This is a genomic window from Actinoplanes auranticolor (assembly GCF_018332655.1).
Taxonomy (GTDB): Bacteria; Actinomycetota; Actinomycetes; order Mycobacteriales; family Micromonosporaceae; genus Actinoplanes; species Actinoplanes auranticolor.
On record NZ_BOQL01000058.1, the window covers coordinates 1 to 174,236 of the forward strand.

Below are 174,236 nucleotides of genomic sequence, written 5' to 3' on the forward strand. Positions count from 1 at the left end.
GCCGCCCAACTAGGCGACCCGCTCCCGGGGCACTCGTTCAACTTTACTCGCGCTATTTCTCAGCGTCAAATCCGGGTCTTACCGGTTTTGCGTGAGAGTTTCGCGCAAGCCCCCCGATCCGTAGCTTCGGTCGAGAGCCGCGCACGACTCTACCCGATGCTATTTCCTAGGGGTTGGCAGGACGGCCGGTAGCTGATCTCCGTGACCGGATCTTGCTCGGTCAGTTCGTTCTGCTTGCCTCGCCCGTTTCCCTGCGGCTCCCAAAACATTACCCGCTCCTGTCGGGAGCGCCAAATCGGCCCCCCGTGGTCCCCACCACAACGCTCCCGTCCCGCCACCAGCGGCTGGCTGCAGGTCGCTGAGCAGGCATAAGAGCGGTGAGTAGCGGCGTCATCCGATCGTGTAGCGACCGCTCCGAGGCATCGGGCTGGTGACTACCGCCGGCTCGACCGCGGGCGGACGGCGGACCCCCGACGACGGACCTGGAGGGCGGAGGACGGACGGCGGACCGCGTGGGCGGACCCCGGAGGGCGAAGGGCGGACCCGGACGCGGATCAGCGGACGGCGGACGGCGGACGGCGGACGAGAGTCCACGCCAGGTGTCACATGGCGTGGACGGGCGGCAGGCGCACCCGGCCCGGGGTCTTGGATGCGGCGACGCGCCTAAAGCACAGCGGTCCGGTCACGGAAGAGCAGGTGGCGGGGCCGGCATAGGACGTACGGCATCAGACGCCGCGGGCAACAAGGTAGAGCTTTGGTGCGGGAGGACAGGAAAGAGAGGAACGACGGGGACAGGAAGGAACTGAGGATGGGAGAGACGGAGGACGCGAGAGGGAGGGGACGAGAGCGACCGAGGGGACTGGGGCCACCGAGGGGACGGAGAGGCGGAGGACGGGAGGTCTTGAGAGGCAGGCAACCGAACGAAGGACCGGCAAGAGAAGAAGCCCCGTACGAAGGCTGTCGCACTCGGGGTGGCCACCTCCCCCGCTCTCCCCGGCGTATGGTGCTGCCCTTGGTTGCAGGTACGGATTGATGCGATAGGGAGCCGACGGGATCACCGTGTCCGATGACGATGACCTCCTCCCCGCGCTGCGGGCTGCTCAGGGTGGTGATGAGCAGGGTTTCGCCACCCTCTGGCGGGCCCTGCAGCCGGCCGTTCTCCGGTATCTGCGGGTTGTCGTCGGTGACGCCGCCGAGGATGTCGCCTCCGAGACGTGGTTGCAGGCCGCCCGGGATCTGCATCGGTTCTCCGGGGACGGTGCCGCTTTCCGGGGGTGGCTCTTCCGGATCGCCCGGCATCGGGGGATCGATGAGCGGCGGCGGGTCGGCCGGCGGCCCGAGGAGCCGGTGGCTTCCGGTGGATCCCCTGACTCCGGGCTCCGGGCCCGGGATGCCGCCGCCGAGGCTATGGAGGGCTCGGACACCCGGTGGGCGCTGGAGCTGATCTCGTCCCTGCCCTCCGACCAGGCCGAGGCCGTCATGTTGCGGGTCGTCGCCGGGCTGGATGTCGCCACGACCGCCAAGGTGCTCGGTAAGCGGTCCGGCGCTGTGCGGGTGGCGACGATGCGGGGTCTGCGGCGGCTGGCGGCGCATCCGCAGGTGCAGGCGCGCAACGCGCCGGTGGCCGGGAACGCGCCGATCGATCCGGCTCTGCCGGAAGGGGTGTAACGCGGTGGGGGCATGGAGCGCTCTTCGGTCTGCGATGTCGACGAGGCGAGCCCGCCGGATCGGTCTTACCGAGGCCGATCGGCTTGTAGCCGGTGCACGGCCGGACCCTGGCATGGAGGGTCTGGTCGAGCTGCTCGACGCCGCCAGGACTTCCACCCCCGGGGAGGATCTGGCCGGTGAGCGGGCGGCTGTGGCCGGCTTCCTCGCCGCGCGGCAGCGTGCTGTACCGACCGCGCCGCCGAGGAGAAGAAACCGGGCAGTCAGGACGATCGCGATGAAGGTGGCTCTCGGATTCGCTGTTCTGGCTTTCGGTGGTACCGCCTTGGCGGCGCGGACGGGCAGTCTGCCCCCGGCCGCGCAGGAACGCGCCCATGACATCTTCTCGCAGGCGGGAGTGCCCGCTCCGGACCGGTCGAGGCAGCCCTCCGCTGGTGGCGGTCCGACGTCAGCCGTACCGTCTCGCCTTCCGACCCCGGGCCGCAGCGTGACGTCCGCACCTGGCGGGACCACGGTCCTGGATCTCTGCCGGGTTTGGGACGCCGCCCGGCAGGATCCGCCCGGTAAGGCCGTGCCGGCGCCGACGCGGCGGGCTCTGGCCGCCGCGGCCGGCGGGATGCCGGAGATCGACGGCTTCTGCGCGAAGCAGCTCGGGAAGTCCGCCGAGCCCAGCGGGCCGCCGAGCAGTGGTACGGCCAGTAAGCCCGCCGAACCGCCGAAGCCCGGCAAGCCGACCACCACCGGCAAGCCTTCCGACACGCCGAGCCATCCCGGTAAGGGTCACGGCACCAGCAAGCGACCGGATCACCCCAAGGGGCGTGGCAGGAACGGCGGGTGAGCAGGGCGGCGCCGGCGGCCTGCTGTTACTGATTGCGGTGGTGGCGCTGCCGGCCGGGTTCATCCGGGGCCGGCCCGGCTCGGTGCCCGGCCGGCCCGGCCGCGACGACCTGCGCATCAGTCGGCCGGACGCCGCGGTGCCGGCCCGGCCCCGCGCGACCACCCGGCCGCCGGCGAAGACCACGACGGCCCCGGCGACACGGTCTTCGAGCGTGATGCGGTCGGGCGGCTGATCCAGCCGTTGCGGGACCGGGGTGTCGGCGCGGTGTCGGGCAACACCAAGGTCGCAACCGCTGGGCCGCTGGCAGCACCTCAAGTACGTGATCGGCTTCAACCTGGACCGGCGGATGTCCGCCGCGGCTCACATCGCCGCGACGGCGCCGGAGCCGCCCGTACCGGTGCCGTATCCCCGGCGATCCGAGCGCTGGCCGATCAACTAGACGGTGCCGCTCACCTGATCACCTCGACGCCGGCGAAGGTACGCTTGCCGCGGCGCAGGACCAGGAAACGGCCCTGCAGCAGCGCCGACTCCGGGACCGCGGCCTCGGGGTCGGTGAGGCGCTCGTTGTTGAGGTACGCGCCGCCCTCGGCGATCGTGCGGCGCGCCTCTCCCCCGCTCTTGACCAGCCCGGACGACTGCAGCAGCGCCGTCACGGTCGGCAGCTCACCGCGTACCTCGGTCAGGCCGGCCTCGGACAACGCGGCCCGCAGCGTGTCCGCCGAGAGCTCCTCCAGCGATCCCCGGCCGAACAGCGCCTGGCTGGCGGTGACCGCCTGCCGGGCCTCCTCCTCGCCGTGCACCAGCGCGGTGATCTCGAAGGCCAGCTCGCGCTGGGCCAGCCGCGCCTGCGGCCGCTCGGCGGTCGCCTTCTCCAGCTCCTCGATCTCCTCGCGGCTCTTGAAGCTGAAGTAGCGCAGGTACTGCGGGACGTCGCGGTCGTCGGCGTTGACCCAGAACTGGTAGAACGCGTACGGCGAGGTCATCGCCGGGTCGAGCCAGGTGGCGCCGCCCTCGCTCTTGCCGAATTTGGTGCCGTCGGCCTTGAGGACCAGCGGGGTGGTGAAGGCGTGCACCGGGCCGGCGCCGCGGCGGCGGACGAAGTCGACCCCGGCGGTGATGTTGCCCCACTGGTCGGAGCCGCCGAACTGCAGCGAGCAGCCGTGCCGGCGGTGCAGCTCGTGGAAGTCGTTGGCCTGCAGCAGCTGGTAGCTGAACTCGGTGAAGCTGATGCCGGTCTCCAGGCGGTTCTTCACCACGTCGCGGGCCAGCATCTTGTTGATCGGGAAGTGCTTGCCGACGTCGCGCAGGAAGTCGATCACCGACAGGTCGCCGGTCCAGTCCAGGTTGTTGACCATGGTCGCGGCGTTCGCACCCTCGTAGGTGACGAACGGGGCCAGCTGGTCGCGGATGCGCAGCACCCAGCCGGCGGTCACCTCGCGCGGGTTGAGCACCCGCTCGGCCGACTTGCCGCCCGGGTCGCCGATCTGGCCGGTGGCCCCGCCGACCAGCAGCAGCGGACGGTGCCCGGCCAGCTGCAGGCGGCGGGCCGTGACCACCTGCATGAGGTTGCCGACGTGCAGGGAGGCGGCGGTCGGGTCGAAGCCGACGTAGAACGTGATCGAGCCGCCGTCGAGGTGCTTGCGCAGCTCCTCGGGGTCGGTGGAGTCCTGGATCAGTCCGCGCCACTGCATGTCGTCAACGAGAGTCACCGGGAAATTGTCCCGCACCGGGCCCGGCCGCTCACACCGGGTTTCGGGATGCCGCGGTCGCGGCCAGGTGCGACGCTGGAACCATGAGTCGCCTGGGTTCCGCCGCACCGCCCGTCGAGCTGTCCAAGAAGCAGGCCCAGGAGCGGCTGGACGTCGCCCAGCAACGGCTGCTGCGCCTGCGGCTGCTGCTCGGCGGCCAGATCGGCAACAAGAAGATCGGACCGCCACTCTGCGTGCTCTTCGAGGGCTGGGACGCCTCCGGCAAGGGCGGCGCGATCAAACGGCTGGTCGCACCGCTGGACCCGCGGCACGTCCGGGTGTCGCAGTTCGCCGCGCCGACCTACGACGAGAAACGGCACCACTTCCTGTGGCGCTTCTGGCCGAAGCTGCCCGGCTGGGGTGGCATGACGGTGCTGGACCGCTCCTGGTACGGCCGCGTCCTGGTCGAACGCGTCGAAGGCTTCGCCACCACGAAACAGTGGACCCGCGCGTACGACGAGATCGCCCAGTTCGAGCGGACGCTGACCGCCGAGGGCGCGATCCTCATCAAGTTCTGGATGCACGTCTCGGAGGACGAGCAGCTGCGCCGCTTCGAGGACCGGGCCGGTGACCCGTTGCGCCGGTGGAAGCTCACCGACGAGGACTGGCGCAACCGGGACCGCCGCGCCGACTACGAGAACGCGGTGGCGGAGATGCTGGACAAGACGGACAGGCCGAAGGCGCACTGGTACGTCATCCCCGGCGACGACAAGCACTACGCGCGCCTCGCCGTCGTCGAGCGGGTCTGCAAAACGGTCGAGAAGGCGCTCACCAGGCACGGATACGACATTCACGACGCTGACTGAAGCGGGCACACGCTGTTTGCCGAAGCCTTGTAGGGTGCCCGCTCGTGAAGACCATCTTGCGCGCGCTCGGCGCGGCACTCGTCACCGCCGGCGTCCTGGCGGTCCCCTCGGTGGCCCAGGCGGCCGACGACGTCCCGCTGTTCGGGGCGCTGACCGAACGCGACGCGAACGGCCGTTCCGTCACCTACCCGATCCACCGCGGCGAGACCATTCCGGTGGTGCTGGGCGTCACCAACCGCGGCACGGCGCCGTCGGCCGGGGTCGTGGTCAACATCCGGGTGTTCAACGAGCTGCGTCTGCCCCGGACCTTCACCAACTGCTGGTACTACACCGACAGCAACCTCGACGGCGCGTGGTGCGAGTTCGAGGGCGACCTTCCCGTCGGCGGCACCTACGCGCTCTCGCCGTTCCAGGTCTCGGCCGCGGCGGACGCCAAGGACTTCAGCGGCAGCGTCATCTTCCAGTGGTTCCCGAAGGACTGGGTGGACAAGAACGGCGGCATCAAGGACTCCGCCGAGGAGCATGGTGGCCCGGGCACGACGCCGGTCGCCGGCACCGGGGGCAAGCTGACCCTGGAGCCCAAGGAGCTGCCGGTGCCGGAGAAGACCGAGCGGGTCGGCTTCGCGTACGTCAAGCTGACGACCCCGACGACGACGCCGCCGACCACCGCACCGACCACCGCGCCCACCTCGGCGCCGACCGCCACCCCGACCGGCACGCCCGCGGCCCCGGCCCCGGCGACCACCCCGCCGGCCGACGGCGGCAGCGGCGGCGGACTGGCGGTGACCGGCAGCAACGCTGTCGCGATCGCAGGGGTGGGCGGCTTGCTGCTCGTCGCCGGTGTGGTGGCCTTCCTGCTCACCCGCCGCCGCAACAGGTTCACCGCCTGAGCGGTCAGGCGACCGGGGCGTAGGCCGGTAGCCCCAGCGCCGCACGGATGGACGCCTGCACCTCGTCGGCGGAGGGGCGGGCGTCCACGTCGTGCACGACCTCCTTGCGGCCGAAGAGTTCCAGCACCGGGCGGGTCTTCTCGTGGTAGTCCCGCAGGCGGGCCGCCAGCGCCTCCGGGGTGTCGTCCGCCCGGGTGATCAGCTCGGTGCCGCAGATGTCGCAGCGGCCCTCGACCTCCGGCCGGTCGGCGATCACGTTGTAGTCCATGCCGCAGCCCGGGCAGAGCCGGCGGCTGAGCACCCGGCGGCGGACCTCGTCGTCGGGCAGCTCCAGGTGGATCACGCCGTCGATGTCGTAGCTCTCCATGAAGAACTCGGCCTGCCGGCCGTTGCGGGGGAAGCCGTCGATGACGAAGCCGAAGTTCCAGTCGTGCTGTTCGAGGCGGTCGCGGACCACGGACTCCACCATGTCGTCGCCGACCAGTTCGCCGGCGTTCATGGTGCGCCGTACCTGGGCGCCGAGCTTGGTGTGGCGCTGCACGTGCCAGCGGAAGATGTCACCGACGCTGATGTGCACCAGGTTCAGGTCCTTGCAGAGCAGCTCGGCCTGGGTGCCCTTGCCGCTGCCCTGCACGCCCATGATCACGTACTTGCGCATGGTGTCGTCCTCTCTCAGTCCGCGGCGCCCACGCGCAGCGGGCCCGGCGCCTTGCGTCCGTCGAGACCGGACGGGTCGATGCTCCACCCGTCGGCGACCCGCAGCACGTCGTGCTCGGAGACCAGCACCGTGCTCTCCTCGTCGACGAAGCTCGCCGGCAGTCCGGCGGCCCGCTCGGCCGGGTCCGGGTCGCCGTGCCACGAGGTGACGTCGCCCGTCTGTCCGACGTAGCCGAACGTGCGGACCAGCTCGCCGTCGACGGCCCGCTGCCAGCGGTGCGATTCGGTCACCCGGTGCGTGGCGAAGAACTGCACCTCGGTGTGCAGGCGCGCGGAGAGCTCCACCACGTCGACCACCGTGTCGGGGCGCAGCAGGTAACGGCCGGTCGCGAGCACCCAGGACGTGTCGCGGGCGCCCGGCAGAGCGGGCGTGACCGCGACCCGGTCGTCGCTCAGGTGGGCCAGGTCGACCCCGGCGCGCCAGGACACCTCGCCCAGGTCGCGCAGGCCGAGCGCCGCGAGCACCTGCTCCGGATCGCCGTCGCGCACGGCGAGCCATGCCTGCTTACCGCCGAAACCGACCATGACGTCCGTATCCATGTCCACCACGGTAGTGGCCAACTCTCCGCGGTGACCGGTTATGCCCAGCCGTGGTCGCGGCGCAGCACACCGGCGACGCGGTCGAAGCGGGTGCGGTCGAGGACCGCGCCCTCGCGGCGGATGCCGTCCTCGTCGACCTCGACGACCCGGTCGAGCCGGATCCAGCTGGGCCGCGAGTCGCGGTCCCAGTCGCCGGGGCCCAGGGCGAGCCAGTTGCGCTGGCCGTCGCGCTCGGTCTGGCTGGAGAGCATCAGGCCGAGCAGGGTACGGCCGTTGCGCCCGACCACCAGCACCGGCCGGTCCTTGCCCTGTGACGGGTCGTCCTCGTACTTCACCCAGGTCCACACGATCTCGCCCGGGTCGGCGTCACCGTCGAGGTTCGGCGAGTACTCGAGGTTGCGGCCGCGCTGGGCGGTGGGGACCTGCCGTGGCGGGGCGGGGCGCGCGGTGCCCTGCGGAGCCGGGGTACGGCGCCCCGCCACCCGGCGCAGCGTGCTGGTGATGCCGTTGAGGAGTCTGCTCACCCGCGCACTGTATCGACCAGGGCGCGCGCGTCTAGGCTCGCGGCATGACTCCCGGCGTGGACGCGTGGCAGCCGTACTCGCCGGAGGAGCTGGCGGACCGGCTGGCCGCGCTGCCGGTCACCTGGGCCGTGGCCGGTGGGTGGGCGGTGGATCTGTTCCTGGGCCGGGTCACCCGGGAGCATCACGACATCGAGATGGTCCTGCCCGCGTCCGAGTTCCGCCTGTTGCCGCCGCTGTTCCCGGGCTGGGAGTTCCACGTGCCGCAGTCCGGGAAGCTGACGCCCGCCGACCCGGTGAGCCTGGCGGCCGAGTTCCAGACCTGGGCGCTGGACCCGGTGACCCGGATGTGGCGCTTCGACGTCTTCCGGGAGCGGCACGACGGTGACACCTGGATCTGCCGGCGCGACGAGCGGATCCGCCGCCCGTACGCGGAGGTGGTGCAGCGCACGCCGGACGGGATCCCCTTCGTCGTCCCCGAGGTGGTCCTGCTCTTCAAGGCCAAGGCCGCCCGGGACAAGGACGAGCAGGACCTCGCCGCGGTGCTGCCGGAGCTGCCGGCCGCCCGGCGGTCCTGGCTGGACGCGGCGCTGGCACTGGCGCATCCGGAGCACCCCTGGCGCGAGCGGCTGGCTCACTCCGCCGGACGGTAGGCCACCCCGGGGTCCAGCAGGGCCGTCCAGGAGGGCTGCCAGGCCGGCTCACGCGCCTGCACCTCGGCCCGCAGGTTGCTGCGCCACGGGCCCGAAATGCCGTCGTCCGGCCACCAGTCCGGCCACGAGTCGTACCGGCGTTCCACGGTGAGCGCGTGCGCGGTCGTCTCGACGTACAGGAAGAACCAGCGTCCGGCGGCCCCGGCCGCCTCGGCCTCCCGCAGCCGGCGGACCAGCTCGCTCAGCTCGCCGAAGGCGCCGAAGCTGCCCTCGCCGGGCCGGTCGGCGGGCGCGTGCTCGCCCGGCTCGGCGGCCAGGCTGCTGCCGTCGGCGTACACCCGGACCGTGCAGTGGCCGTCCCCGCCCGGCGCGCGGCCGCGCATCCAGGTGACCAGGGCGCCCAGCTCGCCGGTCGGGACCGGCTCGGGCCGGGCGCGTTCGGGCTCGGTGTGCATCGCGGCCCAGATGAGCCGGTCGTGCTCGTGGTCGCTGAGCTTGCGGACCCGGCGCCGGGCCGGCCGCCGGCCCGCGGCCGTCCGCGGCACCGAAGTGCCCGGGGCCAGGCCACCGCGCACGGCGACGGCCCAGCCCGCGGCGGCGTCGAGGGCCGGCTCGGTGAGCCGTCCGAGCAGGACGGCCAGGGCGGTGCCGTCCAGCTCGCGGCGGGTGCCGGCAGTCAGCAGCCGTACGGCGGCAGCCCGCACGTCGGCCCGCTCGTCCGCGGTGTCGACATCGTGCTGTCCCCACTCGAAGACGAAGCTGACGAGCTCGGCCACGGTGGCATCGGCGTCCAGCACCGCGCCGGCCGTCGCGGCGAGCCCGTCCTGCTCGCCGCCCGGATACTCGACCCGGCGCCAGCGGCCGTCCTCGTGCCAGAGCACGTAACCGAGCTGGTCCTCGGCGGCCCGCGGCAGCAGGTCGTCCCAGGGCAGCCAGTCGGGTGCCCCGGCGAGCAGGTCCAGCGGCGGATCGGCGTGGGTGGTGGCGCTGTACTCGTGGTCACAGCCGTACAGGACGGCACGGCCACCCTCGACGAGCGCGAGGTGCGACCAGTTGCCGCCGCCGTCGTCGTGGTGCGCACCGGTCTCGTCCACCGACCAGACGTCGTCGTATCCGAGGGCAGTCAACGCGGCGGCCAGCGTCGCCCAGCGGGTCCACAGCAGGCCGGGTTCGGGCAGCTCGACGGTGGTGATCACCGGACCAGGCTATGGCTTCCGTCCGGCAGGTCGCCCGTGACCTCGGCACAGTCGCCGCCGTTCCTGTCGGAAAGTTGCCAGCCGAATTCGAGAATCCGCCTCCGAGAGCCATTGATGACTGACACCAGGTCAGGCACGCTCCTCTGTGTAGTCCCCCTATCGCTCAAAGTGAGCAGGGACTCCGGAAGGTGCGTGCGTTGATGCTGCTGCCGCGGACCGAGCACCTCCCGGCCCGCCCGTCCTGGGACTGCCAGGTGTGCGCCCGGCCCTGGCCCTGCGCACCCGCCAAGGCCGACCTCACCGAGCAGTACGCCCGCTTCCCGGCCGGCCTCGGCATCTACATGGCCTCGGTGATGTACGACGCGGTCGGCGACCTCACCACCGTCGGCGAACCGACCCCGGCCGACCTCTACGAGCGCTTCCTCGCCTGGGTGGACTGAGAGGGCTGGACCAAGGCCATGCCGATGGAGGCGGGCGCGGTCTCCACGAAGCCGTGGCGGGCGTAGAGGCGGCGGCCCGGTGCGTCGGCGAGCAGGTTGACGTAGGCGCCCGGCGGGGCCTGCTGCCGGATCCGGGCCAGCAGCGCCGTCAGCACAGCGTCGCCGAGGCCGCGGCGCTGGTGATCCGGCAGGACCGCCATGTCCACCACGTGGAAGTACCAGCCACCGTCGCCGATGACCCGGCCCATGCCGGCCGCCGTACCGGTGTCCGTGTGCACGACGTGGCAGGCGTACCAGCTGCCCGGCAGCGCCGCGACCGCCTGCTCCCGGGTCCTGGGCGACAGACCGCTGTCGCGCCGCAGCGCCAGGTACGCCTCCACCGGCGGCGGCTCTTCGACCAGGCGGTAGCCCTGCGGCAGTTCCCTTGTCATGTCCCGATCCTCGCAGAGGCGATGATCTCGGGTACGACTCCCGGCCGGCACGTGCCCTTCGACAGCCTCTGCAACTTCCGCGACCTGGGCGGCTGCCCGACCACCGACGGGCACACCACCCGCTGGCGCAGTGGCTGGCCGAGAACCCGGGCCGGGGGCTGCGCCGGCCCGGCTACGGCCGGGCGCCGGCCGAGATCATCGGGATGGTCCTGGCCGGGCTCACCGCCGGGCACGGTTCGGTGCACCGGTACGCGACCGAGCGGCTGCAGCTCGACGACAGCGTGGTCGCGCCCTGCATACCCGGCTTCTTATGTCTTCGTGAGTCGATCCTTAAGCGCTCCTGAGGTGGCACCCGCACGGGCCTGCCGGGCCGCATAGTCGACGAGTTGCCGTCCCCCACCCGGCTTCCTGCCGCGCCCGCGCGGCCGCGACCCGCTACTCCCGAGGTGACCGTCCCGTGCCGATGCCCGCTGCCCAGCAATTCCGGTACACCCTGGTGGCGGGAGCCACCGCCGTGGTGATCGGGGTGGGCTTCACGGTCGTCGGGTTCAACCGGCAGGGCTCGCCGCCGGCGGCCCGTACCGCCGCGGACGTCCCCGTCGTCGTGGCCGAGCCCACCGGCGACCCGGGCACCGGCACCGACCTGCTGGACGAGACGATCCTGCCCAGCTCGGCGGCCCCGTCCCCGTCCCCGTCGCCGACCAGCGCCGCGCCGGTGGCCAAGGCGCCGAGCAAGGCCGCCGAGCCGAAGGTGACGCCGACGAAGCGGCGGACGACCCCGCCGGCGCGGAAGGCGAAGCCGAAGAGCGCCCCGGCGACCAGCGGCTCGGTCCTCGACCAGGTCCTGGACCACATCAACGCGGCCCGCGGCGACGAGGGCCTGGCGCCGCTGTCGCTGGACACCGCGCTGTCGAAGGCGGCGGCGCTGCACAACCAGCGGATGATCGACGGCTGCGGGCTGAGCCACCAGTGCTCCGGCGAGGGCGGTATCGGCGACCGGTTCAGCGCGCAGGGCGTGAAATGGCGCTCGGCCGGCGAGAATATCGGCTTCGGCTTCGCGGGCGCCGCGGACTCCGAGATCGTCAAGGCCGCGAACGGGCTGTGCGACAGCATGCTGGCCGAGGTGCCGCCGGAGGACGGGCACCGCAAGAACCTGCTCAGCAAGGGCTTCGAGCGGATCGGGCTCAGCGTCGTGCGCGAGCCGAGCGGCAAGGTGTGGCTCACCCAGGACTTCGTCGGATGACCGGCCGGTGGCCCAGCGGCCCGGCCCGGCGCCGCCGCCTGCGCGACATGTTCGGCCCGACCCGCCCGTTCGGCCCCAACCGGCCGGGCGGGCAGTGCGGCCCGGTCAAGCGCACGCGCCCGGCCGGCCCCCGGCGCCCGGCCCGCTGACCCCTCTCCGCCGCTCACCCCCAGCGCGGTTGCGGACGCCCGGCATACTCGGCGCCGCAAGTGACAGCAACGCCCGCGGCTCCACTGTCCACAGTGGAGCCATTTCGGTGGCCGAACGGCACCGCGGGCGGCATTTCACCACGGGGGAAAACACCATGCCGTCCATGTCCCGTCGTACGGCGCTGAGCCTTCTCGCGCTCACCACCGTCAGCACCTCGGGTTCCTGCAGCACCTCCGGCATCCGGCCGGCGCAGACCGACAAGAAGACAACCGGACGCCCCGCCAACCCGGTTGTCCTGGAGAACCAGCTCGCCGGGGACACCGGGTGGCGGGTGAGCGGCGCGCGGATCTCCGACGACGTCACCCGCCAGATCCAGGGCTACGCCTCCCGGACCTCGGTGAGCGCCGGCGAGTCGGTCGACTTCCACGTCTCCGTGGCCGGGGACCGGCCGTTCACCGTCTCGGTCTACCGGCTGGGCCACTACGCGGGTGCCGGCGGGCGGCGCATGCTGACCAGCGGCAGCCTCCGCGGCGAGGGGATGCCCGCTCCCAGCGCCGACCCCGCGACCGGACTGATCGAGTGCGCCTGGCCCGTCGCGTGGACGCTGACCGTGCCCGCGGACTGGACGTCCGGCTACTTCCTGGCCGTGTTCGAGACCGGCGACGGGTTCCGCAGCTGCACGCCGTTCGTGGTGCGCGACGACCGGCGCCGGGCCGACTTCCTGGTGGTGGTGCCGTTCAGCACCTACCAGGCGTACAACTTCTGGCCCGCTGACGGCCGGACGGCCCGGAACCTCTACAAGGGATACGTCGAGCCGGGCCGGATCGGTGGCCTCACCGAGCGCGCGTTCCAGGTGTCCTTCGACCGCCCGTACTCGCGGGGCGGCATGCCGAGCTGTGCCGAGCTGGACCTGGCCGCGGTCCGCTGGCTCGAGGCGGTGGGCTTCGACGTGGCGTACGCCTCCAGCCTGGACCTGCACGAGCAGGGGATCCCCACCGGCCGGATCGGCGGGCTGATCTTCCCGGGCCACGACGAGTACTGGTCGAAAGCCATGCGGGACGCCACGGAGAGCGCGCTCGACAACGGAACGCACCTGACGTTCCTGGCGGCGAACAACGTCTACTGGCACGTGCGGTTCGACGAAGCGCGCGACGGGCGTCCCAACCGGGTGGTGACCTGCTACAAGGACACCCCGGACCCGTACGCGGACGACACCGGGCCGACCCGGAACTGGCGCAAGCTCGGCCGCAAGTACAGCCAGGCCGAGCAGCGCCTGCTGGGCGTGCAGTACAACGGCATGCTGGCGGACCCGGTGCCGCTGGTGATCAGCGGAAGCAGGCACTGGTTCTGGGCGGGCACCGGCGTGCGCGACGGCGACACCGTGCCCGGGCTGGTGGCGGTCGAGGCCGACGGCTGGAACCCGAAGATCGAGCTTTCCCGCGAGGCGAACCAGACGCTGCTGTCCGAGACGCCGTACCAGGACCGGCTCGGGCGCGGGACCCGCGTGCAGAACACCAGCCTCTACGAGACGCCGCGCGGAACCCTCGTCTTCGCCGCGGGCACCTTCCACTGGAACCTCGCGTTGGTCGACTCCCCGTACACCGACGTACGGATCCAGCAGGCGACGATGAACCTGCTCACGCGCATGCTGGTGGGGCCGCCGGGGTCAGCCGGCCGCCCGGGGTGACCGGCCGGCGTAACGTCCGCTGGGCCGGAAGCGGCTCGGCTCGTCGGCGTACTCCTCCAGCGCGTGCGCGATCCAGCCGGCCGTCCGGGCGACCGCGAAGATCGCCTCCCCCGCGTCGGCGGGCATGCCGGTGGCCATGGTGAAGGCCGCGAGGGCGAAGTCGATGGTCGGCGCGGCGCCGGAGTGCCGGGCCATGGCCGCTCGCACCGACCGCTGATCGACGGTGGCCGGTGACTCGCCCAGCAGGCCGAGCAGGACCGCGGCGCGGGGGTCCCCGGCCGGATAGAGCGGGTTGCCGAAGCCGGGGACCGAGCCGTCGGCCCGGAGCCGGTCGGCGATGGTGCCGACCGGATCCCCCGACCGGGTCGCCTCGGTCAGCAGCCCGGCGACGACTTCGCTGGCCGCCCCGTGCAGCGGACCGTCGAGGGCGGCCAGGCCGGCCTGCACGACGGCGTACGGGTGGGCCCGGGTGGACGCGGCCACCCGGGCGGCGAAGGTGGAGGCGGCCAGGTCGTGGTCGGCCAGCAGCACCAGCGCGGCGTTCAGGGCGACGAGGTCGGCCGGGGTGGGCGGGCGCTCGGTCAGGCGGGCCCAGAGATTGTCCGCGAGGGCCGGGCTCTGCGGCGGCTGGGCGCGTACGGGCAGGGCCGCGACCATGGTGCCGATGATGGTGCGGCCGCGCGCGATCACGGCGGCCGGCGTGGTGTCGAAACGCAACCGGTCCGCGGCGGCGATCGCGGCCACGGTGACCCTCAGCCGGTCGGTCAGCCGGGTGGTCGCGGGCAGCGGCGCGGTGACTGCGCGGGCGAGCGCCAGCAGATCGGGATCGGGCTCCACCGGGATGTGCTCCAGCTTGCCGGTCCACAGCAGGGTGGCCACCGACTCGAAGGACGCCGTCGTGGCGAGCTCGCCGGCACGGTGGCCGCGGAAGAAGAGATCGTCGCCGGTGATCAGGGTGATACCGGTGTGGATGGCCGGGGCGTCCGGCACGGCCGCGGGGCGCCTGCGCCGGGCGGCGAAGGCGGTGACCTCGGGCTCGGCGAACAGGCTCTCCTTGCCGTCGGCGTTGCGGTGGCTGCCGAGCAGGCCCCGGCTCACGTACGCGTAGACGGTCGCCTTTTTGACGCCCAGCCGGCGCGCCACCTCCTCGGTCGTCAGCAGCCGGTCTCCGCTCATGTGGTCATCTTCTCATGTTGACTGGATCAATGTTGACATGCGGATCGACCGCAACGACATTGGGATGATGCTGACCGTGAAACCTGGACTGGCCGACGTCGTCGCGTTCGACACCGGGATCGCCGAACCCGACCGCACCGGCGGCTCCCTGCGCTATCGCGGGGTCGACATCGAGAATCTGGTCGGGCGGGCCGGCTTCGCCGACGTCTGGGGGCTGCTGGTCGACGGCGACTTCGCCCGGCCACTGCCCGCCGCGGAGCCATTCGCCGTACCGGTCCACTCCGGCGCCCTGCGGGTGGATCTTCAGGCGGCGACCGCCATGGTGGCCCCGCGCCGGGGCCTGCAACCGCTGATCGACATCGGCGAGGAGCGGGCGCGCGACGACCTCGCGCACACGTCGGCCACGATGCTGTCGTTCGTGGCGCAGGCCGCCCGCGGGCCGGAGCGGCCCGAGGTGCCGCAGCGGCGGGTCGACGAGGGCCGCACCGCCGCCGAGCAGTTCATGATCCGCTGGCAGGGCGAGGCGGACCCGCGCCGGGCGGAGGCGATCGAACGGTACTGGGTCTGCGCGGCGGAACACGGAATGAACGCCTCCACCTTCACCGCGCGCGTGGTTGCCAGCACCGGGGCCGACGTGGCCGCCTGCCTCTCCGCGGCCGTCGCCTCCCTGTCCGGCCCGCTGCACGGCGGTGCCCCGTCGCGGGCGCTGGGCATGGTCGAGGCCGTGGAGCAGCGGGGTGACGCCCGCGGTTACGTCAGAGAAGTGCTCGACAGTGGCAAGCGCCTGATGGGCTTCGGGCACCCGGTCTACCGGGCCGAGGACCCCCGCGCCCGTATCCTGCGCGCGGCCGCCCGGGAGTTGGGCGCGCCCCGGTACGAGGTCGCGCTCGCCCTGGAGCACGCCGCCCTGGCCGAGCTGCGGGAGCGCAAGCCGGACCGGGTCCTGGAGACCAACGTCGAGTACTGGGCGGCGATCGTGCTGGACTTCGCCGGGGTGCCGGCCGAGCTGTTCACGCCGCTGTTCGCCTGCGCGCGGACGGCGGGGTGGAGCGCGCACATCATCGAGCAGAAGCACCTCGGCAAGATCATCCGGCCGTCGGCGGACTACGTGGGCGAGACCGACCGCGAGCCGTCCACCCTCGCCGGCTGGGAGCGTCTCGGCGCCACCCGCTAGCGTCTGGCGGGTGAACGACTACTCCTGGCTGCGGATCCCCGCGGCCGACGTGGACCGGGCGGCGCGGGAGCTGCTCGGGTGGCGGCTCACCGCCAACGGGGTCACCGCCCGACTCACCGAGGTCGAGGCCTACAGCGGCCTCGGCCAGGACCCGGCCAGCCACGCCCACCGGGGCATGACCGCGCGCAACGAGGTGATGTTCGGCCCGGCCGGGATGCTGTACGTCTACCAGATCTACGGCATGCACTTCTGCGCCAACGTGGTGTGCGGCGAGGAAGGGGTCGCCTCGGCCGTCCTGCTGCGGGCCGGGGAGGTGGTCGACGGGCTGGAGACCGCCCGGTCCCGGCGTCCGGCCGCCAAGCGGGACCGCGATCTGGCCGCCGGGCCGGCCAAGCTGATGCAGGTGCTCGCGCTGGACCGGCGGGCCAACGCGACGTCCGTGGTGGACGGCGGCGGTCCGGCGACCTTGAGCCCGCCGGTCGCACCGGTGCCGGCCGCCGAGGTGGTCGCGGGTCCGCGGGTCGGCGTCACCGCCGCGCACGACGTGCCGTGGCGGTTCTGGATCAAGGACGATCCCACGGTGAGCGGCTACCGCCGACACGCTCCCCGGCTGCGCACCCGGAGCTGACGCCGGGCCGGCCGGTCAGGTCTGCTCTCGCTGAGCGAAGCGCAACACATTCCCGTACGGGTCGATCAGCTGCATCGTCGGGCCACCCGGAGCGTCGGCGTCAACGCCCGGCCGCTGGGCCGCTCCAGGACGGGACAGCAGCTCGTCGTGCAGTGCGTAGACGTCGGCGACCGGGAACCACACGACACCGTGCGGACTGCCGTCGCCATGGTGCTCGGACAAGTGCAGTACGGCTCCGGACCGCGAGACCTGCACGTACCACGGCGTGCCGGGCTCGAACTGGTGCCGCCAGTCCACGGTGAAGCCGAGGTGGCCGACGTAGAAGCGCAGCGCCGCCTCGACCGACATCACGCGCAGCACCGGTACTCCGGGCGCGATGTCGGGCCAGGCCGGCCTCGGACCGGCATCCTTCGATCCGGCCAGGACGTTCCAATCCCTCGCGCCGTGCTGGTGGGCGACGAGCTCCAGGGCGAGGCTGTGCGTGACGGTGATGCCCGCTGCGGCGAGGTCGCCGCGCAGCAGCTTGGCGAGGGCCTTGGCCCGCGCGACTCCGATGGTGGTCATGGTGGCCTTCCGAGCGGCACGTTTCCCGCCGAGGCTCGCATTGTCGGCCGGTGCCGCGACCGGGAAGCCGGCACGGAAACCCCGCGATGCGTTCACCATGACCCCGGTCGGGGCGCGAGCGGCCGGCCGCACCTGCCACCCACACCATAAGCCACCGTCGCTGGATCCGAAGGGTCACGTCGGTGGGGAATCGGCGGGATCCGGCCCCGGCGGGCGGCCCGGCAGCTAGCGTTCCCGGGTGGTGATCTCGCGTCGGATGTTGCTGCTGCTCGACGTCATGTGTGTGGCCGGCGTCGGCTGGGCCGGCGTGCTCATCGGCGCCCTGATCCGCGGGGAGCGGCTGGTGCCGACCACCGTGGCGGTCGTGGTCGCCGGGGTACTCGTGCTGCCGGGCTTCACCGCCGGGGTCCTCACCAACCGGCGGGTCGTGCGGGGCCGGCAGCCGCAGAGCGGGTGGGTGCGGTCCGTCTGGTCGCCGCCCGAGCTGCCGCGGTGGGGGCTGACCCTCACCGGCATGGTGTTCTTCGCCTTCTGGTTCGCCGGGATCAGCGCGATCGCCGGGATGAGTCAGGAGATCCCCGCCGGGGACACCGCCGCCGCGCGGCGCCAGGTCGACCACCAGCAGCGGTTCGCGCTCGGGGTGCTCGGCGGGGTCGGCGCCGGCGGCACCGCGCTGGCCGCCGCGTCGTTGCTGCGGGTACGCCGCACTGCCCGCACCGGACAGCCGCAGACGACCTCACGCTGAGCCGCCGGGGCCGGCGATGCCCCGCGTGTTGACAAGTGGTTATATCTGCATGCTTCTATGAAGCGTGTCGTCTGACATCGTTGTCACATGGAGGGCAGGTCGGATGTGACCGCCTGACAGCCCCCGGGGTGGGGGTCGGGTCCCGCGCCCCCCACCCCGGGCCAGGCCGATCAGGAGGTGACGGCGTCGATCAGGTCGCCGACCGGGCGGTCGGGCAGGGCCTTGGCGACGTCGGCGATCGCGACGATGCCGACCAGCTGGTGGCCGTCGATCACCGGCAGCCGGCGTACCTTGTGCTCGGACATCGTGCGCAGGATCTCGGCCGCGTCGTCGTCCGCGCCGATCGTGACGGGCTTGCCCTGGGCCAGCTCACCGGCCGTGCAGTCGGCCGGGTTGCGGTCCTTGGCCACGACCTTCACGACGATGTCGCGGTCGGTGATCATGCCCTTGAGACGGTTGTCCTCGCCGCAGATGGGCAGCGAGCCGACGTCGAGGTCGGCCATCTTGCGGGCGGCCTCGGCCAGGTTCTCCTTCTCACCGATGCAGGTCACGTCGGGGGTCATCATCTCGCGTGCGGTGGTCATCGGGGTTCTCCCTTCGCTCGGTGGATGTCTTCGGCGTACCCGCCTCAGACCGTGGCAATCGTGTATGCGACCTCGTCGACGAGTTCGCGGGCCAGAAAGCCGGTGCGCCCGAACCGCGGAGCCAGGCGCTGACCGCTGACCGCGTGCGCGAACGCCCCCCAGCAGGCCGCCTGGGCCGGGTCGGCACCGCGGCCGAGCAGGCCCGCCACGATCCCCGCGCGCACGTCGCCGCTGCCCGAGGTGCCCAGGCCCACGTCGCCGCTCTCCTCGCGCCAGCGACCGCCGTCCGCGGTGGCGATGTGCCCGAACAGGCTGACCGTGGCCTGGTAGCGCTCGGCCAGGTTGGCGGCCTCGGCGGCCAGGTCGTCGCCCGGCTCGCGCCCGAGCAGCCGCTCGGCCTCGGTGACGTTCGGCGTCAGCACCACCCGGGCGGACCGGCCGGCCAGCAGATCCTGCTCCTTGCTCAGAGCGCCGAGGGCGTACGCGTCCAGCACCATCGCCGTGTCCTTGCCGACCGCGTCCAGGACGGCGTGCAGCAGCCGCGAGGTGACGTCGATGTCGTCGAGACCGGGACCGACCGCCACCACATCGGCGTTCGCCGCGAGCTGCTCCAGCTCGTCCTGGTTCTCGCCCAGCCCGACGACCTTGGCCTCGGGTACGGCGATGCTCAGCGCGCTCACCGTGGACGGCTCGACCGCGAGCTGCAGGCGCCCGGCCCCGGCCCGCAGCGCCGCGACACCGGCCAGCAGCACGGCGCCCGGCGTCGACCGTGACCCGCCCACGACCAGCACCGTGCCGCGCGCTTCCTTGCCGCCCTGCGGATCGGGCAACGGCCAGTCGCGCAGCACCTGCGGCGTGATGACCCGTTCGGCCTCAGACGGGCTCGGCATTGACGTCCTCCTGCCGGGTGGGCGGCGCGCCTTCCTGGTGCAGGTGGGCGACCGAGTTGAACAGCTCCGGGCGCAGCACGTCGTCGCCGCGGCGCCAGGTGCTGATCGAGCAGTTCGCGACCGTGGTGGCGTGCGCGACCTCCATCAGCTCGGCCTCGCTCAGCGACTCGGCGAGATACCGCACGAGCAGCACGGTGGCCTCGTGACCGAACAGCAGGACCCGGCCCCCGGGATGGTCCTGGCGCAGCTCGCGCAGCAGGGCCCGCAGGCGCAGCAGCACGTCGACCCAGGACTCCCCGCCCGGTGGCCGGTAGTAGAACTTGCCGTGCCGGGCACGGCGGGCGTACTCCTCGGGCAACCGGGCCTCCACGCCCCGGCCGGTCAGCAGGTCCAGCACGCCCAGCTCCCGGTCGCGCAGGCGCTCGTCGACCACCGCGGGAATGCCGGTGCCGGCCAGCGCCAGCTCGGCGGTCTGCCGGGTCCGCAGGTACGGCGAGACGATCGCCACCTGCGGCCGTTCGCCGGGACTCAGCCCGCTCAGCCAACTGCCCACCGCCTCGGCCTGCTCCCGGCCGGTCGGCGACAGAGGCACGTCGGCATCGCGTTCCGGGATGTCGATGGCCTCCAGCCCACCGGTCTCGGCGTCCTGTGCGATCACGTTTCCGGTGCTCTGGCCATGACGGATGACGCCCAGCCACTGCAGTTGCTCCATGGCCAGCCTCTTACCCGGCCGGGGGTGAGGACTACCACCCACAATGAGGCCACCCCCGGCCGTCGCGTCCGGCAGCCCTGGCCCGTTAGGAGGGAGGCAAGGTCCACGGCGCGGACCTCGCGCTGGCTACCGGAGGTATCGTGACTGACAACCAGATCAAGGCGCGGGTCAAAGCGGTGCTCAACGGCACGGCCGCGGACACCGCCACCTCGGAACATCCGATGGTCGTGCCCGGCGGCCCGCTGCACCCGGACCACGCGTTGCAGGTGCTGACCCTGGCCCAGCGCACGGCCGAGGAACACGTCGCGATAGCCAAACGCCAGGCGGACAAGATCCGCTCCGACGCCCAGGCCGCCTCCGACCAGTCGGCCCGCGACGCCCAGGTGCACGCGCACAACGTGCGCTGCGAGGCCGACAAGGTGCTGGCCGAGGCGCGAGCCACCTCGGAGCAGGCCGCCCGCGACGCCCGGCTGCGTGCCGACGACGCCAAGCACAACGCCGACCAGATCCTGGCCGCGGCCAAGGACGAGGCCGCGGCGATCGTCGGCGACGCGCAGGGCCACGCGGAGCAGCTCAAGCTGCAGGCCCAGCAGCGTTACGAGGACTCCGTGGGCAGCCTGATCGCCAAGCGCGAGGCACTGCAGCAGCAGATAGAGGCGCTGGAGCACTTCGACCGCGAGTACCGGGCCCGGCTGACCACGTTCATGCAGGGCCAGCTGCGCGCGCTCTGGGTCGACCGGCCGCAGGTGGGCACCGATCTCCAGGCCCCGGTGACCGGTTCCGGCGGGCCCGAGAACGCCTCCGGCGAGGAAGGCGACGCCCCGGAGCAGGCGGGCGACAGCGCCGCGGAAGCCGGTCCCGGCGAGCCGCGGGACGAGGACTGACCCGACGTTCGGATGATCGGCCTTCGCCGGGCGGATCCTTCTCGATTCGCGTCCGATCGTTCTCGTCTTGCGAAGGCCGATCTGTGGACTCGCGGCGAAGCGCGGCGGGAGGCTCCAGTCATGACACTGACCCGACGCGCTCTGTTGAGCGGTACGGCCGCCGCGGCGGCCCTCGGGCTGACCGGGTGCAGTGGCGTGACGCCGGGGCGCGACACCAGGGGGTCGCTCGACTACTGGAACCTGTTCGGCGGCGGCGACGGCGTCCGGATGACCCAGATGCTCGACGCGTTCCGGACCGCCAACCCGCGCGTCACGCTCAGCGCGGTCACCCTGGCCTGGGGCAATCCGTACTACACGAAGCTGGCGCTGGCCACGCTCGGCGACAAGCCGCCGGACGTCGCCATCTCGCACCTGACCCGGATGAAGACGCTGGTCAGCTCGGGTCTGCTGGAGGAGCTGCGGCCCGCGGACCTGGCCCGGCACGGCATCAGCGCCGACCTGTTCACCCCGCGGGCCTGGCAGGCCGGGCTGGTCGAGGGCAAGGCGTACGCGATCCCGATCGACACCCACCCGTTCGTCATGTTCTACAACACCGACATCTGCGAGAAGGCGGGACTGCTGGACTCGTCCGGGGCGCTGGCCCCGCTGGACAGCCCGGAGAAGTTCACCGAGGCGATGCGCAAGGCCAAAGAGGCCTCCGGCGCGTACGGCGGGGTGGTGACGATCAACAACGACACCTCGACCCCGTGGCGGATCTTCCAGTCGCTCTACAGTCAGCTGGGCGGCGAGGTCCTGGCCGACGAGGGCCGCCGGGTGGTGCTCGACGACGCCAAGGCGAGCCAGGTGCTGACCTTCCTGCAGTCGCTGACCAGGTCGGGCCTGTTCCCCGCGGGCAGCGACTACCAGGGCTCCATCGCCACGTTCGCCAACGGCCAGGCCGGCTTCTACTTCCAGGGCGAGTGGGAGATCTCCACCTTCCAGACCGCCAAGATGCCGTTCTCCATGACGCTGTTCCCCAATGTCTTCGGCGGCGACCGGTACGCCGTGCAGGCCGACTCGCACACCCTGGTCATCCCGCGCCGGCCGGACCAGGACCAGGCCGGTCTCGACCGCTCGCTGCTGCTGGTGCGCTCGATGCTGGACCAGAGCAAGACCTGGGCCGAGGGCGGGCACGTGCCGGCCTGGCTGCCGTTCCGGGAAAGCGCCGAGTACCGGGCCATGACGCCGCAGTCCAACTACTCCGCGGCCGCCGACGCCGCCGTCTACGACGCGGAGGGCTGGTACTCCGGTTCCGGCTCCAACTTCGAGATCGTCATGGGTTCCGCCGTCGCCACCGTCCTCGGCGGCCAGCAGTCCCCGGCTGACGCGATCTCTCAGATGCGCGGCCAGCTGCTGAACCTGTCCAAGACCGCGTCACCCATCTGAGGGGGTGCCTGGTGACCACCGAGACCGTCGTACGCCCCCGCCCCGCGACCGAGGACGGGCCGCCACCGGAGCAACGACCCGGCACCGGCCTGCCCGCCCTGGGTTTCCTGGCGCCGTTCCTGGTGCTGTACCTCGCGTTCATCATCGGCCCGACCATCTACGGCCTGGTGATGAGCTTCTTCGACACCAGCCTGGTCAAGCCCGGGCTGTCCGGCTTCGCGGGCTTCGGCAACTACACCGAGGCGTTGCAGAGCAGCGACTTCTGGTCGTCGCTGTGGCACACGGTGTGGTTCACCGTGCTGACCACTCCCCCGCTGATCGTGCTCGCGTTCGTCTTCGCGCTGCTGGCCGACCGGGCCAAGCGCGGCCGGTGGTTCTTCCGGCTGGCGTTCTTCGCGCCGTACATCCTGCCCTCGGCCGTGGTGGCGCTGATCTGGATCTTCATCTACACCCCGGGGCTCGGGCTGATCGAGACCGGCCTGCTGAAGATCGGCCTCACCTCGCCGAACTGGCTCGGCGACCCCAACTGGGCCATGCCGTCGCTGGCGCTGACCACCATCTGGTGGACGCTGGGCTTCAACTTCGTGCTCTACCTGGCCGGCCTGCAGGAGATCCCGCGCGACCTCTACGAGGCCTCGGCCATGGACGGCGCCTCGCCGTGGCAGCAGATCCGCAAGATCACCATCCCGATGCTCGCGCGGACCACCACGCTGGTGGCCGTGCTGCAGGTGATCGCCTCGCTCAAGGTCTTCGACCAGATGTACATCATGACCGCCGGCGGCCCGAACTTCGCCACCCGCTCGATCCTGCAGTACGTCTACGACGAGGGCTTCACCAACTTCCGGGTCGGCTACGCCGCAGCCGTGTCGATGCTCTTCTTCCTGGTCGTGCTCATGGTCTCGGCCGTCTGGTTCGCCATCGTCCGCCGCCAGGAGAAGGGGGTCTGACCCATGACGGATCTCGCCCAGCGGGCGGAGACACGCGTCAAGCTCTTCAACCGCATCTGCTTCGGCGTGCTGATCGCCTTCGCCCTGCTCTGGCTGGTGCCGCTGGCCTGGGCGCTGGACACCGCACTCAAGCCCAACGCCGAGACCACCCGGACCACGTGGGCGATCTCCGACCCGACCCTCGACGCGTTCAGCCGGGTGCTGCGCGACACCGACCTCCTCACCTGGTTCGGCTCCAGCCTGTTCATCTCGACGCTGACCGCGGCCGGCACTGTGCTGGTGGCCAGCCTGGCCGCGTACGCGTTGTCCCGGATGCGCTTCCGCTACCGGACCGCGGTCTTCTGGGTCGTGCTGGCCGGCATCATGATCCCCGGCCAGGTGCTGATCGTGCCCTGGTTCCGCGAGTTCGACGCGCTCGGCCTGCTGAACACGTGGTGGGCGGTGAGCCTGCCGCAGATCCCCACCGCGATCGCCGTGTTCATCTTCAAGCAGTTCTTCGACGGCCTGCCGCGTGAGCTGGAGGAGGTCGCGCGCATGGACGGCGCCGGCTACCTGCGGATCTACCGGAAGATCATCATGCCGCTGGCCCGGCCCGCGGTCGCGGCCGTGGCCATCTTCACCTTCGTCACCTCGTGGAACGACCTGCTGTGGCCGCTGCTGGTGCTGAGCAACCCGGACATCATGACGGTGCCGGTCGGCCTGGCCACGGTGCAGGGGGCCTTCGGCATCCGGTACGCCGACACGATGGCGTCGGCTATTCTCGGCGCGATTCCCCTCGTCGCCGTGTTCCTGCTGTTCCAGCGTCATATCGTCGAGGGCATCGCCGGCAGCGGCCTGAAAGGTTGAGCATGCTTTCCGCCACCATGACCGTCGACCCCGCGTTCCGGGTGGGCGACGTGGACCCGCGGCTGTACGGCTCGTTCGTCGAGCACATGGGCCGCTGCGTCTACACGGGCATCTACGAGCCCGGGCACCCGAGCGCCGACGAGAACGGCTTCCGGCAGGACACCGCGGACCTGGTCCGCGAGCTCGGCGTCCCGCTGGTGCGCTATCCCGGCGGCAACTTCGTCTCGGGTTACCGCTGGGAGGACGGCATCGGCCCGGTCGGCGAGCGGCCCACCCGCCTCGACCTGGCCTGGCGCTCGCTGGAGTCCAACCACGTCGGCGTCGGCGAGTTCATGACCTGGGCCCGGACCGTCGGCGTGGAGCCGATGATGGCGGTCAACCTGGGCACCCGGGGCATCGACGCGGCCCGGTCCCTGGTCGAGTACTGCAACCACCCGGGCGGCACGTACTGGTCGGACCTGCGCGGCGGCGACCCGTACGGGATCAAGACCTGGTGCCTGGGCAACGAACTGGACGGCCCGTGGCAGATCGGCCACAAGACCGCGGCCGAGTACGCCCGCCTGGCGCTGGAGACGGCCAAGGCGATGCGCCAGGTCGACCCGTCGATCGAGCTCGTCGCCTGCGGCAGCTCGGGTCGGCAGATGCCGACGTTCGGCAGCTGGGAGGCCACGGTGCTGGCGGAGACGTACGACGCCGTGGACTACGTGTCGATGCACGCCTACTACCAGCAGCACGGTGATGACCGGGACAGCTTCCTGGCCTGTGCCACCGACATGGACCAGTTCATCGACGAGCTCGTCGCCACGGCCGACCACGTGCGCGCGGTGGGCCGGCACCGCAAGCGGATCAACATCTCGTTCGACGAGTGGAACGTCTGGTACCAGAGCCGCTTCGCCGGCGAGAAGAACCTGGCCGTCGAGCACCAGCCCCGGCTGATCGAGGACGTCTACTCGGTCACCGACGCCGTCGTGGTCGGCAACCTGCTGATCAGCCTGCTGCGCCACGCCGACCGGGTGAAGATCGGCTGCCAGGCGCAGCTGGTCAACGTCATCGCCACCATCATGACCGAGCCGGGCGGGACGGCGTGGCGGCAGGCGAGCTTCCACCCGTACGCGCTGACGACCCGCTACGGGCGCGGCACCGTGTTGCAGCCGGCCATCACGGCACCGACGCACGAGACGGCCCGGCACGGCGAGGTCCCGCTGCTGGACGCGGTCGCCGTGCAGACGGAGGCGGGCGTGGTGCTCTTCGCGGTGAACAGGTCGCAGACCGAGCCGATGACCCTGAACGTGGACCTGCGCGCCGTGCCCGGCCTGACCTCGGCCACCCACACGGTGCTCACGGACGACGACCCGGACGCGGTCAACACCGCCCAGCAGCCCGACCGGGTGCAGCCGCGCGACCTGAGCGAGCCCCAACTGGACGGTGGCCGGCTGCGGGCCGAGCTCCCGGCCCTGTCCTGGAACATGATCAGGATCGGCGGCTGAACCGCAGCTCCATCCAGCGGCGCTCGCGGCCGTCCGCGTCCCGGACGACCCAGTGCGCCCGCATCGACCGGCCGTCGGCGGCCACGCGCAACACGGCGTGGGCCGTCGCGGCCCGGAAGGTCCACTCCCCGTCCCCGTCGACGGCTGCCTCCGACGTCTCGACACCGCCCCGGTCGTCGTAGGCCCGGGTGGGGAAGGCTCCGCGCGCGGGGTCGTACGGCTCGAAGATCTCCAGGGCCCGGGTGCGCTCCCCGCCGATCACCACGTCGACGCGGTGCACGACGAACGGGCCGAGCCACTCGTAGGCGTCGGTGCCGTCGATCCCGGCGACCACGGTGCTGCCGTCGGCGCCGAACATCTCCCCCTGGGTGTGCCAGTCGCCGATGAGCGGCGCCAGCGTCGGGTGATCGGTTTCGCTCATCCGATCAGGATCGCATCCTCGAAGACCAGCGGGGCCCACCGCGGGGCGCCGGCGCGGCCGTGTTTGGGGTCGACGCCGACGAAGCGGGAACCGCCGATCCTGGTGAACGTGTGCCGGGCCGCCCAGTCCACGGTGGTGCGCTGCCGGATCCGCTCGCCGCACAGCCAGGCGCGGTGCCGGAAGTCGACGATGCTCGAGTGGCCGTGCAGCTGGCTGAACGGGGGCGGCTCGGCGGCGTGCAGCCAGGACTCGTACACGTCGGGGCCGGCCTCCGCCCACAGCGGGCCGCGGTCGTGCCACAGCAGTTCCTCGGGCCGGGTGTTGAGCAGGTCCGCGGCCGTCCCGGCGGTGACCGGCGCGCCGAGGTGCTGCCAGGCGCCGACGGTCAGCGCGGCGTGGGTGAGCAGGAACTCCTCGCCCCCGGCGGTCCGCAGCGCGGCGGCCACCCGGAGCTGGTCGCGCAGCCACCAGCCGCGCAGCAGGGCGGCGTCACTCTCGGCCAGCGGCTCCGGCCAGAACACGTCACCGCCGAGGTACTGCGACTCGTGGTTGCCGATGAGCTGGATCCAGCGGGCGGGCGCGGTCGCCAGCCGCTCGGCGACGAAAGCCAGCACGCCGGAGCTGTCCGGCCCCCGGTCGACCAGATCCCCGACCTGGACGACCACGGTGTCCTCGTCGGCGGTCAGCCCGCCGACCGCGTCGGCCAGGTGCCGCGCGCACCCGCCGACGTCCCCGATCACCACGACCCGCGTCATCGATCAACCTCCGTGCCGACGACGATAGCGCCGATGCCGCCCACCGGGCCTTGCGCGGTCGATGGATCCCGTCCGGCACAATCGGGGTCCGGACACCCGCTCGAGACCCCACCGGAGCTGCTCCTCCATGTCAACCTGGCCGATCTGGACCGTGGGTGCCGTGCTGCTGATCGGGGCGGGTTTCGCGGCGGTCGCCGTGCCCCGGCTGCGGGCCGGTGACCTGCACCGGCGTACGGAATGGTCGGCTGCCCGGGCCGCGATCGGCACCGCCACCGTCAGCCGCGACGCCTGCCCGGTCCCGGTCGCCGAGGCCGAGCAGCTGTTGAGCCGGGCCGAGCTGATCGCGGCGGGCCGCGGCGGGCTAGCGGCGGCCCGCGCGGCGGCCGAGTGCGCGCGTCGGGCCGACGCGCTGTGGCGGGCGGCCGCGCGTGGCTGACCGCTTCCCGCGGCCCCGGCCGGAATGGCTGCGCTGGGCGGTGCTCGGCGTCGCCGCCGGCATCCTGGTGATCTTCCTGGGCGCCCAGCGGCAGAGCATCGAGGTCAGTTACGGCGCCTCCCCGTCGACCGCGCAGCGCATCGACCAGGAGCCGCCCGGTTCGGCCGGCGTGCCCTCGGTCGAGGAGATGAGCGCGCTGATCCGGGCGAAGCCGGTGGTCCGGCTGCCCGGTGCCGTTGCGTCCTGGGACGAGGCGGCGGTCCGGGCCGCGGCCGGCGGCGCCGAGGTGCGCATCCTGGTCGCGCCGCCCGGGCTGGACAAAGCGGAGCAGGATCGGGTCCGCGACGTCGAGGGGGCCACCGTCCGGATCATCGGCACCCAGGTCAGCGGCGGGCTCTACCGGTCCACGGGCAGCACGGCGGCCGACTGGCGGTCCCAGTTCGCCACCGGTGACGTGACGACCCTGCTGATGGGCCTGGTCGCGGAGCTGAACGACCAGCCGGCACCCGCGGAGACCGACCGGTTGGCCCGGCGCGACCCGAGCGCCGCGGAACTGCGGGCGGTCACCGCCGACCTGCGGCGCACGGGCGTGCACGTCGCTGCGGGCGCGACCCTGACCGAGGTGCCGGCGGCTGCCGCGGCGGCGGCCTTCCCGGGCCGCAGAGCGCTGTACGTGGCCCTGCCCCAGCAGCCGGCCGGGAAACCGGTCCCCCGCTACGGACCGGCGCTGGCGGCGAGCTTCCCGGACACCCCGATCGTGGTGATGTACGGATCGTGGATCGAGTACGACGGTCCCGACGCGGCCGGGTTCGCCGAGCTGGCCACGGCCACCTACTACGGCCGGTTCGGTGACCTGCTCAGCCGGTCGGCGTACCCGCAGCGGGCGGTGCTGGCCACGTACCTGGACCGGGCCGCCGACGTCCGCTACTCCGGGCTGTTCGACCGGCCCCTGCCGTACCGCCCGCTCGACCCGGTCCGGGTCGCCCTGCCCGCCCTGCCGTGGTTGTTCACCGCCTGCGTCGTCGCCTTCCTGCTGCTGTCGGCGCGGTCGGTCCGCCGGCCGGCCCCGAGTGCGCCGAGCCTGGGGACACCCGCCCGGTTGGCCGGCCTGACCGGGCTGGCCGTCGAGATGTCGGCGCTCACCTCGCGGGCCAGTGACCCGGCGCTGACCCGTGGCATCACCAAGCTGCTGGCGGCCCGCGACGCCCTCGCCGGGAACCTGCCGGATCCGCACGCCCGCGAGCTGCTGGACGATGCCGAGGCCGAGCTCGACGAGGCGGCCCAGCACCTGCCGTTCGACGGCTACCGGCCCGGCGACTACCTGCGCCGGAGGCCGGCGTGAGCAGACGAGTCACGCCGTTCGGCCTCGCCGTGGTGGCCTGCCTGATCCTGGCCGGCTGGGCCCTGTGGTCCGGCGGCATCCTGGACGGGGCGATCGCCCGGCAGGTCCGCTCGTCGTCGGTCTACGCCGCTCCCGGCATCGAGCTGGACCGCCCGGCCGCGCAGCGGGTGATCGGTAACCGCCGGCTGGTCGTGATCATGCTGGCGCCCGGCACGGACGACCTGCGGCAGGGCTGCGACGCCGCCCGGCAGGCGGCCAAGGGCACGCTGGTGCTGGTGCTCAGCCGGCAGGACGACGAGTACGACACGTACGGCTGTGCGCTGCTGCCCGGCGTCGCCGACGAGAACTTCGGCAAGGCCGCGGTCGCCGAGACGACGATCGGCTCGGGCATCGACGGGTTCGCCGACCGTCCGCTGGAGGCGCTGAAGGTGGTGGCCGTCAACTACGACGGCCTGGTCAAGGCCGGGGTGGTGCCCGACGGCGCACGGACCATCAGCCCGTCGCTGCCGCGCTATCTGATCGCGGCGGCGGCGATCGCGGCGGTCCTGCTGGGCGCGGCCGCGCTCTACCTCGCCGGGCGCCGGGCCGGACGGCTCGCGGTCGCGGAAGGTGAACGCCGGGCCGCGGCCGTCGACGCCGGGAACGCCACGAGCGCCGCCGCGGCGGTCCTCGCGCAACAGATCGTCGACCTGGACGGACGGTCCCCGCGCGGCCGGCAGAAGACCTTCGACAAGCAGTACCGGCGGCTCGCCGGTGACTACGCCGATCTGCTCGGTGAGCTCACGGACGGCACGGACCCGGCCGCGCTGGACCGGCGGATCGAGGCCCTCAGCAAGCGGTGCCGGGAGCTGGCCGCCCGGACGGCTTAGGACCGCTGCTGCGGGTCGGGGCGACCGGGCTCAACTGGCGCGATCGCGGACAGCCAGTCGTGCGCGGTCATGGCCGGTGCACCGGTTCCGCCGCGCTTCATGAGCCAGTGGGACCGCGGCCATGCGTTCGTGGTGCAGTTCGGGGACCGTGCGGGCATGACGCAGGCCTACCGGTGGCGGCTCGCCACGGAGTTCGGGTTGCTCTTCGTCGTGGTGGTCGGGGCGTACCTCGTCCTCGGCGTACCGGGTGGTCCCATTCCACCGCTGGTCGTGGCGGGCACCCTCGCCGCGCTGGCTCTGCGCCGCGACGCCGGCTTCGACCGTCGCAGGCTGTGGAACGCCGCCGCGCTCCGGCCGGCGCTGCCGGGTGTGCTGCTGCTGTGGGCGGCGGTGTCGGTGGTGGCGACGGCCGGCGTGGCCCTGGCCGCCCCCGACCGCCTCTTCGACATGCCGCGCCGGGAGACCGCGCTGTGGCTGGCGGTCGTCCTGCTGTACCCGCTGCTCTCGGTGTACCCACAGGAGTTGTTGTACCGGGCTTATCTGCTGCACCGGTACGCCCCGCTGTTCGGCACGGGCCGTGGTGCCGCCGCGGTGAGCGCGGCCGTGTTCAGCTTCGCGCACCTGCTGTTCGGCAACGTCCTGGCGGTCGCCGCGACGCTGGTGGGCGGCTGGCTCTTCGCCCGCCGGTACCAGCGGACCCGGTCCCTGCTCGTGGTGTCGGTGGAGCACGCCCTGTACGGCGTCACGATCTTCACCATCGGTCTCGGCGGGTACTTCTACCACGGTGCCTAGCGCTCAGCTGGCGCGGTCGCGGGCCGCGTCGCACCAGCCCAGCTCGGTGGCGAGGGCGCGGGCGGTCTCGACCAGCTCGATCGCCCAGCGGGACGGGTGGTGGGCCCGCCACAGCATCGACCACGGGTAGCGGGGCACAGACGGGTCGAGCGGGCGCCAGACCAGCTCGGCGGACACGCCCGCGGTCGACTCCGGGCTGCAGAGCACACAGCGGCCCTGCAGCACCAGGTCCACGGCCGCGCGCAGGGTCTGCACGCTGCCGGTGAACAGCGTCGGGAAGAAGCCCGCGGACCGGCAGACCTCCGCGACGAAGCCGTTGAACTCGGGCGCCTGGTCCTCGTCGGCGAGCAGCAGGGTCTCGTCGCGCAGGTCGCTGACCAGGACGTGGGTCAGGGCGGCGTACGGATGCCCGGCCGGGACCAGCACGCCCAGCGGATCGAGCCGGAAGATCTCGGCGGTGACCTCCGGATCCGCCCCGGGCAGCCGCCCGATGCCGACGTCGAGCCGGCCGTCCGCGAGCAGCCGGCACTGCTCCGGCACGCCGGCCAGCACCTGGTGGATCTCCAGCTCGGGATGGCGGGCCTGCACCGCGCGCAGCACCGGCCGCACGGCGTCGTAGCCCTCGTCGAGCACCCCGACGCGCAGGGTCGGCGCGGCGAGCGCCATGCCCTGGGCCAGCGCGGCGGCCCGGTCCACATGCTCGACGATCTGCCGGGCCTCGATGAGGAACCGGGCGCCGGCCGGGGTGAGCGCGACGTGCCGGGTGGTGCGATCGACCAGCAGCACGCCGACCGCGCGTTCGAGGCGCTGCACCTGGGCGCTGAGCGCGGACGGGACGATGTGCTCGCGGGCGGCGGCCCGGCCGAAGTGCAGTTCCTCGGCGAGGGTGACGAAATACCGCAGCTGGCGCAGCTCGATGCGGTTGCCGCCGACCGGGTCGGAGACGGCGCGGAGAGCGGTGTGCCGGGGCAGGGTGCTCATGGTGCGACCTCCTCGATGACCCCGCTCATCCCATCGATACGTCCCTCGCAGTGTTATCGCTAACATTCACGTAGTCAAGGCGTAACGTGGCGGCAACATGCGGCTCGCCCCACCATTGTTAGCGGTCACAGGGTGATTCGGCGTTCCAATAGTTGATATAGTCGACCGAGTTAGTAGACAAGACAGGGATTCTCGCCGAAACTCGACCGATGGATCTCACCCTGGCGTTCGCCGGACTCGGCGTCGGCATCGTGGTCGGACTCACCGGCATGGGCGGCGGCGCCTTGATGACCCCCATCCTGGTCCTGTTCTTCGGCGTCCCGCCGGTGGCCGCGGTCTCCAGCGACCTCGCGGCCAGCGCGGTGATGAAGCCGTTCGGCGGCTGGGTGCACGCCCGCCGCGGCACGGTGAACTGGCGCCTCGTCGCCTGGCTGTGCGCCGGCAGCATCCCGAGCGCCTTCCTCGGCGTGCTGCTGCTGCGCCTGCTCGGCGACGACGAGACCGTGCAGCACACCATCAAGATCGCGCTCGGCTGCGCGCTGCTGCTGGCCGCGGGCGGCATGCTGCTCAAGGCCTGGGTGACCCGCCACCAGCGCGGCGACGGCCCGGCCGAGCCGATCACGGTACGCCCGATCCCGACCCTGCTGGTCGGCGTGGGCGGCGGCGTGATCGTGGGCCTGACCTCGGTGGGCTCGGGCTCGCTGATCATCGTGGCCCTGCTGGCGCTGTACCCCAAACTGCGCGCCAACGACGTGGTCGGCACCGACCTGATCCAGGCCATCCCCCTGGTCATCTCGGCCGCGGTGGGCCACGCCCTCTTCGGCGACCTGCACCTGGACATCGCGGGCGCGGTCCTGATCGGCTCGATCCCGGGCGTGCTCCTCGGCGCCCGCATCTCGTCACGGGCCCCGGGCGGCATCGTCCGGGCGGCGCTGGTGATCGTGCTCCTGGCCAGCGCGCTGAAGATGCTCGACGTGCCGACCATGGCGGTGGGAGCGATCACCGGAACGGCGATCCTGGTCGCCGTCGCCCTGGCGATCTGGCGACGAACCCGGCGGCCAGCCGCGGCGGTCCCGGCCCAGACCGGCCCAGCCGAGGACGAAACCCGCGAAAGCATCAACGCCCACTGACCGCGGACACTCCAGGCCCAGTCGCTGCCGACACGGGCGGACTACCGACAGACCCGGTACCGATAGGGCCGGGCTACCGATAGGGCCGGGCTACCGATAGGGCCGGGCTACCGATAGGCCAGAACCACCGACAGACCCGGGAGTGCCGATAGGCCCGGCGCCACGGCCAGGCCGGCGCCGCCTACGGGCCGGCGCCGCCGACAAGCCGGGCTGCCGATCACTCCAGCCCGGCGGTCGGTCGCCGGGCTGGAGTGGATCGGAGCTGCGTCGTGGTGGCGTGCGGCGGTGTTGCGGTTGAGGAAGCCGGCGCGCGTACCGGATGAAGGGTTACCTCGGGACGACGCTTTCGATGGACCATTCTCGCCAGCCGTCCAGTTTGTCGGAGGCCGTCTGGAGCTGGTCGGCCACCGGGCCCGGGCCCGTCGAGCCCGCGGTCGTGCGGGCCGCCAGGGCCGAGCGGACGCTCAGTACCTCGCGCACCGACGGGTCGAGGTGTTCGCTGACCGTTTTGAGGTCCTCGTCCGAGACGTCCTCCAGCTCGCACTCGCGGGCCGCGCACAGCGCCACCAGGCGGCCGGTGATCTCGTGGGCGTCGCGGAACGGGACGTGCCTGCGGACCAGCCAGTCCGCCACCTCGGTGGCCAGCGAGAAGCCGACCGGGGCGGCCGCGGCCAGGCGGTCCACCCGGACCGTCATGGTCGAGATCATTCCGGCCAGGGCGGGCAGCAGCAGCTGCAGCGTGTCGATCGCGTCGAACGCCGGTTCCTTGTCCTCCTGCATGTCGCGGTCGTAGGTCAGCGGCAGGCCCTTGAGCATGGTCAGCACCGCGACCAGGCCGCCGATCAGCCGGCCGGCCTTGCCCCGGGCCAGCTCCGCGATGTCCGCGTTCTTCTTCTGCGGCATGATCGACGAGCCGGTGGCGAACGCGTCGTCGAGGATCACCCAGCCGAACTCCTGCGAGGTCCAGAGGACCACCTCCTCGCCGAGGCGGGACAGGTGCACGCCGATCAGGCCGGTGATGAAGAGGAACTCGGCCACGAAGTCGCGGTCCGACACCGCGTCCATCGAGTTCTGTGCCGGTGCCTTGAAACCCAGTTCCTTGGCCACCGCGCCCGGGTCCAGCGGCAGCGACGAGCCGGCCAGGGCGCCCGAGCCCAGCGGCGAGATCGCCGTGCGGGCGTCCCAGTCGCGCAGCCGGTCCAGGTCGCGCAGCAGCGGCTGGACGTGGGCCAGCAGCCAGTGGCCGAAGCTCACCGGCTGGGCGTGTTGCAGGTGGGTCATGCCCGGCGCGGGCGTGTCGAGGTGCCGGCCGGCCTGCTCCAGCAGCGCGTCCGCCAGCTCGACCACCGCGGCGGCCACCCCGCGGGCGTGGTCGCGCAGGTACATCCGCAGGTCGGTGGCGACCTGGTCGTTGCGGGAACGGCCCGCGCGCAGCTTGCCGCCCAGGGTGCCGAGGCGTTCGAGCAGGCCGCGTTCCAGCGCGGTGTGCACGTCCTCGTCCTCGACGGTCGGGCGGAACTCCCCCGCCGCGCACGCCGACTCCAGGTCGTCCAGCGCGGCCAGCATCTGGCCGAGCTCGTCGGCGTCGAGCAGACCCGCGCCGGCCAGGACGCGGGCGTGGGCCCGCGAGGCCGCGATGTCGTACGGCGCCAGGCGCCAGTCGAAATGCACGCTCACGCTCAGCCGGGCCAGGGCCTCCGCCGGTCCGCCGGCGAAACGGCCACCCCACAGCCTGGTCGGGCCTTCGGTCTCCGGCACGCGCTCACTCCTTCAATTCGGTTCGGGGGACCCACGATAGGGTCCGTCCCATGACGCTCGACCTGCACGATGATGTTGTCTCATTGACCCGCGCGCTCTGCGACATCCCCTCGGTCAGCGGGGACGAGGGCACCCTCGCGGATGCCGTCGAGGCCGCCCTGCGCAAGCTGGGACACCTCGAGGTGCTGCGCGACGGCGACGCCCTGGTGGCTCGCACGAACCTGGGCCGGGACAAGCGGATCGTGCTCGCCGGGCACCTGGACACCGTACCGATCAAGGACAATCTTCCCACCTGGACCACCGGCGAGGGCGACGCCCAGCTCCTGCACGGGCGCGGCACCTGCGACATGAAGGCCGGCCTGGCCACCCAGCTGCGCATCGCCGCGACCGTGACCGATCCGCGCCACGACCTCACCTTCGTCTGCTACGACAACGAGGAGGTCGCCTCGGTCAGGAACGGGCTCGGCCGGCTCGTGCGCAACCACCCCGACTGGCTGGCCGGCGACTTCGCCATCCTGGGCGAGCCCTCCAACAGCGGTGTCGAGGGCGGCTGCCAGGGCACCATGCGGGTGCGCATCACCCTGCGGGGCAAGGCCGCGCACACCGCGCGGGCCTGGCGCGGCATCAACGCGATCCACGCCGCCGCCCCCGTGCTGGCCATCCTGAACGCCTACGAGCCGCGCCGGCCGGTCGTCGACGGGCTGCAGTACCACGAGGGCCTCAACGCCGTGAACATCCAGGGCGGCATCGCCGGCAACGTGCTGCCCGACGAGTGCGTCATCGACATCAACCACCGGTTCGCGCCGGACCGCAGCATCGCCGAGGCCTACGCGTACCTGCAGGAGGTCTTCGCCGGCTACGAGCTGGAGATCCGCGACCAGGCCCCGGGCGCCCGCCCCGGCCTGGACCAGCCCGCGGCCGCCGAGTTCCTGGCCGTGGTGGGCAAGGAACCGGCGCCGAAGTTCGGCTGGACGGACGTGGCCCGCTTCGCCGAACTCGGCATCCCGGCGGTCAACTACGCCCCGGGCGACCCGCTGCTCGCCCACACCGACGAGGAGTACGTGCCGGTCGCCGAGATCCGCGAATGCGAACGCGTCCTGGCCGCCTGGCTCTGCTGAATGGCCTCGCTCCGCTCGGCGGGCACTGCGCCTCGGGTTGCGCCGCAGGATGGTCATTTGTCCTGCGGGCCAGCGTTTTTCTGGATTGCGCCGGGGATGGCGTACATGTGGGCGTAGGCGCGGGCCTGCTCGCCGGTCCACAGGGATGAGCCGTAGCCGTAGACGACGCCCTGCCGGGTTGCCGCGTCCAGCAGGCTGTACGGGCTGCGGCTGCCCAGCGGGATCACGTTGCCCTTCTGCAGCCGGATCCGCACCTCGCCGGTGACCCGGGTCTGGCTCGAGTCCAGGAACGCCCGGAAGTCGTCCAGGATCGGGTCGTAGTAGACGGCCTCGTGCAGCAGGTCGCCGTACGTGTTGCCGAGCTGCAGCTTGGTCGCCTGCTGCCGGTTGCTCAGGGTCAGGCGCTCCAGCTCGCGGTGCGCCGCGATCAGGGTGAGCATGCCGGGGGCCTCGAAGCCGACCCGGGCCAGGTTGCCGACCATGGTCGAGCCCATGTGGATGCCCCGGCCGACGCCGTGCTCGGCGGCCAACGTGTTCAGCGAGCGCAGGATCGCGTAGTTCGGCGCGTCCGGGCCGGTGCCCTCGATCGGGCTGCCGTCCAGCGTCGTCGCCGAGGTCACCTCGCCCTTCTCGAAGGCCAGGATCAGCTCGACGCCGTCCTCGGGAGCGTCCTTGATGGACTTCGTGCTCTCCCAGGCCTCCTCGGGCAGGTAGTCCCACGAGCCGTAGGTCTCCTTGCCGCCGATCGAGGTGCCGATCAGACCCTCGTTGATCGAGTACGTGGTGACCTTGTCGCTGGTCTCGAAACCGTGCTGCCGCAGGAAGTCGCGCTCGAACTCGCGGGTCAGCCGCTCGTCGCGGATCGGGGTGATGATCTCCAGCTGCGGGGCCAGCGCGCGGATCACCGAGTCGTAGCGCACGTGGTCGGCGCCGGCGCCGGTGGAGCCGTGCGCGATCGCGTCCGCGCCGTTGTCCAGCGCGCACTGCACGACCTTCTCCGCCTGCACCAGCCGCTCGGCGCCGACGCAGGACGGGTAGCCGCCGTTGCGCAGGTAGTTCGCCTTGACCGCGTACGTGACCACGCGCGCGTACAGCTCCTCGCGGGCGTCGATGACGAAGTGCCGGGCCGAGCCGAGCTCCTCCGCGCGGGCCCGGACGACGTCACCCTCGCCGCTGTGCAGGCCGCCGGTGTCGACGTTGGCGGTGAGCACCTCCCAGCCCTGCTCGCGCAGGGAGACCAGGGCGTACGAGGTGTCGAGGCCACCGGAGAAGGCGAGGACGATCTTGCGCTTGGACATCAGGATTTTCCTTATCAGGACGCGGGGATCTCGAGGATGGGCACGAACGTCCGGCCCTCCTGGACGAGGTGGCCGGGGGCGAGCACGTAGTACGTGCACTCGCGGGCCTCGATGGCCTTCTGCATGGCCCGCTGCCGCTCGTAGTCGAACGGGTCGAGCAGGAACGACGGCTCCGGCTCGGGCTCGGTGACCGGCACGGTGAAGTCGTTCTCGTAGACGAACGAGCCGGGCGAGGTGTGGAACGGCACGGTCGCGACCATGATGCGCAGCCGGCCGAAGCGGGTGTGCACGCGCAGGGCGCTGTTGTCGTACTGGGTGACACCGTCGAGCTTCTGCGCCTGGTACGCCGACAGCGCCAGCGCCTTGAGCGCCTTGCCCAGCCCGACGCTGGTCCACAGCGACCACAGCGACCAGCCGACCCAGGTGCCCGGGGCCGCACTGGGCGCGGCGCAGTAGCCGGCGATCGGGATCGGGCCGTTGTAGTCGCTCTGCTTGGCCTTGTCGAAGACCGCCCGCATGTGGCGCTTGGCGTCCGCATCGAAGGCGCTGGTCTCCAGCACCTCGGTGAACGACGACTGCGGCAGCGCGGCGATGACCGCGGCCGAGGGCATCAGGATCAGGTCGACCATCACCCACTGCGGCATCGGGATGCCCCGGTCGCCGAACGCGATGCCGTTCATCACGTTGAACAGGTTGAGGAACGCGCCGGTGTCCCAGCCCTTGTCCTCGGTCGTGTCGGTGAAGTCGAGCCAGCTCAGCTTGTGGCCGTACGGGGCCTCGTTGAGGAACGGGCGCAGCGACTCGTTGGACGCCAGGTAGAACTCCAGCCCGTGGTTCAGGAGCTTCTGCATGTTGTCGGCGAAGCCGGGGAAATGTGCCTCGACGGCGGTCATGGTTGGCTCCCTTCGGGGTCGGCACGGCTCCAGGCCGTGAGCTTCTCGGCGAGCGCGGCGCCCGGCCCGTCACCGGCGTCGCGGGCCACCACGAGGATGGTGTCGTCGCCGGCGATGGTGCCGACGACGTCGGGCAGGCCCGAGCGGTCCAGCGCGCTGGCCAGGAACTGCGCCGCACCCGGCGGCACCCGCAGCACCACCAGGTTGCCGCTGACGTCGACGGAGTTGAGCAGCTCGCGCAGCAGCCGGATGAGCCGGGCCGGGGCCTGCTCGACCGGGCGCAGGGCGGGCAGCCCGTCCTCGGGGATGACGTAGACCCCGCCGACCTTGACCGCCCGCAGCTCCTCCAGGTCGCGCGACAGCGTCGCCTGGGTGACCTGCACGCCGTCGACGGCCAGCAGGTCGGCGAGCTCGGTCTGCGACCGCACGGCCTTGTCCCGCACCAGCTCGACGATGCGCGCGTGCCGCGCCGCCCGCGTACCCGGCCCGGTCATTGCTGGTCCAGCAGCCAGGTCAGCAGGGCCTTCTGGGCGTGCAGGCGGTTCTCGGCCTGGTCGAAGACCGCGCTCTGCGCGCCGTCCATCACCTCGTCGGTGATCTCCTCGCCGCGGTGCGCCGGCAGGCAGTGCAGCACGATCGCGTCGGGCGCGGCCGCGGCCAGCAGGTCCTTGTTGATCTGGTACGGCCGGAACGGCGTGTGCCGGTCGATGCCGTCGTCCTCCATGCCCATCGACGTCCACGCATCGGTGGCCAGCACGTGCGCGCCGGCCGCCGCCTCCCGCGGGTCCCGGAACACGGCGACCGAACCGCCGGTGCCCGCCGCGATCTCGGCCGCCCGGGTCACCACGGCCGGATCCGGGTCGAACCCCTCGGGAGCGGCCACCCGTACGTGCAGGCCCGCGGTCGCGCCGGCCAGCAGGTACGAGTGGGCCATGTTGTTCGCGGCGTCGCCCACGTAGGTCAGCGTGCGCCCGGCCGTGCCGCCCAGCCGCTCCCGGATGGTCTGCAGGTCGGCCAGCAGCTGGCAGGGGTGGAAGCCGGTGGTCAGCGCGTTGACCACCGGCACGTGCACGTCGGAGGCGAGCTCGGCCAGCCGCTCGTCGCCGGAGGTCCGGAAGACGATCGCGGACACGTACCGGGAGACGACCCGGCCGGCGTCCAGCAGCGACTCACCGCGACCGAAGTGGGTGGCCTGGGTGTCCACCACGATGGCGTTGCCGCCCAGCTCGGGGATGCCGGTCTCGAACGACAGCCGGGTGCGCAGGCTGACCTTGTCGAAGAAGACGGCGACCGACCGCGGGCCCTCCAGCGGCCGGTACGCGAACCGGTCGGCCTTCATCGCGGCGGCCAGGTCGAGCACCGCGCTCTGCTCGGCGGGCGAGAGGTCGTCGTCGCGCAGGAAGTGGCGGGTCACTTGACGACCTCCCCGAGCGCCGCGACGAACGCCTCGGCCTGGCCGGTGGTCAGGATCAGCGGCGGGGCCAGCCGGATCACGTCGGGCTGGATGGGATTCACCAGGAAGCCGGCCTCCTGCAGCGACTTCGCCACCTCCGCGGACACCGGCGCGGTGAGCTCGATGCCGAGCAGCAGCCCGGCCCCCCGCACGCCGGCGATCGCCGGGCTGTGCAGGCCCTCGACGCCGCGCCGGATCAGTTCGCCGACCCGCTTGACGTGATCGAGCAGGCCCTCGCCGGCGATGGTCCGGATGACGGCCAGGCCGGCCGCGCAGCTCACCGGGTTGCCGCCGAAGGTGGTGCCGTGCGAGCCGGGCCCGAACAGCTCCCCGGCCTTGCCGAAGGCGATGCAGGCACCCAGCGGCAGACCGCCGCCGAGACCCTTGGCCAGCGTCACGACGTCCGGCTCGACGCCCTCGCTCTGGTGGTGGAACCAGTGCCCGGTGCGCCCGATGCCGGTCTGCACCTCGTCGAGCACCAGCAGCGTGCCGGTCGCGGTGCAGATCTCCCGGGCCGCGGTCAGGTACCCGGGCGGTGGCACGACCACGCCCATCTCACCCTGGATCGGCTCGAGGATGAGCATGGCGGTCTGCGTCGTGACGGCCGCGCGCAGGGCTTCGGCATCGCCGTACGGGACGTGGGTGACCTCGCCCGGCAGCGGCCGGAACGGCTCCCGCTTGCCGGGCTGACCGGTCAGGGCGAGCGCCCCCATCGTGCGGCCGTGGAAGCCGCCCTCGGTGGCGACCACGTGGGTGCGCCCGGTCAGCCGGGACAGCTTGAACGCGGCCTCGTTGGCCTCCGCGCCCGAGTTGCTGAAGATCACCCGGCCGGGGCGCCCGGCCAGGGCCAGCAGCAGCTCGGCCAGGGCCAGCGGCGGCTCGGCGAGGTAGAGGTTGGAGACGTGGCCCAGGGTGGCGACCTGCTGGGAGACCGCGGCGACGATGGCCGGGTGGGCGTGGCCCAGGGCGTTCACCGCGATGCCGCCGAGCAGGTCGACGTACTCCTTGCCGTCCTCGGCGACCACGACGGCGCCGGAGCCGCTGATCAGGCCGAGCGACGGCGTGCCGTAGTTGTTCATCATGCTCTGCGACCACCGGTCGCGGAACGGGGTCATGACGGAACCACCATCGTGCCGAATCCTTCCGAGGTGAACACTTCGAGCAGCGTCGAGTGCGGCACGCGGCCGTCGACCACGTGCGCCGCGGGGACGCCGCCCTGCACCGCCCGCAGGCACGCCTCCATCTTCGGCACCATGCCGGACTGGAGGCTGGGCAGCAGCTTCTCCAGCGCGCCGGTGTCGATCTGCGAGGTGAGCGAGGAGGTGTCGGGCCAGTTGGTGTAGAGGCCGGGCACGTCGGTGAGCACGACCAGCTTGCGGGCGCCGAGCGCGACGGCCAGGGCGGACGCGGCGGTGTCGGCGTTGACGTTGTGCACCAGGCCGTCGGCGTCGGGCGCGACGGTGGCGACCACCGGGATGCGCCCGGCGGCGATCAGGTCGTCCACGGCCGAGGTGTCGACCTGCGCGACGTCGCCGACCTGGCCGATGTCGACCGGCTCACCGTCGACCACCGCGTGCCGGCGCACGGCGGTGAACAGCCGGGCGTCCTCGCCGGACAGCCCGACGGCGAACGGGCCGTGCTCGTTGATCAGGCCGACCAGCTCGCGGCCGACCTGGCCGACCAGCACCATCCGGACGACGTCCATCGCCTCGGGGGTGGTGACCCGCAGGCCGCCGCGGAACTCGCTCTCGATGCCCAGCTTGCCGAGCATCGAGGAGATCTGCGGGCCGCCGCCGTGCACCACGACCGGCTTGATCCCGGCGTAGCGCAGGAAGACCATGTCGGCGGCGAAGGCCCGCTGCAGCTCGGGGTCGATCATCGCGTTGCCGCCGTACTTGATGACGACGGTGGTGCCGTGGAACCGTTCCAGCCAGGGCAGGGCCTCGATCAGGATGGCGGCCTTGTCGGAGGCGTTCACGAGCTGTACGCCGAGTTCTCGTGCACGTACGCGTGCGACAGGTCCGTGGTGCGGATCGTCGCGGACATCTCGCCCTCGTGCAGGTGCACGGTGAGGGTCACGTCCCGCCCGGTGAGGTCCACCTTGGACCGGTCGTCGGCGGCGGCCCCGCCCCGGCAGACCCACACGCCGTTGACGGCGACGTCGATGCGGTCCGGCGCGAAGGCGGCAGCCGTGGTGCCGACCGCGGCCAGGATCCGGCCCCAGTTCGGGTCGTTGCCGAACAGGGCGGTCTTGACCAGGTTGTTGCGGGCGACCGTACGCCCGACCTCGACCGCGTCGGCCTCGCTGGCCGCGCCCTGCACCTCGATGGCGATGTGCTTGGTGGCGCCCTCCGCGTCGTCGATCAGCTGCCGGGCCAGATCCTCGCAGACGGCGGTGACCGCGGCGGTCAGCTCCTCCTGGCTGGGCTGGACGTCGGAGGCGCCGCTCGCCAGCAACAGCACGGTGTCGTTGGTGGACATGCACCCGTCGGCGTCGATCCGGTCGAAGGTCAGCCGGGTCGCCTCGCGCAGCGCGGTGTCCAGCGTCTCCGAGCCGGCGACCGCGTCGGTGGTGAGCACCACGAGCATGGTGGCCAGGGCGGGAGCGAGCATGCCGGCGCCCTTGGCCATGCCGCCGACCGACCAGCCGTCGCCGCGGACGACCGCGTTCTTGGCCACGGTGTCGGTGGTCATGATGGCCTGGGCCGCGGCCGTGCCCCCGTCGGCGTTCAGGGACCTGACCGCGGCGGTGACGCCGGGCAGCAGCTTGTCCATCGGCAGCAGCTCGCCGATCAGGCCGGTCGAGCACACCGCGATGTCCCCGGCCCCGACCAGCAGCGGCTTCGGCCCGCCGCGCAGCACGGCGGCGGTGTGCTCGGCGGTGGCGTGCGTGTCCCGGAATCCCTGCGTGCCGGTGCAGGCGTTGGCGCCGCCGGAGTTGAGCACGACGGCCCGGACGACGCCGCCCTTGAGCACCTGCTGGCTCCACATCACGGGCGCGGCCTTGACCCGGTTGGCGGTGAAGACACCGGCCACGGTCGCGTCGGGGCCGTCGTTGACGACGAGCGCCACGTCGGGACCGCCGCCGGTCTTCAGCCCCGCGGCGACACCGCTGGCCCGGAACCCCTTGGGGGTGGTGATCGTCACGGAGCGACTCCGAATACCGTCAGGCCCGCAGTCTCCGGCAGGCCGAGCATGAGGTTGGCGCACTGCACGGCCTGGCCCGCGGCGCCCTTGCCGAGATTGTCCAGAGCACTGACGACGACGATCCGCCCGGAGTCGACGTCGAGAGTGGCCTGCAGGTGGCAGGAGTTGGAGCCGGCCGTGGCCGCGGTGTGCGGCCAGGTGCCGGCCGGCAGCACGTGCACGAACGGCTCGTCGGCGTAGGCGGCCTGCAGCACCGCCCGCGGGTCGGCGTCACCGAGCGGCTTCGCGGTGACGGTGGCGAGGATGCCGCGTGGCATCGGCGCCAGCACCGGGATCATCGACAGCGAGGTCGCGCCGGTGGCCTGCTTGATCTCGGGGACGTGCTGGTGCGCGCCGACCTTGTAGGGCGACAGGTCGCCCATGACCTCACTGGCGAGCAGGTTGACCTTGGCGGACCGACCGGCCCCGGACGTGCCCGAGGAGGCGACCACCACGACGTCGGCGGGATCGGCGGCCCCGGCGGCGATCAGCGGGGCCAGGGCCAGGGCGATGGTGGCCGCGTAGCAGCCGGTGTTGGCCACCCGCCCGCTGGCGGCGATGGCGGCCCGGTGCCCGGGCAGCTCGGGCAGGCCGTAGGTCCAGGTGCCGGCGTGCGTGCCGCCGTAGTAGCGGCCCCAGGCGCCGGCGTCGTGCAGCCGGAAGTCGGCGCCCAGATCGACGATCTTCACCCCGGCGGGCAGCTGGGCGGCCAGCGCCGCGGACTGCCCGTGCGGCAGGGCCAGGAAGACCAGATCAGCGTCGGCCAGCGTTTCCGCGTCGGTCACCCCGAGGACCAGATCCAGGCCCGCGAGCTGCGGGTGTACGGCGGCCACGGGCGTACCCGCCTGACTGTGCGCCGTGGCGGCGACGAGGTCGAGCTCGGGGTGCCCGGCGATCAGGCGCAGCAGCTCGCCCCCGGCGTACCCACTCGCCCCGGCGACAGCGACCCTGATTCCCATACTTACCTCCGCATGACTATGCAGAGGACGGTATCAACGCGCACAGCCATCGGGCAACCTCGAAAGGTGGCGCCCTCACCCGAACAGGTGCAGCCGCGACACCGCGTCCTGGGCCAGCAGCACCCCGATGATCGCCAGCACCCAGCCCAGTGCCCCGTCCAGGTGCCGGGACATCCAGGCGCTGACCAGCTGCAACGGTCGCTCGATCCGGCTGCCCAGGGCGGTACGCACGCCGAGCAGCAGCAGCGCGGGCAGCACCATCACGACGACGTATCCGGTGAGCAGCGCCACTCGCCCGGGTGCCCCCACGTCCGCCGCCGTCAGCAGACCGATCGCCGCCAGGTACGGCACCATCGACAGCACCTCGATGCCCGCGGCGGTGACGCCCAGCCCGGCCATCGCCCGCGGGGAGGCCTCAGCGGTCGACAGCCTGGCCTGCCAGCGCGTCGTGGGATCCGTCCCGCCGCGGCGGGCCCGGCGGCGCCGCACGCGCTTGGGCTCGAAGTAGAAGCTGAGCAGCACGAGCGCGACCCCGGCGACGAGCTGGACCCAGGCGACGACGTCGTTGCCGTCGAGCAGGCCGCGCAGCGAGCCCGCGCCGGTGATCAGGACCAGCCCGACGACGAAGTAGAACCCCGCGACCGTGGCGAGATAGACGAAGAACTGCCGCACCCGCAGCTTCGGCTCGAGCATCATCCACAACGGAATGAGCAGCGTCCCGACGCTCGTGCTGTCGACCAGGGCCAGGCCCGCCAGGGCGGCGACGAGAGTCCACTCCATCGCACGGACTCTAGGTGCCACGGGCTGTCCGGGTGCGCCCGTCCGGGACCGGGGCCGCGACCAGTGCGCCGACGTCAAGCAGTGGCCGGACGACCAGGCCAGACTGGTGGCGCTGACCGATCGCCGGTGGACGGGTGGCGAGGCTCGCGGGTATGACTGCACCCATGGCTGACGAAGATCTGCTCCGCATCCGGGAGGCCGCCGGGGCCCGCCTGGACGCCGTCGACGCGGCGGGGATCGAGGTCCCGAGCGTGGACAGCAGCGACAACGACGCCTGACCGTACGCACGGGTTGACGGCGGTAGCTCCGGTTCCGGTACCGATTGACCGAAGATACGACCCCTGGGGTCGCCGGTACCGGTTCCGGGCTGTGCGACACTTCCGGACGCTTACCGATGTGTTGCGTTTCGGAGGAAACCTCGTGGCCGCTGCGGACCCGTACCGTGATCCCTCGCTGCCCGTCGAGCAGCGGGTCGAGGATCTGCTCGGCCGGATGACCCTGGCCGAGAAGGTCGGCCAGATGCTGCAGCTCGACGCGCGCGGCGACCTCAAGGACGCGGTCAGCACCCGGCTCGCCGGCTCGATCCTGCACGCCTCGCCGCAGCGCATGCTCGAGGCGATCGACCTGGCCGCGGGCACCCGGCTGGGCATTCCGCTGATCACCGCCGAGGACTGCATCCACGGGCACGGCTTCTGGCCCGGCGCGACGGTCTTCCCGACCCAGCTCGCCATGGCCGCCAGCTGGGACGCGGGACTGGTCGAGCGGGTGGCCCGGACCACGGCCGTCGAGGTCTCGGCGACCGGCATCCACTGGACCTTCTCCCCCGTGCTGTGCATCACCCGGGACCTGCGCTGGGGCCGGGTGGACGAAACTTTCGGCGAGGATCCGTTCCTGATCGGGGAGCTGGGCGCCGCGATGGTCCGCGGCTACCAGGGCGACGGCCTGAGCGACCCGACCGCCGTGCTGGCCTCGGCCAAGCACTTCGCCGGCTACTCCGAGACCCAGGGCGGGCGCGACGCCAGCGAGGCCGACCTGAGCCCGCGCAAGCTGCGCTCCTGGTTCCTGCCGCCGTTCGAGCGGGTCGCCCGCGAGGGCTGTGCCACCTTCATGCTCGGCTACCAGTCGATGGACGGCGTGCCGATCACCCTCAACCGGTGGCTGCTCAACGACGTGCTCAAGCAGGAGTGGGGCTTCACCGGCACGCTGGTCACCGACTGGGACAACGTCGGCCGGATGGTCTGGGAGCAGAAGGTCTGCGCCGACCTGGTCGACGCGGCCGCGCAGGCCGTGCGGGCGGGCAACGACCTGGTGATGACCACCCCGGGCTTCTTCGAGGGCGCGCAGACCGCCGTCGAGCAGGGCCGGATCAGCGAGGACGAGATCGACGCGGCGGTCCGGCGGATCCTGCGGCTCAAGTTCGAGTTCGGCCTCTTCGAGAACCCGCGGGCCCCCGACGCCGTACGGCAGGCGGCCGTGATCGGCCACCGCGACCACGCCGCGCTCAACCTCGAGATCGCCCGCCGCTCGCTGGTGCTGCTGCGCAACGACGGCACGCTGCCGCTGGCCGGTGGCCTGGTCGCCGGCGCGGACGGCCGCGCGTCGGGTGCCACCGGCGCCCGGACCGTCGCGGTCATCGGCCCGAACGCGGACGCCCCGCAGTCCCAGCTGGGCGACTGGGCCGGCGCCTCCGGCCAGGTCGACTGGATGCCCGACGGCCAGCCCCGCGAGCTGATCGAGACGGTGCTCGACGGCTTCCGGTCCGTCGCTCCGGCCGGCTGGACCATCACCACCGCCCTGGGTGCCGAGATCGAGCGGCTGGTGCCGGACCCGGCCGGCGCGACGTACCCGGACGGGCAGCCGCGGCCGCCGATCTCCGAGCCCGCCACCGCCGACCCCGCGCTCATCGCCGAGGCCGTGGCCACCGCGCGCGCCGCCGACTACGCGATCGTCGTGGTCGGTGACACCGTCGCGCTGACCGGGGAGAGCAAGTCCACCGCGACGCTGGAGCTGCAGGGCGGTCAGATCGCGCTGCTGGACGCGCTCGCGGAGCTCGACACCCCGGTGGTGCTGGTGCTGCTGAACTCCAAGCCGGCCGCGCTGCCGCCGTCCGCGCTGGCCTCGGCCGCGATCGTGCAGGCGTTCAACCCCGGCATGCGCGGCGGCCGGGCCCTGGCCGAGCTGGTGTTCGGGCTGGTCGAGCCGACCGGGCGGATGCCGCTGTCGGCGGCCCGGCACGTCGGTCAGCAGCCGGTCTACTACAACCAGATCCGCGGGCAGCACGGCACCCGCTACGCGGACCTGACCCAGGACCCGCTGTTCGCCTTCGGCGAGGGCCTGAGCTACACCACGATCGAGTACGCCGACCTGACGATCGCCCAGCCGCGGGTGAGCGCCGACGGCACGGTCCGGGCGAGTGTCCGGCTCACCAACACCGGTACGCGGCCGGCGCTGGAGACCGTGCAGGTCTACATCAGCGACCTGGTCACCAGTGTCACCTGGGCGGCGCGGGAGCTGAAGGCGTACCGGCAGGTGCTGGTGCCCGCGGGCGAGAGTGTCACGGTCGCCCTCGAGCTGGCTGCGGCCGACTGCTCGCTGGTCACCGCCGACGCCCGCCGGGTCGTCGAGCCCGGCGACTTCGACCTGCTGGTGGGCCCCAGCTCCCGGCCGGAGAGCCTGCTCAGCGCCCGCTTCAGCATCGGCTGACCCGCTGGCGGCGGGGTTCTATGCTGCCGTGATGGCAGCGTGTCCCGAGCTGACCGTCGCGCGCCGCCCGCGGCGCGACGAGGGTTTCTTCGGGGTAACCCCGAGGGCGCAGGATTGACCACCGCAGCGCATCGCCGGCGCGCCTCTGCGCTTCGCGCAGCTCGGCGCAGGCACGACCGGGCATCGTCGGGGCACGCTGCCACCACCGTCGGGCGGGACGCGACGGCGCTGGCCGACGCTCTGCTGACCACGTCGTGGCGGCGGGCGGCGCTGCTCCGGGCGGCCTGGGTGGTCTTCGGACGGCGGGCACGCTGGGTGCGTCCGGCGGTGGACGCGGTGCTCCGGGCGTACCGGGAGGCACCCGGCGACCGGCCGCGGGAGCTGGCCGGCTTCCTCGCCGCGAGCGGGCGCCTGGGCGCGCACCGCACGGTCGTCCGGCACCGCCTGGTCGCGCCGACCAGGACCACCCGGATGCGCTGGCCGGCACCAGCCATCGACGACCTGGGGGCCCTGGCCGATTTCCTGTCCCTCGACGGCGACATGATGGACTGGTTCGCCGACCGGCGGGAGATCAACCGGTACGCCCGCGACGAACGCCTGCGCCACTACCGCTACACCTGGCTGCCGCACCGGCTGATCGAGGCGCCCAAGCCGATGCTGCGCGACCTGCAGCGGCGGCTGCTGGCCGAGGTCCTCGCCGGGATGCCGGTGCACGAGCGGGTCCACGGCTTCGTGCCCGGGCGCGGCGTGCACACCTTCGCGGCCTCGCACACCGGGCAGGAGGTGCTGGTCAGCCTGGACCTGCGGGCGTTCTTCTCCAGCATCACGGCCGCCCGGGTGTACGCGGTGTTCCGCCAGGCCGGCTATCCGGAGCCGGTGGCCCACACGCTGACCGCCCTGACCACCACCCGGACGCCGGCGCACGTGCTGCGTGACGCTCCCGACGCCACGCGCGCGGCGTTGCTGCGCCGGCCCCACCTGCCGCAGGGCGCGCCGACCTCGCCCGCGCTGGCCAACCTGTGCGCGTTCCGGCTGGACCGGCGGCTGACCGGCCTGGCCGACCGCTTCGGCCTGCACTACTCCCGCTACGCCGACGACCTGGCCTTCTCCGGCACGGTGGGCGACCGCCGGGTCGGCGACCTGATCTCGTACGTGCGCGCCATCGTGACCGAGGAGGGTTTCCGGACGCATCCCGGCAAGACCCGGGTCCGCCGGCAGGGAGACCGTCAGCTGCTGGCCGGCCTGGTGGTCAACGCACGACCGGCCGTGGCCCGCGAGGACTACGACCGGCTGCGGGCGGTCCTGCACAACGCCGGCCGGCACGGGCTGGCCGCCGCCAACCGGGAGGGTCATCCGGATTTCGCCGCCCACCTGGCCGGCCGGGTCGCCTGGATGGCCCACCGCCATCCCACCCGCGCCGCGAAGCTGCACAGCCTGCTCCGGTCGGCCGTCGCCGCCGACCGGCAGTGACCTACCGGGGCTGGGATCGGTGCTGACGCCAGGCCGCCAGGGCGTCCTGGCGGCCGGCGCCGGGATGGTCGAGCCGCCACTGCCGCAGAAACGCGTTGAGCTCGAACTGCGCACCGATCGGCCGCTGCTGCGCCGCCTGCGCCCGGGTGGCGTGCCAATGGGCCACCGCGGCGCCCAGCGTCTGTCCCGCCCCGTCGGCGACGAAAGCCCGCATGAACTCGTCGAAGGTGAAGCCCGGGCCGATCTGCTGCCGGAAGAAGTCGCGGAGCAGCTGGCTGCACCGCTGGCCGGGCGGAATGATCGTGTCGGCCGACACCGGCGCCGTCAGCTGACGGCCCGCCGGGGCCCGCGGCACCGGCGCGGAAGGCGCCGCGCCGTCCAGGGCGGCGGCCAGCCGGTCAGCCAGCGCGGCCTTGCCCCCACCGCGCGGCACGCCCAGCGTCCGGGCCAGTGCCGTGAGCTCCGCCAGGGTCCAATACCACCGGGTCAGCTCGGCGCCGGACAGCGCGGGTGACAGCGCGGGTCGGTGCTCGGTCATGCCCGCGATTGTGTCCGGCGGGTACGACATTCCGCTGCGCCGGTCGACGCCGGTAAGCTGACGGCGACCCCGGGAGAGTGAGTGAAGCGGCCTACGATCGCCGATGTCGCGCGGCATGCCGGCGTCTCGAAAGGCGCGGTGTCGTACGCGCTGAACGGCCAGCCAGGAGTCTCGGACAGCACCCGCGAGCGCATCCTCGCCGTCGCCCGGGACATCGGTTTCAGCCCCAGCAACGCGGCCCGCGCGCTGTCGCGGGCGAGCGCGAACGCCGTCGGCCTGGCCCCGTGCCGGCCGGCCAAGATCCTCGGCGTCGAGCCCTGGTTCATGGGCCTGATCAGCGGCTTCGAGCAGGAGCTGGCGAGCCGCTCCTACGCGCTGACCCTGCAGGTGGTCTCGACCCCCGAGGAGGAGGTCGAGGTCTACCGGCGCTGGTGGGGCGAGCGGCGCATCGACGGCGTGATCCTCACCGACCTGCGCGAGGACGACGTCCGCATCCCGGTGCTGCAGGAGCTCGAGCTGCCGGCCGTGATCCTGGGCGGTCCGGCCGACACCGGCACGATCCCGCAGCTCTGGTCCGACGACACCGGCTCGATGACCGAGGCCGTGCGCTACCTCGCCGCGCTGGGCCACCGCCGGATCGCCCGGGTGAGCGGGCTCACCAGCCTGCTGCACACCCACGAGCGGACCCGCGCCTTCGTCGAGGCGTGCCGGACGCTCGGCCTGCCCGACGCGGTCACCGCGCAGGCGGACTACACCGGTGAGGAAGGCGGCCGGGCCACCCGGCGCCTGCTGATCGGCACCGACCGGCCCACCGCGATCATCTATGACAACGACGTCATGGCGGTGGCCGGCCTCGCCGCGGCCCAGGAGATGGGCCTGTCCGTGCCGGCCGACCTGTCCATCGTGGCCTGGGACGACTCGCTGCTGTGCAGCCTGGTGCACCCGCCGCTGACCACCCTGAGCCGGGACATCCCCGGGTACGGCGCGCAGGCGGCCCGCCAGCTGCTCAAGGTGATCGACGGCGAAAAGGTGGACAGCGCCGAGGGCAGCGCCGCCCACCTGACCACCCGGGGCAGCACGGCCCCGCCACGCTGACCGCACATCCGGTTCGTTCCCCGTCCGGCGGGCAAGATGATCGCAAGCAGCTGGCGAGAGGAATGACATGACCCGGATCGCGGTGACCGGCGGAAGCGGCAAGCTGGGCCGGGCGGTGCTCGCGGACCTGGCCGCGCACGGCAACGAGGTGGTCAACCTCGACGTCGCGGCCCCGCGCCCGGCCCTGAAGATCGACCTGACCGACTACGGGCAGACCGTCGAGGCGCTCACCGCCATCGACGACCGCTACGACAAGATCGACGCGGTGGTGCACCTGGCGGCGATCCCGGCGCCGGGCCTGATCCCGAACGCGGCGACGTTCCAGAACAACATCACGGCCACCTACAACGTCTTCTCGGCGGCGCGGCTGGCCGGGATCACCAACGTGGTGTGGGCGTCCAGCGAGACCGTGCTCGGGCTGCCGTTCACCACGCCGCCGCCGTACATCCCGGTGGACGAGGAGTATCCGGCCCGCCCGGAGTCGACGTACTCGCTGGTCAAGCACCTCGAGGAGACGATGGCCGCGCAGTTCTGCCGGTGGAACCCCGAGCTGACGATGATCGGGCTGCGCTTCTCCAACGTGATGGACCCCGAGGACTACGCGGAGTTCCCGTCGTTCGACGCCGATCCGCGCAGCCGCAGCTGGAACCTGTGGGGCTACATCGACGCCCGCGACGGAGCACAGGCGGTGCGCAAGGCGCTGGCGTACGGGACGCCCGGCGTGGAGGTCTTCGTCATCGCCAACGCCGACACCGTGATGAGCCGGTCGAGTGCCTCGCTGGCGGCGGAGGTCTTTCCCGGCGTACCGGTGACCAAGGAGCTCGGGGAGCACGAGACGCTGCTCTCGATCGACAAGGCCCGCCGGGTCCTGGGCTACGAGCCGGAGCACAGCTGGCGCGACACGGTGTCGTGACGGCCGGATCTCACGGCGTGCGGAGCCGGGCTGCCGCGATCGGGCGCATCCGGTAGCCCAGCTTCTCGTAGGTCCGGATCGCCGCGACGTTGTCCCGGTCGACCAGCAGCGCGACCCGGTCCCGGTCCTTGATCAGCTCGTCGGTCAGAAAGGCACAGAGCGTCGTGCCCAGGCCCTGCCCGCGGGTGCGGGCCCGGGTCGCCACGCCGGCGACAAAACCGATCTGCGGTACGGACCAGGCGTCGGCCGCCACGGCCTGCAACTGCCCGGTGGCGTCGCGCAGGCCGGCCCAGCGCCGTACCCCGGAGTCGCCGGGCCGGGCCCACGAACCCGGGTGCTCGGCCCCCAGCAGTGCGGTGACCTCGGGGATCTCGGCGTCGGCGAGCCAGCGCGGCTCGCCGGCGACCCGCACCGGCGCGGGCGCCGGGGTGGTCGTGTCCATCCAGCCGAACCGGGCCACCAGCTCGCACCCCTCGACCCGTCCGGTGAGAGCGTCGATGAGCGCCGCGTCCCCGACCGGGTTGAAGCCGGCGACCTGCGCCCGGATGCGCCGCACCAGTTCGGCGACGTCAGCGGGGCTGCCGCGCAGCGCCAGCCGGTCGCGGCGGGAGACGTCCCGGCAGGCGACGGCGGCGGCGTCACCGAGAGCCCAGGCCCGGGCCCCGGTACGCATGTCCTGCGCCGTCCACAGCAGCAGCGGGTCGTCGTCGGCGGAGATCCGGTCCAGGGCGATCATCACCGGCCATGATGCCCCGTACGCCGCCCTTGACGCCTGTTGGCATCGTCACCGGCATGATGAGGGTCTGGTTCCGGCGCGGCGTCGTGGCGGGTGCGCTGAGCGTGGCGGCGGCGGTTCTGACCATGGCGGCCGGCGATCTCTGGGTACGCGCCGAGGCACGCGGCCACGTCCACACCGTGGCAGCAGCGCCCGCGGCCCCGGTGGCACTGGTGCTCGGCGCCAAGGTGTACCCCGACGGCCGGCCCTCACCGTTCCTGGCGGCGCGGCTGGAGATCGCCCGCCAGCTGCTCCGCGCCGGCAAGGTGCGCGCGATCCTGGTCTCCGGCGACCACATGGACTGGGGTTACAACGAGCCCGGGGCGATGTTCCAGTGGCTGGTCGACCGGGGCGTGCCGAGCCAGCGGATCGTGCTGGACCACGCGGGCTTCGACACGTACGACTCGTGCGCCCGGGCCCGGAAGGTGTTCGGGGTCAGCGCCGCCATCGTGGTGACCCAGAGCTACCACATCGACCGCGCGGTGGCCCTGTGCCGCCGGCTGGGCGTCGACGCGAGCGGGGTGGGCGACGACACCGTCCGGATCTACCGCGAGCCCTGGCGCAACAGTGTGCTCCGCGAACGTGGTGCGGTGGTCAAGGCCCTCGCCGACGTCCTGTCCGGCCGTGACCCGGTCTTCCTCGGCCCGCGGGAGCCGGGCATCGAGGCGGCCCTGAACACCGGGTGAGTGGCACGGGTGTGGGATCTTCTGCTCATGCCGTCACGCCTGCCCCGACTGCTCGCCGCCACCGGCCTCGCCGTCACCGTGCTCACCCTCGCCGCCTGCTCGCAGCAGTCGGCGGAGGAGAAGCCCCCGGCCGCGCCGGCCGCCGTACCCGGATCCACCGCCCAGTTCGGTGACGGCCCGGCACCGGAGACGACCGTCTCTCCCATCGCGACGGCGACCTCGGAGAAGCCGGCAGTGCTGCTGGCCGACGGCCGCTGGCCCGGCTTCATCGCCAAGGTGGCCGGCGAGACCGTGTCCATGGACCTCGTGGAGTTCCTCACCGGGGACGCCGCCGCGGCGGCGTGGCAGAAGAAGTACCCCGACTCCGAGCAGGACTCGCCGGACAACGACTACTTCATCGTCAACGACAACACCAAGCTGCGCAGACTCCCGCTGTCCCAGGGCATCCAGGTCACGGTCGTCGGAGCGACGGGCCCGGGGACCGAGGAGGCCATCGCGGTGTCGGCCGTGGAGCAACACTTCGGCAATCTGCTCAAGGGCACCCTGTTCTGGTTCACCGTCAAGCAGGGCGAAGTGACGAAGATCGAGCAGCAGTTCCTGCCCTGACCGCGCGCCGGGGTGCGGTTATCCGCACCCCCTAGCGGGGGCCAGCACCGATGTCCCCGGCGCTTCCGGCGGCCAGGCTGGACGGCATGGAACCGGTCTTGGAGCTCAAGGACGTCGCCCGCACCTTCCCCCGCGGGATCGTGGCCCTGCAACAGGTCAGCCTGTCCGTGGGCGCCGGCGAGTTCGTCGCGGTCATGGGGGCGACCGGGTCGGGCAAGAGCACGCTGCTGCACTGCGCCGCCGGACTCGACCGGCCCAGCTCGGGCTCGGTCCGGCTGGCCGGCCGCGAGATCAGCCGGCTGCGGGAGCGACCCCTGACCCGGTGGCGGCGCGACCGGGTCGGCTTCGTCTTCCAGTCCTACAACCTGCTCTCCGAGCTGACCGTGCGGCAGAATCTGGCGCTGCCCGGCCGGCTCGGCGGCCCGCGCCGGCGCGGCATCGACGAGGTGCTGGCGGCGGTCGGGCTGCAGGGCACCGGGTCCCGTCCGGTGGGCGAGCTCTCCGGCGGCCAGCGCCAGCGCGTGGCGATCGCCCGGGCCCTGGTCACCGGCCCGTCGGTCATCTTCGCGGACGAGCCCACGGGGGCGCTCGACCCGACGACCGGCGGCCAGATCCTCGGCCTGCTGCGCCGCGCGGTCGACCGGGACGGGGTGACCGTACTGATGGTCACCCACGACCCGGTCGCGGCGGCCTGGAGCGACCGGCTGGTGCTGCTGCGCGCGGGCACCGTGGCCACGGACGCGGCCACCCCGGACGCCCCGGCCATCGCCGACCGGCTCCGCGCGGTCTCCACGGCGGTGGCGGCATGATCCGGCAGGCGTTGCGGGCCGGCCCGTGGTCGTTCCTCGGGCCGTTCTCCACCCAGCTGCTGGCCGCGGCGCTGGTCACGGCCGGGCTCGGGATCACCACCTCGTTCGGCCGGGCCCCGCTGGACGCCGCGGCCCGGCAGGCGCTGACCGACAGCGGCCTCACCGAGATCGCGATCATCTTCGTGATGATCGCGATCTACCTGTCGATCATCATCGTCGGCGTGACCATGGCGGCCACGATCGCGCAGCAGGCCCGCGACATCGCCCTGGTCCGCGCTATCGGCGCCACCCCCGGCCGGGTCCGCCGCGCGGTGGCCGCCCAGGCGGCGATCGTCGCGGTCCCCGCCACACTGCTCGGGGTGCCGCTGGGCACCCTCGGCGGCCGGACGTGGATCGGCGGCGTCGTGACCCACGACCTCGCCCCGGCCACGGTCACCTTCCACCCCCACCCGGCGGCGCTGCCCATCGCCCTGGCCGTCACGGTGGGAACCTCCCTGGCCGGCGCCCTGATCGCGGCGATCCGCCCGTCCCGGATGCGCCCGGCCGTGGCCCTGGCCGAGACGGCGGCACCGCGCAGGCGCATCGGCGGTCTCCGCACGGTCGCCGGGCTGATCCTGGTGACGGGGGGAACGGTCCTGTCGATCACGATCGCCGATCTGGACGCGGAAACCACCGACTCGCTGGGCCTGCTGGTGATGCTGGCCCTCTGCGTCGGCGCCGGCCTGCTGGGGCCGGCCCTGCTCCGGGTCGCCGCCCTCGCCGGCAGGCTGTTCGGTGACACCGGCCGGCTGGCCGGCGACACCATCGCCGTCCAGGCCAAGGCATTGTCCAGCGCCCTGGTGCCGCTCACCCTGGCCATCGCCTTCACCGCCGTCAAAGTCATCATCCTGAAGACCACGGAACACACGACCGGAACGGCCCCGGCGGCCGCGGACCGCTGGCTGGAGTATTCCGGCACCTCGGTCTACGCCGCCTTCGCCGCCGTGGCCGCGGTCAACACCCTGGTCACGGTGGTCCTGTCCCGCCGCCGGGACCTGGCGGTCACCCAGCTCGCCGGAGCGACCCGCAGGCGCGCGCTGGCGGTCGTGGTCTGCGAGGCTCTGCTGGTGACCGGGACAGCGCTGGTGGTCGGCGCAGCGGTGGCCGCGACGACGACGCTGCCGCTGCTGCACACCGCCCTGGGCACGTGGACGCCGTGGGTCCCGGCGAGCTGGCTGCTCACCGGCGTCCTGGGGACGACGGCGCTGGTCCTGGCGGGAACCGCCCTGCCCGCCGCCCTGGCGATGCGCCGCCCACCGATCGAGGTGGTCGGATGACCCGGCTGCGGATCGAGGTGGCCGGGTGAGCTCTCTGCCGGACGGGCCCGGTGGCGACCGCGGGTGGCAGCCTGCGATGCGCGTGCGGCGGATCGAGGTGGCCGGGTGATCGTGGTACGGGCCTGGCTCACCGCGCGCACCTGGCGGGAGCTGGCTTACCTGGTCTCGGGGGTGTTCCTCGGGCTGCCGACCTTCGTGCTGGCTGTGGTCGGCGCTGTCACCGCGGCGGCGTCGGTGCTGACCGTCGGGCTGCCTCTGCTGGTGGGTGTGCTGGCCCTGGCCCGGCTCACCCCGCGTTACTTCCGCGGCCCGGCCCGGAAGCTGCTCGGCTGGGACTGGGCCGACCCACCGCCGCCGGCCGGCGGGAGCTGGTGGGGACGGGTCCGGGCATTGCCGAGCGATCCGACGGCGTGGCGGGCGCTGGCCTACTGTCTGGCCCGCTGGCCGCTGGCGGTCGTCGGGGCGTACCCGGGGCTGTTCGCGGTGGTGGTCGCGCCGATCGGCATCACCTATCCGCTGTGGTGGTTCCTGATTCCCGGGGATGTGCAGGCGTTCGAGGCCGACACGTGGTCGCAGACCTGGATCATCGCGTCGCAGGGCCTGGCGGTCCTGCTGGCGACGCCCTGGTGGCTGCGCCTGCTCGTGCTGATCGACCGCTTCCTGGTGCGGGCCCTGCTGCACCCGAGCGAGGCCCAGCGCCGCATCGCCGAACTCGAAGCGGGCCGGGCGGCCCTGCAGTCGGACGCGGCCGCACTGCTCCGCCGGGTCGAACGCGACCTGCACGACGGCACCCAGGCCCGGCTGGTCGCCCTGGGCCTGACGCTGTCCAGGATCGAGCACCACAGCACCCAGGAACCGGTCCGCAAGCTCGCGGCGGACGCCCGCGGCACGGTCACCGAAGCACTGGCCGAGCTCCGCGACATCGTCCGCGGCATGCACCCGCCGGCGCTGGACGACGGCCTCCAGGTGGCCCTGACCACGCTGGCCGCCCGCAGCGCCGTGCCGGCGGAGGTCCGGGTCGCACTGACCGCCCGGCCACCGGACGCCACGGCATCGGCGGTGTACTTCGCGGTGGCCGAGCTGCTGACCAACGTCTCCCGCCACGCGAACGCGACCCGGGTCGGCATCGACCTCCGCACGGAGAACCACCGCCTCCGCCTGACGGTGACCGACAACGGCCGGGGCGGCGCGGCAGTCGTCACCCCGGGCGGCGCCCGATCCGCGGCAGCCGGCGCCGATACGGGCGAAACAGAGCATGTCGCCCGGACCGCTTCCTCCGGGACGGGGCTGGCGGGGCTGGCGCGGCGGGCGGCGGCGCTCGACGGTTCGCTCGCCGTGGACTCGCCGCCGGGCGGGCCGACGACGGTGACGATGATTCTTCCGGAACGGTAGTGCTGACCATGTGGTGGACGACCCCGGTGATCGGAGGCTGACGGTGCGCGTGGTGATCGCCGAGGACAATCCGTTGTTGCGGGACGGTATCGCGTTGCTGCTCGGGGAGCATGACGTGGAGGTCGTCGCCGCTGTTCCCGATGCCGGGGCGTTGCTTGCCGCCGTGGCCGCGGATCCGCCGGATGCCGCCGTTGTGGATGTGCGGATGCCGCCCACGTACACCGATGAGGGTCTGCGGGCGGCGTTGACGATCAGGTCCGCGTACCCCTCGGTCGGGGTGCTGGTTTTCTCCCAGTGGGTCGAGACCGGTTATGCGCGGCAGTTGCTCTCCGAGAACGCCGGGCGGGTCGGTTATCTGCTCAAGGACCGGATCGTCAGCACCGACGAGTTCGTCGGGGCGCTGCGGCGGGTCGCGGACGGCGGTACGGCCCTGGACCCCGAGGTGGTACGGCAGTTGCTCGCCGCGCCGGCCGTCGATGCGGGGCTGGCCCGGCTCAGTGGCCGGGAGCGCGAGATTCTCGGGCTGCTCGCCGAGGGACGGTCCAACGTGGCCATCGCCGAAGCCCTGCACCTGGTGGAACGCAGCGTCGAGAAGCACGTCACCGCCATCTTCACCAAGCTCGACCTGCCCCAGGCGCGCACCGACCACCGCCGGGTGCTCGCCGTGCTGCGATACCTCCGGGCATGAGCGGGCGTGGTGTACGTTGCCGCGTGGTCCACCGTCCGTCCATTGAGGGAGAACGATGTCAACCAGCATGTCCCGCCGTTCGGCACTCGGTCTCGGCGCCGCGGCAGCAGTCGCGGGTGTCGGCGTGAGCAGCCCCGCCCAGGCCGCGGCGGCCGGCCCGGCGAGCATCAAGAAGGTGTACGCGAAGGAGAAGGCCAAGGCCGGCGGCCTCTGGCACACCCACATCGCGGCCGTGGACGCCACCGGCGCGATCAAGCCCATCGTCGAGGACGACGCCGACCACGTCACGTACGGCTACAGCGTGCAGAAGCTTGCCGTCGCCACCGCCGTCATGGACAAGATCGACCGTGGTCAGCTGACCCTGGGCACCAAGCTGGACCTCAACGCCGACATCATCCTCGACGGCTCCGGCATCTACCACCTGCACCGCGTCTACGGCGACGAGATCACGGTGGCGAACTTCCTGACCGCGATGCTGCTGGTCTCGGACAACACGGCGGTCCGCATGTGCGGGCGGGTGGTGCCGGCGCTGGAGATCAACGAGATCCTCGCGGCCAAGGGCTTCGTGCACACCCGGGTCGAGCCGGTGGCCAACCCGAACCGCTTCTTCCTGGGCCCGACGACGCCGCGCGAGATGCACGACCTGCTGTGGCGCCTGGCGACCAAGACGCTGCTGAAGCCGGAGTCGTGCGACTTCCTGCTGAGCATCACCCGCTGGATCAACGGCTACCACGACGGCGTCCGCCGGGTCATGTCCTCCAAGGAGCGTGAGCGGATCGCGACCAAGTACGGCGCCGACGACAACGACCTGGGCGAGTCCCGGCACGAGGTCGGCATCATGTTCAGCGCGGACGGGGTGCCGCTGCTGACGTACGCGATGTTCGCCGAGGGCCTGGGCGACCCGGGGAACTACGGCGCGACCCACCCGGCGGTGCAGGCCCACGCCAAGATCGGGCGGACCATGCTGGACAACCTGCCGGCCGTGCCGACGACCGCAAAGGCGCGCACGGCGGTGCCGCGCTCGCTGCCCAAGCCGTTCAGCCCGGTCAGCGGCGGCTGATTTCCTGAGACGCGGTCACGGCATGGCGGAGTGCATGCCGTGGCCGCGACGGGGTTCAACCCTTACGGGAGGTCGCTGTCGCCGCCCAGGTTGTCGATCACTCGGCGCAGGATCGTGAGCGTGGCCGCGTACTCCTGCGGGGTTATGCCTTTGTGCATCTCCTCGTGGGCCCGCATGTTGCGCTCCCGGGCCCGCAGGCGGCCCTGCTCCCCCACCTCGCTCAGCGTCAGCGACCCGTCCCCGGCCCGCACCACCCAGCCGCGCCCCTCCAGATCGTCGAAGACCGCCGCGAAATCCGTCCCCTGGTCGTCGAAGGGCGTCAGCCGCTCGGTCAGCCCGCCGCGCTCCCACCTCCCGGGCGCGCCGGCCACGTGGTTCAGGATCCACCAGTGCGGCTGGGTCAGCTGTTCCACCGCCAGCTCCGCGCGGATCCGCCCGACGACCGCCCGGTACGCCGCGCCGGTCCAGTAACCGATCGGCTGCGCCGTCAGTTCCGCCTCCGAGTACGTCTTCATCGCCACGTCGTGACGCTAGAACCTCAACCGGGCTGGAGGTCAAGGGCCGAGTTCTGACATCGATGAGCATGGACATCTGCCCCGGGGTGGACGACGATGCTGGGGTATGACGGATCACCGCGAAAAGCCCATCTCGTCGCGGCGCGCCTTCCTCGCGGCCTCCGCGGGCGTCGCGGCGGCGCCGGTCCTCGGGGCCCGCGCCGCCCATGCCCGCGGACGCGGGTTGCACGGCCAGTCGCCCGACAAGCAGCTGCGGGCGCTGCTGCGCGAGATCGACCCCAACCGGATCGGCGCCATCGTCACCCGGCTGGCCGCGTTCGGCACCCGGCACACCCTGTCCGCCCAGGACGATCCGGCGCGCGGCATCGGCGCGGCCCGGGACTGGATCTTCGAGCAGCTCACCGCCTACGCGGCGGCCTCCGACGGCCGGATGACCGTCGAGCTGCAGTCGTTCGTCCAGCCGGTCTCCCCGCGCATTCCGGTGCCGACCAGGATCACCAACATCGTCGCCACGCTGCGCGGCGACACCGACCCCGGCCGGGTGTACGTCGTGACCGGCCACTACGACTCACGGGCCTCCGACGTGCTGGACGCCACCAGCGACGCCCCGGGCGCCGACGACGACGCGTCCGGCGTGGCGGCGATCATGGAGCTGGCCCGGGTGATGGCGGCCCGGCACACCGAGGCCACCGTCGTCTTCGCCGCCGTCGCGGGCGAGGAGCAGGGCCTGTACGGCTCCGACCACATGGCCCAGCAGTTCAAGAATGCCGGCACCGACGTGCAGGCCATGTTCAGCAACGACATCATCGGCACCGGCGACGCGCACGACGGCTCGTCCTCGGATCCCCGCACGGTCCGGTTGTTCGTCGAGGGAGTGCCCACCGCCGAGACCGCCGCCGAGGCCACCGTCCGCAAGTCGGTCGGCGGCGAGAACGACGGACCGTCGCGCCAGCTCGGCCGCTTCGTCCGGGACGTGGCGGAGAATCCGCAGACCGGCATGAAGGTGCGGGTCGTCTGGCGCCGCGACCGCTACCTGCGCGGCAGCGACCACATCTCGTTCCTGCTGCGCGGCTATCCGGCGGCCCGCCTCACCGAGCCCCGGGAGAACTTCGCGCACGAGCACCAGGACGTCCGCGTCGAGAACGGCATCCAGTACGGCGACCTGGTCGAGTTCTGCGACTTCAAGTACATCGCCCGGGTGGCCCGGGTGAACGCGGCCGCCCTGTGGTCGCTGGCCCAGGCCCCGGGCACACCCAAGGGCGTGGTGATCGACACCACCCAGCTGACCAACGAGACGACCCTGCGCTGGCAGCGCGGCACCAGCGCCGACCTGGCCGGTTACGAGGTGGTCTGGCGCGAGACCACCGCCCCGGACTGGACCAACGTGCTGGCGGTCGGCGACGTGACCACGGTGACGATCGACCTGTCGAAGGACAACGTCTTCTTCGGGGTACGCGCCGTGGACCGCGCCGGTCACCGCAGCCCGGTGGCGGCCCCGCTGCCGGCGAGCTGAGTCCCGCCACCCCGGCGGCGTAATGTCGCCCCGCGGGCTGACCATGCCCCGGGACCGGGAGGAACGGCGTGTCGTACGGCTATCTGGCAACCATCCGCACCAAGGAGGGCCACCGCGACGAGGTCGTGGAGATCCTGCTCAGCGGCGTGGACGGGCTGCGCGCGGCGGGCTGCCGGCTGTACGTGGTCGGCGTGTCCGAGACCGAGCCCGACCTGATCTGGGTCAACGAGGTCTGGGACAGCAGGGACCACCACGCGGCCTCCCTGCAGCTGTCGGAGACCAGGGCGGCCATCGCCCGGGCGATGCCCATGCTGACGGGCGAGTTCACCGGTCAGGAGCTGACGATCGCCGGCGGGCTCATGTGACCGGCTTCCCCGCCGGCACGCCTGACGAGCTGGAGCTCTGGCGTTCCTGCGCGGGGCGGTGCTGCGCAAGGTGGGCGGCATCACCGACGAGCAGTCCCGCTGGCGCCCGGAGGGCAAGCTGCTGCCGTTGCTCGGGCTGGTCAACCACCTCACCCACGTCGAGTGGCGCTGGATCGACGGCGAGATGCTGGACCGGCCGACCGGCAAGAGCGAGGACGAATACTTCCCGGGGCCGGCGCTGACGATCGAGGACGCGATCCGGGCGTACCGCGAGCGGGCCGCGGCGACCGACGCCGCGGTCCGAGAGCTGGGAGACCTGGGTACGCCGGCGCGCGCCGGCGACGGCACGGATCTACGCTTCGTGCTCATCCACTTGATCAACGAGACCGCCCGGCACGCGGGTCACGCCGACGCCGTCCGCGAGCTGCTCGACGGTACGACGGGAGAATGAGTTGACGATCTCGGGCAGCGCCCTGGTCACCGGTGCCTCGCGGGGTCTGGGCGCGCAGATCGCCCGGCGCCTCGCCGCCGACGGCCGGCCGGTCGCCGTGAACTACCGCTCCGACCGGGCGGGCGCGGAGAAGGTGGTGGCCGACATCGTCGCGGCCGGGGGCCGGGCGGCCGCGTTCGGCGCCGACGTGACCGACGAGGCCGAGGTCGCGGCGCTGGTGACCGCGGTCGCCGCCGAGCTGGGCCCGGTGCAGGTGGTGGTGGCCAACGCGACCGGGCCGCAGCCGCTCGCCCCGGCTGCCGAGGTCTCCTGGCAGGCCCACCTGGACCAGCTGGTGTTCTTCGTGAAGAGCCCGACGCTGCTGTTGCAGGCCACCCTGCCGGGCATGCGGAAGCTGGGCTCGGGCCGCTTCATCCACATCGGCTCCGACTCGTTCGAGCGGGCGCTGCCGGGCGCCTCGGCCTACAACGCGGCGAAGGGCGCCCAGATCGGCTTGGCCCGCACCTGGGCGCGGGAGCTCGGCGCGGACGGCATCACGGTGAACGTGGTGGCGCCGGGCTGGATCCCGGTCGAACGCCACGGGGTGGTCACGGCCGAGGACAGCGCCGGGTACGTGCGTGACGTGCCCCTGGGCCGGCTGGGCCGGCCCGAGGACATCGCCGACGTGGTGGCGTTCGTGGCGAGCGACGCGTCCCGGTTCATGACGGGCGAACGCCTGACCGTCAACGGCGGCCATACCATCGACTGACCCGGGGCCGCCGGCCCGGGCCGGCGGCCGTGAGCCAGTAGGGTCACTCGGCATGAAACTGCGTGAGGACGAGGTACGGGTACCGGCGTCCGGCTACGAGATCCGCTCGGTGGTCATCAGCCCGGTGGGCGACGGCCCGTGGCCGGGTGTGCTGCTGTACACCGACATCTTCCAGCTGACCGAGTCGACGCTGCGCACCGCGCGGCGGCTGGCCTCGGCCGGCTTCGTCGTCTGCGTGCCGGAGATCTACCCGCGCACGGAGCTGGCCGGCGTGGTGCTGGAGTTCGACGACGCCGGCAAGCAGGCCGGCCTGGCCGGGGCGGCCGCGACCACCACCGCGCAGTTCGACGAGGACCGGGTCGCGGTGCTCGACTTCCTGGAGCAGCGCGCCGACGTCACGACGCTGTTCGCCACGGGCTTCTGCATCGGCGGTCACCTCGTGTTCCGGGCCGCGTTCGACCCGCGGGTGGCGGCCACCGTGTGCTTCTATCCCACCGGGCTGCACAACGGCGCGCTGGGTGCCGACGCCGACGCGGGATCCCTCGCCCGCGCCGCCGACATCCGGGGCCGATTGATGATCGTCTTCGGCTCCCAGGACCCGCACGTGCCCGCCGGCGCCCGCGCCGAGATCCTGTCCGCCCTGTACGCCGCCGGCCAGGACGACCTCGAGCTGCACGTCTACCGGGGCGGCGAGCACGCGTTCATGCGCGACGTCGGCGCCCGGCACGACCCGGTCCTGACCGACCTGGCCCTGACCGAGGCGGTCTCGTTCCTGACCGCCCGGTGATACCCGGACGGTGACACCGGCGGGGCGGAGCGCGGCGGATCCGGCCGGTTGTCCTTAGGCTCGAGGCATGCTCATCACCGTTGTGGCCGACTACGGCACCGGGGACCTCGCGTTCGCCGAGGTCCGTCAGACGTTCGCGGAGCTGCTGCCCGAGGCCCGGGTCGAAGCGCTCTCCGTGCCACCGTTCGACACGGTCGGCGCCGGGTTCTGCGTGGCCCAGCTGGCCTTCGGGTCCGGCCCCGCCGACCGGGTGATCTACGCCAACGTGGCGCCCCGCCAGGACGAGGAGCAGGCGCGTGCGGACAACGCCGGGGAGCGGCTGGTCGCGGCGCGCCTGCCCTCCGGCGTGCTGGTCGTCGGCGTGGACTCCGGGGCCAGCCTGTCCTTCCTCGCCGACGAGGGTGTGCCGCTGCACGCGGTGAAGGTGCCCGACGCCGGCTCGCAGTTCCGCTCCCGCGACGTGTTCCCGGCCGCGGTCGCGGGCCTGGTCCGCGGCGACGACGACCTGCTCGGCGAGGTGGTCCCGATCGGTACGGCCCCGCAGCGCGCGGTCGTCTACACCGACGGCTACGGCAACCTCAAGACCAGCTGGTTCGAGGCGCCGGCGGAGACCGGCACGACCGTCCGGGTACGCATCGGCGGCACCGAGGCCGAGGCCGTGGTCAGCGACGGCGTGTTCGCCGTACCGGCCGGGCAGGTGTCGTTCGCGCCGGGCAGCTCCGGCTGGCCCAGCGGCACCGGCGGCGGCGACCGGATGTGCTTCGAGCTGCTGGCCCGCGGCGGGAACGCGGCCGAGCTCTTCGGCTACCCGGCCGCCGGCACCCCGGTCGAGATCGTGAGCTGACGTCCCACGGACAACAGCGAACGGCCGGGATCTCCCGCAGGAGCTCCCGGCCGTCACCCCAGTTCGATCAGGCGCCGCGGAGTACCGCTCCGACCCGCGACGCCGCCAGTGCCACCGCCGCGTCCCGGGCCGCCACGGCCTCCTCGACCGTCAGCGTCCGGTCCGGCGCGCGGAACGTCAGGTTGTACGCCAGGCTCTTCAGCCCCGCGCCGACCTGCTCCGAGGCGTACACGTCGAAGAGCCGGACCGCCTCCAGCAGCGGGCCCGCCCCCTCGGTCAGCGCGGCCTCGACCTCCGCCGCCGGCACCGCCTGGTCCACCACCAGCGCCACGTCGATCAGCGCCGGCGGGAACGTGGAGATCCGCTGGGCCTGGATCACCGGTACCGCCGGGATCGCGTCCAGGTCCAGCTCCATCGCGCAGGTGCGCTTCGGCAGTTCCAGGGCCGAGATCACGCCCGGGTGCAACTCGCCCGCGTACCCGATGACCGTGCCGTCGACCGCGATCGCCGCGCACCGGCCCGGATGCCACGGGGCGTACTCGGCAGCCCGTACCGTGATCCGGTCCGGGGTCATGCCCGCCGCCGACAGCGCGACGCGCGCCGCCTCGATCGCGTCCGACCAGGTCGCGGGCCGGCCCGCGCCCCACCAGCCGGCCGGCGCCGCGTCCCCGGTCAGGACCGCGGCCAGGTGCCACGGCTGCTCGGGGACGATGGCGTTCGCCGCCGCCCAGTCCTCGTCGGACGGGCCGTGCTCCACCCCGAGCACCGGCGGCGCGACGGCCGTCAGGTGCGGCAGGAAGACCGTGCCGGTCTCGTAGAGCGCGAGATCGCGCTCACCGCGGCCCAGGTTGCGCTTGAGCGTGCCGAGCAGCGGCGCCAGCAGCGAGGTGCGCAGCAGCGGCTCCTGCTCGGACATCGGGTTGGTGAGCCGCACGGCGCTGCGCCGGGGGTCGTCAGCGGCCAGGCCGAACGCGTCCGCCGCACCGGGCGCCACGAACGGGTACGACAGCACCTCGACGTAGCCGTTCTCGGCCATCGCCCGACCGACCGTGCGCCGGCGCAGCTGGCCGGGGGTGAGCCGGCCGCCGCCGCGCACCGGCGGCAGGATGCTCGGGATGGCGTCGTAGCCGCCGAGCCGGGCCACCTCCTCGACCAGGTCGATCGGCGCCACCAGGTCGGGCCGCCAGGACGGCGGGGTGACCTCGAGCGGCTCGACCCCGCGCACCGTGCAGCCGACCTGGCCGAGCAGCGCGGTGATCCGCTCGGTGTCGTAGGCCAGGCCGATCCGCCGGGTCGCCAGGGTCGTGTCGAGCAGCACCGGGGCCGGCGCGGCGACGTGGTCGATGTCCAGCACCCGCTCGTCCACGGTGCCGCCCGCGTGCTCGGTGAGCAGGGCGACCGCCCGGTCCAGGGCGACCAGCGGCAGTTGCGGGTCGACGCCGCGCTCCCAGCGCTTCGCCGCCTCGCTGAACAGCTTGTGCCGGCGCGCCGTGCGACCGACCATCACCGGGTCCCAGTGGGCGGCCTCCAGCAGCACGTCCACCGTGTCCGGCTGCACCTCGCTGGTCTCGCCGCCCATGACCGCGGCCAGCGAGATCGGCCCGGAGTCGTCGCAGATCACCATGTCCTCGGCGTCGAGCACGCGCGCGACACCGTCCAGGGTGGTCAGCTTCTCGCCCGGGCGGGCCCGGCGCACGACCAGGCCGCCGCGCAGCAGGTTCAGATCGAACGCGTGCATCGGCTGGCCCAGCTCGAGCATCAGGTAGTTGGTGATGTCGACGGCCAGCGAGATCGTCCGCACCCCGGCGGTGACCAGCCGGCGCTGCATCCACTGCGGCGACGGCGCCGACGGGTCGATGCCGCGGACCACGCGCGCGGCGAAGCGGTCGCAGCCGACCGTGTCGTCGATCCGGACCGGGTGCGGCGGCTCGGCGGTCGCACCGGGAGCCGGCCCGGCGCCCGGGTCGGTGTACGCCGTGGCGTACGCGTACGCCAGCTCCCGGGCCACCCCGCGGATGCTCATCTCGTAACCGCGGTCCGGGGTGATCTCCACGTCGATGATCACGTCGTCGAGCCCGACGATCGGGCGCGCGTCCACCCCGGGCACGGCGGAACTCTCCGGCAGCACGATGATGCCCGAGTGGTCGCCGCTGAGCCCGAGCTCGGCGGCGGAGCAGATCATGCCGTTGGAGTTGCGCCCGTACGTCTTGCGCGCACCGATCTTGAAACCGCCGGGCAGCTCGCCGCCGGGCAGGATGACCACGACGAGGTCGCCCACGGCGAAGTTGCGGGCGCCGCAGACGATCTCCTGCGGCTCCGGGTTGCCGACGTCCACGCGGGTGAAGCGGATCGGCTTCTTGAAACCGGTCAGCTCCTCGATCTCGAGCACCCGGCCGACGACCAGGTCGCCCCGGACGGTGGCGGCCTGGTCGACGATGGACTCCACCTCGATGCCGAGGCCGACCAGCTTGCGTTCCAGCTCTTCGGCGGTGAGCACCGCCGGCAGCTGCACGTACTCGCGCAGCCAGGACAGAGACAGCTTCATGATCAGACCGCCATCCCGAAGTTGCGGGTGAACCGCACGTCACCCTCGACCATGTCGCGCATGTCGCTGACCCCGTTGCGGAACATCAGCGTGCGCTCGACCCCGATGCCGAACGCGAAGCCCGAGTACCGCTCGGGGTCGATGCCGCAGGCGGTGAGCACCCGCGGGTTCACCAGGCCGCAGCCACCCCACTCGACCCAGCGCGGGCCGTCGCGGTGCTGGGCGAACCAGACGTCGAACTCCGCCGACGGCTCGGTGAACGGGAAGTAGTTCGGCCGCCAGCGGGTCCGCGCGTCCGGCCCGAACATCGACTTGGCGAAGTGGTCCAGCGTGCCCTTGAGGTGGGCCAGGGTGATGCCCTCGTCCACGACCAGGCCCTCGATCTGGTGGAACACCGGGCTGTGCGTGGCGTCCAGCTCGTCCGTGCGGTACGCCCGCCCGGGGCTCACCACATAGATCGGCGGCTTGCGGCTCAGCATGGTCCGCACCTGGCCGGGCGACGTGTGGGTGCGCATGACCAGGCCGGGCAGGTCCACGTAGAACGTGTCCATGAGCCCGCGCGCGGGGTGGTCCGGGCCGATGTTGAGCGCGTCGAAGTTCGCCCATTCGAGCTCCAGCTCGGGCCCGTCGACGACCGAGTAGCCCATGCCGACGAACAGGTCGCCCATGTGCTCCATCAGCGTGGTCAGCGGGTGCCGGGCGCCCCGCGGGGCCCGGTCCCACGGCAGGGAGACGTCGACGCGCTCCTCCACCAGGACCCGGGCGGCCCGCTCGAGCTCCAGCTCGGCCAGCCGGGCGTCGAACGCGCCCTGGATCGACTGCCGGGCGATGTTGACACGCTTGCCGGCCTCCGACTTGGCGTGCGGCGGCAGTGAGCCGATCTCGCGCCGGGCCAGCGACACCGGCGAGCGGTCACCGAGATGCGCGGGCTTCAGCGCGCCGAGCGCGTCGAGGTCGCCCGCGCCGGCGAACGCCTTCTCCGCGTCGGCGACGGCGGCCTCGAGAGCCTCGGGGGCGAGCAGGACGGCCTGCTTCGGATCGTACGGATCGTTGCGGTAGGACATGGTCGGGCGAACTCCCTCACACCGGATGAGCCATCGGGCAGTGTACGGAGGCGCGGCTGAGCCGCAGCCCGCCGGTCAGGGGAAGTCGCGCAGGAGTGTCAGACCCGGCGCCCGCGACCAGCGGGCTGGGTAAACATCATCGGGTGCACTCGGCGCATGGGACCCAGCATACCGCCAGGGACAACCGGGTATCGCCCACTGCTCACAGCCAGCCGTTGTCCCGGGCCACGGCGGCGGCCTCGGTGCGGCTGCCGACGCGCAGCTTGGCCAGGATCGCGGTCTGGTGGTTGCGGACCGTCCCGGGCGACAGGTGCAGGCGGCGGGCGATCAGCGACACCGGCACGTCGGGCTCGGCGCAGCGCAACACGTCGAGCTCGCGCGGGGTCAGCGGGCACTCCGGCATGCTGAGGGCGTCCGCCGCGAGGCCGGGGTCCACGTACCGGCCACCGCCGTGCACGCGCCGGATCACGTCGGCGAGCGTGCCGCCCTTGCAACCCTTGGGCAGGAAGCCCTTCGCGCCGGCGGCCAGGGCCCGGTGCAGCTGGGCGGGCCGGGCGTGCCCGGTGAGGATGACCACCGCGCAGGACGGCAGGACGCGAGCCAGCTCGGCGGTGACCTCGATACCGTCCAGCGGCATCCGGAGGTCCACCACCGCCACGTCAGGGCGGTGCCGCAGCGCGGACTCCACCGCCTCGTGGCCGTCCGCGGCCTGGGCCACCACGTCCAGATCGGCTTCCAGGCCCAGCAGCGCGGCCAGGGCGACGCGGATCAACTCCTCGTCGTCGGCGAGCAGCAGCCGGATCATGGCGCCGAGCGTACGACGGCCTCGACCGTGAACCGGCCGTCCGCCGCCCGGGTCCGCAGCACGCCGCCGGACTCCGCCAGCCGTTCCGCCAGGCCGTGCAGGCCCTGGCTGTGCCGGTCGGGCCCGGCGTCGCCCGCGCCGTCGTTGACGACGGTCATCATGAATTCCGGTCCGACCCGGACGAGGTCGATCGTGCACCACGCCGCCCGGCTGTGCCGCAGCACGTTCGTGGAGGCCTCGCGCAGCACGGCGGCGAGCGGCCCGGCGATCGGCGCGGGCAGCTCACCGGCGGGCGCCTGCACCGTGCAGCGCACCCCGGAAGACTGCAGGACCTGCTCGATGGCGGTCAGCTGCTCGCGCAGGTCGACCTGGCGGTGGCCGTGCACGACCTCCCGCAACTCGGTCAGCGCGGACATGGCGAGCCCGCGCACCTCCGCGGCCTCCCGGGCCGCTCGCGGCGGATCCACCGGGGCGAGACGCTCGGCGAGCTCCGCCTTGAGCGCGATCACCGACAGGTGGTGACCCAGCGAATCGTGCATGTCCCGGGCGAACCGCAGCCGTTCTTCGCCGGCGGCCAGCCGGGACTGCGCCGCCCGGCCCTGCTCCGCCTGCACCAGCAGCTCCCAGAACCAGAGCTGCAAGGCGTTGATCGCCGCGATGCCGGCGCCGACGCCGACCGTGATGATCAGGGCATCCCGGGCCGAGCCCGGCGTGGTCAGCACCGCGACCGCCGCGGTGACCGCGCTGAGCGCCGCCGCCGTCCACTTGCCCGTGATCACCGGCAGTACCCCGATGATGCAGGCGCCGAGCCAGGCCCAGCTCGGCCAGGTGCCACCGGCGGGACCGACCAACGGCACGGACGCGACGGACGCTGCGGCGAAGCCGAGCAAGGCGGCGCGGCGGGACCGGGCGCTGAGCCATGGCGTCACCAGGGCGTGCAGGACGAACCCCTGGGCGACCGAGAACAGCAGGATGCCGGCCGCGCCGAGGACGATCCGGACCGTGCCGGGCTCGCGCCAGAGCCCGATCGACGGCAGGAACAACGCCATCGAGCCGTTGGCCGCCAGCACGACCAGGGTGACGACCCGGGCCCGGCGCATCTGTCTGTGCATGCGCTGATGCTAGGCGCGGGACCCGCACGGGCGACCCGTGAAAAGTTCACGGTTGACGGGTGCGGCGGCGAGGGTGCCGGTTGCGCGCGGCGAGGCCGACGCTTCCCGCATGACAGTTTCGTTGGCACACACCCGCACTCGCACCTGGCCCTTCGTCCGGCACCTGCTGGAGATGCTCGCCGCGATGGTCGTCGGCATGGTGGCCCTGGCCCCGTTCTGGACCCCGTCGAGGGTGGACCTGTCGGCGCTGTGGATGGCCACCACGATGTCCGTCGCGATGGCGGTCTGGATGGGATACCGGGGCCACTCCCGCGCCGCGATCGCCGAGATGACCGCGGCGATGTACGCACCCTTCCTGCTCCTGCTCGTCCCCTGGTGGGCCGGCCTGCTCCCGGACGAGGCGGTGCTGCACGGCGGGCACGTGCTGATGCTGCCCGCCATGGTCCTGGCCATGCTGCACCGCGCCGGGGAGTACACGGGCGGGCACGTCCACGAGCCGCGGACCGGTCTGCTGGCCCGCTGGCCCACCGCACTGGCCCTGCTCGTCACAGTGGACATGATCGTCGAGCCGGCCGCGGTCGCGCCGTGGAAGCTGCTGGTCCTGACGTTCGCCTATCTGACCATCGGAGCGGTGCGGCGCACCCTGCGCCCGCGGGCCGTCCTGATCCGGCAACTGGCGGTGATGGCGGCGTACCTCGGGCTGATCCTGGCCGCGGTCCTCGCCGGGCCGGTGCTGAGCGTCCACCTGGTCGGACTGGGGTGGCTGGCCCACGCCGGCTGGGACTACTGGCACTTCCGCCGGAACGAGGTCGTCCCCCGGGCCTTCGCCGAGTGGTGCGGCGTCGTGGACGCGGTCATCGGGGTCTCGGTCCTGGTCTACGCGGTCACGCTGTGACCGCCGGGCGGCCGGCGGTGGGCGCGGGCCGAGGCGTAGAGGCAGACCGCCGCGGCCGCCGCCAGATTCAGGCTCTCCGCGCCGCCGTAGATCGGGATCCGGACGCGCTTGTCGGCCGCCTTCACCAGGTCCTCGGGCAGACCGTGGGCCTCCGAACCGAACAGCCAGGCAGTCGGTCCGGCCAGCGAGCCGTCGTCCAGCAGGGTGTCCAGGTCGTCGTCGCCGTAGCCGGTCGTGGCCAGCACCTGCAGGCCGAAGTCGCGCAGGTCGTCGATCACCCGCAGCGGGGCGCGGACCACGTCGACGTGGAAGAGGCTGCCCGCGGACGCCCGGACGCACTTGCCGTTGTAGGGGTCGACCGCGTCACCGGCGAAGATCACCGTGGTGGCGCCGGCCGCGTCGGCGGTGCGCAGGATCGTGCCCGCGTTGCCGGGATCGCGGATCTCGGCGGCGACGGCCACCAGGCGCGGACCCTTGGCCAGGGCCTCGGTCAGCGGCACGTCGAGCTGGTCGCAGACGGCCACCAGGCCCTGCGGCTGGACGGTCTCGGCCAGCGCCGCGAGACCGTCGTCGGTCACCGGGGACACGACCGGCGCCTGGGCGGCCAGGTCGGCGTGCCGGGTCAGCGCCGCCTCCGTACCGAAGAGCTCCAGGACGACCCCCGCGGCCAGCGCGGAACGCACCGCCTGCGGACCTTCCGCGAGGAAGCGGCCGGTCTGGTCGCGGTCGCGGCGGCGCTGCAGGCGCCGGGCCGCGACGACCCTGGGGGTACGGGGGGTGAAGGTCACGTGTCCTCCTGGAGGGAACAGCATCGGGGCGCCTCCCGGTCACCCGGAAGACGCCCCGAAAAAGTGCTGACGATCAGGCAGCCTGAGCGGCGGCGCCGCCGGTGCCCTCGGCCGCCACCGCGGCCCGCGCGATCTCGACGATCGCCGCGAACGAGGCGGCGTCGTTGACGGCCATGTCGGCCAGGATCTTGCGGTCCACCTCGACGCCGGCCAGCTTGAGGCCCTGGATCAGGCGGTTGTAGGTCAGGCCGTTGGCCCGCGCGCCCGCATTGATGCGCGTGATCCACAGCTGGCGGAAGTCGCCCTTGCGGTCACGGCGGTCGCGGTACGCGTACTGCATCGAGTGCAGCACCTGCTCCTTGGCCTTGCGGTACAGCCTCGAGCGCTGTCCGCGGTAGCCACTGGCAGTCTCCAGCAGCGTACGGCGCTTCTTCTGGGCGTTCACTGCCCGCTTGACGCGTGCCATTTCTGTACTCCTAACAGGGGAACGTGTGTGGCGCGCGCGTCAGCGGCCCAGCATCTTCTTGACTCGCGGGGTGTCGGCCTTGGAGACCACGACCGTACCGGTCATCCGGCGGGTGACGTGCGAGGACTTGCCCTCGAGCAGGTGGCGCTTGCCGGCCAGCTCACGCACGATCTTGCCCTTACCGGTGATCTTCACCCGCTTGCCCATGCCGGTGTGGCTCTTCATCTTCGGCACTCGGAACGCCTCTTTCTGATTACTCTGCGGTTACGGCGCTGGTGTCGGCAGCAGCCTCGGCCGGCGGTGCCTCGGCCTCTTCACCCTCACGCGGCTCGCGGGGCGGGCGCGCGTTGGCGGCGATGACGGCAGCGGCAGCGGCCTTGGTCGCCCGATGCGGAGCCAGGACCATGATCATGTTGCGGCCGTCCTGCTTCGGACTGGATTCGACGAAGCCCAGCTCCGAGATCTCTTCGCTGAGCCGGCGCAGGAGCCGGAAACCCAGCTCCGGGCGACTCTGCTCGCGACCACGGAACATGATCGTCACTTTGACCTTGTCGCCCGCCTTGAGGAACCGGACCACGTGACCCTTCTTGGTCTCGTAGTCGTGCGGGTCGATCTTCGGCCGAAGCTTCATTTCCTTGATGACGGTCTGTTGCTGGTTGCGCCGGGCTTCGCGCGCCTTGAGTGCACTCTCGTACTTGAACTTGCCGAAGTCCATGAGCTTGCACACCGGCGGGCGCGCCATCGGCGCTACCTCGACCAGGTCCAGATCGACGTCCGCGGCCAGCTGCAGGGCGCGCTCCAGCGGGACGATGCCCACCTGCTCACCCTCGGGGCCGACCAGCCGGACTTCCCTCGACCGGATCTGCTCGTTAATGCGTGGTTCGACGCTGATGGGGCCTCCTCAGAACGATCTAGTGGATGTCCTCCCCGGCACCGGTTCTCCGGCTGTGGGGAAGCACTGCCAATGTCGGTCGGCCCTCTCACGCCCACTTCAGCAGGGCGCCGAGGAAAGCAGAAGGCCCCGGCACGAATGCCAGGGCCCGCTCGACCGGTCATCGGCGTCCATGAGGACGCACACCGACACCGGGAAATCCCGGAGCGGTTGACCGGACCCAGCCACCTCGAGGGCGACAGGGTGGGAACCAGCGGGCTCCTCTTTCGCGCTCCTCATGACGAGGAGCGTGGTCGACTACCGGGCGAGTCTACCAGCTCAGGAGGTCGCCGCCGAATGGAGGGCGCGAAGTGCACGAACGCCCTCCACGGCGTACTCCTTGTCGGCCGCCTGCAGCGCGTGGACCGACACGGTCTCGTCGTCGTGCAGCTCGAGCGTCGCCCAGGGTGAGTTGCGGTCGAAGCGCACCGCCCGCACCGCCGTCCAGGGCAGGTCGTAGCCGCCGATCACGTTGCGCACCTTGATGCCGTCGGCGCCGGCCACCGCCCGCGGGCGGGTGAACGCCAGGATGCCCAGCCCGACCAGGACACCCAGGCCGATCATCGCAGCCTGGTCGCCGCGCTGGTAGGTGCCCAGGTTGTTGCCGGTCGAGCCGTGCAGGCCGAAGCTCAGCACGGTGAAGAGGATCACCACGGCAGCCGCCGAGAAGCCGGCCACCCAGCGGATGCGCCGCGGCCGGAAGACGACCGGCGCCTGGATCGAAGTCACGTTCCCCACTGTAGATGTCACAGCCGGCAGTTGGAGATGTCGGTCACCAGGATCGCGCGGGCGCCGAGCTCATACAGCTCGTCCATGATCCGGTGCACGTCGTTGCGGCGGACCATGGCCTGCACCGCGACCCAGCCCTCGCGGTGCAGCGGCGACACGGTCGGCGACTCGATGCCCGGCGTCAGTGCGGTCGCGTTCTCCAGCAGGTCGGCCCGGACGTCGTACGCCAGCATCACGAAGCTGCGGGCGACCAGCACGCCCTGCAGCCGCCGGATGAGCTGGGCCGCGGGGCCGGAGTCACCGGCCGGCTCGCGGCCGATCAGGATCGCGGAGCTGCGCAGCAGCGGCTCGCCCACGGTGACCAGGCCGGCCTGGCGCAATGTCGTGCCGGTCTCGACCACGTCGGCGATCAGGTCGGCGACGCCCAGCCGCACCGCGTTCTCCACCGCGCCGTCGAGGCGGACCACCTCGGCCTTGAGCTCGTGCTCGTCGAGGTAGCGCTGGACGACCCCGGGGTACGCCGTGGCGATGCGCCGGCCGCCGATCTCGTCGGCCGAACCCAGCGCGCCGGCCGGGGCGGCCCAGCGGAAGGTGGCCCCGCCGAAGCTCAGGTCGAGCACCTCGGTCGCGGGCACGCCGGAGTCGACCAGCAGGTCCCGGCCGGTGATACCGAGATCGAGATCACCCGAGCCCACGTACGTGGCGATGTCGCGGGGACGCAGGTAGAAGAACTCGACATTGTTGGCCTCGTCACGGCAGACGAGGTCCTTGGGGTCGGTGCGCTGGCGGTAGCCGGCGTCGCGCAGCATCTGGGCGGCCGGGGTGGACAGGGTGCCTTTGTTGGGAATGGCGATGCGCAGCATCGACGTGCTCCTTCGATCGGTCTCGATTGAGGCGGAGAACGCTCGGCCTCCGGGAAACAACCCGATTCAAAACCGATCAGAGATGTCGGTACACGTCCTTGAGCTCGAGCCCGGTGGCGATCATCAGGACTTGTGCCTGGTAGAGCAGCTGGGAGATCTCCTCCGCGGCCCGCTCCGGCCCCTCGTGCTCGGCGGCCATCCAGGACTCGGCCGCCTCTTCGACGACCTTCTTCCCGATGAAGTGCACGCCCTTGTCCAGCGCCACGACGGTGGACGAACCGGGGGTCCGCTGTGCCGCCTTCGCCTGCAACTCGGCGAACAACTCTTCGAACGTCTTCACGGGAGACGATTGTGGCAGCTCAACAACCGATGGCGGCGGACGACCCCATCGGTTGGGACGTGGCCTAGGCTCGCGGTCATGGTCAGCAGAAACACCTTCGCCGCGCTGAGCAGCGCGGCCGTACTCCTCGCCGCCCTCGCGGGCTGCGCGCCCGCCGACGAGGCGAGCCCCTCGGCCGGCGCGTCGGCCTCCGCCTCCGGCTCCGGTCCCGCCTGCGCCCCCGGCGGGCTCGCCACGCGGACCGCCGGCAAGCTCACCATCGGCACCGACAACCCGGCGTACGAGCCGTGGTTCAACGACAACAAGCCGGCCAACGGCAAGGGCTTCGAGTCCGCGGTCGCGTACCAGGTCGCCGAGCGCCTCGGGTATCCCGCGTCGAACGTGGTCTGGACGACCGTGACGTTCAACAACGCCATCGCGCCGGGCCCGAAGACCTTCGACTTCGACATCAACCAGTTCTCCATCACGCCCGAGCGGCGCAAGGCCGTCGACTTCTCCTCGCCGTACTACCTGGTCCGGCAGACGGTCATCACCACCAAGGGCTCGAAGATCGCCGGGGCCAGGACGATCGCCGAGCTCAAGGCGGCCAAGCTCGGTGCGCAGGTCGGCACCACCAGCTACCAGGCGATCAACGAGCTGATCAAGCCGGCCGCCCAGGCGCAGGTCTACAACAACAACGACGACGCCAAGGCGGCCCTGGAGAACGGCCAGGTCGACGGCATCGTGGTGGACCTGCCGACCGCGTTCTACATGACCGCGGCCGAGCTGGACAACGGCGTGATCGTCGGCCAGCTGCCGCAGGTCGGCGTACCGGAGCAGTTCGGTCTGGTGCTCGACCTCGGCTCGCCGTTGACCACCTGCGTGTCCCAGGCCGTCGACCAGCTGCGCCAGGACGGCACCCTCGCGGTGCTCGAGAAGCAGTGGCTGGCGAGCACGGGCGGGGCCCCCGAACTCTCGTGAGCACCGAGCTCCACCAGCCCTCCGAGATCCAGCGCGGACGGATCGCCTACCGGCGACGGCAGACGATCCGGTCCGTGCTGCTCGCGGCGCTCTCCACTGCGGTCGTCGGCGTGCTGCTCATGGTCGCGGTCACCGGTGCGCCCGGCTGGGACCGCGTCAAACAGTCGTTCTTCAGCCCCGAGGTGGCGTGGCGCTGGCTGCCGCAGATCCTCGAGGGCCTCTGGCTCAACGTCCGGCTGCTGGTCGTCTGCGCGGGGCTGGCGCTCGCCCTGGGGCTGCTCATCGCCACCCTGCGCACGCTGCGGGGGCCGGTCTTCTTTCCGGTACGGGCGCTGGCCACCGGCTACACATACACGTTCCGCGGCCTGCCCCTGATCATCGTCATCTACCTGATGGCCTTCGGCGTCCCCGGCCTGCGGCTGCAGGGCACCCCGGGCGTGCTGGTGCTGGGCGGGGCCGCGCTGGTGATCACGTACGGCGCGTACCTGGCCGAGGTGTTCCGGGCCGGCATCGAGTCGGTGCATCCCAGCCAGCTCGCCGCGGCCCGGTCGCTGGGGCTGACGTACCGGCAGACGATGCGGCACGTGGTGCTGCCGCAGGCGATCCGCCGGGTGGCGCCACCGCTGCTCAACGACACCGTGGCGCTGCAGAAGGACGTCGGGCTGGTCTCGCTGGCCGGCCCGATCGACGCCGTACGCGCGGCGCAGATCGGGGTCGCGCAGGACGCCAACTACACGCCGTACATCGTCGCGGGGGTGCTCTTCGTGCTGCTCGCGCTGCCGCTCATCGGCGTCACCGACTGGGTCACGCTGCGCGCGGCCCGCCGCCAGTCCGCGGGAGCCTGACCATGCTGCTGTCCTGCGAGCACGTCCGGAAGACCTTCGGGTCCGCGGTGGTGCTCGACGACCTGTCGCTGGAGGTGGACGAGCACCAGGTGGTGGCCCTGATCGGCGCCTCCGGCTCGGGCAAGTCCACCCTGCTGCGCTGCGTCAACCTGCTCACCGACATCGACGACGGCACCATCCGCCTCGACGGCGAGGACATCACCGATCCGCGGGTCAACCCGGACGAGGTGCGCCAGCGGATCGGCATGGTGTTCCAGTCGTACAACCTGTTCCCGCACATGACGGTGCTGCGCAACATCACGCTGGCCCCCGTACGCGTGCACAAGCGGTCCGCCGCCGAGACCCGGGAGCAGGCCCTGCAGTGGCTGGACCGGGTCGGGCTGGCCGACAAGGCCGACAGCTACCCCGACCGGCTCTCCGGCGGCCAGCAGCAGCGGGTCGCGATCGTCCGCGCCCTGGTCAACAGCCCTCGGCTGCTGCTGCTCGACGAGGTCACCTCCGCCCTGGACCCGGAACTGGTGGGCGAGGTACTGACCATGATCCGCGGCCTCAAGGACGAGGGCATGACCATGGTGCTGGCCACCCACGAGATGGGCTTCGCCCGGCAGGTGGCCGACCGGGTGGTCTTCCTGGACGGCGGCCGGGTGCTCGAGGCCGGGCCGCCGGAGCAGGTGCTGGGCGACCCCACCGAGGCCCGGACCCGGCAGTTCCTGGCCCGGATCATCGAGGCCGGCCGGCTCTGACCCGCCACCAGGCCAGCGCGGGCCACCGGGTCAACGCCGACCACCGAACCAACGTCGACCACCGGGTCAGCGCAGGCCAACGGGCCGGCGCCGGCCAACGGATCAGCGACGGCTGAGGATCTCGGCGCCGGGCTCGCGGGCCGGGCGCAGCGCCCCGGCGGCCACGGCGACGAGCAGGGCCAGCAGCACGGGGATGGACAGCGCCATCGGCAGGCCGAAGACCTCCGCCGCGCCGCCGATCAGCACCGGCCCCGCGAAGAAGCCGAGCCAGCCGATGCTCGCCACCCGGGCGATGGCCTGGGCGGGCCGCTGCGGGTTGCGGTGGCCCGCGGCCGAGAAGACCTGCGGGGCGACGCAGGACAGGCCGGCGCCCAGGCAGCCGAAGCCGATCACGCCCGCCACGGGCTGCCCGATCAGCAGCGCCGTGCCGAGCCCGGCCGCCGCGAGCAGGCCGCAGCCGCGAACCAGCCGGACGGCGCCGAACCGGGCGGCCAGCCGGTCTCCGGTCAGCCGGCCGGCCGTCATGGCGATGAAGAACGCCGCGAACGCCGCGGCCGCGAAGCCCTCGGTGCTCTCCAGGCTGTCGCGCAGATACACCGTGCTCCAGTCGGCTGCCGCGCCCTCACCGACGAGGGCGCACAGGGCCAGCGTGCCCAGCATGAGCACCCCGGAGAGCGGGACCTGCCGCGCTCCGGCCTCCCCGGCCCCGCCGGCCGGGGCGTCGCCGGGGTCGGTCAGGGCCGCGGACCATCCGCGCGACCACCAGGCGAGGGCCGCCCCGAGCACCGCCACGACGGCGAAGGTGCCCAGGGGACGCAGGCCGGCGGCCGCGGTCGCGCCGCCGAGCACCGCCCCGAGGAACCCGCCGATGCTGTAGACGGCGTGGAACGACGACATGATCGGCCGCTCGGCGGCCCGCTCGATCTCCACTGCGCGGGCGTTCATCGCGATGTTCAGCACGCCGTGGACCACGCCGAAGACGAACAGCGCCGCCGTCAGCGTCACCAGCGAGGGGGCGGCGGCGACCGGCAGCAGGAAACAGCCGTCGACCAGGGCCGCGGGGATCATGATGCGCCGGCTGCCGTACCGGTCGACCAGCCGCCCGGAGAGCTGCATGCCGGTCACGGCGCCGAGGGCCAGCCCGACCAGGGCGATGCTGAGCCGCCCGTCGCTGAGGCCCAGCTGCTGCTTCACCGCCGGGATGCGCGCCGTCCAGGTGCCGATCAGCGCGCCGTAGAGCAGGAAGAGCAAAGCGGTGGCGATCCGGCTCCTGCGCAAGGTCTCGGACACGGCTCCAAGCTAGACGATCGAGCAGTCGCCGCGCGGCCCCGAGGTGATCAGGAATGCCGGGCGACGTGACCCGCGATGTCGCGGGCCAGCTCGGCCGGATGCTCGCCGTTGACGGCGTGCGAGGCGCCCGGATAGGTGACCACGGTGCCGTTGCGGAGCGTCCGGCCGGCCAGCTCGGCGGCCGCAGCGGCGTCATGCATGGGTGAGGCCCCGGCCATGATCACCAGCGTCGGAGTGTCGACCGCCGCGATCTTCTCCGCCGGGATGCGCCCCGGCGCCGAGAGCTTGAGCCGGTACGTCCGCATACCGGCCTCGATCATGTCGGCGACCGGCTCGTCCTCCACCGGAGCGCCCCCGGCCAGCCAACTGTTGAAGCTGTCCCGCATGCCCTTCGGCAGCCAGCTCACCGAGGCCGGGATCGAGCGCACCACGGCCTCGGCGGACAGGCCGGCGAAGACCAGGACCGGCTCGATCAGCGTGAGCGAGGCGACCTTGTCCGGCGCGTGCACGACCAGGTTCATCGCCGTCCAGCCGCCGATCGAGTAGCCGACCAGGTGCACCCGCTGCTCCGGGAGCTGGGCGAGCGTCTCGCGCAGCCACGCGGCGTGGTCCCGTTCGGTGGTGATCGGTCTGTCCTGCACGCTCAGGCCGGGCTCTCCGAGCAGGTCGACGGTGTAGACCGAGCGCACCTCGAGCAGGCCGGGGAGGTTGTCGGCCCACATCGGGCCGGCCGCGGCACGACCGGGCACCAGCACCAGCGGAGGCTGGTCGTCCTCGGCGCCGGCGAACCGGTAGAGCCGTACGATGCCGTAGCTGGTGCGCACGTCCAGCGTCCGCTCCGGTGTCGGCAGCCCGGCCATCGCCGCGCGGTAGGCGGCCAGGAAATCGTCCTTGTCCGCGGCCGAGGAGAAGTGCCCGACCGGCGCCTTGTCGCTCATCGCCCACGGGATCAGACCCAGGAGCGCGAGAACGACCACCGTGACGGCCAGGACGCGGCGTTTTGTCATGACCGGCTCCCCCGGTACGCGCGGTGGCACGACTCCAGGTACTCGGCGGTGGTCTCGTGCAGAGCACGATCGGCCGGTGGCCAGTGCTCGTTGTTCTCCGTGACGCTGCGGTAGGCCTCGCTCAGCCCGGCGTCGGGCTCGTCGCCCAGAGCAAACCGCAGATAGGTGTCCCAGTGCTCACCCACCAGCAGGCCGGACGGGTCGGTGGGCGGCACCGAGACACTCGACAGCAGCAACGCCTCGATGGACACGGCCTTCCACCGGAAGTAGACCTCGATGTGCCAGGCCGTGTCCCGCTCGGCGAGCGCGGCCGGCGCGGCTTCGCCGTCGGTGACGGACGCGTACCGCAGCAGCGTGTCCTCGACGTTCATCAGCGCGGTCAGCGCGGCGCTGGGCACGGCGATGTCCGGATGCCGGCGCAGCACCCAGGTGACCGACTCCAGCACGGTGCGCTGGACGCGCAGAGCCAGCTCCTGCTGCTCGCACCAGGCGATCTGGGCGGCGTAGAGCTCGTGCGGCTCGTGCTCGGTCCCGGCGTCCAGCACCCGGCGGATCTCCGCCAGGGAAACCCCGGCCGCCGTCAGCATCCGGATCCGTTGCAGCCGCGCGAGGTCCGCCCGGGTGTAGCAGCGCCGGCCGGCCTGGTCCCGCCCGACCGGCAGCAGCCCGATCCGGTCGTAGAACTGCAGCGCTCGCACGCTGACTCCGCTGGCGGCAGCCGCCGCACCCACTCCGAGGCCGTCCATGGCCCCAACGAGAACACGTGACGTTACGTCATGCGCAAGCCCGCCGGGTCAGCCCTTGCTCAGCTCCCGGATGGCCAGGACCGCGTCCAGCACCGCGACCGTGGACTGCCAGCCCTTGTCCTCGATCGAGTCCTCCAGGCCGGCCCGGTCCTTGGCCTGGCCCAGGCTCTCCACGGTGAGCACGCCGTGCGCCACCGGGGTCTGCTCGTCCAGCGCCACCCGGGTCAGCCCGGCCGTCACCGCGTCGTTGACGTAGTTGAAGTGCGCGGTCTCGCCGCGGATGACCACGCCCAGCGCGACCACCGCGTCGCAGCGCTTGGCCAGGGCCTGGGCCACGACCGGCAGCTCGACCGAGCCGGCCACCCGGGCCACGACCACGTCCTGCACGCCGCACGCCTGGGCCGCCGCCTGAGCCCGCGCGACCATGTGGTCGACCAGGTCGGCGTGCCAGCGCGAGCCGACGATGCCGAGCTTGAGTCCGGCGGCGTCGACGGTGTTGAGGTGCGGATCCCCGAAACCGGCCATGTGTTGCCCCCTCTTTGCAGTAGTTAACTCCGGCCGGCGTACCGGCGCCGGTGAATCAGCCCAGTGCCTCGAAGAGGTGGCCCATCCGGTCCCGCTTGGTCCGCAGGTAGCGCACGTTCTCCGGGTGCGGGCGCACCGGCAGCTCCGCGCGGCCGGTGATGGTCAGGCCGTAGCCCTCCAGCCCGGCCCGCTTGGCCGGGTTGTTGGTGAGCAGCCGCATCGAGCGCACGCCCAGGTCGTAGAGGATCTGCGCGCCGGTGCCGTAGTCGCGGGCGTCGGCGGGCAGGCCCAGCTCGAGGTTCGCGTCGACGGTGTCCAGGCCGCGGTCCTGCAACTGGTACGCCTGCAGCTTGTGCAGCAGCCCGATGCCGCGTCCCTCGTGGCCCCGCATGTAGAGCACGACCCCGCGCCCGGCCTCGGCCACCCGGTCCAGGGCGGCGTCGAGCTGGGGCCCGCAGTCGCAGCGCACCGAGCCGAAGACGTCGCCGGTCAGGCACTCGGAATGCACCCGGACCAGCACGTCCTCGCCGTCGCCGAGGTCACCGAAGACCAGCGCGACGTGCTCGGCGCCGGCCACGTCGGTGCGGTAGCCCACGGCGGTGAAGTCGCCGTGCTCGGTCGGCAGCCGGGTCTCGACGACCCGCTCGACCAGGGTCTCGTGCCGGCGGCGGTACGCGATGAGATCCGCGATGCTGATCAGCGCCAGGTCGTGCTCGGCCGCGAACCTCTCCAGGTCGGGCATCCGCATCATGGTGCCGTCGTCGTTGATCATCTCGCAGAGCACGCCGGCGGGGCGCAGCCCGGCCAGCACGGACAGGTCGATCGCGGCCTCGGTGTGGCCCGGCCGGCGCAGCACGCCACCGGCCTTGGCCCGCAGCGGCACGACGTGTCCCGGCCGGGACAGGTCGGTGGGCTGGGTCTGCGCGGAGCCGAGCAGCCGGATGGTGTGCGCGCGGTCGGCGGCCGAGATGCCGGTGCTGATGCCCTCCCGGGCGTCGACGGTCACCGCGTACGCGGTCCCGCGCCGGTCCTGGTTGGTGTGGTACATCGGCGGCAGGTCGAGCCGGTCGGCCTCCTCCTCGGGCAGCGGCACGCAGATGTAGCCCGAGGTGTAGCGGACCATGAACGCGACCAGCTCCGGCGTGGCGTGCTCGGCGGCGAAGATCAGATCGCCCTCGTTCTCGCGGTCCTCGTCGTCGACCACGATCACCGCGCGCCCGGCCGCGATGTCCTTGATCGCCCGTTCGATGTCGGTGCTCATGACAACCGCTCCCCCAGCATCTTCTCGACGTACTTGGCGATGATGTCGACCTCGAGGTTGACCGGGTCGCCGACGGACTTGGCGCCCAGCACGGTGAGCTTGAGCGTGGTCGGGATCAGGCCGACGTCGAAGGTGTCCGCGGTGACCGCCATGACGGTCAGCGACACCCCGTCCACGGTGATCGAGCCCTTCTCCACCACGTACCGCGAGAGCTCGCTCGGCAGCGAGAAGCGCAGCACCTCCCACTCGTCGGCAGGCTCGCGAGCCACCACCCGGCCGACGCCGTCGACGTGGCCCTGCACCAGATGCCCGCCGAGGCGGGAGCCGACCGTGGCGGCGCGTTCCAGGTTGACCTGGCTGCCCGCGGTCAGCACGCCGAGCGAGGAGCGGCGCAGGCTCTCGCCCATGACGTCGGCGGTGAAGACGCCGTCGACGTTGTCGATGACGGTCAGGCAGACGCCGTTGACCGAGATCGAGTCGCCGTGCCGAGCGTCGGACGTGACGACGGGACCGCGCACGGCGATCACCGCCGAGTCGCCTCCCGCGTCGGTGAGGTAGACGACCTCACCCAGTTCTTCGACGATTCCGGTGAACATCAGGCCTCCTTGGCTCGGAGCGATGCGGTGAAGCGCAGGTCGGGTCCGACCCGCGCGATGTCGATCAGGTCCAGCTCGATGGCCTCGGCGATGGTGGTGACGCCCGCGCCGACCAGGGACGGCTGGCCGGCGCCGAGCATCTTCGGCGCGATGTAGCCGACCACCTTGTCGACCAGCCCGGCCGCCAGGAAACCGCCGGCCAGGGTGGGGCCGCCCTCCAGCAGCACGGCGCGCACGCCGCGGGCGTACAGCTCGGTGAGCAGGGCGGCGAGGTCGACCCGGCCGTCGGGGCCGGTGCCGACCTCGGCCGCCGTCGCGATCCAGGTGGGTGCGGCCTGGTCCCGGATCCGGGCGGTGGCCGGGGTACGCCCGGACGAGTCCACCACGACCCGCCAGGGCTGCTTGATGGCCAGGCTGCCGTCGCGCAGGTCGCGCACGGTGAGCTGGGGATCGTCGGCGATGATGGTGCCGACCCCGGCGACGATCGCGTCGACCGCGCTGCGCAGCTTGTGCACGTCGCTGCGGGCCGGCGCCGAGGTGATCCACTGACTGGTGCCGTCCGCGGCGGCCGAACGCCCGTCCAGGGTCGCGGCGTACTTCCAGGTCACGTACGGCCGGCCGCGGCGTACGGCGGTCAGCCAGGCGACGTTGCCCTCCTCGGCCGGCGCCCGGCCCACCCCGGTCTCGACCCGGACCCCGGCGTCGCGCAGGGTCGCCGCCCCGCCGGCCGCCACGGGCGTGGGGTCGTCGACGGCGATGACCACCCGGACGATGCCGGCGTTGATCAGGGCCTGGGCGCAGGGGCCGGTGCGGCCGGTGTGGTTGCAGGGCTCGAGGGTGACGACAGCCGTTCCGCCGCGGGCGCGCTCACCGGCCTGGGCCAGCGCGACGATCTCGGCGTGCGGTCCGCCGGCGTACGCGTGGAAGCCCTCGCCGACGACCTCGCCCTCCGCGCTGAGCAGCACGCAGCCGACCACCGGGTTGGGGCTGGTCGTGCCGAGGCCGCGGGCGGCGAGCGCGATCGCGCGGCCCATCGCCTCGTCGTCGGTGACCATCTGCGTTTCCCTCTCCATGCGCGGTGCGGTCACGCGCTGGAAAGAGAGGGAGCAGACAAGCAGAAACAGGACATGAGGGGACGCTTCGCGCCACCCCAGGTGTGAGCACGCCGCGACGAGCCCTCATCCTGCTCCCGCGCGCTGTCTCCCATCCGGACTGTCTGAGCAGTCGGCCCGAGGGCCGTCCGCTCAACCGTCGGCTCTGGAGTCTCACCAGATCCACCGTCCGTCTTGGTATCGACGTCCGGGTCGCGGGCTCAGCCCTGCCGGAGCAGGGCATCACCGCCGGTTCGGAATTTCACCGAGTCCCGCCAGCGCGTGGTGGGTCACCCATGAGTCTTGCACGCGAATCGCGGGTTGCCACCTGGTGGGCGATCCACGTCACAGACCCACGCCCGACGAGGGGTCCTCCGGGTCCTCCGAGTCGGCGCGGCGGCGGTCGATCGCCACGAAGGAGCCCGGCTGGCTCTTGGCGACCTTCTTCATCTCGGAGGCCACGGCGACCACCACCCGGGCGTCCTCGAAGCGGCGGCCCTCCGCGGTGGCCTGCGCGACGCCGATCGAGAGCGTCACCAGCGCGGCGCGCTGCTTGTTGCCGCGCCGGTCGGGCACCTCGATGTAGCCCCGCTGCGCGTCCTCGGGGTCGTAGAGCCCGTCGGCGACGGTCTCGAAGTCGGTCACCGTGCGCTTGGTCAGCGGCAGGACCTGCTCCGGCGTGCAGATGAAGACGAAGTCGTCGCCGCCGATGTGGCCCAGGAAGACCGGCGGGCGCCCGGTGGCGGCCACCGCCCGGTGCAGGCTGCCGGCCAGGGCGGTGATGAACTCGTCGCCGCGGTCGAAGCCGTACACGTCGTTGACGCTCTTGAACCGGTCGATGTCGATGTAGCCGACCGCGAAGTCCTTGCCGGTCTTCATCCGGTCCACGATCTCGCGGCGCACCCGCGCGTTGCCGGGCAGGCCGGTCAGCGGGGAGACCTCGCGGAACTCCTTGTTGCGCCGCAGCGTCGAGGAGACCCGGGCGATCAGCTCGGCGGTGTCGAACGGCTTGACCAGGTAGTCGTCGACGCCGGCGGTGAGGCCGACCACCTTGTCGACGGTCATCCCCTTGGCGGTGAGCATGATCACCGGCAGCGCCGAGGTGAGCGGCTCGGCGCGCAGCCGGCGGGTCAGCTCGACGCCGTTCATGTTCGGCATCATCCAGTCGACCACGGCCAGGTCGGGGCGGCGGCTCTCCATCACCTCGAGGGCCTGCTGGCCGTCGCGGGCCCGCATCACCTCGAAGCCGTGCACCTTGAGGTTGAACGCGACGAAGCTGGCGATGTCCTCGTCGTCGTCGACCACGAGGATCAGGTCGGGCCGCTCCTCCGGCTCGGCGGCGCTGGCATCGACCTTGTGCCGGACGACCCCGGTGCTCATGCGTGCACCGTCGCACGCTCGGCCAGGGCGCGCAGCTTGCGGCAGGCCTCGGCGGGGTCGTCGGCGCCGTACACCGCGGTGCCCGCGACGAACGCGTCGGCACCGGCCTCGGCGGCCTGCTCGATGGTGTCGGCGGCGATGCCACCGTCGACCTCGAGGCGTACCTCCAGGTTCTTGGCCCGGATCCGGCGGCGCACGTCACGCACCTTCTCCAGCATCTCGGGCATGAACTTCTGCCCGCCGAACCCGGCCTTGATCGTCATGATCAGCACCGTGTCCACATAGGGAAGCAGCTCGAGATACGGCTCGACCGGGGTGTCCCGGTCGATGGCCAGGCCGGCCTTGGCGCCGGCCGCGCGCAGCGTCCCGGCCAGGGCCACCGGGTTCTCGCAGGCCTCGGCGTGGAAGGTCACGTTGTACGCGCCGGCCTCGGCGTACCCGGGCGCCCAGCGCTCCGGATCGGTGATCATCAGATGCACGTCGAACGGGATGACGGTCGCCTTGCGCAGACTCTGCACGACCGGCAGGCCGATGGTCAGATTCGGGACGAAATGGTTGTCCATGACGTCCACGTGCACCCAGTCCGCGGCGCCCTCGATGTCGTGCACCGCGGTGGCGAGGTGGGCGAAGTCCGCGGCCAGGATGCTGGGGGCGATGATCGGCGATGGATCCACCGGTGAAGTGTATGGCCTGATTGCCGTCACCCGGGATACTCCTGGAGACTGCCTTCAGTCCGGTCCCGGAGGGTTTTATGCGACGCACGGCGGTGCTGCTGGCGGTGCTGCTCACCGCCGGTTGCTCCGGCGCGCCGCCGGACGGCACCGACGGCGACCTGACCGACGACTGGCGCCTGCCCGCCTCCCCGGCGCCCTTCCGCCCCGCCACCGGCCAGTGCCACGAGACGCTGGCGGCGACCGCGGCCCTGGACGACTACCGGCCGGTGGACTGCGCCGAGCTGCACGTCTCGGAGACCTTCCATGTGGGCACCGCGGCGGACGCCGACGTGGTCCCGGCCGCCGGCAGTGCGGGAGCCCGCGCGGCGTTCCAGGAGTGCTCGGAGCGGGCGGCCGGCTTCCTGGGCGGACCGTGGCGCACCGCCCGGGTGGCCGTGCAGGTGGTGTGGCCGACGAAGGCCGGCTGGTCGGGCGGCGCGCGCTGGTTCCGCTGCGACGTCACGACCGCCGACCTCGACGGGCAGAGCCGGACCAGCCGCACCGGCAGCCTGGCCGGGGAGCTGGCCGGCGCGTCGGCGCTCGAGCTGGGCTGCTTCAACCCGACGGTGGACGGCGAGACGGTCACCACGATGCGGCCGGTGGCCTGCGACAAGCCGCACCGGGCGGAGTTCGCCGGGCTGTGGCAGGCACCGGAGATCACCTACGCGGCGCTGGAGTCCGGCACCGAGCGCAGCGCGGCCGGCTGCCGCAGCGTGATCGCCAGGTTCGCGAAGCTGCCCGACGACTCGGACATGCAGTACCGCACCGGCTGGATCTCCTACAACCCGACCCGCACCGAATGGCTGTCCGGCGAGCGCCGGGTGCGCTGCTTCGTGTACTTCGCCAAGCGAACCTTCACTCGCTCCCTGAAGGGCGCCGGCTCCTCAATGCTGCCCGTCGACTGAGAGCTAGGCCCGCTGCATGAAGTGGGCCTGGAACGACGCGCTGTCGTTGGTCCGCGGGAACGGCTCCGGCGGCACGGCCACGCCCAGGAAGTCGCAGAGCGGCTGCCAGCCCTGCGCCACCTCGAACTCGAGCAACCGCTCCGCCGGGACCTCCCGGCGCACAGCCTCGTTGTGCTCCGTGAACACCCGCACGGCGTGCTCGCGGTCGGCGAACCGGCCGCCGAAGGTGCGCGCCCAGACCACCTCGCGGGCCATCTCCAGCCCGGCCGGCGTGACCCCGTCCGCGCCGGCCGGAGTGTGCATGGCGGCCTGGAAGATCGTCCGGTGCGCGCTGTCGTACCAGCGTTGCGGGTCCCGGACGGTCAGGAGGACCTTCGCGTCCGGGTGCCGGTCGGTCAGCTCCCGCCAGAAGTACGCCCCCGGCCAGTCCACCGTGGAGCGGTGGCCCGTCAGGGCCCTGTCCAGGCTGCCCAGGTCGCCGTCGGCCGCCCGGTGGATCAGGGAAGCCCGTTCCGGATCCTCCAGCAACGGCAGCATGTGCATGCAGGGCCCGAACCCCAGCCGCTCGAGCGCGACCTTCAGGCTGAGAGTGCCCGTCCGACCGAATCCCACGCCGATGACATCCATGAACTTCTCTATACCTGGCCTTGTCGACCTGAAACGTCGACAAGGCGCTCAGCTCGTACGGCGCAGCACGGCCAGGAACATCGCGTCGGTGCCGTGCCGGTGCGGCCACAGCTGCACGGTCGGGCCCGGACCGAGCTTCGGCATGCCCGGCGGCAGCAGCGGGCGCGCGTCCACGAAGTCGACCTCCACGCCGCTGCGGCGGGACCCCTCGGTGACCGTCACCTGGGTCTCCACCATGTGCGGCGAGCAGGTCACATACGCCACGACCCCACCGGGGCGCACGGCCCGCAACGCGGCCACGAGCAGCTCCCGCTGCAGCCGGGTCAGCGGCGGCAGATCGGCCGGGGTACGCCGCCAGCGCGACTCCGGACGCCGGCGCAGCGAGCCCAGCCCGGTGCATGGGGCGTCCACCAGCACCCGGTCGAAGCCGTCCTCGGGCAGGTCGGGGTCGCGTCCGACCGTACGGCCGTCGGTCGGCAGCACCGTGACCGGCAGCCCGGCCGTGGCCTGCTCGACCAGCCGGGCCCGGTGGTCGGCGACCTCGACCGCGGTGACCTCGGCGCCGCGCTGAGCGGCGATCGAGCCGAGCAGCCCGGCCTTACCGCCGGGGCCGGCGCACAGGTCCAGCCAGCGGTCGTCCCGGCCCTCGATCGGCGCGGCCAGCATCGCGGCCGCCACCAGCTGCGAGCCCTCGTCCTGCACGTGGGCGCGCCCCTCGCGGATGGCGGCCAGCTCGCTGGGCGAACCGCCGTTCAGGTACACCGCGTACGGCGAGAACGCGCCCGGTACACCGTCGACCTCGTCGGCCAGCTCGACCGCATCGGCCCGTCCCGGCCGCGCGCACAGGTGCACCGTCGGCGGCTGGTTGTCCTCGATCAGCAGCCGGGCGGTGTCCTCCAGGTCCCCGCCGAGCGCCTCGGCGAAGGACCGGATGATCCACTCCGGGTGGTTGTGCACGACCGCGAGATTGCCGACCGGATTCTCCGCGTAGTCCGGGGCGAGCTTGGTCAGCCAGTCGTCGAGACCGGTGTCCGAGATGGTGCGCATGACCGCATTGGCGAAGCCGTGGGCGCCGGGCGCGACCGAGCGGACCAGGTCGACGGTCTGGTTCACCGCGGCGTGCGCCGGCACCCGGGTGAAAAGCAACTGGTACGCGCCCAGGCGCAACGCGTCCCGGGCGGGCGGGTCGATGCGCGACACCTCACGGCCGGCCGCGTCCGCGATGATCAGGTCCAGGGTGCCCAGGGCGCGCAGGGTGCCGTAGGTCAGCTCGGTCGCGAACGCCGCGTCCCGGCCGTGCAGCCGCATCTCCCGCAGGATCTGGGACAGCACCAGGTTCGCGTACGCGTCATCCCGGTGCACGGCCGCGATGGCCTCGTACGCCGCCTGCCGGGCCGGGTCCGACGGCGGGCGACCCGCTCGCGGAGCCCGCCCGGAACGGCTGTCGCGGCTCTGGTCACGGCCCTGCCCGGGACCGCCGGGACGGCGCGGACCGGCATTGTGCGGCCGGTCGGCACTGTGCCGGCGCTGCTCACGCGGCTTGCTGTCGTCGGTCATAGCAGGGTCTCCCCCGGGTTGAGGCGCAGGCCACGCGCCCAGTCGGAGGCCGGCATGGGCTTCTTTCCGGCGGCCCGGACCTCGCCCAGGATCACCGGGGTGGTCGCCGTGCCGGCCAGCACCTGGCTGCGCTCGACCAGCAGCTCCCCCGGGGCGAGCGCGGCGGCGTTGGCCACCGGGCGCACCGGTCCCAGCTTGAGCCGCTCGTCGCGCAGGGTGGTCCAGGCGCCCGGCGCCGGGGTGCACGCGCGGATGCGCCGGTCGACGGCGAACGCCGGGTCGGTCCAGCGGACCCGGGCGTCCTCGACGGTGATCTTCGGGGCCATCGACACGCCGTCGGCGGGCTGCGGGTGCGCCCGGGCGGTGCCGGCCTCGATCGCGTCCAGGACGGCGACCAGCAGGCCGGCGCCCTCGGTGGCGAGCCGGGCCAGCAGGTCACCGGAGGTGTCGGTGGCCCGGATCTGCTCGGTCAGCGTGCCGTACACCGGGCCGGTGTCCATCCCGGCCTCCAGCTCGAACACGCTCGCGCCGGTGACCTCGTCGCCGTGCAGGACGGCGTGCTGCACCGGCGCCGCGCCACGCCACGCGGGCAGTAGCGAGAAGTGCAGGTTGACCCAGCCGTGCTTGGGGATCTCCAGGGCGCTGGGCGGCACCAGCGCGCCGTAGGCGACCACGGGCACACAGTCCGGGGCGAGCTCGCGCAGCCGCTCCAGGAACTCCGGCTCGCGGGGACGCTGCGGGGTGAGCACCTCGATGCCGCGCTCGTCGGCCCAGGCGCCGGCCGGGGAGCGCACCAGGCGGCGGCCGCGGCCGGCCGGGGCGTCGGGGCGGGTGACGACGGCGACGATCTCGTGGCCGGAGGCGGCCAGCGCGTCGAGGGACGGCAGGGTCACCTCGGGGGTGCCGGCGAAGATCAGGCGCACCCGGTCACCGCCCCAGGCCGAAGATGCCGTGCGGGTTGACCTTGACCTTGGGCGGGGCGCCGGCGTCGTACCACTCGGCGGCACGGATCTGCTTCATCGCGTCCTTACGTGCGGCGGCGTCCAGCCGGTCCAGGAAGAGCACCCCGTCGAGGTGGTCGGTCTCGTGCTGCACGCAGCGCGCCATCAGGCCGGTGCCGACCAGTTGCAGCGGGTCGCCGTGCTCGGTGAAGCCCTGCGCGACGACGTTCTGGCGGCGTTTGGTGTCGACGTACACGCCGGGGATGGACAGGCAGCCCTCCGGGCCGTCCTGCTCCTCCTCGTCCGGGAACGACAGCACCGGGTTGACGATGTGGCCGGTCACGTCGTCGACGTGGAAGGTGAACACCCGTAGACCCACGCCGAGCTGGGGCGCGGCGAGGCCGGCGCCACCCTCGTCCTGCATCGTCTCGGTGAGGTCCCGGACGAGCCGGCGCAGTTCCTTGTCGAAGTCGACCACGGCGTCGGCCGGCGAACGCAGCACCGGGTCGCCGAACAGACGGATGGGCTGGACGGTCACGCGGGTGCCACTCCTGACTGCTCACAAGAATTGCTGATCGCACCTAGTCTACGGAGCCCGGGCGGGCAGCCGGCGTCGCCCGGCCGCGCCCCCGCTTCACGCCGGCGTCGATCACGGTTCATCCGGGCTCTCTACTGTCCGGCTTCATGCGACTCAACGTTTCCCGGACGGCCGGTGCCGCCCTGCTCGCCCTCTCGCTCGGCCTGGTGGCGGCCCCCTCCGCGGCGCACTCGGCCGCGACCCCCACGCTGACCGGCTTCGCGTCCCTGCCGGCCCTGACGTTCGTGCCGGGCAGCGAGCCGTCCGGGGCGGCATTGGGTACGGCGCCGGTGAACGGCATCGCGGCGCCCTGGGCGGACCAGCCGGTCCAGGGCTTCTCCGGGGTGCTGCCCAACGGCGACGGCACCTACGACGTGCTGTCCGACAACGGCTTCGGCACCAAGGCCAACAGCGCCGACTTCCTGCTGCGCATCCAGGAGATCGGCCCGGTCCCGGCGACCGGCGCGGTCGACGTGCTGGGCGGCATCAACCTGACCGACCCGGACGCGAGGATCCCGTTCCCCCTGGTACGCGCGGACCGGGTGCTGACCGGCGCCGACTTCGACGTCGAGTCGATCGTGCGCGGCCGCGACGGCTCACTGTGGATCGGCGACGAGTTCGGTCCGTGGCTGCTGCACTTCGACCGTGGCGGCCGGCTGCTGAGCGCACCGATCCCGCTGCCGGGCGTCCGCGCCCCGGAGAACGCGGCCGGCAACCCGAACCTGGGCAGCAGCAAGGGCTTCGAGGGCATGGCCCACTCCCCCGACGGCCGTTACCTGTACCCGCTGCTGGAGGGCACGGTCACCGGTGACACGGCCGGCGACCTGCGCTTCAACGAGTTCGACGTGCGGCGCGGCGACTACACCGGCAAGCGCTGGACGTACCGCCTGGAATCACCGTCGCACGCGATCGGCGACGCGATCCCGGTCGACGCGAACCGCTTCCTGGTGATCGAACGCGACGGCGCGCAGGGCGACGCGGCCGCGGTGAAGCGGATCTACCTGGCCGACCGCCGCGACCGCAACCACGACGGCCTGATGGACAAGACCCTGGTGGTGGACCTGCTGCGGATCGCCAACCCGCGGGGCATCGGCGGCTTCGGCAAGGTCTTCCGCTTCCCGTTCCAGACGATCGAGGACGTGGCCCTGCTGGACGGCCGGACGCTGGCCGTGCTCAACGACAACAACTTCCCGGGCTCGGCGGGCCGCACGCCGGGCGTGGCGGACAACAACGAGTTCATCACCGTACGGCTGCCGTCGTCCCTGCACCCGGACCCGCGCCTGCTGCCGGCGGCCCGGTAACAGGGAGGCACTCGGCCGGCGGCGGGGTTACGGTCGGCGGATGACGTGGTCGGCGTACGGATCATTCCTGATCTTCGCGGTCGTGCTCGTCCTGGTCCCGGGCCCGGACTTCGCCGTGATCACCAAGAACACCCTGGCCGGCGGTCGCCGCCGCGGTTCGTGGAGCGCCGCGGGGGTGGCCGGTTCCAACGCGGTGCAGGGCCTGGCCGCGGCGGCCGGACTGGGCGCGCTGGTGACCCGGGCCCAGCCGGTGTTCCAGGCGATCAAGTGGGCGGGCATCGCGTACCTGGCCTACCTGGGCGTCCAGGCGCTGCGGTCGGCGCTGGCCGGTCGCTACGCGGATGCCGGGGCCGCGGACACCGGCCAGGCCGCGGCGGCGGGGTGGCGGCAGGGGTTCCTGTCCAACATCACGAACCCGAAGGTGCTGGTGTTCTACCTGGCGGTGCTGCCGCAGTTCCTGGGGCCGGAGGCACCGCTGAGTGCGCTGCTCGTGCTGGCGCTGAGCCACGCGGTGCTGTCGCTGCTGTACCTGCTGGTGGTGGTGGCGGGGCTGAACCGGGCGCGGCGGGTGCTGGCCCGCCGCCGCGTCCGGCGCGCGCTCGACGCCGCGACGGGTACGGCGCTGCTGGGCTTCAGCGCCGAACTGGCCACGGAGTGACCTTCCCTACCCGGCTGACCACGTCCGGGAGGCTGCGGGTCAGAGGAGTTCGGCGGGGTCGATCTGGATGCGGATCGGCAGGTTGGACTTCTTCACGCTGCGGACCGCAGCCGCCTCGTGCAGGGCTCGGGCCAGCGCCGCTGCCCGCCCCCGGGAGACGCGCAGCAGCATGCGTTCCTGGTCGTCGGCGGCCGGGACCGGGCCCAGGAGTTCCACGTCCTCCGGCAGCCTGGCCCCGTCCAGGAACTCGGACACCGCCTCCGCCTTGCCGGTGACGCTGGCCATCCGGGCCGCCGGCGGGAAGCCCAGCTCGCGGCGCTCGGCGAGCTCACGGGCCGCGAACCAGGCCGGGTCCCAGCGCAGCAACGCCTGCACCGGCGCCAGCGACCCGTCGGCCACGACCACCACCCGGCCACCCGCCGGACCGGGCCGGGCCAGGGCGGCGGCGGACAGCCAGCGCCGCATGGTCTCCTCGGCGGCCCGCAGATCGGCCCGGGACAGCAACGCCCAGGTGTCGAGCAGCAGCACCGCACCGTAGCCGCCCTCGGCGACAGGCTCGGCGCCCGGCGTGGCCACGACGACAGCGGCCGTCCCGGGCACGGTGGTGAGAATCTCGTCCCGGCCGGAGGTGCGCACCGGGAACCCCGGGAACGCCCGGCCGAGCTCCTCGGCCGTCCGCCGGGCACCGGTCACCGAGGCCCGCAGCCGCCGGCCACCACAGGCGGGGCAGGCGTAGTCGGCGGCGGCCCGGCCGCACCAGTGACAGGCCGGCACGTCCCGTGAACCGGCAAGCCCGAGCGGCCCGGAACAGTGCGGGCACCGGGCCGGCGTGCGGCACTCGGCGCAGGCGGTGGACGGCAGGTAGCCACGCCGCGGCACCTGCACCAGCACCGGCATGCCGGCCTGCAACGCGCCCCGCGCCGCCTGCCAGGCAAGACTCGGTAGCCGCGCGGTCACCGCACCGGGATCCCGGGCCAGCTGCGGATCATCGCCGGTCGGCGCGATGGCCGGACTCCGCGCCCGCAAGGTGCCACGGTCGGCGACAATCTCCTTGGCCCACCCGGTCTCCAGCAGCAACTGCGCCTCGCCCGTGCGGGCGAAACCCCCGACCAGGGCGGCGCAGTCGGCAAGCTGCGCGCGGGTGAGCAGAACATCCCGGGCATGCGGGTACGGCGCCCGCGGCTCGGCGTGCAGGTCGTCCCCGTCGTCCCAGACGACCACCAGCCCGAGGTCAGCGACGGGCGCGAACATGGCAGCCCGCGTCCCGACGACAACAGGCACCCGATGCCGGCTGGCGGCGAGGAACCTCCGGTACCGCTCAGCCGGCCCGGCGGCGGCATTGAGCGCCACGTGCCGCCCCTCGCCCAGCACCACGGTCAGCGCCCGATCGAGCCGCTCCAGATCCCGCGCGTCCGGCACCACGATGACGACGCCCCGGCCGCCGCGCACCACTGCCCCGGCAGCCTCGGCGATCCGCGCGGGCCAGTCCTCCCCGGGCAGCGCAGACCACACGGCCCGAGCCGCCCGCCCCTGCTCCAAGGCATGCAGGTAGGCACTGCCGGTCGGATAGATCCCCCACCCGTGCGCGACGGTCGACGGCTGCTCCACCGGCCGGACGTCGCTGCCTGCCGCGACCTGCTGGAGGTCGGTCCCGGCGCCGGCCGCAGCCACGCTGACCGGCGTTTGCTCCGACGGACCCGGCTCACCGCCGTCCCGCCGAAGGTCGTGCCCCACGCCCGGACCAGCTGGCGTTTCCCCCGCTGGACCCGGCTCGTGGCCCGGTTGCACCACGACGACCGCGGCCGGATGGGCCTCCGCTGCCTGCATGGGCTGCATCTCAGCAACCGCTTGGGGTTTGATCGATTGGCCGCTGGGTGAGCCGGGCCGAGAAGCCGGGTCGAGAGCCGGTGCCTTCCCGGGATGGGATTGATCCGATAAATCCGGCACGGCGGAGAAGGAAGTCGCGGCCCGCGGCCTCGCCGAAGCTACGTCTCCCGCCTCGGCCGACTCAGAAAGGCCAGAATCCGCGCCGTCCGGTAAGCCGGCCGCCACCGCGACACCCCTGGCCTCGGACGACGAAGGAGTTGCCCTCTTGGGAAGACCGGAAACCACCGCCGCAACACCCGCGGGCGCCGGAGACGCGGCCGCCGAGCCGGGCGGTGGGTCAAGGCGAGGCGGGGTCGCCTGCGCTTCGGCGCGGGCATGACGGGGCGGCACAGCCAGGCGCAGAACATCCGCGAGGTTGCCGGCGTATCGGTCAGCGACAGCACGAGCCAGCCGCGCCACCTCCGGGTCCAGCACCCGCTCCGGCGAGACCACTTTGTCCAGATAAGCCAATTTGCCGCCATGCGGGCTGGTCTCGGCCCGCTCCAGCAGGAAGCCGTTCACCAGCTGCCCGGCGAAGCGGACCTTCACCCGCACACCCGGCTGGGCAGCCTCGTCATCGGCCGCGGACACCAGGTAGTCGAACGGGCGGTCGAGATGGGCCAGCGGCACTTCGACGCTCACCCGGGCGACCGGCAGCCGGGGTGCCGGCTCCCGGTCGGGTTTCGCTTTGGCCGCCCTCACCCGCACATTCTGGCGCGGGGGTACGACATCTTCCGGCACAAACAGCACGGGTGCCTCGACCGGAGTCGAGGCACCCGTTCCTGGCGTCACCAAGCTCAGGCCGCGGCGGACTTCAGGTCCTGGGCGCGGTCGGTGTTCTCCCACAGCAGTTCCGGCAGTTCCCGGCCGAAGTGGCCGTACGCCGCGGTCTGCTGGTAGATCGGGCGCAGCAGGTCCAGATCCCGGATGATCGCTGCCGGGCGCAGGTCGAACACCTCGTGGATGGCCTTCTCGATCCGCTCCACCGGCACGTTCTCCGTACCGAAGGTCTCCACGAACAACGACACCGGGTGCGCCTTACCGATCGCGTACGCGACCTGCGTCTCACACCGCTCCGCCAGACCGGCGGCGACGACGTTCTTGGCCACCCAGCGCATCGCGTACGCCGCCGAACGGTCCACCTTCGACGGGTCCTTACCCGAGAACGCCCCACCACCGTGCCGGGCGTACCCACCGTAGGTATCCACGATGATCTTGCGGCCGGTCAGGCCCGCGTCACCCATCGGACCACCGATCTCGAACCGGCCGGTCGGATTGACCAGCAGCCGGTAGTCCGCCACATCCAGACCCAGGCCTTCGAGCTCCGGGGCGATGACATGCTCACGGACGTCGGGGGTCAGCAGCGACTCCAGCGAGATGTCGGCCGCGTGCTGCGACGACACCACCACCGTGTCCAGCCGCACCGGGCGCAGCCCGTCGTACTCGATGGTGACCTGGGTCTTACCGTCCGGACGCAGGTACGGAATCGTGCCGTCCTTACGCGCGGTCGACAGCCGCCGGGCCAGGCGGTGCGCCAGGGCGATCGGCAGCGGCATCAGCTCGGGGGTCTCGGAGCACGCGAAGCCGAACATCATGCCCTGATCGCCGGCGCCCTGAGCGTCCAGCGCGTGCTCGGAGTTGCCCTCACGCAGCTCGACCGCGCTGTCCACACCCTGAGCGATGTCCGGCGACTGCGAACCGATCGACACGCTCACGCCGCACGACGCGCCGTCGAAACCCTTCTTGGACGAGTCGTAACCGATACCCAGGATCGTCTCGCGCACGATGCTCGGAATATCCGCGTACGCCTTGGTGGTCACCTCGCCGGCCACATGCACCTGGCCGGTCGTGATCAGGGTCTCCACCGCGACCCGGCTACGGGGATCCTGCGCCAGCAGCGCATCGAGAATGCCGTCGCTGATCTGGTCAGCGATCTTGTCCGGGTGGCCTTCCGTGACCGACTCGGAGGTGAACAGGCGGCGTGCCACGGTGCTCCTCAGATTTGTCGAAGTTTCGTTCCGCGGCAGTGTAGTCACCGCCGCTATAGCGACGCTGGGGCGGTCTCAGCCCGTCCCAGGCGCGCCGACCTGCGGATCAAGACGACCGGCGACCTGATCCCATATCGCATCGGCCACATCGTCTTTCGGGAGTTCCCCTAGCTCGGCAGTGCTCCCGTCGGCGCCCAGGATCGTGACCGTGTTGTTGTCCGACCCGAAGACCAGGTCGACGCCCACCTCGTTAACGACGATGAGGTCCGCGCGTTTCCGTACCAGTTTGCCGCGGGCGTTCTCCAGCGCGTCGTGGGTCTCCGCGGCGAAGGCGACGAGCAGCTGACCAGGGCGTTTGGCCGCGCCCAGCTCGGCGGCGATGTCCGGGTTGGTGACCAGCTCGAGGGTGGGCGCCGTACCCTCGTCGCTTTTCTTGATCTTCTGGCCGGCGACCGCGGCCGGGCGGAAGTCGGCCGGTGCGGCCGCCATGACCACCACGTCCGCGTCCGCGGCGGCCTCGACCGTGGCCTTGCGCAGTTCCTCGGTCGTGCCGACGCGCACCACGTCGGCGCCCGCCGGGTCGTCCAGAGTGACGTTCGCCGCGACCAGCGTGACGCGCGCGCCCCGGGCGACCGCCGCCCGGGCCAGGGCGTAGCCCTGCTTGCCCGACGAGCGGTTGCCCAGGAACCGGACCGGGTCCAACGGCTCCCGCGTGCCACCTGCGGTGACGACCACCCGGCGGCCCGCCAGGTCGGTCTCCGCGGCCGCGCCGCGACGCAGTACGCGCAGGGCGACGGCGAAGATCTGAGCCGGGTCCGGCAGGCGGCCCTTGCCGGTGTCGGCACCCGTGAGCCTGCCCACAGCCGGCTCGATGACGATCGCGCCGCGGGCCCGCAGGGTCGCGACGTTCGCCCGGGTGGCGGGGTTCTCCCACATCTCGGTGTGCATCGCCGGGGCGTAGACCACCGGGCACGTCGCGGTGAGCAGCGTGTTGGTCAGCAGGTCGTCGGCGAGGCCGTGGGCCGCCTTGGCCAGCATGTCGGCGGTCGCGGGCGCGACCACGACGAGCTCGGCGTGCCGGCCGATGCGCACGTGCGGCACCTCGTGCACGTCGTCCCACACCTCGGTGGTCACCGGACGGCCGGACAGTGCGGCCCAGGTGGGCGCGCCGACGAACCGCAGCGCGGACGCGGTGGGCACGACGCGTACGCCGTGACCCGACTCGGTGAACAGCCGCAGCAGCTCACAGGCCTTGTACGCGGCGATCCCGCCGCACACCCCGAGCACGATCTCCGGCATCGGCACACTTCCCGTCAACGAAAAACCCGCGCCCGCGGTCAGCGGGCGCGGGTGCACGGCGGATCAGCGGATCAGGGGTTGTCGGTCGCCTCGGCGGTCAGCAGACCGGCGTTGATCTCGCGCATCGCGATCGAGAGCGGCTTCTCCTGCGGAGTGGTCTCGACCAGCGGGCCGACGTACTCCAGCAGGCCTTCGCCGAGCTGGCTGTAGTAGGCGTTGACCTGGCGGGCGCGCTTGGCCGCGAAGATCACCAGCGAGTACTTCGACGAGGTCTTGTCGAGCAGCTCGTCGATCGGCGGGTTGGTGATGCCTTCGGGGTTGGCGATGGTTCCCACAGTGATGTACTTCCTTAATTCTCAGCTTGACACCGGCGGCTGAGCGGGAGTCAGAAACGACGAACCGAGCAATCCTACCAGCTCGTCCGCGGCGCGCTCGACGAAGTCGTTGACCACGGTGCGGTCGAACTCCTTCTCGGCGGCGAGTTCCTCGTCGGCGTGCGCCAGGCGCCGCCGGATGGTCTCCTCGTCGTCGGTGCCGCGCCCGATCAGCCGGCGCCTGAGCTCCTCGACGCTGGGCGGGGCGAGGAAGACGAGTTGCGCGTCGGGCATCGTGGCCCGCACCTGGCGGGCGCCCTGCAGGTCGATCTTCAGCAGCACCGGGCGGCCCTGCGCGAGCCATCCCTCGACCTGGGCCCGGGGCGTGCCGTAGAGGTTGCCGGCGAACTCAGCCCACTCCAGCAGCTGGTCGCCGTCCACGAGGCGCTGGAACTCCTGCCGGGTGACGAAGTGGTAGTGCTCGCCGTCGGTCTCGTAGTCGCGCTTCTTGCGGGTTGTCACCGACACCGACAGCTTGATCCATGGCGAGCGCGCCCGGATCAGCTCGATCACGCTGTCTTTGCCCACCCCCGAGGGGCCGGACAGGACGGTGAGTCGGGCTGCCGGGCGCGCGTCGTCATCCATGCTCACAGGCTCATTCAACACGAGCCGGTGAGTCAGTTCGCAGCGAACTCCCCCAGGAGGGCCTTACGCTGCTGCTCGCCCAGGCCACGAAGACGGCGACTGTCGGCGATCTTGAGCTTCTCCATGATCTGGGTGGCCCGGATCTTGCCGATGCCCGGCAGCGCCTGGAGCACGGCCGAAACCTTCAGCTTGCCGACGACGTCGTCGCCTTCCGCCCGGTCGAGCACGGCGGCGAGGGTGGTCTTGCCAGACTTGAGCTGATCCTTCAGCTCGGCCCGGGCCTTGCGAATCTCCGCGGCCTTCTCCAGCGCGGCTTTACGCTGCTCGGGGCTTAGTTGCGGGAGCGGCACCAGTTCTCCTCAGGTCCCTATCGCACCGGTAGTCCAATACCGGCACTCTGTGAAACGTGGTGTGCCAGGGAACCAAAGGGGCATGTGGTTCCTGGCGCCGGGAAAACTAGCGGTCAGCGGCGGTTTCGGCAACGTGGGGGTACCCCCCACCCGGACCTGGGCAGGCCTGCTAGGCAGGCCGTTTCACCCGATCACGGCGCTACAGGCGGTGACCGCGCGGTCCGCGGCGGCCCGCAACGCGGTCCCATCGGGGCCCGCGCCGAGGACCTCGCGTGAGTACGACGGCAGCACGTTCCGCAGGCTGTCACCGAAAATTTCGCGCAGGTCCGCGGGGCTTCCACCCTGTGCTCCGAGGCCCGGAGCGAGCAGCGGCCCGTTCACCTTGGACAGGTCGTGACCGGTCGCGCCGATGGTCGCCCCGACCACCAGCCCGAGGCTGCCGAGCGGCTCCGCACCCACGTTGACCTGCGAAATCTCGTCGATCACGGTCTGCGCGACGGTCCGGCCGCCGGCGCCGACCGCGTGCTGGACGCTCGCTCCCTCGGGGTTCGAGGTCAGCGCCAGAACGAAAACTCCGCCGCCGTGTTCGGCCGCCATGTCGAACGCGGGCTGCAATGAGCCCACTCCGAGATAGGGACTCACAGTGATCGCATCGGCACACAGCGAACTGTCCGGATTGAGGTAAGCGCTTGCGTACGCGGCCATCGTCGAGCCGATGTCACCGCGCTTCACGTCGAGAAGTACCAGCGCACCGGCCTCGCGTGACTGTCGGATAGTTGACTCAAGAACGGCGATGCCACGTGACCCAAATCTCTCGAAGAAGGCCGACTGCGGCTTGAACACGGCGACCCGATCGGCCAGTGCTTCGACGACCGTTAGGGCGAAGCGTTCCAGGCCGGCGACGTCGTCCGAGAGACCCCAGCGGGCGAGCAGAGCGGCGTGCGGATCGATGCCGACGCACAGCGGCCCCCGCTCCCGGGTGGCACGGTGCAGGCGGCTTCCGAAGGACTCCATAGGGGCGTTCTCACTTCCGTGTCAGGTGGCGGACACCGCCGCGGCGATTCCTTGGGTAATACGGGCGACGTCGGCGTCGTCGGTGACGTACGGCGGCATCGTGTAGATCAGGTCCCGGAACGGGCGCAGCCAGACGCCGGCGGCCACGGCGGCAGCGGTCGCCTTCGCCAGGTCGACGGCGTGATCGAGCTGCACCACGCCGATGGCGCCCAGGACCCGCACGTCGGCGACCCCGGGAAGGCCCCGCAGCGGCTCCAGACCGGCTCGCAGACCCCGTTCGATACGCCGGACCTGGCCCGGCCAGTCCTGGGCCCGCAGCAGGCCGATGGAGGCGTTGGCGACCGCGCAGGCCAGCGGGTTGCCCATGAAGGTCGGCCCGTGCGCCAGCCCGCCGGCGCTGCCGGCGGAGACGGCGTGGGCCACCGCGGCGGTGCAGAGGGTGGCCGCCAGGGTCAGATATCCCCCGGTGAGGGCCTTGCCCAGGCACATGATGTCGGGCGTCACCCCGGCGTGGCCGGCGGCGAAGAGCTCACCGGTACGGCCGAAGCCGGTCGCGATCTCATCGAAGATCAGCAGTACGCCGTGAGCAGCGGTCACCTCGCGCAGCACCCGCAGATACCCGGGGTGATGCATGCGCATGCCGCCGGCACCCTGCACGACCGGCTCGACGATGACAGCGGCGAGCTCATCGGCGTGCCGGGCGACGAGCTCGGTCAGCTCGGTGGCGTAAGCCTCGTCGTAACCGGCCGGGGGCGGGCCCGCGAAGATCTGGGCGGGCAGCACCCCGGTCCAGAGCTGGTGCATCCCGCCCACCGGGTCGCAGACGCTCATCGGATGGAACGTGTCACCGTGGTAGCCGCCGCGCCAGGTGGCGAGCTTGCGCCGCCCGGGCCGGCCCCGGGCGAGCTGGGCCTGCAGGGCCATCTTGATCGCGACCTCGACCCCGACCGAACCGGAGTCACAGAGGAAGACGTGCTCGAGCCCGTCCGGAGTCAGCTCGACCAGGGTGGTGGCCAGCTCGACGGCGGGCGCGTGGGTGAGCCCGCCGAACATGACGTGGCTCATCCGGCCGGCCTGCTCGCTGAGCGCCGCGTCCAGCACGGGGTGCCGGTAGCCGTGGATGGCCGCCCACCACGACGACATACCGTCGACCAGCTCCCGCCCGTCGGCGAGCCGCAGCCGGACGCCCTCGGCGCTCTCGACGACGTAGGGCTCGCTGCGCCCGGGCATCGGGCCGTAGGGATGCCAGACGTGCGCCCGGTCGAGCGCCAGCAGCTCCGCCTCGTCCCGCCCGCTGCCGCGGCTCAAGGCCGGCCCCGCAGCCCACCGGACGGTGCGCAGCAGGCCGGGCCGAAACGGCCGGCCGACCGGACGGCCCGGCCCAGGACCACGGCAACCTCGGAGGCCAGGCCGGCGACCCCGGCCTCCCGGACGGCCGGGCCGGGGGTCACGGCGTGGCCTTCTCCCCGGCGGTCGCGTAGGCCTTGGCGGCGGCCCGGACCAGGGCCGGCCCGCGGTAGATGAAGCCGGTGTACAGCTGCACCAGGGCCGCCCCCGCGTCGAACATGCGGGTCGCGTCGTCCGGCTCCACGATGCCGCCCACGCCGATGATCGGCAGGCGGCCGCCGGTTTCCTCGTGGACGAAGTGGACGATCTTGCGGGCCCGCTCGGTCAGTGGCCGCCCGGACAGGCCGCCCGCCTCGCCCGCCCGGGGCTGGTCGGTCGCCGCCAGCCCGTCGCGGGACAGTGTCGTGTTGGTCGCGATGACGCCCGCCGCGCCGTGCGCGAGGCAGACCTCCAGCAGTTCCGCGATGGCCGGCTCGGTCAGGTCCGGGGCGATCTTCACCAGCACCGGCTTCTCACCCACCAGCGCCGCGAGCAGCGCCGCCAGCGCCGACTTGTCCTGCAGCGTGCGCAGGCCGGGCGTGTTCGGCGAGGACACGTTGACCGCGATGTAGTCCGCGTACGGGTGCAGCAGGTTGTAGGACGTCAGGTAGTCCTCCACCGCCTCCTCCAGCGGCGTCACCTTGGACTTGCCGAGTGAGATCCCCAGCGGCACGCCCAGCGGCCCCAGCTCGGCCAGGCGGGTGGCCAGCGCCGCCGCGCCCGCGTTGTTGAAGCCCATCCGGTTGATCACGGCCTCGCTGTCGCGCAGCCGGAACAGCCGGGGCTTGTCGTTGCCGGGCTGCGGTTTGGCGGTGACCGTGCCGACCTCGACGAAGCCGAAGCCGAGCGCGGGCCAGGCCGGCAGGGCCACCCCGTTCTTGTCCATGCCGGCCGCCAGCCCCACCGGGTTGGGGAAACGCACCCCGAAGGCCTCCACCGGGGCCGGCACCGCATAGCGGCTGCTCAGCAACGCTCGCGTCCGGGCGCCCAGCGACGCCAGGCGCGAGAGCGTGAACTCGTGCGCCTTCTCCGCGTCGCCGCCGCCCAGCCGGAACAGAACCGGCCGGACGGCACCGGTGAAGGCGCTCACGTCAGCACCTCCGCCGGCGCTCCGGTGATCGCAAGCTCGCTCACTCGCCCTCCCGCAGCATCGCGTGCAGTTCCTGCAGCGGGCGGACCGTCATGTCGCCGCGCATCAGGGCCTCGATGCCCATCACCGCCGCGGCCGCGCCCGGCACGGTGGTGATGCTCGGGATGTCGTACGTGACGGCGGCGCTGCGGATCTCGTAGCCGTCCGAGCGGGCGCTCGCCCCCGAGCCCTGCGGCGTGTTGATGATCAGGGCGATCTCGCCGGCCTGGATCAGCGCCACCGCGTTCTGGCCGGGGCTCTCGAAGTGCTTGGGCACGATCTCGCACTCGATGCCGTGCCGGCGCAGCACCTCGCCGGTGCCGGCCGTGGTGACGATGGTGAAGCCCAGGTCGGCCAGGCGCTTGACCGGGAAGATCATCGAGCGCTTGTCGCGGTTGGCCACCGAGACGAAGATCTTGCCGCTGGTCGGCAGCGAGCCGTACGCCGCCGCCTGCGACTTGGCGAAGGCCGGGCCGAAGCCGGGGTCGATGCCCATGACCTCGCCGGTCGACTTCATCTCCGGGCCGAGCAGGCTGTCCACGCCCTTGCCGGCCGGGGTGCGGAACCGCTTGAACGGCAGCACCGCCTCCTTGACCGCGATCGGCGCGTTCGCCGGGGTCTCGCCGCCGTCGCGGCTGCGGAACAGGATGCCCTCCTCGCGCAGCTCCTTGATGGTGGCGCCGAGCATGATCCGGGCGGCCGCCTTGGCCAGCGGCACCGCCGTCGCCTTGGAGACGAACGGAACCGTCCGGGAGGCGCGCGGGTTGGCCTCGAGGACGTAGAGCGTGTCGTCCTTGAGGGCGTACTGGACGTTGAGCAGGCCGCGGACGCCCACGCCGCGGGCGATCGCCTCGGTGTAGCGGCGTACCTCGGCCAGGTGCGAACCGGCCAGGGTGACCGGCGGCAGCGAGCAGGACGAGTCGCCGGAGTGGATGCCGGCCTCCTCGATGTGCTCCATGACGCCGCCGAGGTAGACCTCGCCGGTGGCATCGCAGAGCGCGTCCACGTCGATCTCGATCGCGTCGTCGAGGAAGCGGTCGACCAGCACCGGGTGGTCGGGCGAGATCTCGGTGGCCCGGGCGATGTAGTCGGCCAGCGTCGGCTCGTCGTACACGATCTCCATGCCGCGGCCGCCGAGCACGTACGACGGCCGGACCAGCACCGGGTAGCCGATCTCGTCGGCGATGGCCTTGGCTTCCTCGAAGCTGGTCGCGGTGCCGTGCTCGGGCGAGCGCAGGCCGGCCCGGTGCAGCACCTGGCCGAACGCGCCGCGGTCCTCGGCCAGGTCGATCGACTCGGGTGAGGTGCCGACGATCGGCACGCCCGCGGCCTTGAGCCGCTGGGCCAGGCCGAGCGGGGTCTGCCCGCCGAGCTGGACGATCACGCCGACCACGCCGGGGCCGCCGGCGGCCTTGCCGGACGAGTCCTCGGAGTGGAACACCTCGAGGACGTCCTCGAAGGTCAGCGGCTCGAAGTAGAGCCGGTCGGCGGTGTCGTAGTCGGTCGAGACCGTCTCCGGGTTGCAGTTGACCATGACGGTCTCGAAGTCGACCTCGCGCAGCGCCATCACCGCGTGCACGCACGAGTAGTCGAACTCGATGCCCTGCCCGATCCGGTTCGGCCCGGATCCGAGGATCAGCACCTTGGGCCGGTCGGACGGCGCGACCTCGGTCTCCTCCTCGTACGTGGAGTAGTGGTACGGCGTGTTCGCCTCGAACTCGGCGGCGCAGGTGTCGACCGTCTTGTAGACCGGCCGCACCCCGAGCCGGTGCCGCAGGATGCGTACGCCGTCCTCGCCGGCCAGTTCCGGGCGCAGCGCGGCCAGCTGGCGGTCGGAGAAGCCCGAGCGCTTCGCGCGGCGCAGCAGAGCCTCGTCGAGCACCGGGGCCGCCTCGACAGCGTCCCGCAGCTCGATCAGGGCGGCGATCTCGTCGAGGAACCACGGGTCGATGCCGCCGCTGGCCTCGTGCACCTGCTCGACCGTCGCGCCGAGCCGCAGCGCGCGCTCGACGGTGTAGAGGCGCCCGTCGTGCGGGATCCGCAAGGCCGCCAGAGTCGACGCGAGGTCCGCATCATCGGGCAGAGTCCAGAAGCCGGCGGCCTTGGTCTCCATCGAGCGCATCGCCTTGTTCAGCGCCTCGGCGAAGTTGCGGCCCAGGCTCATCGCCTCGCCGACCGACTTCATCGTGGTGGTCAGCTCGGGGTCCGCGCCGGGGAACTTCTCGAAGGCGAACCGCGGGATCTTGACGACCACGTAGTCCAGCGCCGGTTCGAACGCCGCCGGGGTCTTGAGCGTGATGTCGTTCGGGATCTCGTCCAGGGTGTAGCCGATGGCCAGCTTGGCGGCGATCTTGGCGATCGGGAAGCCGGTGGCCTTGGAGGCCAGTGCGCTGGACCGCGACACCCGCGGGTTCATCTCGATCACGACCAGCCGGCCGTCGGCCGGGTTGATCGCGAACTGGATGTTGCAGCCGCCGGTGTCCACGCCGACCTCACGCAGCACGGCGATGCCCAGGTCACGCAGCTTCTGGTACTCGCGGTCGGTGAGCGTCATGGCCGGGGCGACGGTGACGCTGTCGCCGGTGTGCACGCCCATCGGGTCGACGTTCTCGATCGAGCAGACCACCACGACGTTGTCGTGCTTGTCGCGCATCAGCTCGAGCTCGTACTCCTTCCAGCCGAGCACGCTCTCCTCGATCAGCACCTCGTGCACCGGGGAGGCGGCGAGGCCGCCGCCGGCCAGGCGGTCCAGATCCTCGTCGTTGTGCGCCATGCCCGAGCCGAAGCCGCCCATGGTGAACGACGGCCGGATGACCACCGGCAGGCCCAGCTCGGCCACCGCGGCGTGCACCTCGTCCATCGAGTGGCAGACCCGGGAGCGGGGCGTCTCGCCCCCCGCCTTCGCCACGATGTCCTTGAACAGCTGCCGGTCCTCACCCTTGCGGATGGCGTCGACGTTCGCGCCGATCAGCTCGACGCCGTACTTCTCCAGGACGCCGTTCTCGTGCAGGGCGATCGCGGTGTTCAGGGCGGTCTGCCCGCCCAGCGTGGGCAGGATCGCGTCGGGACGTTCCTTGGCGATGACCAGCTCGACGAACTCCGGCGTGATCGGCTCGACGTAGGTGGCGTCGGCGAACTCCGGGTCGGTCATGATCGTGGCCGGGTTGGAGTTGACCAGCGAGACGCGCAGCCCTTCGGCGCGCAGCACCCGGCACGCCTGGGTGCCGGAGTAGTCGAACTCGCAGGCCTGGCCGATGACGATCGGGCCGGAGCCGATCACCATCACGTGCTGCAGATCGGAGCGCTTCGGCATCAGCGGGCCTCAACCTTCTCGACGAGCTCCACGAAGCGATCGAACAGGTAGTCCGCGTCGTGCGGACCCGCTGCCGCCTCGGGGTGGTACTGGACCGTGAAGGCGGGCACTTCGAGCGCCCGCAGACCTTCGACCACGTTGTCGTTGAGGCAGACGTGCGAGACCTCGACACCACCGAACTCGGTGTCGATGACCGTGTTCAGCGGGGCGTCGACCGCGAAGCCGTGGTTGTGCGAGGTGACCTCGACCTTGCCCGTGGTCTTGTCGAACACCGGCTGGTTGATGCCGCGGTGGCCGTACCCCAGCTTGTAGGTGCCGAAGCCGAGCGCCCGGCCCAGGATCTGGCTGCCGAAGCAGATGCCGAACAGCGGCACCCGGCGGGTCAGGACCGCCCGGGCCAGTTCGACCGGTACGTCCGCGGTGGCCGGGTCGCCGGGGCCGGGTGACAGGAACACCGCGTCCGGACTGACCTCCAGCAGCTGCTCGATCGTCGAGGACGCCGGGAAGATGTGCGTGGTCACGCCGCGCTCGGCCAGCCGCCGGGAGACGTTGCGCTTGATACCCAGGTCCAGCGCGGCGACCGTGTACCGGTGCTCGCCGACCGCCTCGACCGTGTACCGCTCGGCCGTGGTGACCTCGGCGGACAGGTCGGCGCCGGTCATCTGGGGCTGGGCCAGCACCCGCGCCTTGAGCGAGGCCGGGTCGAGGTCGAGGGTCGAGATCCCCACCCGCATCGCGCCGCGTTCGCGCAGGTGGCGGGTCAGGGCCCGGGTGTCGACGCCGCTGATGCCGACGATGCCCTCGGCGGCGAGCCGCTCACCGAGGTCGCCGGTCGAGCGCCAGTTGGACGGCCGGCGGGCCGGGTCGCGGACCACGTAGCCGGCCACCCAGATCCGGTCCGACTCGTCGTCCTCGGCGTTGACGCCGGTGTTGCCGATCTGCGGCGCGGTCTGCACGACGACCTGCCGGTGGTACGACGGGTCGGTCAGCGTCTCCTGATAGCCGGTCATACCGGTGGTGAACACGGCCTCGCCGAAGGTCTCACCCTCGGCGCCGTAGGAACTGCCCAGGAACGTGCGCCCGTCCTCGAGCACGAGGATCGCTGGGCTGCCGAAACGGCTTCGCCGTACTGCATCGAAAGAGTGGTGATTCACTTGACGGCCTTCCCGTCCAGGACTGTCGGCTCTCCCCGGAGGAAGGTCGCGACGATGCGACCCGGCAGGGTGGTGCCCGCGTACGGTGTGTTGCGGCTGCGGCTCGCCAGCCCGGCCGGGTCGACGACCCGGCGGGCGGACGGGTCCACCAGCGTCAGGTTGGCCGGCGTGCCGGCCGCGAGGTCGGTGCCGTGCCCGGTGAGGCCGGCGATGCGGGCCGGGGCGCGGGACATGCGCTCGGCGATGAGCTCCCACTGCTCCCCGAGGACGGAGAGCACGACCGGCAGTGCCGTCTCGAGACCCACCATGCCCGGGCGGGCGTAGGCCCACTCACATTCTTTGTCCTCGACCGCGTGCGGCGCATGGTCGGTGGCCACGATGTCGATCACACCGTCGACCAGGGCCTGGCGCAGCGCCTGCACGTCGGCGGCGGTGCGCAGCGGCGGATTGACCTTGTAGACCGGGTCGTAGCTGGCGGCGAGCTCGTCGGTCAGCAGCAGGTGGTGCGGCGTGACCTCGGCGGTCACCCGTACCCCCCGGGCCTTGGCATGGCGCAGCACCTCGACCGACCCGGCGGTGGAGACGTGGCAGACGTGCAGCCGGCTGCCGACGTGCTCGGCCAGGAGCACGTCGCGGGCGATGATCGCCTCCTCGGCCACCGCGGGCCAGCCGGTCAGCCCGAGGCGGGTGGAGACCTTGCCCTCGTGCATCTGGGCGCCCTCGGTCAGCCGCGGCTCCTCCGCGTGCTGGGCGATGATGCCGTCGAACGCCTTGACGTACTCCAGCGCGCGGCGCATCAGGCGCGGGTCGGCGACGCAGTGGCCGTCGTCGGAGAAGATCCGCACCCCGGCGGCCGAGGTGGCCATCGCGCCCAGCTCGGCCAGCTGCTTGCCGGCCAGCCCGACGGTGACCGCGCCGATCGGCTGCACGTCGACCAGCCCGGCCTCGCGGCCCAGCCGCCAGACCTGCTCGACGACGCCGGCGGTGTCGGCGACCGGCGACGTGTTGGCCATCGCGAAGACCGCCGTGTAACCGCCCAGGGCCGCGGCGCGCGAGCCGGTCTCGACCGTCTCGGCGTCCTCGCGGCCCGGCTCCCGCAGGTGGGTGTGCAGGTCGACCAGGCCGGGCAGCGCGACCAGCCCTTCGGCGTCGATGACCTCGTCGGCCCGGCCGCCGGCGGCGATGACGCCGTCGCGGATCAGCAGATCGGCCGGCTCGCCGCCGAGGACCGAGACACCTTTGATCAGGTACGAGGTCATGCCTTGCCTCCGAGCAGCAGGTAGAGAACGGCCATCCGGGCACTGACGCCGTTGGCGACCTGTTCGACGATCGTGGAGCGGGACGAGTCGGCCACCTCGGGCGCGATCTCCATGCCCCGGTTCATCGGTCCGGGGTGCATGACGATCGCGTGCTCCGGCAGCTTCCTCATGCGGGGCACGTCGAGTCCGTAACGGCGGGAGTACTCGCGGGCCGAAGGGAAGAAGGAGTCCTGCATCCGTTCGGTCTGCACCCGCAGCATCATCACGACGTCCGCGTCGGGCAGGACGCTGTCCAGGTCGTACGACACTTCCGTGCTCGGTTCGAGCGCGGCGGCGATGTCCACCGGGACCAGGGTCGGCGGGCCGACCAGGGTGACCTTGGCGCCGAGCGTGCTGAGCAGCAGAACGTTGGAGCGGGCGACCCTGCTGTGAAGCACGTCACCCACGATGACGACCCGGAGGCCGGCGATCCGGCCGAGCCGCGAGCGCATCGTGTACGCGTCCAGCAGCGCCTGGGTCGGATGCTCGTGGGTGCCGTCCCCCGCGTTGATCACCGAACCGTCCACCCAGGACGCCAGCCGGTGCGGCGCGCCGCTGGCCGGGTGCCGGATCACGACCGCGTCGGCGCCCATCGCCTGCAGGGTCAGCGCGGTGTCCTTGAGGCTCTCGCCCTTCGACACGCTGGAACCCTTGGCCGAGAAATTGATCACATCGGCGGAGAGCCGCTTGGCCGCCGCCTCGAAGGAGATCCGGGTGCGGGTGGAGTCCTCGTAGAAGAGGTTGACCACCGTGCGGCCGCGCAGCGTCGGCAGCTTCTTGACCTCGCGGCCGGCCAGGGCGGCCATCTCACCGGCGGTGTCCAGGATCAGGGTGGCGGTCTCGGCGTCCAGGTCGGCGGCCGAGCGCAGGTGCTTGATCATCGCGTCTCCTCCGAGCCGGAGAGCCGTACCTCGTCCACGCCGCCGTCGGTCTCGGCCAGCGAGACCCGGACGTTCTCCGACTGCGCGGTGGGGATGTTCTTGCCGACGTAGTCGGCACGGATCGGCAGCTCCCGGTGGCCGCGGTCGACCAGCACGGCGAGCTGCACGGAGCTGGGCCGGCCGACGTCGTTGAGCGCGTCCAGCGCGGCCCGCACGGTACGGCCGGAGAACAGCACGTCGTCGACCAGGATCACCCGGCGCCCGTCGATGCCGGCGCCCGGGATCTCGGTCTTGCCGAGCGCGCGGGTGGCGTGCAGCCGCAGGTCGTCGCGGTAGAGCGTGATGTCGAGCGCGCCGACCGGCACGTCGATGCCCTCGAAGGCGTGGATGCGGGCGGCCAGGCGGCGGGCCAGCGGAACACCACGGGTGGGGATGCCGAGCAGCACGGTGCCGGTGGCGCCGGAGGTCTTCTCCAGGATCTGGTGCGCGATCCGGTCGACCACCCGATGCAGATCCGCCGAGGAAAGGACGGTTTTACCTTGCGCATTGCCGATGTGGGTGTCGCGTAGAGACGCCACAGCGGACCTCCTTCCCCGCCTCACGGGACGGGTCGTTAAAGGATGTCGGTCAAGCAGACCCCAGTGGGGGCTGCTTGATGGCTGACGCTACGTTACCAGTGAGCGCGGCGTTGACCATGGTGACGTGGCTGACCCGCCGACCAGACGGACGAATGCGGGCAACTCAGTCTCGGACTCGGCGACTCATCGGTCGACACTTGACCAGAGGTTGCAAACTCCGTACCGTCACGCAGCGTAGCGATCCGAGGAAGAACCCTCCGGGCCAGCACAGTACTGGGAGTGTCCGAATGCCGTCTGAGTACGCCAAGTCGTTGGGCGCCCGCCTGCGCTCCATCCGCCAGCAGCAGGGCCTGTCCCTGCAGGGCGTGGAAGAGAAGTCGAACGGCCGCTGGAAGGCCGTCGTCGTGGGTTCGTACGAGCGCGGCGACCGCGCCGTCACCGTGTCGCGCCTCGCCGAACTGGCCGACTTCTACCGCGTCCCCGTCTCGGAGCTGCTGCCCGACGGCAGTGGTGTCCGGCTCGAGGCCACCAACAAGATCGTGCTGGACCTGGAGAAGCTGTACGACGCCGCCGGCGAGGACCTGGCCTACGTCGCACGCTACGCCCGGGCCATACAGCAGCAGCGCGGTGACTACAACGGACGCGTGTTGTCGATCCGTGCGGACGACCTGCGCGCACTGGCCATCGTGTACGACATCTCGCCGTCCGGCCTCATCGAGCGCCTGACCGAGCAGGGTGTGCTGGTCGCTGACCCGAGGGCGTTCTTCGCCTCCTGATCGCCACCACCGAAGAGGGGTCCCGCACCCGCGGGCCCCCTCTTCGCGTCTCCCCAACCTTCCCCACCAGCGCACCCCCCGGCCCCGCCCGCCCGGCCCGCCCGGCACGCCCGGCCCGCCCGGCACGCCCGGCCCGCTCGGTCACCGCGCCGGGTGACCGCCCCGGTCAGCCTCCTCCGCCCTGGTGACCTCACCCAAAGCGATCAACCCGAACGCAGCACCAGGCACGAGATACGCAGCGTTGCCGCCCAGCCCGCCACCGCGACGTTGATCACACCCCACCGCGCGGCCGCCCACTCCACCAAACGGGCGCGCGACACGACCGGACCCGGTCACCACCGACGCCGAAGCGTCCACCAAATCTCGCCCCACTGACCCCCATCGATCAGATCGATGCTGGTCAACGGCACCCCGCGCCGGATCACCAACACACGTGAGCGCCCGCCGGCGGTCACACATATCGTGACCGCGGGTGACCGAACCACTCACCTGAAGGTCATCAGCGCAGCGTGCGGTTGACCTCGCGCGCAGCGCGGAACCGCAACCACTCACGCACATGGCAGGGAGCGCAGCGACCGGTCTCGACGGGAGTGACGGTCAGCACCATGCACCCAGGCACGACCAGACCTTGAACTTGACCTTGCTCTTGCTCTTGCCAACAAAAAAACGGCCCGGACCAAAAGGCCCGGGCCGCCACTACAAGAAATTATCTGCTGGCGAATTCTGCGATGCGTCCGAGCAGCCCGTTGAGGAAGCGCGGACTGTCGTCCGTAGACATCTGCTTGGCCAGCTCGACCGCCTCGGAGATCGCCACCGGGTCGTCGATCTCGCCCACGTAGAGCAGCTCGAAAACCGCGATGCGCGCGAGGTTGCGGTCCACCACCGGCATGCGGTCGATGGTCCAGCCCTCGGCGTAGCTGGCGATCAGCTCGTCGATCCGGTCGAGGTTCTTCGCCACGCCCTCGACCAGGCTGACCGTGTAGTCCAGGTGGTCGGGGCGGGGCTTCTCGATGCGGTCCAGGTAGGTGACCAGGACCTGCGCCGGCGGCAGATCGCGCAGGTCGGCCTCGTAGAGGACGTCCAGCGCCCGCTTGCGCGCCTTGCGGCGCGCCGGCATCTGGGTCTTGGGGCCCTCCGCCATCAGCTACGGCCGAGGTAACGGCCGTCGCGGGTGTCGACCTTGATCTTCTCACCGGTGGTGATGAAGAGCGGGACGTTGACCGTCGCGCCGGTCTCGACGGTGGCGGGCTTGGTGCCGCCGGTGGAGCGGTCGCCCTGCAGACCGGGCTCGGTGTAGGTGACCTCGAGGAAGACGCTGGTCGGCAGCTCGATGTAGAGCGGCACGCCCTCGTGCGTCGCCACCGTGGCCTCGGCCTCGGGGAGCAGATAGTTCGCGTTGTCGCCGACGGTCGGGCCGGGCACCGTGATCTGCTCGAAGGTGTCCAGGTCCATGAAGACGAAGTCCTCACCGTCCTGGTAGAGGTACTGCATCGTGCGCTTGTCCACGGTCGCGGTCTCGACCCTGGTGCCGGCGTTGAACGTCTTGTCAACGACCTTGCCGGAGAGGACGTTCTTGAGCGTGGTGCGCACGAACGCCCCGCCCTTGCCCGGCTTGACGTGCTGGAACTCGACGACGGCCCACAGGGCGCCTTCGAGGTTGAGCACCAGGCCGTTCTTCAGGTCGTTGGTGGAAGCCATGTCCTGCCTTGGTCTTTGAAAGCGTGATGGTCTTCAGATGCGTGAAGGTGACCGAGCGAGTTTACCGGCGTGAGTCGTGAACAGGCGAATCGGGTCAACGCCGGCCGGCGATGTGCCGCAGCGCCAGGCGGTAACCGTCGACGCCGAGGCCCGCGATGACCCCGGTGGCCACCGCCGAGACGACCGAGTGCTGCCGGAACTCCTCCCGGGCGTGGATGTTGCTGATGTGCACCTCGACCAGCGGGGCGCGCAGCATCGCGCAGGCGTCGCGGACCGCGTACGAGTAGTGCGACCACGCGGCCGGGTTGAGCACGACCGGGGCCTGCTCGTCGGCGGCGGCGTGCAGCCAGGCCAGCATCTCGTGCTCGGCGTCGGTCTGCCGGACCTCGACGTCGAGGCCGAGCGCCCGACCCTCCTCCTGGCACAGGGCGACCAGGTCGGCGTATGAGGTGGTGCCGTAGACGTCGACCTGGCGGGTGCCGAGCCGGCCCAGGTTCGGCCCGTTCAGGACGTAGGTCTTCACGCCGACACCGCCCGGTAGGCCTCGGCCAGGGTCTGCTCGGAAGGCCCGGTGAGGATGCCCGGCCGGGCCAGACCGTCGAGCACGACGAAGCGCAGGGTGTCGGCCCGGGCCTTCTTGTCGACGCGCATGGCCGCGAGCAGATCGGGCCAGGCGGCCGGCGCGTAGCTGACCGGCAGGCCGAGCAGGGTCAGCACCTCGCGGTGCCGGGCCGCGGTGGCGTCGTCCAGGCGGCCGGACAGCCGGGACAGCTCGCCCGCGTAGATCAGGCCGACGGCGACCGCGTGGCCGTGCTTCCAGGCGTAGTGCTCGTTCTTCTCGATCGCGTGGGCCAGCGTGTGGCCGTAGTTGAGGATCTCCCGCAGGCCGGACTCGCGCAGGTCGTTGCCGACGACGTCGGCCTTGACCCGGATCGCCCGCTCGACCAGCTCGCGCAGCACGGCGCTGCGCGGGTCGGCGGCCGCGGCCGGGTCACCCTCGATGAGGTCGAGGATCACCGGGTCCGCGATGAAGCCGCACTTGGCCACCTCGGCCAGCCCGGCGACCAGGTCGTCGCCCGGGAGCGTGTCCAGCACGTCGAGGTCGCACAGCACCCCGGCGGGCGGATGGAACGCGCCGACCAGATTCTTGCCCGCGGTGGTGTTGACGCCGGTCTTGCCGCCGACAGCCGCGTCCACCATGCCCAGCAGGGAGGTGGAGACCGGCACCCAGCGCACGCCGCGCAGCCAGCTCGCCGCCACGAAGCCGGCGAGATCGGTCACGGCTCCCCCGCCGATGCCGAGGACCACGTCGGTGCGGGTGAAGCCGGCCGCACCGAGCTCGTCCCAGCAGCGCGCGGCCACGTCGATCGACTTGCCGGCCTCGGCGTCGGGGACCTCGATCGGCAGCGGCCGGATGCCCGCCGCCGACAGGGCGTCGGCGACCGCGGTCGCCCGCTCCTTGAGCGGAGGGGCGTAGAGCACGGCGGCCCGTACAGCGCCGTCGACCAGGCCGGGCAGGGCGTCGAGCAACCCCCGGCCGACGAGTACGTCGTAGGGCCGGTCACCGGGCACAGGGATTCGCGTCACGTCGTCCATCGGCACCGATCCTAGTGCGCCGAGCATGGGGTTATAGACACGTAACCCCATTACGGGTTACATATGGTCCATGCCGAAAATCAACGTGTACCTGCCCGATGAGCTGGCCGAGGCCGTACGGGACTCGGGGCTGCCCGTGTCCGCCATCTGTCAGCGGGCCCTCGAAGAGGCGGTCCGGCGGATCACCGTGATCCGCCGGACCGCCCTGGGCGACCTCGACGCCGACCAGCTCGCCGCGAGCCTGCCCTCGTTCACCCCGCGGGCCGTCACCGTCCTGTCCCTGGCGATCAATGCCGCCCGCGACGCCGGCGCGCCCAACGTCGGCACCGGCCATCTGCTGCGCGCCATGATCACCGAAGGGGAGAACCTGGCGTTGCGGGTGCTGCGCGCGATGGAGATCGAGCCCACGACGCTCACCTGGACCGAGCAGGACGAGCCGGGCGGCGGGCCGGGGCTGCGCTACAGCACGCCGGCCGCGGTCGCGTTGGAGATGCTCGTCGCCGAGGCCGCCGCTCTCGGGCACAACTACGTGGGCTGCGAGCACCTGCTCATCGGTCTCGCGGCCGAGCCCGACGGCGTCGCCGGGCGGGTGCTGCGCGAGGCGGGCGCCGACGGCAAGGCCGTGCGCCGGACGGTCTCCGCCGCCCTCAGCGGCTACGCCCACCTGCGGGCGACGAAGCCGCCGGTCGGACCGGAGGAGCTGAGCGCAGTGGTACGCGAGGAGCTGCGTCCCCTGGTTCAGCGGGTCGAGGCGCTCGAGGCGCGGCTGAGCTGACGGGCTGCCCGGCGGTCGGGCGGCTGGCGCGGCTGGCGTGGCCGGGCGACCGGACGGCTGGGCGCCCGAGGCGGCTGGCGCGACCGGGCGGCTAGCGCGGCTGGCGTGGCCGGGCGACCGGGCGGCCGAGGCGGCTGGGTTAACGGGCGGCGTACCTGGCGAGTTGCGCGGCGTGCTCGGCCAGCGCGGTCCGCAGTTCGTCCGGCCGCACCACCGTGAACGGCCAGCCCAGGCCGGCGAGCATCTGCGCCATCCCGGGCAGGCTCTGCGCCCGGCAGCTCAGCCGCACGCCGTCGGCGACCTCGGTGACGTCGGCGATGGCGGGCGGGACCCGGCGGCGGACCTGGGCGACGTCGGCCTCGATCAGCACCTCGACCTCCCACTTCCAGGGCAGCCCGGCCCACTGCCGGGTGACGTGCGCGACGGCGTCGAAGTTCGGCGGCGCCTCGAAGTCCTCGCCGGTGGGCACGGCGGCGGCGATCCGGTCCAGCCGGAACGACCGGATCTCGTCGGTGCGGTGATCGTGGGCGACGAGATACCAGCGCCCACTGTGGAAGACCAGCCCGTAGGGATCGACCTGCCGCCGGCTGACCCGGAGCCCGGGCTCGGCCACCTCCGCCGCGGACCCATCCGGCTCGACCGCCGGTCTTGCGCCACCCGCGGTCGCCGTTCGCGGATCGGCCGCGTCCGCCGACGACCCATCGGCCGGCGCATCCGGCGCGTCGGCACTGGCCGGGCGGCGGCGCGGTGTGCGGTAGGTGAGCGCGAGGCGCTGCTGCGACCGTGTGGCCGTGCCCAGGGTCAGCAGCAGATCAGCGATCGACGACGCGGCGCCTGAGCGAGGCGCAGGGTCCGGCTCGCGACGGCGCAGGGTCAAACCCAGACTGGCTCGCAGCGCCGCCAGGCGGTCGGCCAGGGCCGCCGGGAGGACCCGGGTGATCTTCGCTTCGGCGGCGGCGCTCGCCGGGGCGTCGGTGGCCAGGCCGAGGTTGTCGGCGGCCACGAGGCCCAGCACCACGGCCACGGCTTCGTCGTCGGTGAGCATCAGCGGCGGGAGCTTGAAGCCGGGCAGGAGGCGGTAGCCGCCGTACCGGCCGCGCTCGGCGGTCACCGGGATGCCTAGTTCGGCCAGGGTGCCCGCGTACCGGCGTACCGTGCGCTCGTCGACCGCCAGGCGGGCGGCGAGCTCGGCGCCGCGGATGCTGCGGTGGGTCTGGAGCAGCTCCAACATGGCGAGGACGCGCGAGGCGGGATGCGGCATGCCCAAGATTCTCCACCCTTTACCGGACGGGAATCGTCCGGTATCCGGTTTAGCGTGAGGCCATGACGACATACGTTCTGGTTTCCGGCATGTGGCTCGGCGGATGGGCCTGGCGCGACGTGACGGCCACGCTGCGCGGCCACGGGCACGAGGTGTTCCCGTTGACGTTGACCGGCGTCGCCGACCGCTCGCATCTGCTCGGCCCCGGCGTGGATCTCGACACCCACACCGAGGACATAGTCCGGCTGGTCGAGACCGAGGACCTGCGTGACGTGGTGCTGGTTGGGCACAGCTACGGCGGGATGCCGGTGAGCGCCGCGGCGTTGCGGCTGCGCGAGCGGATCGCCCGGGTGATCTATGTGGACAGCGGGCCGCTGCCGGAGGGCACCACCCAGCAGTCGATGTCCGGGGAGCCGGCCGGCCCGGGTGACGCGGTGCCGCCCCGCGAGTGGGACGCCGGCGCTGACCCGGTGCTGCTCGCCGGGCTGGACGAGGCGGCGCTGACGCTGCTGCGTACCCGCGGCACACCGCATCCCCGCGCCTCCGTGGAGCAGCCGCTCGGCGCCCGGGCCACCTCCCGGGATCTGCCCACGACGCTGGTCGCCTGCACGTTCCCGGAGGATCAGATCAAGGAGATGATGGCCGCCGGCCATCCGTTCTTCGCCGGTCTCACCGAGGCCGAGGTGGTGGTGCTGCCCACCGGCCACTGGCCGATGCTCAGCGAGCCGGTCGCGCTAGCCGGGATTCTTGAGCAGCGCGGCTAGCTCGGCGGCGATCTCCTCGGGACTGCGGGCGTCGGTGGCGATCGTGTGCGTGGCCACCGAGGCGTAGAGCGGGCGGCGCTGCTCCATCAGGTATTTCAGGGTCGCCCGCGGGTTCACGGACAGCAGCGGGCGGCCCGCGCCGAGCCCGACCCGCTTGACCGCGTCGGACAGCTCTACCGACAGGAACACCACGGTGTGCTCGCGCAGCGACTCGCGGGTGCCCTCGTGCAGGATCGCGCCGCCGCCGAGGGCGAGCACGCCGGGGAACGAGCCGAGCGCCTCGGCGATCGTCGTGCGTTCCAGGGCCCGGAAGGCGTCCTCGCCGTCGTCGAAGAAGATCTCCGGGATCGGCTTGCCGGCGCGCTGCTCGATCAGGTGGTCGGTGTCGGCGAAGTCCACGCCGAGCAGCGCGGCCACCGCCTGCCCGACCGTGGTCTTGCCCGCGCCGGGCGGACCGACGATCACCGCGGCCGGTGCGGTCACCGGATCAGCAGACTGTCGAGGTAGCCGGCCAGGTTGCGGCGGATCTCGGCGACCGAGTCGCCGCCGAACTTCTCCGTCGCGGCCTCGGCCAGCACCAGCGCGACCATCGCCTCGGCGACCACCGCGCCGGCCGGCACCGCGCACACGTCGGAGCGCTGGTTGATCGCCGTGGTCGCCTCGCCGGTGACCACGTCGACGGTCTGCAGGGCACGGTTCAGCGAGGAGATCGGCTTCAGCGCGGCGCGGACCCGCAGGTTCTCGCCGTTGGTGATGCCGCCCTCCAGGCCGCCGGCCCGGTCGGTGATCCGCTTGACGCCGTCCGCGGTCGGGATGATCTCGTCGTGCGCGACCGAGCCGCGCGAGCGGGCCTGGGTGAAGCCGTCGCCGATCTCCACGCCCTTGACGGACTGGATGGACATCAGGGCGGTGGCCAGCCGGGCGTCCAGCTTGCGGTCCCACTGCACATGCGAGCCCAGACCCGGGGGTACGGACCAGGCCAGCACCTCCACGATGCCGCCGAGGGTGTCCGCATCCTTCTTCGCCGCGTCGACCTCGGCCACCATCCGGGCGCTCGCCTCCGGGTCGAGGCAGCGCAGCGGGTCGGCGTCGATCCGGGCGGCGTCCTCGGGCGTCGGGATGAGGCCGGCCTTGGCCGCGACCGGGCCGAGCTCGATCACGTGCGACACGATGTCGATGCCCAGCGCCTGCTTGACCAGCGCCTTGGCGACCACGCCCACAGCCACCCGGGCCGCGGTCTCCCGGGCGCTGGCGCGCTCGAGGATCGGCCGGGCGTCGGTGTGCCCGTACTTCTGCATGCCGGCCAGGTCGGCGTGCCCGGGCCGGGGCCGGGTCAGCGGCGCGTTGCGGGCCTGGGCCGCGAGCTCCTCGGGATCCACCGGGTCGGCGGCCATCACGGTGCGCCACTTGGGCCACTCCGAGTTGCCGATCCGGATCGCGACCGGGCTGCCCAGCGTGACGCCGTGCCGCACCCCGCCGATGATCTCGATCTCGTCCTGTTCGAACGCCATCCGCGCGCCCCGGCCGTAGCCGAGACGGCGGCGCGCGAGATCGCGGCCGATGTCCTCGCTCGTCACCCGCACACCGGCGGGCACCCCTTCGAGAAGGGCGACGAGCGCCGGGCCGTGGGATTCACCTGCGGTAAGCCAGCGCAACACGGGTCACAGTCTGGCACGTCGTCGTCGCAGGCCGCCGCCCCGGGTTTCCCCGTCCCGCCTGCCGGACCACGGCGGCCGGGCTGAGCGGGCTCAGCGGACGGCGGACGCCGCCGTCAGGGCCGCCCGCATCGCCGCCTCCGGCGCGGGGCGCACGCCGGTGAACTGCTCGAACTGGCCCAGTGCCTGCGCCAGCAGCAGGTCCAGCCCGGACACCACCGGGACCCCGTGCTGGGCTGCCGCGGCGGCCAGCGGGGTGGGCCACGGGTCGTAGATCGCGTCGAACAGCACCGTGCCGGGCCGCCACTTCACGGCGGTCGCCAGGGCGTCGGCCGCTCCTTTGGGCACGGTCGAGATCACGGCGTCCGCGTCGAAGGCCGCCGGGGCGTCGGCCCACTCCACGCCGGTGATGGTGACGCCCAGGGCCGCCGCGGCGGGGGCGAGCTCCTCGCGGGCCTCCGGACGCCGGGTCACCACGGTCACGTCAACGGCACCCAGCTGCGCCGCGGCGGCCAGCGCGGCGCGGGCCGTACCGCCGCCGCCCAGCACCGTGACGCTGGGGCCACGCGCCAGACCGGCGTCGCCGAGGACCCGGACCATGCCCGGGACGTCGGTGTTGTCGGCGAACCAGGTGCCGTCGGGCCGGCGTACCAGGGTGTTGGCCGCCCCGATCGCGATCGCGACCGGCGACGCCGCCGCGGCCAGCGTCAGCGCGACCTCCTTGAGCGGCATGGTCAGCGACAGCCCGGCCCACTGCGGGCCGAGGCCCGCCACCAGGGCGGGCAGCTCGGCCTCGGCGCACTCGATCGCGGTGTAGCTCCAGGTCAGCAGGCCGGCGGCGGCGTAGCCGGCGGCATGGATGACCGGGGACAACGAGTGGCTGATCGGCTTGCCGCACACCGCGGCGTGACGGCTCGGGACGGAAGGCCGGGACGACGACTGCACCGGGACACTCTACGTCCGGTGTCCGTCAGCAGAGCGGAATGCCGTTGGCGCACGCCTTCTCGATGTTCTTCTCATGCTCGGCGTTGGTGGTGGCGAACGCCGAGTTGCCGGCCTTGTCGACCGCCACGAAGAACAGCCAGGAACCGGCTGCCGGTGCCGCCGCGGCCTTCAGGGCCGCCTCGCTCGGGCTGTTGATCGGTCCCAGCGGCAGGCCGACCCGCAGCTCCGTGGTGTACGGGTTCTTCGGGTCCTCCAGCTCCTTGGTCGTCATCTTGCCGGAGTGCTTGCCGTCCTTCTCCTGCAGATCGAGCCAGTAGTTGGTGGTGACGTCGAACTGGAGCGGCATCTTTTCCTTGTACGCCCGGTTGTACGCCACCCGGGCGACCTTGGGCAGGTCACCGGGGGTGCCCGCCTCGGCCTGACTCAGCGACGCCACGATCAGGGCCTCGTACGGCGAGACCGACAGCGTGTTCTGCACCTTGTCGACGAACTTGAGCTCCCCGGTGACCGCGAGGAACTGCTGCACCATGATGCCGAGGACCTCCTCGGCGGTCGACTTCGGCGGGAACTCGTACGTGTCCGGGAACAGGAAGCCTTCGACGCTGGTGGTCGCGGCCTTCTTGCCGTCGCGGCGGTTGAACCAGAAGTCGGGAACACCCAGCGCCTTCGGGTCCTTGGCCGCGGCCTGGAAGTCGGCCACCGGGACGCCGGTGGCCTTGGACAGCAGTGTGAACGCCTGCCGCGCGGTCGTGCCGGGGGTGATGGTGACCCCCGAGACCACCCGGGACTTCGGGTCCAGCATCAGCGTCACGGCCTGGGCGGCCGCCATCTGCTTGCGCATGTTGTACGTGCCGGACTGGATGTTCTTGCCCTTGGGGTTGGCATCCGCGGCCTCGGTGAAGGCGGCTGTGCTCTTGACCACATCGGCGTCGTACAGCACGTTGCCGATCTCGGTCAGCGAGGCGTCCTTCGGGACCTTCACCTGCACCGGATCGGTGCCGGGGCCGTCGTAGTCGGCCGCCGTGAAGAAGCCCTTGATCTTCGAGTAGCCCAGGTATCCGCCGACGCCGAGCACGCCCAGCAGGATGAACACCATGAGGAAGGCGACCGCGGACTTACCGCCCTTGCCGCCGCCGCCCTTGGAACCGCGGAACCCCCGCCGGTGGCGAGGTCTGCCCTTCTCCGCCTGTTCGTCGAACGCCAGGTCCAGCTCGTCGATCATCTCGTCTGCCTCCGCTGCGCGTCCAGCCAGCTCTGCAGGATCTCCACCGCGGCCGCCTGGTCGACGACCGCCCGTTGACGCTTACCCCGTACGCCACGTTCGGCCAGCCTACGGGTTGCGACCACAGTCGACATCCTCTCGTCCGCCAGGACGATCGGAACAGACCCTACCGCCCGTTCCAGTCGCCCAGCGTACGCACGTATGTCGATGGCGGCAGGCCCCTCCTCACCGTTGAGGCGCACGGGGAGGCCCACCACGATCTGCACCACCTCGTGCTCCCCCACGAGGCGGACGAGCTGAGCTATGTCGCCGGGGACGGCGTCGGGCGCCGCACCCATGTCACGGGGCACCGTGACCAGGGGGGTGGCCAGGATCCCGTCAGGGTCACTGAGTGCGACCCCGACGCGGACCTTACCCACATCCACACCCAGCCGCCTACCCCGCGGCACCGGCAACATGTCGACGGCCTCCCTCTCAGACGGCCTCGCCGACCGCCTTCTCCACCGCTGCCAGCAAGACATTCACCTGGTCAGCGGGCACTCCACCGCCCTGCGCGAGGTCGGCGTTGCCGCCGCCCCGGCCGGAGAGCGCGCCCTTGACCAGATCGGCCGCGGACAGACCCCGACTCTTGGCTGTGCCGTTGATCGCTACGATCAGTGACGCCTTGCCGTTGGACCGGGCCGCGACCGCGACCACCGCCGGTCGCCCGGCGTCGATCTTGCCGCGAATCTCCTGGGCCAGGGTACGCACGTCGTTGGTCGCCGCACCCTCGGGTGCCTCGGTCCCGACGTACGCCACGCCCCGCAGATCACGGGCCTGCGCCGCCAGCGCACCGGCACCGCCGAGCACCAGCTGGGCGCGCATCTTCTCGAGCTCCTTCTCGGCGTCGCGCAGCGCCGTGACGGTCTGCTCTACCCGCTCCGCGACCTGGTCACCGGGCACCCGGAAGAGCTCCGCGAGCCGCGAGACCAGCAGGTGCTCCTTGGCCAGGAAGCCGAACGCGTCGATGCCGACGAGCGCCTCGACCCGGCGGACCCCGGCGCCGATCGACGACTCGTTGAGGATCTTCACCAGACCCAGCTGGCCCGAGCGGGCCACGTGCGTACCACCGCAGAGTTCACGCGCGTAGTCGCCGACTTCAACCACTCGGACCTCGTCGCCGTACTTCTCCCCGAACAGGGCCATCGCGCCGAGCCGGCGCGCCTCCTCCTGCGAGGTGATGAACGCATGCACTTCGAGGTCACGCAGCAGCACCTCGTTGACCTGCTGCTCGACGTCGTGCAGCACCGCCGGCGAGACGGCCCCGGGGGTGTTGAAGTCGAAGCGCAGCCGGCCGGGCGCGTTCAGCGAGCCCGCCTGGGTCGCCGACTCGCCCAGGAACGCCCGCATGGTCTGGTGGACCAGGTGCGTCGCCGTGTGCGACCGCGAGATCGCCTTGCGGCGGGTCACGTCGATCTCGGCGAAGCCGGCCTCACCCGCGCGCACCTCGCCGCGGACGACCCGCGCCTTGTGCACGATCAGGCCGGGCAGCGGCTGCTGGACGTCGACGACCTCCACCTGGCCGCCGCCGACGTTGATCAGGCCGGTGTCGGCCTGCTGGCCACCGCCCTCGGCGTAGAACGGGGTGGTGTCGAGCACCAGCTCGACGTAGTCACCCTCGCCCGCCGCCGCGACACTGGCGCCGCCGCTGCCGAGCAGCGCGCGCACCCGGGACTCCCGGGAGACCTCCGCATAGCCGGTGAACTGCACCGGGCCGCCGTCCTCGAGCACCGAGCGGTACGCCGACAGGTCGGCGTGACCCGTCTTGCGCGCGGCCGCATCCGCCTTCGCGCGGGACCGCTGGTCGGCCATCAACCGGCGGAAGCCGTCCTGGTCGACGTCGAGGCCCTGCTCGGAGGCGATCTCCAGGGTCAGGTCGATCGGGAAGCCGTACGTGTCGTGCAGCTGGAACGCCTGGGCGCCGCTGAGCTTCGCCCCGCCCGACTTCTTGGTCTCGGTGATCGCCGTGTCGAGGATCGTCGTGCCCGCCCGCAGAGTGGCCAGGAACGCCTCCTCCTCCGCGTACGCGTACGTGGAGATCCGGCCGAACTCCTCCGCCAGCTCCGGGTACGACGGCGCCATGCAGTCGCGCGCCACCGGCAGCAGCTCGGGGAACGTGGCGCCCTGCCAGCCGAGCAGGCGCATCGCCCGGATCGCCCGGCGCATGATGCGGCGCAGCACGTAACCGCGGCCCTCGTTGGACGGGGTGACCCCGTCGCCGATCAGCATCAGCGCGGTACGGACGTGGTCGGCGATCACGCGCAGCCGGACGTCGTCAGGGTGCGACAGGCCGGCCTCGTGACCGGAGTGCGCGCCGTACTCCTTGCCGGCCAGCTCCGCCGCCCGGGCCAGGATCGGCTTGACCTCGTCGATCTCGTACAGGTTGTCGACGCCCTGCAGGATCGACGCGACCCGCTCCAGGCCCATGCCGGTGTCGATGTTCTTCTTGGGGAGATCGCTGACGATCGTGAAGTTCTCCTTGCTCTTCACGTCGGTGATCTCGTACTGCATGAAGACGAGGTTCCAGAACTCCATGTAGCGGTCCTCGTCGACCTCCGGACCGCCCTCCTTGCCGTACTCGGGGCCACGGTCGTAGAAGAGCTCGGAGCAGGTGCCGCCGGGGCCGGGGATGCCCATGTGCCACCAGTTGTCCTTCTTGCCCCGGCGCACGATCCGCTCGGCGGGCACGCCGGTCGCGCGCCACATCTCGAACGCCTCGTCGTCGTCGAGGTAGACGGTCGCCCAGACCCGCTCCGGGTCGAGCCCGAAGCCGCCCTTGTCGACCGGCTTGGTGGACAGCTCCCAGGCGAGCCGGATGGCGTCCGCCTTGAAGTAGTCACCGAACGAGAAGTTGCCGTTCATCTGGAAGAACGTGCCGTGCCGGCTGGTCTTGCCGACCTCGTCGATGTCCGGGGTACGGATGCACTTCTGCACGCTGACCGCCCGCTGGTACGGCGGGGTGCGCTGGCCCAGGAAGAACGGCACGAACTGCACCATGCCGGCGTTGATGAACAGCAGGTTCGGGTCGTCGATGGCCGGCAGCGGGGCACTCGGCACGACCGTGTGCCCGTTCGCCTCGAAGTGCGCCAGAAAGCGCCGCTTGATCTCCGCCGTCTTCATCGCTGGTCCTCACTCGCGTGCCGCCCCTGCGTGCCGTCACGCAGCTCGGCGAATTGGTCGTCGTAGAGCTCACCCGCGGCGAAGGCCTCGTGGATCTCCTGCTCGCGCTCGGCCATCCCCTCGCGGACGTCATCCACGAAGCTACGCAGCGACTCGACCAGACCGCCAGCGGATTGCGACAGCGAGGTGGCGATGCCGGTAGGGGTGAACTCGTTGGCCTTACGGGTGACCTTGCGCACGACGATGGCGCCGACGGCCAGGCCGACACCCAGCCAGAGCAGCCGCTTCATGGCGGTGTTCCTTCCGAGCTAGAAAAGCTGGTGATGGTCAGCGGGCCGCGCGGGCGGCCTTGCGGCGCTGCTTGAGGGAGGCGCGGACCTCGCGCTCGTCCTCGGCGTGCCGGCGGGCGGCGGCGGCCTTGCGCAGGCCGTAGCCGAACGACGCGACCTTGATCAGGGGGTTCGCGGCGGCGGCGGCCACGACGGTGGTCAGGTTGGCCACGCTGGCCGTGACGTTCTGCGCGTGCTCGGTCATGGTGTCGACCTTGGCGAGCTGCACGTTGACACCGTCCAAAGAGACCTGGACCTGGCCCAGGGCGGTGTTCACGTTGCCCACCGTCTCGGTGACGTTGCCGAGCAGCGGCCCGGTGCGGTCGTTCAGGTCGTTGATCGCCTGGGTGGCGGCGTCGACCGTGTGGCGCAGCTTGAGAATCGGGACCGCGAGCACCAGCACGAGCATCAAAAACGCGCCCGCCGCGATCAGGCCTGCGATTTCTCCGGCGGTAACGTCCATCTACGCGTCTCCTCTACTGACGTGCCTCACAGTGTGACAACGTGCAGACCCTACCGTCAGTGACCGGTGGACGCTTCACGACGCCGTCGGTGTCGGCTCCAGCAGTGGATCGGGTGTCAGCACCGGGTCGGGCGTCTCGCCGATCAACGAGGGATCCACGGCGGGCTGCGGCTTGCCCCGCTGGTCGGTGACGGCGTTCTGCACCTTGATGCTCACGGTCGACCCGGTGCAGGTGGACGGGTCGGGAGTGGGCACGAGCCCGTCGGGCCCGACGGACGGCTGAGTGGCCGGATCCTGGGCGGCGACGGCGTCGACGGCGCACTCGGGCAGCCGCACCCACAGGTCCAGAGTGAACTCGTCCCTGGTCCAGCAGGTGTACTTGCCGGAGGTGGTGGGCTGGTCGGAACACTCGCCGCTGCGGGCCTTCCAGCCGGCCTCGGTGAGGGCGGTCGCGTACGCCTTGTCGGTCTCCTCGAACGGCCGCTCGGACTGCGCGGTGCGCTCCCGGAACCGGCAGTCGAAGAAGCACCAGATGCTGCCGCTGGTGCGGTCGTCGACCTGCTTGTCGGCCCAGGTGGGCACGCTGAGCGCATCGAGCGAGTTGAAGACCGGGTCCCGCGTGGCGGACCGGATGCCGAACAGCAGCGGCAGCAGCAGGAGCACGACGACGCTGAGCGTGACCAGGGTGATGACCCGGAGGCGGCGCTCGGTGCGCAGGCGGGTGCGCAGCTCAGCGCCCTTGCCGAGCAGGCCGCCGGGTGACTCGCGCTCGTCGTCGGCCGGGCTTTCGTCCGCATCGGGTACGCCGCCGGCGCCGACAACCGCAACAGCGCCAACCCGCCCGGGAGGCGTGACGGTGCCGGTCCCCCGTACGGGTGAAACTTCGGCCGTGCCCCGCCCGGGCACCTCGCCCTTACCACGACCGGGACCGCCCACGGCCGCCCGGCCGGGAGCATCCACGGCCGCCCGGCCGGGAGCATCCACCGCGCCACGACCGGTTACGTCGGCGGTGCCCCGACCGGGAACCGGCGCCGCGCCGCGACCGGGGACTTCAGCCGCGCCTCGGCCCGAGACCTCGGCGGTTCCCCGGCCGGGGACGTCAGCGGCTCCTCGGCCGGGCGCCTCAGCAGCGCCACGACCCGGTACTGCGGCGGCACCGTGTCCGGGTACTGCGGCGGCACCGTGACCGGAGACCGCGGCGGCACCGCGTCCGGGCACTGCGGCGGCACCATGGCCGGAGACCGCGGCGGCACCGCGTCCGGGAGCGCCCGGAGAACCACCATCGGGAAGACCGGGCGTCCCCCGGGTGGGCACCTCGCCGGTTCCCCGGCCGGGTGCTGCGGCGGCCCGGCCGGGCAGGACCTCCGCGGCACCACGGCTCTGCGGAAGTTCGGGAGTGCCACCCCCGGGCGTCGCCGGACCCGCGCCACGACCCGGCGTGACCTGGCCCGTGCCGCGGGGTGGCGTGACCGGGCCCGTGCCATGACCCGGCGTGGCATGACCTGGCGTTGTGGGGCCTGCGCCGGGGCCCGGGGGGACTGCGGCGGCGCCTCGGCCGGGCGGCGTCGAGCCGGTCCCGCGCACCGGCCGGCCGGGATCGTTCAGGCTGGCCGGACGCGCACCGGTGCCGGTGTGTTCGTCACCGTGCGGGCCGGCGAAGTCGCTGCGTTGCCCGGGGCCGGCAAGGCCTCCCGGCCGACCCGGGCCCCGGATCTCGCCGGACTGGCCGAAACCGCCGGGCTGACCGGGAACACCGGACTGACCCGGACCGCCGGGCTGACCCGGACCGCCAGGCTGACCCGGACCGCCAGGCTGACCGGGACGGCCAGGCTGACCCGGACCGCCAGGCTGACCGGGGCGCGGCAGACCGCTGGGCTGACCCGGACCGCTGGGCTGACCCGGACCGCCAGGCTGACCGGGGCGCGGCAGACCGCTGGGCTGACCCGGACCTGCCGGTCCCCCGCGGCGCAGCGGCCCGGTCGACCCGCCGGGCTGGCCGGGTGTGCCGGGCTGGTTCGGGGCACCCGGCAGGCCGCTGGGCCGGCCGGGTGCGGAAAGACCCTGAGCCGGGCCGCCCGGTGCCGGGCTGCCCGGACGGATCGGCAGCCCGCTCGGCTCGGCGGGGCTGACCGGGCTGCTGGCATCGCGACCCGGCCGGCCCGGAGCGTTCGGCTGCTGGCCCGCCGCGCCCTGACCGGGCGCCGACCGGCCGGGGCCACGAACGACCCCGGCACTGTGCTGACCGCTCTCGACGGGACCCGACACCCGCTGTCCAGGACCGGAGAAAGTTCCCGGCTGCCCGGGACCACCGTGCTGACCAGGACCGACCGGCTGACCGGGTGCGCCGGCGAGACCGCTGGGCTGCTGGTCGGGTACGACCCGGCCGCCGGGGCGCCCGGGCACTGCGCGACCGGCGCCGGGCTGGCCGGGCGCCGGCGGCTGGACACGACCGGGTGCGGGCGGGCGGGCGCCCGGCTGGCCCGGTCCGGGACGGCCGGTCCCCGGCTGCGCGCGGCCGCCGGGAGGCGCGTTGCCCGGCACACCACGGCCGGGCTGACCGGCCGCCGGCGAACCGGGCACGGGGGCACCGGGCACCTGCGGACCCGTGCCGGGTGCCTGCGGACCTGCGCCGGGAACGGGACGTCCCTGCTGACCGGGCCGGGGAACCCGCCCGGTGCCACGACCAGCCGCGCGGGCGGCCGCCTCACCGGCGCGGGCGATCTGTCCGGTCGTGCCGATGACGCCGGACGTGCTTCCGGCCATCGCTCCGGCGCGACCGGGGACGGCGGGGGTGCGCACACCTTCGCGGCCGGGCACGACGGGCGGTACGACGGCCGACGCGCGCACTGGGCCGGTGGTCGTGCCGGGTGCACCCCGGCCGGCGGGGGCACCGCCGCGGGCGGCGGGATCCGGGGCAGCGCCACGGCCGCGCGGGCCGGCGGCGCCGCGACGGCCGACCGGTCCGGTGCCGGGGTCTTCGTCGGGGTCCGGAGCGCCGTGCTGGCCACCGGCGCGGCCGGCCGGCGGGATCGCACCGGTGTGCTGGCCGAGGCGATCGCCGGGCTGCTGACCGGGGTCGGGACGGCCGTGGCGGCCACCGCCGTCGACGGGGCCGGCGTCCGGCCGGGCATGCGCCGAGCCGGCGTTGCGGGCGCCGAAGGACTGCCCGTCGGCACCGGGGACCGCCGACACCGGGCGGCTCGACCCACCGGTCGGCTGACCGGCGCGTCCACCGGCGGCGAAGCCGCTGACCTCGTCGGGCGCGGCATGGCCCCCGCGGGCAGGACCGGTCTGTTCCGGCGGGCGGCCTCCGGGATCCTGATGCCGCGCAGCACGACTCGCGGGCGACACCGGGCCACCGGGCAACGGCCCGGCGGCAGCAGGCGGCCCAGCAGCGCGATGACCACCGGCCGGCGGCACGGCACCCGGCCCACCACCATCAGGCAGCCCGGCAGCACGACGACCACCAACCGGCGGCACGGCACCCGGCCCACCACCATCAGGCAGCCCGGCAGCACGACGACCACCAACCGGCGGGACAGCACCCGGCCCACCACCATCGGGCGGCCCGGCAGCTCCACGACCACCGGCCGGCGGGACAGCACCCGCTCCGCCGACAGCAGGCGGCTCGGCAGCACGACGGCCACCCGCGGGCGGCACCGCAGCCGCTCCACCAGCAGCAGGCGGTCCAGCAGCACGACGGCCGGCGGCCGGCGGCACCGCAGCTGCTCCACCAGCAGGCGGTCCAGCAGCACGACGACCAACAGGCGGCACTGCACCCGAACCGGCGGCACCAGGCGGCGTGGCAGCGCGATGGCCCCCACCGGAGGGTCCGGCCGGTGACCCGGCTGCTCCCGGCGTGGCCGGGGAGCCCGGCCAGCCCGGCGGCGTCGCGGGCGAGGTCGGATGGACACCGGGCACCGCCGGAGCGTTGCCCGAGGCCGGCACGGCCGACGTCGGACTGACCGCCGGGAACGATCCGGACGGGTTCGGGTCGATCCGGCCGCTCAGCTGTCCGGCGTCCATCTGGCGACGGCCGTGACCGGGAGCCGGGACTGCCCCGGGCTCCGGAGTCGCGGGAGCCGCGCGGCGCCCGGCGGGACGGATGCCGGGCTCGCTGCGGTCGATCGGGGCGTGCCGTCCGGTGGACTCGTCCGCGACCCCGCCGTGGCGCGCGCCGGACGGGCCCTGACCAGGGGCTGCCTGTCCGGGCGCGGCTTGCCAGCCACCGGTCCTGTGCTCACCGGACCCGGTCTGCCAGCCGCCGGTCGTGTGCTCACCCGACCCGGTCTGCCATGCCGGCGGACGGTCGCCGCCGGCCGGGGAGGCCGGTGCTGCCGGCGTGCCGTACGTGGGAGCGGAGCGGGGACCGGCCGGCGAGCCGGGCACCACCGGAGAACGCGGACCGGCCGCAACCCCGGGAGCAGGACCGGGACGGGCGCCGGGCGCGGAATGGGGACCCGCGGGTCCACCTGAGCGTGGTGCGGCCGGAGAGCCCGGAGCAGCCGTGGGACGCGGACCCGCCGGGGACAACGGCGCCACCGGGAACGGCGAGTCGTCGTCCACCGGGTCGTCCGGCCCGGGTGCGCGGCGACCGCTCTTGCTCGTGCGGCCCTCGCCGGCTGAGGAGCCGGGGCCGATCGCCGAGCGGTCCTCCTTGGCGCTGCGCAGGTCGTCGAGCCAGCCGGTCTCCTCGCGGGGCACCTCGACGGGCTCGACGGGCTCCGGCCGGCCGCGGCCGAACAGGCGGCGGCTGCGACCCGCCTGTTCGCGCTGGTCGGCGTCGTCGTCGGGCCTGTCGGCACCGCGCCTGCTCACGGCTGGTCCTCTCCGGCGGCCGGGCCGCTGTCGTCCACCTTCGGCCCGTCGCCGGACGGGCCGTTCGAGCTGCCCGCGCCGGGCGGCGTGGGCCGGGGGTCCGCGCCGGATGGCGTGGGCCGGGGGTCCGCGGACGGGCCGCGGACGATTCTGCGCAGCCGGGGCAACCGCTCGCCGACCGCGCGTTCCGCGCCGTGGTCGGTCGGGCGGTAGTAGTCCGCGCCGATCAGATCATCCGGCACATACTGCTGCCTAACAACACCCTTCGGGTCGTCGTGTGGATACCGGTAGCCCTTGCCGTGACCAAGGCCACGTGAGCCCGGGTAGTGCGCGTCCCGCAGCGCCGGTGGCACTGCCCCGCCGCGGCCGGCCCGGACGTCGGCCAGCGCCTCGCCCAGGGCGGTCGTCACGGCGTTCGACTTCGGGGCCGTGGCCAGGTGGACCACCGCCTGGGCCAGGTTGAGCTGGGCCTCGGGCAGGCCCACCGACTGCACCGCCTGGGCTGCGGCCGTCGCGATGAGCAGCGCCTGGGGGTCGGCCATGCCGACGTCCTCGCTCGCGAAGATCACGATGCGCCGGGCGATGAACCGGGGGTCCTCGCCGGCGACCAGCATCCGGGCCAGCCAGTGCAGCGCCGCGTCCGGGTCGGAGCCGCGCATGCTCTTGATGAACGCGCTGATCACGTCGTAGTGGGCGTCGCCGTCGCGGTCGTAGCGGACTGCGGCCACGTCGACGGCCTGCTCGGCGGTGGCCAGGTCGATCTCGGCGGCGCCCTGGGCCGCGGCGGAACCGGCCGCTGCCTCCAGCGCCGTCAGCGCCTTGCGGACATCGCCGCCGGCCAGCCGTACCAGATGCTCCTCGGCCTCGGCGGTGAGCGTGACCGCGCCGCCCAGGCCGCGGGGGTCGGTGACCGCGCGGCGGACGAGCTGGCGCACGTCCTCGTCACCCAGCGCCTGCAGGGTGAGCAGCACGCAGCGCGACAGCAGCGGGGAGATCACCGAGAAGTACGGATTCTCCGTGGTGGCCGCGAGCAGCGTCACCGTGCGGTCCTCGACCGCGGCGAGCAGCGAGTCCTGCTGGGTCTTGCTGAAGCGGTGCACCTCGTCGATGAACAGCACGGTCGGCGGGCCGCCGGCGCGGCGCTCGCGGCGGGCGGTGTCGATGACCGCGCGCACGTCCTTGACCCCTGCGGTCAGCGCCGACATGGCCACGAACTTGCGGTCGGTGGCCCCGGCGACGAGGTGGGCGATGGTGGTCTTGCCGGTGCCGGGCGGGCCCCACAGGATGACCGACATCGGCGTGGTGCCGGTGACGAGCTGGCGCAGCGGGGCGCCGGGGGCGAGCAGGTGCTGCTGGCCGACGAGCTCGTCGATGCTGGCCGGGCGCATCCGCACGGGCAGCGGCGAGTCCTCGGACCAGGTGGTGAAGCCGGCGGACACCGCACCGGCCGGCGGCGCGGTGCGGACACCGCCCGGCTCGGTCAGGGGAAAGAGTCCGTCGAATTCCATCGGCAACGACAGTACCGGCCCGCCCTCGTGTGCCGGAAATGCACCGAAGGCGGGCCGTATGCCGAAATCAGCGGATCAGCCGCGGCCGGGGCGACGGCCACGGAAGCTGCGGCCGCTGCCGCTGCTCGTGTTGCGCGGGCCGCTGCCCACGCCGGCCAGGTACAGCGAGAGCAGAAGCAGACCCAGCGAGGCCATGGTCGAGAAGTTGAACAGGTCGGGAGCGCCGAGGTTGGTGTCGAAGAGATCGAGCAGCAGCCAGATGCCGAAGACGATCGCGGCGGCGATAGCAAGCATGGGTTCCTCCGGGGGGATGAGAGCACTTGTCGTGCTACTACCCCCCGGCTGGTCACGCGTAAACTCCACCGTGGACGTGACTCACCGTGTCTGCTGGATCGGCTCCGGATAACGGACGAGCACGTCCTTGAGGCCGGTGACCAGCCCGGCCCGCGCGGGGCCGTCGGCCGCCACGATCGGCCCGAGCAGGCGGCGCACCACGTACATCAGGACCAGAGCGTGGCGCGCGCGCTCAGCGGGCGGCAGAGCCGGCACCGGTACGGCAATGAGCCCCTCGATCCGCGAGGCGCCGGCACGGCGATGGCGGTCGCCGGGGCCGCGGCACCGCTCAGGGCGCCGGGACGGGCTCCGGGGCACCCACCGGCGCCACCGTCGCCGCCGAGCCGCGGGCGACCAGATAGAGCGGCGCCGCCACGGCCAGGGCGGCCGCCCCGACCAGCAGCGACACCCGCAGGCCGGACGCCGACGCCACGGCGGTCAGCGTGACCAGCCCGAGCGCACCGGCGGGCTGGCTCACCATCGAGTTCAGCGACAGCAGACTCGCCCGGTACGGCCCGTCGACCTGCCGGTGCAGCAGCCCGTTGTGCACCGGGCTCGCCGCCCCGTGCACGGTGTAACAGATCAGGTAGGCCGCGATCACTCCCACCGGACCGGCGAACAGCGCCATCCCGGCCACCGTCACGCCCTGCAGGATCCGCAGCACGAAGCCGGTCCAGGGCGCCCCGATCCGGCGGGTCAGCAGCGGGATCAACGCCGCGCCCAGGGCCGAGGCCAGCCAGGCCACCGAGCCGACCGGTCCCATCAGCGCCGACGCCGTGCCCGGGTCGCCGACCACCTCGGCCAGCCGGACCGGCATCAGGCTCTCGAACGCCACCATCCCGAAGCCCCAGAAGAGCTCCACCGCGACCAGCGCCGCGATGATCCGGGAGCGGCGCAGCAGGCTCAGCGCGCCACCGATCGCGGCCGGGACCCCGCGTACGGACCGGGCCAGCGCGGCGAACCCGCGGCGCGGCCGGCGTTCGGTCATCAGCAGCGCCACCGCCGCCAGCGACACGACCTGCAGCCCGAGGGCGACGTAGACGGGCAGGCTCAGGGCCCCGCCCGGCACGGTCGGGCCGAGGGCGACCAGGCCGCCGGTGAGCAGGGCACCCGCCGCGATGGCCACGCCCAGCACGACCCCGCTGCGGCTCAGGCCCGTCTCGATGTCGGCGCGCGCGTCGGCTGCCAGCGCCTGGTCGACGTACCAGGCCTCCAGCGGGCCGCTGTCCAGCGCGCGGTAGAGGCCCTGCAACAGGTAGAAGACCATGAACATCAGCACCGAGTCGGCCACGGTGAGCAGCGACAGGGCGGTGATCTCGATGACACCGGCCAGCAGCAGCACCGGCCGGCGGCCGATCGCGTCGGAGAGCCCGCCGGTCGGCAGCTCCAGCAGCAGGACGGCCAGGCCCTGCAGGGCGGCTGCGGAGCCGTACTGGGCGAGGGTCAGACCGCGGTCCAGCGGGAGCAGCACGGTGACCGGGATCATCAGGCCGACGGGGAACCAGCGCAGGGCTAGCAGCCACAGGAAGCGGCGCCGGGCCTGGATCGCCGTCAGCGCGGTCATGCCGGGTCCTCGATCCGCGGCATCGCGTACAGGTAGAGAAGGACCTGGCGGGCGTCGGGCGCGGGATCGCTCGCACCGCGGGCGCGATAGCGCTCGATGACCGCGTCCAGCTCGGCGGTCAGCGCGCTGAGCTGCTCGCTGCCCAGGCTCAGCATGTAGTCGGAGAAGCCGGCGGCGGCCCGCCAGGCCGGCGGCTCGGCCGGCCGGGCCCGCTGCCAGCTCTCCGCGCGGGCGACCAGGCGCTGCAGGCCGTAGCTGTCGAGCCAGTCGGCGGCGGCGGTCGCGTCCGGGTCGCCCGCGAACGCGTCGCGCTGCCAGCTGCTGATGTCGTGGGCGGCCCGCCACCAGCGCTCGCGGCCGCGGCCGGCGCTCTCGTCCTCGGTGACCAGCCCGACCTCGGCGAGCTGGCGCAGGTGGTAGCTGGTCGCGCCGGTGTTGGTGCCGAGGGCCTCGGCGAGCCGGGTCGCGGTGGCCGGCCCGTCCAGCCGCAGCCGGCCCAGCAGCCGGGCGCGCAGGGGGTGGGCGAGCACCCGGATCTGCTTGGCGTCGAGGTGGACCTTCATCGGCTCCATGAGTTGCACAATACTTGTGCACAGAAATTGTGCAAGTCGGCTGTGCCAGAATGGCGGCCATGATCGAGGTCCGGCGGGCCGGCGGGGAAGACGCCGCCGAGGTCCTGCGCCTGCGCGGCGTGATGATGGACTCGGTGCGCCCCGGCGGCGGCGACCCGCAGAGCTGGATCGGCCCCGGCATCGCGGTCGTGCGCCCGCTGCTCGACCCGGGCAACGACGCCATGGCCGCGTTCGTGGTGGACAAGCCGGACGGTCCGGGGCTCGCGGCCTGCGTCGTCGGCACGGTCGATCAGCGGCTGCCGGGTCCGAACGACCCGACCGGGCTGCGCGGGTACGTGCTCAACGTCGCGACCGACCCGGCGTACCGCCGCCGGGGTTATTCGCGGGCCTGCATGACCGCCCTGCTCGCCTGGTACGCCCAGCGCGGCATCGGCGCCGTCGACCTGCGTGCCTCCGCGGAGGGCGAGCCGCTCTACGCCTCGCTGGGCTTCGTCCGCAACCGGGACCCCGGCATGCGGCTGGTCATCCCAGCGCGTTGACCGCCTTGGCCACCACCAGCGCCGCGGTGACCAGGGAGATCGCCGACTGCAGCAGCATGGTCAGCTTCGCCCAGCGCGACAGCGGCAACGTGTCCGTCGGGCTGAAGGCGGTCGCATTGGTGAACGCCAGGTACAGGTAGTCGGCGAACTGCGGCCGCCAGTCCTTCGGCGCCATGTCCGGCGCGGTCATCTGCGGGAAGAGGAAGTCCGGGTACGGGTCCGTCCCGGCCGCCCGCTCCAGCGCCCCGCCCCGGTCCAGCTCCCAGTACCAGACCGCGAACGTCAGCACGTTGATCAACCAGATCGAGGCGCCGCTGCCCAGCAGAGCAGCCGCGCTGCCGGTGTCGGCACCGCCGGCGATGTCGGCGACCAGGCGCACGACCGACCACGCGGTACCCAGGCTGGCCACGGCGATCAGGGTGAGGCTGAGCCGGCGCAACATCGGCGTCCGGCGCTCCAGACGGCCCGGGTTCGCGGCCACCAGCGCGCCGACGACGGCCACCTCGACGGCCGGCAGCACCCACCAGGCGCCCAGGCTGTACCGCTCGGGCAGCATCAGCTGCAGGGTGATCATCGCGGCGATGGCCAGGGCGAACGGCCAGCGCTGCTCGCCGCGGCTGAGCCGGCGCCAGAACGGCCGCGCTGCCAGATCCTCCTCGAAGCCCACGGGCCCATCATGGCCCCTTGACCTCAACCGAGCTTCAACACGCACGCTGCGACGATGACCGGAATTCTGGATGAGGCCCTGCGGCGGCTGCACGTCACCGGGCCCGAACACGACGGCTGGCTGTCCAACCACGGCCCGATGGCGGCGGAGGCGCTGGTCCACCACGGCCGGGCGGACCAGGTGCACCGGTGGCTCGACGGGTACGAGCGCCGGCTGGTGGAGGTCCCCCGCGGCATCGCGCCGATCGCGGCGGACGAGTGGCGCGAACCGCTGGGTGACCCGGTCCGCACGGGCGACTGGCTGGCGTTCTTCGACCGGGCGCTGCGCGCCGAGCCGTGGTCCGACGTGCTGGCGCTGTGGTGGCCACGGTTGCTGCCCGGCATCGCGGCGGGGGCGACGCACGGGGTGATCCGGGTCGGGCACGCGGTGCGGGCGCTGCGCGAGCAGGAGACCGAAGACCGGGTGGCCGAGCTGGGGCAGGGGCTGGCGTACTGGGCGGCACGATGGCAGCCCCTGGCGCCGGCCGGGCGGGGGCCGTACCGGAGCTCGGATCCGCGGGCGGCGCTCGACGCCGTGCCACGCGTGCCGGACCAGCGCTCCGGCATCCGCTCCCGGCTGGCCCAGCTCGCCGACCTGCCGGGATGGCCGGCCGCCGCCGGGGCCGTGCCCGGCCCGGCCGGGACCACCGCCGGGGACCGGCTCGTCGGGATCGTCACGGCGGCGGTGCGGCTGCACACCACCCACGGGTACGGCAACCCGGTGCTGCTCGTGCACGCGGCAACGGCGCCACTCGCCGTGCTGCGGACCCTGCCCTCGCTTCCGGCCGCTCTGCACGAGCCGAGCCTCGCGGCGGCGTGGGCGGCCACCGCGGCGGTGACAGCCGCCTACGCTCCCCCGGTCGCTCGTGCCTTCACGCCCGGCGCACCTGATGCTCCGGCTGTGCTGGAACAAGCGACGGAGTCCGGTGACGCGCACGCCATCAAGTTCGCCGACGCGGCGATCGAGATGTGGCACCGGGAGCCGGATCCGCTGCTGCTGGCGTCCTCCCGGCACGCCACGGAGCTGATTCTCGACGAATGAGCCGTACGTCCATCCGCGTACGGCAGTGTCGCTGCTGGACGGATGACGGGGCGCGCCGAGGCCGACATGCTGAGGCGGTGACCCGACAGCGCACCATCGCCCCCACTGCCCTCGCCCTCGCCGGACCCGGCATCATCGTGCAGATTTCGCTGTCCCTCCTGGACCACTCATCGTGCTGGCCGCGGCTTCGGTCTGCTCGTGGTGGCGGCGCTGCGGCTGGTCACGCCGGCGGTGGTGCTGGTCGCCACCGCGGCGGGCACCGTGGGCGATCGATGCCGAAGCGCTGCCCAGCCGGTCCCTGACGGCGTGAGCCGGGGCGGAATTCAATCGGCGCAATAATGACAGTCGTCGTGCAGAAATACGGCCGGCGGATCGGCGTGCACGGTTTACCCGGCATTCCGCCACTTCGCTGGACAAGATTTTCCGGAGCACTAGAGTGGTCGCTGCTTCCACAGTGGAATTCACTGAATGCGCCTCCACGACAAAGTCTCCCGCCGACTGAGGACGCCCATGCCCGAATCACCCTCGTCCGCCCTGCCCCCGCCGGACGACACCCTGCTGCGGGGCCGGCTGCTGTGGCTGGTCGCGGCGCCCGCCGGGGCCGCCGCGCTGCTGTTCGCGGTCACCGCCGGCTACCTCTGGGCCGGCGGGGCGGACCAGTCGGACCTGGTGCTGATCGCCATCTTCCTGGCCGGGGTCATCGCGCTCGTCGTGGTGGCGGGCCGGGCCGTCGGGACGATCCGGGCCCTCGACGACCGGCCGGCCCGGCTGCGGGCCGAGCTCGCCGAGGCCCGCGCGCAGACGGCGCTGGCCCGCGCGGACCTGGCCGACGTCCGGGCCGAGACCACCGCGGCGTTGACCGAAGCGGCCGGATACCGCACGGCGGTCGCGGAGGCGCGGGCCGAGATCGAGACGCTCAGCGAGCGGGTGCGGCTGGCCGAGGAGCGGCCGGTGCCGGTACGCACGTCGGCCGGCCGCCAGGTCGAGGTGTTCGTCAACCTGTCCCGGCGGCTGCAGTCGCTGGTGCACCGCGAGATCAAGCTGCTGGACGCGCTGGAGAACGAGGTCGAGGACCCCGACCTGCTCAAGGGCCTGTTCCAGGTCGACCACCTGGCCACCCGCATCCGGCGGCATGCGGAGAACCTGGCGGTCCTCGGTGGGGCGGTCTCCCGCCGGCAGTGGAGCCGGCCGGTCGCGCTGACCGAGGTGCTGCGCTCGGCCATCGCCGAGGTCGAGCACTACTCCCGGGTCAAACTGGTGCCACCGATCGACGGCACCGTGCCCGGGCACGCGGTGGCCAGCATCATCCACCTGGTCGCCGAACTGATCGAGAACGCGACGATGTTCGCCCCGCCGCAGACCCAGGTACTGCTGCGCGCCCAGCACGTCGCCGCCGGTGTGGCGGTCGAGGTCGAGGACCGCGGGCTGGGCATCCAGCGCGAGGACCAGGACCGGCTTAACAGGCTGCTGCTCAACCCGGAGGACATCAACCTGGACGAGCTGCTGCGCGACGGCCGGATCGGCCTGTTCGTGGTGTCGATGATCGCCCGCCAGCACGGCGTCACCGTGCAACTGCAGGGCAACATCTACGGCGGCACCCAGGCCGTGATCATCCTGCCGCAGCAGCTGCTCGGCTCGGCCCGCGAGGACCGCGAGCCGGTGGCGGCCCAGCCGGCCCTGACCCAGAACACCATGGAGCTGGTGCAGCGGGTGCCGGGTCCGTCCCAGATCGCGGCGCCCCCGCCGACGTGGCCGGCTTTCGCCGCGACGCCGGACACCCCGTCGCCGGCCCGCATCTCCGCGGGCCCGGCCGCCGGATCCGCTGCCGGATCTGTCGCCGGGTCTGCCGCCAGCGTCACCGCCGGATCTGCCAGCGGATCTGCCAGTGGATCTGCCGCCGGGTCTGCCGCCAGCATCACCGCCGGGTCTGTCGCCGGGTCTGTCGCCAGCGTCACCGCCGGATCTGCCGGCGGTTCTGCCGCCAACGTCATCGCTGGCTCTGCCGCCGGATCTGCCGCTGGCGCCGGATCTGCTGGTGGCGCCGGATCTGCTGGTGGCGCCGGATCTGCTGGTGGCGCCGGATCTGCTGGTGGCGCCGGATCTGCCGCTGGGTCTGCCGCCGGCTCGGCGGCCCAGCACTCATCCGCGCAGGCCCTGATGACCGAGCAAGCGACTCTCTCTACCCCGGGCTTCGCGTCCCCGACCGTGGCAACCCCGACTCTCGCCTCCGCGGGAGCTGTGCCACCGGCCTCAGCGCCACCGGCCTCAACGCCGCCAGCCTCCTCCCGGCCTTCTGCGCTGCCTGCCTCTGCGCTGCCTGCCTCTGCGCCGCCCGCCTCCGTTCCCCAGCCTTCTGCGCCGCCCGCCTCCGTCCCCCGGCCTTCTACGTTGCCGGCCTCCGCGCCGCCGGCTTCGACAATTCCGGCCTCCGGGCCGCCGGCCTCCGCGCTACCGTCCTCTTCGCCCCCCGCCTCCGGACCCCCTGCCTCCCCTTGGGCAGTCACCGCGATCCCGGCTTCCGCGCCGCCGAGCTCCGCATCCCAGGACTTTGGATCCTGGGACTCCGATTCCCAGAGCCCCGGTTCTCGGGACTTCGCATCCCGGGACTCGGCATCCCGGGATTCAGCATCCGGGCCCGGCGTTTCAGCGTCTTCGGCTTCGCCGCCGGGGATGCGTGTCTCTGCAGCTCAGACCCCCGGACGCGAATCGAGCAATCAGCTTCTCGGCGCGCAGGTCGAGGCCCGGGAATCCCTCCCCCACGGGCGAGCATCCGGCCCGGCGCCGTTCCCGTCGGTCGGTGGTGAGGTGCCGCGGCGGACCGGGGCCGAGTCGGCCGAGGGCCGGCCCACCGTCACCCCGCCCCCGCTGCCACGCCGGCACAGCCAGACCCATCTGGCGCCGCAGCTGCAGTTCGGGCCGCCTCCATCCGCTCCCGCCGATGACGATGGCGAGCACGATCCCGGCCTCATGGCCTCCTTCATGCGGGGCGTCTCCCGCAGCGAAGCCGGACCGCCCTCCCCGGCCGAGCCGGCCGAGCGCGACCAGCCCTGACGGTTCCGCCTCCAGCTTTCCGAGTCCCGAGCCCGTTGAGAAAGGTGTGCTCAGATGCTGAGCAACGATCCGGTACGTTCCGCCCAGGATCTCGTCTGGCTGCTGTCCGGGCTGGCCGAGCGCGTCCCGGACACCCGTAGCGCGCTGCTGTTGTCCTCCGACGGGCTGCGCAAGGCCGCGCACGGGCTGGACGACGACGGCGCCGATCATCTGGCCGCCATCGCCTCCGGGCTGTTCTCCCTCGCCCGGAGCGCCGGGACACGGTTCGGTGGTGGGGAGGCGGTTCGCCAGGTGGTGGCTGAGCTCGAGGATGCCCTGCTGTTCGTGTCCGCCGCCGGTTCCGGTGCGGTGCTCGCCGTCATCGCCGGCAAGGACGCCGATCCGGGCGTGCTCGGCTACGAGATGGCGCAGCTGGTCAAGAGTGTGCGGCCGTACCTGGGCACCCCGGTCCGGCAGGCGGCCGGCCATCCCGGCGGCGCGGGACGGTGACGATGGGGCGGCCCGACGACGAGCACTGGCTCGACGACGCCGCGGGACGACTCGTCCGGCCGTACACGGTGAGCAACGGGCGCACCCAGCCCAGCACCCGGATGGAGCTGCTGTCGATGGTCATGGCCACCGGCCGGCTGCCGCACGGTCAGCTCGAGCCCGACCATGCCGAGGCGCTCGGGTTGTGCGGCAGCCCCACGACCGTCGCCGAGGTCGCCGCGCGGCTGCGGCTACCCGCGGTCGTCACCAAGATCCTGCTTTCCGACCTGGTCGACGCCGGCGCCATCGACACCCGATCCCCCGGCCCGGCGGCCGAACCCACCAACACGGCGGTACTGGAGACCATTCTCAATGCCTTACAGCGACGACTCTGATCCCTTCCCGACGGCGCTCAAGCTGCTCATCGCCGGCGGGTTCGGCGTGGGCAAGACGACGTTCGTGGGCGCCGTCAGTGAGATCGAGCCCCTGCGCACGGAGGAGATCCTCACCACCGCCGGCGTCGGCACCGACAATCTGACCGGCATCGAGCGCAAGACGACCACCACGGTCGCGATGGACTTCGGCCGGATCACCATCGACCGGCGGCACATCCTGTACCTGTTCGGCACGCCCGGCCAGGAACGTTTCTGGTTCATGTGGGACGAGCTGTCCGCCGGGGCGATGGGCGCGGTCGTGCTGGCCGACACCCGCCGCCTGCAGGACTGTTTCGCGGCGGTGGACTTCTTCGAGTCGCGCGGCATCGGCTTCCTGGTGGCGATCAACCAGTTCGACAACTCCTTCCGGTACGAGGCGGCCGACGTGCGGTCCGCGCTCGACCTCAAGCCCGACGTGCCGATCGTCAGCTGCGACGCCCGGGACAGCCGGTCCGCCACCTCCGTGCTCGTCCAGCTCATCCAGCACCTGCTCGGCGTACATCCCACCCCGACGGCCATCCGGAGCCTGGCATGATCTACGACTCTTCCCCGCACCACCCGCTGACCCCGACCGACCTGGAGGTGCCGCTGCGGATGCGGCGGCTGCGCGAGCTCGGCCTGGGCGAACAGCCCGACCCCGAGTTCGACGACTTCGCCCGCAAGCTGACCGAGGTCACCGGGGCGCCGTACGCGATGGTGAACTTCATCAGTGAGGACCGGCAGTACTTCGCCGGCCTGCACACCGTGGCCAAGGGTGACCCGTCGGCCTCGCCGGGCCGGATCATGGACCGCGACCACGGCTACTGCCCGCACGTGGTCGTACGCCGCAAGGCGCTGGTCCTCGACGACGTCTGCGACTACCCGCGCTTCGCCGGCAACCCGGTGGTCGACGAGATCGGCATCCGGTCCTATCTCGGGGCGCCGCTGATCGACCGGACGGGCACGACGCTCGGCACGATCTGCGTGGTGGACGTGGAGCCCCGACCGTGGGGACGCCCCGGCCTGGAGACCATCAAGTCGATGGCCGCCGAGCTGATCACCCAGATCCACCGCCGGGAGGACAGCCGCTGACCGCGGTCAGGGGGTGACGGCCTCCGCGGCCGGCCGGGCGGCCAGCCGTTGCGACCACTGGCCCTTGGCCGTGCCCAAGGCGACCTCGGCCAGGCGGATCAGCTGCACGTCCGAGGTGCCGGCCGGGGCGAAGATGTGGTGGGCGTCGCGCAGGTAGCGCTCCACCGGCCGGTCGGCGTAGAGCCCGGCCGCGGCGTGGATCTCCATCGCGTTGCGGGCGCTGTCCAGGGCCGACTCCACGTTGATCAGCTTGGCGTTCATCAGTTCCGCGTCGCAGGGCAGACCCTGGTCGAGGGTGTGCACGGCGTGGTAGGCGGCCAGCCGCGCGGTCATCAGCCGGGACTGCATCTGCCCGAGCTTGAGCTTGATCGGCAGCAGTTCGCCGAGCGGCTTGCCGTAGCGGTGCCGCTCGGTCACGTAGGCCGAGGTCTCCTCGACCAGCGCCTGGTGGATGCCGAGGGCCACCGCGGTCAGGTTCGGGCGGCCGTACAGGATGCTGGAGGAGTAGGCCACGGAGAGGCCGTCGCCCTCGGCACCCAGCCGGTTCGCCGCCGGGATCCGGCAGTCGGTGAAGATCAGCTCGCCGAAGCTGAAGCCGTGCAGACCCATCGCCGCCCGGTGCGGGCCGAGCGAGAAGCCCGGCCGGTCCGCCTCGACCAGGAACGCCGACAGCCCCCTGGATCCGGGGCCGGTGCGGACGACCACGCCGTGCAGGTCGCCGACGTGGCTGTTGCCGACGAAGACCTTGCGTCCATTGAGGACGTATTCGGCGCCGTCGCGGACGGCGGTGGCCGACATGCCCAGGACGTGCCCGCCGGAGTGCTCCTCGGTGACCGCGATCGTCGGCAGGCACTCCCCCGCGGCGATCGCCGGCAGCCACTTGGCCTGCTGGTCGGCGTCGCCGAAGTGCAGGATCTTGGCCACGCCCAGCTGGGAGGCCTGCACCATGGCGCCCATCGCGCCGCTGACCCGGGCCAGTTCCTCGATGATGATCGTCTTGGCCAGGTGGCCGAGACCCATGCCGCCGTGCCCGGTGCCGATGGTGACACCGATCCAGCCCTGGCGGGCGATCAGCCGCGAGAGGTCGTGCTGGACCTCGCGGGAGGTTTCCATCTCATTGACCCGCAGGCGCACCTCGGTCTCCGCGAACGCCCGCACCTCCTGACGCAACTGTTCATGGCGCGCGGTCATGAAGTACGCGTCCACTGCAACTCCTCGTGGGGTCGGCAAGCGGCGAGAAACAACGGCGAGTCGGACACGGACACCGGTGGGCGCGCCGCCGCTGCCGCTGATCGTATCCATGCAGACACTCATAGTGATAGATCAACGATCAAGAAGAAAGTTCACAATAGAATGCGCCACCCGTCAATCCGGGCAAAACGGTCCACTGTGGAGCGGCGGTCAGGGGCGTCCGCCGAATGCCCAATTGTGCACCTCGATGCCGGCGTACCGGTCGGCGGTCAGCACTGTCCGCGCCTGGTCGGGATCCACCGCCCGGACCAGCGCCACCGTGCCCAGCCAGGCGGCACCGTCGTCGGACAACAGCGGCCCGTACGCGATCAGGTCCTCCGCCGCAGCCGGCACGGCGAGGTCGGCGCCCGGCCCCGCGCCGAGGCCGAGCACCAGATAGCGCCGGCCGCCGCTGCGGCCGCCGGAGAAGTCCCACATCGTGCGCCCGAGCAGGTTGCGCCACCGGCGCAACAGCACGTCCCGGTACACACCGGCCTGGTAGTTGGGCTCGTCGAAGGCGAACGCCCGGGCCTCGGCCGCGCCGGGCAGGTCGACGATGTGCACGCTGCCGGTCGCCGTCTCGCCGTCGTCGGTGAGAGTCGGTCCGCGGGCGATCATCCCGGCCGCATAGCCGTCCATGTAGGACCAATGCTCCGGAAGCAGCTCGTCGCGCAGCGCCGCGGAGCCGGGCCGGTCCCGGTGGTAGCAGAAGAACTCCATGCCACAGGCTAATCGGCCAGGCGGAACAGCAGCGCGGTCTCCCACTTGTGCATGTCCGGCTCCTCGGCCGGGTTGGTCAGGAGCACCTCCAGCCGGGCGCCCCACACCTCGCCCTCCGGGGTCGGGGTGACGTCCCATTGGACCCCCTGCTGCTGCCCCCAATCCAGCAGGGTGGCGGTGACGCCCATCAGCTCGTCGGGATGCCCGATGTGGGTGAGCGTCGCGTACCGGCCCGCGGGCAGCACGTCGACGAAGTCCGGCTCGGCCACCTCGATCGGCGCCGGCAGCGGGATGCCGGCCTCGACGACCAGCTCGGCGGACATGTCGATGACCCGGTACCGGAAGAAGGGCGCGCCGGCCGGCACCACCCCGCGCTCACCCAGCCAGCCGAACATGGCCGGCAGGTGATCGGCGACCCGGGCGAACTCGGTCATGGTGATCGCCTCGCGCCGGGCGACGTACAACTGCTCGTCGCGCCACAGGACGGTGGGTTCGGCCAGCACGGACGCCTCCTCGTTGACGGGCTCGGCTCCATCATCGGCAACGGTCACCCGAAGCGCACCTCGATGGCCAGGCCGCCCTCCGGTGGCGCGGCCGGGACGAGCGTCGCGCCGTGGGCGGTGGCGATCGCCCGGACGATGGCCAGGCCCAGGCCGTGGCCGCCGGAGTGGCCGAGCCGCTGCGCGCCGAGACGCTGGAACGGCTGGAACAGGCGCTCCAGCTCGGCCGGCGGAATGACCGCACCGGTGTTCCGGACCGTCAGGGTGGCCCGGCCGTCGACGGTCGCGGTGCCGAGCTCGACGTGGCCGCCCGGTGTGTTGTGCCGCAGCGCGTTGTCGACCAGGTTGGCCACCAGGCTCTCGACCAGGCGCCGGTCGCCCGTGGCCGGGGCCGCCCCGAGCCGCACCCGGAGCGCGAGGTCGCGCCGCCGCGCGTCGTCCCGCCGGCCGGCGACCACCGCGTCGGCCACCTCGGCCAGGTCGAACGGCTCCCGGTGCTCGACGCCCTGCTCGCCGGTGGCCAGGGTGAGCAGCGCGTCGATCAGGCGTTCCTGCGCGGCACCCAGGTCGAGCACGTCGCGGCCCACGGCCCGCAGGCCCTCCACCGTGACCTCCGGATCGGCCAGGGCCACCTGGAGCAGGGCCCGCTGGGCGGTCAGCGGCGTACGCAGCTCGTGCGAGGCGTTGGCGACGAAGTTGCGCTGCGAGGTGAAGGACGCCTCCAGCCGCCCGAACAGGTCGTCGAGGGTCGCGGCGAGCTCGGTGAACTCGTCGTTGCGCCCGGTGCGGCCGAGCCGGCGGTGCAGGTTGCTGGCCGAGATGTCCCGGGCGGTCGCGGTGATCCCGCGCAGCGGCCGCAGGAACCGTCCCGCGATGAGCCAGCCCAGCACCAGCGCGACCAGCCCCATGGCGGCCAGCCCGGCGGCGGAGGCGGTGACCACCCGGGCCAGGTCCGGACCCGGGACGGGAGCCACCGGCGGCGGGCCCACGCCGAGGCCCACCGGGCTGCTCTCACGCCCCTGCAGGATCGGAATGCTGACCAGGATCGCCCCGGAAGCCAGGAACGGCACCGCGTACAGCAGGGTCAGTTGGGTCCGCAGCCGGCGGCGGGCGCTCACGGGGCGCCGATCCGGTAGCCGGCCTCGCGGACGGTGTGCACCAGCGGCGGAGCACCGAGCTTGGTGCGCAGCCGGCGGATGGTCGTCTTCACCGCCGTCGTGAACGGGTCCGCCGCCTCGTCCCAGACCCGTTCCAGCAGCTCCTCGGCCGGCACCAGGCGGCCCTGGGCGGCGAGCAGGCACTCCAGCACGGCGAACTCCTTGCCGCTGAGCTCCAGCCGGCGGCCGCCGCGGGTGACCACCCGCAGATTCGGGTCGAGCATCAGGTCGCCGCTGTGCAGGACCGGCGGCAGCACGGTGGCCGGGCGCCGCCCCAGCGCCCGGATCCGGGCCACGAGCTCGGCGAAGTCGAACGGCTTGGGCAGATAGTCGTCGGCGCCCAGGACCAGGCCGGCGACCCGCTGCCCGACCGTGGCGGCCGCGGTCAGCATCAGCACCCGGCTGCCCGAGCCGTCCGCGACGATCCGGCGGCACACCTCGTCGCCGTGCACGCCGGGCAGGTCGCGGTCGAGCACGACCACGTCGTAGCGGGTGACGGCCAGGTGTTCCAGCGCGTCCGGGCCGTCCAGGACCACGTCCACGGCCATGCCCTCGCGGCGCAGACCCGTGCCGAGGGTACGGGCCAGGATCTCGAAATCTTCCACGACCAGTACGCGCATGGCCCCACGATGCCAGGCGCCGGGTGTCAGTGGGGTGTCAGCCGGCGCCACCGTGGCGACACCGGCGCCCGCGTAGACACCACGGCATGAACGAGACCAGCATCGTCGTCAGCGGCCTACGGAAACGCTTCGGGCCCACCCTCGCCCTGGACGGGATGTCCTTCACCGTCGGGCCGGGACAGGTCACCGGCTTCGCCGGCCCCAACGGCGCCGGCAAGTCCACCACCATGCGGATCGTCCTGGGGCTGGACGCGCCCGACGAGGGAAGCGCACTGGTCGGCGGGCGGCCGTACCGCAGCCTGCCCTGCCCGTTGCGCGTCGTCGGCTCCCTGCTCGATGCCGGCGCGCTGCAGCCGGGCCGCACCGCCCGCAACCACCTGCTCTGGCTGGCCCACTCGCAGGGCCTGACCGCGGCCCGCGTCGACCAGGTGCTGGAGCAGGCCGGTCTGACCGGCGTGGCCCGGCGCCGGGCCGGGGGCTTCTCGCTCGGCATGCGCCAGCGGCTCGGAATCGCGGCGGCGATGCTCGGTGACCCGCCGGTGCTGATGCTCGACGAGCCGTTCAACGGGATGGACCCCGAGGGCATCGTCTGGATCCGCGGTTTCCTGCGGGCGCTGGCCGCCGAGGGCCGCGCGGTGCTGCTCTCCACCCACCTGATGAGCGAGCTGCAGGACACCGCCGACCACGTGGTGCTGGTCGGCCGGGGCCGGGTGCTCGCCGACCGCACGATGCCGGAGCTGCTGGCCCGGCACGGCAGCCTGGAACGGGCGTACCTGGAGCTGACCCGCGACGCGGTGGAGTTCCGGGCGGCCGGGTCGCCGGAGGCCTCGCGATGAGGGCGGCGCTGCACGCCGAGTGGACCAAGCTGCGAACCGTGCGCGGCTGGGTCGTCGCGCTGGCCGTCGCGGCGGTGGCGGTGGTCGGGCTGGGGCTGCTCGCCGGCGGGCAGGGGTCGTGCGGGCGCAACGGCCCGCAGTCGGAGTGCGTGCTGCCGGTCGGCCCGGGCGGCCAGGAGGTGACCGACAGCTTCACCTTCGTGCACCGGTCGCTGACCGGCGACGGGAGCATCACGGTACGGCTGAACGGGCTCACCGGCGTCCTGCCCCGCAAGCCGGGCCCGGGTGGACCGGCGGACAGCACCGGCCCGCAGGTGGCCGAGGGCGATCCCGGCGACGGTGAGCCCGGACTCGCCCCGTGGGCCAAGGGAGGGCTGATCGTCAAGGACGGCACCCGGCCCGGCTCGACGTACGCCGCGATCATGCTGACCGGGGCCCACGGCGTGCGGATGCAGCACGACTACGTGCACGACCGGGCCGGTCCGCCCGTACCGGCCACCACGGCACGCTGGCTGCGGCTCACCCGGGCGGGGCAGACGATCACCGGGCAGGAGTCGCCCGACGGTACGGCGTGGACGACCGTCGGCACCGTACGGCTGCCCGGTCTGCCGGCCACGGCGCAGGTCGGCGCCTTCGCGACGTCCCCGCAGTACACCTGGGTCGCCGGCGGCGGCCGTGGGGTCGGCGGTGTGACCGGCGGCCCGAGCCAGGCCACCGCGACGTTCGACAGTCTCGGCCTGCAGGGCACCGCGCCGGACCCGGCCTGGATGCGCACCCTGGTCGGCGGCGGCGCACCCGGACAGCCCGAGGAGGTCGGAGCGGGTTTCCGGGTGGCGGGCAGCGGCGACATCGCCCCGGCCGTCGCCGGCATCTCGGGCATCGGCACCACGATCAGCCAGACCCTCATCGGTACGTTCGCCGGCCTGATCCTGGTGGTCGTCGTGGCCACGATGACGATGACCGCCGAGTACCGGCGCGGAATGATCCGCACGACGGTGGCCGCGGTCCCGCGGCGCGGCCGGGTCCTGCTGGCCAAAGCCGTAGTCCTCGGCGGCACCGCCTTCGGGCTCGGGGTGCCGGCCGCCGCGGTGGTGATCTTCGTGGGCCAGCGGATGCTCCGGGACCGCGGCGTGTACGTGCACCCGGCCTCCACCGCCACCGAGGTACGCCTCGTGGTCGGCACCGGGCTGCTGCTGGCCGGCGCGGCGGTGCTGGCACTGGCCCTCGGTACGGTGCTGCGGCGCGGGTTCACCGCTGTCGTGGCCGGGATCGTGGTGGTGGTGCTGCCCTACCTGCTCGCCATGTCCGTCCTGCCGGCCGAGCCCGCGCAGTGGCTGTTGCGGGTGACCCCCGCCGCCGCGTTCGCCCTGCAGCAGAGCGCGGTGAGTCATCCGCAGGTCGACCACTTTCCGATCCCGGTGAACGGCTACTTCCCGCTGTCGCCGTGGGCCGGTCTCGCCGTCCTGGCCGGCTGGACAGCGCTCACCCTGGGACTGGCCGTGCTGTCACTGCGGCGGCGTGACGTATGAGGCGCGCACTGCACGCGGAGTGGACGAAGCTGCGTACCACACCGGGGACCGGCCTGCTGCTGCTCACCGTCGTCGCGGCGACCGTGGGGATCGGCGTCCTGGCCAGCGCGGTCACCGACTGCCGGGCCGGCGGCTGCACGGTGGACCTCGCCAAGGTGAGCCTCACCGGGGTCCAGCTCGGCCAGGCGGTGGTGGCCGTCCTGGCGGTGCAGGTGATCGGCGCCGAGTACAGCACCGGCATGATCCACCTCAGCCTCACCGCGGTCCCGCGCCGGCTCACAGTCCTGGCCGCGAAGGCACTCGTGCTCACCGCGGTGGTGACGACCGCCGCCGCAGCCGGCGTGGCCGGATCCCTGCTGGCCGCGGACCGCCTGCTGCCACTGGCGGTGACCGACGCCGCGGTGCTGCGGGCCGCCGCCGGATCCGTGCTCTACCTGGTCCTGGTCGGTCTGCTCGCGCTCGGCGTGACGACCGCGGTCCGCAACCCGGGCGCCGCCGCCGGGCTGGTCCTGGGTCTGCTCTACCTCTTCCCGCTCATCGGGCTGGCCACGACGGACCCGGACTTCCGGCGTCACCTGGACCAGATCGGCCCGATGGCGGCGGGCCTGGCCGTCCAGGCCACCACCGGTCTGGACTCGGTGGCCGTCAGCCCGTGGCGCGGACTCGCCGTGCTCGGCGCGTGGGCCGCGGCGGCGCTGCTCGCCGGTGGACTGCTGATCCGGCTACGCGACGCCTAGCGCCTCGGCGACCCCACGCAGCGGCGTCTCGAGCAGGCCGGCGGCGCGCGTGCTGTCCAGCCGGACCTCCGCGGCGCCGGCCGTCAGGTCACTCTCGGCGATCGTGCACACCGGCACGGCCGCCGGGTCGAGTCCGTACCGCCTCGCCACCAGCCGGCCGAGCTCCGCGCGGCTCACCGCCTGCGGCCCGGCGACGTTGATCAGGCCCCGGTATCCGCTCGCCGCCAGTTCCAGGAGCGCGGCGGCCAGGTCGGTCGCGTCGACCGGGCAGCGGACCATGTCGCTGAAGAGCGCACCTCGGGTCCGGCCGGTGATGAGGTCCAGGGCGAAGCGGACCTGCGTGCTGCGCTCGTCGCCGACGATCAGTGAGGTCCGGACCAGGACGGCTGCCGAGTCGATCACGGCGACCGCCGTTTCGGCGGCTGCCTTCGCCGCACCGTACGGGTAGATCGGAGTCGGCACCGCGTCGTCACCATAGGGCTCGGGCCGGCCGCCGTGCAGCGCGTCGGAGGACACGTGCACAAGACGGGCCCTGGCCTCGGCAGCGGCGAGGGCCACGTGGGCCGCCCCGTGGGCGCAGATCGCCCAGCTGTCCGCCCGGTACGCCGCGTTGACCACGACCGCCGGCCGGACTCGGGAGACCAGTGTGAGCACCGCCTCGCGGTTGGTGATGTCCAGCTGGGACCACCCGCTCGTGCCGGTGGTGGAGGTCCCGATGACCTCGTCGCCGGCCGCCGACGCCAGCCGTGCCACCTCGCCGCCGAGATGACCGCTGGCGCCGACGACCAGCACCCGCATCAGTTCGAGGGCTCCACCGGGGCTGCCACGCCGTCGGTGCCGGGCGTCGCCGTCGTGGCCTTCGGCTTCGCGTCGATGCCGGCCTCCAGCCGCTGCTGGGCGGTGATCGGCGTCGGCGCGGTGGTCAGCGGGTCGTAGCCGCCGCGGGTCTTCGGGAACGCGATGACCTCGCGGATCGACTCGTTGCCGGAGAGCAGCATGCAGGTGCGGTCCCAGCCGAGCGCGATGCCGGCGTGCGGCGGCGGGCCGTACTTGAACGCCTCGAGCAGGAAGCCGAACTTGTCCTGGGCCTCCTCCGGGGTGATGCCGAGCAGGTCGAAGACCCGGCTCTGCACGTCACCGCGGTGGATACGGACGCTGCCGCCGCCGATCTCGTTGCCGTTGACCACGATGTCGTACGCGTAGGCCAGCGCCCGGTCCGGCGCCTCCTCGAACTTGTCCATCCACTCGGCGTTCGGCGAGGTGAACGGGTGGTGCACGGCCGTCCAACCGCCGTCGTCGGTCTTCTCGAACATGGGGGCGTCGACGACCCAGCAGAACGCCCAGGCGGACTCGTCGATCAGCCCGGCCCGCTTGGCGATCTCGATGCGGGCCGCGCCCAGCAGCTCCTGAGCCTCGCGGCGCTCGGCGGCGGCGGCGAAGAACACCGCGTCGCCCGGCTTCGCGCCCACCACGTCGGCCAGACCGGCCAGGTGTGCCTCGGAGAGGTTCTTGGCGACCGGGCCGCGCGCCGCGCCCGTCTCGGCGTCCAGCACGACGTAGGCCAGGCCGCGGGCACCGCGCGCCTTGGCCCAGTCCTGCCAGCCGTCCAGCTCCTTGCGGGTCTGCGAGGCGCCGCCCGGCATGACGACCGCGCCGACGTAACCACCGGCGTCGATCGCGCCGGCGAACACCCGGAACTCGGTGCCGCGCAGGAAGTCGGTCAGCTCGGTGAGCTCCAGGCCGTACCGCAGGTCGGGCTTGTCGGAGCCGTACCGGTTCATCGCGTCGGTCCAGGTGATCCGCGGGATCGGGGTCTGCACCCGGTAGCCGGCCAGCTCGCCCCAGAGCTTCACGACGAGCTCCTCGCCGAGCTCGATGATGTCGTCCTGGGTCACGAACGACATCTCGATGTCGAGCTGGGTGAACTCCGGCTGCCGGTCGGCGCGGAAGTCCTCGTCGCGGTAGCAGCGGGCGATCTGGTAGTAGCGCTCCATGCCGGCCACCATCAGCAGCTGCTTGAACAGCTGCGGGGACTGCGGCAGGGCGTACCAGGTGCCGGGCTGCAGCCGGACCGGGACCAGGAAGTCGCGGGCGCCCTCGGGGGTCGACCGGGTCAGCGTCGGCGTCTCGATCTCGTTGAAGTCGCGCGCGTGCAGGATCTCCCGGGCGATCTGGTTGGCCCGGCTGCGCAGCTTCAGCGCGTTCGCCGGCCCGCTGCGGCGCAGGTCCAGGTAGCGGTACTTGAGGCGGAGGTCGTCGGAGGCCGTGATGGTGTCGTCGACGGGCAGCGGCAGCGGCGCGGCCTCCGAGAGCACGACCAGCTCGCTCGCGGTGACCTCGACGGCCCCGGTGGGCAGGTCCGGGTTCTCGTTGCCGGCCGGGCGCTGGGTGACCTCGCCGGTGACCTTCACGCAGAACTCGTTGCGCAGCGCGTGCGCGTCCTCCTCGCGGAAGACCACCTGGACGACGCCCGAGGCGTCGCGCAGGTCGACGAAGATGACACCGCCGTGGTCGCGGCGGCGGGCGACCCACCCGGCGAGCGTCACCGTCTGACCGGCGTGGCTCGCACGCAAGCTGCCGGCGTCATGGGTACGGATCACGGAAACTTCTCCTCACAGGGTTACGGGGCGCACCCGACATTGTGTCAGCTACGCCCCGTCCCGCTGCGCACAGGCCCGGGACAGCCCCCTGGGATCGCTCAGCGGCATTCGTGCGGAGCGGGTTCGGCCACGAACCATCCGTCGGTCAGGATCGGCACCGCCGTGGCGGCGTTCAGCTGGGCAGCGACCGTGACGTCGCCGGGGAAACCATAGGCCCGCAACTCGCGCCCGGAGGCACAGTCGCGCAGGGCGGTCGTTAGGTCGTCTGCGACGCTGCGGTACGCCGCCAGCGCCGTCCCCGCCTCGACCGAGAGATCACCGGCTCCCCGCCGTACCAGGGCCGCGATGAACGCCCCCGCACCCCACAGGTCCTCGACCGCCGGCCGCAACGAACCGTCCGGCCAGCGCTCCCCGGCCGCGACCACCGCGACCGCCTCCCCCGCGCCCAGCCGGCGCACGACGCTCGCGGCGGCCGCGTCCGCGTTGCGCAGCGAGACCCCGACGACGGTCGCGCCCGCCTCGGCCAGCCGCGCGGCGATCGTCGCGCCGTTCGGTGAGGGCAGCACCAGCCGCTCGATCCCCGTGCTGCGCCGGATGCTGTCCGGCGACAGGCTCACCTGGCCCGCCCCCGCCACCTCCTTACGCCCGACCGCCAGCACCGCATGGTGCTCCCGGGCGACCCGCCCGGCCGAGTCGTCGCGCCACCGGTACGGCAGGACCGCGATCCCCCGCTCGACGGCAACGGTCAGTGCCGTGGTGAAGGAGAGCACGTCGATCACGGCGACGAGGGCGGCCCCGGGCCCGGTCGCGTCGGCGCCCGCCGGCCCCCAGTCGAACCGGATCCGGCTGCCGGCCTGCGTCCACGCATCATTCACACCGACTATTGTGCCGCCCGGTCACTCGTCCAACTGTCCCAGTGCTGCCTGGACCGCGTGGTGCTGAGCAGCGCGGTGACCGTCCTCCGGCGGCGGGCCGAGCGCCACCACCCGGTCGGTCACCTCGTGGGTGATCCGGTAGAGCACCACCTGGACCGCGGCCTCGCGCCAGTCGGCGGTCCGGGTGGACGCCGGCCGGTGCCCGAGCACGGTCGTGAACCACGGCGGGAACAGTTCGTAGTCCGCGACCGCGGCGTCGATCCGGTCCCGCACGTGTGCGGCGAGCCGGTCCGCGACCGCGGCGCCGGGATGCGACCGGTACGCCTGCTCCTGCGCGGCGTCACGACCCAGCTCCCGCTCGGCCGCGTCACGTCTCACCCGCGCCGCCGCGACCTCGGCCTCCTGCTCGCTCATCCGGGCCCGTTCGCTCCGGTACGCCGCGGCCGCCCGCCGGAACGCCCACCCGCCCGCCTTGCGGACGGCGAGAGAACGGCTGACGCCCAGCGCCCGCTGCCGCGTCTCACCGAGCTCGCGTTCACTCTGCTCGAAACGCTCGATCTCCTGCCGGCGCGCCGCGCGGGTGGCGTCGTCCATGATGGTCGACCGGACCCGTTCGGCCGCCCGGACGTCCGCGACCAGCGGCGCCAGCTCGGGCGGCACGCTGTCCAGGTCGACCGGGACGTGGCCCTGCTGCCGGCGGAGCAGTCCCTCGATCTGCTGGATCTCCCCCTCCAGCCGGCCGGCCCGGGTGGCGTACTCGCGCAGCTTGCGGTCGACGTGCCGGCGCAAGTCGGACTGCTCCGCGGCCAGGGCGTCGCCCCGGGCGTCGGCGGCGTCGAGCCGGGCGAGGGCCTCCCGGGCCCGCTTCTCCGCGGTCTTGTCGATCCGCTGCATCTCCTGGGTGAGCTGCAGACGCAACGTGTTGACCTTGCTGCCCATCTCGCGGCGCAGCCCGGCGGCGACCCGGGCGAGGTCGCCGGACGCGTCGGCACTCACGGGCCGGTCCCCGGCACGTCGCGGGTGGTGAGCCAGAGAGCGATCGCCGCGGCGAGCACGACCACGACGCCGAGCAGCGCCCACGGGGACAGCACGCCGGCCGCGACCAGCACGGCCCCCAGAGCGGCCACGCCGAGCAGCACGAACGTCAGCACCAGCCGGCGGCGGGCGGCGTCGGCCGCCAGCTCGTCGACCACCGTCATCAGCTCGTCGGTCCCGCTGAAGACCCGGTCGAGCTGACCGGGCCCGTACGGCGGCTCGGCGCCCAGGCCGCCCAGCGCGTCGTGCCGGGCGCGCAGCTCCCGCTGTCGTTCGAGCAGCTCGGCCCGCCGTTGCGATGCACCCACACGCACTCCTCGCGGTCGCGTAGGGCCATGCTCGGCCTAGGCGGTGAGACCGGTCAATCCCTCGGAAGGGTCGAGGGCGTCGAGGACCGCGACCAGGCGCTTCTCCTCACCGATGAAGTGCGTCTCGAGCACGGCGGCGATCCCGTCCAGCTCGCGCTGGAGCCGCGCGGCACGGGCCGCCGTGTGCTCGCCGCTCAACTGCTCGCCCACCGCGCCCGCCCTGGTCAGCAGGCCGGCGATGATCTGGTGGTCGCGTTCCAGCTCGGCCAGGAACGCCCGCAGGTCGGGATGGCGCGCGGCGAGCAGCGGGAACACCTGGACGTCCTCACCGGTGTGGTGCCGGGTGACCGCTGCGCAGAACGCGAGGCAGTGGGCGCCCAGCTCGGCGTCGGGCACGAAGCCCTCGCGGAGATCGGCGAGCATGTCGCGCAGGCCGATGTGGATCTCGATCAACTGCTGGCCGTACGCCCGGAAGCGGGAGTATTCACTCTCCACGGAGATGTCCCAATGGTCCGGCGCCTCCATGCCCGCGGCGGTCTCCTGGCCGGGTGCACTGCGACGCTGCGCCCATCCGATCAGGCCGCGCCGCCGCCCGTCAAGCCGCCCGCCGTGCGAGGGTTGTCCCATGATCACACCGGACTGGGAGCGGCGGATGGCCGGCGCGTGGGCGTCGTTCGACGAGCTCGACGAGGCGCGGTTCCTGCGCCTGGTCGAGGACCTCACCGGCGAGCTCGCCCCGGACGACCCGGTCGGCCTCTTCGAACGCGCCGGCTCGCTCGACGCCGTCGGGCGCACCGGCCCGGCCGTGCCGCTCTACCGGCGGGCGCTGGCGGCCGGGCTGACCGGCAGCCGCCGCCGGCAGGCCGTCATCCAGCTGGCCAGCTCCCTGCGGGAGCTGGGCGAGGCCGCCGAGAGCGTCGCGCTCTTGACCGCGGAAATGGCCGCGGGATCCGATGAGCTGGACGACGCGGTGAAGGCAGTGCTGGCGCTGGCGCTGGCGGACGCGGGTCGGGCACGCGAGGCGGTGGGGATCGCGGTCGGCGCGCTGTCGGCTCACCTGCCGCGCTACCAGCGCTCGATGGCGACCTACGCGCGGCTGCTGCTGGAGCCGGACCCGGCCGCCGACCCGGAGGCCGACGTCCACTCCTGACCCCCGCTGGAGCCGGACCCGCCGATCCCGAGGCCGACGGCGGCTCGTGACCGGCCGCTGTAGCCAGCCTTTCCACCGAACCGAGGCCGGCGTCCCCTCCCGACCCGGTGCTGGTCATCGCCGCAGGTCGGCCGTCATCTCGTGCACCTCGGCGAGCCGGTCCGCCAGGTCGCGGGGGTGGCCCGGCGCGTCGGGGCGTGCGTCCCACGGGCGCGGGCCGGACAGCGGGCGATAGTTGACGCCGAGGGCGTCCAGCCGGGCCAGGTGCGGGCCGAGCCGCGCGGTGAAGTCGGCGTGATCGCGGGCCGGCGGTCCCCACACCGCCTCGGCGAAGGCGCACAGCCGGGGATAGGTCTGGTAGTCCACCCGGCGGGCCGACTCCAGGTGCTCGGTCCACACGTTGGCCTGCGCCCCGATGATCCGGCCGGCCTCGGCGTCGCTCAGTCCGGGCGGGACCGGGTCGAAGGCGTACACGTCGGCCAGGGTGAGCAGCGTGCCGACCGGGGTCGGTTCTCCCGGGTCGTCGGACTGGCGGTAGTCCAGGTAGACCGAGGTGTCCGGGCAGGAGACCACGTCGTGCCCGGCCCGGGCGGCCAGAACGGCCGGCTCGGCGCCCCGCCACGCGGCGATGGTGGCCCCGGCCGGCGCACCACCGGCGAGGATCTCGTCCCACCCGTAGATCCGGCGGCCGTGCCCGGCCAGATGCTCCGCGATCCGGGCGGTGAACCAGGTCTGCAGCTCGTGGGGGCCGGCCAGCCCGGCCGAGGCGATCCGGGACCGGGCGGCCGGGGTGTCCCACTCGCCCGCCGGGCATTCGTCGCCGCCGATGCCGATCAGCTCGCCCGGGAAGATCGCGACGACGTGGTCGAGAACCTCGCGGCAGAAGTCCAGGGCCTCGTCGGAGACGTTCAGCACGTGCGGGGAGATGCCCCAGGAGGTACGGACCCCGCCCGCGAAGCCGTTGCCCAGCTCCGGATACGAGGCGATCGCGGCCTGCATGTGCCCCGGCATGTCGATCTCCGGCACCACGGTGACGTGCCGGTCGGCCGCGTACGCGACGATCTCCCGCAGGTCGCCGGGGCTGTAGTGACCGCCGTGCGGCCGGTCGTCGTAGCGGTCGTGGATCCGCGAGCCGAGCATCGTGCGGGGCCGCCAGGCGCCGACCGTGGTCAGCCGGGGCCGGCCCGGGACCTCCACCCGCCAGCCCTGGTCGTCGGTCAGGTGCAGGTGCAGCACGTTGAGCTTGTGGAACGCGGCCAGGTCGACGAAGCGCAGCACGTCGGCGACCGGCATGAAGTGGCGCGCCACGTCCAGCAGCACGCCCCGCCAGCGGAAACGCGGCGCATCCTCGATGTGCACGGCCGGCACCGGCTGCGGACCGCGGACGATCGGGGCGCGGCGCAGGGTGCCGGCGGGCAGCAGTTGGCGGAGCGTCTGCACGCCGTGGTGCACGCCGGCCGGGGAGCCGCCCCGGATGTCGATCCCCGTGGCGTCGACATCCAGGACGTACCCCTCCGGCGGCAGCCCGGCCACGACCCGCAACCGGATCTCTCCGCCCGGCCCGGCACTGGCCGGCCCGGCACTGGCCGGCCCGGCAGCGGTCGGGCCGGCACCACCCGATCCGGCAGCGGTCGGGCCGGCACCCTCCGGACCAGCACCGGCCGGGAGCAGGTCACGGACCCGGGCGGCGAGGCGCTCCAGGCCCGGATCGGCGGTCACCGGCGTCCCGGGGCGCAGGGTGAAGCTGCCGGGCCCGGGCACCAGCACCGCCGGGCGGGGGATCAATCCTTCACCGCCCCGCCCAGGCCGGCGACCAGCCGGCGCCGGACCAGCAGGAAGAAGATCAGGACCGGCACCGTCATCAGCGTCGAGGCCGCCATGATCGCCCCCCAGTCGTTCTCGTCGGGCTTGAAGAAGACCAGCAGCGCCATCGGCAGCGTCTGCCGGTCGGTCGCGCTGATGATGAAGGTACGGGCGAACAGGAAGTCGTTCCACGCCGTGATGAAGGAGAACACGCTGGTCGCGGCCAGTCCCGGGGCCACCAGCGGGAACAGGATCCGCCACAGCACGGTGAACCGGCCCGCGCCGTCGAGCTGGGCCGCCTCGTCCAGCTCCTCCGGGATCGCCGCCACGAAGCCGCGCAGCATCCAGATCGCGAACGGCAGTGTGAACGCGGTGTGCACCAGCATCAGCGAGCCCAGCGTGTTCAGGCCCACGCCCGGGACCTGGGTGCCGAGGTCGCGGACGAGGAAGAACAGCGGGATGGTCAGCGCCTCGATCGGCACCATCTGCGCGATGAGGAACAGCACCAGCACAGTGGTGCGCATGCGGAACCGGAAGCGGGTCAGCGCCACCGCCCCGAGGAAGGCGCACAGTCCAGACAGGACGACGACCACGAGCGCGACGAGCAGGCTGTTCAGGAAGTAGCGGCCGAAGCTGTCCACCGCGAGCACCCGGTGGAAGCTGTCCCAGCTGGGCGCCAGGGTCCACGGCCGCTGCTGCAACGACTGGATCTCGCCGGCCGGTTTCACCGCGGCCAGCACCATCCAGTAGATCGGGAAGACCGTGCCGACGGCGAGCAGGATCGCCAGGGCGTCGAGCAGGCGGCGGGTGCCCCTCACAGCGGTTCCCCCGATCGCCGCAGCGTCCGCAGGTAGAGCAGCGTGACGACGAGCAGGATGACCATCATGACCACGCCGATCGCCGCGCCCAGGCCGTACTCGCCGGCCGCGAACGCCTGCTGGTAGGCCCAGACGTTGAGGGTGAGGTTCTGCCCGGCGATGCCGCCGCCGCGGGTCATCACGTAGATCTGGGTGAAGACCTTGAAGTCCCAGATGATCGACTGGATCACCACGATGGCCAGCAGCGGGCGCAGGACCGGCACCATGATCCGCCAGAAGGTACGCCACGCGCTCGCGCCGTCGATCGCGGCGGCCTCCAGCACCGATCTCGGGATCGCCTCGATACCGGCGTACAGGGTGATCATCACGAACGGGAACGAGTGCCACACCACCACCGCGCCGACCAGGGCGAAGGCGGTGTAGCGGTCGTACATCCAGTTGAGGCCGGTGACGCCGAGGGTCTGGTTGACCAGGCCGAGGTCGGTGTCGAAGAGGAACATCCAGACGGTCGAGCCGGAGACCGCGGGCACCGCCCAGGCGGCCATGGCGGCCAGTGAGAGCAGCAGCCGGGGCACCTTGCTGATCCGGGTCAGCAGGACGGCGAGGGCGGCGCCCACGGCGAGCGTGGCCAGGACGCAGGCCGCGGCGAAGAACACGGTGGCACCGAGCACCGACCAGAACTGGGCGTCACCCAGCAGCTGGGTGTAGTTGGCCAGGCCCACGAACCGGGTCGGCTGTCCGCCGCTGACCTGGGCCTGCCGGAAGTCCAGGACGGACAGCAGGCCGAGCTGCCACATCGGATAGACGAACAGGGTGCCCAGGACCACCGCCGCCGGCAGCAGCAGCCAGAGCGGCGTCCGGACGCGCCGGCGCGGGCGCGTCCGGACCGCCGGCAGCGCCGTGGTCACTTGCCCAGGGCCGCGTTGATCGCCGTGGCGGCCTCGTCGGTGGCCGCCTCGACCGTGGCTTTGCCGGTCACCACCTTCTCGATCATGGTGGGCAGCACGGCCTGCGCGTCGATCTTGCCCCAGCCCGGGTCGAGCGGCACGAACTTCGTCCCGGCGTCGATGGTGGACAGGAACGGCTTCAGGAACGGGTCCTGCCCGGCGACCTCGGCCCGGGCGGCCTGCAACGTCGGCAGGTTGCCCATGGCCGCGTACATCTTGGTCTGGTATTTCTTGCTCGCGAGCAGGGTGAGGAAGTCCGCCGCCAGGGCCGGCCGCTGGCTGTTGCGCATGATGCCCAGGTTGTTGCCGCCGGCGAAGGCCGGGGCGATCGAGCCGGGCTTGCTGCCGGGCAGCGGCACGACGGCGTACTTGCCCTTGGCGGCGCCCGCGTCGACGGCGGCCCGGTTGAAGTTGCCGATGATGGCCATCCCGGCCTTGCCACTCGCGAACAGCTCGACGGTCTTGCCACCGGTGAGGTCCGCGCACTGCTGCGGCGGGCAGTTGTCCGGCTTCAGCAGATCCGTGTACGCCTTCAGCCCGGCCCGCGACTGCGCGGAGTTGATCGAGGTGATGTCGCCGCCGGCGTCCCAGATGAACGGCAGGGCGCCGAAGGTGTACTTGCCGCCGACCGCGATGCCGAACAGCTCCGGCTTCTGAGCCCGGATCGTGCGCGCGGCCGCGGTGAGCTCGGCCTGGCTGGTCGGCGGGCGCAGGCCGAGCTCGGTGAACACGTCGGTGCGGTAGTACAGCGCGCGGACGCCGAGGTACCAGGGGACGCCGAGCAGCGTGCCCTGGAAAGTGGCACTGGCCCTGGCGTCGGCACTCAGGTCGGCGCCCTCGGGCCAGGCGGTCACGGCCGGGCCCAGGTCGGCGAGCCCGCCGGCGGCCGCGTACTCAGGCAGGTCGGTGTTGCCGTACTCGACGACGTCGGGCGCGCTGGCCGGGTCGTTGAAGGCGCCCTTGAAGCGCGCGCTACGGGTGTCGACCGCCAGGTACGCGACGTCGACGTTCGTGTCGGGGTGCGCGGCGGTGAACTCCGCGACCGCCTCCTTGACCACGGCGTCCTTGGGCGCCCGGTTGGGCTCGTCGAAGAGCCACACCTTGAGGGTGCCGGTCCGCGCGCCGCCGTCCGAGGGCGCGGTGGTGGGCGACGAGGTGGACGGGGCGCACGCGGTCACGGTGAGGGCGAGGGCGGCGGCAACCGCCAGACGCAGACGCATAGGGTCACTCCTGACGTTCACTGAGGAACCAGGTTCGTAAGTAGTTCGTTGATTGAGTGCCCTCAGAGTGGAGTGTGGAGCTGCGGCCGTCAACCCTCAGAAGTAGGTGTGCAGCACGTCCACGACCACGTCGGCGTCGTCCACCACGGGGATGAAACGCCACTTGTCGAAGGCCGTGCAGGGGTGCGACAACCCGAAGCGCAGCAGGTCACCGACGGCCGGGGAACCGCCGGTCACGTACGTGTGGTGGTCGTTCATCTTCGTCACGGTCAGCCCCTCGGTGACCGGCAGCCCTTCGTCGAAAGGCGCGTCCCGCTTGCCCATTCCCACGATCGCCAGCCCCGGTTCCGGAGTGGACAGCACCTGGGCCCAGATCTCCAGGGCGGCGGCCAGGGACCCGTCGCCCGGCTCCCGGTTGAACGGCGTGCGCTGCCGGTAGAAACCGTCGTCATGGGTCACCGACGCACCGCTGCGCAGCACCGCCCGGACCCGGTGCCCGTCCAGCCACTGTCCCTCGAGCGCCTTGATCACCCGGTCGAACCAGGCGCTGCCGCCCGCCGAGACCAGCACCTCGGGACCGGCCAGGCCGGCGACCGCCCGGACCGCCTCGACCAGCGTGGCCAGGAACGCGTCCACCGTCCCGACGTCGGGCAGCGCACCCTCGTAGGCGGTCACCCCGAGCAGCGAGACCCCCGGTGCGGCGGCGACCGCGCGGGCCACGGCCACGACCTCCTCGACGGTACGGCAGCCCGTGCGCCCACCCGGGTGCCCGAGCTCGACCAGCACCGGCAGCCCGCCCGCGGCCGCCACCGCTTCCACCCCGGCGACCGAGTCGACCTGCAGGAACACCTCCCAGCCGGCGGCGGACTCGGCAGCCAGCCAGCGCAGCGCGGTCGGGTCCAGCACCTCGTTGGCGATCAGCACGCGGGGCACCCCGAGGCGGCGCAGCACCAGGGCCTGGCTCGCCGTCGCCACGGTCATCGCCCACGCTCCGGCGGCCAGCTGGGCGTCCAGCAGCGTCGGGGCCATCGACGTCTTGGCGTGCGGGGCGAAGGAGAAGCCGTACCGCTGCGCGTACGCGGCCATCGTCGCGATGTTCGCCCGTACCGCCGAGTCCCGGACCACCAGCAGCGGCCAGGTGAACGAGCCGTCCAGCAGGTGGTGCCGCGCGGCGGCGAAGTCGCGGGTGGTGATCTCGCCGGCGGGCAGCCAGAAGCCCTTGGCCCGCCAGTCGATCAGCTCGTCCGGAATGTCGAGGGTCATGTCCGTCTCCTCCAGCTTGACCAGGGGGGCGCTTTCGCGCACGCTACTACGGACCACTTACGAACCACTAGGTGTGCGGCGGGGGGCGAGGCGTGCCGGCAGCGATGGTGATCGGCCTGGTGCTGCACGCGAGCCACCGCCCCCGGTTCGAGGAGGCGGCCCGGACCCTGACCGGCGTGACGTTCGCCTGGGCGGTCTACGAGCGCGAGGACCAGATCCGGGAACGGGTCGCCGGGCTGCTGCGCGCCGAACGGCTGGACGGGCTGCTGCTCGGGCTGGTCCCGTACGCCCGCTCCCGGGATCTGCTGCCGCCCGAGCTGCCGGTCGCGGTGACCCGCTCGGCCGCCCTGGATCTGGCTCTGGCCTGGTCGCGGGCCCGCGGTAACGGCTGGCCGGCCACCCCGGTCAGCATCGACACGTTCGCCCAGGAGACCGTCGACGAGGTGGCCACGGCGCTGGAGCTGGACCGGCAGGCGATCGCGTGCCTGCCGTTCGAGCCCGAGCAGCCGATCGCCGACGTCCTCGCGTTCCACCGCGAGCAGCTGGCCCGCACCGGCGCCGCGTACGTGATCAGCGTGCGCACCGGTGTCGCGGCCGCCCTGGACGGCAGCGTGGCCGTGTTGCACGCCCTGGCCACCCCGGGCACGATCCGCGCCGACCTGCACGAGCTGGCCCTGCGCATCCGGCACAAGCGCGCCGACAGCCTGCGCTTCGCCGCCGGGGTGTTCCTCATCGCCAAGCCCGAGGAGAGCCCCGACCTGGACCGCGCCCGGGTCGGCCTGCTGCATCTGCTGCTCAACACCCCGGAGTTCGCGGACGCGTGGATAGACAACCGGGGCCGGCGCGGCGTCGTCGTCTTCGCGCACGCGGCGCTCTTCGAGGCGGTCACCCACCAGTGGGTCGGCCTGCCGGTCCTCGCCGAGGCCCGCGACACGCTGGGCATCCGCGCGGTGGCGGGATTCGGGCTGGGCGACTCGGCCCGGCTGTGCGTGACGCTGGCCGAGCGGGCCGCCGCCCGGGCCGAGCAGGACGCCGATCCGGGGGCCTACCTGATCTCCGACAACGGCATGATGATCGGCCCGATGGGCGCCACCGGCATGCCGCTGACCTACACCTACCGCGAGCACGGCGACATCGAGGCGCTGGCCGGACGGGTCGGGCTCAGCCCGGCGACCCTGTCCCGGCTGGCCGCGATCGAACGCAACCTCGGCGGCCGGCCGGTCTCGCCCAGCGAGCTGGCCCGCTCGCTGGGGATCACCGACCCCAGTGGGCGGCGGCTGATCCGCAAGCTGAGCGAGTCCCGCCTGGCCGTCGACGACGGCAGCTCGCAGGTGCACCGCAAAGGCCGCCCGACCCGGCTCTACCGCCTGGCCATCACCGCGGCCCTCGACGGTGCGGCATGACCTACGACCTGCTGTTCACCGGCGGAGAGGTGCCGGGAACGGGTCCGGCCGACGTGGCGGTGCGCGACGGGCTCATCGCGGCCGTGGGACCGGGCCTGACCGGCGGGGCCCGCACGGTGGTGGACGTCGCCGGGCTGCTGGTCACCCCGGGGCTGGTCGACCTGCACACGCACGTCGGGCCGGGCTACTGGGGCATCGAGCCGGATCCGGTCGCCTGGTGCTCCGGCGTCACCACCTGGGTGGATGCCGGGTCGGCGGGCGCGTACACGCTGGGCGGGCTGCGCCGGGTGGCGGCCGGCACGGACGTGCGGGTGCCGGCGCTGCTGAACATCTCCGCGGTGGGGCTGGCCGGGCGTACCGGGGAGAGCCGCGACCTGGACAACTGCGACACCGCGCTGGCGATCGACACCGTGCAGGCGCATCGCGACCTGATCCGCGGGATCAAGGTCCGCATCGACCGCGAGACCGTCGGCGGCAACGGTGTCGAACCCCTGCGGCGCGCCCTGGCCGCGGCCCAGTTCTGCGGCATCCCGGTCATGGTCCACATCGGTACGGCCCCACCCGCGCTCGACGAGGTGCTCGGCCTGCTGCGTCCCGGCGACATCGTGACGCACTGCGCCAGCGGTATCGCCGCTCCCCTCGGCCCGGCCGTGCGCGCCGCCCGCGAGCGTGGCGTGCTGCTCGACATCGGCCACGGCTCCGGCGGCTTCGCCTTCGACGTGCTGGAGCGGCAGCTCGCCGAGGGGCTCGCGCCGGACACGGTCTCCACCGACCTGCACGCCCGTTCGGTGCACGGCCCGGTCTTCGACCTGCCCACCACGATGACCAAACTGCTCGCCGCCGGCCTGCCGCTGGACGAGGTGCTCGCCGCCGCGACCGTGCGGCCCGCCCGCGCCCTCGGGCTGCCCGGCGGGACGCTGGCCGTGGGCGCGCCCGCCGACCTGGCGGTGTTCCGGGTCGAGGAGGGCGCGTTCGAGGTGGTGGACGCGCACCGCCAGGTCCGGCACGCCCCGCTGCGGCTGGTCAACGAGGCGACGTACGTGGCCGGCCGCCGGATGGTTCCCCGACTGAGCCCGCCGCCCCCGCCGTGGATCCCACTGACCGACGCCCAGCGTGCCGCTCTCGCCCGGCGCGAGCGCGACCTGCGGGCCCTGCTCACCGCGCCGCTGGTCGGCGCGGACGGCCTGGCCGAACAGTTCCCGAGACCGACACCGAGGAGTTCCTGATGCCCCGTGCCATCAACACCGACAAGGCCGCACCCGCCGGCGGCCCCTACTCGCACGCCGTCGTCGCCGGCGACACCATCTACCTGGCCGGCGCGATTCCGGCCCTGCCGGACGGCACCCGGGTCACCGGCAGCTTCGCCGAGCAGGCGCACGCGGCCTTCCGCAACCTGGCCGCCGTGGCCGAGGCGGCCGGCAGCAGCCTCGACCAGGCCGTCCGGGTCGGCGTCTACCTGCGCGACTTCGCCGACTTCGCCGAGCTCAACGAGATCTACCCGCAGTACATCAAGGGCGAGCACCTGCCCGTCCGCACCACGCTGCCGGTCCCGCTGGTCGGCTTCGACATCGAGATCGACGCCGTGCTCTACACCGCCTGACGCTTGCGCACCCATTCGACGGCCTGCCCCACCGCGGCGCGTGACGCCTCGGTGTGGTCGGCGATGTCGAAGCTGTGCTGCCCGTCGGGCACCTCGATGATCTCGACGTCGGCCGCTCTGTCCAGGAACGTCTGCACTCCTGCGGCGAAGCCCGGGTGCTCACGGCCCACCCGGGTGAGCAGGATCGGCGGGGCGCCCGGCCCGATCGCCTCGGCCGGGGCGACGAAGCCCGGCGCGGCCACCATCCCGGGCAGCGGGGTCACCACCGGGTAGGTCAGCGCGATGCCGCGCAGCCAGGCCGGCGCGGCATCGAGCCAGCCGGCGCTGAGCATGGCCCCGCCGGAGAAGAACCACAGCACCACCCGGTCCGCGTCGGCGCGCGGATCGGCCCGGGCGGCCGTCACGGCGGCGGCGACCTGACCCGCCGCCGTGGCGTAGTCCAGCACGAGGCCGTCCGGGCCCGGCGTGATCGGCAGCTGATGCTCCACCACCACGGCGGTCATCCCCTGCGCGGCCAGCAGCTGCCCGTATCCGCGGTAGAGCGGCCAGTCCCGCGGCTGGGCCTGCAGCCCGGGCGGCAGCGGCGTGCCGTGCACCACCACGACCACCGGGTACGGCCCCGGCCCGTCGGGCCGGTAAGTGTCCACATTGTCCGTCCGCGCCGGCTCCCGGACCGGCGGTGACAGGACGAACGGGCGCAGGTACTCCGGGGTGTCAGCCATGCCCGGCACGTTATCGAAGCCCCGGCGACCGCATTGTCCCTTGACAGCGTGGCCGTCCATTTCTCTATAGTGCTAGTAGCCTAGTTAAAGCGAGAAACAGTGATCGACTTTCACCTGGACGTCCGTTCCGGCGTCTCGCCGTACCAGCAGCTCGTGCAGCAGGTGCAGCGGGCGCTGCGACTCGGCCTGCTCTCCGTCGGGGACCAGCTCCCGACGGTCAAGGAGGTTGTGGCGAAGCTGGCGATCAATCCCAACACCGTGCTCAAGGCCTACCGGGAGCTGGAACATCTCGGCCTGGTCACCCCCCGCCCGGGGCTCGGCACGTTCGTGACCCACAGCCTGGCCGACGACTCGCTCGCCGCGCACGAACCACTGCGCCGCGAGTTGCTCGGCTGGCTGGACAAGGCGCAGCGGGCCGGCCTCGACGCGGACAGCATCGAGGCCCTGTTCCTGACGACATTCCGAAAGGCAACCGAGGTGACCCCATGAAACCGGTCCTGCGTACCCAGGGACTGAGCAAGAGCTACGGCAGCCGGCCCGCCCTCATCGACGTCACCCTCACCGTTCCCGCCGGCCGCGTCGTCGGGCTGGTCGGGCCGAACGGCGCGGGCAAGTCCACCCTGCTCAACCTGGCCGCCGGGATGATCGCCCCCACGGCCGGCACGATCGAGGTGCTCGGCTCGCGCCCGGCCGCCGACGCCGCCCAGCTGGCCCGGATCGGCTTCGTGGCCCAGGACACCCCGGTCTACGCCGGCCTGACCGTCGGCGACCACCTGCGGATGGGCCGGCGGCTGAACCCCCGCTGGGACGACGCGCTGGCGGAGGGGCGCGTCGCCCAGGTCGGTCTCGATCCCGCGCAGAAGGCCGGCCGGCTCTCCGGTGGCCAGCGCGCCCAGCTGGCGTTGACCATCGCCGCCGCCAAGCGACCCGAGCTGCTGATCTTCGACGAGCCGGTGGCGTCGCTGGACCCGCTGGCCCGACGGGCCTTCCTGCAGAGCCTCATGGAGTTCGTGGCCGAGCTGGAGGTCGGCGTCATCCTCTCGTCGCACCTGCTCAGCGACCTGGAACGGGTCTGCGACCACATGATCGTGCTGACCGGCTCGCGGGTGCAGCTGACCGGCGACGTCGAGGACCTGCTGGCCACCCACTACCGGCTGGTCGCGGCCCGGGGCGGGCTCGACGCCCTGCCGCCGGGCGTGGAGGTGATCCACGCCGAGCACACCGACCGGCAGAGCACGCTGCTCGTGCACGACACCGTCGGCGCGGTGCCGGGCCTGGCCGCCGACACCGAGCACCTCAATCTGGAGGACATGATCCTCGCGTACCTGACCCGGGCCGCCCTCGGCGCGGTCGGCGCCCGCGCCCCGCAGACCCTGGAGGCACAACGATGATCTGGCTGACCTGGCGTCAGTTCCGCGGCCAGGCCGTGGTGGCCCTCGTCGCGCTGGGCGCCCTCGCGATCTTCCTGGTAATCCTCGGCCTGCAGCTGCGGAACGTCTACGACGCCAACGTCGGCTGCGCGGGCTGCTCCGTGGAGTCCGGTGCGCAGCTGCTCAAAGACAAGTACTTCTCCGTTCTGCTGCTCACCGGCTTCCTCATCATCCTGATCCCGGCCGTCATCGGGGCGTTCTGGGGCGCCCCGCTGGTCGCCCGCGAGCTCGAGGCCGGCACGCACCGGCTGGTCTGGAACCAGAGCATCACCCGGACCCGGTGGCTGGCGGTCAAGCTGTCGTTCGTCACGCTGGCCGCGCTGGCCTTCACCGGCGCCCTCAGCCTGCTGTTCACCTGGGCCGCCAGCCCGTACGACCGGGCGCTCAACGACCGCTTCGACCCGTTGTTCTTCCCCACCCGCAACCTGGCCCCGCTGGGCTACGCCGTCTTCGCCGTCGTCGCCGGGATCACCATCGGGCTGCTCACCAAGCGGACCGTCATCGCCATGGCCGTCACGCTGGCCGCGTTCACGGCGATGCAGATCCTGATGCCCACTGTCATCCGTCCGCATCTGCAAGGGCCGATCACCGAGAACGTGCAGTTCACCGCGGTTGCCGCCCACGGCATCTGGACGAATCCGGCGGGACAGGTGTCGGTGGAGGGCTACGACGTGCCGGGCGCCTGGATGCTGACCAACGAGGCGAAGCTCGTCGACAGCACCGGAGCGCAGCCCAGCAAGGCCGTGACCGAGGTGTGCTTCACCGGTGACTTCGCCAAGGACAAGGCCTGCCTGGAGGCGCTGAACCTGCACAGCGTGCTGACGTACCAGCCGGCCGACCGGTACTGGACCTTCCAGTGGCTGGAGTTCGGGATCTACCTGCTGCTCGCGCTGCTGCTGGCCGGGTACGCCTTCTGGCGCATCCCTCGCGGGCTCAGCTGACCGGCGTTTCCCCGGCGTTCTGCCCGCAGGCGTGGTCTCATCAGGATGATCACGCCTGCGGGACGGGGTAACACGTCGGAAACGTCGAGCTGCAAACATCGCTGGGCGTTCACAGCTCGGCGATCAGGGGGTTGGTTTTGTTCCTCAGCCAGCACGAGCAGGAACGCCTGCTCATCCACGTCGCGGCGGACGTCGCCCGGCGCCGGCGGGAGCGCGGCCTGCGCCTGAACCATCCCGAGGCGACCGCGATCATCACAGCCTTCCTGTTGGAGGGCGCGCGCGACGGGCGGACGGTCGCCGAGCTCATGGACGCCGGGCGCCGGGTGCTGACCCGCGAGGACGTGATGGACGGCGTACCCGAGATGCTGGTCGAGGTGCAGGTCGAGGCCACCTTCCCGGACGGCACCAAGCTGGTCACCGTGCACGGGCCGATCTCGTGATTCCCGGCGAGATCATCGCCGGGGACGGTGACATCACGATCAACGGCGGGCGGCCGGTGCTCGCGCTGACCGTGCGCAATACCGGTGACCGGCCCGTGCAGGTCGGCTCGCACTACCACTTCGCCGAGTCCAACGCGGCGCTCGACTTCGACCGCGAGGCCGCCTGGGGCCACCGGCTCGCCGTGCCCGCGGGCACCTCGGTCCGCTTCGAGCCGGGGATGCCGCGCGACGTCGAGCTGATCCCGTTCACCGGCCACCGCATCGTCCCCGGCCTGCGCGGCCTGGCCGGTGGCCCGCTCGACAGGCTCCCCGAGCCGCCGCCCGCGGACCCCGGCGACATCGAGCCGGCCGGCTCGCTGGACGAGGACACCGGAGAAGACCAGCCGTCGAACGGGAGCCCCCGGTGAAACCAACCGCCGAGCCAGGCCGTCAGGGACGGCGCAGCCAACGGGAGCACAGCGAGGCCACGGCGTGACCACACTCGACCGCGGCCGCTACGCCGCCCTGTACGGACCCACCGCCGGCGACCGCATCCGGCTCGCCGACACCAACCTGCTCATCGAGGTCGAGGAGGACCGCAGCGCCGGACCGCAGCCGGGCGACGAGGTCGTCTTCGGCGGTGGCAAGGTGATCCGCGAGTCGATGGGCCAGTCCCGCGCCACCCGCGCCGAGGGCAGCCCGGACACGGTGATCACCGGCGCGGTGGTGCTCGACCACTGGGGCATCGTCAAGGCCGACATCGGCATCCGCGACGGCCGGGTCGTGGCGCTCGGCAAGGCCGGCAACCCCGACACGATGGACGGCGTCCACCCGGACCTGGTGATCGGCCCCGGCACCGAGATCATCGCCGGCAACGGCAAGATCCTCACCGCCGGCGCGATCGACAGCCACGTCCACCTGATCAGCCCGACCATCCTGGACACGGCGCTGGCCAGTGGCATCACCACGATCATCGGCGGCGGCACCGGCCCGGCCGAGGGCACCAAGGCCACCACGGTCACCCCGAACGCGTGGCACCTGGCCCGGATGCTCGAGTCCCTGGACCACTGGCCGATCAACGTGCTGCTGCTCGGCAAGGGCAACACCATGTCGAGCGAGTCGATGTGGGAGCAGCTGCGCGGCGGGGCCGGCGGCTTCAAGCTGCACGAGGACTGGGGCACCACGCCGGCGGTCATCGACGCCGCGCTGCGGGTCGCCGACGCGTCCGGGGTGCAGGTGGCCATCCACACCGACACGCTCAACGAGGCCGGCTTCGTCGAGGAGACCCTGCGGGCGATCGGGGGACGGTCGATCCACGCGTACCACACGGAAGGGGCCGGCGGCGGGCACGCGCCGGACATCATCACGGTGGCCTCGCACCCCAACGTGCTGCCGTCGTCGACCAACCCGACGCGGCCGTACACCCGCAACACCCTCAGCGAGCACCTCGACATGCTGATGGTCTGCCACCACCTGAACTCCTCGGTGCCGGAGGACCTGGCCTTCGCGGAGAGCCGGATCCGTCCGTCCACCATGGCGGCCGAGGATCTGCTGCACGACCTGGGCGCGATCTCGATGATCGGCTCGGACTCGCAGGCGATGGGCCGGGTCGGAGAGGTCGTCATGCGCACGTGGCAGACCGCCCACGTGATGAAGGCGCGCCGCGGCGCGCTGCCGGGCGACGGCCCGGCGGACAACCTCAGGGCGAAGCGGTACGTGGCCAAGTACACGATCTGCCCGGCACTGGCCCACGGCATGGCCGAGCAGGTCGGCTCGGTCGAACCGGGCAAGCTGGCCGACCTGGTCCTGTGGGACCCGGCGTTCTTCGGCGTCCGCCCGGCCCTGGTGATCAAGGGCGGCATGATCGCCTCGGCCCAGATGGGCGACGCGAACGCCTCGATCCCCACCCCGCAGCCGGTGCTCCCCCGCCCGATGTTCGGCGCCTACGGCGTGGTGCCGTCGGTGACCTCGGTGGCCTTCGTGGCGCCGGCCGCCCTGGACGCCCTGCTGGGCGACCGGATCGGCGCGAAGCGGGCGCTGGTGCCGGTGGCGGACACCCGCTCGGTGGGCAAGGCGGACCTGCCCCACAACGACGCCCTGCCCCGCATCGAGGTGGAACCGGACACGTTCACGGTCCGCATCGACGGCGAGGTGGTCGAGCCGGAACCGGTGACCGAGCTGCCGATGGCCCAGCGCTACTTCCTGTTCTGATGCCCGGTCGCACGCCGGCAGCGGCGGACATGGGATCCGGCCGGCCGCACGACCGCTCCAGCCCGGCGCCCGGCCAATCCGAGCGAGCGGCGCGGTGGCCGGTATGAGCCTGGCGACGTTGCTGGTGCTGGCCGACGGGCGGTTGCCGTCCGGTGGGCACGCGCATTCCGGTGGGTTGGAGGCCGCGGTCGCCGCGGGGCGGGTGCGGGAGGTCCGGGACGTCGGGGGATTCCTGCGCGGGCGGTTGCAGACCACGGGCTTCGTGTCCGCTGCTTTCGCCGCGAGCGCGTGTGCCCGTACCGGAGCATTTATGGATCTTGATCGTGGGTTGGATGCCCGGACGCCTTCGCCGGCGTTGCGGCGCGCCTCGCGGGCGCAGGGCCGGGCGCTGGTGCGGGCCGGGCGGGCCATGTGGGCCCTGCCGGACGTCGGCCGGGAGCCGCATCATCCGGTCGCCCTCGGAGTGCTGGCCGCCGCCGCCGGGCTCGGGCCGCTTGAGGCCGCGGTCGCCGCGGCGCACGGGGCCGTGAGCGGTCCGGCCAGTGCGGCCGTGCGGTTGCTCGGCCTGGACCCATACGCGGTGCACAGCCTGCTCGCCGGGCTGGCACCCGAGATCGACCGGATCGCGGCGGACGCCGCGGCCCGGGCCGACGACCCGGTCGACGCCTTGCCGGCCGCGGGCGCCCCGCTGCTCGACATCGGTGCCGAGCTCCACGCCACCTGGGAGGTGCGTCTCTTTGCATCCTGAACTGCACGAACACGGCCCCGACGAGGTCCCCCACACCCACCCCGACCCCGGTGTCGACCCGCACACGCCGCTGCACCCGGGACCCCGGGCCCTGCGGATCGGGATCGGCGGGCCGGTCGGTTCCGGCAAGACCGCGCTGGTCGCGGCGCTGTGCCGGGCGCTGGGCGCGGAGCTGCGGCTCGCGGTGGTGACCAACGACATCTACACCACCGAGGACGCCGACTTCCTGCTGCGCAACGGGGTGCTGCCGGCGGACCGGATCCGCGCGGTGGAGACCGGCTGCTGTCCGCACACCGCCATCCGGGACGACATCTCCGCCAATCTGGACGCGGTCGAGGATCTGGAGGCGACGCTCGGGCCGTTGGATCTCGTGCTGGTCGAGAGCGGCGGGGACAATCTGACCGCGACCTTCAGCAAGGGGCTGATCGACCAGCAGATCTTCGTGGTCGACGTGGCCGGCGGCGACAAGGTGCCGCGCAAGGGCGGGCCCGGTGTCACGACCGCCGACCTCCTGGTGATCAACAAGACGGATCTCGCGCCGCTGGTCGGGGCCGATCTGTCGGTGATGGACCGGGATGCCCGGGCCCGGCGGGGTGAGCTGCCGACGGTCTTCCTGTCACTGGTCGGGGACAAGGCGGCGACGCCGGTCGCCGACTGGATCCGCGCGCTGGTCGCGGCCCGGGTTCCCGCAGCCTGATGGGCTGCGGGGTGGCGCTCTGATGCGGGCCGGGGCGCGGATCGTCGCCGAGGCCGACGGGCGGGGTGGCACCCGGCTCGCGGTGCTGCGCGGGGAGTCGCCGCTGTTGCTGCGCCGCACCGGGCCGCGGACCGGCGGTGACGTCACCGTGCACCTGGTCGGTGGGGCCGCCGGACCGCTGCGGGGCGACGACCTGCGGCTGGACCTCGAGGCCGGGCCGGGTGCGCGGCTGACCGTGCGCAGTGTGGCCGCGCAGCTCGCGCTGCCCGGCCGCCCCGGCGCGCCGGCGTCGCGGCTGGAGATCCGGGCGGTCGTCGCGGCCGGCGCGACGGTGCGGTGGCTGCCGGAGCCGCTGATCGCGGCGGCCGGCTGCGACCACCGGGCGGTCACCCGGGTCGAGGTCGAGGCCGGCGGCGCCGTGCTCTGGCGCGACGACCTGGTCTGCGGGCGGCACGACGAGCCGTCCGGCGACGTGCACACCGACCTGATCATCCGGTACGCCGGCAGCACCCTGCACCGCCACGAGCTGGCAGTCGGTCCCCGGGCACCGGGCTGGTCGGGCGCGGCGGTGCTCGGTGGCGCCCGGGCCGTCGGGTCGCTCGTCCTCGCCGGTCCGGACCTGCCGGAGGCCGCGCTGCTCGGCGGCGACGCGGCGCTGATGACGCTCGCCGGGCCGGGCATGCTGGCCACCGCCGTCGGCCAGGACATCCGGCAGGTGCGGGCGGCTCTGGACCCGCTCTGCGTCGAACGGCAGCGGCTGCCCGCCCCGGCGTGACCGCTCCGGCTCAGCGCAGCAGCTGCTCGTGGCGGTGTGAAGCGTCCCGGCTCAGCGCAGCGGGGCGAAGAAGGTGCGCAGGTCCGCGGCGAGGGCGGCCGGTTCGTGCAGGGCGACGAAGTGGCCGCCGGGATTGCCGGCAGGCCAGTGCGTGATCGTGTTCCGCTGCTCGGCCAGCCGCCGGAACAGCGGTGGTCCCCCGGCGTAGACACCGGTCGGCACCGCCTTCTGCCCCCGCGGCCAGGCGAACGCCGCAGTGTCGTACATGAACCACGAGGACGAGGCCGCCGTGCCGGTGAACCAGTAGATGCTCGTGTTGGTCAGCAGCAGGTCGCGGTCGATGACCAGGTCGCCGAACTCCTTCATCTTCTGCATGTGCCAGGCCAGCAGCGCGACCGGCGAGTCCTGCCACCCGTACGCGAACGTCTGCGGTGCCGCCCGCAGCAGTGCGTGGTGGTCGACGCCGGACCCGGCCCATTCCTGCATCGCCGCGTAGTCGGCGCGCTCGGCCTCGCTCATGCCCGGCACGTCCGCCTCGGTCGGCATGCCCGGGCCGGCGTTCACGTGCACGCCCACCGCCCGCTCGGGCGCGGCCTCGGCGACCGCGGGGGCCAGGTACGCGCCCAGGTCACCCCCGTGCGAGCCGTACCGCTCGTATCCCAGCCGGCTCATCAGCTGCGCCCAGATCCGGCCCACCCGTTCGACCCCGAAGCCCGGCGTCCGCGGCGCCCCGGAGAAGCCGAAACCGGGCACCGACGGCACCACCACGTGGAAGTCGGCGCTGAGCGTGTCGATCAGGTTGATGAACTCGACGATCGAGCTGGGCCAGCCGTGGCTCAGGATCAGCGGCAGCGCGTCCGGATCCGGCGAGCGGACGTGCAGGAAGTGGATCTCCAGGCCGTCGATCTCCGTGACCCACTGCGGGAAGGCGTTGAGCCGCGCTTCGTACGCCCGCCAGTCATAGCCGGTGCGCCAGTGCCCGGCCAGCTCGCGCAGCCATTCCACCGGCACGCCGCGGTCCCAATCCGCCCCGGGCAACTGCGCGGGCCAGCGGGTCCGGGCCAGCCGCTCGTGCAGATCGGTGAGCTCGTACGGGTCCACGGCGATCCGGAAAGGTCTCATACTGCCGACCGTAGGAGCCGTTGCGGTCAGTTCCCGGCCGCAATCCGCCGGAGGAGGCGCGCCGATGCGACGGGACCGCTGGGCGCTGACCGGGCTGCTGACCGGCGCCGCGGCGGGGGCTCTCTGGGGGTGGTTCGGCAGCGGCGGGTACGAGGCGGGCGACGCGGCCATCGGCACCGGAGTGATGGGCGCCGTCACGGGGGCCTTGGTGGGCGCGATATCCGGTGCCGTCGCCGACCACCGGAACAGGTGGCCGAACAGGGCGGCTCCGCGGCCGGAGAACCGGTCGTGGAGCCGCCCCACCGCTCTAGGCGGCGACCGCGATGGGTACGCCGTGCGTGTCGGTCAGTGCCAGCCGGGTCCGCAGGTTGCCCTGCTCCGCGACCCGGGCGAAGTACTCGGTCCGCCGCCGCTGCAGGCATCCCTTGCGGGTCCGCGGTCCGCCGGCCGCGACGGTGAGCAGCTCCGGAGCCAGCGAGCTGTTCAGGCCCTCGCGGAGCAGGCGCAGCGCCTCGGTGCGCAGCTGCGAGATCCGCGACTCGGTGACCCCGAGTTCGGCGGCCACGTCGCTGAGCGGCTGCTCCTGCAGGAAGGACTGGGTGACCACCAGGCGCAGCCGCTCGGGCAGGGCCTGGATGGCCTGGTGCAGATATCCCAGCCGTTCCCGCTTGAGCAGCAGGTCCTCGGGTCCCTCGGACAGCTCCGGGACCATCTCCTCGGCGGCGCCGGTGGGGAAACCCTGCAGGCTGAGCAGGGCTGCCTTCTGCACGTCGTCCTCGACACTGGCCAGTTCGGCGACGCCGATGCCCAGCATTTCGGCCACCTCGGCCTCGGACGGGGTCCGGCCCAGGGCCGCGGTGAGTTCCTGGCGGGCGGTCGCCGTACGGCGGGCCCGGGCCCGGACCGATCGGCTGGCCCAGTCCTGCCCGCGCAGCTCGTCCAGCAGTGCGCCGCGGATCCGGACAGCGGCGAAGCGGTGGAACGGGATGCCCCGGCTCACGTCGAAGGAGCGCGCGGCACCGAGCAGTGCGGCGAATCCGGCGGACGACAGGTCGTCGGCGTGAACGTGGCCGGGTACGCGGTTGAGCAGTTCCCGAACCAGGTGGCCCACCATCGGCATGTGTTCGCGGACCAGGTCCTCGAGGTCGCGCGCGGATGGCGCGTCGTGGATGATGCCGACGGTGGCGGGGAGTTCGGTCGTCACGGTCACGTGTTCCTCCTCGCTCGTACAAGCCGGCAGGTGAACCGGCTGATGAGGAGAACACTTATGGCCGCAGGGTGCAGTGGCGGCCGAACTCGGTTGCTTTTGTGGTGTTTTTTACGAAAAAGGCTCAGCTATCGGGGGCCGCTCCCCCGGGGCCTGTCTCAGCTGGCGAAGTGCGGGCGGCGCGGTGCGGCGAGCAGGACGCTGAGCTCGCTACGCACCCAGTTCATCCGGCGCACGGCGGCCTCCGGGTGGTCGCCGAACTCCGCCGCGACGCCGGCCGCACAGCCGTCGCTGCCGTGGCGCAGCAGCATGGCGGTGACGGTCTCCTCGACGGTCTGGCGGCTCGGGCACTCGGAAGGCTGCAGGTAGGAGACGAACAGAGCCTCCGCGGCCAGGTCCTGGACGGTGCTGATCATGTGGAACTCCCCGATATGCGACGGCTTGCCTGCTTCCAGCTAACGCTCGCGCCGGTGCCGACCGGAACCGCTCAGGTTGCAGACCGGTATCAGTCATCTTCCCCGTGGGCGTCAACCCGGCCCGCAGGCACGCCGATACGGTTCGTACCGATTTCGGCGAAAGGCTCTCGTCACGGCCGTCGCGGGTCGTCACGGGCAGCGCAGGTTCCTGTCGGGCTCAATTCGACCTTACGCGCAGCTCGGGCGGTCGAACCGGCACTCCGGTCGACCGCCCGAGGAACGCGCGTGTCGGATTTCAGCCCAGGCCCTCCGGCAGGGGCTCGTTGCCGGGGCCGTCGCCCGGGTCTGTGAACGTGTCCGTCACCGCCGGCGTCGTCTCCGTCACGACCGGCGCCGTGGTCGTCGTTGTGACGGCCGGCGTCGTGGTCGGCGCGGACGGCTCCACCGGAGTCTCGTCGTCGTCATCGTCATCGCCGCCCGTGCCGGTGCCGCCACCGGGGTTCACCACGACCGCCGGTGTCGTGGCCGGCGTCGTGCCACCGGCCGGCACCGTCGTGTTCACCGGGACCGGGACGGCCACCCCGCCCGGGTTGATCGAGATGCCCGGGATCGGCGAGTCCTTGGTCGGCACCGGACCGAGCCGGACCGAGCCGTTCGTGAGGTGCTCGACCGGGCGCGAGGGCGCACCGGGCGCCGGCGAGACGAAGGTCTGGCAGGTGTCCCCGCCGAGCTCGAACACCATCGGGGCGGCGTTGCTGGCCTTGTAGCGGCCGGTGAACTCGAGGGTCTTGGTCTGCTGGGGGCTCAGCGGCGAGCGGCCCAGCACGGTGACGCCCTGGCCCTGCTGGTTCAGCTTGACGCCGCCGTTGCCGGACACCACCTGGTCACCCGGCATCATGAACCAGAGCTTCCAGTCCTTGATCGCCGTGTTGTCCCGGTTGGCCAGCGTGATCGCGGCCCGGAACCTGTTGTTCTTGTCCTCCCAGACCGCGTAACTGACCACGCACTTGTTCGAGCCGGTCAGCGTGGTGCTTCCCGCGTTCGGGGTCTTCGGCACGGCATCCTGGGACAGCGCGGCCACCGCGGCGGAGGCGAGCAGGACCGCGCCGACGATGGAGCCGGAGAGGATGAGCACCCGGCGCCGCTGGGTGGTGCCGCCGTTGCGGCCGGGGCCCGCGGGGCCGGACGCCGCGGCGCCGGGCCTGTTCTGGTGCGGCGGGCCGCCGCCACCGGGACGAGCGGGCGGAGTATTGCCGCCACCGGGACGGGCGGCCGGCGCGGGCGGGCGCTCCTCGCGGGGAGGCGGCCGGAGTGCTCCATCGCCACCGAAGGCAGGACGCAGAGCCGGCCCGGCCGGACCGGCATCCGCCACCGGTGGCGCCGGCGCGGCCGCCGAGGCGACGGCCGGAGCCGGTGGCACGGGGCCGAAACGACTGTTGCGCGCCCCGCGCTGCGGCGGGGACGAGACCGGGCCGACGGCCGCCTCGACCTCGGCGACGGAGACCGCCGGCGGGACCGGTGTCCCCGTCGGAGCCGGCGAGACCGGCGCCTCAGCGGCCGGGACAGCGGCGACGCCACGCCCGGGAGCAGCGGAATGCACCTGGGCGAGGCCCGGCCGGACGCGGCCGAAGGAGTCGGTGTCCCGCCGGGCCGACGGCAGGATCGTGGTGTCCTCACCGTTCTCGGCCCAGTCCGGCACGTAGGCGCGGGCGGCCGGCACTCCGGCCGACACCGTGCCCAGCACGTGGGCCAGCTCGGCGCTGGACGGGCGGTCCGCGGGCCGCTTCTCCAGGCAGCGGGCGATCAGCGCGGAGACGGCGCTGGGCATCCCCTCGACCGGCGGCAGCGGCTCGGGCTCCGTGTACTGGTGGGCGCGCAGCAGGGCCGTGGTCGTGCCGACGTCCCACGGGAGCTGCCCGATCAGGGTGCGGTAGATCAGCA

The 174,236-nt window shown here is 72.6% G+C and carries 182 protein-coding genes, 2 pseudogenes and 1 riboswitch; of the genes and pseudogenes, 75 read left to right on the plus strand and 109 right to left on the minus strand.

The genetic code is table 11. The features are described 5' to 3' along the window. Positions 1-1,059: 1,059 nt before the first annotated feature. The 3 genes from Aau02nite_RS33160 to Aau02nite_RS33170 all read left to right on the plus strand — a co-directional run bounded on the left by Aau02nite_RS33160 (position 1,060) and on the right by Aau02nite_RS33170 (position 2,735). Positions 1,060-1,668, plus strand: coding sequence for an RNA polymerase sigma factor (locus tag Aau02nite_RS33160; RefSeq protein WP_212992556.1), 609 nt, complete (start codon positions 1,060-1,062; stop codon positions 1,666-1,668). Positions 1,669-1,780: 112 nt separating this feature from the next. Then, complete coding sequence (locus Aau02nite_RS33165) at positions 1,781-2,503, plus strand: hypothetical protein (RefSeq protein ID WP_212992557.1); 723 nt, start codon at positions 1,781-1,783, stop codon at positions 2,501-2,503. Next, positions 2,484-2,735, plus strand: a complete 252-nt coding sequence (locus Aau02nite_RS33170; RefSeq protein WP_212992558.1) for a hypothetical protein — start codon at positions 2,484-2,486, stop codon at positions 2,733-2,735. Before Aau02nite_RS33165 ends, Aau02nite_RS33170 begins: the two co-directional genes overlap by 20 nt. A 217-nt stretch (positions 2,736-2,952) precedes the next feature. Here the strand turns inward: Aau02nite_RS33170 and tyrS are convergent, their stop codons facing one another. Then, positions 2,953-4,194: a tyrosine--tRNA ligase gene (gene tyrS / locus Aau02nite_RS33175; RefSeq protein ID WP_212992713.1), complete on the minus strand. Its 1,242-nt coding sequence runs from the start codon at positions 4,192-4,194 to the stop codon at positions 2,953-2,955. A gap of 101 nt (positions 4,195-4,295) precedes the next feature. On the opposite strand from tyrS, the gene Aau02nite_RS33180 reads away from it, so the two are divergent. Further along, entirely contained in the window at positions 4,296-5,057 is a 762-nt protein-coding gene (locus Aau02nite_RS33180; RefSeq protein WP_212992559.1) for a polyphosphate kinase 2 family protein, read from the plus strand. Between the two features lie 44 nt (positions 5,058-5,101). Next, positions 5,102-5,947, plus strand: a complete 846-nt coding sequence (locus Aau02nite_RS33185; RefSeq protein WP_212992560.1) for a hypothetical protein — start codon at positions 5,102-5,104, stop codon at positions 5,945-5,947. A 4-nt stretch (positions 5,948-5,951) separates the two neighbouring features. Here Aau02nite_RS33185 and Aau02nite_RS33190 read toward each other — a convergent pair whose 3' ends face one another. From Aau02nite_RS33190 to Aau02nite_RS33200, 3 genes are read right to left on the minus strand one after another with little or no spacing between them, the layout of a single operon-like run. After that, positions 5,952-6,605, minus strand: a complete 654-nt coding sequence (locus tag Aau02nite_RS33190) for an adenylate kinase family protein (protein ID WP_212992561.1) — start codon at positions 6,603-6,605, stop codon at positions 5,952-5,954. A 14-nt stretch (positions 6,606-6,619) separates the two neighbouring features. Further along, positions 6,620-7,204 carry a hypothetical protein gene (locus Aau02nite_RS33195; protein WP_212992562.1) on the minus strand — a complete coding sequence of 195 codons (585 nt, stop codon included), beginning with the start codon at positions 7,202-7,204 and terminating at the stop codon, positions 6,620-6,622. 38 nt (positions 7,205-7,242) lie between these two features. Then, complete coding sequence (locus tag Aau02nite_RS33200; protein WP_212992563.1) at positions 7,243-7,728, minus strand: type II toxin-antitoxin system PemK/MazF family toxin; 486 nt, start codon at positions 7,726-7,728, stop codon at positions 7,243-7,245. Positions 7,729-7,772: 44 nt separating this feature from the next. Here Aau02nite_RS33200 and Aau02nite_RS33205 point away from each other — a divergent pair, with 44 nt between their 5' ends. Beyond that, on the plus strand, positions 7,773-8,378 hold the full coding sequence (locus Aau02nite_RS33205) for a nucleotidyltransferase domain-containing protein (protein ID WP_212992564.1): 606 nt from the start codon (positions 7,773-7,775) through the stop codon (positions 8,376-8,378). Here the strand turns inward: Aau02nite_RS33205 and Aau02nite_RS33210 are convergent. Next, complete coding sequence (locus Aau02nite_RS33210; RefSeq protein ID WP_212992565.1) at positions 8,360-9,574, minus strand: hypothetical protein; 1,215 nt, start codon at positions 9,572-9,574, stop codon at positions 8,360-8,362. The genes Aau02nite_RS33205 and Aau02nite_RS33210 overlap by 19 nt on opposite strands. A 200-nt stretch (positions 9,575-9,774) precedes the next feature. Here Aau02nite_RS33210 and Aau02nite_RS33215 point away from each other — a divergent pair, with 200 nt between their 5' ends. Continuing rightward, positions 9,775-10,014: a hypothetical protein gene (locus tag Aau02nite_RS33215; RefSeq protein ID WP_212992566.1), complete on the plus strand. Its 240-nt coding sequence runs from the start codon at positions 9,775-9,777 to the stop codon at positions 10,012-10,014. Here Aau02nite_RS33215 and Aau02nite_RS33220 read toward each other — a convergent pair. Continuing rightward, positions 9,984-10,445 carry a GNAT family N-acetyltransferase gene (locus tag Aau02nite_RS33220; RefSeq protein ID WP_212992567.1) on the minus strand — a complete coding sequence of 154 codons (462 nt, stop codon included), beginning with the start codon at positions 10,443-10,445 and terminating at the stop codon, positions 9,984-9,986. The two genes, Aau02nite_RS33215 and Aau02nite_RS33220, sit on opposite strands and share 31 nt — an antisense overlap. Positions 10,446-10,908: 463 nt before the next feature. Here Aau02nite_RS33220 and Aau02nite_RS33225 point away from each other — a divergent pair, with 463 nt between their 5' ends. The 3 genes from Aau02nite_RS33225 to Aau02nite_RS33235 all read left to right on the plus strand — a co-directional run bounded on the left by Aau02nite_RS33225 (position 10,909) and on the right by Aau02nite_RS33235 (position 13,525). Then, entirely contained in the window at positions 10,909-11,688 is a 780-nt protein-coding gene (locus Aau02nite_RS33225; protein ID WP_246595640.1) for a CAP domain-containing protein, read from the plus strand. Next, positions 11,685-11,837 carry a hypothetical protein gene (locus tag Aau02nite_RS33230; protein ID WP_212992569.1) on the plus strand — a complete coding sequence of 51 codons (153 nt, stop codon included), beginning with the start codon at positions 11,685-11,687 and terminating at the stop codon, positions 11,835-11,837. The genes Aau02nite_RS33225 and Aau02nite_RS33230 overlap by 4 nt, the downstream gene beginning before the upstream one ends. Positions 11,838-12,001: 164 nt before the next feature. Beyond that, entirely contained in the window at positions 12,002-13,525 is a 1,524-nt protein-coding gene (locus tag Aau02nite_RS33235; protein WP_246595621.1) for a N,N-dimethylformamidase beta subunit family domain-containing protein, read from the plus strand. Here the strand turns inward: Aau02nite_RS33235 and Aau02nite_RS33240 are convergent. After that, the gene (locus Aau02nite_RS33240) at positions 13,505-14,701 is read right to left on the minus strand and encodes a citrate synthase (protein WP_212992571.1); all 1,197 of its coding nucleotides are present in this window, start codon (positions 14,699-14,701) and stop codon (positions 13,505-13,507) included. The two genes, Aau02nite_RS33235 and Aau02nite_RS33240, sit on opposite strands and share 21 nt — an antisense overlap. A gap of 67 nt (positions 14,702-14,768) precedes the next feature. On the opposite strand from Aau02nite_RS33240, the gene Aau02nite_RS33245 reads away from it, so the two are divergent. Next, the gene (locus Aau02nite_RS33245; RefSeq protein ID WP_212992714.1) at positions 14,769-15,875 is read left to right on the plus strand and encodes a citrate synthase 2; all 1,107 of its coding nucleotides are present in this window, start codon (positions 14,769-14,771) and stop codon (positions 15,873-15,875) included. Between the two features lie 10 nt (positions 15,876-15,885). Then, positions 15,886-16,503 carry a DNA-3-methyladenine glycosylase gene (locus Aau02nite_RS33250; RefSeq protein WP_212992572.1) on the plus strand — a complete coding sequence of 206 codons (618 nt, stop codon included), beginning with the start codon at positions 15,886-15,888 and terminating at the stop codon, positions 16,501-16,503. Between the two features lie 15 nt (positions 16,504-16,518). On the opposite strand, the gene Aau02nite_RS33255 is transcribed toward Aau02nite_RS33250, so the two are convergent. Beyond that, positions 16,519-17,067: a glyoxalase superfamily protein gene (locus tag Aau02nite_RS33255; RefSeq protein WP_212992573.1), complete on the minus strand. Its 549-nt coding sequence runs from the start codon at positions 17,065-17,067 to the stop codon at positions 16,519-16,521. Positions 17,068-17,305: 238 nt separating this feature from the next. Here Aau02nite_RS33255 and Aau02nite_RS33260 point away from each other — a divergent pair, with 238 nt between their 5' ends. Continuing rightward, positions 17,306-17,812 (plus strand): hypothetical protein, encoded by a 507-nt coding sequence (locus Aau02nite_RS33260; RefSeq protein WP_212992574.1) that lies wholly within the window; start codon positions 17,306-17,308, stop codon positions 17,810-17,812. A gap of 170 nt (positions 17,813-17,982) precedes the next feature. Here Aau02nite_RS33260 and Aau02nite_RS33265 read toward each other — a convergent pair whose 3' ends face one another. The 3 genes from Aau02nite_RS33265 to Aau02nite_RS33275 are packed head-to-tail and all read right to left on the minus strand — an operon-like array spanning position 17,983 to position 19,998. Then, complete coding sequence (locus tag Aau02nite_RS33265) at positions 17,983-18,396, minus strand: CBS domain-containing protein (protein WP_212992575.1); 414 nt, start codon at positions 18,394-18,396, stop codon at positions 17,983-17,985. Between the two features lie 44 nt (positions 18,397-18,440). Further along, positions 18,441-19,286, minus strand: coding sequence for an NAD(P)H-hydrate dehydratase (locus Aau02nite_RS33270; RefSeq protein ID WP_212992576.1), 846 nt, complete (start codon positions 19,284-19,286; stop codon positions 18,441-18,443). After that, the gene (locus Aau02nite_RS33275; protein ID WP_212992577.1) at positions 19,270-19,998 is read right to left on the minus strand and encodes a histidine phosphatase family protein; all 729 of its coding nucleotides are present in this window, start codon (positions 19,996-19,998) and stop codon (positions 19,270-19,272) included. Before Aau02nite_RS33275 ends, Aau02nite_RS33270 begins: the two co-directional genes overlap by 17 nt. A gap of 140 nt (positions 19,999-20,138) precedes the next feature. On the opposite strand from Aau02nite_RS33275, the gene Aau02nite_RS33280 reads away from it, so the two are divergent. The 5 genes from Aau02nite_RS33280 to arfA all read left to right on the plus strand — a co-directional run bounded on the left by Aau02nite_RS33280 (position 20,139) and on the right by arfA (position 25,587). Continuing rightward, positions 20,139-20,882, plus strand: coding sequence for a hypothetical protein (locus Aau02nite_RS33280; RefSeq protein WP_246595622.1), 744 nt, complete (start codon positions 20,139-20,141; stop codon positions 20,880-20,882). 120 nt (positions 20,883-21,002) lie between these two features. Next, a complete protein-coding gene (locus Aau02nite_RS33285; protein ID WP_212992578.1) occupies positions 21,003-22,307 on the plus strand; it encodes an extracellular solute-binding protein in 1,305 nt (434 codons plus the stop codon). Between the two features lie 11 nt (positions 22,308-22,318). Then, positions 22,319-23,254 carry a carbohydrate ABC transporter permease gene (locus Aau02nite_RS33290; protein WP_212992579.1) on the plus strand — a complete coding sequence of 312 codons (936 nt, stop codon included), beginning with the start codon at positions 22,319-22,321 and terminating at the stop codon, positions 23,252-23,254. A 3-nt stretch (positions 23,255-23,257) separates the two neighbouring features. After that, on the plus strand, positions 23,258-24,100 hold the full coding sequence (locus Aau02nite_RS33295; protein ID WP_212992580.1) for a carbohydrate ABC transporter permease: 843 nt from the start codon (positions 23,258-23,260) through the stop codon (positions 24,098-24,100). 2 nt (positions 24,101-24,102) lie between these two features. Further along, complete coding sequence (gene arfA, locus Aau02nite_RS33300; protein WP_212992581.1) at positions 24,103-25,587, plus strand: arabinosylfuranosidase ArfA; 1,485 nt, start codon at positions 24,103-24,105, stop codon at positions 25,585-25,587. Here arfA and Aau02nite_RS33305 read toward each other — a convergent pair. Beyond that, positions 25,571-26,008, minus strand: coding sequence for a hypothetical protein (locus tag Aau02nite_RS33305; protein WP_212992582.1), 438 nt, complete (start codon positions 26,006-26,008; stop codon positions 25,571-25,573). The two genes, arfA and Aau02nite_RS33305, sit on opposite strands and share 17 nt — an antisense overlap. After that, positions 26,005-26,763, minus strand: a complete 759-nt coding sequence (locus Aau02nite_RS33310) for a metallophosphoesterase (protein ID WP_212992583.1) — start codon at positions 26,761-26,763, stop codon at positions 26,005-26,007. Before Aau02nite_RS33310 ends, Aau02nite_RS33305 begins: the two co-directional genes overlap by 4 nt. A 127-nt stretch (positions 26,764-26,890) precedes the next feature. Between Aau02nite_RS33310 and Aau02nite_RS33315 the strand changes: the two genes are divergently transcribed. The 4 genes from Aau02nite_RS33315 (at position 26,891) to Aau02nite_RS33330 (ending at position 30,202) form a co-directional block, all read left to right on the plus strand. Then, positions 26,891-27,199, plus strand: coding sequence for a DUF6403 family protein (locus tag Aau02nite_RS33315; RefSeq protein WP_212992584.1), 309 nt, complete (start codon positions 26,891-26,893; stop codon positions 27,197-27,199). Continuing rightward, positions 27,192-28,541, plus strand: a complete 1,350-nt coding sequence (locus Aau02nite_RS33320) for a hypothetical protein (protein ID WP_212992585.1) — start codon at positions 27,192-27,194, stop codon at positions 28,539-28,541. The genes Aau02nite_RS33315 and Aau02nite_RS33320 overlap by 8 nt, the downstream gene beginning before the upstream one ends. After that, a complete protein-coding gene (locus Aau02nite_RS33325) occupies positions 28,538-29,410 on the plus strand; it encodes a hypothetical protein (protein WP_212992586.1) in 873 nt (290 codons plus the stop codon). Before Aau02nite_RS33320 ends, Aau02nite_RS33325 begins: the two co-directional genes overlap by 4 nt. Positions 29,411-29,566: 156 nt before the next feature. Beyond that, positions 29,567-30,202, plus strand: coding sequence for a CPBP family glutamic-type intramembrane protease (locus Aau02nite_RS33330; RefSeq protein ID WP_212992587.1), 636 nt, complete (start codon positions 29,567-29,569; stop codon positions 30,200-30,202). Positions 30,203-30,205: 3 nt separating this feature from the next. On the opposite strand, the gene Aau02nite_RS33335 is transcribed toward Aau02nite_RS33330, so the two are convergent. Next, a complete protein-coding gene (locus Aau02nite_RS33335) occupies positions 30,206-31,183 on the minus strand; it encodes a LysR family transcriptional regulator (protein WP_212992588.1) in 978 nt (325 codons plus the stop codon). A gap of 209 nt (positions 31,184-31,392) precedes the next feature. Between Aau02nite_RS33335 and Aau02nite_RS33340 the strand changes: the two genes are divergently transcribed. Further along, the gene (locus Aau02nite_RS33340) at positions 31,393-32,313 is read left to right on the plus strand and encodes a sulfite exporter TauE/SafE family protein (protein WP_212992589.1); all 921 of its coding nucleotides are present in this window, start codon (positions 31,393-31,395) and stop codon (positions 32,311-32,313) included. 327 nt (positions 32,314-32,640) lie between these two features. On the opposite strand, the gene argH is transcribed toward Aau02nite_RS33340, so the two are convergent. After that, positions 32,641-34,071: an argininosuccinate lyase gene (gene argH / locus Aau02nite_RS33345; RefSeq protein ID WP_212992590.1), complete on the minus strand. Its 1,431-nt coding sequence runs from the start codon at positions 34,069-34,071 to the stop codon at positions 32,641-32,643. A 50-nt stretch (positions 34,072-34,121) separates the two neighbouring features. Here argH and dapE point away from each other — a divergent pair, with 50 nt between their 5' ends. Next, the gene (gene dapE / locus Aau02nite_RS33350; RefSeq protein WP_212992591.1) at positions 34,122-35,189 is read left to right on the plus strand and encodes a succinyl-diaminopimelate desuccinylase; all 1,068 of its coding nucleotides are present in this window, start codon (positions 34,122-34,124) and stop codon (positions 35,187-35,189) included. 53 nt (positions 35,190-35,242) lie between these two features. On the opposite strand, the gene Aau02nite_RS33355 is transcribed toward dapE, so the two are convergent. The 9 genes from Aau02nite_RS33355 to Aau02nite_RS33395 all read right to left on the minus strand — a co-directional run bounded on the left by Aau02nite_RS33355 (position 35,243) and on the right by Aau02nite_RS33395 (position 43,758). Further along, positions 35,243-36,487 (minus strand): argininosuccinate synthase, encoded by a 1,245-nt coding sequence (locus Aau02nite_RS33355; RefSeq protein WP_212992592.1) that lies wholly within the window; start codon positions 36,485-36,487, stop codon positions 35,243-35,245. A gap of 14 nt (positions 36,488-36,501) precedes the next feature. After that, the gene (locus Aau02nite_RS33360) at positions 36,502-37,380 is read right to left on the minus strand and encodes a hypothetical protein (protein ID WP_212992593.1); all 879 of its coding nucleotides are present in this window, start codon (positions 37,378-37,380) and stop codon (positions 36,502-36,504) included. Then, entirely contained in the window at positions 37,377-37,874 is a 498-nt protein-coding gene (locus Aau02nite_RS33365; RefSeq protein WP_212992594.1) for an arginine repressor, read from the minus strand. Before Aau02nite_RS33365 ends, Aau02nite_RS33360 begins: the two co-directional genes overlap by 4 nt. After that, on the minus strand, positions 37,871-38,794 hold the full coding sequence (gene argF / locus Aau02nite_RS33370; protein ID WP_212992595.1) for an ornithine carbamoyltransferase: 924 nt from the start codon (positions 38,792-38,794) through the stop codon (positions 37,871-37,873). The genes Aau02nite_RS33365 and argF overlap by 4 nt, the downstream gene beginning before the upstream one ends. Continuing rightward, complete coding sequence (locus Aau02nite_RS33375) at positions 38,791-39,948, minus strand: acetylornithine transaminase (RefSeq protein ID WP_212992596.1); 1,158 nt, start codon at positions 39,946-39,948, stop codon at positions 38,791-38,793. Before Aau02nite_RS33375 ends, argF begins: the two co-directional genes overlap by 4 nt. Continuing rightward, a complete protein-coding gene (argB, locus tag Aau02nite_RS33380) occupies positions 39,945-40,811 on the minus strand; it encodes an acetylglutamate kinase (protein WP_212992597.1) in 867 nt (288 codons plus the stop codon). The genes Aau02nite_RS33375 and argB overlap by 4 nt, the downstream gene beginning before the upstream one ends. Further along, positions 40,808-41,980, minus strand: a complete 1,173-nt coding sequence (argJ, locus tag Aau02nite_RS33385) for a bifunctional glutamate N-acetyltransferase/amino-acid acetyltransferase ArgJ (RefSeq protein WP_212992598.1) — start codon at positions 41,978-41,980, stop codon at positions 40,808-40,810. The genes argB and argJ overlap by 4 nt, the downstream gene beginning before the upstream one ends. Then, a complete protein-coding gene (gene argC / locus Aau02nite_RS33390; RefSeq protein WP_212992599.1) occupies positions 41,977-42,978 on the minus strand; it encodes an N-acetyl-gamma-glutamyl-phosphate reductase in 1,002 nt (333 codons plus the stop codon). The genes argJ and argC overlap by 4 nt, the downstream gene beginning before the upstream one ends. Positions 42,979-43,053: 75 nt before the next feature. Beyond that, positions 43,054-43,758 carry a GAP family protein gene (locus Aau02nite_RS33395; RefSeq protein ID WP_212992600.1) on the minus strand — a complete coding sequence of 235 codons (705 nt, stop codon included), beginning with the start codon at positions 43,756-43,758 and terminating at the stop codon, positions 43,054-43,056. A 420-nt stretch (positions 43,759-44,178) separates the two neighbouring features. Here Aau02nite_RS33395 and Aau02nite_RS33400 point away from each other — a divergent pair, with 420 nt between their 5' ends. After that, positions 44,179-46,461, plus strand: coding sequence for an exo-beta-d-1,3/1,6-glucosidase (locus Aau02nite_RS33400; RefSeq protein WP_212992601.1), 2,283 nt, complete (start codon positions 44,179-44,181; stop codon positions 46,459-46,461). 114 nt (positions 46,462-46,575) lie between these two features. Next, on the plus strand, positions 46,576-47,931 hold the full coding sequence (locus Aau02nite_RS47530; RefSeq protein WP_212992602.1) for a reverse transcriptase family protein: 1,356 nt from the start codon (positions 46,576-46,578) through the stop codon (positions 47,929-47,931). A gap of 1 nt (position 47,932) precedes the next feature. Here Aau02nite_RS47530 and Aau02nite_RS33410 read toward each other — a convergent pair whose 3' ends face one another. After that, positions 47,933-48,469 carry a DUF6434 domain-containing protein gene (locus Aau02nite_RS33410; protein ID WP_212992603.1) on the minus strand — a complete coding sequence of 179 codons (537 nt, stop codon included), beginning with the start codon at positions 48,467-48,469 and terminating at the stop codon, positions 47,933-47,935. 81 nt (positions 48,470-48,550) lie between these two features. Here Aau02nite_RS33410 and Aau02nite_RS33415 point away from each other — a divergent pair, with 81 nt between their 5' ends. Together Aau02nite_RS33415 and Aau02nite_RS33420 are read left to right on the plus strand one after the other, a co-directional pair. Further along, a complete protein-coding gene (locus Aau02nite_RS33415) occupies positions 48,551-49,564 on the plus strand; it encodes a LacI family DNA-binding transcriptional regulator (protein ID WP_212992604.1) in 1,014 nt (337 codons plus the stop codon). A gap of 67 nt (positions 49,565-49,631) precedes the next feature. Then, positions 49,632-50,477: an NAD-dependent epimerase/dehydratase family protein gene (locus Aau02nite_RS33420; protein WP_212992605.1), complete on the plus strand. Its 846-nt coding sequence runs from the start codon at positions 49,632-49,634 to the stop codon at positions 50,475-50,477. A gap of 10 nt (positions 50,478-50,487) precedes the next feature. Here Aau02nite_RS33420 and Aau02nite_RS33425 read toward each other — a convergent pair whose 3' ends face one another. Next, positions 50,488-51,213, minus strand: coding sequence for a GNAT family N-acetyltransferase (locus tag Aau02nite_RS33425; RefSeq protein ID WP_246595623.1), 726 nt, complete (start codon positions 51,211-51,213; stop codon positions 50,488-50,490). Between the two features lie 56 nt (positions 51,214-51,269). Here Aau02nite_RS33425 and Aau02nite_RS33430 point away from each other — a divergent pair, with 56 nt between their 5' ends. The 7 genes from Aau02nite_RS33430 to Aau02nite_RS33460 all read left to right on the plus strand — a co-directional run bounded on the left by Aau02nite_RS33430 (position 51,270) and on the right by Aau02nite_RS33460 (position 57,809). Next, positions 51,270-51,938 carry a SanA/YdcF family protein gene (locus tag Aau02nite_RS33430; RefSeq protein WP_212992606.1) on the plus strand — a complete coding sequence of 223 codons (669 nt, stop codon included), beginning with the start codon at positions 51,270-51,272 and terminating at the stop codon, positions 51,936-51,938. A gap of 27 nt (positions 51,939-51,965) precedes the next feature. Continuing rightward, a complete protein-coding gene (locus Aau02nite_RS33435) occupies positions 51,966-52,544 on the plus strand; it encodes a hypothetical protein (RefSeq protein WP_212992607.1) in 579 nt (192 codons plus the stop codon). 86 nt (positions 52,545-52,630) lie between these two features. Then, the gene (locus Aau02nite_RS33440) at positions 52,631-53,353 is read left to right on the plus strand and encodes an ABC transporter ATP-binding protein (RefSeq protein ID WP_246595624.1); all 723 of its coding nucleotides are present in this window, start codon (positions 52,631-52,633) and stop codon (positions 53,351-53,353) included. Further along, complete coding sequence (locus tag Aau02nite_RS33445; protein WP_212992609.1) at positions 53,350-54,669, plus strand: FtsX-like permease family protein; 1,320 nt, start codon at positions 53,350-53,352, stop codon at positions 54,667-54,669. Before Aau02nite_RS33440 ends, Aau02nite_RS33445 begins: the two co-directional genes overlap by 4 nt. Before the next feature lie 105 nt (positions 54,670-54,774). After that, on the plus strand, positions 54,775-56,061 hold the full coding sequence (locus tag Aau02nite_RS33450; RefSeq protein ID WP_212992610.1) for a sensor histidine kinase: 1,287 nt from the start codon (positions 54,775-54,777) through the stop codon (positions 56,059-56,061). 43 nt (positions 56,062-56,104) lie between these two features. Then, a complete protein-coding gene (locus tag Aau02nite_RS33455; RefSeq protein WP_212992611.1) occupies positions 56,105-56,749 on the plus strand; it encodes a response regulator transcription factor in 645 nt (214 codons plus the stop codon). A 55-nt stretch (positions 56,750-56,804) separates the two neighbouring features. Continuing rightward, positions 56,805-57,809 carry a serine hydrolase gene (locus Aau02nite_RS33460; RefSeq protein WP_212992612.1) on the plus strand — a complete coding sequence of 335 codons (1,005 nt, stop codon included), beginning with the start codon at positions 56,805-56,807 and terminating at the stop codon, positions 57,807-57,809. Between the two features lie 62 nt (positions 57,810-57,871). Here the strand turns inward: Aau02nite_RS33460 and Aau02nite_RS33465 are convergent, their stop codons facing one another. Next, a complete protein-coding gene (locus Aau02nite_RS33465) occupies positions 57,872-58,330 on the minus strand; it encodes a MarR family winged helix-turn-helix transcriptional regulator (RefSeq protein WP_212992613.1) in 459 nt (152 codons plus the stop codon). Positions 58,331-58,430: 100 nt separating this feature from the next. On the opposite strand from Aau02nite_RS33465, the gene Aau02nite_RS33470 reads away from it, so the two are divergent. The 6 genes from Aau02nite_RS33470 (at position 58,431) to Aau02nite_RS33495 (ending at position 63,032) form a co-directional block, all read left to right on the plus strand. Beyond that, positions 58,431-59,837, plus strand: coding sequence for a M20/M25/M40 family metallo-hydrolase (locus Aau02nite_RS33470; RefSeq protein ID WP_212992614.1), 1,407 nt, complete (start codon positions 58,431-58,433; stop codon positions 59,835-59,837). 68 nt (positions 59,838-59,905) lie between these two features. Further along, positions 59,906-60,202: a putative quinol monooxygenase gene (locus Aau02nite_RS33475; protein ID WP_212992615.1), complete on the plus strand. Its 297-nt coding sequence runs from the start codon at positions 59,906-59,908 to the stop codon at positions 60,200-60,202. A 37-nt stretch (positions 60,203-60,239) separates the two neighbouring features. Then, positions 60,240-60,653: a mycothiol transferase gene (locus Aau02nite_RS33480; protein WP_212992717.1), complete on the plus strand. Its 414-nt coding sequence runs from the start codon at positions 60,240-60,242 to the stop codon at positions 60,651-60,653. 1 nt (position 60,654) lies between these two features. Beyond that, a complete protein-coding gene (locus tag Aau02nite_RS33485; protein WP_246595626.1) occupies positions 60,655-61,401 on the plus strand; it encodes an SDR family oxidoreductase in 747 nt (248 codons plus the stop codon). Between the two features lie 52 nt (positions 61,402-61,453). Further along, entirely contained in the window at positions 61,454-62,188 is a 735-nt protein-coding gene (locus Aau02nite_RS33490) for a dienelactone hydrolase family protein (protein ID WP_212992616.1), read from the plus strand. A 67-nt stretch (positions 62,189-62,255) separates the two neighbouring features. Next, positions 62,256-63,032, plus strand: coding sequence for an SAM hydrolase/SAM-dependent halogenase family protein (locus Aau02nite_RS33495; protein ID WP_212992617.1), 777 nt, complete (start codon positions 62,256-62,258; stop codon positions 63,030-63,032). Positions 63,033-63,099: 67 nt separating this feature from the next. Here the strand turns inward: Aau02nite_RS33495 and pheT are convergent, their stop codons facing one another. The 4 genes from pheT to Aau02nite_RS33515 form a co-directional block, all read right to left on the minus strand. Beyond that, a complete protein-coding gene (pheT, locus tag Aau02nite_RS33500) occupies positions 63,100-65,577 on the minus strand; it encodes a phenylalanine--tRNA ligase subunit beta (protein WP_212992618.1) in 2,478 nt (825 codons plus the stop codon). Positions 65,578-65,579: 2 nt separating this feature from the next. Then, positions 65,580-66,641: a phenylalanine--tRNA ligase subunit alpha gene (gene pheS / locus Aau02nite_RS33505; RefSeq protein ID WP_212992619.1), complete on the minus strand. Its 1,062-nt coding sequence runs from the start codon at positions 66,639-66,641 to the stop codon at positions 65,580-65,582. Positions 66,642-66,843: 202 nt separating this feature from the next. Further along, positions 66,844-67,446, minus strand: a complete 603-nt coding sequence (locus Aau02nite_RS33510) for a response regulator transcription factor (RefSeq protein ID WP_212992620.1) — start codon at positions 67,444-67,446, stop codon at positions 66,844-66,846. Continuing rightward, positions 67,443-68,558: a sensor histidine kinase gene (locus Aau02nite_RS33515; protein ID WP_212992621.1), complete on the minus strand. Its 1,116-nt coding sequence runs from the start codon at positions 68,556-68,558 to the stop codon at positions 67,443-67,445. The genes Aau02nite_RS33510 and Aau02nite_RS33515 overlap by 4 nt, the downstream gene beginning before the upstream one ends. Positions 68,559-68,667: 109 nt before the next feature. On the opposite strand from Aau02nite_RS33515, the gene Aau02nite_RS33520 reads away from it, so the two are divergent. Beyond that, on the plus strand, positions 68,668-69,453 hold the full coding sequence (locus Aau02nite_RS33520; protein ID WP_212992622.1) for a DUF2339 domain-containing protein: 786 nt from the start codon (positions 68,668-68,670) through the stop codon (positions 69,451-69,453). On the opposite strand, the gene Aau02nite_RS33525 is transcribed toward Aau02nite_RS33520, so the two are convergent. From Aau02nite_RS33525 to Aau02nite_RS33555, 7 genes are all read right to left on the minus strand, one after another. Beyond that, positions 69,435-70,241, minus strand: coding sequence for a TrmH family RNA methyltransferase (locus Aau02nite_RS33525; protein WP_246595627.1), 807 nt, complete (start codon positions 70,239-70,241; stop codon positions 69,435-69,437). The genes Aau02nite_RS33520 and Aau02nite_RS33525 overlap by 19 nt on opposite strands. A gap of 73 nt (positions 70,242-70,314) precedes the next feature. Next, positions 70,315-70,707, minus strand: a complete 393-nt coding sequence (gene rplT, locus Aau02nite_RS33530) for a 50S ribosomal protein L20 (RefSeq protein WP_184991627.1) — start codon at positions 70,705-70,707, stop codon at positions 70,315-70,317. 39 nt (positions 70,708-70,746) lie between these two features. After that, positions 70,747-70,941, minus strand: a complete 195-nt coding sequence (gene rpmI, locus Aau02nite_RS33535; protein ID WP_212992624.1) for a 50S ribosomal protein L35 — start codon at positions 70,939-70,941, stop codon at positions 70,747-70,749. A 19-nt stretch (positions 70,942-70,960) separates the two neighbouring features. Beyond that, positions 70,961-71,581: a translation initiation factor IF-3 gene (gene infC, locus Aau02nite_RS33540; RefSeq protein ID WP_212992719.1), complete on the minus strand. Its 621-nt coding sequence runs from the start codon at positions 71,579-71,581 to the stop codon at positions 70,961-70,963. Positions 71,582-71,917: 336 nt separating this feature from the next. Beyond that, complete coding sequence (locus tag Aau02nite_RS33545) at positions 71,918-72,367, minus strand: PH domain-containing protein (RefSeq protein WP_246595628.1); 450 nt, start codon at positions 72,365-72,367, stop codon at positions 71,918-71,920. A gap of 17 nt (positions 72,368-72,384) precedes the next feature. After that, positions 72,385-73,230, minus strand: a complete 846-nt coding sequence (hisG, locus tag Aau02nite_RS33550; protein ID WP_212992625.1) for an ATP phosphoribosyltransferase — start codon at positions 73,228-73,230, stop codon at positions 72,385-72,387. A 76-nt stretch (positions 73,231-73,306) separates the two neighbouring features. Continuing rightward, on the minus strand, positions 73,307-73,570 hold the full coding sequence (locus Aau02nite_RS33555; RefSeq protein ID WP_203766914.1) for a phosphoribosyl-ATP diphosphatase: 264 nt from the start codon (positions 73,568-73,570) through the stop codon (positions 73,307-73,309). Positions 73,571-73,648: 78 nt separating this feature from the next. Here Aau02nite_RS33555 and Aau02nite_RS33560 point away from each other — a divergent pair, with 78 nt between their 5' ends. Genes Aau02nite_RS33560 through Aau02nite_RS33570 form a run of 3 tightly spaced genes read left to right on the plus strand, consistent with a single transcriptional unit; the run spans position 73,649 to position 76,118 of the window. After that, complete coding sequence (locus Aau02nite_RS33560) at positions 73,649-74,530, plus strand: ABC transporter substrate-binding protein (RefSeq protein ID WP_212992626.1); 882 nt, start codon at positions 73,649-73,651, stop codon at positions 74,528-74,530. After that, positions 74,527-75,375, plus strand: coding sequence for an amino acid ABC transporter permease (locus Aau02nite_RS33565; protein ID WP_212992627.1), 849 nt, complete (start codon positions 74,527-74,529; stop codon positions 75,373-75,375). Before Aau02nite_RS33560 ends, Aau02nite_RS33565 begins: the two co-directional genes overlap by 4 nt. Positions 75,376-75,377: 2 nt before the next feature. Beyond that, positions 75,378-76,118 (plus strand): amino acid ABC transporter ATP-binding protein, encoded by a 741-nt coding sequence (locus tag Aau02nite_RS33570; protein ID WP_307857970.1) that lies wholly within the window; start codon positions 75,378-75,380, stop codon positions 76,116-76,118. 102 nt (positions 76,119-76,220) lie between these two features. On the opposite strand, the gene Aau02nite_RS33575 is transcribed toward Aau02nite_RS33570, so the two are convergent. The 9 genes from Aau02nite_RS33575 to rpe form a co-directional block, all read right to left on the minus strand. Further along, positions 76,221-77,408 (minus strand): MFS transporter, encoded by a 1,188-nt coding sequence (locus Aau02nite_RS33575; protein WP_212992628.1) that lies wholly within the window; start codon positions 77,406-77,408, stop codon positions 76,221-76,223. 47 nt (positions 77,409-77,455) lie between these two features. Continuing rightward, a complete protein-coding gene (locus Aau02nite_RS33580; protein WP_212992629.1) occupies positions 77,456-78,415 on the minus strand; it encodes an alpha/beta fold hydrolase in 960 nt (319 codons plus the stop codon). Further along, on the minus strand, positions 78,412-79,161 hold the full coding sequence (locus Aau02nite_RS33585; protein ID WP_212992630.1) for a helix-turn-helix domain-containing protein: 750 nt from the start codon (positions 79,159-79,161) through the stop codon (positions 78,412-78,414). The genes Aau02nite_RS33580 and Aau02nite_RS33585 overlap by 4 nt, the downstream gene beginning before the upstream one ends. A 48-nt stretch (positions 79,162-79,209) precedes the next feature. Further along, the gene (gene ribH / locus Aau02nite_RS33590; protein ID WP_212992631.1) at positions 79,210-79,686 is read right to left on the minus strand and encodes a 6,7-dimethyl-8-ribityllumazine synthase; all 477 of its coding nucleotides are present in this window, start codon (positions 79,684-79,686) and stop codon (positions 79,210-79,212) included. Between the two features lie 55 nt (positions 79,687-79,741). Then, positions 79,742-80,947 (minus strand): bifunctional 3,4-dihydroxy-2-butanone-4-phosphate synthase/GTP cyclohydrolase II, encoded by a 1,206-nt coding sequence (locus tag Aau02nite_RS33595; protein WP_212992632.1) that lies wholly within the window; start codon positions 80,945-80,947, stop codon positions 79,742-79,744. After that, the gene (locus tag Aau02nite_RS33600; RefSeq protein ID WP_212992633.1) at positions 80,944-81,543 is read right to left on the minus strand and encodes a riboflavin synthase; all 600 of its coding nucleotides are present in this window, start codon (positions 81,541-81,543) and stop codon (positions 80,944-80,946) included. The genes Aau02nite_RS33595 and Aau02nite_RS33600 overlap by 4 nt, the downstream gene beginning before the upstream one ends. After that, a complete protein-coding gene (gene ribD, locus Aau02nite_RS33605) occupies positions 81,543-82,598 on the minus strand; it encodes a bifunctional diaminohydroxyphosphoribosylaminopyrimidine deaminase/5-amino-6-(5-phosphoribosylamino)uracil reductase RibD (RefSeq protein ID WP_212992634.1) in 1,056 nt (351 codons plus the stop codon). Before ribD ends, Aau02nite_RS33600 begins: the two co-directional genes overlap by 1 nt. Before the next feature lie 136 nt (positions 82,599-82,734). Beyond that, positions 82,735-82,918, minus strand: a riboswitch (FMN riboswitch). Between the two features lie 61 nt (positions 82,919-82,979). After that, positions 82,980-84,014 carry a GGDEF domain-containing response regulator gene (locus tag Aau02nite_RS33610; RefSeq protein WP_212992635.1) on the minus strand — a complete coding sequence of 345 codons (1,035 nt, stop codon included), beginning with the start codon at positions 84,012-84,014 and terminating at the stop codon, positions 82,980-82,982. Next, positions 84,011-84,688, minus strand: coding sequence for a ribulose-phosphate 3-epimerase (gene rpe / locus Aau02nite_RS33615; protein ID WP_212992636.1), 678 nt, complete (start codon positions 84,686-84,688; stop codon positions 84,011-84,013). The genes Aau02nite_RS33610 and rpe overlap by 4 nt, the downstream gene beginning before the upstream one ends. A 77-nt stretch (positions 84,689-84,765) precedes the next feature. Between rpe and Aau02nite_RS33620 the strand changes: the two genes are divergently transcribed. Then, positions 84,766-85,632, plus strand: coding sequence for a septum formation family protein (locus Aau02nite_RS33620; RefSeq protein WP_212992637.1), 867 nt, complete (start codon positions 84,766-84,768; stop codon positions 85,630-85,632). A gap of 3 nt (positions 85,633-85,635) precedes the next feature. Here the strand turns inward: Aau02nite_RS33620 and Aau02nite_RS33625 are convergent, their stop codons facing one another. Genes Aau02nite_RS33625 through def form a run of 4 tightly spaced genes read right to left on the minus strand, consistent with a single transcriptional unit; the run spans position 85,636 to position 89,295 of the window. Further along, positions 85,636-86,259, minus strand: coding sequence for a sulfotransferase family protein (locus tag Aau02nite_RS33625; protein ID WP_212992638.1), 624 nt, complete (start codon positions 86,257-86,259; stop codon positions 85,636-85,638). A gap of 48 nt (positions 86,260-86,307) precedes the next feature. After that, on the minus strand, positions 86,308-87,816 hold the full coding sequence (locus tag Aau02nite_RS33630; protein ID WP_212992639.1) for an RsmB/NOP family class I SAM-dependent RNA methyltransferase: 1,509 nt from the start codon (positions 87,814-87,816) through the stop codon (positions 86,308-86,310). Then, positions 87,813-88,739 (minus strand): methionyl-tRNA formyltransferase, encoded by a 927-nt coding sequence (gene fmt, locus Aau02nite_RS33635; protein ID WP_212992640.1) that lies wholly within the window; start codon positions 88,737-88,739, stop codon positions 87,813-87,815. The genes Aau02nite_RS33630 and fmt overlap by 4 nt, the downstream gene beginning before the upstream one ends. 4 nt (positions 88,740-88,743) lie before the next feature. Then, the gene (gene def / locus Aau02nite_RS33640) at positions 88,744-89,295 is read right to left on the minus strand and encodes a peptide deformylase (protein WP_212992641.1); all 552 of its coding nucleotides are present in this window, start codon (positions 89,293-89,295) and stop codon (positions 88,744-88,746) included. Positions 89,296-89,441: 146 nt separating this feature from the next. On the opposite strand from def, the gene Aau02nite_RS33645 reads away from it, so the two are divergent. After that, the gene (locus Aau02nite_RS33645; RefSeq protein WP_212992642.1) at positions 89,442-90,635 is read left to right on the plus strand and encodes an esterase-like activity of phytase family protein; all 1,194 of its coding nucleotides are present in this window, start codon (positions 89,442-89,444) and stop codon (positions 90,633-90,635) included. Between the two features lie 40 nt (positions 90,636-90,675). Continuing rightward, complete coding sequence (locus Aau02nite_RS33650) at positions 90,676-91,293, plus strand: LysE family translocator (RefSeq protein ID WP_212992643.1); 618 nt, start codon at positions 90,676-90,678, stop codon at positions 91,291-91,293. A 39-nt stretch (positions 91,294-91,332) separates the two neighbouring features. On the opposite strand, the pseudogene Aau02nite_RS33655 reads toward Aau02nite_RS33650, so the two are convergent. The 16 genes and pseudogenes from Aau02nite_RS33655 to pyrR all read right to left on the minus strand — a co-directional run. After that, positions 91,333-92,874 (minus strand): annotated as a pseudogene (locus Aau02nite_RS33655) (primosomal protein N'); the annotation flags it as partial. Between the two features lie 552 nt (positions 92,875-93,426). Next, positions 93,427-93,801, minus strand: a pseudogene (locus Aau02nite_RS33660) (primosomal protein N' family DNA-binding protein); the annotation flags it as partial. Positions 93,802-93,956: 155 nt separating this feature from the next. Then, complete coding sequence (metK, locus tag Aau02nite_RS33665) at positions 93,957-95,147, minus strand: methionine adenosyltransferase (protein ID WP_212992644.1); 1,191 nt, start codon at positions 95,145-95,147, stop codon at positions 93,957-93,959. A 75-nt stretch (positions 95,148-95,222) separates the two neighbouring features. Then, positions 95,223-96,446: a bifunctional phosphopantothenoylcysteine decarboxylase/phosphopantothenate--cysteine ligase CoaBC gene (coaBC, locus tag Aau02nite_RS33670; protein ID WP_212992645.1), complete on the minus strand. Its 1,224-nt coding sequence runs from the start codon at positions 96,444-96,446 to the stop codon at positions 95,223-95,225. Positions 96,447-96,517: 71 nt separating this feature from the next. After that, on the minus strand, positions 96,518-96,781 hold the full coding sequence (gene rpoZ / locus Aau02nite_RS33675) for a DNA-directed RNA polymerase subunit omega (protein WP_015623990.1): 264 nt from the start codon (positions 96,779-96,781) through the stop codon (positions 96,518-96,520). Between the two features lie 21 nt (positions 96,782-96,802). Then, the gene (gmk, locus tag Aau02nite_RS33680) at positions 96,803-97,405 is read right to left on the minus strand and encodes a guanylate kinase (protein WP_212992646.1); all 603 of its coding nucleotides are present in this window, start codon (positions 97,403-97,405) and stop codon (positions 96,803-96,805) included. A 32-nt stretch (positions 97,406-97,437) separates the two neighbouring features. Further along, a complete protein-coding gene (gene mihF, locus Aau02nite_RS33685) occupies positions 97,438-97,755 on the minus strand; it encodes an integration host factor, actinobacterial type (protein WP_125806289.1) in 318 nt (105 codons plus the stop codon). 183 nt (positions 97,756-97,938) lie between these two features. Next, positions 97,939-98,769, minus strand: a complete 831-nt coding sequence (gene pyrF, locus Aau02nite_RS33690) for an orotidine-5'-phosphate decarboxylase (protein ID WP_212992647.1) — start codon at positions 98,767-98,769, stop codon at positions 97,939-97,941. 21 nt (positions 98,770-98,790) lie between these two features. Then, positions 98,791-100,077, minus strand: coding sequence for an adenosylmethionine--8-amino-7-oxononanoate transaminase (locus Aau02nite_RS33695; RefSeq protein ID WP_212992648.1), 1,287 nt, complete (start codon positions 100,075-100,077; stop codon positions 98,791-98,793). Next, positions 100,074-100,220, minus strand: a complete 147-nt coding sequence (locus tag Aau02nite_RS33700) for a hypothetical protein (protein WP_212992649.1) — start codon at positions 100,218-100,220, stop codon at positions 100,074-100,076. Before Aau02nite_RS33700 ends, Aau02nite_RS33695 begins: the two co-directional genes overlap by 4 nt. Further along, entirely contained in the window at positions 100,217-101,245 is a 1,029-nt protein-coding gene (locus Aau02nite_RS33705; protein ID WP_212992650.1) for a quinone-dependent dihydroorotate dehydrogenase, read from the minus strand. Before Aau02nite_RS33705 ends, Aau02nite_RS33700 begins: the two co-directional genes overlap by 4 nt. Before the next feature lie 40 nt (positions 101,246-101,285). Then, entirely contained in the window at positions 101,286-104,597 is a 3,312-nt protein-coding gene (carB, locus tag Aau02nite_RS33710) for a carbamoyl-phosphate synthase large subunit (protein WP_212992651.1), read from the minus strand. Further along, entirely contained in the window at positions 104,597-105,751 is a 1,155-nt protein-coding gene (gene carA, locus Aau02nite_RS33715; RefSeq protein WP_212992652.1) for a glutamine-hydrolyzing carbamoyl-phosphate synthase small subunit, read from the minus strand. Before carA ends, carB begins: the two co-directional genes overlap by 1 nt. After that, positions 105,748-107,010 (minus strand): dihydroorotase, encoded by a 1,263-nt coding sequence (locus Aau02nite_RS33720; protein WP_212992653.1) that lies wholly within the window; start codon positions 107,008-107,010, stop codon positions 105,748-105,750. The genes carA and Aau02nite_RS33720 overlap by 4 nt, the downstream gene beginning before the upstream one ends. Continuing rightward, the gene (locus Aau02nite_RS33725) at positions 107,007-107,930 is read right to left on the minus strand and encodes an aspartate carbamoyltransferase catalytic subunit (RefSeq protein WP_212992654.1); all 924 of its coding nucleotides are present in this window, start codon (positions 107,928-107,930) and stop codon (positions 107,007-107,009) included. Before Aau02nite_RS33725 ends, Aau02nite_RS33720 begins: the two co-directional genes overlap by 4 nt. Further along, positions 107,927-108,508, minus strand: coding sequence for a bifunctional pyr operon transcriptional regulator/uracil phosphoribosyltransferase PyrR (gene pyrR, locus Aau02nite_RS33730; RefSeq protein WP_212992655.1), 582 nt, complete (start codon positions 108,506-108,508; stop codon positions 107,927-107,929). The genes Aau02nite_RS33725 and pyrR overlap by 4 nt, the downstream gene beginning before the upstream one ends. 287 nt (positions 108,509-108,795) lie before the next feature. On the opposite strand from pyrR, the gene bldD reads away from it, so the two are divergent. Next, positions 108,796-109,284, plus strand: coding sequence for a transcriptional regulator BldD (bldD, locus tag Aau02nite_RS33735; RefSeq protein WP_015624001.1), 489 nt, complete (start codon positions 108,796-108,798; stop codon positions 109,282-109,284). Positions 109,285-109,990: 706 nt separating this feature from the next. On the opposite strand, the gene nusB is transcribed toward bldD, so the two are convergent. The 4 genes from nusB to aroB form a co-directional block, all read right to left on the minus strand. After that, positions 109,991-110,401 (minus strand): transcription antitermination factor NusB, encoded by a 411-nt coding sequence (gene nusB / locus Aau02nite_RS33740; RefSeq protein WP_212992722.1) that lies wholly within the window; start codon positions 110,399-110,401, stop codon positions 109,991-109,993. A gap of 23 nt (positions 110,402-110,424) precedes the next feature. Beyond that, positions 110,425-110,982, minus strand: coding sequence for an elongation factor P (gene efp / locus Aau02nite_RS33745; RefSeq protein WP_212992656.1), 558 nt, complete (start codon positions 110,980-110,982; stop codon positions 110,425-110,427). Positions 110,983-111,076: 94 nt separating this feature from the next. Continuing rightward, positions 111,077-111,505, minus strand: coding sequence for a type II 3-dehydroquinate dehydratase (gene aroQ, locus Aau02nite_RS33750; RefSeq protein ID WP_212992657.1), 429 nt, complete (start codon positions 111,503-111,505; stop codon positions 111,077-111,079). After that, on the minus strand, positions 111,502-112,578 hold the full coding sequence (aroB, locus tag Aau02nite_RS33755; RefSeq protein WP_212992658.1) for a 3-dehydroquinate synthase: 1,077 nt from the start codon (positions 112,576-112,578) through the stop codon (positions 111,502-111,504). Before aroB ends, aroQ begins: the two co-directional genes overlap by 4 nt. 70 nt (positions 112,579-112,648) lie before the next feature. Between aroB and Aau02nite_RS33760 the strand changes: the two genes are divergently transcribed. Then, a complete protein-coding gene (locus Aau02nite_RS33760; protein ID WP_212992659.1) occupies positions 112,649-113,353 on the plus strand; it encodes a Clp protease N-terminal domain-containing protein in 705 nt (234 codons plus the stop codon). A gap of 139 nt (positions 113,354-113,492) precedes the next feature. On the opposite strand, the gene Aau02nite_RS33765 is transcribed toward Aau02nite_RS33760, so the two are convergent. Next, entirely contained in the window at positions 113,493-114,614 is a 1,122-nt protein-coding gene (locus Aau02nite_RS33765) for a helix-turn-helix transcriptional regulator (protein ID WP_212992660.1), read from the minus strand. 62 nt (positions 114,615-114,676) lie between these two features. Here Aau02nite_RS33765 and Aau02nite_RS33770 point away from each other — a divergent pair, with 62 nt between their 5' ends. Next, positions 114,677-115,378: an alpha/beta fold hydrolase gene (locus tag Aau02nite_RS33770; RefSeq protein WP_212992661.1), complete on the plus strand. Its 702-nt coding sequence runs from the start codon at positions 114,677-114,679 to the stop codon at positions 115,376-115,378. Here the strand turns inward: Aau02nite_RS33770 and Aau02nite_RS33775 are convergent. The 10 genes from Aau02nite_RS33775 to Aau02nite_RS46840 form a co-directional block, all read right to left on the minus strand. Next, positions 115,349-115,861 carry a shikimate kinase gene (locus tag Aau02nite_RS33775; RefSeq protein WP_212992662.1) on the minus strand — a complete coding sequence of 171 codons (513 nt, stop codon included), beginning with the start codon at positions 115,859-115,861 and terminating at the stop codon, positions 115,349-115,351. The genes Aau02nite_RS33770 and Aau02nite_RS33775 overlap by 30 nt on opposite strands. Further along, the gene (gene aroC / locus Aau02nite_RS33780) at positions 115,858-117,036 is read right to left on the minus strand and encodes a chorismate synthase (protein ID WP_212992663.1); all 1,179 of its coding nucleotides are present in this window, start codon (positions 117,034-117,036) and stop codon (positions 115,858-115,860) included. The genes Aau02nite_RS33775 and aroC overlap by 4 nt, the downstream gene beginning before the upstream one ends. 90 nt (positions 117,037-117,126) lie before the next feature. After that, positions 117,127-117,978 (minus strand): shikimate dehydrogenase, encoded by an 852-nt coding sequence (locus Aau02nite_RS33785; RefSeq protein ID WP_281421088.1) that lies wholly within the window; start codon positions 117,976-117,978, stop codon positions 117,127-117,129. Positions 117,979-118,003: 25 nt separating this feature from the next. Continuing rightward, positions 118,004-119,200, minus strand: a complete 1,197-nt coding sequence (gene mltG / locus Aau02nite_RS33790; protein ID WP_212992664.1) for an endolytic transglycosylase MltG — start codon at positions 119,198-119,200, stop codon at positions 118,004-118,006. Continuing rightward, complete coding sequence (gene ruvX / locus Aau02nite_RS33795) at positions 119,197-119,658, minus strand: Holliday junction resolvase RuvX (protein ID WP_212992665.1); 462 nt, start codon at positions 119,656-119,658, stop codon at positions 119,197-119,199. The genes mltG and ruvX overlap by 4 nt, the downstream gene beginning before the upstream one ends. Before the next feature lie 16 nt (positions 119,659-119,674). Then, positions 119,675-122,359: an alanine--tRNA ligase gene (alaS, locus tag Aau02nite_RS33800; protein ID WP_212992666.1), complete on the minus strand. Its 2,685-nt coding sequence runs from the start codon at positions 122,357-122,359 to the stop codon at positions 119,675-119,677. After that, positions 122,356-122,649, minus strand: a complete 294-nt coding sequence (locus tag Aau02nite_RS33805; protein WP_212992667.1) for a hypothetical protein — start codon at positions 122,647-122,649, stop codon at positions 122,356-122,358. The genes alaS and Aau02nite_RS33805 overlap by 4 nt, the downstream gene beginning before the upstream one ends. A gap of 37 nt (positions 122,650-122,686) precedes the next feature. Continuing rightward, positions 122,687-123,151: a DUF948 domain-containing protein gene (locus Aau02nite_RS33810; RefSeq protein WP_212992668.1), complete on the minus strand. Its 465-nt coding sequence runs from the start codon at positions 123,149-123,151 to the stop codon at positions 122,687-122,689. Between the two features lie 75 nt (positions 123,152-123,226). After that, the gene (locus Aau02nite_RS33815) at positions 123,227-124,135 is read right to left on the minus strand and encodes a hypothetical protein (protein ID WP_246595629.1); all 909 of its coding nucleotides are present in this window, start codon (positions 124,133-124,135) and stop codon (positions 123,227-123,229) included. A 14-nt stretch (positions 124,136-124,149) separates the two neighbouring features. Beyond that, positions 124,150-124,434 carry a hypothetical protein gene (locus Aau02nite_RS46840; RefSeq protein WP_246595630.1) on the minus strand — a complete coding sequence of 95 codons (285 nt, stop codon included), beginning with the start codon at positions 124,432-124,434 and terminating at the stop codon, positions 124,150-124,152. A 349-nt stretch (positions 124,435-124,783) separates the two neighbouring features. Between Aau02nite_RS46840 and Aau02nite_RS33825 the strand changes: the two genes are divergently transcribed. Next, the gene (locus Aau02nite_RS33825; protein ID WP_212992670.1) at positions 124,784-126,994 is read left to right on the plus strand and encodes a hypothetical protein; all 2,211 of its coding nucleotides are present in this window, start codon (positions 124,784-124,786) and stop codon (positions 126,992-126,994) included. 971 nt (positions 126,995-127,965) lie between these two features. Here Aau02nite_RS33825 and Aau02nite_RS33830 read toward each other — a convergent pair. The 5 genes from Aau02nite_RS33830 to Aau02nite_RS33850 all read right to left on the minus strand — a co-directional run bounded on the left by Aau02nite_RS33830 (position 127,966) and on the right by Aau02nite_RS33850 (position 131,946). Continuing rightward, positions 127,966-129,477, minus strand: a complete 1,512-nt coding sequence (locus tag Aau02nite_RS33830; protein WP_212992671.1) for a replication-associated recombination protein A — start codon at positions 129,475-129,477, stop codon at positions 127,966-127,968. 75 nt (positions 129,478-129,552) lie between these two features. Continuing rightward, positions 129,553-129,771 carry a hypothetical protein gene (locus Aau02nite_RS33835; protein ID WP_212992672.1) on the minus strand — a complete coding sequence of 73 codons (219 nt, stop codon included), beginning with the start codon at positions 129,769-129,771 and terminating at the stop codon, positions 129,553-129,555. 81 nt (positions 129,772-129,852) lie between these two features. Next, the gene (locus tag Aau02nite_RS48125; protein WP_212992673.1) at positions 129,853-130,026 is read right to left on the minus strand and encodes a hypothetical protein; all 174 of its coding nucleotides are present in this window, start codon (positions 130,024-130,026) and stop codon (positions 129,853-129,855) included. Positions 130,027-130,099: 73 nt separating this feature from the next. Further along, positions 130,100-131,374, minus strand: a complete 1,275-nt coding sequence (locus Aau02nite_RS33845; protein ID WP_212992674.1) for an MFS transporter — start codon at positions 131,372-131,374, stop codon at positions 130,100-130,102. Next, positions 131,371-131,946, minus strand: a complete 576-nt coding sequence (locus tag Aau02nite_RS33850; protein WP_212992675.1) for a helix-turn-helix domain-containing protein — start codon at positions 131,944-131,946, stop codon at positions 131,371-131,373. The genes Aau02nite_RS33845 and Aau02nite_RS33850 overlap by 4 nt, the downstream gene beginning before the upstream one ends. Positions 131,947-132,005: 59 nt before the next feature. Here Aau02nite_RS33850 and Aau02nite_RS33855 point away from each other — a divergent pair, with 59 nt between their 5' ends. Further along, the gene (locus tag Aau02nite_RS33855; RefSeq protein WP_212992676.1) at positions 132,006-132,485 is read left to right on the plus strand and encodes a GNAT family N-acetyltransferase; all 480 of its coding nucleotides are present in this window, start codon (positions 132,006-132,008) and stop codon (positions 132,483-132,485) included. Here Aau02nite_RS33855 and Aau02nite_RS33860 read toward each other — a convergent pair. Then, complete coding sequence (locus Aau02nite_RS33860; RefSeq protein ID WP_246595632.1) at positions 132,469-133,152, minus strand: DUF1345 domain-containing protein; 684 nt, start codon at positions 133,150-133,152, stop codon at positions 132,469-132,471. The genes Aau02nite_RS33855 and Aau02nite_RS33860 overlap by 17 nt on opposite strands. Before the next feature lie 54 nt (positions 133,153-133,206). Between Aau02nite_RS33860 and Aau02nite_RS33865 the strand changes: the two genes are divergently transcribed. The 6 genes from Aau02nite_RS33865 to Aau02nite_RS33890 all read left to right on the plus strand — a co-directional run bounded on the left by Aau02nite_RS33865 (position 133,207) and on the right by Aau02nite_RS33890 (position 139,256). Then, the gene (locus Aau02nite_RS33865) at positions 133,207-134,232 is read left to right on the plus strand and encodes a questin oxidase family protein (RefSeq protein WP_212992677.1); all 1,026 of its coding nucleotides are present in this window, start codon (positions 133,207-133,209) and stop codon (positions 134,230-134,232) included. Between the two features lie 510 nt (positions 134,233-134,742). After that, positions 134,743-137,283: an ATP-binding protein gene (locus Aau02nite_RS46850; protein ID WP_246595633.1), complete on the plus strand. Its 2,541-nt coding sequence runs from the start codon at positions 134,743-134,745 to the stop codon at positions 137,281-137,283. 54 nt (positions 137,284-137,337) lie between these two features. After that, on the plus strand, positions 137,338-137,772 hold the full coding sequence (locus Aau02nite_RS33875) for a roadblock/LC7 domain-containing protein (protein ID WP_212992678.1): 435 nt from the start codon (positions 137,338-137,340) through the stop codon (positions 137,770-137,772). A 2-nt stretch (positions 137,773-137,774) separates the two neighbouring features. Continuing rightward, positions 137,775-138,146: a DUF742 domain-containing protein gene (locus tag Aau02nite_RS33880; RefSeq protein ID WP_212992679.1), complete on the plus strand. Its 372-nt coding sequence runs from the start codon at positions 137,775-137,777 to the stop codon at positions 138,144-138,146. Continuing rightward, positions 138,124-138,720, plus strand: a complete 597-nt coding sequence (locus tag Aau02nite_RS33885) for a GTP-binding protein (RefSeq protein ID WP_212992680.1) — start codon at positions 138,124-138,126, stop codon at positions 138,718-138,720. The genes Aau02nite_RS33880 and Aau02nite_RS33885 overlap by 23 nt, the downstream gene beginning before the upstream one ends. After that, positions 138,717-139,256, plus strand: coding sequence for a GAF domain-containing protein (locus Aau02nite_RS33890; RefSeq protein WP_212992681.1), 540 nt, complete (start codon positions 138,717-138,719; stop codon positions 139,254-139,256). The genes Aau02nite_RS33885 and Aau02nite_RS33890 overlap by 4 nt, the downstream gene beginning before the upstream one ends. A gap of 6 nt (positions 139,257-139,262) precedes the next feature. On the opposite strand, the gene Aau02nite_RS33895 is transcribed toward Aau02nite_RS33890, so the two are convergent. The 5 genes from Aau02nite_RS33895 to Aau02nite_RS33915 all read right to left on the minus strand — a co-directional run bounded on the left by Aau02nite_RS33895 (position 139,263) and on the right by Aau02nite_RS33915 (position 143,483). After that, positions 139,263-140,462, minus strand: a complete 1,200-nt coding sequence (locus Aau02nite_RS33895; protein WP_246595634.1) for an acyl-CoA dehydrogenase family protein — start codon at positions 140,460-140,462, stop codon at positions 139,263-139,265. Between the two features lie 195 nt (positions 140,463-140,657). After that, complete coding sequence (locus Aau02nite_RS33900) at positions 140,658-141,206, minus strand: YciI family protein (RefSeq protein WP_212992682.1); 549 nt, start codon at positions 141,204-141,206, stop codon at positions 140,658-140,660. A gap of 8 nt (positions 141,207-141,214) precedes the next feature. Then, entirely contained in the window at positions 141,215-141,757 is a 543-nt protein-coding gene (locus Aau02nite_RS33905) for a GyrI-like domain-containing protein (protein ID WP_246595635.1), read from the minus strand. Continuing rightward, positions 141,754-142,824 carry a sensor histidine kinase gene (locus tag Aau02nite_RS33910; RefSeq protein ID WP_212992683.1) on the minus strand — a complete coding sequence of 357 codons (1,071 nt, stop codon included), beginning with the start codon at positions 142,822-142,824 and terminating at the stop codon, positions 141,754-141,756. Before Aau02nite_RS33910 ends, Aau02nite_RS33905 begins: the two co-directional genes overlap by 4 nt. Then, positions 142,821-143,483 (minus strand): response regulator transcription factor, encoded by a 663-nt coding sequence (locus tag Aau02nite_RS33915; protein WP_212992684.1) that lies wholly within the window; start codon positions 143,481-143,483, stop codon positions 142,821-142,823. The genes Aau02nite_RS33910 and Aau02nite_RS33915 overlap by 4 nt, the downstream gene beginning before the upstream one ends. 86 nt (positions 143,484-143,569) lie before the next feature. Between Aau02nite_RS33915 and Aau02nite_RS33920 the strand changes: the two genes are divergently transcribed. Genes Aau02nite_RS33920 through Aau02nite_RS33930 form a run of 3 tightly spaced genes read left to right on the plus strand, consistent with a single transcriptional unit; the run spans position 143,570 to position 146,585 of the window. Next, complete coding sequence (locus Aau02nite_RS33920; RefSeq protein ID WP_212992685.1) at positions 143,570-144,319, plus strand: ABC transporter ATP-binding protein; 750 nt, start codon at positions 143,570-143,572, stop codon at positions 144,317-144,319. Further along, the gene (locus tag Aau02nite_RS33925; protein WP_212992686.1) at positions 144,316-145,848 is read left to right on the plus strand and encodes a DUF1349 domain-containing protein; all 1,533 of its coding nucleotides are present in this window, start codon (positions 144,316-144,318) and stop codon (positions 145,846-145,848) included. The genes Aau02nite_RS33920 and Aau02nite_RS33925 overlap by 4 nt, the downstream gene beginning before the upstream one ends. Beyond that, positions 145,845-146,585, plus strand: coding sequence for an ABC transporter permease (locus tag Aau02nite_RS33930; RefSeq protein WP_212992687.1), 741 nt, complete (start codon positions 145,845-145,847; stop codon positions 146,583-146,585). The genes Aau02nite_RS33925 and Aau02nite_RS33930 overlap by 4 nt, the downstream gene beginning before the upstream one ends. On the opposite strand, the gene Aau02nite_RS33935 is transcribed toward Aau02nite_RS33930, so the two are convergent. The 6 genes from Aau02nite_RS33935 to Aau02nite_RS33960 form a co-directional block, all read right to left on the minus strand. Then, on the minus strand, positions 146,571-147,383 hold the full coding sequence (locus Aau02nite_RS33935) for a sugar nucleotide-binding protein (protein ID WP_212992688.1): 813 nt from the start codon (positions 147,381-147,383) through the stop codon (positions 146,571-146,573). The genes Aau02nite_RS33930 and Aau02nite_RS33935 overlap by 15 nt on opposite strands. Continuing rightward, complete coding sequence (gene aspS, locus Aau02nite_RS33940; RefSeq protein WP_212992689.1) at positions 147,383-149,185, minus strand: aspartate--tRNA ligase; 1,803 nt, start codon at positions 149,183-149,185, stop codon at positions 147,383-147,385. Before aspS ends, Aau02nite_RS33935 begins: the two co-directional genes overlap by 1 nt. Positions 149,186-149,283: 98 nt before the next feature. After that, positions 149,284-150,060 (minus strand): 2-phosphosulfolactate phosphatase, encoded by a 777-nt coding sequence (locus tag Aau02nite_RS33945; RefSeq protein WP_246595636.1) that lies wholly within the window; start codon positions 150,058-150,060, stop codon positions 149,284-149,286. A gap of 21 nt (positions 150,061-150,081) precedes the next feature. Next, positions 150,082-151,056, minus strand: coding sequence for a hypothetical protein (locus Aau02nite_RS33950; protein WP_212992690.1), 975 nt, complete (start codon positions 151,054-151,056; stop codon positions 150,082-150,084). After that, on the minus strand, positions 151,053-151,403 hold the full coding sequence (locus Aau02nite_RS33955) for a hypothetical protein (protein WP_212992691.1): 351 nt from the start codon (positions 151,401-151,403) through the stop codon (positions 151,053-151,055). The genes Aau02nite_RS33950 and Aau02nite_RS33955 overlap by 4 nt, the downstream gene beginning before the upstream one ends. Positions 151,404-151,439: 36 nt before the next feature. After that, on the minus strand, positions 151,440-152,030 hold the full coding sequence (locus Aau02nite_RS33960) for a hemerythrin domain-containing protein (RefSeq protein ID WP_212992692.1): 591 nt from the start codon (positions 152,028-152,030) through the stop codon (positions 151,440-151,442). Here Aau02nite_RS33960 and Aau02nite_RS33965 point away from each other — a divergent pair. After that, positions 152,029-152,553 (plus strand): tetratricopeptide repeat protein, encoded by a 525-nt coding sequence (locus Aau02nite_RS33965; RefSeq protein ID WP_212992693.1) that lies wholly within the window; start codon positions 152,029-152,031, stop codon positions 152,551-152,553. The two genes, Aau02nite_RS33960 and Aau02nite_RS33965, sit on opposite strands and share 2 nt — an antisense overlap. A gap of 114 nt (positions 152,554-152,667) precedes the next feature. Here the strand turns inward: Aau02nite_RS33965 and Aau02nite_RS33970 are convergent, their stop codons facing one another. The 5 genes from Aau02nite_RS33970 to Aau02nite_RS33990 all read right to left on the minus strand — a co-directional run bounded on the left by Aau02nite_RS33970 (position 152,668) and on the right by Aau02nite_RS33990 (position 158,604). Then, positions 152,668-154,338, minus strand: a complete 1,671-nt coding sequence (locus tag Aau02nite_RS33970; RefSeq protein ID WP_212992694.1) for a beta-N-acetylhexosaminidase — start codon at positions 154,336-154,338, stop codon at positions 152,668-152,670. Continuing rightward, a complete protein-coding gene (locus Aau02nite_RS33975; protein WP_212992695.1) occupies positions 154,335-155,174 on the minus strand; it encodes a carbohydrate ABC transporter permease in 840 nt (279 codons plus the stop codon). The genes Aau02nite_RS33970 and Aau02nite_RS33975 overlap by 4 nt, the downstream gene beginning before the upstream one ends. Beyond that, on the minus strand, positions 155,171-156,082 hold the full coding sequence (locus tag Aau02nite_RS33980) for a carbohydrate ABC transporter permease (protein ID WP_246595637.1): 912 nt from the start codon (positions 156,080-156,082) through the stop codon (positions 155,171-155,173). Before Aau02nite_RS33980 ends, Aau02nite_RS33975 begins: the two co-directional genes overlap by 4 nt. Continuing rightward, the gene (locus Aau02nite_RS33985) at positions 156,079-157,341 is read right to left on the minus strand and encodes an extracellular solute-binding protein (RefSeq protein ID WP_212992696.1); all 1,263 of its coding nucleotides are present in this window, start codon (positions 157,339-157,341) and stop codon (positions 156,079-156,081) included. Before Aau02nite_RS33985 ends, Aau02nite_RS33980 begins: the two co-directional genes overlap by 4 nt. Positions 157,342-157,437: 96 nt before the next feature. Then, positions 157,438-158,604 carry an alanine racemase gene (locus tag Aau02nite_RS33990; protein WP_212992697.1) on the minus strand — a complete coding sequence of 389 codons (1,167 nt, stop codon included), beginning with the start codon at positions 158,602-158,604 and terminating at the stop codon, positions 157,438-157,440. A 92-nt stretch (positions 158,605-158,696) separates the two neighbouring features. Between Aau02nite_RS33990 and Aau02nite_RS33995 the strand changes: the two genes are divergently transcribed. Genes Aau02nite_RS33995 through Aau02nite_RS34005 form a run of 3 tightly spaced genes read left to right on the plus strand, consistent with a single transcriptional unit; the run spans position 158,697 to position 161,607 of the window. After that, positions 158,697-160,007, plus strand: a complete 1,311-nt coding sequence (locus tag Aau02nite_RS33995; protein WP_246595638.1) for a MarR family transcriptional regulator — start codon at positions 158,697-158,699, stop codon at positions 160,005-160,007. Continuing rightward, on the plus strand, positions 160,004-161,233 hold the full coding sequence (locus Aau02nite_RS34000; protein WP_212992698.1) for an amidohydrolase family protein: 1,230 nt from the start codon (positions 160,004-160,006) through the stop codon (positions 161,231-161,233). Before Aau02nite_RS33995 ends, Aau02nite_RS34000 begins: the two co-directional genes overlap by 4 nt. After that, complete coding sequence (locus tag Aau02nite_RS34005) at positions 161,233-161,607, plus strand: RidA family protein (protein ID WP_212992699.1); 375 nt, start codon at positions 161,233-161,235, stop codon at positions 161,605-161,607. The genes Aau02nite_RS34000 and Aau02nite_RS34005 overlap by 1 nt, the downstream gene beginning before the upstream one ends. Here Aau02nite_RS34005 and Aau02nite_RS34010 read toward each other — a convergent pair. Next, positions 161,595-162,329, minus strand: a complete 735-nt coding sequence (locus Aau02nite_RS34010; protein WP_246595639.1) for an alpha/beta hydrolase family protein — start codon at positions 162,327-162,329, stop codon at positions 161,595-161,597. The genes Aau02nite_RS34005 and Aau02nite_RS34010 overlap by 13 nt on opposite strands. A gap of 99 nt (positions 162,330-162,428) precedes the next feature. On the opposite strand from Aau02nite_RS34010, the gene Aau02nite_RS34015 reads away from it, so the two are divergent. The 9 genes from Aau02nite_RS34015 to Aau02nite_RS34055 all read left to right on the plus strand — a co-directional run bounded on the left by Aau02nite_RS34015 (position 162,429) and on the right by Aau02nite_RS34055 (position 169,550). Then, positions 162,429-162,818 (plus strand): GntR family transcriptional regulator, encoded by a 390-nt coding sequence (locus tag Aau02nite_RS34015; RefSeq protein ID WP_212992700.1) that lies wholly within the window; start codon positions 162,429-162,431, stop codon positions 162,816-162,818. Beyond that, complete coding sequence (locus tag Aau02nite_RS34020; RefSeq protein ID WP_212992701.1) at positions 162,815-163,720, plus strand: ABC transporter ATP-binding protein; 906 nt, start codon at positions 162,815-162,817, stop codon at positions 163,718-163,720. Before Aau02nite_RS34015 ends, Aau02nite_RS34020 begins: the two co-directional genes overlap by 4 nt. Further along, positions 163,717-164,700 carry an ABC-2 membrane transporter-related protein gene (locus tag Aau02nite_RS34025; protein WP_212992702.1) on the plus strand — a complete coding sequence of 328 codons (984 nt, stop codon included), beginning with the start codon at positions 163,717-163,719 and terminating at the stop codon, positions 164,698-164,700. The genes Aau02nite_RS34020 and Aau02nite_RS34025 overlap by 4 nt, the downstream gene beginning before the upstream one ends. A 137-nt stretch (positions 164,701-164,837) precedes the next feature. Then, the gene (locus tag Aau02nite_RS34030) at positions 164,838-165,140 is read left to right on the plus strand and encodes an urease subunit gamma (RefSeq protein ID WP_212992703.1); all 303 of its coding nucleotides are present in this window, start codon (positions 164,838-164,840) and stop codon (positions 165,138-165,140) included. Further along, complete coding sequence (locus Aau02nite_RS34035) at positions 165,137-165,547, plus strand: urease subunit beta (RefSeq protein ID WP_212992704.1); 411 nt, start codon at positions 165,137-165,139, stop codon at positions 165,545-165,547. The genes Aau02nite_RS34030 and Aau02nite_RS34035 overlap by 4 nt, the downstream gene beginning before the upstream one ends. Positions 165,548-165,611: 64 nt before the next feature. Beyond that, complete coding sequence (locus Aau02nite_RS34040) at positions 165,612-167,330, plus strand: urease subunit alpha (protein ID WP_212992705.1); 1,719 nt, start codon at positions 165,612-165,614, stop codon at positions 167,328-167,330. Between the two features lie 103 nt (positions 167,331-167,433). After that, on the plus strand, positions 167,434-168,078 hold the full coding sequence (locus Aau02nite_RS34045) for an urease accessory protein UreF (RefSeq protein ID WP_212992706.1): 645 nt from the start codon (positions 167,434-167,436) through the stop codon (positions 168,076-168,078). Then, positions 168,068-168,775 (plus strand): urease accessory protein UreG, encoded by a 708-nt coding sequence (ureG, locus tag Aau02nite_RS34050; RefSeq protein ID WP_212992707.1) that lies wholly within the window; start codon positions 168,068-168,070, stop codon positions 168,773-168,775. Before Aau02nite_RS34045 ends, ureG begins: the two co-directional genes overlap by 11 nt. A 22-nt stretch (positions 168,776-168,797) precedes the next feature. After that, positions 168,798-169,550 carry an urease accessory protein UreD gene (locus tag Aau02nite_RS34055; RefSeq protein ID WP_212992708.1) on the plus strand — a complete coding sequence of 251 codons (753 nt, stop codon included), beginning with the start codon at positions 168,798-168,800 and terminating at the stop codon, positions 169,548-169,550. 51 nt (positions 169,551-169,601) lie between these two features. Here the strand turns inward: Aau02nite_RS34055 and Aau02nite_RS34060 are convergent, their stop codons facing one another. The 4 genes from Aau02nite_RS34060 to Aau02nite_RS34075 all read right to left on the minus strand — a co-directional run. Next, positions 169,602-170,672 (minus strand): epoxide hydrolase family protein, encoded by a 1,071-nt coding sequence (locus Aau02nite_RS34060; protein WP_212992709.1) that lies wholly within the window; start codon positions 170,670-170,672, stop codon positions 169,602-169,604. A 307-nt stretch (positions 170,673-170,979) separates the two neighbouring features. Further along, a complete protein-coding gene (locus Aau02nite_RS34065) occupies positions 170,980-171,882 on the minus strand; it encodes a sigma-70 family RNA polymerase sigma factor (protein WP_212992710.1) in 903 nt (300 codons plus the stop codon). A 155-nt stretch (positions 171,883-172,037) separates the two neighbouring features. Beyond that, entirely contained in the window at positions 172,038-172,295 is a 258-nt protein-coding gene (locus Aau02nite_RS34070; RefSeq protein WP_212992711.1) for a hypothetical protein, read from the minus strand. A 295-nt stretch (positions 172,296-172,590) separates the two neighbouring features. Next, positions 172,591-174,236 (minus strand): cellulose binding domain-containing protein (locus tag Aau02nite_RS34075; protein WP_212992712.1); only part of this gene is annotated, 1,646 nt, incomplete at its 5' end.

What these genes read in the sequence shown, in the direction of transcription:
- Aau02nite_RS33165 (WP_212992557.1), top strand. Translation starts at nt 1,781, where the DNA reads ATGGAGGGTCTGGTCGAGCTGCTCGACGCCGCCAGGACTTCCACCCCC.
- tyrS (WP_212992713.1), bottom strand. Translation starts at nt 4,194, where the DNA reads ATGCAGTGGCGCGGACTGATCCAGGACTCCACCGACCCCGAGGAGCTG.
- Aau02nite_RS33180 (WP_212992559.1), top strand. Translation starts at nt 4,296, where the DNA reads ATGAGTCGCCTGGGTTCCGCCGCACCGCCCGTCGAGCTGTCCAAGAAG.
- Aau02nite_RS33190 (WP_212992561.1), bottom strand. Translation starts at nt 6,605, where the DNA reads ATGCGCAAGTACGTGATCATGGGCGTGCAGGGCAGCGGCAAGGGCACC.
- Aau02nite_RS33195 (WP_212992562.1), bottom strand. Translation starts at nt 7,204, where the DNA reads ATGGATACGGACGTCATGGTCGGTTTCGGCGGTAAGCAGGCATGGCTC.
- Aau02nite_RS33205 (WP_212992564.1), top strand. Translation starts at nt 7,773, where the DNA reads ATGACTCCCGGCGTGGACGCGTGGCAGCCGTACTCGCCGGAGGAGCTG.
- Aau02nite_RS33215 (WP_212992566.1), top strand. Translation starts at nt 9,775, where the DNA reads ATGCTGCTGCCGCGGACCGAGCACCTCCCGGCCCGCCCGTCCTGGGAC.
- Aau02nite_RS33220 (WP_212992567.1), bottom strand. Translation starts at nt 10,445, where the DNA reads ATGACAAGGGAACTGCCGCAGGGCTACCGCCTGGTCGAAGAGCCGCCG.
- Aau02nite_RS33225 (WP_246595640.1), top strand. Translation starts at nt 10,909, where the DNA reads ATGCCCGCTGCCCAGCAATTCCGGTACACCCTGGTGGCGGGAGCCACC.
- Aau02nite_RS33230 (WP_212992569.1), top strand. Translation starts at nt 11,685, where the DNA reads ATGACCGGCCGGTGGCCCAGCGGCCCGGCCCGGCGCCGCCGCCTGCGC.
- Aau02nite_RS33235 (WP_246595621.1), top strand. Translation starts at nt 12,002, where the DNA reads ATGTCCCGTCGTACGGCGCTGAGCCTTCTCGCGCTCACCACCGTCAGC.
- Aau02nite_RS33240 (WP_212992571.1), bottom strand. Translation starts at nt 14,701, where the DNA reads ATGAGCGGAGACCGGCTGCTGACGACCGAGGAGGTGGCGCGCCGGCTG.
- Aau02nite_RS33245 (WP_212992714.1), top strand. Translation starts at nt 14,769, where the DNA reads ATGCTGACCGTGAAACCTGGACTGGCCGACGTCGTCGCGTTCGACACC.
- Aau02nite_RS33255 (WP_212992573.1), bottom strand. Translation starts at nt 17,067, where the DNA reads ATGACCACCATCGGAGTCGCGCGGGCCAAGGCCCTCGCCAAGCTGCTG.
- Aau02nite_RS33265 (WP_212992575.1), bottom strand. Translation starts at nt 18,396, where the DNA reads ATGACCACCGCACGCGAGATGATGACCCCCGACGTGACCTGCATCGGT.
- Aau02nite_RS33270 (WP_212992576.1), bottom strand. Translation starts at nt 19,286, where the DNA reads ATGCCGAGCCCGTCTGAGGCCGAACGGGTCATCACGCCGCAGGTGCTG.
- Aau02nite_RS33275 (WP_212992577.1), bottom strand. Translation starts at nt 19,998, where the DNA reads ATGGAGCAACTGCAGTGGCTGGGCGTCATCCGTCATGGCCAGAGCACC.
- Aau02nite_RS33285 (WP_212992578.1), top strand. Translation starts at nt 21,003, where the DNA reads ATGACACTGACCCGACGCGCTCTGTTGAGCGGTACGGCCGCCGCGGCG.
- Aau02nite_RS33295 (WP_212992580.1), top strand. Translation starts at nt 23,258, where the DNA reads ATGACGGATCTCGCCCAGCGGGCGGAGACACGCGTCAAGCTCTTCAAC.
- arfA (WP_212992581.1), top strand. Translation starts at nt 24,103, where the DNA reads ATGCTTTCCGCCACCATGACCGTCGACCCCGCGTTCCGGGTGGGCGAC.
- Aau02nite_RS33305 (WP_212992582.1), bottom strand. Translation starts at nt 26,008, where the DNA reads ATGAGCGAAACCGATCACCCGACGCTGGCGCCGCTCATCGGCGACTGG.
- Aau02nite_RS33310 (WP_212992583.1), bottom strand. Translation starts at nt 26,763, where the DNA reads ATGACGCGGGTCGTGGTGATCGGGGACGTCGGCGGGTGCGCGCGGCAC.
- Aau02nite_RS33315 (WP_212992584.1), top strand. Translation starts at nt 26,891, where the DNA reads ATGTCAACCTGGCCGATCTGGACCGTGGGTGCCGTGCTGCTGATCGGG.
- Aau02nite_RS33330 (WP_212992587.1), top strand. Translation starts at nt 29,567, where the DNA reads ATGACGCAGGCCTACCGGTGGCGGCTCGCCACGGAGTTCGGGTTGCTC.
- Aau02nite_RS33335 (WP_212992588.1), bottom strand. Translation starts at nt 31,183, where the DNA reads ATGAGCACCCTGCCCCGGCACACCGCTCTCCGCGCCGTCTCCGACCCG.
- Aau02nite_RS33340 (WP_212992589.1), top strand. Translation starts at nt 31,393, where the DNA reads ATGGATCTCACCCTGGCGTTCGCCGGACTCGGCGTCGGCATCGTGGTC.
- dapE (WP_212992591.1), top strand. Translation starts at nt 34,122, where the DNA reads ATGACGCTCGACCTGCACGATGATGTTGTCTCATTGACCCGCGCGCTC.
- Aau02nite_RS33355 (WP_212992592.1), bottom strand. Translation starts at nt 36,487, where the DNA reads ATGTCCAAGCGCAAGATCGTCCTCGCCTTCTCCGGTGGCCTCGACACC.
- Aau02nite_RS33360 (WP_212992593.1), bottom strand. Translation starts at nt 37,380, where the DNA reads ATGACCGCCGTCGAGGCACATTTCCCCGGCTTCGCCGACAACATGCAG.
- Aau02nite_RS33365 (WP_212992594.1), bottom strand. Translation starts at nt 37,874, where the DNA reads ATGACCGGGCCGGGTACGCGGGCGGCGCGGCACGCGCGCATCGTCGAG.
- Aau02nite_RS33375 (WP_212992596.1), bottom strand. Translation starts at nt 39,948, where the DNA reads ATGACCCCGTTCCGCGACCGGTGGTCGCAGAGCATGATGAACAACTAC.
- argC (WP_212992599.1), bottom strand. Translation starts at nt 42,978, where the DNA reads ATGGGAATCAGGGTCGCTGTCGCCGGGGCGAGTGGGTACGCCGGGGGC.
- Aau02nite_RS33395 (WP_212992600.1), bottom strand. Translation starts at nt 43,758, where the DNA reads ATGGAGTGGACTCTCGTCGCCGCCCTGGCGGGCCTGGCCCTGGTCGAC.
- Aau02nite_RS33410 (WP_212992603.1), bottom strand. Translation starts at nt 48,469, where the DNA reads ATGACCGAGCACCGACCCGCGCTGTCACCCGCGCTGTCCGGCGCCGAG.
- Aau02nite_RS33420 (WP_212992605.1), top strand. Translation starts at nt 49,632, where the DNA reads ATGACCCGGATCGCGGTGACCGGCGGAAGCGGCAAGCTGGGCCGGGCG.
- Aau02nite_RS33425 (WP_246595623.1), bottom strand. Translation starts at nt 51,213, where the DNA reads ATGATCGCCCTGGACCGGATCTCCGCCGACGACGACCCGCTGCTGCTG.
- Aau02nite_RS33430 (WP_212992606.1), top strand. Translation starts at nt 51,270, where the DNA reads ATGATGAGGGTCTGGTTCCGGCGCGGCGTCGTGGCGGGTGCGCTGAGC.
- Aau02nite_RS33435 (WP_212992607.1), top strand. Translation starts at nt 51,966, where the DNA reads ATGCCGTCACGCCTGCCCCGACTGCTCGCCGCCACCGGCCTCGCCGTC.
- Aau02nite_RS33440 (WP_246595624.1), top strand. Translation starts at nt 52,631, where the DNA reads ATGGAACCGGTCTTGGAGCTCAAGGACGTCGCCCGCACCTTCCCCCGC.
- Aau02nite_RS33445 (WP_212992609.1), top strand. Translation starts at nt 53,350, where the DNA reads ATGATCCGGCAGGCGTTGCGGGCCGGCCCGTGGTCGTTCCTCGGGCCG.
- Aau02nite_RS33460 (WP_212992612.1), top strand. Translation starts at nt 56,805, where the DNA reads ATGTCAACCAGCATGTCCCGCCGTTCGGCACTCGGTCTCGGCGCCGCG.
- Aau02nite_RS33470 (WP_212992614.1), top strand. Translation starts at nt 58,431, where the DNA reads ATGACGGATCACCGCGAAAAGCCCATCTCGTCGCGGCGCGCCTTCCTC.
- Aau02nite_RS33490 (WP_212992616.1), top strand. Translation starts at nt 61,454, where the DNA reads ATGAAACTGCGTGAGGACGAGGTACGGGTACCGGCGTCCGGCTACGAG.
- Aau02nite_RS33495 (WP_212992617.1), top strand. Translation starts at nt 62,256, where the DNA reads ATGCTCATCACCGTTGTGGCCGACTACGGCACCGGGGACCTCGCGTTC.
- pheT (WP_212992618.1), bottom strand. Translation starts at nt 65,577, where the DNA reads ATGAAGCTGTCTCTGTCCTGGCTGCGCGAGTACGTGCAGCTGCCGGCG.
- pheS (WP_212992619.1), bottom strand. Translation starts at nt 66,641, where the DNA reads ATGTCCTACCGCAACGATCCGTACGATCCGAAGCAGGCCGTCCTGCTC.
- Aau02nite_RS33510 (WP_212992620.1), bottom strand. Translation starts at nt 67,446, where the DNA reads ATGATCCGGCTGCTGCTCGCCGACGACGAGGAGTTGATCCGCGTCGCC.
- Aau02nite_RS33515 (WP_212992621.1), bottom strand. Translation starts at nt 68,558, where the DNA reads ATGCACAGACAGATGCGCCGGGCCCGGGTCGTCACCCTGGTCGTGCTG.
- Aau02nite_RS33520 (WP_212992622.1), top strand. Translation starts at nt 68,668, where the DNA reads ATGACAGTTTCGTTGGCACACACCCGCACTCGCACCTGGCCCTTCGTC.
- rplT (WP_184991627.1), bottom strand. Translation starts at nt 70,707, where the DNA reads ATGGCACGCGTCAAGCGGGCAGTGAACGCCCAGAAGAAGCGCCGTACG.
- hisG (WP_212992625.1), bottom strand. Translation starts at nt 73,230, where the DNA reads ATGCTGCGCATCGCCATTCCCAACAAAGGCACCCTGTCCACCCCGGCC.
- Aau02nite_RS33560 (WP_212992626.1), top strand. Translation starts at nt 73,649, where the DNA reads ATGGTCAGCAGAAACACCTTCGCCGCGCTGAGCAGCGCGGCCGTACTC.
- Aau02nite_RS33570 (WP_307857970.1), top strand. Translation starts at nt 75,378, where the DNA reads ATGCTGCTGTCCTGCGAGCACGTCCGGAAGACCTTCGGGTCCGCGGTG.
- Aau02nite_RS33580 (WP_212992629.1), bottom strand. Translation starts at nt 78,415, where the DNA reads ATGACAAAACGCCGCGTCCTGGCCGTCACGGTGGTCGTTCTCGCGCTC.
- Aau02nite_RS33585 (WP_212992630.1), bottom strand. Translation starts at nt 79,161, where the DNA reads ATGGACGGCCTCGGAGTGGGTGCGGCGGCTGCCGCCAGCGGAGTCAGC.
- ribH (WP_212992631.1), bottom strand. Translation starts at nt 79,686, where the DNA reads ATGGCCGGTTTCGGGGATCCGCACCTCAACACCGTCGACGCCGCCGGA.
- Aau02nite_RS33595 (WP_212992632.1), bottom strand. Translation starts at nt 80,947, where the DNA reads ATGAGCACCGACATCGAACGGGCGATCAAGGACATCGCGGCCGGGCGC.
- Aau02nite_RS33600 (WP_212992633.1), bottom strand. Translation starts at nt 81,543, where the DNA reads ATGTTCACCGGAATCGTCGAAGAACTGGGTGAGGTCGTCTACCTCACC.
- ribD (WP_212992634.1), bottom strand. Translation starts at nt 82,598, where the DNA reads ATGGTCACCGACGACGAGGCGATGGGCCGCGCGATCGCGCTCGCCGCC.
- Aau02nite_RS33610 (WP_212992635.1), bottom strand. Translation starts at nt 84,014, where the DNA reads ATGAGCACCGGGGTCGTCCGGCACAAGGTCGATGCCAGCGCCGCCGAG.
- Aau02nite_RS33620 (WP_212992637.1), top strand. Translation starts at nt 84,766, where the DNA reads ATGCGACGCACGGCGGTGCTGCTGGCGGTGCTGCTCACCGCCGGTTGC.
- Aau02nite_RS33625 (WP_212992638.1), bottom strand. Translation starts at nt 86,259, where the DNA reads ATGGATGTCATCGGCGTGGGATTCGGTCGGACGGGCACTCTCAGCCTG.
- Aau02nite_RS33630 (WP_212992639.1), bottom strand. Translation starts at nt 87,816, where the DNA reads ATGACCGACGACAGCAAGCCGCGTGAGCAGCGCCGGCACAGTGCCGAC.
- Aau02nite_RS33645 (WP_212992642.1), top strand. Translation starts at nt 89,442, where the DNA reads ATGCGACTCAACGTTTCCCGGACGGCCGGTGCCGCCCTGCTCGCCCTC.
- Aau02nite_RS33650 (WP_212992643.1), top strand. Translation starts at nt 90,676, where the DNA reads ATGACGTGGTCGGCGTACGGATCATTCCTGATCTTCGCGGTCGTGCTC.
- coaBC (WP_212992645.1), bottom strand. Translation starts at nt 96,446, where the DNA reads ATGCCGGAGATCGTGCTCGGGGTGTGCGGCGGGATCGCCGCGTACAAG.
- gmk (WP_212992646.1), bottom strand. Translation starts at nt 97,405, where the DNA reads ATGGATGACGACGCGCGCCCGGCAGCCCGACTCACCGTCCTGTCCGGC.
- pyrF (WP_212992647.1), bottom strand. Translation starts at nt 98,769, where the DNA reads ATGGAGTCCTTCGGAAGCCGCCTGCACCGTGCCACCCGGGAGCGGGGG.
- carB (WP_212992651.1), bottom strand. Translation starts at nt 104,597, where the DNA reads ATGCCGAAGCGCTCCGATCTGCAGCACGTGATGGTGATCGGCTCCGGC.
- Aau02nite_RS33720 (WP_212992653.1), bottom strand. Translation starts at nt 107,010, where the DNA reads ATGACCTCGTACCTGATCAAAGGTGTCTCGGTCCTCGGCGGCGAGCCG.
- Aau02nite_RS33725 (WP_212992654.1), bottom strand. Translation starts at nt 107,930, where the DNA reads ATGATCAAGCACCTGCGCTCGGCCGCCGACCTGGACGCCGAGACCGCC.
- bldD (WP_015624001.1), top strand. Translation starts at nt 108,796, where the DNA reads ATGCCGTCTGAGTACGCCAAGTCGTTGGGCGCCCGCCTGCGCTCCATC.
- nusB (WP_212992722.1), bottom strand. Translation starts at nt 110,401, where the DNA reads ATGCCGGCGCGCCGCAAGGCGCGCAAGCGGGCGCTGGACGTCCTCTAC.
- efp (WP_212992656.1), bottom strand. Translation starts at nt 110,982, where the DNA reads ATGGCTTCCACCAACGACCTGAAGAACGGCCTGGTGCTCAACCTCGAA.
- aroB (WP_212992658.1), bottom strand. Translation starts at nt 112,578, where the DNA reads ATGGACGACGTGACGCGAATCCCTGTGCCCGGTGACCGGCCCTACGAC.
- Aau02nite_RS33760 (WP_212992659.1), top strand. Translation starts at nt 112,649, where the DNA reads ATGCCGAAAATCAACGTGTACCTGCCCGATGAGCTGGCCGAGGCCGTA.
- Aau02nite_RS33765 (WP_212992660.1), bottom strand. Translation starts at nt 114,614, where the DNA reads ATGCCGCATCCCGCCTCGCGCGTCCTCGCCATGTTGGAGCTGCTCCAG.
- Aau02nite_RS33770 (WP_212992661.1), top strand. Translation starts at nt 114,677, where the DNA reads ATGACGACATACGTTCTGGTTTCCGGCATGTGGCTCGGCGGATGGGCC.
- mltG (WP_212992664.1), bottom strand. Translation starts at nt 119,200, where the DNA reads ATGATCGACGAGCTGGACCTGGCGTTCGACGAACAGGCGGAGAAGGGC.
- ruvX (WP_212992665.1), bottom strand. Translation starts at nt 119,658, where the DNA reads ATGTTGCCGGTGCCGCGGGGTAGGCGGCTGGGTGTGGATGTGGGTAAG.
- alaS (WP_212992666.1), bottom strand. Translation starts at nt 122,359, where the DNA reads ATGAAGACGGCGGAGATCAAGCGGCGCTTTCTGGCGCACTTCGAGGCG.
- Aau02nite_RS33805 (WP_212992667.1), bottom strand. Translation starts at nt 122,649, where the DNA reads ATGAAGCGGCTGCTCTGGCTGGGTGTCGGCCTGGCCGTCGGCGCCATC.
- Aau02nite_RS33810 (WP_212992668.1), bottom strand. Translation starts at nt 123,151, where the DNA reads ATGGACGTTACCGCCGGAGAAATCGCAGGCCTGATCGCGGCGGGCGCG.
- Aau02nite_RS46840 (WP_246595630.1), bottom strand. Translation starts at nt 124,434, where the DNA reads ATGGTGGTTCTCCGGGCGCTCCCGGACGCGGTGCCGCCGCGGTCTCCG.
- Aau02nite_RS33830 (WP_212992671.1), bottom strand. Translation starts at nt 129,477, where the DNA reads ATGGAATTCGACGGACTCTTTCCCCTGACCGAGCCGGGCGGTGTCCGC.
- Aau02nite_RS33835 (WP_212992672.1), bottom strand. Translation starts at nt 129,771, where the DNA reads ATGCTTGCTATCGCCGCCGCGATCGTCTTCGGCATCTGGCTGCTGCTC.
- Aau02nite_RS33845 (WP_212992674.1), bottom strand. Translation starts at nt 131,374, where the DNA reads ATGACCGCGCTGACGGCGATCCAGGCCCGGCGCCGCTTCCTGTGGCTG.
- Aau02nite_RS33850 (WP_212992675.1), bottom strand. Translation starts at nt 131,946, where the DNA reads ATGGAGCCGATGAAGGTCCACCTCGACGCCAAGCAGATCCGGGTGCTC.
- Aau02nite_RS33855 (WP_212992676.1), top strand. Translation starts at nt 132,006, where the DNA reads ATGATCGAGGTCCGGCGGGCCGGCGGGGAAGACGCCGCCGAGGTCCTG.
- Aau02nite_RS33865 (WP_212992677.1), top strand. Translation starts at nt 133,207, where the DNA reads ATGACCGGAATTCTGGATGAGGCCCTGCGGCGGCTGCACGTCACCGGG.
- Aau02nite_RS46850 (WP_246595633.1), top strand. Translation starts at nt 134,743, where the DNA reads ATGCCCGAATCACCCTCGTCCGCCCTGCCCCCGCCGGACGACACCCTG.
- Aau02nite_RS33875 (WP_212992678.1), top strand. Translation starts at nt 137,338, where the DNA reads ATGCTGAGCAACGATCCGGTACGTTCCGCCCAGGATCTCGTCTGGCTG.
- Aau02nite_RS33880 (WP_212992679.1), top strand. Translation starts at nt 137,775, where the DNA reads ATGGGGCGGCCCGACGACGAGCACTGGCTCGACGACGCCGCGGGACGA.
- Aau02nite_RS33885 (WP_212992680.1), top strand. Translation starts at nt 138,124, where the DNA reads ATGCCTTACAGCGACGACTCTGATCCCTTCCCGACGGCGCTCAAGCTG.
- Aau02nite_RS33890 (WP_212992681.1), top strand. Translation starts at nt 138,717, where the DNA reads ATGATCTACGACTCTTCCCCGCACCACCCGCTGACCCCGACCGACCTG.
- Aau02nite_RS33900 (WP_212992682.1), bottom strand. Translation starts at nt 141,206, where the DNA reads ATGGAGTTCTTCTGCTACCACCGGGACCGGCCCGGCTCCGCGGCGCTG.
- Aau02nite_RS33915 (WP_212992684.1), bottom strand. Translation starts at nt 143,483, where the DNA reads ATGCGCGTACTGGTCGTGGAAGATTTCGAGATCCTGGCCCGTACCCTC.
- Aau02nite_RS33920 (WP_212992685.1), top strand. Translation starts at nt 143,570, where the DNA reads ATGAACGAGACCAGCATCGTCGTCAGCGGCCTACGGAAACGCTTCGGG.
- Aau02nite_RS33925 (WP_212992686.1), top strand. Translation starts at nt 144,316, where the DNA reads ATGAGGGCGGCGCTGCACGCCGAGTGGACCAAGCTGCGAACCGTGCGC.
- Aau02nite_RS33930 (WP_212992687.1), top strand. Translation starts at nt 145,845, where the DNA reads ATGAGGCGCGCACTGCACGCGGAGTGGACGAAGCTGCGTACCACACCG.
- Aau02nite_RS33935 (WP_212992688.1), bottom strand. Translation starts at nt 147,383, where the DNA reads ATGCGGGTGCTGGTCGTCGGCGCCAGCGGTCATCTCGGCGGCGAGGTG.
- Aau02nite_RS33965 (WP_212992693.1), top strand. Translation starts at nt 152,029, where the DNA reads ATGATCACACCGGACTGGGAGCGGCGGATGGCCGGCGCGTGGGCGTCG.
- Aau02nite_RS33960 (WP_212992692.1), bottom strand. Translation starts at nt 152,030, where the DNA reads ATGGGACAACCCTCGCACGGCGGGCGGCTTGACGGGCGGCGGCGCGGC.
- Aau02nite_RS33985 (WP_212992696.1), bottom strand. Translation starts at nt 157,341, where the DNA reads ATGCGTCTGCGTCTGGCGGTTGCCGCCGCCCTCGCCCTCACCGTGACC.
- Aau02nite_RS33990 (WP_212992697.1), bottom strand. Translation starts at nt 158,604, where the DNA reads ATGACCCTCGACATTCCGGACGAGCTGATCGACTGGCGGGCCAAGGGC.
- Aau02nite_RS34000 (WP_212992698.1), top strand. Translation starts at nt 160,004, where the DNA reads ATGACCTACGACCTGCTGTTCACCGGCGGAGAGGTGCCGGGAACGGGT.
- Aau02nite_RS34005 (WP_212992699.1), top strand. Translation starts at nt 161,233, where the DNA reads ATGCCCCGTGCCATCAACACCGACAAGGCCGCACCCGCCGGCGGCCCC.
- Aau02nite_RS34010 (WP_246595639.1), bottom strand. Translation starts at nt 162,329, where the DNA reads ATGGCTGACACCCCGGAGTACCTGCGCCCGTTCGTCCTGTCACCGCCG.
- Aau02nite_RS34020 (WP_212992701.1), top strand. Translation starts at nt 162,815, where the DNA reads ATGAAACCGGTCCTGCGTACCCAGGGACTGAGCAAGAGCTACGGCAGC.
- Aau02nite_RS34025 (WP_212992702.1), top strand. Translation starts at nt 163,717, where the DNA reads ATGATCTGGCTGACCTGGCGTCAGTTCCGCGGCCAGGCCGTGGTGGCC.
- Aau02nite_RS34045 (WP_212992706.1), top strand. Translation starts at nt 167,434, where the DNA reads ATGAGCCTGGCGACGTTGCTGGTGCTGGCCGACGGGCGGTTGCCGTCC.
- Aau02nite_RS34055 (WP_212992708.1), top strand. Translation starts at nt 168,798, where the DNA reads ATGCGGGCCGGGGCGCGGATCGTCGCCGAGGCCGACGGGCGGGGTGGC.
- Aau02nite_RS34060 (WP_212992709.1), bottom strand. Translation starts at nt 170,672, where the DNA reads ATGAGACCTTTCCGGATCGCCGTGGACCCGTACGAGCTCACCGATCTG.
- Aau02nite_RS34070 (WP_212992711.1), bottom strand. Translation starts at nt 172,295, where the DNA reads ATGATCAGCACCGTCCAGGACCTGGCCGCGGAGGCTCTGTTCGTCTCC.